Annotated in this window: 189 protein-coding genes; 105 read left to right on the top strand and 84 right to left on the bottom strand. The window is 62.4% G+C overall.

Going from position 1 to position 198,768, the window contains the following annotated elements; genetic code table 11:
- A partial coding sequence (locus HY17_RS19785; RefSeq protein WP_155843689.1) for a M23 family metallopeptidase occupies positions 1-886 on the top strand: 886 nt, incomplete at its 5' end.
- 69 nt (positions 887-955) lie between these two features.
- Here HY17_RS19785 and HY17_RS19030 read toward each other — a convergent pair.
- The 4 genes from HY17_RS19030 to HY17_RS19015 all read right to left on the bottom strand — a co-directional run bounded on the left by HY17_RS19030 (position 956) and on the right by HY17_RS19015 (position 5,168).
- Positions 956-1,894 carry a ribose-phosphate pyrophosphokinase gene (locus HY17_RS19030; RefSeq protein WP_034769666.1) on the bottom strand — a complete coding sequence of 313 codons (939 nt, stop codon included), beginning with the start codon at positions 1,892-1,894 and terminating at the stop codon, positions 956-958.
- A 93-nt stretch (positions 1,895-1,987) separates the two neighbouring features.
- On the bottom strand, positions 1,988-2,767 hold the full coding sequence (gene pgeF, locus HY17_RS19025) for a peptidoglycan editing factor PgeF (protein ID WP_034769664.1): 780 nt from the start codon (positions 2,765-2,767) through the stop codon (positions 1,988-1,990).
- A 55-nt stretch (positions 2,768-2,822) separates the two neighbouring features.
- Complete coding sequence (locus HY17_RS19020; RefSeq protein WP_051600342.1) at positions 2,823-4,037, bottom strand: ammonium transporter; 1,215 nt, start codon at positions 4,035-4,037, stop codon at positions 2,823-2,825.
- 207 nt (positions 4,038-4,244) lie between these two features.
- Complete coding sequence (locus HY17_RS19015; RefSeq protein ID WP_051600333.1) at positions 4,245-5,168, bottom strand: peptidylprolyl isomerase; 924 nt, start codon at positions 5,166-5,168, stop codon at positions 4,245-4,247.
- Between the two features lie 94 nt (positions 5,169-5,262).
- Here HY17_RS19015 and HY17_RS19010 point away from each other — a divergent pair, with 94 nt between their 5' ends.
- Both HY17_RS19010 and HY17_RS19005 read left to right on the top strand, forming a co-directional pair.
- Positions 5,263-5,754 carry a GFA family protein gene (locus HY17_RS19010; RefSeq protein WP_051600332.1) on the top strand — a complete coding sequence of 164 codons (492 nt, stop codon included), beginning with the start codon at positions 5,263-5,265 and terminating at the stop codon, positions 5,752-5,754.
- A gap of 176 nt (positions 5,755-5,930) precedes the next feature.
- On the top strand, positions 5,931-8,792 hold the full coding sequence (locus tag HY17_RS19005) for a YncE family protein (RefSeq protein WP_034769662.1): 2,862 nt from the start codon (positions 5,931-5,933) through the stop codon (positions 8,790-8,792).
- A gap of 10 nt (positions 8,793-8,802) precedes the next feature.
- Here the strand turns inward: HY17_RS19005 and HY17_RS19000 are convergent, their stop codons facing one another.
- Both HY17_RS19000 and HY17_RS18995 read right to left on the bottom strand, forming a co-directional pair.
- Complete coding sequence (locus HY17_RS19000; RefSeq protein ID WP_034769659.1) at positions 8,803-10,419, bottom strand: class I adenylate-forming enzyme family protein; 1,617 nt, start codon at positions 10,417-10,419, stop codon at positions 8,803-8,805.
- 92 nt (positions 10,420-10,511) lie between these two features.
- Positions 10,512-10,808, bottom strand: coding sequence for a TM2 domain-containing protein (locus tag HY17_RS18995; RefSeq protein ID WP_051600331.1), 297 nt, complete (start codon positions 10,806-10,808; stop codon positions 10,512-10,514).
- A gap of 179 nt (positions 10,809-10,987) precedes the next feature.
- Between HY17_RS18995 and HY17_RS18990 the strand changes: the two genes are divergently transcribed.
- Together HY17_RS18990 and HY17_RS18985 are read left to right on the top strand one after the other, a co-directional pair.
- Complete coding sequence (locus HY17_RS18990) at positions 10,988-11,386, top strand: DUF1330 domain-containing protein (protein ID WP_233348874.1); 399 nt, start codon at positions 10,988-10,990, stop codon at positions 11,384-11,386.
- A gap of 44 nt (positions 11,387-11,430) precedes the next feature.
- The gene (locus HY17_RS18985; RefSeq protein ID WP_034769657.1) at positions 11,431-12,288 is read left to right on the top strand and encodes a 50S ribosomal protein L11 methyltransferase; all 858 of its coding nucleotides are present in this window, start codon (positions 11,431-11,433) and stop codon (positions 12,286-12,288) included.
- 132 nt (positions 12,289-12,420) lie between these two features.
- On the opposite strand, the gene HY17_RS20335 is transcribed toward HY17_RS18985, so the two are convergent.
- On the bottom strand, positions 12,421-12,597 hold the full coding sequence (locus HY17_RS20335) for a hypothetical protein (protein WP_155843687.1): 177 nt from the start codon (positions 12,595-12,597) through the stop codon (positions 12,421-12,423).
- Between the two features lie 200 nt (positions 12,598-12,797).
- Between HY17_RS20335 and HY17_RS18980 the strand changes: the two genes are divergently transcribed.
- Positions 12,798-14,609, top strand: coding sequence for an aminopeptidase P family protein (locus tag HY17_RS18980; protein WP_034769655.1), 1,812 nt, complete (start codon positions 12,798-12,800; stop codon positions 14,607-14,609).
- On the opposite strand, the gene HY17_RS18975 is transcribed toward HY17_RS18980, so the two are convergent.
- Entirely contained in the window at positions 14,606-15,400 is a 795-nt protein-coding gene (locus HY17_RS18975) for a helix-turn-helix transcriptional regulator (RefSeq protein ID WP_034769653.1), read from the bottom strand. The genes HY17_RS18980 and HY17_RS18975 overlap by 4 nt on opposite strands.
- Positions 15,401-15,516: 116 nt before the next feature.
- Here HY17_RS18975 and HY17_RS18970 point away from each other — a divergent pair, with 116 nt between their 5' ends.
- Positions 15,517-15,927, top strand: a complete 411-nt coding sequence (locus tag HY17_RS18970) for a tautomerase family protein (RefSeq protein WP_034769652.1) — start codon at positions 15,517-15,519, stop codon at positions 15,925-15,927.
- A 7-nt stretch (positions 15,928-15,934) separates the two neighbouring features.
- Here HY17_RS18970 and HY17_RS18965 read toward each other — a convergent pair whose 3' ends face one another.
- Both HY17_RS18965 and HY17_RS18960 read right to left on the bottom strand, forming a co-directional pair.
- Positions 15,935-16,621: an SDR family NAD(P)-dependent oxidoreductase gene (locus HY17_RS18965; RefSeq protein WP_034769649.1), complete on the bottom strand. Its 687-nt coding sequence runs from the start codon at positions 16,619-16,621 to the stop codon at positions 15,935-15,937.
- 1 nt (position 16,622) lies between these two features.
- Positions 16,623-17,408, bottom strand: a complete 786-nt coding sequence (locus HY17_RS18960; RefSeq protein WP_034769645.1) for an SDR family oxidoreductase — start codon at positions 17,406-17,408, stop codon at positions 16,623-16,625.
- A gap of 166 nt (positions 17,409-17,574) precedes the next feature.
- Between HY17_RS18960 and HY17_RS18955 the strand changes: the two genes are divergently transcribed.
- Positions 17,575-19,263, top strand: a complete 1,689-nt coding sequence (locus HY17_RS18955; protein WP_034769643.1) for a DNA repair protein RecN — start codon at positions 17,575-17,577, stop codon at positions 19,261-19,263.
- On the top strand, positions 19,260-21,365 hold the full coding sequence (gene ligA, locus HY17_RS18950) for an NAD-dependent DNA ligase LigA (protein ID WP_034769641.1): 2,106 nt from the start codon (positions 19,260-19,262) through the stop codon (positions 21,363-21,365). Before HY17_RS18955 ends, ligA begins: the two co-directional genes overlap by 4 nt.
- A gap of 18 nt (positions 21,366-21,383) precedes the next feature.
- Here ligA and HY17_RS18945 read toward each other — a convergent pair whose 3' ends face one another.
- The 6 genes from HY17_RS18945 to HY17_RS18920 all read right to left on the bottom strand — a co-directional run bounded on the left by HY17_RS18945 (position 21,384) and on the right by HY17_RS18920 (position 28,124).
- A complete protein-coding gene (locus HY17_RS18945; RefSeq protein WP_034769639.1) occupies positions 21,384-22,214 on the bottom strand; it encodes an outer membrane protein assembly factor BamD in 831 nt (276 codons plus the stop codon).
- Between the two features lie 175 nt (positions 22,215-22,389).
- Positions 22,390-23,307 carry a UDP-3-O-acyl-N-acetylglucosamine deacetylase gene (gene lpxC, locus HY17_RS18940; RefSeq protein WP_051600329.1) on the bottom strand — a complete coding sequence of 306 codons (918 nt, stop codon included), beginning with the start codon at positions 23,305-23,307 and terminating at the stop codon, positions 22,390-22,392.
- 206 nt (positions 23,308-23,513) lie between these two features.
- Positions 23,514-24,977, bottom strand: a complete 1,464-nt coding sequence (gene ftsZ, locus HY17_RS18935; protein ID WP_034769635.1) for a cell division protein FtsZ — start codon at positions 24,975-24,977, stop codon at positions 23,514-23,516.
- A 92-nt stretch (positions 24,978-25,069) separates the two neighbouring features.
- The gene (gene ftsA, locus HY17_RS18930; RefSeq protein ID WP_034769632.1) at positions 25,070-26,362 is read right to left on the bottom strand and encodes a cell division protein FtsA; all 1,293 of its coding nucleotides are present in this window, start codon (positions 26,360-26,362) and stop codon (positions 25,070-25,072) included.
- Complete coding sequence (locus tag HY17_RS18925; RefSeq protein WP_034769630.1) at positions 26,362-27,228, bottom strand: cell division protein FtsQ/DivIB; 867 nt, start codon at positions 27,226-27,228, stop codon at positions 26,362-26,364. The genes ftsA and HY17_RS18925 overlap by 1 nt, the downstream gene beginning before the upstream one ends.
- Positions 27,216-28,124, bottom strand: a complete 909-nt coding sequence (locus tag HY17_RS18920; RefSeq protein ID WP_034769627.1) for a D-alanine--D-alanine ligase — start codon at positions 28,122-28,124, stop codon at positions 27,216-27,218. The genes HY17_RS18925 and HY17_RS18920 overlap by 13 nt, the downstream gene beginning before the upstream one ends.
- Before the next feature lie 257 nt (positions 28,125-28,381).
- Here HY17_RS18920 and HY17_RS18915 point away from each other — a divergent pair, with 257 nt between their 5' ends.
- Positions 28,382-30,448 (top strand): TonB-dependent siderophore receptor, encoded by a 2,067-nt coding sequence (locus tag HY17_RS18915; RefSeq protein WP_155843684.1) that lies wholly within the window; start codon positions 28,382-28,384, stop codon positions 30,446-30,448.
- Here HY17_RS18915 and murB read toward each other — a convergent pair.
- The 3 genes from murB to secA all read right to left on the bottom strand — a co-directional run bounded on the left by murB (position 30,445) and on the right by secA (position 34,754).
- Entirely contained in the window at positions 30,445-31,398 is a 954-nt protein-coding gene (gene murB / locus HY17_RS18910) for a UDP-N-acetylmuramate dehydrogenase (protein ID WP_034769624.1), read from the bottom strand. The two genes, HY17_RS18915 and murB, sit on opposite strands and share 4 nt — an antisense overlap.
- A gap of 62 nt (positions 31,399-31,460) precedes the next feature.
- Positions 31,461-31,970 (bottom strand): AAA family ATPase, encoded by a 510-nt coding sequence (locus tag HY17_RS18905; RefSeq protein WP_034769623.1) that lies wholly within the window; start codon positions 31,968-31,970, stop codon positions 31,461-31,463.
- 6 nt (positions 31,971-31,976) lie between these two features.
- On the bottom strand, positions 31,977-34,754 hold the full coding sequence (gene secA, locus HY17_RS18900; protein ID WP_034769621.1) for a preprotein translocase subunit SecA: 2,778 nt from the start codon (positions 34,752-34,754) through the stop codon (positions 31,977-31,979).
- Positions 34,755-34,935: 181 nt separating this feature from the next.
- On the opposite strand from secA, the gene HY17_RS18895 reads away from it, so the two are divergent.
- The 4 genes from HY17_RS18895 to HY17_RS20090 are packed head-to-tail and all read left to right on the top strand — an operon-like array spanning position 34,936 to position 37,737.
- Positions 34,936-35,904 carry a peptidylprolyl isomerase gene (locus HY17_RS18895; protein WP_051600328.1) on the top strand — a complete coding sequence of 323 codons (969 nt, stop codon included), beginning with the start codon at positions 34,936-34,938 and terminating at the stop codon, positions 35,902-35,904.
- On the top strand, positions 35,901-37,148 hold the full coding sequence (gene argJ / locus HY17_RS18890; RefSeq protein WP_034769610.1) for a bifunctional glutamate N-acetyltransferase/amino-acid acetyltransferase ArgJ: 1,248 nt from the start codon (positions 35,901-35,903) through the stop codon (positions 37,146-37,148). The genes HY17_RS18895 and argJ overlap by 4 nt, the downstream gene beginning before the upstream one ends.
- On the top strand, positions 37,145-37,564 hold the full coding sequence (gene mutT / locus HY17_RS18885) for an 8-oxo-dGTP diphosphatase MutT (RefSeq protein ID WP_034769608.1): 420 nt from the start codon (positions 37,145-37,147) through the stop codon (positions 37,562-37,564). Before argJ ends, mutT begins: the two co-directional genes overlap by 4 nt.
- Positions 37,561-37,737: a Flp family type IVb pilin gene (locus tag HY17_RS20090; protein ID WP_081813235.1), complete on the top strand. Its 177-nt coding sequence runs from the start codon at positions 37,561-37,563 to the stop codon at positions 37,735-37,737. The genes mutT and HY17_RS20090 overlap by 4 nt, the downstream gene beginning before the upstream one ends.
- Positions 37,738-37,743: 6 nt before the next feature.
- On the opposite strand, the gene HY17_RS18880 is transcribed toward HY17_RS20090, so the two are convergent.
- Positions 37,744-38,646 carry a methyltransferase domain-containing protein gene (locus tag HY17_RS18880; protein ID WP_034769606.1) on the bottom strand — a complete coding sequence of 301 codons (903 nt, stop codon included), beginning with the start codon at positions 38,644-38,646 and terminating at the stop codon, positions 37,744-37,746.
- 31 nt (positions 38,647-38,677) lie between these two features.
- The gene (locus tag HY17_RS20605) at positions 38,678-38,878 is read right to left on the bottom strand and encodes a hypothetical protein (RefSeq protein WP_233348873.1); all 201 of its coding nucleotides are present in this window, start codon (positions 38,876-38,878) and stop codon (positions 38,678-38,680) included.
- On the opposite strand from HY17_RS20605, the gene HY17_RS18875 reads away from it, so the two are divergent.
- The 4 genes from HY17_RS18875 (at position 38,850) to HY17_RS18860 (ending at position 40,583) form a co-directional block, all read left to right on the top strand.
- Positions 38,850-39,419, top strand: coding sequence for a ComF family protein (locus tag HY17_RS18875; protein ID WP_051600327.1), 570 nt, complete (start codon positions 38,850-38,852; stop codon positions 39,417-39,419). The genes HY17_RS20605 and HY17_RS18875 overlap by 29 nt on opposite strands.
- Before the next feature lie 29 nt (positions 39,420-39,448).
- The gene (gene grxC / locus HY17_RS18870) at positions 39,449-39,709 is read left to right on the top strand and encodes a glutaredoxin 3 (protein WP_034769604.1); all 261 of its coding nucleotides are present in this window, start codon (positions 39,449-39,451) and stop codon (positions 39,707-39,709) included.
- Between the two features lie 17 nt (positions 39,710-39,726).
- Positions 39,727-40,167: a DUF1178 family protein gene (locus HY17_RS18865; protein ID WP_034769602.1), complete on the top strand. Its 441-nt coding sequence runs from the start codon at positions 39,727-39,729 to the stop codon at positions 40,165-40,167.
- Between the two features lie 113 nt (positions 40,168-40,280).
- Positions 40,281-40,583 carry an aa3-type cytochrome c oxidase subunit IV gene (locus tag HY17_RS18860; protein WP_034769599.1) on the top strand — a complete coding sequence of 101 codons (303 nt, stop codon included), beginning with the start codon at positions 40,281-40,283 and terminating at the stop codon, positions 40,581-40,583.
- On the opposite strand, the gene HY17_RS18855 is transcribed toward HY17_RS18860, so the two are convergent.
- Positions 40,576-40,833, bottom strand: a complete 258-nt coding sequence (locus tag HY17_RS18855) for a hypothetical protein (RefSeq protein WP_051600326.1) — start codon at positions 40,831-40,833, stop codon at positions 40,576-40,578. The two genes, HY17_RS18860 and HY17_RS18855, sit on opposite strands and share 8 nt — an antisense overlap.
- A 117-nt stretch (positions 40,834-40,950) precedes the next feature.
- Between HY17_RS18855 and HY17_RS18850 the strand changes: the two genes are divergently transcribed.
- The 3 genes from HY17_RS18850 (at position 40,951) to HY17_RS20330 (ending at position 43,906) form a co-directional block, all read left to right on the top strand.
- Entirely contained in the window at positions 40,951-41,925 is a 975-nt protein-coding gene (locus HY17_RS18850; protein WP_034769597.1) for an ABC transporter ATP-binding protein, read from the top strand.
- Positions 41,925-43,307, top strand: a complete 1,383-nt coding sequence (locus tag HY17_RS18845; protein ID WP_034769595.1) for an ABC transporter permease — start codon at positions 41,925-41,927, stop codon at positions 43,305-43,307. The genes HY17_RS18850 and HY17_RS18845 overlap by 1 nt, the downstream gene beginning before the upstream one ends.
- Before the next feature lie 179 nt (positions 43,308-43,486).
- Positions 43,487-43,906 carry a hypothetical protein gene (locus HY17_RS20330; protein WP_155843682.1) on the top strand — a complete coding sequence of 140 codons (420 nt, stop codon included), beginning with the start codon at positions 43,487-43,489 and terminating at the stop codon, positions 43,904-43,906.
- Positions 43,907-43,985: 79 nt separating this feature from the next.
- Here the strand turns inward: HY17_RS20330 and rpsU are convergent, their stop codons facing one another.
- Positions 43,986-44,207, bottom strand: coding sequence for a 30S ribosomal protein S21 (rpsU, locus tag HY17_RS18835; protein ID WP_034769592.1), 222 nt, complete (start codon positions 44,205-44,207; stop codon positions 43,986-43,988).
- Positions 44,208-44,323: 116 nt separating this feature from the next.
- On the opposite strand from rpsU, the gene HY17_RS18830 reads away from it, so the two are divergent.
- The 3 genes from HY17_RS18830 to HY17_RS18820 all read left to right on the top strand — a co-directional run bounded on the left by HY17_RS18830 (position 44,324) and on the right by HY17_RS18820 (position 46,044).
- Complete coding sequence (locus HY17_RS18830; protein ID WP_034769589.1) at positions 44,324-44,971, top strand: COQ9 family protein; 648 nt, start codon at positions 44,324-44,326, stop codon at positions 44,969-44,971.
- A 274-nt stretch (positions 44,972-45,245) separates the two neighbouring features.
- Positions 45,246-45,581: a DUF2794 domain-containing protein gene (locus HY17_RS18825; RefSeq protein WP_034769585.1), complete on the top strand. Its 336-nt coding sequence runs from the start codon at positions 45,246-45,248 to the stop codon at positions 45,579-45,581.
- Positions 45,582-45,678: 97 nt separating this feature from the next.
- Positions 45,679-46,044 (top strand): hypothetical protein, encoded by a 366-nt coding sequence (locus tag HY17_RS18820; RefSeq protein ID WP_139068899.1) that lies wholly within the window; start codon positions 45,679-45,681, stop codon positions 46,042-46,044.
- A gap of 21 nt (positions 46,045-46,065) precedes the next feature.
- On the opposite strand, the gene HY17_RS18815 is transcribed toward HY17_RS18820, so the two are convergent.
- Positions 46,066-47,757: a VWA domain-containing protein gene (locus HY17_RS18815; protein ID WP_034769574.1), complete on the bottom strand. Its 1,692-nt coding sequence runs from the start codon at positions 47,755-47,757 to the stop codon at positions 46,066-46,068.
- 116 nt (positions 47,758-47,873) lie between these two features.
- Complete coding sequence (locus HY17_RS18810; protein ID WP_051600325.1) at positions 47,874-49,754, bottom strand: DUF885 family protein; 1,881 nt, start codon at positions 49,752-49,754, stop codon at positions 47,874-47,876.
- Positions 49,755-49,864: 110 nt separating this feature from the next.
- Between HY17_RS18810 and HY17_RS18805 the strand changes: the two genes are divergently transcribed.
- From HY17_RS18805 to HY17_RS18790, 4 genes are all read left to right on the top strand, one after another.
- Positions 49,865-50,665, top strand: coding sequence for a SapC family protein (locus tag HY17_RS18805; protein ID WP_034769573.1), 801 nt, complete (start codon positions 49,865-49,867; stop codon positions 50,663-50,665).
- Between the two features lie 169 nt (positions 50,666-50,834).
- The gene (locus HY17_RS18800; protein WP_034769572.1) at positions 50,835-52,922 is read left to right on the top strand and encodes a protein-disulfide reductase DsbD; all 2,088 of its coding nucleotides are present in this window, start codon (positions 50,835-50,837) and stop codon (positions 52,920-52,922) included.
- A gap of 32 nt (positions 52,923-52,954) precedes the next feature.
- Positions 52,955-53,605, top strand: a complete 651-nt coding sequence (locus HY17_RS18795; protein WP_155843680.1) for a redoxin domain-containing protein — start codon at positions 52,955-52,957, stop codon at positions 53,603-53,605.
- 60 nt (positions 53,606-53,665) lie between these two features.
- Positions 53,666-54,157, top strand: a complete 492-nt coding sequence (locus HY17_RS18790; protein WP_034769571.1) for a GNAT family N-acetyltransferase — start codon at positions 53,666-53,668, stop codon at positions 54,155-54,157.
- Here HY17_RS18790 and HY17_RS18785 read toward each other — a convergent pair.
- Positions 54,154-54,546, bottom strand: coding sequence for an MAPEG family protein (locus HY17_RS18785; protein WP_034769570.1), 393 nt, complete (start codon positions 54,544-54,546; stop codon positions 54,154-54,156). The genes HY17_RS18790 and HY17_RS18785 overlap by 4 nt on opposite strands.
- Before the next feature lie 138 nt (positions 54,547-54,684).
- On the opposite strand from HY17_RS18785, the gene HY17_RS18780 reads away from it, so the two are divergent.
- From HY17_RS18780 to HY17_RS18770, 3 genes are all read left to right on the top strand, one after another.
- Entirely contained in the window at positions 54,685-55,611 is a 927-nt protein-coding gene (locus tag HY17_RS18780) for an AraC family transcriptional regulator (protein ID WP_034769560.1), read from the top strand.
- A 130-nt stretch (positions 55,612-55,741) separates the two neighbouring features.
- Complete coding sequence (locus HY17_RS18775; protein WP_034769558.1) at positions 55,742-56,227, top strand: YHS domain-containing (seleno)protein; 486 nt, start codon at positions 55,742-55,744, stop codon at positions 56,225-56,227.
- A gap of 59 nt (positions 56,228-56,286) precedes the next feature.
- Positions 56,287-56,682, top strand: coding sequence for a VOC family protein (locus tag HY17_RS18770; protein WP_034769556.1), 396 nt, complete (start codon positions 56,287-56,289; stop codon positions 56,680-56,682).
- Positions 56,683-56,736: 54 nt separating this feature from the next.
- Here HY17_RS18770 and HY17_RS18765 read toward each other — a convergent pair whose 3' ends face one another.
- Entirely contained in the window at positions 56,737-57,783 is a 1,047-nt protein-coding gene (locus HY17_RS18765; RefSeq protein ID WP_081813234.1) for a serine hydrolase, read from the bottom strand.
- Positions 57,784-57,982: 199 nt separating this feature from the next.
- Between HY17_RS18765 and HY17_RS18760 the strand changes: the two genes are divergently transcribed.
- Both HY17_RS18760 and HY17_RS18755 read left to right on the top strand, forming a co-directional pair.
- Positions 57,983-59,149, top strand: coding sequence for an HlyD family secretion protein (locus tag HY17_RS18760; protein WP_034769554.1), 1,167 nt, complete (start codon positions 57,983-57,985; stop codon positions 59,147-59,149).
- Complete coding sequence (locus HY17_RS18755) at positions 59,146-60,804, top strand: DHA2 family efflux MFS transporter permease subunit (protein WP_233348871.1); 1,659 nt, start codon at positions 59,146-59,148, stop codon at positions 60,802-60,804. Before HY17_RS18760 ends, HY17_RS18755 begins: the two co-directional genes overlap by 4 nt.
- A 16-nt stretch (positions 60,805-60,820) precedes the next feature.
- On the opposite strand, the gene HY17_RS18750 is transcribed toward HY17_RS18755, so the two are convergent.
- From HY17_RS18750 to HY17_RS18735, 4 genes are read right to left on the bottom strand one after another with little or no spacing between them, the layout of a single operon-like run.
- Positions 60,821-62,860, bottom strand: a complete 2,040-nt coding sequence (locus HY17_RS18750) for a hypothetical protein (protein ID WP_034769552.1) — start codon at positions 62,858-62,860, stop codon at positions 60,821-60,823.
- Entirely contained in the window at positions 62,857-65,742 is a 2,886-nt protein-coding gene (locus tag HY17_RS18745; protein ID WP_081813233.1) for a DUF4159 domain-containing protein, read from the bottom strand. Before HY17_RS18745 ends, HY17_RS18750 begins: the two co-directional genes overlap by 4 nt.
- Entirely contained in the window at positions 65,739-66,605 is an 867-nt protein-coding gene (locus HY17_RS18740; protein WP_034769549.1) for a DUF58 domain-containing protein, read from the bottom strand. Before HY17_RS18740 ends, HY17_RS18745 begins: the two co-directional genes overlap by 4 nt.
- Before the next feature lie 9 nt (positions 66,606-66,614).
- The gene (locus tag HY17_RS18735; protein ID WP_034769547.1) at positions 66,615-67,613 is read right to left on the bottom strand and encodes a MoxR family ATPase; all 999 of its coding nucleotides are present in this window, start codon (positions 67,611-67,613) and stop codon (positions 66,615-66,617) included.
- A gap of 76 nt (positions 67,614-67,689) precedes the next feature.
- On the opposite strand from HY17_RS18735, the gene HY17_RS18730 reads away from it, so the two are divergent.
- From HY17_RS18730 to HY17_RS18715, 4 genes are all read left to right on the top strand, one after another.
- A complete protein-coding gene (locus tag HY17_RS18730) occupies positions 67,690-68,277 on the top strand; it encodes a DUF1285 domain-containing protein (protein ID WP_081813232.1) in 588 nt (195 codons plus the stop codon).
- A gap of 11 nt (positions 68,278-68,288) precedes the next feature.
- Positions 68,289-68,909: a CoA pyrophosphatase gene (locus tag HY17_RS18725; RefSeq protein WP_051600323.1), complete on the top strand. Its 621-nt coding sequence runs from the start codon at positions 68,289-68,291 to the stop codon at positions 68,907-68,909.
- A 77-nt stretch (positions 68,910-68,986) separates the two neighbouring features.
- Entirely contained in the window at positions 68,987-69,352 is a 366-nt protein-coding gene (locus HY17_RS18720; RefSeq protein WP_034769543.1) for a DUF6111 family protein, read from the top strand.
- The gene (locus HY17_RS18715; protein WP_034769542.1) at positions 69,339-70,553 is read left to right on the top strand and encodes a CCA tRNA nucleotidyltransferase; all 1,215 of its coding nucleotides are present in this window, start codon (positions 69,339-69,341) and stop codon (positions 70,551-70,553) included. Before HY17_RS18720 ends, HY17_RS18715 begins: the two co-directional genes overlap by 14 nt.
- On the opposite strand, the gene HY17_RS18710 is transcribed toward HY17_RS18715, so the two are convergent.
- Both HY17_RS18710 and hemF read right to left on the bottom strand, forming a co-directional pair.
- Positions 70,537-71,034 carry a TspO/MBR family protein gene (locus HY17_RS18710; RefSeq protein WP_034769540.1) on the bottom strand — a complete coding sequence of 166 codons (498 nt, stop codon included), beginning with the start codon at positions 71,032-71,034 and terminating at the stop codon, positions 70,537-70,539. The genes HY17_RS18715 and HY17_RS18710 overlap by 17 nt on opposite strands.
- A gap of 126 nt (positions 71,035-71,160) precedes the next feature.
- Positions 71,161-72,045, bottom strand: coding sequence for an oxygen-dependent coproporphyrinogen oxidase (gene hemF, locus HY17_RS18705; RefSeq protein ID WP_034769537.1), 885 nt, complete (start codon positions 72,043-72,045; stop codon positions 71,161-71,163).
- 187 nt (positions 72,046-72,232) lie between these two features.
- Here hemF and petA point away from each other — a divergent pair, with 187 nt between their 5' ends.
- From petA to HY17_RS18670, 7 genes are all read left to right on the top strand, one after another.
- Positions 72,233-72,805 carry a ubiquinol-cytochrome c reductase iron-sulfur subunit gene (gene petA, locus HY17_RS18700; RefSeq protein ID WP_034769535.1) on the top strand — a complete coding sequence of 191 codons (573 nt, stop codon included), beginning with the start codon at positions 72,233-72,235 and terminating at the stop codon, positions 72,803-72,805.
- A gap of 12 nt (positions 72,806-72,817) precedes the next feature.
- Positions 72,818-74,278 (top strand): cytochrome b N-terminal domain-containing protein, encoded by a 1,461-nt coding sequence (locus HY17_RS18695; protein ID WP_034769533.1) that lies wholly within the window; start codon positions 72,818-72,820, stop codon positions 74,276-74,278.
- Between the two features lie 15 nt (positions 74,279-74,293).
- Positions 74,294-75,235, top strand: coding sequence for a cytochrome c1 (locus HY17_RS18690; protein WP_034769530.1), 942 nt, complete (start codon positions 74,294-74,296; stop codon positions 75,233-75,235).
- A 113-nt stretch (positions 75,236-75,348) separates the two neighbouring features.
- The gene (locus HY17_RS18685; protein WP_034769528.1) at positions 75,349-75,885 is read left to right on the top strand and encodes a hypothetical protein; all 537 of its coding nucleotides are present in this window, start codon (positions 75,349-75,351) and stop codon (positions 75,883-75,885) included.
- The gene (locus tag HY17_RS18680; RefSeq protein WP_155843676.1) at positions 75,878-76,399 is read left to right on the top strand and encodes a GNAT family N-acetyltransferase; all 522 of its coding nucleotides are present in this window, start codon (positions 75,878-75,880) and stop codon (positions 76,397-76,399) included. The genes HY17_RS18685 and HY17_RS18680 overlap by 8 nt, the downstream gene beginning before the upstream one ends.
- On the top strand, positions 76,396-77,274 hold the full coding sequence (locus HY17_RS18675; protein ID WP_034769523.1) for an S-methyl-5'-thioadenosine phosphorylase: 879 nt from the start codon (positions 76,396-76,398) through the stop codon (positions 77,272-77,274). Before HY17_RS18680 ends, HY17_RS18675 begins: the two co-directional genes overlap by 4 nt.
- Before the next feature lie 69 nt (positions 77,275-77,343).
- Positions 77,344-78,342, top strand: a complete 999-nt coding sequence (locus HY17_RS18670; protein ID WP_034769521.1) for a hypothetical protein — start codon at positions 77,344-77,346, stop codon at positions 78,340-78,342.
- A 9-nt stretch (positions 78,343-78,351) separates the two neighbouring features.
- Here the strand turns inward: HY17_RS18670 and HY17_RS18665 are convergent, their stop codons facing one another.
- Positions 78,352-79,884, bottom strand: a complete 1,533-nt coding sequence (locus tag HY17_RS18665) for a helicase HerA-like domain-containing protein (RefSeq protein ID WP_034769519.1) — start codon at positions 79,882-79,884, stop codon at positions 78,352-78,354.
- Between the two features lie 152 nt (positions 79,885-80,036).
- Between HY17_RS18665 and HY17_RS18660 the strand changes: the two genes are divergently transcribed.
- The gene (locus tag HY17_RS18660; protein WP_051600338.1) at positions 80,037-81,158 is read left to right on the top strand and encodes an AI-2E family transporter; all 1,122 of its coding nucleotides are present in this window, start codon (positions 80,037-80,039) and stop codon (positions 81,156-81,158) included.
- 351 nt (positions 81,159-81,509) lie between these two features.
- Positions 81,510-86,237: an NAD-glutamate dehydrogenase gene (locus HY17_RS18655; RefSeq protein ID WP_034769517.1), complete on the top strand. Its 4,728-nt coding sequence runs from the start codon at positions 81,510-81,512 to the stop codon at positions 86,235-86,237.
- 74 nt (positions 86,238-86,311) lie between these two features.
- On the opposite strand, the gene HY17_RS18650 is transcribed toward HY17_RS18655, so the two are convergent.
- Positions 86,312-89,047 carry a M1 family metallopeptidase gene (locus HY17_RS18650; RefSeq protein WP_051600322.1) on the bottom strand — a complete coding sequence of 912 codons (2,736 nt, stop codon included), beginning with the start codon at positions 89,045-89,047 and terminating at the stop codon, positions 86,312-86,314.
- Between the two features lie 124 nt (positions 89,048-89,171).
- On the opposite strand from HY17_RS18650, the gene HY17_RS18645 reads away from it, so the two are divergent.
- From HY17_RS18645 to mtgA, 3 genes are read left to right on the top strand one after another with little or no spacing between them, the layout of a single operon-like run.
- Positions 89,172-89,846: a glutathione S-transferase family protein gene (locus HY17_RS18645; RefSeq protein WP_034769514.1), complete on the top strand. Its 675-nt coding sequence runs from the start codon at positions 89,172-89,174 to the stop codon at positions 89,844-89,846.
- Positions 89,827-90,972 carry a tRNA epoxyqueuosine(34) reductase QueG gene (gene queG / locus HY17_RS18640; protein ID WP_034769511.1) on the top strand — a complete coding sequence of 382 codons (1,146 nt, stop codon included), beginning with the start codon at positions 89,827-89,829 and terminating at the stop codon, positions 90,970-90,972. The genes HY17_RS18645 and queG overlap by 20 nt, the downstream gene beginning before the upstream one ends.
- On the top strand, positions 90,969-92,033 hold the full coding sequence (mtgA, locus tag HY17_RS20085; RefSeq protein ID WP_065383138.1) for a monofunctional biosynthetic peptidoglycan transglycosylase: 1,065 nt from the start codon (positions 90,969-90,971) through the stop codon (positions 92,031-92,033). The genes queG and mtgA overlap by 4 nt, the downstream gene beginning before the upstream one ends.
- A gap of 242 nt (positions 92,034-92,275) precedes the next feature.
- On the opposite strand, the gene HY17_RS18630 is transcribed toward mtgA, so the two are convergent.
- On the bottom strand, positions 92,276-93,193 hold the full coding sequence (locus tag HY17_RS18630; protein WP_034769509.1) for an SDR family NAD(P)-dependent oxidoreductase: 918 nt from the start codon (positions 93,191-93,193) through the stop codon (positions 92,276-92,278).
- A 113-nt stretch (positions 93,194-93,306) separates the two neighbouring features.
- On the opposite strand from HY17_RS18630, the gene HY17_RS18625 reads away from it, so the two are divergent.
- The 5 genes from HY17_RS18625 to HY17_RS18605 all read left to right on the top strand — a co-directional run bounded on the left by HY17_RS18625 (position 93,307) and on the right by HY17_RS18605 (position 96,634).
- Entirely contained in the window at positions 93,307-93,957 is a 651-nt protein-coding gene (locus HY17_RS18625; protein WP_034769508.1) for an HAD-IA family hydrolase, read from the top strand.
- Positions 93,944-94,531 carry a hypothetical protein gene (locus HY17_RS18620; RefSeq protein WP_034769507.1) on the top strand — a complete coding sequence of 196 codons (588 nt, stop codon included), beginning with the start codon at positions 93,944-93,946 and terminating at the stop codon, positions 94,529-94,531. The genes HY17_RS18625 and HY17_RS18620 overlap by 14 nt, the downstream gene beginning before the upstream one ends.
- Positions 94,532-94,828, top strand: coding sequence for a 4a-hydroxytetrahydrobiopterin dehydratase (locus HY17_RS18615; RefSeq protein WP_255342780.1), 297 nt, complete (start codon positions 94,532-94,534; stop codon positions 94,826-94,828).
- 214 nt (positions 94,829-95,042) lie between these two features.
- A complete protein-coding gene (locus HY17_RS18610) occupies positions 95,043-95,774 on the top strand; it encodes a sigma factor-like helix-turn-helix DNA-binding protein (RefSeq protein ID WP_034769506.1) in 732 nt (243 codons plus the stop codon).
- A gap of 86 nt (positions 95,775-95,860) precedes the next feature.
- Positions 95,861-96,634 (top strand): SDR family oxidoreductase, encoded by a 774-nt coding sequence (locus tag HY17_RS18605; protein ID WP_034769505.1) that lies wholly within the window; start codon positions 95,861-95,863, stop codon positions 96,632-96,634.
- 4 nt (positions 96,635-96,638) lie between these two features.
- Here the strand turns inward: HY17_RS18605 and HY17_RS18600 are convergent, their stop codons facing one another.
- The gene (locus tag HY17_RS18600) at positions 96,639-96,881 is read right to left on the bottom strand and encodes a hypothetical protein (protein WP_034769504.1); all 243 of its coding nucleotides are present in this window, start codon (positions 96,879-96,881) and stop codon (positions 96,639-96,641) included.
- Between the two features lie 141 nt (positions 96,882-97,022).
- Between HY17_RS18600 and HY17_RS18595 the strand changes: the two genes are divergently transcribed.
- Complete coding sequence (locus HY17_RS18595; protein ID WP_034769503.1) at positions 97,023-97,400, top strand: VOC family protein; 378 nt, start codon at positions 97,023-97,025, stop codon at positions 97,398-97,400.
- On the opposite strand, the gene HY17_RS18590 is transcribed toward HY17_RS18595, so the two are convergent.
- A complete protein-coding gene (locus tag HY17_RS18590; RefSeq protein ID WP_233348870.1) occupies positions 97,392-98,633 on the bottom strand; it encodes an MFS transporter in 1,242 nt (413 codons plus the stop codon). The genes HY17_RS18595 and HY17_RS18590 overlap by 9 nt on opposite strands.
- Positions 98,634-98,821: 188 nt before the next feature.
- Between HY17_RS18590 and HY17_RS18585 the strand changes: the two genes are divergently transcribed.
- Genes HY17_RS18585 through HY17_RS18570 form a run of 4 tightly spaced genes read left to right on the top strand, consistent with a single transcriptional unit; the run spans position 98,822 to position 100,587 of the window.
- Positions 98,822-99,142: a YggT family protein gene (locus tag HY17_RS18585; RefSeq protein ID WP_034769501.1), complete on the top strand. Its 321-nt coding sequence runs from the start codon at positions 98,822-98,824 to the stop codon at positions 99,140-99,142.
- Positions 99,143-99,149: 7 nt separating this feature from the next.
- Positions 99,150-99,431 carry a DUF167 family protein gene (locus HY17_RS18580; protein WP_034769499.1) on the top strand — a complete coding sequence of 94 codons (282 nt, stop codon included), beginning with the start codon at positions 99,150-99,152 and terminating at the stop codon, positions 99,429-99,431.
- The gene (gene folD / locus HY17_RS18575) at positions 99,428-100,315 is read left to right on the top strand and encodes a bifunctional methylenetetrahydrofolate dehydrogenase/methenyltetrahydrofolate cyclohydrolase FolD (RefSeq protein ID WP_034769497.1); all 888 of its coding nucleotides are present in this window, start codon (positions 99,428-99,430) and stop codon (positions 100,313-100,315) included. The genes HY17_RS18580 and folD overlap by 4 nt, the downstream gene beginning before the upstream one ends.
- A complete protein-coding gene (locus tag HY17_RS18570) occupies positions 100,312-100,587 on the top strand; it encodes an HNH endonuclease (protein WP_051600321.1) in 276 nt (91 codons plus the stop codon). Before folD ends, HY17_RS18570 begins: the two co-directional genes overlap by 4 nt.
- A 29-nt stretch (positions 100,588-100,616) precedes the next feature.
- Here the strand turns inward: HY17_RS18570 and HY17_RS20325 are convergent, their stop codons facing one another.
- A complete protein-coding gene (locus tag HY17_RS20325) occupies positions 100,617-101,360 on the bottom strand; it encodes a LytTR family DNA-binding domain-containing protein (protein ID WP_155843674.1) in 744 nt (247 codons plus the stop codon).
- A gap of 177 nt (positions 101,361-101,537) precedes the next feature.
- Between HY17_RS20325 and HY17_RS20320 the strand changes: the two genes are divergently transcribed.
- From HY17_RS20320 to HY17_RS18505, 11 genes are all read left to right on the top strand, one after another.
- Positions 101,538-101,957, top strand: a complete 420-nt coding sequence (locus HY17_RS20320; protein WP_051600319.1) for a DUF2141 domain-containing protein — start codon at positions 101,538-101,540, stop codon at positions 101,955-101,957.
- A gap of 37 nt (positions 101,958-101,994) precedes the next feature.
- Entirely contained in the window at positions 101,995-102,540 is a 546-nt protein-coding gene (locus HY17_RS18555; protein ID WP_233348869.1) for a DUF2306 domain-containing protein, read from the top strand.
- Positions 102,541-102,609: 69 nt separating this feature from the next.
- The gene (locus HY17_RS18550) at positions 102,610-103,776 is read left to right on the top strand and encodes an alkaline phosphatase D family protein (RefSeq protein ID WP_034769494.1); all 1,167 of its coding nucleotides are present in this window, start codon (positions 102,610-102,612) and stop codon (positions 103,774-103,776) included.
- A 5-nt stretch (positions 103,777-103,781) separates the two neighbouring features.
- Positions 103,782-105,146, top strand: a complete 1,365-nt coding sequence (locus HY17_RS18545; RefSeq protein WP_081813230.1) for an MFS transporter — start codon at positions 103,782-103,784, stop codon at positions 105,144-105,146.
- A gap of 103 nt (positions 105,147-105,249) precedes the next feature.
- The gene (gene sucC / locus HY17_RS18540) at positions 105,250-106,446 is read left to right on the top strand and encodes an ADP-forming succinate--CoA ligase subunit beta (protein WP_034769490.1); all 1,197 of its coding nucleotides are present in this window, start codon (positions 105,250-105,252) and stop codon (positions 106,444-106,446) included.
- 8 nt (positions 106,447-106,454) lie between these two features.
- On the top strand, positions 106,455-107,357 hold the full coding sequence (sucD, locus tag HY17_RS18535; RefSeq protein ID WP_034769488.1) for a succinate--CoA ligase subunit alpha: 903 nt from the start codon (positions 106,455-106,457) through the stop codon (positions 107,355-107,357).
- Between the two features lie 166 nt (positions 107,358-107,523).
- Entirely contained in the window at positions 107,524-110,532 is a 3,009-nt protein-coding gene (locus HY17_RS18530) for a 2-oxoglutarate dehydrogenase E1 component (protein ID WP_034769725.1), read from the top strand.
- A gap of 35 nt (positions 110,533-110,567) precedes the next feature.
- Complete coding sequence (gene odhB, locus HY17_RS18520; RefSeq protein WP_051600318.1) at positions 110,568-112,076, top strand: 2-oxoglutarate dehydrogenase complex dihydrolipoyllysine-residue succinyltransferase; 1,509 nt, start codon at positions 110,568-110,570, stop codon at positions 112,074-112,076.
- Between the two features lie 166 nt (positions 112,077-112,242).
- Positions 112,243-113,124: a glutathione-dependent disulfide-bond oxidoreductase gene (gene yghU, locus HY17_RS18515; RefSeq protein ID WP_034769481.1), complete on the top strand. Its 882-nt coding sequence runs from the start codon at positions 112,243-112,245 to the stop codon at positions 113,122-113,124.
- Positions 113,121-114,098, top strand: a complete 978-nt coding sequence (locus tag HY17_RS18510; RefSeq protein WP_034769478.1) for a hypothetical protein — start codon at positions 113,121-113,123, stop codon at positions 114,096-114,098. Before yghU ends, HY17_RS18510 begins: the two co-directional genes overlap by 4 nt.
- Before the next feature lie 84 nt (positions 114,099-114,182).
- Positions 114,183-114,527: a chorismate mutase gene (locus tag HY17_RS18505; protein WP_051600317.1), complete on the top strand. Its 345-nt coding sequence runs from the start codon at positions 114,183-114,185 to the stop codon at positions 114,525-114,527.
- Here HY17_RS18505 and HY17_RS18500 read toward each other — a convergent pair.
- Positions 114,488-114,868 carry an Hpt domain-containing protein gene (locus HY17_RS18500; RefSeq protein WP_034769472.1) on the bottom strand — a complete coding sequence of 127 codons (381 nt, stop codon included), beginning with the start codon at positions 114,866-114,868 and terminating at the stop codon, positions 114,488-114,490. The two genes, HY17_RS18505 and HY17_RS18500, sit on opposite strands and share 40 nt — an antisense overlap.
- A 393-nt stretch (positions 114,869-115,261) precedes the next feature.
- Between HY17_RS18500 and HY17_RS18495 the strand changes: the two genes are divergently transcribed.
- Positions 115,262-117,379 carry a hypothetical protein gene (locus HY17_RS18495; RefSeq protein WP_034769468.1) on the top strand — a complete coding sequence of 706 codons (2,118 nt, stop codon included), beginning with the start codon at positions 115,262-115,264 and terminating at the stop codon, positions 117,377-117,379.
- 1 nt (position 117,380) lies between these two features.
- On the opposite strand, the gene gcvA is transcribed toward HY17_RS18495, so the two are convergent.
- Positions 117,381-118,313 carry a transcriptional regulator GcvA gene (gene gcvA / locus HY17_RS18490; RefSeq protein WP_034769465.1) on the bottom strand — a complete coding sequence of 311 codons (933 nt, stop codon included), beginning with the start codon at positions 118,311-118,313 and terminating at the stop codon, positions 117,381-117,383.
- Between the two features lie 109 nt (positions 118,314-118,422).
- On the opposite strand from gcvA, the gene cysG reads away from it, so the two are divergent.
- From cysG to HY17_RS18460, 6 genes are read left to right on the top strand one after another with little or no spacing between them, the layout of a single operon-like run.
- A complete protein-coding gene (cysG, locus tag HY17_RS18485) occupies positions 118,423-119,826 on the top strand; it encodes a siroheme synthase CysG (protein ID WP_034769460.1) in 1,404 nt (467 codons plus the stop codon).
- Positions 119,823-120,128: a DUF2849 domain-containing protein gene (locus HY17_RS18480; protein ID WP_034769457.1), complete on the top strand. Its 306-nt coding sequence runs from the start codon at positions 119,823-119,825 to the stop codon at positions 120,126-120,128. Before cysG ends, HY17_RS18480 begins: the two co-directional genes overlap by 4 nt.
- On the top strand, positions 120,128-120,760 hold the full coding sequence (locus tag HY17_RS18475) for a glutathione S-transferase family protein (protein ID WP_112073097.1): 633 nt from the start codon (positions 120,128-120,130) through the stop codon (positions 120,758-120,760). The genes HY17_RS18480 and HY17_RS18475 overlap by 1 nt, the downstream gene beginning before the upstream one ends.
- The gene (locus HY17_RS18470; protein ID WP_034769454.1) at positions 120,760-122,415 is read left to right on the top strand and encodes a nitrite/sulfite reductase; all 1,656 of its coding nucleotides are present in this window, start codon (positions 120,760-120,762) and stop codon (positions 122,413-122,415) included. Before HY17_RS18475 ends, HY17_RS18470 begins: the two co-directional genes overlap by 1 nt.
- Positions 122,402-122,896: a DUF934 domain-containing protein gene (locus tag HY17_RS18465; RefSeq protein WP_034769451.1), complete on the top strand. Its 495-nt coding sequence runs from the start codon at positions 122,402-122,404 to the stop codon at positions 122,894-122,896. The genes HY17_RS18470 and HY17_RS18465 overlap by 14 nt, the downstream gene beginning before the upstream one ends.
- A 4-nt stretch (positions 122,897-122,900) precedes the next feature.
- Entirely contained in the window at positions 122,901-123,644 is a 744-nt protein-coding gene (locus HY17_RS18460; protein ID WP_034769448.1) for a phosphoadenylyl-sulfate reductase, read from the top strand.
- Between the two features lie 87 nt (positions 123,645-123,731).
- Here the strand turns inward: HY17_RS18460 and HY17_RS18455 are convergent, their stop codons facing one another.
- Together HY17_RS18455 and HY17_RS19770 are read right to left on the bottom strand one after the other, a co-directional pair.
- Positions 123,732-124,541, bottom strand: coding sequence for an RNA methyltransferase (locus HY17_RS18455; RefSeq protein WP_034769447.1), 810 nt, complete (start codon positions 124,539-124,541; stop codon positions 123,732-123,734).
- A gap of 52 nt (positions 124,542-124,593) precedes the next feature.
- Positions 124,594-124,926, bottom strand: a complete 333-nt coding sequence (locus HY17_RS19770) for an RcnB family protein (RefSeq protein WP_051600316.1) — start codon at positions 124,924-124,926, stop codon at positions 124,594-124,596.
- Between the two features lie 171 nt (positions 124,927-125,097).
- Between HY17_RS19770 and HY17_RS18445 the strand changes: the two genes are divergently transcribed.
- Entirely contained in the window at positions 125,098-126,321 is a 1,224-nt protein-coding gene (locus HY17_RS18445) for a hypothetical protein (RefSeq protein WP_034769446.1), read from the top strand.
- Here HY17_RS18445 and rpoH read toward each other — a convergent pair.
- From rpoH to HY17_RS18430, 3 genes are all read right to left on the bottom strand, one after another.
- Positions 126,318-127,217, bottom strand: coding sequence for an RNA polymerase sigma factor RpoH (gene rpoH / locus HY17_RS18440; RefSeq protein WP_034769445.1), 900 nt, complete (start codon positions 127,215-127,217; stop codon positions 126,318-126,320). The two genes, HY17_RS18445 and rpoH, sit on opposite strands and share 4 nt — an antisense overlap.
- A gap of 279 nt (positions 127,218-127,496) precedes the next feature.
- The gene (locus HY17_RS18435; protein ID WP_051600315.1) at positions 127,497-129,167 is read right to left on the bottom strand and encodes a SulP family inorganic anion transporter; all 1,671 of its coding nucleotides are present in this window, start codon (positions 129,165-129,167) and stop codon (positions 127,497-127,499) included.
- Between the two features lie 30 nt (positions 129,168-129,197).
- On the bottom strand, positions 129,198-129,869 hold the full coding sequence (locus tag HY17_RS18430; protein WP_034769442.1) for a carbonic anhydrase: 672 nt from the start codon (positions 129,867-129,869) through the stop codon (positions 129,198-129,200).
- Between the two features lie 289 nt (positions 129,870-130,158).
- Here HY17_RS18430 and HY17_RS18425 point away from each other — a divergent pair, with 289 nt between their 5' ends.
- A complete protein-coding gene (locus tag HY17_RS18425; protein ID WP_051600314.1) occupies positions 130,159-131,103 on the top strand; it encodes a LysR substrate-binding domain-containing protein in 945 nt (314 codons plus the stop codon).
- Here the strand turns inward: HY17_RS18425 and zapE are convergent.
- The 3 genes from zapE to HY17_RS18410 all read right to left on the bottom strand — a co-directional run bounded on the left by zapE (position 131,090) and on the right by HY17_RS18410 (position 133,383).
- On the bottom strand, positions 131,090-132,217 hold the full coding sequence (gene zapE, locus HY17_RS18420) for a cell division protein ZapE (protein WP_034769439.1): 1,128 nt from the start codon (positions 132,215-132,217) through the stop codon (positions 131,090-131,092). The two genes, HY17_RS18425 and zapE, sit on opposite strands and share 14 nt — an antisense overlap.
- A gap of 7 nt (positions 132,218-132,224) precedes the next feature.
- Positions 132,225-132,839: a rhomboid family intramembrane serine protease gene (locus HY17_RS18415; RefSeq protein ID WP_034769437.1), complete on the bottom strand. Its 615-nt coding sequence runs from the start codon at positions 132,837-132,839 to the stop codon at positions 132,225-132,227.
- 100 nt (positions 132,840-132,939) lie between these two features.
- Entirely contained in the window at positions 132,940-133,383 is a 444-nt protein-coding gene (locus HY17_RS18410) for a response regulator transcription factor (RefSeq protein ID WP_034769435.1), read from the bottom strand.
- 258 nt (positions 133,384-133,641) lie between these two features.
- On the opposite strand from HY17_RS18410, the gene HY17_RS18405 reads away from it, so the two are divergent.
- Positions 133,642-134,544, top strand: a complete 903-nt coding sequence (locus HY17_RS18405) for a GNAT family N-acetyltransferase (RefSeq protein WP_081813229.1) — start codon at positions 133,642-133,644, stop codon at positions 134,542-134,544.
- A 3-nt stretch (positions 134,545-134,547) separates the two neighbouring features.
- On the opposite strand, the gene HY17_RS18400 is transcribed toward HY17_RS18405, so the two are convergent.
- Positions 134,548-135,048 (bottom strand): hypothetical protein, encoded by a 501-nt coding sequence (locus HY17_RS18400; protein ID WP_034769432.1) that lies wholly within the window; start codon positions 135,046-135,048, stop codon positions 134,548-134,550.
- Positions 135,049-135,166: 118 nt separating this feature from the next.
- Between HY17_RS18400 and HY17_RS18395 the strand changes: the two genes are divergently transcribed.
- Complete coding sequence (locus HY17_RS18395; RefSeq protein WP_081813228.1) at positions 135,167-136,171, top strand: alpha/beta fold hydrolase; 1,005 nt, start codon at positions 135,167-135,169, stop codon at positions 136,169-136,171.
- Here HY17_RS18395 and HY17_RS19765 read toward each other — a convergent pair.
- From HY17_RS19765 to HY17_RS19760, 5 genes are all read right to left on the bottom strand, one after another.
- A complete protein-coding gene (locus HY17_RS19765) occupies positions 136,146-138,002 on the bottom strand; it encodes an alpha/beta hydrolase (protein ID WP_051600313.1) in 1,857 nt (618 codons plus the stop codon). The genes HY17_RS18395 and HY17_RS19765 overlap by 26 nt on opposite strands.
- 68 nt (positions 138,003-138,070) lie before the next feature.
- The gene (locus HY17_RS18385; protein ID WP_034769424.1) at positions 138,071-139,621 is read right to left on the bottom strand and encodes a bifunctional GNAT family N-acetyltransferase/carbon-nitrogen hydrolase family protein; all 1,551 of its coding nucleotides are present in this window, start codon (positions 139,619-139,621) and stop codon (positions 138,071-138,073) included.
- 56 nt (positions 139,622-139,677) lie between these two features.
- Positions 139,678-140,973, bottom strand: coding sequence for an ATP-binding protein (locus HY17_RS18380; RefSeq protein WP_034769422.1), 1,296 nt, complete (start codon positions 140,971-140,973; stop codon positions 139,678-139,680).
- 7 nt (positions 140,974-140,980) lie between these two features.
- Complete coding sequence (locus HY17_RS18375; protein WP_034769420.1) at positions 140,981-141,661, bottom strand: response regulator; 681 nt, start codon at positions 141,659-141,661, stop codon at positions 140,981-140,983.
- Positions 141,661-142,125 carry a MarR family winged helix-turn-helix transcriptional regulator gene (locus HY17_RS19760; RefSeq protein WP_051600312.1) on the bottom strand — a complete coding sequence of 155 codons (465 nt, stop codon included), beginning with the start codon at positions 142,123-142,125 and terminating at the stop codon, positions 141,661-141,663. Before HY17_RS19760 ends, HY17_RS18375 begins: the two co-directional genes overlap by 1 nt.
- Before the next feature lie 55 nt (positions 142,126-142,180).
- Between HY17_RS19760 and HY17_RS18365 the strand changes: the two genes are divergently transcribed.
- On the top strand, positions 142,181-143,065 hold the full coding sequence (locus HY17_RS18365) for a branched-chain amino acid aminotransferase (RefSeq protein ID WP_034769417.1): 885 nt from the start codon (positions 142,181-142,183) through the stop codon (positions 143,063-143,065).
- Between the two features lie 56 nt (positions 143,066-143,121).
- Here HY17_RS18365 and HY17_RS18360 read toward each other — a convergent pair whose 3' ends face one another.
- Entirely contained in the window at positions 143,122-143,757 is a 636-nt protein-coding gene (locus HY17_RS18360; protein WP_034769410.1) for a peroxiredoxin, read from the bottom strand.
- A gap of 114 nt (positions 143,758-143,871) precedes the next feature.
- Between HY17_RS18360 and HY17_RS18355 the strand changes: the two genes are divergently transcribed.
- A complete protein-coding gene (locus HY17_RS18355; RefSeq protein ID WP_051600311.1) occupies positions 143,872-144,396 on the top strand; it encodes a histidine phosphatase family protein in 525 nt (174 codons plus the stop codon).
- A 105-nt stretch (positions 144,397-144,501) separates the two neighbouring features.
- On the opposite strand, the gene HY17_RS18350 is transcribed toward HY17_RS18355, so the two are convergent.
- The 3 genes from HY17_RS18350 to HY17_RS18340 all read right to left on the bottom strand — a co-directional run bounded on the left by HY17_RS18350 (position 144,502) and on the right by HY17_RS18340 (position 146,970).
- On the bottom strand, positions 144,502-144,813 hold the full coding sequence (locus tag HY17_RS18350) for a UrcA family protein (RefSeq protein ID WP_034769407.1): 312 nt from the start codon (positions 144,811-144,813) through the stop codon (positions 144,502-144,504).
- 110 nt (positions 144,814-144,923) lie between these two features.
- A complete protein-coding gene (locus tag HY17_RS18345; protein ID WP_146740183.1) occupies positions 144,924-145,106 on the bottom strand; it encodes a hypothetical protein in 183 nt (60 codons plus the stop codon).
- A 304-nt stretch (positions 145,107-145,410) separates the two neighbouring features.
- Entirely contained in the window at positions 145,411-146,970 is a 1,560-nt protein-coding gene (locus HY17_RS18340; RefSeq protein ID WP_233348868.1) for an FAD-binding domain-containing protein, read from the bottom strand.
- A 283-nt stretch (positions 146,971-147,253) separates the two neighbouring features.
- On the opposite strand from HY17_RS18340, the gene HY17_RS19755 reads away from it, so the two are divergent.
- From HY17_RS19755 to HY17_RS18315, 3 genes are all read left to right on the top strand, one after another.
- Complete coding sequence (locus tag HY17_RS19755; protein WP_158531429.1) at positions 147,254-148,636, top strand: glycosyltransferase family 2 protein; 1,383 nt, start codon at positions 147,254-147,256, stop codon at positions 148,634-148,636.
- A gap of 74 nt (positions 148,637-148,710) precedes the next feature.
- Positions 148,711-149,925: an acyl-CoA dehydrogenase family protein gene (locus HY17_RS18320; protein ID WP_034769398.1), complete on the top strand. Its 1,215-nt coding sequence runs from the start codon at positions 148,711-148,713 to the stop codon at positions 149,923-149,925.
- Positions 149,926-149,958: 33 nt separating this feature from the next.
- Positions 149,959-151,095, top strand: a complete 1,137-nt coding sequence (locus tag HY17_RS18315; RefSeq protein ID WP_034769396.1) for an acyl-CoA dehydrogenase family protein — start codon at positions 149,959-149,961, stop codon at positions 151,093-151,095.
- 79 nt (positions 151,096-151,174) lie between these two features.
- On the opposite strand, the gene HY17_RS18310 is transcribed toward HY17_RS18315, so the two are convergent.
- Both HY17_RS18310 and HY17_RS18305 read right to left on the bottom strand, forming a co-directional pair.
- Positions 151,175-151,597 carry a DUF2853 family protein gene (locus HY17_RS18310; RefSeq protein WP_081813227.1) on the bottom strand — a complete coding sequence of 141 codons (423 nt, stop codon included), beginning with the start codon at positions 151,595-151,597 and terminating at the stop codon, positions 151,175-151,177.
- A 178-nt stretch (positions 151,598-151,775) separates the two neighbouring features.
- Positions 151,776-152,678 carry an SIMPL domain-containing protein gene (locus HY17_RS18305; protein ID WP_034769394.1) on the bottom strand — a complete coding sequence of 301 codons (903 nt, stop codon included), beginning with the start codon at positions 152,676-152,678 and terminating at the stop codon, positions 151,776-151,778.
- Positions 152,679-152,799: 121 nt separating this feature from the next.
- Between HY17_RS18305 and HY17_RS18300 the strand changes: the two genes are divergently transcribed.
- Both HY17_RS18300 and HY17_RS18295 read left to right on the top strand, forming a co-directional pair.
- On the top strand, positions 152,800-154,392 hold the full coding sequence (locus HY17_RS18300) for an FMN-binding glutamate synthase family protein (protein WP_034769392.1): 1,593 nt from the start codon (positions 152,800-152,802) through the stop codon (positions 154,390-154,392).
- Positions 154,393-154,397: 5 nt separating this feature from the next.
- Positions 154,398-155,213, top strand: coding sequence for a DUF4105 domain-containing protein (locus HY17_RS18295; RefSeq protein WP_034769390.1), 816 nt, complete (start codon positions 154,398-154,400; stop codon positions 155,211-155,213).
- Between the two features lie 72 nt (positions 155,214-155,285).
- Here HY17_RS18295 and bfr read toward each other — a convergent pair whose 3' ends face one another.
- The 3 genes from bfr to HY17_RS18280 all read right to left on the bottom strand — a co-directional run bounded on the left by bfr (position 155,286) and on the right by HY17_RS18280 (position 156,889).
- Complete coding sequence (bfr, locus tag HY17_RS18290) at positions 155,286-155,774, bottom strand: bacterioferritin (RefSeq protein WP_034769385.1); 489 nt, start codon at positions 155,772-155,774, stop codon at positions 155,286-155,288.
- 153 nt (positions 155,775-155,927) lie between these two features.
- Positions 155,928-156,137 (bottom strand): bacterioferritin-associated ferredoxin, encoded by a 210-nt coding sequence (locus tag HY17_RS18285; RefSeq protein ID WP_233348867.1) that lies wholly within the window; start codon positions 156,135-156,137, stop codon positions 155,928-155,930.
- 44 nt (positions 156,138-156,181) lie between these two features.
- Complete coding sequence (locus tag HY17_RS18280; protein WP_051600309.1) at positions 156,182-156,889, bottom strand: O-methyltransferase; 708 nt, start codon at positions 156,887-156,889, stop codon at positions 156,182-156,184.
- A 78-nt stretch (positions 156,890-156,967) separates the two neighbouring features.
- On the opposite strand from HY17_RS18280, the gene HY17_RS18275 reads away from it, so the two are divergent.
- Positions 156,968-157,585, top strand: a complete 618-nt coding sequence (locus HY17_RS18275; RefSeq protein WP_034769380.1) for a TetR/AcrR family transcriptional regulator — start codon at positions 156,968-156,970, stop codon at positions 157,583-157,585.
- Here the strand turns inward: HY17_RS18275 and HY17_RS18270 are convergent.
- Positions 157,557-157,784 carry a helix-turn-helix transcriptional regulator gene (locus HY17_RS18270; RefSeq protein WP_034769379.1) on the bottom strand — a complete coding sequence of 76 codons (228 nt, stop codon included), beginning with the start codon at positions 157,782-157,784 and terminating at the stop codon, positions 157,557-157,559. The genes HY17_RS18275 and HY17_RS18270 overlap by 29 nt on opposite strands.
- A gap of 2 nt (positions 157,785-157,786) precedes the next feature.
- Positions 157,787-158,209, bottom strand: a complete 423-nt coding sequence (locus HY17_RS18265; RefSeq protein ID WP_051600308.1) for a hypothetical protein — start codon at positions 158,207-158,209, stop codon at positions 157,787-157,789.
- A 175-nt stretch (positions 158,210-158,384) separates the two neighbouring features.
- Between HY17_RS18265 and HY17_RS18260 the strand changes: the two genes are divergently transcribed.
- The 3 genes from HY17_RS18260 to HY17_RS18250 all read left to right on the top strand — a co-directional run bounded on the left by HY17_RS18260 (position 158,385) and on the right by HY17_RS18250 (position 160,702).
- The gene (locus tag HY17_RS18260; protein ID WP_197020311.1) at positions 158,385-158,618 is read left to right on the top strand and encodes a hypothetical protein; all 234 of its coding nucleotides are present in this window, start codon (positions 158,385-158,387) and stop codon (positions 158,616-158,618) included.
- A gap of 92 nt (positions 158,619-158,710) precedes the next feature.
- Complete coding sequence (locus HY17_RS18255) at positions 158,711-160,303, top strand: lysine--tRNA ligase (RefSeq protein ID WP_034769378.1); 1,593 nt, start codon at positions 158,711-158,713, stop codon at positions 160,301-160,303.
- Between the two features lie 72 nt (positions 160,304-160,375).
- Positions 160,376-160,702: a hypothetical protein gene (locus tag HY17_RS18250; protein ID WP_034769377.1), complete on the top strand. Its 327-nt coding sequence runs from the start codon at positions 160,376-160,378 to the stop codon at positions 160,700-160,702.
- Between the two features lie 15 nt (positions 160,703-160,717).
- On the opposite strand, the gene HY17_RS18245 is transcribed toward HY17_RS18250, so the two are convergent.
- Positions 160,718-162,037, bottom strand: a complete 1,320-nt coding sequence (locus HY17_RS18245) for a serpin family protein (protein ID WP_034769375.1) — start codon at positions 162,035-162,037, stop codon at positions 160,718-160,720.
- Positions 162,038-162,093: 56 nt separating this feature from the next.
- A complete protein-coding gene (locus HY17_RS18240) occupies positions 162,094-165,552 on the bottom strand; it encodes an indolepyruvate ferredoxin oxidoreductase family protein (RefSeq protein WP_034769373.1) in 3,459 nt (1,152 codons plus the stop codon).
- 127 nt (positions 165,553-165,679) lie between these two features.
- Here HY17_RS18240 and HY17_RS18235 point away from each other — a divergent pair, with 127 nt between their 5' ends.
- Positions 165,680-166,165, top strand: a complete 486-nt coding sequence (locus HY17_RS18235) for an Lrp/AsnC family transcriptional regulator (RefSeq protein WP_034769371.1) — start codon at positions 165,680-165,682, stop codon at positions 166,163-166,165.
- Positions 166,166-166,178: 13 nt separating this feature from the next.
- Here HY17_RS18235 and HY17_RS18230 read toward each other — a convergent pair whose 3' ends face one another.
- From HY17_RS18230 to HY17_RS18200, 7 genes are all read right to left on the bottom strand, one after another.
- Positions 166,179-166,637 carry a GNAT family N-acetyltransferase gene (locus HY17_RS18230; protein ID WP_034769368.1) on the bottom strand — a complete coding sequence of 153 codons (459 nt, stop codon included), beginning with the start codon at positions 166,635-166,637 and terminating at the stop codon, positions 166,179-166,181.
- A gap of 82 nt (positions 166,638-166,719) precedes the next feature.
- Complete coding sequence (locus tag HY17_RS18225; RefSeq protein ID WP_034769366.1) at positions 166,720-167,901, bottom strand: thiolase family protein; 1,182 nt, start codon at positions 167,899-167,901, stop codon at positions 166,720-166,722.
- A 196-nt stretch (positions 167,902-168,097) separates the two neighbouring features.
- Entirely contained in the window at positions 168,098-168,454 is a 357-nt protein-coding gene (locus HY17_RS18220; RefSeq protein WP_034769364.1) for a hypothetical protein, read from the bottom strand.
- Positions 168,455-168,600: 146 nt separating this feature from the next.
- A complete protein-coding gene (locus tag HY17_RS18215; RefSeq protein WP_034769362.1) occupies positions 168,601-170,787 on the bottom strand; it encodes a M13 family metallopeptidase in 2,187 nt (728 codons plus the stop codon).
- A gap of 77 nt (positions 170,788-170,864) precedes the next feature.
- A complete protein-coding gene (locus HY17_RS18210; protein WP_034769361.1) occupies positions 170,865-174,086 on the bottom strand; it encodes an efflux RND transporter permease subunit in 3,222 nt (1,073 codons plus the stop codon).
- Positions 174,083-175,354, bottom strand: a complete 1,272-nt coding sequence (locus HY17_RS18205; RefSeq protein WP_034769359.1) for an efflux RND transporter periplasmic adaptor subunit — start codon at positions 175,352-175,354, stop codon at positions 174,083-174,085. The genes HY17_RS18210 and HY17_RS18205 overlap by 4 nt, the downstream gene beginning before the upstream one ends.
- Before the next feature lie 18 nt (positions 175,355-175,372).
- Positions 175,373-176,827: an efflux transporter outer membrane subunit gene (locus HY17_RS18200; RefSeq protein ID WP_065382704.1), complete on the bottom strand. Its 1,455-nt coding sequence runs from the start codon at positions 176,825-176,827 to the stop codon at positions 175,373-175,375.
- Between the two features lie 211 nt (positions 176,828-177,038).
- On the opposite strand from HY17_RS18200, the gene HY17_RS18195 reads away from it, so the two are divergent.
- Entirely contained in the window at positions 177,039-178,436 is a 1,398-nt protein-coding gene (locus HY17_RS18195; RefSeq protein ID WP_051600307.1) for an ATP-binding protein, read from the top strand.
- A gap of 10 nt (positions 178,437-178,446) precedes the next feature.
- Here the strand turns inward: HY17_RS18195 and HY17_RS18190 are convergent, their stop codons facing one another.
- The 4 genes from HY17_RS18190 to HY17_RS18175 form a co-directional block, all read right to left on the bottom strand.
- Positions 178,447-178,749 (bottom strand): hypothetical protein, encoded by a 303-nt coding sequence (locus HY17_RS18190; RefSeq protein WP_034769358.1) that lies wholly within the window; start codon positions 178,747-178,749, stop codon positions 178,447-178,449.
- A gap of 144 nt (positions 178,750-178,893) precedes the next feature.
- Positions 178,894-179,703: a copper resistance protein B gene (locus tag HY17_RS18185; RefSeq protein ID WP_034769357.1), complete on the bottom strand. Its 810-nt coding sequence runs from the start codon at positions 179,701-179,703 to the stop codon at positions 178,894-178,896.
- Positions 179,703-181,667 (bottom strand): copper resistance system multicopper oxidase, encoded by a 1,965-nt coding sequence (locus HY17_RS18180; RefSeq protein WP_034769356.1) that lies wholly within the window; start codon positions 181,665-181,667, stop codon positions 179,703-179,705. The genes HY17_RS18185 and HY17_RS18180 overlap by 1 nt, the downstream gene beginning before the upstream one ends.
- 76 nt (positions 181,668-181,743) lie before the next feature.
- Positions 181,744-182,142 carry a hypothetical protein gene (locus HY17_RS18175; protein ID WP_034769353.1) on the bottom strand — a complete coding sequence of 133 codons (399 nt, stop codon included), beginning with the start codon at positions 182,140-182,142 and terminating at the stop codon, positions 181,744-181,746.
- Positions 182,143-182,336: 194 nt separating this feature from the next.
- Between HY17_RS18175 and murI the strand changes: the two genes are divergently transcribed.
- On the top strand, positions 182,337-183,206 hold the full coding sequence (gene murI / locus HY17_RS18170) for a glutamate racemase (RefSeq protein WP_051600306.1): 870 nt from the start codon (positions 182,337-182,339) through the stop codon (positions 183,204-183,206).
- On the opposite strand, the gene HY17_RS18165 is transcribed toward murI, so the two are convergent.
- Positions 183,152-184,345 carry a type III PLP-dependent enzyme gene (locus HY17_RS18165; RefSeq protein WP_034769348.1) on the bottom strand — a complete coding sequence of 398 codons (1,194 nt, stop codon included), beginning with the start codon at positions 184,343-184,345 and terminating at the stop codon, positions 183,152-183,154. The genes murI and HY17_RS18165 overlap by 55 nt on opposite strands.
- Positions 184,346-184,622: 277 nt before the next feature.
- Between HY17_RS18165 and HY17_RS18160 the strand changes: the two genes are divergently transcribed.
- Positions 184,623-185,732, top strand: a complete 1,110-nt coding sequence (locus tag HY17_RS18160) for a substrate-binding domain-containing protein (RefSeq protein WP_034769347.1) — start codon at positions 184,623-184,625, stop codon at positions 185,730-185,732.
- Between the two features lie 11 nt (positions 185,733-185,743).
- Here HY17_RS18160 and HY17_RS18155 read toward each other — a convergent pair whose 3' ends face one another.
- A complete protein-coding gene (locus HY17_RS18155) occupies positions 185,744-186,922 on the bottom strand; it encodes a glycosyltransferase family 1 protein (RefSeq protein WP_081813237.1) in 1,179 nt (392 codons plus the stop codon).
- A gap of 203 nt (positions 186,923-187,125) precedes the next feature.
- On the opposite strand from HY17_RS18155, the gene putA reads away from it, so the two are divergent.
- Together putA and HY17_RS18145 are read left to right on the top strand one after the other, a co-directional pair.
- Positions 187,126-190,260, top strand: coding sequence for a bifunctional proline dehydrogenase/L-glutamate gamma-semialdehyde dehydrogenase PutA (putA, locus tag HY17_RS18150; RefSeq protein ID WP_034769346.1), 3,135 nt, complete (start codon positions 187,126-187,128; stop codon positions 190,258-190,260).
- A 9-nt stretch (positions 190,261-190,269) separates the two neighbouring features.
- The gene (locus tag HY17_RS18145) at positions 190,270-191,130 is read left to right on the top strand and encodes a DUF3298 and DUF4163 domain-containing protein (protein WP_034769345.1); all 861 of its coding nucleotides are present in this window, start codon (positions 190,270-190,272) and stop codon (positions 191,128-191,130) included.
- 3 nt (positions 191,131-191,133) lie between these two features.
- Here HY17_RS18145 and HY17_RS18140 read toward each other — a convergent pair whose 3' ends face one another.
- The 3 genes from HY17_RS18140 to HY17_RS18130 form a co-directional block, all read right to left on the bottom strand.
- Positions 191,134-191,532: a DUF6265 family protein gene (locus HY17_RS18140; RefSeq protein WP_139068974.1), complete on the bottom strand. Its 399-nt coding sequence runs from the start codon at positions 191,530-191,532 to the stop codon at positions 191,134-191,136.
- A 241-nt stretch (positions 191,533-191,773) separates the two neighbouring features.
- Positions 191,774-192,205 (bottom strand): PaaI family thioesterase, encoded by a 432-nt coding sequence (locus HY17_RS18135; protein ID WP_034769343.1) that lies wholly within the window; start codon positions 192,203-192,205, stop codon positions 191,774-191,776.
- Complete coding sequence (locus HY17_RS18130) at positions 192,205-192,684, bottom strand: PaaI family thioesterase (RefSeq protein WP_051600305.1); 480 nt, start codon at positions 192,682-192,684, stop codon at positions 192,205-192,207. Before HY17_RS18130 ends, HY17_RS18135 begins: the two co-directional genes overlap by 1 nt.
- Before the next feature lie 90 nt (positions 192,685-192,774).
- On the opposite strand from HY17_RS18130, the gene HY17_RS18125 reads away from it, so the two are divergent.
- From HY17_RS18125 to HY17_RS18095, 7 genes are all read left to right on the top strand, one after another.
- Complete coding sequence (locus HY17_RS18125) at positions 192,775-194,106, top strand: NAD(P)/FAD-dependent oxidoreductase (protein ID WP_034769341.1); 1,332 nt, start codon at positions 192,775-192,777, stop codon at positions 194,104-194,106.
- On the top strand, positions 194,103-194,774 hold the full coding sequence (locus HY17_RS18120) for a M23 family metallopeptidase (RefSeq protein ID WP_051600304.1): 672 nt from the start codon (positions 194,103-194,105) through the stop codon (positions 194,772-194,774). The genes HY17_RS18125 and HY17_RS18120 overlap by 4 nt, the downstream gene beginning before the upstream one ends.
- A gap of 91 nt (positions 194,775-194,865) precedes the next feature.
- Positions 194,866-195,564, top strand: a complete 699-nt coding sequence (locus HY17_RS18115) for a DUF6498-containing protein (protein WP_034769339.1) — start codon at positions 194,866-194,868, stop codon at positions 195,562-195,564.
- A gap of 4 nt (positions 195,565-195,568) precedes the next feature.
- Positions 195,569-196,603, top strand: a complete 1,035-nt coding sequence (locus HY17_RS18110) for a hypothetical protein (protein WP_034769337.1) — start codon at positions 195,569-195,571, stop codon at positions 196,601-196,603.
- Between the two features lie 134 nt (positions 196,604-196,737).
- Positions 196,738-197,361: a TetR/AcrR family transcriptional regulator gene (locus HY17_RS18105; RefSeq protein WP_034769335.1), complete on the top strand. Its 624-nt coding sequence runs from the start codon at positions 196,738-196,740 to the stop codon at positions 197,359-197,361.
- 72 nt (positions 197,362-197,433) lie between these two features.
- The gene (locus HY17_RS18100) at positions 197,434-198,468 is read left to right on the top strand and encodes an alpha/beta hydrolase (RefSeq protein ID WP_034769333.1); all 1,035 of its coding nucleotides are present in this window, start codon (positions 197,434-197,436) and stop codon (positions 198,466-198,468) included.
- Between the two features lie 9 nt (positions 198,469-198,477).
- A partial coding sequence (locus HY17_RS18095) for an alcohol dehydrogenase catalytic domain-containing protein (protein WP_034769329.1) occupies positions 198,478-198,768 on the top strand: 291 nt, incomplete at its 3' end.

The raw sequence follows: 198,768 nt of genomic DNA, 5'->3' as shown, positions 1-198,768 counted from the left end.
CGGCCTGCGCAAACATCCGATCACGGGCGAAAAGAAAACCCATAATGGAGTCGATCTTGCCGCAGCTGAAGGCGTCCCGGTCCATGCGCCCTCCGCAGGCGTGATCACATCGGCCGCAGAGAAAGGTGCCTATGGCAATCTCGTGGAAATGCAGGCCGGCGGCCAGACCGTGCTGCGCTTTGCCCAGCTGGAATCCATGACGGTCAGCGCAGGCGATACGGTAAAGCCGGGTGATGTGATCGGCACGCTCGGCCAGTCAGGCCAGGCCACCGGCCCGCACCTGCACTTCGAAGTTTGGCGCAGCGGCGTGGCCGTCGATCCGCAGACAGAGGAAGGACTCGTCCTGGCAGACAGCCTGTTCATCACGTCCTCTTCCGGTGCAGCGGCGCCAAAGCCGCCGGAGCCTCCGGTGCCGCCAGCACCGTCGGCGGATGCCCCCAAAGCGCCTGCGCCACCCGCCGCGCTGGGGGCATTCATCGAAAAAACAAGCGCAGATCTGAACGCGTGTAAGGATGCCGCAGAAGCGTTTGAGGCGATGCCTATGCCTGCGGCATGGACGACCCGCAAGGAGGCGTCTCGTAAGGCAAACTGGCAGACCGGTCTCACCCTCGCGACGGACTGGGCGCCAGACGTTCTGGCCTATCCGCGCCCGGCCTATCCGGCAGAGGCCGCTGCGGCATCCCGGAGCGGTGTCTGCAAAGTCATGTTTGACCTCGGAACGGACGGTCTGCCGAAGAATATGCTCGCTGAATGTTCTGATCCTGTGTTCGCAGCTTCTGCTGCTGAACTCAAAGGCGCCCGGTTCGAACCTGCCATTGGCGTCGACGGCAAGCCGGTCGAGGTGAAGGGCGTGACTTACCCGCTGCAATACTGCATCGAAGCCTGACCTCGGGCATCCCCTCAAACAAAAAGCCCGCAGCAGGCTGCGGGCTTTTTTCTGTCTTGTTGTCCTGGCTTAGCGGTCGAAGAGTTTCGACACGCTTTCCTCGTTCGCAATGCGGCGTATGGCTTCGCCCAGCAGCGGTGCGATCGGCAGGATACGGATGGATTTTGATTTCTTCGCTTCGTCGGACGGGGCGATCGTGTCGGTCATGACCAGTTCGTCGAGCACCGATTTTTCGATCCGCTCCACGGCCTTGCCTGAGAGGACACCGTGGCTGACATAGGCGGCGATCGATTTGGCACCGGCTTCCTTGAGGGCTGCAGCAGCGTTCGCCAGCGTGCCGCCCGAGTCGCACATATCGTCCAGCATGATGCAGCGCTTGCCGCTGACATCGCCGATGATGTTCATCACTTCGGATTTCCCGGCTTCCGGGCGGCGCTTGTCGACAATGGCGAGGTCCGCATCGTCGAGCCGCTTGGCCAGGGAGCGCGCCCGCACCACGCCGCCGACGTCCGGCGAAACAACCACGATCTTATCCTTCCCGTAGCGCTCCTTGATGTCGTCGATCATCACCGGGCTGCCGAAGAGGTTGTCGGTCGGGATGTCGAAGAAACCCTGGATCTGGCCGGCGTGCAGGTCGACGGTCAGCACGCGGTCGGCGCCGGCCGTGGAGATGAGGTTGGCGACCAGTTTTGCCGAGATCGGCGTGCGGCCGTCAGTCTTCCGGTCCTGGCGGGCATAGCCGAAATAGGGGATCACCGCCGTGATGCGCCGGGCCGAGGCGCGCTTCAGCGCGTCCATCATGATCAGCAGCTGCATCAGATTGTCGTTGGCGGGGTGAGAGGTCGATTGGATCACGAAGACATCCTCGCCCCGGACATTCTCATCGATCCGGACGAAGATTTCCTCGTCTGCGAAGGATTTCACCTCCGAACGGGTCAGTCTCATGTCGAGATAGTCGGCAATGGCTTCGGCCAGCGGACGGTTTGCGTTGCAGGCGAGAAGTTTCATGTCGGCTTTGACCCTGTAGCTGCCCCGGATGGCGACGCTTTTGTAACAGGGAGCCGCGAGTCGCAACCGGACTCTGCCGCTGAGCGCAAATTTTTACGGTTGGAGCACAATGACTGAGGCATTTCGGCCATAGTCCGGTTCACCGCGATGATTCCGGCGTCGATTGGAAAAATAGCTGTCTTCCAGCGCGCAGGTGTCGAGGCCGAGATTGGCGATATGGCCGATGTCCATCGCGGCGAGGCTGGCGCTGCAATAGCCGGGCAGATCGAAATGATAGCGGTCTCCCTTGCCGGAGACGAAAAGGTGTTCGCTGGCGGGGGAGACTTCCAGGAAGGTGTCGCGGAATTCCGGGCCGACCTCGTAGCTCGTCTGGCCAATCGTCGGCCCGATCGCCGCATGGATGCGGCCTGGCCGGGCGCCGAGCTCTGTCATCGAGGCGACGGTGGCCTCCAGCACGCCGCCGAGCGCGCCTTTCCAGCCGGCATGGGCCGCGCCGATCACGCCGGCTTCGGCATCCGCAAACAGGACCGGCGTGCAGTCCGCCGTCAGGATGCAGAGGCTGAAGCCCGGCAGGGTCGTGACCATGGCGTCTGCCTGCGGGCGGTCTGTGTCCCAGGCTTCGGTGACGTGGACGACGTCAGCCGAATGGACCTGGTGGCAGGAGAGCAGGGCATCCGCGCCCATGGCCTTTCGGATGATTTCCCGGTTTTGCGCCACGGCAGCCGGATCATCGTTTGAGCCCGGCCCGGCATTGAGGCTGGCATAGAGACCGGTGGAAACGCCGCCTTTGCGTCCGAAAAAGCCATGACGGACGCCCTTCAGTCCGGCGAGGCCGGGGGCCGTTTCGAAGGGGGGCTGGGCTGTGCCGGTCATCCGTCCAAGGCGTGATGTGACGCGGGGGCAATGTCAAGTTGCCGATCCGCAATCCCTATTGGTGATAGGCGCTCTCGCCATGGGTGGCGGAATCGAGCCCGGCCTCTTCATCCTCCGGCGAAACCCGCAGCGGGATGACGGTGCGGATGGCGTAGAGCAGGCCTGCCGTCACGGCGGCTGACAGAAGCGCCACGACCGCGACGCCCAGCAGCTGGACCCCGAACTGGACGAAGACCGGCTTCGACAGGCCGGGCGCCAGCGGGCCGAAGGCGGCCAGGAAGGGCAGGGCGAGGCTGCCGAGAATGCCGCCGACGCCGTGCACGGCGAACACGTCGAGGCTGTCGTCGATCTGCAGCTTCTGCCGGATCAGCACGACCGCGCCGTAACAGATGATCGCGCTGGCCGCGCCGATGACCAGCGCACCTGCCGGACCGACCGATCCGGCCGCCGGGGTGATCGTGGCGAGACCTGCCACCATGCCGGTTGCGATGCCGACCAGTGTCGGCTTGCGGAAGCTGATCCATTCAATCGCCATCCAGACAAGCGATGCGGTAGCGGCGGAGGTGTGCGTGACCAGCATGGCCCGGGCGGCATCCCCGTTCGCGCCGAGGGCGGAACCGGCATTGAAGCCGAACCAGCCGACCCACAGCATCGCTGCGCCCAGCATCACGAAGCCGGGGCTGTGCGGCGGGTGCATGTCACGCGGGAAGTGGGCCCGCTTGCCGATGATCAGCGCAAAGACGAGCGCGGACACGCCTGCCGTCGTGTGCACGACGATGCCGCCTGCAAAGTCGATCACGCCCATGCCGGCGAGCCAGCCGCCGCCCCAGACCCAGTGGGCGGCGGGCGCATAACACAGCAGCAGCCAGAGCGCGCAGAAGGCCAGCATCGCGCCGAAATTCACCCGCTCCACAAAGGCACCGACAATCAGCGCCGGGGTGATGATCGCGAAGGTCATCTGGAACATCATGAAGAGCGGCTCGGGAATGGACTGGCCGTCCAGCGGGGCTGCGGTGACGCCTGCGGCGAAGGATTTCGCAAAGCCGCCGATGATGCCGCCATCGCCCGGCCCGAAGGCGAGGGAATATCCGCAGACCAGCCAGACGATGCTCATCAGCGCGGCGATCGCCATGCACTGCATCAATACCGAGAGCAGATTCTTCGCCTGGACAAGGCCGCCATAGAACAGGGCGAGGCCGGGCAGGGTCATGAACAGGACCAGCGCAGTGGCGGTGAGAATCCAGGCCGTGTCACCTGCGCTGGATCCCATGTCCGCAAAGGCCGGCGCGGAAAATGCCGCGCACAGCAGCGAAAGCACGCCGAAGCGTGCCGCAGTCGAATTGTACACCAATGTCAGCTCCCTCACTTAGTTCACGCGCGTGAACTTGCCCTCCACTCGCGTCTACTGGTTTGGGAAAAACAGGCGCCGAGTGCACCGGACCGCCAAGCAAATTGGATTAACCAATCGCGAACTGGATCAATTATGCTCAATAATTGGGCGGGCCGGGACCGGTAATGTGCAAATATCGAGCACTTTTGGCGGGGTTTGAGGAAAGGCGGTGACCGAAGAGTAGTCGATCTTGCTCTCTTTCAGGGCAGTCCATTCGGGGCTCGGGGTCTTCATGACTTCGAAGGCAGGGCGGCCGTCTGCCGGCATATCGGCGGCGACATGGGCCGCGATGATCCTGTTCGGGGCGAGCTTGCCGGTGCGCGCCTCTGCGGCTTCGTCGGCGGCCACCGGATCATCGCCGAACAGGATGTCCGTTTCCGCCTCGGTCGAAGGTTCCACGCGGGCGAGGCGATTCACCGTGTCCATGCCGGAAATCACGCGGCCGACGATGGTGTAATTCCGGTCGAGGTAGCGGCGCGGCAGGAGCGGGATGTAGATTTCGGTGACCGCCGTGTCCGGCCCTTCGTCGCGGGCCATGCCGACGGCGCCGGGGCAGTTCAGCAACCATTCGCCGCCCCGCTGGTTTGCCACCGGAAAGCCCTTCCGGTGACCGACTTGCGCTGCGTAGAGATCTTCGCCGCCGAGCGGGTCGAAGCCGATAGTGCTGGCTTCGCGTTCAGCTTCCAGCGGCAGGCGCGGTACATCTTTGAGGTGTTCGTCGAACTCCCGGCCGGCCTGGGCCACATGGGTTTCGACCACGCGGTAGAAATATTCGCCGTCGAAATAGCCGGTCCGCACCGCTTCGCGCAGGGCGGCGGTATTCACCGGGGCCGCCTCGGGCAGCAATTCGATAAAGATGATACCGTTCTGGCCAAGATCGAACAGGAGGAGGTTCTCCGGATCGACCGGGCGCCAGGAATACTCTTCCGGTACCGCCTCAGGCGCAGTTTCTGCCGGGGCGCTCTGGCAGGCGGCGATCAGGGCAAGGGCGGGGATCAGGCGTTTCAGCATGGCCTGAGTGTGGGCGGGGAAGGGGCCCGGAGGCAAGCGAATATGAAGAGACAGATTAGTTGTTCCGGTAGAATTGCCGGGTAGGATCACCCGCATGCTACGCGCCGATATTTCCCGCCCGCCACTCCCGAAAACGCCCATCCATGGCGGCTGCCATTGTGGGGCCGTGCGCTATGAAATCACGGCCCGGCCGAAAGCGGTGAACGCCTGTCATTGCGATGACTGCAAGCGGCTGTCCGGAGCGACCTTCGGCCTCTACCTGCATGTGCCCAAAGCTTCGCTGGATGTCGCTGCCGGCACATTCGACACATTCAGGCGCACCGGCGGCAGCGGCCACACGATCCCGATTGAGCGGTGTACAGAGTGTGGCACCCGCATGTGGCACCTGCCGGAGGCGGCGCCGGACCTTGTCATACTCTGCGCCGGCACGCTGGACGACCCGTCCTGGGCCGTGCCGACCTCCCACATCTTCATCGAGGAAGCCGCACCCGACGCCGTAGCGGCAAACGACGCCCTGGTGATCGAATCCTTCAACTCAACCCGCCAGGCTTTGTGGGATCACTTCGCGTCCATTTATCGGGACTGAATTTGTAGTTCTCGCAGGGATTTAATTTCTCGTGTGAAATACGCTATTTTCTGCGTCCGGAGGAATTCGCCTAACAGGATATATCTTCGACACTTTTCTGTTCCGCGACTGGCAATTTGGGGTTGCGGGTCACTCCCCGATCCGGAAGGTTGAACTCTCCATTGGGAGGGTAGAAAATGGGAATACGCGCGTTCGCGGCGGCGCTGGCATCGGTTGTCTGGCTGGCAGCTTGCGGAGGCGGCGGAGGGGGCGGCACATCCAGCCCACCTCCTGCACCCCCAGCATCCAACCAGGCACCTTCCGCCAATGCCGGACAGGATATTGCCGGCCCAATCGAAGCGGACGGTGTTCAGGTCGGCAGCGATCTAAGCGGTGATCCGGACGGCGATACGCTCACCTATCTTTGGACCATTATCTCCCAACCAGAGGGGGCCGATGCAGAACTGGATGATGAAACCGCGCAGCAACCAAAACTGCTGACCCTGGTACCCGGGACTTATGAGCTTGAACTCGCCGTTTCGGATCCCGCCGGCGCGACAGGTTATGACAGAGTGTCCGTGACGCTTGAGAACGATGCGCCCGTGCCGGTGGCGGATGTATCCCTTTTCATGCCTGCGATCGGAGAGAACATCGGTCTGACCGCAGTTGAGACGTCTGATCCCAATGGCCAGCCGCTGACATATACGTGGACATTAGAGACGGCACCGGCGGGTGTGGCGGCGGGTACGACATATGACGGCGTGACGCAGACGCTCTCTTTCGATACGGAAGGGACGTACGGCTTTTCTCTGACTGTATCGGATGGGTATGACACGGTGGTGGTCGACCTTCCAGTGATCTTCGCAAGTAAATTTTCAATCCGTAAGCTGCCAAGAACGTTCAGCGCCCGGGGGCTGCAGCCAGGCGGCGGCCGGCTGGTTGTGGATCTTCATGACCAGATCGGCGTTTTCGATGAGGGGGTGATTGAGCCGAAACTTATACCCGCTCCGCACGATGTGGTCGGTGTGGCTGTGTCACCGGACGGAAGTATTGCTGCGGTAGAAGGCGATGATGCCATGAGCTTTGTCGATCTCGACAAAGCCGAGATCATCGCTACATGGCCTCTGGACGTTTCTCCCAGACATTTTGTGGTGTCCGATGAGGGCATTGCCTACATAACAGGTTTGTCTGGCGGCAGTACCGATCTTGTGTCTGTCAACATGACAACCGGACAAGTCAAAACGACCGCGGGACGGTATCCGGACCTTAGAGGTTACCTGCATCCCTCCGGCGACAAATTGTATGTTATGTCAGGCATCTCTCCGAATGTCCTTGGCCGGTACACGATCTCGGGTGGGGCGTTTTCAGACTATCGTGAGTCGACCACCGCGAATGGCCTGTGTGGGGCGGGCTGGATGAAGGGAGATGGAAGCGCGCTCATGGCCTATTGCGGCCGGATTATGCAGTTTTCTGATGATCCGGCGACGGATATGACGCCGATCGGGTGGATCTATAATCTTGGTGGCGTCCAAAGCGCGACATACAGCCCGATTACGAAATACTGGTATGTTCTGGGGCTTCCGAATGAAGAGTTCCAGAGCAAGATACTGGTGTATGACTCCCGGACTTATGAATTGATCCACACGATCGAGCTGCCATTGGAGCATGGGACAAGCGGCAATCAGCTGGTCGCGCGATTCGTCACTGCCAGCCAGACGGATCTTTCGCTCCGCATTCTCGCAACGGATCACCCGACAGCGGATGTGGATCACTACATGCTGGTGACGGCTTTGGATTACCCTGCCGGAGTGAACCTGCCTCCCGAAGTGACATTGCAGAAATATTCGGCCGGGTATGTGGGCGAGCAGGTGAGTCTCGATACCAACGACAGCATTGACCCTGAAGGGCTGCCGTTGACGTATGATTGGCAGGTTCTGAGTGAGCCGAATCCTGGCGCAGCGATCCTGACCGGCGGAATTGGGCCAAATGTGAATATGGTTCCGTCTTTGGAAGGGGAATATGTTGTCCAGCTCATTGTGAGCGATGGCGTTCACCAGGTGGTCCGGCAAGTGACCGTGTCAGTTGCGCCGGATCATAGCGCTGCCTTCTACAGATTGCCTGGAAAAATTCTCGATGCGGATTATTCCAAATCACTTTCCGTGCTTGCCTATGTCGTGGAAGGCGAGTCTTCGGTGCGCCTGGTCGATCTTCTGAATTTTAAGGAAAGGCAAGTTCCGCTTGAGCGTCAGGCGTACAGTATCGGGCTCAGTCCGGACGGCCGGCAGGCCGCTGTGTCTCTGTCCGGCAAAGTTTATTTGATCGATCTGACATCGGCAAAGGTTATTGATAGTGCGCTGGTATCCTGGGACTGGGGAGATATCGTCCTCGACGGAAACGGGCGTGCCCATTTCAATACGGAAAAGGGAAGTGTCGGCCCCTTAGTGTCCGTCGATTTCGGTGCAGACGAGGTCAGCATGAAGTACAGCCTTGATCTTGGCACGGCGCTTCGCATGCATCCGACCGAAAACTGGATTTATGGTGTTACGACAAGACAGACCCCAGCGGTTCTCCGCAAATGGGATACGACGACTTTGCCTGTCCAATCGCTCAGGATTGAAGAGATCGGCGTAGCCCAGGAAGAGTTGGGGGGAAATATCTGGATCAGCGAAGACGGCGACAGGATGCTCTCAGGAACCGGCCGATTGTTCACGATCTCTGGTAATTACTCCGCGGACATGTTGCTCGATTACACGATACCGGACGGCATATTCGCCGCCTGGGCAGATCACTCAAGTGAAACACGGGAGTGGGCCGTGATCATCGGGAACTCGACCGGCGTGCCGAGCATGAATGGAAAGATCGCCTTCTATGACGATCAGACCTTTGCGCGGAAGTCTGTCGCCGACGTGCGTGACGTGCCTATCGAGGGTGTGCTCTACCCCGTCCTCGCTGCCCGGATATTCCACTCCGACGATGGCTCTGGGCAGGTCCTTGTGACATCGAATCTGGGCGCCACAGCGGACCCGTTCACCGTTCAGGTGTTAAATTTGTCGAAGTGACAATCAGCGCCTACTCCACCTGATCGGTGTAGGCGCCTTGTTCAAAGGCTTCGGCGAGTTTGAAGCGCTGGATCTTGCCGGAGCCGGTAAGGGGCCAGTCGTCGACCCAGATCCAGTAGGCGGGCGTTTTCTGCGGTGACAGGCGCTCGCGGATGAAGGTCTTCAGTTCTGCATCGGTCGGGTGGGGCTTTGAATTGCCGCGCATGAAGCAGGCGACCTGTTCTCCCCATTTCTCGTCGGGTATGCCGACAATGGCGATTTCGGAAATGGCATCGTGTTCGAGCAGGGCGTTCTCGATCTCTGCCGGGAAGAGGTTTTCCCCGCCTCGAATGATCATCTCCTTCACCCGGCCGGTGATTTTCACATAGCCGCGTTCGTCCATGCGGCCGAGATCGCCGGTGTGCAGCCATTTTTCGCTGTCGATGGTTGCGGCAGTGGCTTCCGGATTGTCGTTGTAGCCGAGCATGACGGAATAGGCGCGGGCGCAGATTTCACCCTGTTCGCCGATGGGCATGACTTCGTTCGTGGCCGGGTCGCGGATTGAAATTTCCGTATACGGTACGGGCTGGCCGATGGTCTGGGTCAGGTCTGTCTCGTCGTCCTCATACCAGGCCTGGGTGAGGCCGGGAGATGTTTCGGTCTGGCCATAGATGATCTGGATCGGTGCGCCCAGCACCTTGCGGGCCTTGCGGCAAAGCTCCGGCGGCACCATTGAGCCGCCGGACATGATGCGACGGGTGGCGGAGACGTCGCGCCCTGTTTTCTCGACCTCTTCGATAAGGGCGACCAGCATGGTCGGCACACCGAGAATGAATTTGGTGCGCTCACGCTCCATCACCTTGACGATCATCGCCGGGTCGAACATCGGCGCGAGCAGCATGGTCGCCCCGACGCCAAGACCGCCCAGCACCAGAATAGCGCAGCCGGTGGTGTGGAAGAGGGGCATGTGGTGCACGAACACATCGCCCTGGTTCACACCGGCGCGTTTCATGTCCTCGATGCCATTGAGGACGAGGCCATTGTGGTGGAGCAGGGCGCCCTTGGGAAAGCCGGTTGTGCCGGATGTGTACTGAATCTGCGTCGGATCGTGTGGGTCCGGGCTGCGCAGCTCGCCGCGCGCTTCGCCGTCGAACAGGGCGGCATGGTCGGTCAGCAAGATTCGGTGGCGGATGGCCGGGATTTCATTGCAGACCTCGTCGGCGATCTGTTGCATCGGATTGCCGCGGAAATCGGCGACATAATAGATTGCTTCGGAGCGGGACTGTTCGAGCACGTATTTCAGTTCGCGCTTCTGGTAGGCCGGGTTCACCGTGACGAGGGTGATGCCGGCGAGGCCGCAGGCGAGCTCCAGCAGCACCCATTCGGGCACGTTGTTGGCGTAGACCGCAACGCGGGCGCCTTCCTCATGGCGGCTGGCCAGCGCGCGGGCGAGGCGCTCGGCATCGAAGAGGAGTTCCTGATAGGACCAGGTGCGCAGGACGGTGCCGTCATAGTCCAGCGCTTTCAGGGCCGGCTGGTCCGGTTTGCGGGCGGTCGAGGCGCGCAGCATGTCGCCGATTGTGCGCGGGGCCGGTTCGGGCCCCCCATGAGCCGGAAAATAGGATTCCGTCAGCGAAACCTGGTACATGCGTGCCTCCCAACACTCATTAAGTGTTGGAGGTTACAGGGAAAATTTCCTCGCCGCTACGGGCCATTCCGGCGCGGCTGCAGCAGGTTCACCTAGTAGGCGTAATGGCCGCGGCGGCGCAGGTATCCGGCCATCCGGGAGCGCTTGTCGTCGAGATCGTCTTCGATGATCGAAGGGATCAGGAAGAAGTCCAGGAACCACCAGACAAAGCCGATCAGGAAGAAATAGGAAATGATCTGCAGGATCGCGCTGATCGGCTTGCCCAGATAAAAGCGGTGGGCCGAAACGAAACCGAGGAAAAACCAAAGCAGGTAGGCCGCGCCCGCGCTCTTGCGCTCATTGGCAACGCGTTGCTCGATCAGGATCATGTCATCGGTTGTAAGGCTCATGGCCCGGGGTCTCCTTCTTATCGAATAACAATATATGTGTATTCCCGCGAGATTCCAAGGGCAGCGCCGATCTGGCGCCTGATTTTTCTGTTCCGGCCAATGAAAAGCCTTGGCAGGCCGGGGTTCCGGGCCTTTGCTGGGGGGCCGGGACAGGCCGGATTTAAAGGGGAGACAAGAAAATGGCGATAAACACTTACGCCCGCGCGGTCATGCTTGGCACGGGGATCTGCCTGGCGGCAGCCTGCACGACAGTCGCGGAGCCGGATGCGGCTCCTGCTACGGTGCCGAAAGCCTACCTCGTCGCCGAAATCGAGGTGGTGAATCCGGAACCCTACAAGGCCTATGTGGCGGCGGCCGGACCGCTGGTCGCAGCCTATGGGGGCAAGTATCTCGTGCGCGGCGGCGCGGCCGAGGCCCTTGAAGGCGCTCCACCTGCTGGCCGGATGGTTGTCGTGGAGTTTCCGAGCATGGCGGAAGCGAAGCGCTTCTACGACTCGCCGGAGTATACGGAAGTCCGGCGGGGGCGAATCGAGAATGCGGTTTCCCGGTTCATTCTGGTGGAAGGCCCAGCCCCCTGATGCAGCATCTTCCTTTCGGTTCGGTGTCCTGCTAAGCGCCGCGGATGTACCAGATATCGGCAAGAGGCGCGCGGGCGCCGGTGGAAGCAGCATGGGATGCCCTGGCCTGGGCAGACCCGTCGCCTGCGGGCGCAGTGGACTGCAAGGAAGACGGACGGGGCGTCTGGCGCCTCGATGCCTTCGCGGAGAGCCAGGAAGACGCCGACGCGTGTGTGGCCATGATCACCGAGACCAGCCCGGAGCTGAACGCGCGGGTGGAAGAAGTGGTCGAGCGCGACTGGGTGACCATGTCGCTGGAAGGCCTGCCGCCGGTTTCTGCTGGTCCGTTCTTTGTCGCGGGCAGTCATGCGCTGGCGAAGATGGCGCCGGGGCGGATCCCGGTGCTGATCGAGGCGGGGCCGGCTTTCGGCACCGGCCATCACGGTACGACGCTGGGTTGCCTGCTGGCGCTCGATGACGTGCGCCGCCGCCGCGCCATCGGGAAAGTGCTGGATCTCGGGACGGGCTCCGGCGTCCTGGCAATCGCTGCCCTGAAGGCCGGCGCGACCATGGCGCTCGGCACCGATATCGATTTCGACAGTGTCGTCGTGGCGAACGAGAATGCGAAGAAGAACAATGTAACCGGCTTCACGGCGATGCATGTGACCGGCGCGAACCATCCGCGCATCCGACAGGCTGCGCCGTACCAGACCGTGTTTGCGAACATCCTGATGAAGCCGCTGATCGGCCTTGCGCCGGAGATTGCGCGCCTTACGGCGCCCGGCGGCACGATCATCCTGTCGGGCTTGCTGCATCACCAGGCCATGCAGGTGCGTCAGGCCTTCGAGGGTCATGGCATCCTGTTCGAACGCCGCATCCGCAAGGATGGCTGGTCAACGCTGGTCATGCGCCAGAAAGCCTGACGCAGGGCAGAACCTGGCATTGAAATAAAAATCTCCCGCCGCATCCCAGGGAGGATGGGCGGGAGAAAGGTAATCTACACTCAGGGTAGGTTGCCTGCCCGGAGGTGTGGGCAGGCCAGGGATCAGGGTTGATCAGGCGTGCGTGGCGCGGCGTGCCCAGCGGGCCATGCGGCGGGCCAGGATGCGCGGACGGTTCACCGGCATCTGCACGGCTTCGCCGGCGATGATCGCGCGGGTGATGTCTTTGACCTCTGCGCCGCGAATTTCGGCAGTGTCAGTGCGGGCGGAGGTCGTCAGGTCGGTATTCATCAGTTTTGCTTTCGTTGTTCTTGCAATTATTATTCGTGCGTTCTTTTTCCGAACCCGAGATGGATGTCTCAATGACTTCGGAGGGCGCCATATAGGCCTCAGAGGTAAACAAAAAAGAGGGAAAGCCTGAAAATAAGCATGCTGAAATGCATAGCTCAAATGCGCTTTTCTTGGGTCAGGTGCGGCGGTAAGACTCCGGCATGAGACAGACCTTCGATATCAAGGGCGGCCCCCAGGACGGGCGCGCGCACCTTCCGCTGCTCCGCAAGGAGCTTGGCACCATGGGCCTCGACGGCTTTTATGTGCCGCACGACGACGAATACCAGAACGAGTACCTGCCGGACGCGAACGAGCGCCTGGCCTGGGTATCGGGCTTCACCGGCTCGTTCGGGTCCGCCTTCGTCTTCACCGACAAGGCCGTGATCTTCGCCGATGGCCGCTACACCATTCAGGCAGCCGACCAGACCGCCCCTGAACTGTGGGACCGGGAAGCCATTCCGGAGCCGGGCGCTTTCGGGTGGCTAGCGAAACAGAAACTTTCCGGCAAGAAGGTCGGGTACGACCCGCGCCTGATGAGCCCGAATGATGTCACCCTGCTGGAGGCCGCCGCAAAGAAATCCGGCGCCGAACTGATCGCGGTCGAGGAAAACCCGATCGACAAGGCCTGGGCCGACCGTCCGCCGCAGCCAATGGCGGAAGTCGCGCCTTACCATGTGAAATATGCCGGCGTTGCGCATGACGAAAAGCGCGCTGAAATCGGCAAGGCGCTGGAAGAGGACGGCATCGATGCCGCCGTGCTGACGTCACCGGCGTCGCTTGCCTGGGCGTTCAATATCCGGGGCGGGGACGTGATGTGCACGCCGCTGCCGCTGGGCCGGGCGATCCTCCACAAGGATGGCAGTGCGGATCTGTTCCTCGACGAAGCGAAAGTCTCGCCGAAGTTGCGCAAGCATCTCGGCAATACAGTCACCGTCCGTCCGCTGTCGGAAATTGACGAGGGACTGGGTGAATTGTCCGGCAAGACCGTCAGCCTCGATCCGGATCTCGCCTCGGCCTGGTTCTTCGACACGGTGGAAGCGGCCGGTGGCAAGATCGTGCGCCAGCGCGACCCGGTGGCTCTGCCGCGCGCCTGCAAGAATGAGGCAGAGATCAAGGGCACCACCGCCGCGCACATTCGTGACGGCGTTGCACTGACCCGCTTCCTGCACTGGCTCGACACCGAAGCGCAGAGCGGCAAGGTGACCGAGATCGAAGCGGCGATCCGGCTGGAGAATTTCCGCGACGAATACGACTCGCTGAAAGACCTGTCCTTCCCGTCGATTTCCGGCGCGGTGGAGCATGGCGCGCTGCCGCACTATCGCGTGTCGGAAGCGTCCGACCGGACGCTGGAGCTCGGCTCGCTCTACCTGATCGATTCAGGCGGTCAGTATCCGGATGGGACGACGGACGTCACCCGCACCGTGCCGATCGGTGAACCGACAGCAGACATGATTCGCCACTATACGCTGGTGCTGAAAGGCCATATCTCGCTGGCCACCGTACGGTTCCCGGAAGGCACGACCGGTACGCATCTCGATACGCTGGCGCGTCATGCGCTGTGGCAGGCGGGGCTCGACTATCAGCACGGCACAGGCCATGGCGTCGGCGTGTATCTCGGCGTGCATGAAGGGCCGCACCGGATTGCCAAGGCGTGGAACGCCGTGCCGCTGATGCCGGGCATGATCGTCTCGAACGAACCCGGCTATTACCGGGAAGGGCAGTACGGCATCCGGATCGAAAACCTGCAATATGTTACCCCGCCAGCCCCCATCGAGGGCGGCGAGATCGACATGCTGGGCTTCGAATGCCTGACCTTCGCGCCGCTGGCACGTGACCTGATCGACGTGAAGCTGCTCACCAAAGAAGAGCGCAAATACGTCAACGACTATCACAAGCAGGTCTGGAAGCTGCTGAACCGCAAACTGCCGGACGATGTGAAAGCCTGGCTTAAGGACGCCACGAAGCGGATCTAGACGGCATAGTAGATAATGGTTTTGAGTGCCGGGTTTTCGATAACCTGAAGGGCGACATATTCGTATTTCGTCCTGCCGCCGCCTGGCGGGTAGAGCGTCTTGCACCCGGCACCGCCGACCTTGATGCCATGTTGGCGCCACCATGTCGCAAACAGATGGCTCTCTGCCTGAAGCCGGCCCGTTAGCTGCACGAAGCGGGGATCGGCTGTGTTGATGTCGTGAACGGGCCGGAACTCGGCCAGCATGCGTTTTGCTTCGGCTTCCCAGCCAGCCCCGAACAGCTTGCGTGAGGCCGGGCGGAGGAACATGCCGATAAAGACATTCCTGTCGGCATCCGCAACATCGCCGAACCCGAACAAGGCATCTGCCGCAAGGTTCCAGTGAAGCACATCGCCCAACCGGTTGGTGACATAGGCTGGCTGTGCCAGCCGGTCGGTCATGCGCTGCACAGTCGGCGGAACAACTTCGTCCGCGGCGTCCTGGGGCAGGGCCATGCCGGACAGGGCGTAGAGGTGAGCTATCTCGACCGTGTCGAGCCGCAAGGCCCTGGCAATCGCGTCAACGGTGTGGCGGGACGGGCTGACCGGGCGGCCCTGTTCCAGCCTGATGTACCAGTCGACAGAAATATCTGCGAGCTCGGCCACCTCATCGCGGCGAAGCCCCGGGGTGCGGCGCCGTCCGCGTTCAGGCAGGCCGAGGGTCTCCGGCCGGATCGCCTCGCGCCGGGAGCGGAGGAACCGGCCAAGCTCGTTGCGGGCATGGCGAACAGGGGTGGGCGTCGTCGTTTGCATCTCAGGGTGGGTCCATTTAGTCCTAGGATAATCCTGGTCCTGTTTGGGGCGTGACGTTCACCCTAGTCTCGACAAACGATCCGTCAACTGCGGGTCGAACGAGAAAGGAATATCCCATGCCAATGATTCAAGTCTGGATGCGATCCGGGAAGGACAAGGCCTACAGGGCGGCCGTTTCGGCGGGCATCCACCAGGCGATGATCTCGGTGATGAACCTGCCGGAAGACGACTATTTCCAGGTCACGCACGAACTGGAAGAAGAGAATTATATCTTTGACCCGAACTATTTCGGAATGCCGCGCAGTCCGGACTTCCTGATGATCCGGCTTTCGTTCAATGCCCGCCCGGCCGCCGTGAAGATGCGCCTGTTTGAGGCAATTGCAGACAATCTTGTGAAATCTCCCGGCGTCCGCCGCGAGGACCTCGGCATGAGCATCCTCGAGACCAATTTCGAGAACTGGTGGGCCCATGGCCGCCGGGTGGACAAGGAGACGGGTACGGATGAGCGGATCGGTGGGGACGGCTAGCCTTTCTCTAGAACTCCCGCTCTCTCCCGGTCCATTCGATAAATCGGCCCGTGCGGGCCAGAGTGAGCCCGTCCGCGACTGCAACAATCCCTTTCGCGACTTCGTCCGGGGTGAGGTTTGCGGCGGGCCCGCCCATATCGGTCTGTACCCAGCCGGGATCGATCAGGCAGACTGCGATGCCTTCTGGCGCGAGGTCTGTCGCAAGGCCTTGCATCACCTTGTTCACTGCTGCCTTGGACGCCCGGTAGGCGATCCGGTCGGATTTGGCATAGCCCATCCAGGACATCTGGCTGGAAACGGTCAGGATACGGCCGTTTTCAGATTTCCGGATATGAGGCAGGAAAGCCTGCGCGACGGCCAGCGGCGCGAGTGTGTTGATTTCGAGCGTCCGGGCGAAGCCGTCGAAATCCATTTTCAGCGTGGTCTGCTCAGCATCCGGCGGGCCGATTGTGCCGGCATTGTTGATCAGGATGTCGACGGGTGCGTCGAGGCGCGCAGCGGCTGCTGACATGGCTGAGCGGTCGGTCACGTCGAAGACAAGTGGCGTGAAGCCGGAGCCGAGTTCCGCTGCTGTTTCCTCCGCCTGTGCGTCAGTGCGCACGCTGCCACAGACGCGCCAGCCCTTGTCCAGCGCCTCCCGGGCGAGGTGAAAGCCGATACCGCGATTTGCGCCGGTGATGAGGATGGTGGTCATGTCATTTGAGTCCCAATTGCTTCAACGCATCCTGCACACCATCGAACCGGGGGCGGATGTCCTCCCCGATATGGGCATGGGTGGGGATGTAGAACAGGCCAAGGTCCAGGCCTTTCAGGGCAATCTCGGCGCACTGCTCCGGCATGATGACGTTGAATTCGGGCGGGATCATCGCCGGATCGGGAATGCCGCTGGCGATCAGCGGCGTATAGACCCCACCCGGCATCAGCACGTGCAGATCCATCAGTTCGCCGCGAAGGTCTTCGCGCAACCACTCAGCCATGATCAGCACACCGTGCTTGGTCGCGCCATAGGCGCCGATATGGGTGCGCTTCACGGCGTGCGGCAGGCTGAGGGAATTTTCAGATCCAGTGATCATCAGCCGTCCCCGCACACCTGAATCCTTGAGGACTGCGGCATAGGCCTGGGCAATGCGGAAGGGAGCAAACATGTTCACTTCGAACATCCGCATTGTCTCTGGCCCGAAATCCTCCTTGGTCATCCGTTTGTGGCGATCGATACCGGCATTGGCGCAGACAAGGTCCAGCTGGCCTTTCCAGTCCAGCGCCTCTTTCACGAGCGCGGCAGATGCTTCCGGCTTCGACAGATCACAGGGAATGGCAAGGCCCGGGCGGGGCAGCTGCGCGGCGACCTCCCTGGCGAGGTCTGCCTGTATGTCGGCGACCACGACGTCCGCCCCGCGTTCGCTGAGCTGCGTCGCCATCGCCTTTCCGATGCCGGATGCTCCGCCGGTGATCAGCGCCACCTTGCCGTTGTAATCGATCATGCTTGCGGCCTCCCTGAATATCGCCTTCTTTGGCAGGCTATACTGAAAGTGCGCCCGGGCAGAGGGCTTGCGGTAAATCTGCCCTGAATGGGTGCCGTGCAGATTCCATTTGTTCTGTTTTTGTTCTAATGCTAGGAACACACTCCGTAGAGTTGGGAGTGCTTCCATGATCCTTGCTTTGTCCATTCGTGATTTTGTTCTGATCGACCGTCTCGATATCGAGCCGGGATCAGGCTTTACCGCGCTGACCGGGGAGACCGGGGCGGGAAAATCCATCATCCTTGATGCCCTGGCGCTGACGCTGGGCGCACCGGCAGACCGGGGCGTGATCCGCTCCGGCGCAGAGCAGGCAAGCGTTGCGGCGGAATTTGCCGCCGTGCCCGGCCATCCGGTCTGGGACGTGCTGGCCGAGCATGGCTTCGAGGCGAGTCCGGACGAGACGCTGACCCTGAAGCGCGTCGTGCGCGCCAGCGGCCCGGCGCGGGCCTTCATCAATGACCAGCCGGTCAGTGCCGCCCTGTTGGCCGAGGCAGGCGAGACGCTGGTGGAGATCCATGGCCAGCATGCGGCGTCCGCGCTGATGCGTCCGTCCTCTCATCGAAAGCTGCTCGACCTGTTCGCAGGCAATGAAGCCCTGCTGGATGCTTGTGCCGAAGCACAGGCGGCCCGGCTGGAAGCGAGGGAGACACGCGAGCGGCTGGAAGCCGAGACAGAGGAAGCGCTGCGCACGCGGGAATGGCTGGCTGGCGCGGTGGAGGAGCTGGACACGCTCGCCCCGCAGGCTGGGGAGGCAGGTGTTCTGACCGAGACCCGCACGCGCCTGATGCAGTCCGAACGCGTGACCGAAGCCATTACGGAGGCCGAAGAAGCCTTCGCCGATGCCGAGATCGAGGCAGCGCTCTCCAAAGCGTCACGGGCGGCTGAGCGTATCTGCCGTCTGCCGGGCTTTGACGGGGCTGATCATCCTCTCGCCCATGCGGCCCGGTCGGCGGCTGAAGCACTGGAGCGTGCCCTGATCGAGACAGGCGAGGCCGAAGCGGCGATTGCCGCGCTGGAAAGCCTCGTCGAGCATGACACCAGTGCGCTGGAGATGGCCGAGGCGCGGCTCTTCGCGCTGCGGGCCGTTGCCCGCAAGCACATGGTCGATCCGGATCTGTTGCCAGACGTGCTGGAGACCCTGCGTGAGCGCCTGAACCTGGTGGAAGCCGGCGAGGACGCGCTGGTCCGCGCCCGGAAAGCCGAGAGCGCGGCCAATGCCGCCTGGCATGCAGCGGCGGAAAAACTGACCGCCGCACGGAAAGCGGCCGCTGCCCAGCTGGAAAAGGCCATCGTGAAAGAGCTTGCGCCGCTAAAACTCGGTCGTGCGGTCATTCGTGTCTCTGTCACGCCGCTCGGTGAAGATGGCGGGGCGCATGGCGGTGACCGGGTGGAGTTCGATGCCGAAACCAATCCCGGCGCAGGCTTCGGCCCCTTGCGCAAGATCGCCTCCGGCGGGGAACTGGCGCGCGTGTCGCTCGCCCTCAAATGTGCCCTGGCAGAGGCGGGCAGCGCTGGCACTCTGATCTTCGACGAAGCGGACCAGGGCGTCGGCGGCGCAGTCGCCGCGGCGATTGGCGAGCGATTGATCCGGCTGGGCCGCACGCGGCAGGTGTTCGCGATCACCCACAGCCCGCAAGTCGCGGCGGCGGCGCGGTCGCAGTGGCTTGTGGAAAAGGGCAGGGGCAAGTCTGGTGGCACGCGCCTGCGCGGGCTAGATGAGTCGGACAGGCAGGAAGAAATTGCCCGCATGCTGTCCGGCGCCGAGATCACCCAGGAGGCGCGGGCAGCGGCCGGGAGGCTGTTGGAGGATGTATGAGCGAGGCGACCCCGGTCGAAGACCTGACACGCGAAGAGGCCGCGGTCGAACTTGAACGCCTTGCCGGCCTGATCGCCGAGGCAGACGCGGCGTATTACCAGGAAGACGCCCCGCTGATGACGGACGCGGAATACGATGCCGCGCGCCTGCGCAATGCGGCCATTGAAGCTCGCTTCCCGGACCTGAAGCGCGAGGACAGTCCGTCAGACAGGGTCGGTGCGGCCGCGCATGACGGCTTCGCCAAGGCGGCGCATGCCGCGCCCATGCTGTCGCTCGACAATGCGTTCTCCGACGAGGATGTCAGCGACTTCGCAGACCGGATCCGGCGCTTTCTCGGCCTCGGCGCAGACGAAGAAGTCGCAATCACGGCGGAACCTAAAATCGACGGCCTGTCTCTCAGCCTCACCTATGAGAAGGGCACGCTGAAACGCGCAGCAACGCGCGGCAATGGCGAGGTGGGCGAGGACGTCACCGCCAATGCGCGCACGCTGGGCGACATCCCGAAAAAACTGTCCGGCAAGGGCTGGCCCGACAGGATCGAGATCCGCGGCGAAGTCTACATGACCAAGGCGGACTTTGCGGCGCTTAACAAGCGGGAAGAAGAGGCGGGCCGGAAGGTTTTCGCCAATCCGCGTAATGCGGCGGCAGGCAGCCTTCGGCAGCTCGATGTCGAGATTACGAAATCCCGCCCGCTACGCTTCTTTGCCTATGCCTGGGCTGCCGAGAGCACGCCTTTTGCGGACACACAGCATGAAGCCGTGCAGATTTTCGCCGATTGGGGCTTTTCAACAAACCCGTTGATGATCCGTGCCGTGACGGTGGAGGAATTGCTCTCGGTTTATCGTGACATCGAGGCAAAACGGGCCGATTTGCCGTATGATATCGACGGCGTCGTCTACAAGGTGGACCGGCTTGACTGGCAGCAACGCCTCGGCTTCGTCTCCCGCGCGCCGCGCTGGGCCATTGCGCACAAATTCCCGGCGGAGAAGGCCACGACCGAACTGCTGGACATCGACATCCAGGTTGGCCGTACGGGGTCACTGACGCCGGTAGCGCGGCTGCAGCCTGTGACGGTGGGCGGCGTGGTCGTCTCCAACGCTACCCTGCACAATGAAGATGAGATCGCCCGCCTAGGTGTGAAGCCCGGCGATACGGTCGAGATCCAGCGGGCAGGGGATGTGATTCCGCAAGTCCTCCGTGTCGTGAAAGATGGTGGCGGCGAGTCCTGGCAGATGCCGCACCAGTGCCCGATCTGCGGATCGGACGCGGTGAGGGAAATCGATGCCAAGGGCGAGGAAGATGTCCGGCGCCGCTGCACCGGCGGGCTCGTCTGCCCGGCGCAAGCTGTGGAGCGGCTGAAGCATTTCGTCTCCCGCAAGGCACTGGACATTGACGGCCTCGGCGCGAAACAGATTCAACTCTTCCATGAGAAAGGCGTGTTGAAAGGCCCGCAGGATATCTTCCGGCTTGCGGCGGCGATCGAGGCCGCCGGCCTGCCGCCGCTGGAAGCGTGGGAAGGCTTCGGCAAGGTCTCCGCGAAGAAGCTGTTCGATGCCATTGATGCGCGCCGGAACGTGCCGTTTGCACGGTTCCTCAACGGGCTCGGCATCCGCCATGTCGGCCAGACGACGTCGCAATTGTTCGCGCGGACTTTCCTGAAATGGGATGTGTTCTGGGCAAATGTCGTCTCCGCCGCCGAAGACGGGGAGGGCAGTGAAGCCTGGGAGGCGCTGTCCGGCATCGACGGCATCGGCGCAACGGCGGTCAACGCGCTCTGCGATTTCGAGCGCGAGGCCCATAATCGCGACATGCTCGCTGCCTTGCTTTCGGAGCTGACGATCGAGGACGAGGCGAAAGCCGCCTCCGACAGCCCTGTTGCGGGCAAGACGATTGTCTTCACGGGGACGCTGGAGCGGATGACGCGGGACGAGGCGAAAGCCCGAGCCGGGGCGCTGGGGGCCAAAGTGTCAGGATCGGTCTCCGCCAAGACGGATCTCGTCGTCGCCGGGCCGGGCGCCGGGTCGAAACTTAAGAAGGCGGCAGAGCTCGGTATCCAGACGATGACCGAGGATGAATGGTTCGACCTGATTGGCGGCGCGTGAAGCGCGTGGCCTTGCCGCTTATTTTCCGCCGGGAATGATTCTCTGCAGCAGGGTGCGCTTCGTCGCCGACGTATCCAGCATCACGCCTTCCGAGGTCAGAAGGTTGTAGGCCATCTTGTACCAGTCCGATTCCGGATAATTGTATCCGAGAGTCGCGGCGGCTTCAGTGGCCTGCGGGCGCATGCCAAGGGAGAGGTAGGCCTCGACCAGGCGATAGAGCGCTTCTTCGGAGTGGGAAGTCGTGTCGTAGTCCTGAACGACGGTGCGGAACCGGTTGATCGCCGCCAGTGTCTGGTTGGACCGCAGGTACCAGCGGCCGACTTCCATTTCCTTGCCGGCCAGCTGGTCATTGACCATGTCCAGCTTAAGTTGCGCGTCGCGGGCGTATTCACTGTCCGGGAAACGGCGCAGTACGTCCTGCAGGGAGACCTTGGTCTGTTCGGTCATGCCCTGGTCGCGGCCGACATCAACAATCTGCTCAAACTGGCTGACCGCGATGAGGTAGTAGGCATACGCTGCCTCGGTACCGCCTGGGTGCAGCGAGATATAGCGCTGAGCTGCGGAGATGGCTTCGTCATAGTCGCGGCGCCGGTAATGGGCGTAAGCGGTCATCACCATCGCCTTGCGGGCCCATTCGGAATAGGGGTGCTGGCGCTCGACTTCGTTGAACAGCAGGATCGCTGTCTCGTAATCGCGGCTGTCCAGTTCGCGGCCGGCCTGATTGTAGAGTTGCTCGACCGGGCGCTCGACATAGGCGAGTTCGCGCTGGCGCTTTTCCCGGCTCTGGCAGGCTGTGAGGCTCACAGCCACGGCGATCAGGGCGAGGGCGAGGGGCTTGGCAGGCTTCATGGGCTCCGGCGCGCTTTCTGCAATTCTTGTCGCCCTTTGATTAGCGCGAACCCTGCCGGAATTCCAAGGAACTTTCACATGCCGGAAACCTTAAACAGGCCCGGAAACAGGCTAGGTGGCCCAAGTCTTACAGGCTTTTTAGACAGGCTCTTTGAGGAAGTGCGGCGATAACCGCTCAGATGGCAGCGCCGGCCCGAACAGTTTGGGTGACGAGATCGGTGTCGGCGTCGCTTTCCCAGCACCAGGCTTCCGGGGTCGCCAGCAGCTTGCGTACCAGCTTGTTGTTCAACGCGTGGCCCGGCTGCACCGCGTCATAAGCGCCGGCGATCGGGGCGCCTGCCAGCATGAGGTCGCCCACCGCATCCAGCATCTTGTGGCGCACGAATTCATCTTCGATGCGCAGGCCTTCCGGGTTCATGATCGCTTCGTCGTCGTCGATCACGACAGCATTGTCGAGCGAGCCACCGCGGGCAAGGCCCATGGAACGCAGCATCTCGACATCGCGGGCAAACCCATAGGTGCGGGCAAAGGCGAGGTCCCGGGCAAACATGCCGGGCGCGAGGCGCAAGGCCATCTGTTGAACGCCGATGACATTGTTGTCGTATTCGATGCGGGCGCGCAGCGTGAGGTGATTGTCTTCAGAGGGCGACAGGGTGGCGCGCTTCGGCCCGTCAACGATCTCGATGGTTTCGAGAATGCGGATGCGGCGGCGCGGCGCGGTCTGCTGTTTCAGGCCAGCTTGTAGAAGCAGCTCGCAGTAGACGGCCGACGAGCCATCCATGATCGGCACTTCCGGCCCGTCGATTTCGATCAGAAGATTGTCGATACCGAGACCGGAGACGGCCGCCATCAGGTGTTCAACCACGGCGACCGAAATACCATTTTCGTTGGAAATCGTCGTGCCGAGCTGGGTGTCGGAGACGTTTGCGGCATGGGCCAGGATTTCAGCTTTCGGCAGGCCGAGGTCTGTGCGGCGGAACAGGATGCCAGTGCCGACAGGCGCCGGTTTCAGAACCAGCCGGGCTTTCTCGCCGCTGTGGACGCCGACGCCGGCGCACATGGCGGGCCGCTCAATTGTCTGCTGCATTTCCATGCCAAATCTACTCACAACTGCCCCATGACAACAGGCGCCTTTGTGAGGGTAGGGGGTTAAAGGAGCAAAACACGGCTTGTTTCGGCGTGTTACAAAACGAGCCATATCATCAGATATGGCCCTGTTTAAATTAGGTTTTTACTGCAACAGGTTAACCTTGCCTGACTGTTTTTTCACGCATCCGGCGCTGCCATCCGTTGGGCGGTTCAGTGATTGGCTGACCGGCGCAGGAAAGCGGGGATCTCGAGGTCTGCATCGTCGAACGGGGCAGGCTCGGGATGATCGTCCGGCGAGGAGACAATCGGGGCCGGCTCAGCGGTGTCATCGTTTTCGCCCTGCGGCGTGTTGCGGCGCCATCCGAACAGGTTGGCAAAACCGGATCCGCCCTGGTCGGCTTTCGGCTTGTCGGCGACCGGGGTGTCGCGACGGGCGGAGAATACAGAATCTGCTGACACTTCTTCGTCTCCTTCTGCGCCTACATAGTGATCGTCTTCGACCGCCGCTGTTTCTGCTTCCGCAGCGGTTGGACGATGGGTGATGATGGTCGGGCGGTCTTCGTCGTGCGCCGGGGCGTCTTCCGCCATTTCCTCGGCTGCGACGCCTTCGGTTTCTGCGGTGTCCTCTTCCAGCTCGGGTTCCGGCTCCGGTTCCATTTCTTCGACCGGAGCAGCGATCGGCTGACGGACGCTGGCTTCCGGATTGGCGGGCTCTGCCGGCTTGGCGGCGAAGCCTGCTTCGACGCCTGCCGCGATCACGGAGACGCGCAGACGGCCTTCCAGTTCGGTGTCGAAGGCCGATCCGAGGATGATGTTCGCATCCGGGTCCACTTCGCGCCGGATCTCGTTGGCAGCCTCGTCCAGCTCGAACAGGGTCATGTCATAGCCGCCGGTGATGTTGATGAGCACGCCCTTGGCGCCCTTCATCGAGATATCGTCCAGCAACGGATTGTCGATCGCCTGGCGTGCCGCTTCCAGTGCGCGGTTCTCGCCGGTGGCCTCACCCATGCCCATCATGGCCGTGCCCATGCCGTGCATGATGGCGCTGACATCTGCGAAGTCGAGATTGATCAGGCCGGGCATGACCATCAGGTCGGTGATGCCGCGCACGCCGGAATACAGCACGTCGTCGGCCATGCGGAAGGCTTCGGCGAAGGTCGTGCGATCGTTGGCGATGCGGAAAAGGTTCTGGTTCGGCACGACGATCATCGTGTCGACATGGCCGCGGATCAGGTCCAGCCCGCTCTCGGCGACATGCATGCGGCGATTGCCTTCGAAGCCGAACGGCTTGGTGACGACGGCGACGGTGAGGATATCCATCTCGCGCGCGGCGCGGGCGATCACCGGGGCGGCGCCGGTGCCTGTACCGCCGCCCATGCCGGCCGCGATGAATACCATATGGGCGCCTTCGAGGTGGCCCTTGATCTCGTCGATGGATTCTTCGGCGGCCTTTTCGCCGACTTCAGGACGCGCGCCGGCGCCGAGGCCGGAGGTCGTGACCGGGCCAAGCTGAATCTGCTTCTCGGCCTTGGAACGTGAAAGGGCCTGCGCGTCTGTGTTGGCTGCAATGAACTCGACGCCCTGAAGGTTCGCCTCGATCATGTTGTCGACAGCGTTGCCACCGGCACCGCCGACGCCAAAGACCAGGATCCTGGGCTTCAGTTCATAATTCATTGCATCCCTCACTTCACTCTACTTGCGGACCCCTGCCGTGGGGCAAGATGGCGTGATGCGGCTAAGAAGCAGTTAAGTGGAGTGAAATTGGCTCAGAAATTTTCTTCGAGCCAATGGAACACCTTGTTCACCACGCCGCTTCTCGACTCTGGTCCGTCCTTGCGCGAAGCAGTTGCCCTTACTGCGTCCGCAAACCCCAACTCAGAGTACAGTAGCAGACCGGAGGCTGTGGAGAAAGCTGGTGTTGCCAGTGTTTCGCCCAGAAATTCGGCGATGGTCGGTCGCCCAAGCCGCACTGGCGCCTGCAGGATGCGGTTGGCGACGTCGCGCACGCCCGGTAACTGCGATGCACCGCCTGTCAGCACGACGCGGTGGGGGAGTACTTTGCGTACACCACTGGAATCGAGCGTCTTGCGCACAAATTCGAAGGTCTCTTCGACGCGCGGAGCAATGATGGCGGCTAGCTGGCCGCGCTCCATGCGCGTCGCCTGCAGCCGGCCGTCATCGCCCAGTCGCGGAACCTCAATTCTTTCAGCGAGGCCCGGACCTTCGAGGTTGGCCGTGCCGTAGACGCTTTTCAGGCGCTCGGCGGCCGCGAAAGTCGTTCCGAGGCCCTGGGCAAGGTCTGACGTTACATGCGCGCCGCCGGCAGGGACAAGGCCCAGCCAGGCAGGAGAGCCGTTCAGGTAGACCGAGACCGCCGTCACTCCGGCACCCATATCGATGCAAATGGCACCGTTCTCGATCTCGTCGTCGATCAGCGTGCCCGCCCCACTCGCGATGGAGGAGGGGATCAGCGCCGAGACGCCGATATGCGCCCGGCCGACACATTCGACCAGATTTTTCACCACTGATTTCGGTGCGGTGACGACCGAGAGCAGCAGGCTGAGCTCATTGGCATACATGCCCTGCGGCTCACGCACGCCTTCCTGTTCGTCGACGCGATAGGCAACCGGCCAGGCGGCGAGGGTTTCTTCCCCGCGCGCCGGGACCTTCGCCAGCGCCTGGGCCTGGATACGGCGCACGTCTTTCTGGTTGATCTCCCGTCCGTCAATCGCGATCCGGGCGGTCACCAGTGTGGAGGCCAGTTTCTGGCCGGTGATGCCCAGCATCACATTGGAAATCTGCTCGCCCGCTTCGCGCTCGGCATCTTCCACGGCGAGGCGGATGGCGCGTTCCAGGCCCTCCATGTCGGTGATCGTCCCGCCGGTGAAGCCGCGCGACTGCTGGCGCCCGGCGCCGAGAATGCGGAAACTGCGCGGACCGGAGCCGTCATTGCGGCCGATCAGGCAGGTGATCTTCGAACAGCCGATGTCCAGCGCCGCTACCGTGCCGGTGCTCGAACGGCCCATACGGGGGGCGCGGCGGGACTGGACATTGGCCATCAGGAACGCGCCGCGATTTCACGCGCCTTGAAGTTCGGCGGATTGACCGGGCCGAGATAGACGCGGCCGGCATTGCGCAGGTCGATCATTTTCAGCGGGCGCTGCATGAGGGCGGTGCGCACCTGCAGGTCGGTCAGGCGGCCAAGGGCGGCGGTCAGCTCGATGTCTTCCGGCAGGCGGACCGTGGCGCCGGAAATGAGGCGCATGTCCCAGCGGCGGTCATTGATGCGCGTGGCGATTGCGAGATCGTCTGTCACTTCCGGGGCGTCGGCGAGTGCCATGACGAGGGCAGGGGCGGCTTCCGGCGCGCCGCGCCCGGCAACGCGGACCAGATCCGGATGATCGCTAGCCCGCTCGTCCGGAATGACGCGGCCAAGGCCGTCCACAACGGTCCATTCCTTGCCGTCATGCCAGATGGCGACCGGCTCGGCGGCGTCCGCGATGATCACGACCTGGTCCGGCCAGAGCCGGTGCACGCGCACGTTCAGCACCTTGTGAGTGCCCTCGACACGGCGGCGGATGATGTAGGGATCGGCGCGGAACATGTTCTCGCCGGGCTCGATCATGGCGGCGGCGCGGATTTCCTGTTGCAGGCGGGGATCCTGCTCAAGGCCGAGGACGGAGACTTCGTTGACGGAGACACCGGCCATACGGGCCGTATCGTCCATGAAGCCGGCAAACCGGCTCTCGATCTGTGACATGGATCCGCCCATCCAGGCTGCCAGCGCCACGATGATGGCGATCAGCATGACGAAACCGAACAGGACGGACGAGACGCGCACTTCCTCGCCGGTCACTTCGTCGACGAAGGTGATCGGTTCGCGTCTGCGTTTCGGTGCGGGCTGGTTGCGGCTTATCTTCGGCATGAAGCGTCCTCAATCATCCATGCGACCAGTTCTTCGAAGGACATTCCAACGAAAGCGGCCTGTTCAGGGACAAGTGAGGTCGGCGTCATGCCGGGTTGGGTATTGGTCTCAAGGATCACGAGCCGGTCTCTCTTGTCGTCGTAGCGAAAGTCGGACCGCGTCGCGCCCCGGCAGCCAAGGACCTGATGTGCCCGCAAGGCGAAATCCATCGCCATGGCGGTAATGTGCTCAGGCACGTCTGCCGGGATCACATGACGTGATCCACCAGCTGAATATTTTGCATCGAAATCGTAATAGTCCCTTAAGGTCGTGATCTCTGTCACGGCAAGGGGACGGTCGCCCAGCACGGCGACGGTCAGTTCACGGCCCGGAATGAACTCCTCGGCCATGAGGTAATCGCCATAATGCCAGCTCTCGCTGAGCAGTTCCTGCGGCGGGCCATTCGCGCCTTTCCGCACGATCAGGACGCCAAAACTGGAGCCTTCATTGACCGGTTTGACCACATAGGGCGGTTCCAGCGGATGGGCCGCAGCGGCTTCGGCGCGCGTCACCTGGCGATCCTCTGCCACCGGCAGGCCGGCGGCGCGGTAAACGGCTTTTGACTTCAGCTTGTCCATCGCCAGTGCGGAGGCGAGCACGCCGGAATGGGAGTAGGGCAGGTCCATGACCTCCAGCAGGCCCTGCACACAGCCATCTTCGCCCCAGGGCCCGTGCAGGCCGTTCAGCACGACATCCGGCTTCACATCGGCCAGTTGGGCGGCGAGGTTCCGGTCCACATCGATACCGACTGCGTCATAGCCTGCCGCCTGCGCGGCCTTCAGCATCTGCGTGCCTGACGAAAGCGAAACCTCGCGTTCGGAGGACCAGCCGCCATAGATCACTGCCACGCGCTTCATTCTGAAAGTCCTTCCTGCCGGGCGGGCCCTGATCGGTCACGCCTGCTTCCAACCGTCTTTTCTGCTTCGTGCCGGTGAATAGGGGCTTAAGCGAGGCAAACCGGCGGCAGGGGCGGAGAGGATTACGAAAAAGTCATGACCGGGACCACTTGCATGCTCCTGACTACAACAGTAGTCGTTATCGAATAACAAGAAGATGAGTCGCTGGCGGGGGCGCCGGTGTCTCTTCACCCAAGCGAGGAAACAGGAGGCGCCCCGTGGCTGTCAGCCATACCCTATTGTCGAGTTTTGCCGCCCTCACGGCAGCCGGTCTCACCGTATTTCCAGCCATGGCAGAGCCTGCCGCTGACACATCGGTCTCTTCCCGGAGTGATTATGCGCCGGGCGACTTCGCACAGTATAACCCGCAGACAGCTCTGGACATGGTGAACCGGATCCCCGGCTTCTCCATTCAAGGTGACGACGATGGATCGCGCGGGTTCGGCCAGGCCACCGGCAATGTGCTGATCAATGGCCAGAGGGTCTCTGGTAAATCGAACGGCGCAGAAGCCGCGCTGGGGCGAATCTCCGCGACGCGGGTTGTCCGGATTGAAGTTGTCGATGGCACCAAGCTGGATATACCGGGCCTGTCCGGGCAGGTCGTGAATGTCACGACCGACGGGGAAGGAGGCGTGTCCGGCACATGGCGCTGGAAATCCCGCATCCGGGAAGACATCACGCCCTATTTTCATGAAGGCGTTGTGACGCTGTCGGGAGGCGACGAACGCCTGAACTGGAGCATGGAGGTCAGCAGCCTGCCGGAGCGCGGCGCCCATGCCGGGTGGGAATCCATAACGTCAGCCGACGGCACGCTGCTGGAGCGCCGCAAGGAAGACGTGACCAACATCGCTGACAATGCTGCCGTCTCCGGATCTTTGTCGTGGACACCTCCAAGCGGTGTGGTGGCAAACCTCAATGGCCGTGTGGGACTCTACCAGTTCGACCGGAAGGAGATCTCAAAAACCTTCCCCGTCGGCGGGCTGGAAGGCCGCCGACTGTTCCTGCGGGGGGAAGACGAGTGGAATGCCGAGTTCGGCGGAGACTATGAATTCGGGTTCGGGCCGGGTCGCCTGAAGGCGATCGGCCTCATCCGCCGCGAAAACAGCCCGGTGAACGATTCCGTCCGTATCGGCGCCGTCGATGGGTCCGGCTTCTCGGAAACCCGGTTCAGTCAGACTGTGGATGAAGGCGAATATATCGGCCGGGGCGAATATGCCTGGGCGGGCGGACCGGAAAGCGACTGGCAGGTCTCCGTCGAGAATGCCTTTAATTTCCTCGAAGCCGAGGCCGGGCTGAGCGTCGCAGAAGGCGGTGATCCGTTCGAAATCATTCCGCTGCCGGGGGCCAATTCCCGTGTCGAGGAAAACCGCTGGGAAGCCGCGATCACGCATGGCCGGGCCCTGTCGGACGCACTGCGCCTGCAGGTTTCTCTGGGGGCGGAATATTCCGAACTGACCCAATCCGGGGACAATGCGAATGCCCGGGAGTTCACCCGGCCGAAGGGCTTTGTCAGCCTCTCATGGCAGGCGGACCCGAAGCTGAAACTCACGGCGCGGCTGGACCGGGAAGTGGGCCAGCTCGATTTTTTCGATTTCATTTCTTCGGTGAACCTCAATGCCGACAATGGCAATTCCGGCAATGCCGAAATCGTGCCGCAGCAGGCCTGGAAGTGGAGCCTGCAGGCCGAAAAGGATTTCGGGGAGTGGGGCGCCGCGACGCTGAACACGTACTATTCCGATATTGAGGACATTGTGGACCGCGTTCCCATCGGCATGGGGGATGGGCCTGGAAATCTCGACTCTGCCTGGGAAGTCGGCGTGACCCTCGACACAACCCTGAAGCTGTCCAGGCTGGGTATTCCAGGCGGCGAGATAACGAGCTTTGCCGAAGTGTACGACTCAGAGGTCACCGACCCGTTGACCGGAGAGATCCGCCGAATCAACGATAGCCAGCTCTACTATGTGAACATGGAGTTCCGGCAGGATATTCCGGGAACGGACTGGGCGTGGGGCGCCTTTGCGGAGAAGTTCGAACGTAACCACTACTACCAGCTTCGGGAGCGGGGCGTGGAAGCCTCCACACCCGGCTATGCCTACGCTTTCGTGGAGCATAAGGATGTGTTTGGCCTGTCGGCCATGTTTGCGATTGGAAATCTCCTGAACCAGAAAGACAATTTCCGGCGAGAGATCTACGAGACCAACCGGCTGGGCCAGATAGCATCGATCGAAGACCGCAACCGCCGGTTCGGACCGATTGCCATTTTTGAACTGCGGGGAACGCTCTAGGCGGTCTCGCTCGCCAGCTGGCCGATTCGGCGCACTTCCCAGCGCAGTTCCACGCCCTGCGTTTCGAGAACACGGCGGCGGACGAGTTCGCCCAACGCTTCGAGGTCCGCGGCAGTGGCATCGCCGGTATTGATCAGGAAGTTGCAGTGTTTCGGCGAAACCTGCGCCCCGCCGACCTTCAGGCCCCGGCAGCCAGCCGCATCGATCAGTTTCCATGCGGAACGCTGGTCCGGGGTGCCTGGCGGGTCAGGATTGGCGAAGGTGGACCCCGATGTCTTTTCCTTGATCGGCTGGGTCTCGGCCCGTCGCGCCTGCAGCTGTTCGATGTCAGCGAGGATTTTTTCCGGCGCGTCCGTGTCGTTGCCCTCCAGGATGAGGCGCGTGACGATCAGGTCGTCCGGCAGGTCTGTGTGCCGGTAGGAGAAATGGGCTTCCGGCTGGGCGCCCGGCTTGCCCGGCCCGCGATAAGCCGCCTTCGACCCGTCGCGCCGGAAGCCGTGCAGGGCCACCAGCGTGTCACGAAGCTCGCGCCCGTAGCAACCGGCATTCGTGCGCGTCGCCCCGCCGATGGAGCCTGGAATACCGGACAGGAATTCCAGCCCGCGGACGCCATTTTGCGCGGCAGCCTTCGCAACCGACAGGTCCAGCGCCCCGGCGCGCGCCTGCATGGTGATGCCGTCCAGCGCTTCGATCTGTCCCCAATACTTGCCCATCAGGCGGATCACGACGCCCCGAATGCCGCCATCGCGGACGATCACATTGGAGCCGACCCCGAGCACGGTGACCGGTACGGCCGGGTCGAGCGCGGTGAGGAAGGCTTGAAGGTCTTCCTCATCAGCTGGCAGGAACAGGGCATCCGCCGGTCCGCCCACCCGGAACCAGGTGTAGGGCGCCAGCGATGCATTCTCTAAAATCTTGCCCCGCACGGGGGGAAGGGGAAACGCTGTCATATGCTGGCGTTCCCTCGACTTGCCTGCGAAGTCAAGCGACTGGCGCGTATTGCGCAGGGAGTTCAGGCGAGGGACGTCAGCTGCAGGAGATCTTCCAGGCAAGCATCGGTGCTTCGCCCTGCGGTATCCAGACGTGCCGGATTTGCCGTATTTTGTTCCCATCTGCGTGTGGTCATCGCGTCAGGCGTGACTGGAGCAAGGCCCGGAATACCCGTGTCGCGGGTCCGCAGCCGGGATCGGACCTCATCAGCATCCGAACAGAGAATTTCGATTTCGACAATATCAGCGCCAGCCGTCTTTGCGACATTGCGCCAGCATTGCCTTGCCTGTTCGACGGCATTCACCGCATCGGCGACGACGTCATGCCCAGCCATCAGGTGGTCTGCGGCGAGCGTATAGCCCTGCTGGTAGCCCAATGTACCGACATCGAAGTCGGGGCCGTGCGTGTTCCGCAGGTTCTGCTCGAATTCATCAATGCGCAGGTGCTTGGCGCCGGTCCGTTCCGAGAGCAAGCGGCTAAGTGTGGATTTTCCGGAACCCGGCAGGCCTGACATCAGGACCAGCCGGGGCATGACGGTTTATGCCCGCTGGGTGCTGAGGGCGCCGTGGCAGTGTTTGTACTTCTTGCCGGAGCCGCACGGGCAGGGGGAGTTGCGTGGTGTGTTCGACCAGTCGTCTTCGGCCTGCTGTAGTTCCGGACCGGGCGGTTTGGACGTGTCTGACGGGTCCATCTCATTGATGCCGGTATCGGGGTCGAGATGCGTCTCGTGTGCCTGGGGAGGTTGCGGTGCTGGCATTTGCGCTGGCGCAGGCCTTTGCGGCATCTGGGCCGGGGCAGGGCGCTGTTGTGCCTGTTCCGGCTGAGCCTGCTGTACACGGATATGCATCAGCGACCGGGTGACCGTCGCGCGCAGCTCTTCCAGCAGATTGTGGAACAGGTTGAAGGCTTCGGACTTGAATTCGTTCAACGGGTCACGCTGGCCATAGGAACGCAGGTGGATGACCGAACGAAGCTGGTCGATCATCTGGAGGTGCTCGCGCCAGCGCATGTCGAGGACCTGGAGCAGGATCTGTTTTTCGATCCGGTGCATTTGGTCGGCGCCAACGGCGGTGGTGATCGCCTGGTAAACCTGTTCCACCGCATCGCGGATGCGCTGGGCGATCTCTTTGTTTGCCACGCCTTCTTCGGCGGCCCATTCGTCGACCGGCAGGTCGATCGCAAATTCGTTGCGCATGGCTTCGCGCAGGCCCTGAACGTCCCACTGCTCCGCATACGCCTTCTCCGGCATGGTCCGGGAGACGATTGCGTCGATCACATGCTCGCGCATTTCCAGGATCACGTCAGACACATCCTCGGCGCGCATGAATTCCATGCGCTGCTCGAAGATGGCCTTGCGTTGGTCGTTGATGACGTCGTCATATTTGAGGACGTTCTTTCGGATCTCGAAATTGCGCTGTTCGATCTTGCGCTGCGAGGTTTCCATCGCCTTGTTCATCCAGGGATGGGTGATGCCCTCGTCTTCCTTGATGCCGAGGCGGCGCATCACGGCGTCCATGCGCTCGGCCGCGAAGATGCGCATCAGGTCGTCTTCGATGGAGATGTAGAATTTGGATTTGCCGGGGTCGCCCTGACGGCCCGTCCGGCCGCGCAGCTGGTTGTCGATGCGGCGGCTTTCGTGGCGCTCCGTACCCAGAACGTAGAGCCCGCCGGCATCCAGCGCGCGCTTTTTCTTGACCTCGATGTCAGCCTTGATCTGGGACGTGAGCAGGGAGGCTTCGCCCTCGGTCAGCTCGCGGCCGAGCTCGGCCTCCTTTTTCGTCTTCTCCTGCTCGAGGCGCATTTCGAAATTGCCGCCGAGCTGGATGTCGGTGCCGCGGCCGGCCATGTTTGTGGCGACGGTGACGGCGCCGGGTACGCCGGCATTGGCGACGATCTGGGCTTCCTGCTCGTGGTGGCGGGCGTTCAGCACCTTGTGCGGAATCTTCGCGGCGGTCAGCAGATTGTCGAGAATCTCGGATTTCTCGATTGAGGCGGTGCCCAGCAGGATCGGCTGGCCCTTGGCGTGGCACTCGCGCACTTCCTTGACGATCTCGGCATATTTCGCCTTGGCCGTGCGGTAGACGACATCGTCCTCGTCGATCCGCTGGATCGGCTTGTTGGTTGGAAGGTCGATGACTTCCAGTTTGTAGATGTCGGCGAATTCGTCTGCCTCTGTCAGGGCGGTACCGGTCATGCCAGCCAGCTTGGAGTAGAGGCGGAAATAGTTCTGGAACGTGATCGAGGCCAGTGTCTGGTTCTCGGGCTTGATGTCGGTGCGTTCCTTGGCCTCGATGGCCTGGTGCAGGCCTTCGGACAGGCGGCGGCCTTCCATCATGCGGCCGGTGAACTCGTCGATCAGCATCACCTCGCCGCCTTTGACAATATAATCCTTGTCGCGGGCATAGAGCTTGTGGGCGCGCAGGGCCTGGTTGGCGTGGTGGACCAGCGAGATGTTGTGCGGTTCCCAGAGTGAGCCTTCCAGGAGGCCTTCCTCTTCCAGCCAGCCTTCGATCTTTTCCATGCCGGATTCGGTATAGGTGACCGAGCGCTGCTTCTCGTCGAGTTCGTAGTCTTCCTCTTCAAGGCGCGGAACCATTGCGTCGATCTTGATGTAGAGGTCGGATCGGTCGTCCGTCGGGCCGGAAATGATCAGCGGTGTACGGGCTTCGTCGATGAGAATGGAGTCCACCTCGTCGACAATCGCGAAATGGTGTCCGCGCTGGGCCATCTGGTCCAGCGAGTATTTCATGTTGTCGCGCAGATAGTCGAAGCCGAACTCGTTGTTCGTTCCGTAGGTGATGTCAGCGGCGTAGGCGGCCTTGCGCTCTTCGTCGGTGACACCGTGCACAATGATGCCGGTCGTCATGCCGAGGAAGCCATAGATCTGGCCCATCCATTCGGCGTCGCGGCGGGCGAGATAGTCGTTGACGGTGACGACGTGCACGCCTTTGCCCTCAAGGGCATTGAGATAGGCGGCGAGTGTTGCGACCAGCGTCTTGCCTTCACCGGTGCGCATTTCGGCGATCGCGCCGGAATGGAGGATCATGCCGCCCATCAGCTGCACATCGAAATGGCGCATGCCGAGGGCGCGCCGGGCGGCCTCCCGGGTAACGGCGAAAGCCTCTTCCAGCAGGGAATCGAGCGTCGCGCCATCGGCCAGGCGTTTGCGGAATTCTGCGGTCTTGCCTTTGAGGGCGCTGTCTGAAAGCGCCTCCATCATCGGCTCGAGGGCATTGATGCGGTTGACGCGGGCTCGCAGGGGTTTCAGCTTGCGGTCGTTAGCGGAACCGAAAATCTTGCGGGCGACGGAAAACATAAGAGGCTGCACCAATCAGGTCTGGGGCGAAGAAACTGTGATCCTGACCGTGTGACCGCACAGGAATACGCGGGTTCTCCCACCGTGATTACACCAGCCAAACCTACTCGACCAGCGCGCGGGTGAGACTTAAGAACGCCGCATTGGGGTGTCAATGCGGCGCCATCAGACAGCTGGAGTGATGACTGTGTTGAATCTGAAGGCTTTGCGGGTCCACCCGCGTATCCTGTTTGCCGGTCTGGCGATTATGACAGCGGCTGCGTGCAGCCCGCCACCGGAAGAAGAAGTGCCGGTTCGCGTTGAAGGCGCAACCGCCGCCACGGTGAATGGCGAGAAAATCTATGTCAGCGATGTAGAGCTGGAAGCCGTGGCCCGGGGCCTTGTGCCTGCTGGCACCAAGGTCAAATCCGGCGATCCGGAATACGACACGGTGCTCAATCAGCTGATTGAACAGAAGCTGATGGCGCAGGAGGCCGTCCGGCGCGGTCTGGACAAGGATCCGGCAGGTCGCCGGCGGCTCGAAATGGCTGAGGAGCGCATTCTCGGCAATCTGCTGGTCGAAAACCTCGTCGCTGAAGATGTGACCGAAGACCAGATTGAGGCGATGTACGAGAAACAGGTCGCCCTGCAGCAGGACGATGATGAAGTGCGCATCGCCCACATTCTGGTGGACACCAGGGAAGAGGCCCAGGCCCTGTTCGACCGGATCCAGGCGGGCGAAAGCTTCGAAAGCCTGGTCAGCGCCAACTCGCTCGACAGTGCCACACGCATGGAGCAGGGGGACCTTGGTTATGTCTCCCCGAACGATGAACCGCCGCCATTCCCGCTGGTCATCGCCAATACCGGCGAAGGCGAAGTCGCGCCGCCCTTCGAGTCGGCCGATGGCTGGCATATCCTCAAGGTTAAGGATCGCCGTTCGCGGGCACCGAAAACCCGCGCGGAGATGCGGCCCGATATCGTCACGTTTCTGACCTTGGAACAGGTCGCCAAGATCGTTCGCCGCCTCAAGGCGGAGGCGCAGATCCAGCAGGGCGAACCGGGGCTCGACGATGACGGCGCAACGCCGTACAGGCTTCCCGACCCGGACTCCGGCCCCAACGATACGCCGGATGATCTTGCTGCCCCGGCTCCTGAAGGAACTGAACTTTGAATCTGACGCCCTCGCCCTTTGCGACGCCCTTCCCGAAACTGCCTGAGGTGAAAGGCGTACGCGCCGCCACCGGCTCGCGCGGCTTTTATGCAAAGCGCGGCGTGACCCGTGACGACGTTTTCCTGTTCGCCTTCGAGGAAGGCACGACCTGCGCCGGGGTCTACACGGTTTCCCGGACGGCGTCGGCTGACGTGCTCTGGTGCCGGGAAGCGCTGCAAACAGGTAGCGGTACGGCGCGTGCCCTTGTCGCCAATTCCGGCAATTCCAACGCGTTCACCGGCCCGAAGGGCAAGGACAAGAACGACGCGACATTGAAGGCAATGAGCGAGGCACTGGGCGTTGCGAAAGAGCACTGCTTCCTGGCGGCGACCGGCGTCATCGGAGAGCCGCTAGCCGATCCGAACTATGTCGGCGCGTTTGTGCCCGAATTGGCGGACAAGCTGGGCACCCCGGACTGGGAGGCGGCCACGCGCGCCTTCATGACTACCGATACGTTCGCGAAGGGCGCCGGCACATCGATGGAAATCGACGGTCACACCGTGAACTTTGCCGGGATCGTGAAGGGCTCCGGCATGATCGCGCCGAACATGGCGACGATGCTGGCCTATGTCTTCACCGACGCCGCCATTGCGCACGATGTGCTGCAGGAATTGCTGGAAGAGATCACGAACGAGACCTTCAACTGCATCACGGTCGATGGTGATACATCCACGTCTGATACGCTGATGGTGTTCGCGACCGGCCAGTCTGGCATGGACCCGATCACCTCGAAGAGTGACCCGCGGCTCGACTCCGTCGCCATGGCTCTGCACTCGGTTTGCCTCGAACTGGCCCAGCTGGTGGTGAAGGACGGGGAAGGGGCGCAGAAATTCGTCACCATCCAGGTCGAGAGCGCCGTGTCGCAGATGTCGGCGAAAATCATCGCCTGCGAGATTGCCAATTCACCCCTGATCAAGACCGCGATGGCGGCCGGTGACGCAAACTGGGGGCGGATTGTCATGGCCGTCGGCAAATCGCTGGAGCCGATTTCGGCCGCTGACCTCGCCATCTGGTTCGATGATGTTCAGGTCGCAAAGGATGGCGCGCGGATGCCGGACTACAGCGAGGAGGCTGCCAGCGCTGTGTTCGCGAAACCCGAATTCACGATCCGTGTCGATGTTGCCGCGGGCGATCAATCAGCCACTGTCTGGACCTGCGATCTGACGCACGGATATGTCGACATCAACGGCGCTTACCGGACATGACGCACCGGTTGGTCCTGGTCGTCGCCGCTGCGCTGTACAATGACAAGGGCGAGATCCTCCTGGCGCAACGCCCGGAAGGCAAACAGCTCGCGGGCCTGTGGGAGTTTCCGGGCGGCAAGGTAGAGCCCGGCGAAACGCCGGAGGCTGCGCTCGTGCGCGAGCTTCATGAGGAGCTGTCGATTACGGTTAAGGAATCGAAACTTCAGCCGCTCACTTTTGCGAGTTTCACTTACCCCGACTTTCATCTTCTTATGCCACTCTACAAGTGTCAGGCATGGTCAGGCGAAGTGCATCCACGAGAAGGCCAGGCCATCGCGTGGGTTCCTCCGGCAAACCTGTTTGATTACCCGGCCCCTCCTGCGGATCTTCCGCTGTTCGAGGTTCTTTCGGGGGGACACGCGACGGAGGGACCATGAGAGCCGCACGTGAACTGTTTTCGCATTTCCTCGGTAACGAGGAGGGTGCAACCGCGATCGAATATGCGCTGATTGCAGGCATCATCTGCCTTGCGATCGTTGGCGGCGCGACCGCCGTTGGCGCGTCAACCGGTGCTTCTTTCAACAAGGCAGCTGCCGGCTTCAACGGCTGAGCCGTCCTATTCGCCTTCGCTTTGCCGGCGCACCGCGTCGGCAAGGCTTGCCCTTGCAGAACCGGGCTTCAGGGGCTTTGGCTGTCCTGGAGCAGGGGCCCAACCCGAGACATGCACAATCTCGAAGCTCGCCCGTACCCGGCCGTCCGAGTCTACGTGGCGTTCCCGGTAGAGGCTGAGCGCCCGGTCCAGCACGGCTCGCGGCAGCGGCCGGATCATCCCGGGTGCCAGCGCGCTTTGCTCTCCCATCCCCTTCAGGTCAGACAACAGGTGCGCCGGATCGCGGTAGCGCACCACCACCGTGTCCCGGTCTGCCACAGGCAAAGCAAAGCCCGCCCGCTGCATCAGGCCCGCCATGTCTTTCAGACCCGGTAGCGGAGAGAGGCGCGGGGAGACGCCGCCGGTCAGGTCCGTTTCCGCTTCCATCAGGCATTCGCGAAGTTCTGCGAGCGTGCCCGCACCGAACAGGGCACCAAGGAACAGGCCGTCCGGCTTCAACCCCTGACGCAGGCGCACCAGCGTGCCGGGCAGGTCATTCACCCAGTGAAGGGAGAGGGCCGATACGATGAGGTCGAAATTGCCGGCTGCCAGATCCGGTGTTTCCTCGTCCAGCACGCCGGCATGGGTGCCGGCTGCGCGGGCAACTTCCACCATCGCAGGAGACAGGTCGCTGGCCTCGATGGCGTCAACCCGGCCAGTTTCGCCGAGAATCCGCGCCAGCCGCCCGTCGTGGCAGCCAAGGTCCAGCGCGCGCTCGAAACTGCGCGGCGTATCCTGAACACGGTCCGCAATGTCTCTCGACACACGCTCCTTCAGGAACGCATAGTCATCATAACAAGGGGCTGCCCGGTCGCGATTGCGCGCAACTCGGGCACGGTCGAACAGGCGCGGGGGAGCAGCGGGCGTCATGGCACGCGATATGGAGCAGCAGCGGAGCCGTTCAAAGGGCTTTCTGCGGATGGCGGCGGATTTCTTCTGGCCGCCACGGTCGCTCGTCAGCCGCGAACGTGGTCTCGGCAAAGGTCCGCTCGCCCCGCATGAATTCGGACAGATCCACTTTCTGAGCGGCGCCGTATGTGACCGTTGCGGTACGCCACTTGGCGCCGAACGGGATGAAGGGGGCGACTTGCGCTGCCTGCATTGCCCGGCCGCCGCGCTGGGACCGCACCCGCGCAGCATTTGTCTACGAGCCTGCCTCCCTGCGGCTGGTCCTGGACCTAAAGCGCTCCGGCCGGCGTGACGGGCTTGGCACGTTTTCCAGCTGGATGATGCGGGCGGGCCGGGGGGCTCTGCTGGATGAAGCCGATGTGATCGTTCCGGTGCTGCTGCATTATGCCCGGCTCGCCAGCCGCGGTTTCAACCAATCTGCCTGGCTTGCCGAGGCGCCGTCGCAACGGACGGGCGTGCCGGTCTCGGTCGATGCGCTGAAGCGGACCCGCCGCACACCGACCCAGGGCGGACTTTCCGCCAAGGCGCGGCGCCGCAATGTGGCCGGCGCCTTTGAGTTACGACCCAGCCGGGCCGGGCATGTCGAGGGTAAACGCGTCCTGCTGATCGATGACGTGCTGACCACGGGGGCGACACTCAGAGCCTGCACGCGTGCCCTGAAACGGGCAGGGGCGCGGCATGTGGACGTCCTGGTGCTGGCGCGCGTTGTACGGGAAACCGACATCACCATATAATTCCTGTAACGGTTCCAAGGAGCGAATTTATGGCGAAAGTCACGATCTATACCCGAGCCTTCTGTCCCTACTGCTCGCGCGCGGTGTCGCTGCTGCGAGAGAAACAGGTCGAGTTCGAAGAGATCGATGCCGGCATGAGCCCGGAAAAGAAAGCTGAGATGATCCAGCGCTCGAATGGTGGACGGACCTTCCCGCAGATTTTTGTCGGTGAGCATCACATTGGCGGCTGCGACGACATGATGGCGCTGGAACGGGCCGGCAAGCTCGACCCGATGCTTGCGTCGCCGTGAACGGAGAGGGCTGACCAGTGATCCGCTACGCGCTCCATTGCAAGGCCTGTGACGAGGATTTCGAAGCCTGGTTCGCTTCGTCTTCAGCCTATGAAACGCTCAAGGAAAAGCGCCAGGTGCGCTGTTCTGCATGCAATTCCTCGCGTGTGGAAAAGCAGATCATGGCGCCAGCGGTGAAATCCCCGAAGAAGAAAGACGCTGCCGCCGATCCGGAGAAGATGTTCGCCGCGTTCGCCGAAAAGGCACGCCAGCATGTGGCGGAGAATTTCGACTATGTTGGCGGCGATTTCGCCGAAGAGGCGCGCTCGATGTTTTATGGCGAACAGGAAGAACGTCCGATCTGGGGCGAGACGACCGAGGAAGAGCGCGAAGCCCTGAAAGAAGAGGGGGTGCCGGCCGCGCCTCTGCCGGAGCCTTTCACACCGCCCGTGCCGAAGCCAAAGGGCCAGCTGAACTGACAAAGTCTGCACCGTCTGCCATCTGCGGCAATACGGGCGCTATCATCCGCTTGACCCTTCGGCTGCCTTCGATAATACGGCAGGCAGCAATGATTTCACGGGGAGAGCCCTAAATGGCTGCCAGCGAATACCACCACGGCGAAATGGACATCCACGACCAGCAAGCCACCTGGGACGGATTCATCAAGGGAACCACTTGGGGCAGCCTGATTCTGACGCTGATGCTCGGCCATGCCGTTCTGGCTGTGGCCATCGGCATTCACTGGGCTGTTTCCCTGGGCCTGATGACGCTTGTGGGGATCGGGTCCGGCATCGTGCTGAACCTCGGCGGCCGCTGGTATGCGACGCTGGTGATCCTGCTGCTCACCGGCCTGTTCGTTCAGTTCATGATCTGGCTGTTCGGCGTCTTTATCTGACGCAGCCCTTATCCACATCGCAGGTTTCGCACATCGCTTCGGCCGGGTCGGCTTCGAGGCGATGCAGCCCTATGCGCCCTTCACATGTCAGGCAGAAGCCGTAGCATCCCTTTTCCATCCGGGAGAGCGCAGCTTCAATCCTTGCGAGTTTCTGGGCATAAGACTGCAGGCTGCTGCGCGCAGCCTGCTCGCACTCTTCTGCCGCCAGCCCAAGGCTTGACGGTGCAAGGGGGATGACATCCGTCTTCATCGGAAATCATGCTGCGACGGCTTTAAGGGGTTGGCAAGACGCGCCGGGCCAAAGAGTAGGCAGCCATATCGACTCTCGTGAAAAGCGAGCGATTTTCAGACGGATTCGGAGATACGGATGGCCCAGTCCCCCCTCATCCTCACGGATGTGACCAAGCGTTTCGGTAACTTCACGGCGGTCCGGGACCTGTCACTGGAAGTGCCGGAAGGGCAGATCATCGGGTTTCTGGGGCCAAACGGGGCCGGCAAGTCGACCAGCCTGCGTGTTTCGCTGGGCGTGATCCCGCCGGATGAGGGCGACGTGCGCTTGTTCGGGGACGTGCCGCACATACTTTCCCTGCGCAGGGTTGGCTTCCTGCCGGAGGAGCGCGGCCTCTACAAGAAGATGACGGCGCGGGAGACGATCGCCTATTTCGCGCGCCTCAAAGGCATGAGCGCCAGCGCAGCCAAGGCGCGCGCAGACGAGCTGATGGAGTCGACCGGTCTCGGCGAGTTCCGCAATACACGGGTCTCCAAGCTTTCCAAGGGCATGGCGCAGAAGGTGCAGATCCTCTCCACGCTCGCCCACCGGCCGGACTTCCTGATCCTGGACGAACCGTTCTCCGGTCTCGATCCGGTGAACCAGCAGGTGCTGGAAGACCTGATCCGCGCCGAGCATGCGCGGGGGGCGACGATCCTGTTTTCCACGCATGTCATGGAGCATGCCGAGCGGCTGTGCGACCGGATCGTGATGATGGCGCGCGGGCGAAAAGTGTTCGACGGCACGCTGCCGGAAGCCTTTGCCACGCTGGAGAAGGGCGCGAGCCTTGAGGTCGAGGAAGGGTTCGATCTTGGCGCCGCATTGGCACCGAAAGGGTTCGAAGCCCACCGCGCGGCAGACCGGGGTCATGGCGATGCCTGGCGGATTGCGCTGCCGAAGGGCGCCGGTCCGCAAGACGCGCTGCGCGCGGCCATCGAGGCTGGCGCGCCGATTACCGGCTTTGCGCCGGACGAGTCCCGCCTGCGCGATGTGTTCGTCTCCCTTGTGGGGGAGGCGGATGCGGCGGCGCTGGATGATCCGCTAGCGGAGCTGGAAGAGGGGGAGCTGGCCTGATGAGGAACATCTATCTCGTCTTCCGCAGGGACTATCTTGGCTATGTGAAAGCCTGGGGCTTCTGGCTGAGCCTTGCCGCCGTGCCCGCGCTGATGCTGATCGGTTCGCTGTTCGCGATGTTCGCGGCGCAGTCTTCGCCTGTGCGCTATTACACGGTGATCGAGCCCGGCCAGCTTTATGCTGAGGCGATCGATGCAGAGTTTGCCCGGAACGAAGCCGCGGCGATGGCGCAAGACCTGGCGGACCAGATGCAATTGCCTGATGGGGCCATGAACAATGGTGCAATGCAGACGCTCCGGGAACGGAAATTCATAGAGGTCTCACCGCCCGCTCAGGATATCGATGGCCTGCGCCCCTACCTGTTGGGTGAACAGCTCGTCTCGGGTCCGTTGGGCGACAAGCCGCTCTTCGCCGCCTTCATCCTGTCGAATGACGGCCAAACGCTCGAATACTGGAGCGATGACGTCAATATCAACACGCTGCGCTATGAGGCGGAAGACGCTGTGCGCCGCCTGGCCCGCAAGCACGCGCTGGAGGCGGCAGGCCTGGATCCAGACTTCATCCAGCAGGCGGACGACGGCGCCGTTCAGGTGCCTGCCCGGCGTATCCGAAGCGTGACCGAACAGGAATCCGCCGGCTCGGAAGTGACGCTGGCAGACCGGGCACCGGTCTTCGTCGCCGGGGCGCTCGCCTATTTCCTTTGGCTGATGGTGTTCTCGATCATCCAGTACCTGCTGATGGGCACGATCGAGGAGCGCTCCAACAAGATCTTCGACACGCTGCTGACATCTGTGCGCATGCCGGAACTGCTGGCAGGCAAGCTGCTGGCCGTGTTTGCGGTGACGTCCACCATGATGCTGGTCTGGGGTCTCTTCGCGCTGTCAGGCTCTGCCTTCCTTGCGACGCAGGTGCCGGGGGCAGGGGACATGATCACGCCATTCCTGGCCGCGGCGGCCAGCCCGCAGATCCTGCTGCCTGCGCTGGTCAGTTTCGTGCTCGGCTACATCATGTACGGCATGATCTTCATGGCGCTCGGCTCCCTGTGCGACACGATTCAGGAGGCGCAGACGCTGCTCAGCCCGATGATGATCCTGCTCATGCTGCCCATGTTCGCGATCTTCATCGCCTTCCAGGACCCGGGCTCGCCCGTGGTGGACTTTGCCACCTGGATCCCGGTGTTTACGCCGTTCCTGCTGATCCTGCGCATGCCGCATGATCCGCCCATGTGGGAAGTCGCGATGCAGATGGGCCTGATGGTGGTGACAACGCTCGCCGTGCTCTGGGTCTCCGTCCGCGTCTACCGCGCCGGGGCCGTCAACGGCGCCAGCATTGGCGACCTCGGCAAGATGCTGAAGGGTGTGGTACGAAAGAAGGCTGCTTAGCCCTCTACTTTGGACCTCGCGGCGATTGACAGAAAGCGAACAGTCACCCCAAATGTTATTTTGTAACTCTTGTGTTGACTATGCGTGCTTCCATACTTCTATTCGCAGTTTGCGCAGCTTGCGTCCGTCCAACTCCTGAACTCGACAGGCTTTTAGTGTTCGAGGGGAATGCAGAAGCTATGGCAGCTGCTTCTGCCGCAGCAGAGCAGTGCCAGATATCTCCAAGAGTCATTTGCACTTTCTCGGAGTGTAAACGGATCGACCCGCAATGTGCCCCCAAGGACGTGCCTTTCGACCGTGAAGCTTGCGCAGAATTTGATAAGGCAGTTCGGGTCGCTGTAGCACCGCTGTCAGTGTGTTCAGATCAAAATGCACTGGATGAAGATGAACTGCTGAAACAACGGTGCGATGTTTTTCTCGATGACTTCAATCACAACTCCTGTGTTGGACCATACGCCTATCGAATGGCTGAACGGGATTGGGCGGGCTCGCAGGCATATCGGCAAGCTGTTGAAAACAGCATGAGCGAAGAGCAGGCTGCTGAACTCTACTTGTCCGAAGTTGTACGGTATCGGGAGTTTGCACCGGATCAGAACTAAACAGACCGACGCCCCTAAACAAAAACCCCGCCAGATCGCTCTGACGGGGTTTTGGTTATCTTGCGATAAAAGCAGCGTCCTAGATGATGCCTTCGCGTTGGGCGCGCTTGCGGGCCAGTTTGCGGGCGCGGCGGACGGCCTCTGCGCGCTGGCGTGCTTTTTTCTCGGACGGCTTCTCGAAATGCTGGCGAGCCTTCATTTCGCGGAACAGGCCTTCACGCTGCATCTTCTTCTTCAGAGCGCGCAGGGCTTGCTCAACATTGTTATCGCGGACGACGATCTGTACGATGGTACTCTCCATTGGCTGGGGGCGTCGCCCCGATTGTGACCTTGTGTCGGCCAGACAGGCCGGAAAGCGGGCGCTATATCACGTGAAAAGGGATTTGGCCAAGCCCCCCTTTGCCATGGAGTTCAGTCATGACTGTCACACCTTCCCAAAAACTTCGCCGCCGCTGGCTGGATGCACTCCTGCCTGAGGTCGCTTTTGACGGCTGGACGGAGGCCGCTGCGGCCCGAGCGGCCAAGCAGGCCGGGCTTGGCGATGGTGAACAGGCCCTTGCGGCCCCGCGCGGCGTGATCGACCTGATCGACGGGTTTTTCGAAGACGCAGGGGAGGCGGCAAAGGCGGATCTTGCCTTACAAGACCTCTCCGCCATGCGCATTCCCGACAAGGTGAAGGCCGGCGTGCTCGCCTGGCTGAAAGCGCTGGAGCCGAACCGGGAAGCCGTTCGCCGGGCGGTTTCGCGCGGCATGGTGCCGTGGAATGCCGGGCCAGCGCTGCAACGCGGCTGGGCCGTGGCCGATTTCATCTGGGAGGCCGCAGGCGACACGGCAGAGGATTACAACCGCTACTCCAAGCGGGGGCTGCTGACCGCCATTCTGCCACCGATCGTGCTGTATTGGCTGGACAACCCGTCCGAGGAAGACCTGGACGAATATGTCTCCCGCCGCCTTGCTCAGGCTTCGGGCGCCGGCCGAACCGCCGGCAAGATCCTGGGGCCGCTGCTTGACGCCATTGGATCTAAGAGTCCCAATAGCGGAAAGGCGCCGGGAGCGCGTAGCTAGGCAGAGACGGCTTGCGATCGATTTTTGAGGAAGTGTGTCGGACGAAGGTTTATCAAGCGCCCCAGGGGGCTGGGGGGGCTGATGGGTCCGGGGTGCGTGATGTTCACCTCCGTCCGACAAGTCAAAGATGGCCGCGTGCGGGGGCGCAAGCAAGACCGAAAGGTGGCGGGATTGCCCCAATTCCTGCTGTTTCAGTGGAATTTCGGATTAAAAGACGTTTAGGCGAGCTTTCCCGCCCTCAATTCGCATTACAGGGGAGTCATAAACAGAGAAAATGAGCGAATTTCCGTCCCGTCGGGCCCAGAGCGAGCCGCGAATCGCTTTCCACAAAACCGAGATGAGACCGATTCTCGACGTCTACGGACGTTTGGTCATGGCAGGGGAGGCACGTGACTATGCGATCGGCATGCACAAGGACCACGCCATCTTCGCCATCTTCCGCCGGCATGCCGAGAACCCGACCTGGCGGATCGAGAAACAGCCCCATCTCGCCAACATGCAGGGCCAGTATGTCGTGTACGGACAGGCCGGCCAGGTTCTGCGCAGGGGGCGTGATCTGCAGCAGGTCTTACGGGTCTTCGACCGCAAACGCTTCACCGTCGTGAAGTAATTCCACAGGTGCTCTGTTAACCCTTTGTTTACTAAAAACTTCTTGCGAACAAGATGAGAGCAAGATAGGAACATGCTTATTGGAACGGAGCATGAACATGAACATCTCAGTCAGTTTTCGGGGACGCTCTGGCAAGGCATGGGACTTCCAGCGTGTTCCAAAGGACGCCGCATGGGCCCGCAGCCCGGGCGCCGTCATCTTCGCAGCCCCCGACTCCTATGGCTGGCGCATCATCCGCGTGATGGAGCTGACCGGCCGGCCGCATGACCTGCAGCCGATCTGGGCGCTGGCAGAGGCGGAACGTTACGGCGCCTCGGCCGTGTTCCTCGCCCTCGAATTCGACGCCCGTGAACGCAAATGCATGGTCGCCGATATTGAGGAGGGCTTCAGCCCGGTCTGCCTCAACCCGCGAGACGCGCAGGACGTGCAGGCGGCGCCTGTCGCAGAAGACCTCGCCGCCTGATCCATCTTACTGCTCGGGCCCTTATTGCTCAGGCGCAGGCCGGTTCAGCGCCGCCTGTGCCTCAGCTGTTTCCGCCAGCCGCGTCAGCTCGATGAATTCTGCCCGGTAGCCGAATTCATCCTCGCCCTTGGCGCCTGCCGCCAGATCGCGGATTTCTTTCCAGCCAAAGCCTGCGCCGAGGTTCTCACCGCCGCGCAGCATTTCCCCGAACCCGGCCACGGCCGTTGCGAAGCGCACCCATTGCGGGGCTGCTGCCAGGCTGTCTGCCTTGTCGGCATCGGTCACGGCATGGGTCAGCAGGATGGACTCCGGCTCGCCCGGCGGCTTGTAGCGCAGCTTCACGAAGGCGTACTCGCTGGAAGGGTCACCGCCCGCAGCGGGCCGGTCACCGTAGCGTAGCGGATCGATCTGCGCCGCGTCCGATCCGACAGGCGTGATGTCGTAGATCGCCGTGACGCTGGCGCCCGCGCCGATATCTCCGGCATCCACCTTGTCATTGTTGAAGTCAGCCCGGTCGAGCATCCGCGTTTCGTAGCCGATCAGCCGGTATTCCGCGATGCGGGCCGGGTTGAACTCGACCTGGATCTTCACGTCATCGGCAATCGGGAAGAGGTTGCCGCCAAGATCGTCGGCCAGCACTTTGCGGGCCTCGCTCAGCGTATCGACATAGGCCGCCGTGCCATTACCGGACTGGGCGAGTTTCTGCATCAGCGCGTCATTGTAATTGCCGCGTCCGAAGCCGAGGACGGAAAGATAGATGCCGCTCTCCCGCTTGCGGGAGATGAAGTCTTCCAGCTGTTCGGAGTCCGTGATGCCGACATTGAAGTCGCCATCGGTCAGCAGCATGACACGGTTCACCGCATCTTCTTTCAGGCCCTGTTCGGCCAGCGAATAGGCTAGGCGCAGGCCTTCGCCACCGGCGGTCGAGCCGCCTGCGCGCAGGTTTTCAAGGGCCGCGTAGATCTTGCGCTTCTCGCTGACCGGCGTCGGCGCCAGCACTTCGCCCGCTGCACCGGCATAGACCGCGATCGAGATCGTGTCGGCCGGGTCCATCTGGTCCAGCATCAGTTTCAGTGCCTGCTTGGCCAGCGGCAGTTTGTCGTCCGAATGCATGGAGCCGGAGACATCGACCAGCAGGGTCAGGTTCACCGGTGGGCGGGCATCGCGGTCAATGTCACGGCCCTTAATGCCGATCTGCATCAGCTGGCGGCCTTCCGCGAAAGGGGAGGGGGCGAGCGTTACGTATGTCGCGAACGGGTCGGCGCCGTCTTCCGGCTGTGGATAGGTATAGTCGAAATAATTGACCATCTCCTCGATCCGTACGGCATCCTTCGGCGGCAGCACGCCGCTTTTCAGGAACCGGCGGACATTGGCATAGGAGGCCGTGTCCACATCGATGGAGAAGGTGGAGACCGGCTCTTCGCTGGTAAGCTTTACCGGGTTCGGATCGACATCTTCATACTGGTCGCGGAATTCCGGTTCCGGCGCCATCATCATCGCGGGTGGCGGCGCGGCGGCGGCATAGTCACCTGCGCTCATGGCGACCCTTTGCTCAGCCTGGGCCGTTGCAGGCGGTGGTGGTGGTGCGGGCGGCGGCGCCGCAATTTCAGTCGCAACTTCGTCGCTGCTGCCGCCTGTTTCGCTCGCACATCCTGTCAGAAGTGCAGCCGCTGCCGCACCTGCCAGAAGAAACCCGATTGTCGTGTTGCGCATGATCGTCCTCCACCTGCGTCCTGTTCATGACAGAATGGCAAGATGGACGTGGCGGGAATTGGGCGGCGGCGGGACGATTCGGGCCCAATCCGGAAAAACCGGAGCGAAGATAAGGCTCAGTCCCGGATCTTCGCCGTGTACCAGCGCTCGATATCCTGTTCGAGGATGGAGAGCGGGCGCGGTCCTCCGGTGAGCACTGTGTCGTGGAACTCCACAAAGTCGAAGTCAGGCCCCAGCACACGCTCGGCCCGTTCGCGAAGGTCCAGCATGCGCTTGCGCCCGATCCAGTAGGCCGCGGCCTGTCCGGGCCAGACCGTGTAGCGGTCGACTTCCTGCGCCATCGGGCCTTCGGGTTGTCCGGTGATGGAAACGAGATAGTCGATCGCCTCCTGCCGGGTCCAGTGCATGCTGTGAATGCCAGTATCGGCCACGAGGCGTGCGGCGCGGAACAACAAGGACTGGAGGTAGCCAATCCTGGCCAGCGGATCGTCATGGTATAGTCCGATATCGTCCGCCAAAGTCTCGGCATAAACGCCCCAGCCCTCGCCATAGGCAACGTTCCAGATCATTTGCCGGATGAGGGGCAAGCGGGCTGTCTCAGCCGTCAGCGCGCTTTCGAGGTGATGGCCTGGCACCGTCTCGTGGAACACCAGCGTCGCCAGCGTAAAGGCCGGCCAGTCGGTCATGTCGGCCAGGTTGATCTCGAACAGGCCCGGGGCCGACCCATTCGCCGGAGCGGCAGAATAGAAGGCCGCAGGCGCGGAAGCTTCGAGGAATTCCGGCACCGCGCGAAGGGCTACCTTCGTGCGCGGTACTGTTGATACGATGGAGGGTAGGGCGGCTTCTGCCTTGTCCAGATAGGTCTGCATCAGTGCCAGAAGGGCGGCGTGGCCCTCCGGCGTCGCCTCGAAGATCTGTCCCGGTTCTGCTGCAAGCAGCGTCAGGCGCTCTGCCGCGCTGCCTTCGGTCAGGCCGGCCTCGAACAGGGCGAGTTCCAGCTCTGCCGTCAGCCGGTCGACTTCGCTGAGGCCCAGCGCGTGCAGGTCCTCGGCGGATACGCCCTGATCGGTATAGGCTTGCAGGGCGGCCTGGTAATACGCATCGCCATCCGGCTGCTGCCAGACGCCCGGTTGGGACGGCGCGCTGGCCTGCAGCGCCGTGAACGCGTCGGCGAGATGCAGGTAAGCGGGCTGGATTTCCTCGCCGACGACACGTTTCGCGCGCGCCAGAATGTCCCCCGCGTCTTCGAGGCTGAGGTCTTCCGGCCCTGCCAACTGGCTTTCCAGCGTGGTGATCAGCACATGTGTCTCGGTCGGCCCTTCCGCGAATTTAAGAGCAACGTCTTTCATGCGGGCGAGGATGAAATCCGGTGGCAGGATGCCGGTTTTCGCATCGGCTTCGAGGCGCCGGCGTTCATCTTCCATCGCATCGGCAAACTGGGCGAGGCGGTCGACATAGGCCCGCGCTTCGGCAGCAGTGCGAACCGGATGGGCCCGGCTGAGCAGGTCTGGCACGTCGATATAGGCGCCGCGCATGTGGTCCATGACATAGGGGTAGGAAACACCTAGCCCGGTCTGCCCATGCCCGGATACGAACAGGGTTTCAGCCGTCTCGTACGCCGCCATGACCGTGTCCAGGTGACGGGCCTGCGGACTGCCTTCAGCGGGGCGGGGAGTCGCGGCCAGCGCTTCCAGGATTTCCAGCCGGCTGACCCGGCGGCGTTCATAGGCGGCCTGGGAACGGTCTGTCAGATACCGATTGAAGGGAAAGCCAACCGCACTTTCGGTCAGGCCCAGCCGCGTGGCCAGTTCCGGATCGGCAGCCAGTTCCGTCATGGCGATGGACTGCAGGGTCTGATCCACCTCGCGTGCAATCCGTCGGGGCGTGCCGGCATCATCGACCTGCGGGCCGCAGGCGGCGAGCGACGCGCCCGCAGCCAGGCCCGCCAGCACCGTGCGGCGGCGGATGAGAAAACGCGTGTCAGACGTGGATTTCATGACGGTTTCTTCACCTCGTGATCACTGCATTTCAGGCTGGTTCGGGTGTTGTAGCCAGTGTTTATTTCCGGTAGGCAAACGCCCAATTATCTCAGATCGGAGAGACACACGTGAACACGCCTCCTGCAGCAGGCCCACAGGCCCTTACTGGCCAGGTCCTTTTTTACAAGCAGCCGCAGCCGCTGTCTCTGGAAGATCATGCCGGTCTCGGCGTGAAGCAGATCGACCAGCCGTTCGGATTCATGCGCGAAGCGCACGCCATTCCGGTAACGGTGACAGAATTCGGCCTCTGCGCCAGCTCGTACCCGGTGATTTTCGTCGGCGATGACCGGACACCGGTTGCCGTCATGGGCATCCGTCAGGGTCAGAACCTTTACGTCGGTGCTGATGGCCGCGTGATTGAAGACTATTACGTGCCGGCCTTCGCCCGCCGCTACCCATTCGTTTTCGCTGCGGATGACAACTCCGACCGTCTGGTCCTGTGCGTCGACCGTCAGGCACCGATGGTCACCAACCAGCCGGAAGTGGCGTTCTTCGAGAATGGCCAGCCGAGCAAGTTCACCAATGATGCGATCGAGTTCTGCAAGGAATTCGAGCGTCAGCGCCGCGCGACAACGGATTTCATCAAGATGATCCGTGACCTTGATCTGTTCGAGCAGAAGACCGTCACCTTCCAGCCGCGCAATCCGGACGGCACAGAAGCCGGCCCGCCGCAGAAAATCGCCGATTACTGGGCGATCTCCGAAGAACGCTTCAATGCGCTTCCGAATGAGAAATTCCTGGAACTGAAAGCCAATGGCGCGATCGGCGCAATTTACGCACACATGGTGTCGCTGCTGAACTGGCAACGCGTCATCCAGCGTGCGATGCGTATCCCGGTGTCCCCGAACCCGCAGCCTGCCAACGCCTGATTGCAGGCCTGTAAGCTAAAGAATGAAGGCGGCCTCTCGGGGCCGCCTTTTTTCTTGCAGGGCAGGTGCGTCGGGCTGACACATTTGCCATCACGCTTCCGCGAGGCCCTTCTGTAGGGGCCTGTTTGCGGGCATATGGGCCGCAACTCCAAGAAAACGGATCTGCTCAATGAAGTTTTCCGCCTGCCTTGCCGCCCTGTTTGGCGCCGTCTTCGTCTTCCTGCCGGCTGCCGCTGCACCGGTGGATGCAGGCCATGCGCGGGTAGAGCTGATCTCGGAGCGCGACGCCGCCCTGCCAGGGGAGACCGTCTATGCCGCGCTGAAAATGGATCTCGACGATGGCTGGCATGTCTACTGGCTGAATGCCGGGGATGCTGGCCTGCCGCCTCAGGTCATCGCCCAGCCGAGCAGTGACATCAAAGCCGGCGCAATCGGCGATATCGTCTGGCCGCTGCCGCATCTTCTTCCGGTCGTGGAAGGGGAGATCATGGATTATGGCTACAACCATCAGGTCGTGTTTCCTTTCCCGATCACCATTCCGGAAGATGCGATGGGGCCGGTGACGCTGGATGTCGTGGCCGATTACCTGATCTGTGAAGATACCTGCGTGCCGGAACAGGCGCGTGTGAAACTGAAGCTCGAGACCGATCAGGCTGAGGCCAATATCCGCGAAGGCGAACTGATCGGAAAATGGATTGCGAAAAGCCACGTTCCATTCCCCGGAGAAGCGCGGGTCCTGAAGAAGGATCTCAACTGGTCGCTCAGCCTTCGTCTTGATGGCGGCTTCGGCAAGGTCCGCTCCATCCGCTTTTTCCCGTTTGGTCACGATATCCTTCACCCGGCCGCTCAGCCTGTTGAACTCGGCCGCCATGGCGCGACTGTGTCGCTGAGCGCCGCCGACATGACAGACGTCTCGAAGCCGCTCGACGGTGTGGTCGTGATCGAACAGGAGGACGGCGCCCGCACGGGCTATGAGATCAGCGCAGTGGAAGGCCCGCCTTTGCCCGACACATCCGGCCTTGGTCCTGTGGGGGGCGTAGGAATCCAGGTTGCCGCGTGGAAGCTGATCCTGCTTGCCATTCTGGGCGGCCTGATCCTGAACCTGATGCCTTGCGTGTTGCCGGTCTTGTCGATGAAGGCGTTCGGCATGGTGTCGGCGGTCTCCAGCGGCCATGCCGGGGAAGTGCGCCGCCATGGTATCTGGTACACGGCGGGTGTGCTGGTCTCCTTTGGTGTGCTGGCGGCGATTATTGTCGCCCTGCGGGCAGCGACGGGGCCGATCACGCTGGGCTTCCAACTGCAGAATGCGCCGGTTGTGGCCATCCTTGCCCTTGTCATGTTTGCCGTCGGCCTGTGGCTGATGGGCATGTTTGAACTCGGCACATCGCTGCAGAACCTTGGCTCAGGTCTGGCCGACCGGGACGGGGATGCGGGCGCGTTCTTCACAGGCGTCCTGGCGGCGGTTGTTGGCTCGCCGTGCGTCGGTCCGTTCCTTGGCGCGGCGCTAGGCGCTGTGATGGGGCATTCTGCGCCGGTCGTTTTCACTTTCTTCCTCGCCATGGGCTTTGGCCTCGCGTTGCCATTCCTTGTGCTGAGCTTCGTACCGAACCTCTACAAGCTGCTGCCGCGGCCGGGGAAGTGGATGGACACGTTGAAGCAATTCTTCGCGTTCCCGATGTTCCTGACCGCTGCGTGGCTGGCGAAAGTGCTGGGTGATCTGGCCGGGTCCGGCGCGGTGGCCTGGACGGCTGCTGGCGCGGTGGCAATCGCTTTTGCCGCCTGGCTCTGGCAGCGCGAGGCGCGACTGCCGCGCATTCTGGCAGCCGTCACGCTGGCGCTTACGCTGTTCGGTGTCACGGAACGTGCGATGGCGCCAGCACCTGCCATTGGCGCGTCATCCGCCTATGCCGCCAAATATGAAGCCGAGCCATGGAGCGCCAGCCAGGTGCAATCTCTGATCGCTGAGGGCCGGCCTATCTTCATCGACTTCACGGCCAGCTGGTGCGCGACCTGTCAGGTGAACAAGGCAACCACGCTGAAATCCAAGGCAGTGCATGACTTCTTCGCTGCCAATGATGTTGCGTTCCTGGTGGCGGATTTTACCCGCAAGGATCCGGCCATTGCCGCCGAACTGGCGCGGCATCAGCGCGCAGGCGTTCCCATGTATCTGTGGTATCCTGCCGGTTCCGATGAGCCGCAGGTCCTGCCGGAAATTCTCAACCAGGGGCTCGTCACCAGCCTGCCAGTCAATCCCTGACACAGACGGGACATGAGGGAAGAAAGAGACGGATGATCACGATCAATCGGCGAAACCTCTCGCTTGCCGCCGGTATGGCAGCTGCGGTCGCGCTGACGGCCGGGGCGCTGATTGCCTCGACAGCGCGTGCGGATTCAGGTCTCCCGGTTGGCCGCCCGGCACCTGCGTTCACCGCGACGGATTCCAATGGGGAGCAGGTCTCTCTCTCTGATTTCACAGGCCGGACTGTCGTGCTGGAATGGACCAATGAAGGTTGCCCCTTCGTGCGCAAGCATTATGCCCAGCCGCCCGGCAACATGCAGGGCCTGCAGGCCGACGCCAAAGCTGACGAGACGGTCTGGCTGACGGTGATCTCTTCGGCGCCCGGTAAACAGGGCTATGTGGAGGGCGCCGCCGCCAATCAGTGGACTGAGGAGCATGGTGCGGCACCGGCGCATGTGTTGCTGGACCCTGACGGATCGCTCGGCCGGCTTTATCAGGCGAAGACGACGCCTCACATGTTCATTATCGGCCCGAACGGTCAGGTTGCCTATCAGGGCGCGATCGACTCCGTTGCATCTGCCAATGTGGCAGACATCAATTCGGCGACCAATTATGTCCGTGAGGCCCTGACCAGCCTTGCTGCTGGAGAACCGATCGCAGTCAACACAACCAAGCCTTATGGTTGTTCGGTGAAATATTAGACGCGGCGGGCGCAAATACCCCATTGATCCACGAAGCACACCGCCCTAAAGGCGCGCCTCATGCTTCAGATTGTGCCCGAAACCCCAGACCTGCACGCCGAGGCGATCGAAGACCTCTTCGACCGCACCTTCGGCCCCGGCCACTTTGCCAAGACGGCGGAGCGGTTGCGCGAATACTCGCACTCGCTGCCCGAGATCAACCGTGTCGCCGTACTGGACGGGCAGGTGATCGCGGTTTGCCGCGTCTGGCCGCTGGTCGTCGGGCTTAACCGGGACAGGGCCTTGTTTTACGGGCCTGTCGCCGTGGCGCCTTCACACAGAGGCAGCCGTCTTGGCCTGACGGTCACTGGTGAAGCGCTGGAGGCCGGCAAGGCCGCTGGCTGGCCAGCGGCGATCCTGATCGGCGCGCCGGCCTATTTTGGCGAAATCGGCTTCACCGTGACGCCAAAGAACCAGCTGAGCTTCCCAGGTCCGCAGGACCAGGCCCGCGTCATGGTGAAAGACCTCGCCGGCGATGCCAGCAAACTGTTCGGTATGGTGACTGCAGCTTAGGTCAGCGCGAACCAGCCGCATGCCCCGGCAGTGATCAGCATGACCAATGCCGTGATCAACGTGCCAACACTGCGCCCGAAGCTGCTACCCGCAGATCCGCCAAGACCTATGGCGTGCAGGATCCGCCCAATCAGGAAGCTGCCACCGAGGCCATGGATCAGCAGGGCAGGGGCCGATAGCGCCCCGAGGCCGATCAGACCCAGCAGGACAACCGGCACGTCTTCAACCGCATTGCCCTGCACGCGCAGGCTGCGCTGCATGGCTTCATTGTTCCCGTCGCCGAAGCCAACCTTGTGTTTTGTGCGCACGCGCCCGACATTCGCTTTCAGCACCAGCATGAGCAGGCAGAAAAGACCGGCATAAAGCACGGCCGCTTGCATGGATGTCATGGATCAGTCCTCCCTTTTCGAAAAGCAGCATAGGCTGGACCGGCAGTCTTCGGAAAGGGGGATACTCGCGCATTTGTGTGCGGAAGTATCCAGCATGTGATTGGAGCCGGGGGTAGAGCCTATGTCTAGTTCAGCGCCATGGACCTGCTTGATGAAATCCTCGATACGCTTGCCCTCAAGGGTGTGATGTATTTCCGAACCGATTTCAATTCGGACTGGAGTGTCACCGTGCCGGACCTGGAAGGGGCCGCGCGGTTCCACCTTGTAGTACAGGGTGAATGCCACGTCCGCTTCGAATCCGGCGAGACGATTGTGCTGGGTCCGGGCGATCTGGTGCTGATCCCGCGCGGGCGCAGCCACATCCTTTCGGACAAACCCGTAGATGCCGCGCCATCCCTCGAACAGGTTCTTCAGGATGCCGATTATGACAATCGGGGCGTCCTGGTCGTGGGTGAAGGCAACAATGACGCGTCCACGCAGATGGTCTGTGGTCATTTCTCCCTGAGAGCGGGGGCTGAGCACCCGCTATTGGCGGCCCTGCCAGATTACATGTTCCTTTCCGGTTCGGCCAGGGCGAAGGCGCCCTGGCTGGATGAAGTATTGCGTCTGATCGCGCAGCGGATCTTCAGGGATCCGTTCGGGTCCTCTGCATCAGTCACCCGACTGTCGGAAATCGCCTTTATCGAGCTCATCCGCGCAGGTCTCGGCAATGGATCCAAACTGGACCGTGTCCTTGAGGCATTCCGTGATCCACATATCGGCAGGTCGCTGGAACTTATCCATGCGCGCCCTGGGGAAAGCTGGACGGTGGAGCGGCTTGCCCGGGATGTGGGCATGTCGCGCAGCCGCTTCGCCGAGCGGTTCAGCGACCTCCTCGGTATTGCCCCGATGGCCTATCTGTCGAACTGGCGTTTGCAGCGGGCGTTGGCCCTGCTGGAAGACAAGAGGCGCAGTGTGCAACAGGTTTCCTCGGAAATCGGCTACCAGTCCCAAGCTGCCTTTACCCGCGCGTTCGCCGGAAAATTCGGTCTTACGCCCAGCGAATACCGCCGCGCAGCCGCCTGATTTTTGCACGCCGTCCCATTCGGTTTGCCAAAACGCCCTAACTTCGGTGTGGCGATTGATCGATCCTCCTGAAATCAACAGATATCCGTTGTCGGAACAAACCGGCTAACAGAAATCACAGGAGACAGATATGATTTCACCGTTCAAGGCGGCTGCGACCGCACTTATGATCGCCTCCAGCGCTGCAGGCTTTGCCCATGCTGCAGATGAAAACAACGTGGCCGCCGGCCTGACTGCAGCGGGCGCGCCGCTGGGGCTTCACGGTTCGGATCCCGTCGCGCTGATCGAGATCGGCAATCGGGTCGAAGGCCGGGCTGACTACACGGTCGTCGAAGATGGCGTCGCTTACTACTTCGCTACCAAGGCCAACATGAACGCGTTCAAGAAGAACCCGGACCGCTACCTCCCGCAGAATGGCGGCTTCTGTACCTTCGGCGTGTCTGTCGGCAAGAAGTTCGACGGCGATCCGCAGTACGCGGCCGTTCGTGACGGCAAGCTCTATGTCTTCCTGAACGAAGACATTTTCCGGAACTTCCAGAAGGACGAAGCCGGCACGATCGCGAAGGCCGAGAAGAACTGGCAGAAGATCCAGCACACGGCTGCGACCGATCTGTAGTCATACCAACAGGCCGGGTGCCTCCGGGCGCCCGGCCTTTATACCCTTGAGAGATTCCAATGAATATCATCGACCATCTGAGCGTGGGCGTGCCGTCCATTGAGCCGGCCTGCGCGTTCTATGATGCGGTCCTTCAGGCACTGGGTGTCAGCCGCCTGGCTGCCACGCAAGGCTTTGCAGCATACGGCGACGGGGCGGTTCAGTTCCTCGTCATGGTTCCGGAGAACGGAGCGGTATACACGCCAGGCAACGGGACGCACATCTGCTTTAACGCGACCAGCCGGGATGCGGTGAACGCATTCCACAAGGCTGCGCTGGCGCAGGGCGGTACAGACGCCGGTGCACCCGGTCCACGCCCGGGTTATCCGACCCCAGATATCTATACCTGTTTTGTGAAGGACCCGTTCGGCAACAAGCTGGAAGCCATTCACAACGGCTTTTCGCCGCGGTCCTGAATCCGCGAGAGTGACATGACCGGCCCGGTGCCGGTCATGTTGCGGCTGCCGGAATCAGAAACAGTCCGCTACGTCCGCGATCCAGGCCTGCACGTCTTCCTTGGCTTCCAGAGGAGATTTTCCGTGTCTGACGAGGATCAGGTCTTTCTCCGGAACGAGAACCGTGTACTGACCTTCATAGCCGTTGCAGGAGAAGCTTCCGGGGCCGGCCATGCCGAGCCACCAGTGGGCGCCATAGCCGAGCGTTTCGACTTCCGGGACTGCAGGTGTGGGGGTGCGGGCATAGTCGACCCAGCCTTCCGGCAGGAGGCGGTTCCCATCCCACACGCCGTCGCGCAGATAGAGAAGACCAAAGCGGGCAAAGTCCCGTGCGGTGCAATAGCAGAAGGACGAACCGATGAATGTGCCTGCCGGATCGAATTTCGGAAGAGGAGAGCGCATGCCGATCGGGGTGAATAGTTCACGGAACATGAAGTCCCTGAATGCCTCTCCTTGAGCGTCCAGGGCGCGGGCGGCGCAGCGCGCCACAATATTGGATGTGCCGCTTGAATAGCTCCAGAACGTATCCGGTTCATGCTCCAGCGGCTGGCCGGCTGCATATGCGGCCACATCTTCCTGGCCGCTGCCGAACAGCATTTCGATCACGTCTGAAACGGAGCCCGGCACATAATCCTCAACGAACTTCAATCCGCTGGACATTCGCAACAGCATGTCCAGCGTAATGACACCTCGTGGATCATCCGCCCCTTGCCATTCCGGCACGTCCGCCGGCGCGTGGATATCGATCCTGCCTTCGCGCACGAGAATGCCGATCAGCGCCTGCGTGATGGATTTGGCCTCAGACCAGGACGGGAAAGTGCTGCCGGGGGTGAAATCGCGCCAGTATCGTTCGGCAACGATCCTGCCTCCCTGAACCGCAAGGAACGCATGTGTCTCGCCCATTGTACCCGGGGCAGGGTCTGCGAAAGCCCGGTCCAGCAGGCTTTCCAGGCGGGCGGTATCCGTTCCCGGCGCGGGCGTGCCTTCGGACCAGGCCTTTGTGGGCCATGCGACTCCTGCCGGCTGATCAGGCAGGGGCGGCAATGGAAGATCGAATGGCATTGGAATGGCCTCCCCGAATTTGTGGTGTTTGCGGCAGCTAAACAGACCCCGCCGGGGCGACGCAAGAAGGGGGCTTGATTGCCTTAGCGGAATGTCACGTTCATAAGTGTAATGCGGAATACAGAGACGGTACTCAAAACTGTCCGGAATGGCCGCAAGGGAGAGAAACGGACCGGGTCGCAAGGCCACGGCAAGAGGCATGGACGGAAACACACAAGTTACGCCGGAAATCGAAACCATCCAGCCGTCTCGCGCGCCGCTGACCGCACATCTACGCAATCCGCGTGTGCGTTTGGGGCTGATCGCGGGCCTTGTTCTGCTGGTTTTGTTGGGACTTTTCCGCTTTCTGGCGGACCGGGCCGCTTATGTGTCGACTTCCGACGCACGGATCGCGGCGGACATGATCGCCGTTTCGACGGATATTTCAGGCAAAATCACCTCACAGCGCGTGTCGGCGGGCGACATCGTGAAGGCGGGCGACGTCATCTATACAATCGATGACCGGGAAGCGGCCTATACGCTGGCCGAATACGAAGCCCAGGCAAACCGCCTCAGGGCTGAAATCGCCCGGGAAGAGGCTCGGATCGGGCTGGCTTCGTCCAAGGCGGGCAGTGAGGTCGCTGCCCGTCGCGCCGGCACACAGTCGGCGTCGGCTTCCGTCGAAGCGGCGCGTTCAGATCTTGAAACGGCCCAGCTGGATTTCGACCGCACCCAAGGCCTGTTCGATCGGGGGCTTGTTCCACAGAGCGCGCTGGATCAGGCACGCAACGCGCTGGACACGGCCCGCCAGGGCCTGCTGCGGGCCGAGGCGGACCGGGACAGTGCCCGCGCCGAACAGAGGACCGCCTCCATACAGGGAGAGGAAGTCCGCCTGATCGAGCTGGACCTCGGCGTCCTGCGCGCCTCGTTGCAGCAGGCCGAAGCGCGCGTGGATGCCCAGCGCGTTGTTGTGGAACAGCATACGATCCGCGCGCCCATCGACGGGGTGATCGACGAGCTTTTCTACGATACCGGAGAGCATTCCCTGCGCGGTTTCCGTGTCGCGCTGATGCATGATCCGGATGCGGTCTGGGTGTCGGCGAATATCAAGGAAACCGACATCCGGAAAGTTGACACTGGCGCAGAAGTGCGTGTGAAAGCGGACAGTCATCCGGGCGCAAAGATCACAGGCCATGTGACCCGGATTCACAATGCCACGCTGGCTGAATCCGCCATGATGCCGAATCCCAACGCCAATGGCGTGTTCACGAAGATCACCCAACGCATCACGGTCCGAATCGATCTGGACGATCCGGGCCTGCGCCTGCGGCCGGGAACCATGGTGACGGTCCGGATCCGCAAGCAGGCCGCCGAAGATCCGGCGTGAGTACGGCAGCGGCCTCACCCGGCAAGGTTCCGGCACATGACATTCCGGCCATGGCCGGGTCCGCCGTCAGGCGGCGCTTTGAACAATTCGGCCCGAATTATCGCTGGATCCTGCTCGGCGCGATGCTGACCGGATCGCTCGCCACGATGCTGGCGGCGACAACAGTAAATGTTGCGCTGCCTGCGATCATCGGCGCCTTTGGTCTCGGTCAGGACCAGGCGCAATGGATGTCGACGGCCTTTCTCGCCTCGTCCACCATCGCCATGCTGGCAAATGCCTGGGCGATGCACACCTATGGTCCGCGGGCGACCTATGTCGTGGGCATGTGCCTGTTCATTGTCGGCTCTCTGATGGGGGCGGTATCGACGACGCTGGAAATGCTGATCCTGTCGCGCGCTCTGCAGGGTATTTCCGCCGGGCTCCTGCAGCCCATGTCGATGTTCCTGATCTTCCAGACCTTCCCGGACAATCAGCGCGGCACGGCGATGGGCATTTTTTCCATTGGTGTCGTCCTGGCACCTGCCTTTGGCCCGGCACTGGGTGGGATTGCTGTGGACCTTGCAAGCTGGCGTCTGGTGTTCGTCGCCACTTTGCCGCTTGCATTCGTCGCGCTTAGCGTCGCCCCTTTCCTGATGCCGACGGGGGAGGACCCCAATGTCCGTACCCGTCCGCCGCTCGACTGGCAGGGGCTGGGTCTCCTCACCATTTCCATCGTCAGCCTGCTGTCGGCCTTTGCAGGAGCGAACCGCGATGGCTGGGATTCCGACATCACCTATCTGAAATTCACCGTCGGTGTGATTGGCGGCATCAGTTTCGTCTTGTGGGAACGTCGGCATCCGTTCCCGGCGCTGAATCCGGCGATCTTCATGTACCGGCAATTCTGGTCCGCGGGATTGATCATTTCGGCGACTGGTATCGCCATTTATGCGTCCACCTACCTGATCCCGCTCTTCGTCCAGATGGTGCAGCATTATTCGCCAACCGCGGCGGGTGTGATGATGATTCCGGCCGGCCTCGCCATGGTGGTCGGCTTTCCCATCGCCGGACGCCTGACAGACCGGGTGGATGCCCGCTTCCTGCTGGCATTCGGCATTCTCAGTTTCGCTGCGGCAGCTTACCTGCTGGCGGGGGTTACTGCACTCACACCTTATTGGGTTCTGGTCGGCTGGATCTTCCTGTCGCGCGTCGGAATCAGTTTCTGCATGCCGCCGGCGAACACGACCGCGGTGCGCGCCTCTCCGCCGCATCTGCTCGCCTCGGCAACCGGTGGCGTCTCCTTCCTGATGCAGGTCGGCGGCGCATTCGGGGTGAACCTGTTGGCGATCTTGCTACAGCGCCGTCTGATCTTTCACGGCGATCACCTTTCTGTGGGTATGAATGAAGCAAACGCCGAAATGCTCTACCAGCATGCAATTTATGCGCAGGAACTGGAACGCAACGGCATGGCCGTGCTGCCGGCATTCCAGAACGCATTTGGCGTGATCGGACGGCAGGTCTCTGCCGAGGCCCAGGTGCTGGCCTTCCGAGACTGTTTCCACGTCGTTGCGATCTGGTTTGTAATCGTCTTCTTTGCCTTATTCCTGATGCCGAAACCGAAGCTGGAAGGCGCCGCACCGGCAGCTGCCCGCATGGCGGTCAATCCGGAAGCTGCGTAAGCAGGCCGGGTGAATTCTATCGGCCCTCGCGGCGCCAGGCGAGCAGCAGGAAGAGAACCAGCAGGGCGGCGGCGGCAATGCCGGGCAACAGGGCCTGGCTGGAAGAGGAGCGGACGGCATAAGCGCCGCGTTCGCGCAGGCCCAGCCAGTTGCCGCCCGCAGAAATGCCTCGTGCGCCAGAGCGGCGGATATCCGGCAGGCCGGATCCGTCGGCGTTCAAGCGGAACACACCGCCACCCGTTGCACGCGCCAATGGCTGCAACACTTTGATCGTGGACTGAAGGTCGGCATATTCCTTAGGGTTTGCCGGTCCGTTCAGGGCGACGGTTTCGAGTCCGCCGGCCCGGGCGCGGTAAAGGCCCAGCTGGTCGATGGGTGCCTCGGCGGTGAAAATACCGGGGCCGGTTTCAGTCCAGGCCGGTTCTATCGTTTCGCCTTCCGGTGTTTCGATCTGCAGCGGCGGGGCTGTGTCCATCAGGCTGCGAAGTTCAACTCTGGCGGTATCGCCTTCGGCAGTGAGCTTGAGACGGCGTTCCTCAAGTTCCGGTTCTTTCATCAACCAGTGAACGACCCTGCGGATCATCTCTGCGAACGGTCCCCCGCCATCATAGCCTCTGGCCCACAGCCAGATCTGGTCGGACATCAGCATGCCGACCCGGCCTTTGCCGACACGGTCCAATACCAGGAGCGGCTTCCCGTCGGGCGCAGCAAGCACCGTATCACCTGTTTCGGCGGTCGACTCGATATAACGCATCCAGCCGCCCCATCTGCGTCCTTCCAAAGGCGCGGTCACGGCGTGGCGTTTTCCGGCTTCCGTGAGGGCGGGAACGAATTCACCTGTCCGGACCACACCGGTAGGCGCGGCTGGGAGCACAGAGGCGAGGGGAGAGCGGGCGAGACTCGCCGGGCCGGCAAAATCCTCACCGGCTGCGATCAGCAAAGCGCCGCCCTCGGTCACATAGCGCGCCATATTCGCGAGATAGGTCTGCGTGATCACGCCCCGGCGCTCATACTGGTCGAAGATGATGAGATCGAATTCCGTGAGCTTTGCTTCGAACAATTCCTCGGTGGGGAAGGCGATCAAGGCCAGTTCGTCTTCGGTGGCGTTGTCGCTCTTGTAGGGCGGCCGCAGGATCGTGAAGTGGACAAGGTCGACGGAAGGGTCAGACTTCAGCAGGTCCCGCCAGGTGCGGCCCGCCTGGTTCGGCTTGCCGGTGACGAGCAGAACACGGAGACGATCGCGTACACCGGCCAGGCTCGCGGCCGTTCGGTTGTTCGCCATGGTCAGTTCCTGCCGGCCGGGCGGCGCTTCAACCACGACGATGTTCTCGCCGCGCCGTTCGATATTGATCGGAAGCGGGGTCGCTTCTCCGGCTTTCACGCGCACGCGTTCCGGAATACCGCCATTGACCGATACATCGAGATCAATCTCGCCGCCGTCAGGATCATCCACCCGCACGATCAGGTCTGCCGTCTCGCCGACGATGCCGAAGCTTGGCGCTTCGACCAGTTCGACCCGGCGGTCGCCCCGGTCGGGGTCACCCACAATCAGGCTGTGGACCGGGCCGATCACGCCTTCCGCATCCGGTTTGCCTGGAACGTCATGCAGCTGACCATCGGTAATCAGGATGGCACCTGCGATCCGGTCACGCGGCACATCGGCCATCAGGCCTTCCAGCGCGCTGTAAAGATGCGTGCCATCATCGTTCGGATCACTCTCCAGAACGCGGACTTCGAGGCTTGGGTCTTCGGCAAGTTTCGCCTGCACCTCGTCATAGGCCTTGCGGGCGGCGGCTGCCCGGTCGCCGATATCCATACTTTCGGAACGATCAAGCACTACGGCTGCCACGGAGGGCAGGGGTTCGCGTTCTTCATGCACAAGGCTTGGATTGGAAAGCGCCGCAGCGAGCAGCGTCAGGCCCAGCCCGCGTGTCAGCCAGGCTCGGCCCCGCAGGAAAATATAGGCCAGCCATGCCAGCACAGCGATGCCGGATACGGCCCAGAGGACTGGCCAACCAAGAAAGGGATCGAACCCGATGCGGACAGCTTCGATCATTGCGGCATTCCATTCGGCAGGAATTGCGGCTCGTCATTATCCCGGTTGTTGCCCGGCGGGCGAGAGCGTGGACCGAAACTATCGGTGCCGCCATCGCTTTCACCCAGACGCTCCAGCAGGGCAGGCAGGTGGACCTGATCGTCCTTGTAGCTGCCCGTCAGAATATACATGACGAGATTGACGCCAAAGCGCCGGGCCATTTCGCGTTGGTCCTCGCCGCCATCAACGGAATAAAGATCACGTCCCCGTTCATCGATTGCCCAGGCGGAAATCCAGTCGGCATCCCCGATGAACAGACCGGAGACTCCATCGCCGCGCGGGGCGGACGCTGATCCAGCTTGTTCAATCCAGAGCTGGCGATCAGCGTAGCGACCCGGAAAGTCCGACAGCAGATAGAAAGACCGGGTCAGGACGTGGTTGCTCGGCACTGGTTGGAGCGGCGGTGCATCCAGTCCTTCGAGCAGGTTTTCAAGCCGCGTGATTTCAGTGGAGCCGGGGGTGTCACCGTCCCGCGTATCAATCACCAGGGCACCGCCGGAACGTAGATAAGCGTTCAGCCGCGCAATGGCCTTCTCCGACAATGGCGCGGCGCCCTGAGGCACGGCGAAGTAAATGAGCGGATAGAGCTCCAGCGGGCTGGATTCGAGATCCAGTTCGTCCGGCATGTCCGGTTCGACGGAGGTGCGGCTGAACAGTGTCGTCGACAAGCCGAACAGACCGGACCGGGCCCGTTCATTGAGGGCGATGTCGGGCGTCTTTACATAACCGAACCGCATCCGCAGGGCCGCGTCGACGTCCGACTGTGGCGCATTGCCTTTTGGTAGAGGAATAATGGTGGGACCGGTTGCAACGCGGCGATATGTGCCGTCCGGCATCAGCCGGTATTGATATTCCTGCGCGCTGGCGTCGGGCGCCGAAACAAGGGACAGGCCTGCCGCCAGCACAACCGCCGCCATACCTGTTTTTCGGCTCAGGCGTGGTAGGTGGCCGGCAACGAGCAGGGCGATAAACAGGTCCAGCGCGAGAAGTAGTGCAGCAAAGGCCAACAACGGTCCGGCAAGACGCAACGATCGTGCCTCGGCATCCCCCAGCAGGCGGGCAGCAGGCGGCCAGGACGCGATAAGGTCCGGCTTTGCGTTTCGCGCGGCATTGAGTGCGCGCGTGCCTGCGGGCCCCTGGTAAAGCCCGGGCGGATGCGCCTCGGATGGCTCAAGCGTATCAAAGTCCGCTGCCTTGAGCGGTGCAGCCGCCGGGCCGGGCGATTCCAGCCGTCCGTACCCGTCCAGAATCAGCTTGGGTGTGTAGGCGCCTTCCTCGTCATTCACAGACTCGCCCCGGCCGGCGGCTATGCAGCGGCGCAGCATTTGCGGGAAGAGGTCGGAGTAGGCAAGGTTGGCCCAGTCTGGCCCGGCTGTGATGTGGAACAGGATAATTGTTCCGGCACCGCGCCCATCGGCCGTGACCAGCGGCGAACCATCTGCAAGGCGGGCCCAGGTATGGTTCGAAAGCTCCGGTCCCGGACGGGCGAGGACCTGCTGCGTGACCCGTACGTCCGGCGGCACGTCCAGTCCGTCGAACGGAGAGGTGTCGGAAAATGGGGCAAGGGCCTGCGGTTCATCCCAGGCGAGGGCGCCGCCAAGCGCGCGCGACGCACGGCGCAGCGGCACGGGCAGCAGGTCATCCCCCTGCGCAGCAAGACGTGGCCCGGCAAAGCGGATCAGCGCGCCGCCGTTTTCCACCCAGTCCGCCAGCCGCTTTTCGTCTTCCGGCAGGATCTGCCCGACATCTGTGAGGATGATCGCATCTGGCGATTCAGCCACCAGCGTTTCGACGGTGCCTTCGGTGATGGAGGCGAACGGTTCCAGCGCCTTGCGCACATAGTGCATGTCCGAAAGCAGAGGCTGCGCAACCGCACCTGCATCGACGAGGCCCACACGGCGGGAGCGGTCAGAAGAGTCCCAAAGCCAAACAGTGCCGGCCCCTTGCCGGCCGGTCACAGTGAAGCGGGCAATGCGCGCAAGGGCTGCGGCGGGGATGGTGAAATCGGCGCTGGCTTCATTGGCTCCATCGACAAATGTCGCCTCGGAAGTTGCGAGCGCGGAGCCGTCTAGCGTCAGGGCAGAGACAAAGGCGCGTTCTTCCCCGCGGGAGTCGACCCGGCGGAGCGTGACCGAAACGGAGTCTGTTTCTGAGTTCAGCCGGGTGATGGCCGCGGGCGCATGCGGGGGAGCAGCAAACACGGTGAGCGGGGCACGAGCAGATAGATCTGCCGCGAAGGCCCGGCCTCCGGCGTTTTCCAGACCATCGCTGGCCCAGAAGATGCGGCCCGGTTTCAGTCCGGATTCTTCCAGCCGGGCGATGGCGTCTGCGCGGTCCGTGCTCCAGGCTTGCGGTCTCAAGGACGATATGCGCTTTGCGGCATCGGTGGTGCTCAGCCGTTCTGCAGGGTCGTTGTTCAGTTGCTGCGGCGCGGTCAGCAGCAGGTGGACTGGCATGTCGCGGCTGCCCGTGTCGAGCGTCGCTGTGGCGGCATTAACGAGCTCACTCCAGCGTGGGGCAGATGGCCAGCCATTGTCGATCACGATCAGGAGTGGGCCTGATCCTTCAACAGATTCCGTCTTGGCACCTGGCGCGTAGACGGGCTGAGAGAGACCGAGGATCGCGGCGGTGACGGCCAGGGTCCGGATCAGCCAGACCCACCACGGCGTGCGGGCCGGGGTTTCTTCCTTCGGCTCCATGCCTTCGAGGATGCGCAGGGACGGTAGCTCAATGTCCTTTGGTGCAGGCGGGGTGGCGCGCAGGATCCACCAGATCACCGGCAGGGCGATCAAGGCGGCCAGTGCCCAGGGTGCGCCGAACAGGAAGGGGCCGAATGCTGTCATAGCTTCGCCCCGAAGCTTTCAAGCTGGGCCTTCAGGCGGGCAGCGCTTTGCAGCAGAGGCTGGCTCGAAACATGGGAAACGAAGCGCCAACCCATTCTATTGGTCAGCTCACTGAGCGCATCACGCTGGGCCGCAAAGCGTTGGTGGTATTCCTCGCGGATGGTTTCCGCCCGGCCGAAGATGCGGGAGAGCGCAGATCCCGGCCGGTGCAGCTTTACGCGGCCTTCGAACGGGAAGTCGACTTCGATCGGGGAAGAGACGGCGAGCAGGATGCCTTCCGGGCATTTGCCGGCCAGGGGTGCAAGCCGCGCGCGCCATTCCGGGATTGGATCGTAAAAGTCTGAGGCGATGATAAGCGTCGCCGAACTGCGCGGTGGGGCAGGGAAGGTTCCGCCGGTGCCGCGGGAAAGTTCTTCTGAGAGCCGGTCGACCGCGCGCTTGCCGAAACTTGCGCCGCGTCCGCCGCCAAGTGCGCCGACCCGTTCGCCATCCTTGGACAGCATGATGGCGAGCGACAGCATGAGTACGGTCGCTTCCTCGGCCTTGGTGCGGAGCTCACCCTCGGCCTTCCATCGGAAGCCGGGATTGTCGTCGCACCAGAAAAGGACCGTGCGGGCGGTTTCGAGTTCCGTCTCGCGTACGAAGAGTTCATTGCCCTTGGCCGAGCGGCGCCAGTCCACCCGGTCGGCGGCATCTTCCTGTGCATAGCGCCGGTACTGCCAGAAATGTTCGCCCGTGCCGGGCCGACGCCGTCCGGCCGAGCCGATATGCGCCGCCTCGCTCGCCTCGGCCTTGAAGTTCAGGCCGGGCAGCTGGCGGGCAAGGGCTTCGGCTTCGGCACGAAGGTCGGCAGCTGGAGTCATCGGGCTGCGCTACGCCACCTTCCGCGCGAGATCGTTGATCAGTTCGGAAAGGCCGGGCGCTTCGCCGGTCGGGTCGTAGCGCATAGCCATGCGGTGGCCGAGGCAGGGTTCGGCGAGGGCTTCGACATCTTCGAGGCTTGGCGCGAACCGGCCGCGCAGGAGCGCACGGGACCGGGCGGCCAGCATCAGCGCCTGGCCGGCGCGCGGCGACGGTCCCCAGTCGACGAGGCGTTTGACATGCGGGTCGGAAGTCTGTTCCGGCCGCGCTTCGCGGACGAGCGAGAGAATGGCGGAGACAATCTTCTCACCAACAGGCATTTTCCGCACCAGCGCCTGCAGTGCCATCAGCCGCTCGGCATCCAGGGCCGGGCGTACGGTCTGGTCAGCGCCGCCGGTCGTCTCGATCAGGATGCGGCGTTCGGTATCGAGATCCGGATAGTTGACGTCGACCTTCAGAAGGAAGCGGTCGAGCTGGGCTTCGGGCAGCGGATAGGTGCCTTCCTGTTCGATCGGGTTCTGGGTCGCCAGCACATGGAAAGGAGCGGGCAAGTCATGCCGGACACCTGCCACAGTCACATGGCGTTCCTGCATGGCCTGCAGGAGAGCAGACTGGGTGCGCGGGGAGGCGCGGTTGATCTCGTCCGCCATGAGCAGCTGGGTGAAGATCGGGCCGCGCAGGAAGCGGAAGGTCCGCTGGCCGCTGGCGCTCTCGTCCAGAACTTCCGAGCCGAGGATATCCGACGGCATCAGGTCCGGCGTGAACTGGATGCGCTGATTGGTCAGGCCGAGCGCGGTGCCCATGGCCTCCACAAGACGTGTCTTCGCGAGGCCTGGTGCGCCGATCAGCAAGGCATGGCCACCTGCCAGAACAGCGGCCAATGAGAGCTCGACCACACGCTCCTGGCCGAACACGGCCTTGGCGATTTCGGCTTTCACCTGCTGCAGGGTTTCGGCGGCGGCCTCGGCATCGGCGACAATCGCCTCGGCAGTCACATCAGTATCAGCCATATTCTAAAAGCGTCTCCGGGTTTGCGTCATCTGCAATCAGACCTATTTGTAAGGCCTCTTCAAGGCGGAGGAAGGTGTGACATCCAGTTCAGCAACCACAATCAGCCTTGAAGAAACGCTGAAATCCATCCTGCCCGAGGGCAAGCTGGATGGAAAGCTGCCGCCTGTGCATCTCTGGAACCCGGAACACAGCGCCGACATCGGCATGGAGATTCGGGCTGATGGCGCCTGGTGGCATGATGGATCGCGCATTAACCGTGAGCGGCTGGTGAAGCTGTTTTCCCGTATCCTGCGCAAGGATGAGGACGGGAAGACCTGGCTGGTCACGCCCTACGAGAAAGTGATCGTCACAGTCGAGGATGCCCCATTCCTGGGCGTCCGGGTGGACCGTGTGGGCGAACCAGGCCGGGATCAGACGCTCGCCTTTCTGACCAATCTGGATGACATTACGCTGGCCGGACCGGACGCACCGATCCGCGTTGAGACCGATCCGGAGACCGGTGAGCCGTCGCCTTATGTGCTGGTGCGGGGGCGGTTGGAGGCGAAACTGACCCGCGCTGCCTTTTACGATCTCGTCGAGATGGCCGAGCCTTCGCCGGACAATCCGGACATTCTGGGTGTCTGGAGCCAGGGAACATTCTTTCCCATCGGCTCTGCGGCCTGAGGATAAAGGGCATGTCCTGGCGAGGCCTCGAAGACTTCATCGCGCGTGTCGAATCGCGGCTCGATCCGCCGGTGGGCGATGGCCGGCTGGGGGAGACGGGCGATATGGATTTCCTGTCGCCGGAAGAGGTGGCGATCATCCGTCCTGCGGCGGTGCTTGTCGGGGTTATTCCACGCGTGTCCGGCGCGACGGCATTGTTGACCGTGCGGCCCACCACGATGGCCGATCATGCCGGGCAGGTGGCGTTTCCGGGCGGCAAGGTGGACCCGATTGACCTCGACGAGGTGGCCGCCGCCTTGCGCGAATCGGAAGAGGAAGTCGGCGTTGTGCCGGACGATGTGCAGATCCTCGGCAAGGCGGCGCCGTATGTGACCGGTACGCGCTACCGCATCACGCCGGTTGTGGGCTTGCTGCCGGCGGACTTCGAACCTGTGCCGGACCCGACCGAAGTGGCCGACGTGTTCGAAACCCCGCTCGATTTCCTGATGGATGCCCGCAATCACCGGATGGGGGAGGCGATCTACAAAGGCAAGCCGCGGCGTTATTACGAGATGCCCCATAATGGCTATCGCATTTGGGGCGTGACAGCAGGAATTATCCAGCGCCTCTATGAAACGCTCTACGAAGCGTAAGGCTTTGTCTGTTTAGGGTTTCGCTGGTTTCGGCATCTGCCTATCCTGAGGAACATCACAAGCGAGGAACCGGGACATTGGCCGGACGGATACTCTTCGAACTCTTTTTCTTCTCGATCCCGTTTCTGGTGTTCGGGCTTTATCTGCTGGCCACAACGACGGCCGAGCATGAAGGCCGCCGGAAATGGCCGATCAACATGCTGTTCCTGATCGGTCTGGGCCTGGCGGTCGTGGCCTTTTTCGCGATGACATTCCTGGAGAAGCGCGAACCGGAAATGTGCCAGAAACCGACCCGTTATGTGGATGGCAAGCTTGTGCCGGGAGAGTTTTATCCCTGCGCGCATGATCTCAAGGATGCCGGCCGGGCAGGCAGCGAAGATCCGGGCGGGTCGATCGAGCTGCCCACCGACGGGACGGACATCACCGAAGATGGCTCAGACTGACCGGATACAAGCTGACTGGCTGAACGCGCCGGGGACACGCGCCGTGATGGCGGCGCTCGAAGCGGCGCGCCCCGGCGGCTCACGATTTGTCGGGGGCTGTGTGCGTAACACGCTGCGCGGCATTCCGGCAGATGACATCGACATCGCCACCCAGATCCTGCCCGATGACGTCATGAAGGCCATGCAGGCTGCGGGCATCCGGGCCCTGCCGACGGGGATCGAGCACGGCACCGTCACCGCGATCGTTGGCGGCAAACCGTTCGAGATCACCAGTTTGCGCAGGGATGTCGAAACCGATGGCCGGCGTGCCGTAGTTGCTTTCACGGAAGACTGGGCGGAGGATGCCGAGCGCCGGGATTTCCGCCTGAACGCCATCTATGCGGGTCCGGATGGAACCCTGCACGAGGTCGTACCCGGCAGCATCGAAGATGCTTTTGCCGGCCGCGTGATCTTTATCGGCGATGGTGATCAGCGCCTGAAGGAAGACTATCTGCGCATCCTTCGCTTCTTCCGGTTCAACGCCTGGTATGGCGCCGAGGTGGATGAAGACGGGCTCGCTGCCTGCACGCGGCAGAAAGACGGCCTCGCAAAGATTGCCCGGGAGCGGATCTGGAAAGAACTGAAACGCCTTCTGGAAGCGCCGGACCCATCTGATGCGATGCTGGCCATGGAAGAGAGCGGCGTGCTCAAGGCGGTATTGCCAGAGGCGACGGCAGGCGCATTACCAGCCCTCGTGTCTGCTGAACGATCAGCAAATATGACGCCTGATCCGATGCAGCGACTGATGAGCATGCTGCCGCGCCGCCTGCGCGAAGTTCGCGAAGTCAGCCAGATCCTGCGTCTGTCGAATGCCGAGCAGGACAGGCTGGCAGATTGGGCGGACCCGGCGCTGGGACATATTGAAACGCTGAGTCCGGCAGAGCTGGCTGAAGCCTTTTACCGGTACGGGCCGGAGGTCGTTTGTGACCGGGCCCTTATTGAGGCTGCCAGCGGGACAGGTGACAGCCTGAAGCTCGTATTGGCCGCTGCTGCGCGGTGGTCGAGACCTGAACTGCCCGTCGGCGGGGCGGACGCGCTGGCAGCCGGTCTGGCCGGTCCGGCAATCGGCAAGGCGTTGGCAACGGCGGAGGAGGCCTGGATCGCTTCCGGCTTCACGCTGACACGAGATGCCTTGCTCGCCCGGCTCATCCGGGCGGATTAGCTGACCAGATATAGAGGTTCAGATATCCTGCGAAGGTGACCCAGGCCAGGTAGGGCAATTGAAGCCAGGCGGCGGGCTTCGAGATGCGGGCAAACTCTCCCATCATGGCGAGGATCAGCAGCCAGAGCGCGGTCAGCACGCCAAGCGCCAGCGGGATCTGCTTGAGGCCGAAAAAGAACAGGCTCCAGCCCACATTCACCATCAGCATGGCAAAATAAATGCCAAGCGCGCGGCTGGCGGCACTGGAACTCCCGGCGCGCCACAAGACCAGCAAGGCGCTGAGCGTCATCAGTGAGAAGAGAGCGGGCCAGACAATTCCGAACATCCAGTCCGGTGGTGTGAGAGAAGATTTCTCGAGTCCCGAATACCAGGGTTCCTTGCCGGAACGGGTGACAATTCCGCCCATAGCGCCGGCCAAAGCCGTCGCCAGCACCAGCACCAGACTGGCACCCCAGGGAGGGGCCCGGCTGTCGTCCACCATCAGGATTGTTAATATATCTGGAAACTGCCCAACCGTCTGCCGTCTACCCCAAGCGCGGGAATCTTGTGCCGCGAGGATGAGCTTTCTGACTGGAGACCGGGCGCTTCTGCCGGAATTGCGGGCCGGTCAGGGCCATTTCACCACGGGCGGCATGGAGGACAGGATGCTGGTGACATTGCCACCGGTCTTCAGTCCGAACGTCGTGCCGCGGTCGTAGAGCAAGTTAAACTCCACATAGCGGCCGCGCTGGATCAGCTGTTCTTCGCGTTCGGCTTCGCTCCATGCCTTCTGGAACCGCTTGCGTACGAGTTTGGGATAGATGCCGGCGAATTGCTTTCCGACTTCCTGCGTGAACGCGAAATCCGTTTCCCAGTCGCCCGTATTGAAACGGTCGTAGAAAATACCGCCGGTGCCGCGCGGCTCGTCCCGGTGAGGGAGGTGGAAGTAAGTGTCGCAGGTTTCCTTCATCTGCGCATAGTCCGCGCCGGGGTGCGTATCGCACGCTGCTTTCATGGCGGCGTGGAATTCCACAGAATCCTCGAAGGCCTGATCGCGCTGATAGGCGAGCAGGGGATTGAGGTCTCCGCCGCCGCCGAACCAGCTCTGGCTGGTTACAAGCATGCGCGTGTTCATGTGAGCGGCGGGCACATGCGGGTTACGCGGGTGAGCGATGAGCGAAATTCCCGAGGCCCAGAATCGCCCGTCAGACTGGTCTGCGCCGGGGATTTGTGCAGCGAAGCCTTCCGAGAAAGTGCCATAAACCTCTGAAAAATGGACACCGACCTTCTCGAACACCTTGCCGCGCATCAGGCCCATACGCCCGCCGCCCAGGTCCTCGCTGCCGTCGCCGCGTTTCCACTCCGTCAGCTCGAATTTGCCCGCATCGCCCCGGTACAAGGGCGGTTCAGCGGCCTGCTCAATGGCTTCGAAGCGGCTGCAGATGTCTTCCTGGAGGGCGCGGAACCAGTCTCGCGCGCGCTGTTTTTGGGTGTCGAGGTCGGTTATCGTCATGGGCATTGTCTTGTGGCGTAAGCTGCACAGCTTGCAAGCCCCCTGTTGTCACAGGGCTCAAGTCAGGATAACGCCCTTTTTCAGTGTATCTCAGGGGGCTGGCCCCGCGCCCACTTGCCGCAATGTGCGAGAGGGCGGGGTTCTGTAATTAGGGGCCAGAACTCTGCCTGTTGAGGACGGGAAAAGCGTGACCGATCAGACATCACTTGAGCACGGCGGTGCTGTTGACGAGGACCGCCGCAACTTTATTCACATCGCGACGGGAGCGGCAGCTTTCGGCGGTGCTGCCATGTTCGCCTGGGTCGCTGTCGACCAGTGGAACCCGGCAGCAGATACCAAGGCCGCATCGGCCCTGGACGTCGATATCTCCAAGATCCCGCTGGGCAGCGAAATTCGCGTGCTCATCGGGGGCAAGCCTTTCTTTGTCCGTCACCGGACCCCGGCTGAGATCGCTGCGGCCGAATCGGTGAACGTCGCATCGCTGCGTGACCCGCAGACCGATGACGAGCGCCTGAACCCGAAGCCGAACGGCGAACTGAACCGGGCTATCCTGATCACGTCAGGTTCCTGTACGCACCTCGGCTGCGTCCCGGTCGGTCCGGCACAGGGCAACACCGGCGACTTCGGCGGCTGGTACTGCCCGTGCCACGGTTCGCACTACGATACGTCCGGCCGCATCCGCAAAGGCCCGGCCCCCCGCAATCTTCCGGTTCCGAACTACCGCTATGTTTCGGACACCGTGGTCAACATCTCGCTGTAAGGACGGTAGCCCATGAGCGGACACGAATCCTCTTACACTCCGACCAATGCGTTCACACGCTGGCTGGATACCCGCCTGCCAATCATCCGGTTCGCCCAGGATACGGCAATCAATTTTCCGACCCCGAAGAACCTGAACTACTGGTGGACCTTCGGTGGCATCCTGGCGGTCTGCCTTGCCACCCAGATCATCACCGGTGTGATTCTGGCCATGCACTATGAAGCCAGCGTCGATGGCGCCTTCGCTTCGGTTGAGCGCATCATGCGCGATGTGCCTTATGGCTGGCTGCTTCGCTACATCCACGCCAATGGCGCCTCGATGTTCTTCCTTGCGGTCTACATTCACATGTTCCGGGGGCTTTATTATGGTTCATACAAAGCGCCGCGCGAAGTGCTCTGGATCCTCGGCTGTGTGATCTACCTGCTAATGATGGCCACGGCCTTCCTCGGCTACATGCTGCCCTGGGGCCAGATGTCCTATCACGGTTCCAACGTGATCACCGGCCTGTTCGGTGCGATCCCGCTGATCGGTGAGAGCATCCAGACCTGGCTGATGGGCGGCCCGTCCATCGGCAACCAGACCCTGCAGCGCTTCTTCTCGCTGCACTATCTGCTGCCGTTCATGATCGCGGCTGTCGTGATCCTGCACGTCTGGGCGCTGCACGTTCCGGGCAACAACAACCCAACTGGTGTCGAAGTTCAGGATGTCGAGAAGGAAACGGTTCCGTTCCACCCGTACTACACGGTGAAGGACGCCTTCGCGATCGTCATCTTCCTCCTCATGTTCGCGGTGTTCGTCTTCTACGCTCCGAACGTGCTGGGCCATGCCGACAACTATGTTGAGGCCAACCCGCTGGTCACGCCGTCGCACATCGTGCCGGAATGGTACCTGCTGCCATTCTACGCAATCCTGCGTGCCATCACCTTCGACCTCGGCCCGATCCCGGCCAAGCTGCTGGGCGTGATCTTCATGTTCGCGGCGATCGCGGTCCTGTTCCTGCTGCCATGGCTCGACACGTCTAAAGTGAAGTCCATGCGCTACCGTCCGGTGGCCAAGCAGTTCTTCTTCGGCTTTGTCGTGGTCTGCCTGCTGCTCGGCTGGTGTGGTGCGGCAAACCCGGATGACGCCGTAATCCCGGCGTTGCAGGGCGATCCGAAACTGGTCGTCAGCTACACCGAGAATGCGGTGGAAGTGACCAGCGAATACAAAGGCGGCGGTGAAGCCTACCACGACGCCAAGAGCTTCATGGAAACACTTCCGGCTGGTTCGAACCCATCGCTCTCCGCGGTGCCGGCGCCGACCTTCCAGTTCCGGCATCTCTCGCTGATCCTGACCTTCTGCTACTTCGGCTACTTCGTGATCCTTTTCTTCATCGGTCTGACCGAGAAGCCGAAGGAAGTTCCGGAATCCATCCACAAGTCGGTCCTGAAACGCCACAAGGCGTCGACGGCAACCGCCATTCCGGCGGAATAGGGAGCCAGAGGAACCATGAAAGCGCTTCGACTCCTCACTGCCGGCCTGGCCGGACTCATCTTCACCGCTGCGGCCCACGCTGCAGGCGGCGCCGAACACCCGCACCCGCCGGAAGGTGGCTGGCCGTTCGAAGGCCCGACGGGCCAGTTCGACCAGGCATCGCTGCAGCGCGGATATCAGGTGTATCATCAGGTATGCTCATCGTGTCACTCGATGAAACTGATGAGCTACCGGAACCTCGGCGAACCGGGCGGCCCGTTCTACGACCCGGCCTATCCGAACCCGAATGACAATCCGTTTGTGAAGGCATTGGCTGCCGAGAATGAAATTCTCAGCCCGACGCCGAACGACATCGGCGAATTCGATTACCGTCCGGCAACGCCTGCTGACACGTTCCGTAGCCCGTATCCAAACGTGGAAGCGGCCCGCGCTGCCAATGGTGGTGCAGCTCCGCCCGATCTGTCGGTCATCACCAAGGCCCGCCATGGCGGGGCCAGCTATGTCTTCCACCTCCTGTCGGGCTATCCGCATGACGACGCGTTCGTGAAGCGGGAAGTCGATGGCGAGACGGCCAACTATCTCGACATGTCGAAAGTCGGCGGTCATGGCGGCGAACACAGTGAAGGCTTCCTGAAGATCAATCCGGGCCAGTACTACAACCCGTACATGGCCGGTGACACGACGCCGAACTATGAAGGCGACCCGCGCCACGCACCGAAAGGTGGGTTCCTGGCCATGCCGCCGCAGCTGCTTGAAGGCCGCGTCGAATACACCGACGGCACAGAGGCAACGGTTGAGCAGATGGCTTATGACGTCGCTCAGTTCCTTGCCTGGGCTGGTGAGCCGAAGCAGGAACACCGCAAGTCGCTGGGCCTCGCAGTCATGGCTTACCTGCTGATCCTCGCTGTCCTGTTGTGGTTCTCCTACAAGCAGATCTGGCGGAAGATCGAGCACTAAGGCTCGCTTCATCAGACAATCCGAATTGAAAAAGCCCCGGTTCTGCCGGGGCTTTTTTCTTGCAGCGGCGGCGATCCCGCTTTTATCTTCCTTGCCCTCAGGTGGAGGGAGTGATGGCAGAAGGAAAATTTTTGAGTATTGCGAACGCAGCCGGGGCGGTTGGCGGCGCTGTCGTAGGTGGTCTGGGCGTGATGTTCGCGCTGGGGGACACATCGCCCAAATCGCTGTCGGGCATGGCGTCTTCGCTCGACCGGATCGCTGAAAATCTTGAAAAGATACAGGATATTGACCCGTCAGCCGCCGGAGAAGCGGCCGACGTGCTGAAGCGGGCTGATCAGATCAGCCGCAAGGTCGCCGAGAAGGCCGTTGGTTTGGAACTGCCCAATGTGGATGGTGTCCTGCTCACGGACGAGGGCGTGGCGATCCCCGCCAGAGAGACCAAAACCATCGTGATGGGGAATGGCGACCGGGTGAGCATGAGCTACCTCGACCGGACCACGAAGGGCTATACCATGACGATAAATGGCCAGGAGGGACTATTCCCGATCGGCGCCCATATTCACACGTCTGAAGATGGAAAATGCTTCGTGGAGTTCCTGAGAACCGAGGACCATTTCACGAAAATCGTTGTCAGGGCCGTCTGTGAGTGAGCCTGAGACGATCGGCATGTCCGGTATTCGTCTCCGTCGCGCAGGGCCGGCGGATGGCACGCTTGTCGAGCACCTGACGCGCCGGATCTGGACGGGGCGGGTATCTGAGGAATCCACCGTTTTCCGGGAGACACCGGCATACGTCACTGCGCAGCTGGAGAAGGGTGGCGGTGCGATCCTGCTGGACGATGGAGTGCCCGTCGGATCGGGTCGCTGGGTCCCCGTGCCCGGGCCCTCGGGGCAGGGGGCATGGATGGAAATCAAACGGATCGGCGTACTGGAGGCCTATCGCAAACGCGGCTTTGGGGAGGTCATCCTGAAGGCGCTCGAAGAGGCAGGCCGCGACGCCGGCGCAGAGGGCGCGCAATTGGCGGTTCGTCACGACCAGGTGAGGCTGGTCGACTTCTATGCCGGGCTTGGTTACGTGCTGGCAGATGATGTGGAACTGACCACGCCCAACCCGCGCTCTCCGCCACCCATCGGCATGCGCAAAGACTTCAGGACAACCAGATGAGCAAATGGACCCTCGGTATCATTGGCGGCTCCGGCCTTTACGAAATTGACGGTCTGGAAGACCGGCGGGAAGAAACCGTCGATACGCCATGGGGCGCGCCATCCGATGCATTGGTTCATGGCCGGATTGGTGATGTAAAACTGGTCTTCCTGCCGCGCCATGGCCGTGGCCATCGGCTGACCCCAAGCGAAGTGCCGTACCGTGCCAATATCGCTGCATTGAAGATGGCCGGCGTAACCGATGTGCTGGCCATTTCGGCCTGTGGCAGCCTTCAGGAAGCTTATGCGCCGGGCGATTTCCTCGCTGCCGACCAGTTCATCGACCGGACTTTTGCCCGTTCGAAAACCTTCTTCGGCGATGGCATGGTCGCACATGTCTCGATGGCCCGCCCGGTCTGTTCCCGTTTCAGCGCGATGGCGGCGGACGCAGCAGAAGCAGCCGGCGCGAAAATTCACCGCGGTGGCACCTATATCGCCATGGAGGGTCCGCAATTCTCGTCGCTGGCCGAATCAAAGCTCTACCGCCGGTGGGGCTGTGACGTGATCGGCATGACCGCGATGCCGGAAGCCAAGCTGGCACGGGAGGCGGAGCTGCCATATGCCATCCTCGCAATGGTGACCGATTATGATTGCTGGCGCGAAGAGGAAGAGGCCGTCACGGTGACCAATGTGCTGGAAGTCATGGCGCGGAACAGCACGCTCGGCCGGAAAGCTGTTGTAAAACTGGCGGAAAGTCTGAGTGGAACGGAGCGTACGCCGAGTCCGGACGGAATTGATACCTGCCTGGACTATGCCTTGATTACTGCTGAGGCAGCCCGCAACCCGGAAACAATCCACAAGTTGCAGGCGATTGCGGGACGCGCGCTGGGCGGCTAAGGTTTCCGTTCCATTAACCTGAATATTCGCGGGGCTGGCGTTTTCGGGCTGATCGGAGGGGAGCTCAGAATGAGTGAGTCGCAGTTCTACACGTTCATTACCGGCGGGGTCTCTCTGATGATCGCTGCCGGGCTGCTGGTTGCCTGGCATCTCTGGCGCATGCGCGAAGAACATCAGGCCGGCATCGTGTCGGCCCTGGATGGGGTCAGCCATGAATTGAGGATCAACCTCCAGCGGTTCGTTTCGGAGCTGGGCCAGGTCCACGCCGTTCAGGAGGCCGGACCGGACCTTCTTTTACCTGTGCGTCACCCGCAGCTGGATGGCGTCAATGCCTCCATGATCCGCGCGAACCGCAACGCACTGGCCGTGATCGGCAACACCTATCAGGAACTTGAGGCTCGCAAGATGGCGCTGCGCGCTGCGCTGGCCCAGGGGCGTGAGCCGGTCGATTCCATGGACGACGCAATGGATGCCACGATCAACGGCATCGCGACGCTTTACATGTGGGAAGTGCATGGTGGGGCCCGGCCGTCGGAAGTCGGCCGCGTCCGCTCATGGGACGTGCGCGACTGGATGAAGGGGCACAATTTCAGTCAGCAATCGCTGCCGGGCATGTATCTTCGCGACGAAGTGGTTGAACGTCTGCGTGCCTACGGCTTGCACCTCACGCCGAAGCCGCTGACCCATACGGCCCACGAATACTATTCCATGCAGTATGACCGGAAGACCGACATTCATGCGCCGTTTGGGCGGCGCAAGACACCGGAACAATTGGAAGAGGCTGCCCGCCGGGCCGAAGAAAAGGCCGCGAAGAAAGCCGCCAAGCAGGCTGAAAAAGAAGCCCGCAAGGCCGAGAAGGCGGCTGAAAGGGCAGCCGCCGCTGCGGCTGCAGAAGAAGAAGTCATGGGTGAAGACAGCCCGGTGGCCGATGAAACCTATTCCGATGAGACCTATGAACAAGGTCAGGTCTTCCAGTCATCCGACGACGACACATCTGATATGATGGATGATGATGATGACGAACTCGGCATGCTGGAAGATGCCGAGCCGAACTCCCGCCCGAACTAGAACACAAGCCTAGCGGCGCTTCATGCTGCCCAGAATGCCGCGCAGGATGTAGCGGGTGAATTCGCGGGCAGCAGAACGGGCCGCCTGGTTGCCCGCCTTTTGCAGCGGAGACATGCGGCGGGACCGGCTCGAACTGGTTCTCTTGGTCCGGGCCTTCTTCTTTTCCAGTTCCTTTGCCGCTTTTTCTTCCTCTTTGGCCAGGCGTTCTGCTTCTTTGGCGGCTTTCGCTTCCTTGGCTTCCAGGATTTCGTAAGCGGACTCGCGGTCGACCACGCCTTCATATTTTCCGGCGATCGGGCTCTCATTGATAATCTTCTTGCGTTCGGCATCTTCGGCAGGGCCGAGCCGGGAAGCTGGCGGGCGAACGACCGTGTGCTGAACAATGCTCGGCGCGCCTTTGGCATCCAGTGTGGAGACCAATGCTTCGCCAACGCCGAGCGTGGTGATCACTTCTTCTGTGTCGAAGGCCGGATTTGGCCGGAAGGAATCGGACGCTGCGCGGACACCCTTGCGTTCCGCCGGCGTGTAGGCGCGCAGGGCATGCTGGAAGCGGTTGCCGAGCTGGGCGAGCACGCTCTCCGGCAGGTCGCGCGGGTTCTGCGTCACGAAGAAAACGCCGACGCCCTTGGAACGGATCAGGCGGACGACCTGTTCGATCTTCTGGAGGAGGGCAGATGGGGTGTCGTCGAAGAGGAGGTGAGCTTCGTCAAAGAAGAAGACGAGCTTCGGCTTGTCCGGATCGCCCACTTCCGGAAGCTGTTCGAAGAGTTCCGAGAGGAGCCACAGCAGGAAGGTGGAATAGAGTTTCGGGCTGTTGATGAGGCGGGTGGAATCCAGAACGCTGACGACGCCGCGGCCATCGGTGGTGGTCCGCATCATGTCCGGCAATTCCAGCGCCGGCTCACCGAAGAAATGTTCGGCGCCTTCGCGTTCCATGACCAGCAGGTTGCGCTGCAGGGCGCCCAGCGAGGCGGAGGCGATATTGCCGTATTCCTTGCTCAGCTCATCCCGGATTTCCTTGTCGCCCATATGGGCGAGCAGCTTGCGCAGATCTTTCAGGTCGAGAAGGGCGAGGCCGTTGTCGTCGGCATATTCGAAGGCGATGTTCAGCACGCCTTCCTGCGCGTCGGTCAGCCCCATCAGGCGCGACAGCAGCAGCGGGCCCATTTCCGAAATGGTGGTGCGGACGGGGTGGCCTTTCTCGCCGAACAGGTCCCAGAAAATCGTGGGGGCGCCGGAATAGGAATAGTCGGCGAGGCCGATCTTTTCAGCACGGGAGACGAGTTTCGGATGAAGCGGATGCTTTTCGCTGCCCGGCACGCAGATGCCTGAGAGGTCGCCCTTCACGTCGGCGCAGAAGACCGGCACGCCGGCATCGGAAAAGCCCTGGGCGAGGATCTGGAGCGTTACGGTCTTGCCCGTGCCCGTCGCACCGGCGACGAGGCCATGCCGGTTGGCGATCTTCAGCAGCAATTCCTGTGCGACGTCCGGTTTGCCGGTGCCATTGGCGTCTGCGCCGCCGATGAAAATGGAGTCTGTCATGAATGCCCCGCCTCTTTCGTTTCTGCCGGAACGCTAGAGAATTCGCCGGATTCGGCAAGGGCCGGGGTGCAAAGGCCTGGCACAGCGGGGGGCTGCTTGACGCAGAGCGGGGCTGGCGCCACGCTCAGCGCAGGCAGAAGGGGAATCCGGACATGAGCCGAGCCGCCACGACAGGGATCTGGGTCATCGCAACTGGCGTGATCATCGCGTTCCTTTACTGGACACGCGCCATTCTCGCGCCATTTGCGCTTGCCGTGTTCCTGTTCCTGACCATCGAGGGCTTCGCCACGATGATCGACAACTGGACCCGGTTCCTGAAGATCGGCCATGCCCGGATCATTGCGATCCTGCTGGTCCTGGGCGGCTTCATTGGCTTCATCGGCCTGATGGCAAACGGCATCGCCGAATTCGGCCGCGACGCCGGCGAGTACGAAACCAAGATCAACGGCCTGATCCAGGAGGCCTATGATGTCGTGCACATGACTGGCGCCCCGACACTGCAGGAATTGCTGTTCAACGAGACCGGCCAGCGATTCTTTGCCACCATCGCAAACGCGACCGGTGACCTGTCTGGCGATGTCGTTCTGATCCTGATCTATGTTGCGTTCCTGTTCCTGGCCCAGTCCGGGTGGTCGCTGAAGCTCGACAATATCTTTCCCGAAGCGGAAGCGCGGACGCAGGTGCGGGAGGTGGGGGAAGAGGCCCGGCGCGGGATCGAAAGCTACCTTTGGACCCAGACTGTGATCTCGGCCCTGATCACGGTGCTGACCTATGGATCGCTACTGGCGCTGGGCGTGAAAAATGCGCTGTTCCTATCGGCGCTGATTTTCGTGCTGAACTACATTCCCACGGTGGGCTCCATCGTCGCTGCGCTGGTGCCGCCGCTCTTTGCGCTGGTGCAGCCAAGCATGCCGGTCTGGGTGCCGGGCGTTCCGCCGCAGGACACATATATCTACGCCGGAATCGTTCTGGCGGTGGTCAGTTTCTGGCAATTCTCCATCGGTAATTTCATCCAGCCACGTATGATGGGAGAATCACTCAACCTGTCGTCGTTGGTGGTGCTGCTTGCGCTGGCGATCTGGGGTGTGATCTGGGGGATCCCCGGCATGTTCCTGTCCGCCCCGCTGACTGTGTTGATGATGGTGCTGTTTGCACAGTCCGAAGGGACACGCTGGATCGCAATCCTCCTGTCCTCAGACGGCAATCCTCAGGGCAAGGGAGGGCTTCATGGGGAAAGAGTTACAGCCGACGCTGCACAAGATGGTGGAGCGTAAACGCAATTCATGGCAAGCCACAACCACACCGCGATATGAATGACTTGGGCTGTCAGCATTTCAGGAATTTATAAGTGGACTGATGCGCAGATCTTGCGAATAAAATATTTGATACAAAATATAGAATCAGGCCTCCGCGTGCGTCCCCCCACCCAGCCTGCGGATCAAGGCCTGTAGGGCCCGCCGGACACGTCCCCGTTCGGCGGGCCCGTTCTTTTGGCGAAAGCGTTTTGTATCTCGCCAGTGCAACACGGAAGTTTCATTTGAAACGATCAAGTTGAAGGACTAGGTGACCCGCGTTACACCGGAACACCTCCGAATCCTTCATTTCTCCCCGTGTGAGTCGCTCCCATGAACAATCAGACTGTTGCCACCGATCCGCTCGATCAGGTGCTGACGCAGGTCACCCTGGAATCCGGCAATGAAGAGCTGAGCGGCCTGGAACCGGCCGACATCGACGCATTGGCCCGGGGGCTCTGGAACTGGGCATCGGGTTTGCCGGAAGGTGAGCAGGATGTGCGTATTCTGGTCGATGCCGTAGGCGCGTCGGGCCCGCTGGGCCGCAGCATTCTTGAAGCCGCGGGACCGGACATGCCGTTCCTGGTCGATTCCCTTTTGGGCGAGTGCGCCGATCAGGGCTTTGAAGTGCGGACAATGTTCCATCCTGTCGTTCGCCTGGCCGATGGCCGCATGATCTCGGTAATCCAGATTCACCTGCCACGCCTGACAGAGCGCGAGGCAGACCGTCTGGTCAAAGGCGCGCGCCAGACGCTGGAACACACGGCACAGGCAGTCGCAGACTTCAAGCCAATGAAGGAGCGGATGAGGGAAGAGATTCGCCGCCTGTCCCTGCTGGAAGAACCGAAGCATGCCGACACGCACGAAGCCGTGGCGTTCCTGGAATGGCTGACGAAAAATCACTTCGTCTTTCTCGGCTGCCGCGAATACCGGTTCGAAACAGACGCTGAAGGCCGCGTGCTGCCGGAAGAACCAATCATGATCGAAGGCAGCAATCTGGGCCTGCTGCGTGACGAGGATTTGAACGTCCTGTCCCGGGATGCGGAGCCTTTGGTGCTGACGCCGGAGATTGGGGAATTGCTGGAAGAGCCGTTCCCATTGATCGTCGCCAAGTCGACCCTGATGAGTCGCATCCATCGCCGCGTCGCCTGTGACTATGTCGGGGTCAAAAAATATGACGAGCAGGGGCGTGTAAACGGGGAAGTGCGCTTCCTCGGTCTGTTCACGGCCGAAGCCTATGACGAAACGGCACGCTCCATTCCGTTCATCCGCCGCCGTGTGCTGAAAGTCATCGCCTCCTCCGGGGCAACGCCCGGCGGGCACACCGAGAAGGCCATCGCCAATCTGCTTGAGACCTGGCCACGCGATGAGCTGTTCCAGACCAGTTCGAAAACGCTGGCGCCGATGATCATGGGTGCGCTGCACCTGATCGGCCGGCCGCGCACCCGTTTGTTCCTGCGCCGGGACCAGTTCGACCGGTTTGTCTCCGCCATCGTCTACGTGTCGCGCGAAGCCTATGACACGACCCTTCGGGAGCGGATCACCGAAGCGCTGCTGACAGCCTATAATGGCAAACTCATCCGCTTTCAGCCTTATTTCGATACCGGGCCACTGGCACGTGTACACTTCCAGATCGCGATCGACCGGAACCACCCCGAACCGGACGTTGAGGCACTGGAAGCCGAGATCACCAAACTCGCCCGCACCTGGGACCAGGCCCTTCGCGAGGCCGTGATTCAGGCCGATCTCGACGAGGCCGAGGGGGAAGGGGCCCGCGCCTTTATCGGTGCGTTCAATGCTGCCTATCGCGAAGCCTTCACGCCGGAAGAGGCGATGCTGGATGTCGCCATGATGGCACGGCTCAGCGCCAATTCCCCCATCGTGGCCAGAGCTTACCAGACCCCGAATGAGGATCCGGACAAGATCCGGGTAAAGATCTATTCGCGTAACGGATCCATTCCGCTTTCGCGTTGCGTGCCCGTGTTCGAGAAGATGGGCCTGTTTGCGGCTTTTGAAACGGGTTATCCGGTGCGGCCGGGTGAAAAGCCTGTGCCGGATGCGCCGGATGTCTACTGGGTGCACGATCTCTCCATGCGCTCGGAAAACGGTGCGCCGATCGATCTCGATGAAGTGGCGCGTCGCCTTGAGGAAGCCTTTGTCGCTGTATGGAGCGGCTATGCCGAGAATGACGGGTTCAACCGTCTGATCCTGGCGGCCGGGGCCAGCTGGCGCGAGGCGGCCTTGATCCGTACGCTCTGCGCCTACCGGCGCCAGACGGGCCTCGATCAGCCGCAGGAGGTACAGGAAGGGGCGTTGGCCCGGTACCCGGCCCTGACTCGTCTGTTGGTCGACCTCTTCGCAGTTCGGTTCGATCCATCCAAGGATCTCAGCCTGCGCCAGCGTGAGCAAGCCTGCCGTGAAATTTGCGACAGTATCGAAGTGAACCTGCGGGATGTGTCCGCTCTGGCGGACGATCAGGTGTTGCGCCGCCTGACGGACCTCATCCTCGGTGTGCAACGAACCAATTTCTATCAGACGACTGCCGACGGCGGCCCGCACAGCTTTGTCAGCCTGAAGATCGCCAGCCGTGAGCTGCGGGAAGTGCCGGAGCCGAAACCGTTCCGCGAGATCTTCATGTCCAGCCCGAAGGTTGAAGGGGTTCACCTCCGCTTTGGTCCGGTGGCACGGGGCGGCCTGCGCTGGTCGGACAGGGCGGCGGACTACCGCACCGAAGTGCTGGGTCTCGTCAAAGCGCAGCAGGTGAAGAATGCAGTCATCGTCCCCGCCGGGTCCAAAGGCGGTTTCTATCCGAAACAGTTGCCGGATCGTTCAGACCGCAATGCCTGGTTCGAAGGTGGACGGGATGCCTACAAGGAATTCATTACGTCGCTGCTGGAGCTGACGGATAATCTGATCGACGGCGAAGTCACGCATCCTGCGGATACGGTCGTGTGGGACGGTGATGATCCTTACCTGGTCGTCGCTGCCGACAAGGGCACGGCCACGTTCTCCGATACGGCCAATGCCATCAGCCTCGAAAAAGACCACTGGCTGGGCGATGCCTTCGCCTCAGGCGGATCGGCCGGTTATGACCACAAGAAGATGGGCATCACGGCGCGGGGCGCCTGGGAAGCGGTGAAACGCCACTTCCGGGAAATGGGCAAGGATATCCAGACCGAGCCCTTCACGGTCATCGGCGTTGGCGACATGAGCGGTGACGTGTTCGGCAATGGCATGCTGCTGTCGCCAGAAATCCGCCTCGTGGCAGCGTTCAATCACATGCACATATTCATCGATCCGGACCCGGTCGATTCGAAGAAGAATCTGGCCGAACGTCAGCGCCTGTTCGACCTGCCACAATCAAGCTGGGAAGACTATGATACGAGCCTGATTTCCAAAGGCGGCGGCGTGTTTGCCCGGTCTGCCAAGTCGATCGAACTCACCGACGAGATCAAGGCGTTGACAGGGTTGAACGCTGATACCGTCACGCCCGACCAGCTGATCAACGCGCTCCTGAAATCGCAGGCGGACCTGCTCTGGTTCGGCGGTATTGGCACCTATGTGAAAGCGGACACCGAGACCAATGCCGAAGTCGGCGACCGGGCCAATGATGCCATCCGGGTCGGCGCGCACCAGCTGCGCGTGAAAGTGATCGGGGAGGGTGCCAATCTGGGTGTGACCCAGGCGGCCCGGATCGAGTTTGCCCTCTCCGGCGGACGGGTCAACTCTGACGCCATCGACAACTCGGCCGGTGTCGATTCTTCCGACCACGAAGTGAATATCAAGATCCTCGCTGCCGAAGCGATCCGTCTTGGCAATCTGGAAGAAGACAAGCGCAACGCCTTGCTTGCGGACATGACCGACGATGTCGCTGCCCATGTCCTGCGCCACAATTACGACCAGACCGCTGCCCTCACGCTGGCAGAAGCCACGGCGAAGCAGGATCATGAAGCGCTGGAGCGCCTGATGGTGCACCTTGAAAGCCGGGGCGTGCTGGACCGCGCGCTGGAGGGCCTGCCCGATACCGGCGACATGAAAGTGCGCGCCGATCACGGGCAGAGCCTCAGCCGTCCGGAACTGGCGGTGCTGCTGGCCTGGTCTAAGATCACCCTGTTTGATGACCTTGTCGCGTCCGACCTTCCGGACGATCCCTATTTCGAGGACGTGCTGAGGGCCTACTTCCCCAGCCCGATCGACTCCTACCACGAAGCGATGGACAATCACCGCCTGAAGCGGGAGATCATCGCGACGGTGCTGGCCAACCGGTCGCTCGATATGGGCGGCACGATCCCCGTCTTCCGCCTGCGGGAGATGACCGACACGACCGACATGGCCGCCATTGTGCGGGGCCTTGAGGCGGCACGGGTGGTGCTGGATTTCGAAGGCTTCCAGCGCGAAGTCGACGCGCTCGACAATGTTGTTCATGCAGATGTTCAGACGGACCTGCGCCTCCTTGCCGCGCAGGCAATGAGCGCGGCAGCGGCCTGGTTCGTGACGTCCATGCCGAAAGGCACGTTGCAGGAACTTGTGGACGCCACCCACGCCCCGCTCAATGAGTTCAAGGCCTCGCTCGCCGACATCCATACGCAATTCCCGGCGGCGCAGATCGAGCGGTCGACCCGTACGCTGATGCGGCGTGGCGCCCCGGAAGAACTGGCGCGCTGGGCATCTGCCATGAGCCTGTTTGCCCAGGGCCTCGTCGTGGTGGACCTGGCTCGCGAGACCGGTGAGAAAGTGCCCGTTGCGGGTGAGTGCTTCTTCCAGATCGGCGAAGCGCTACGCCTCGATCGCCTGCGGGTTACCGCTTTGGATGGCTTGTCCAAGGCCGGCTTCTGGGACCGTGTCGCCGGGCGCCGCCTGATTGTTGAACTGGTGCAGACGCAGGCCGATGCGGCGCGCGATGCCCTCGCGGCGGGCGGGGCAGCGGCCTGGTTGTCCAAGCATCAGGATGGTCGCCGGGACCTGCTGGCGACGCTCACGGAACTCGGCAGGGAAAAAGCCTGGAGTTTTGCGAAATTTGCACTCGCCGCCGATGCCGTGCGCCATTTCATGAAACGCTAGACATAAACTCGCGCCAAACAAAAAGCCCCGCATCCGGTAACAGATGCGGGGCTTTGATTTGTGGTGCTGACGGATCAGTCTTCCGAGAAGATGGCCTTCACATCGTCAGCAGTGGCGGCCCGGAGGGCACTGCAGTTTTCACCGCGTTCGACACCCTGCGCCAGAGAACGCTCATAACCCGGCATCAGGTCGGCCTGGCTTTCAAAGAAGGCTTTGGCGTCTGCCACATCTTCCGCCGTGCAGAACGCGCTGGCCATCTTCGGCATCTGAGGCTTCCGGATCAGCGGGATCTTCGCCACGATGCTTGCGAAATTGTCCTTGATCAGTGGCCAGACGGTCGACTGCGCCTTCTGGTTCGCCAGCGAGTAGTTGTAGATCGAGTAGAGTTCGTTGCCTGAGACCTCGTCGCTGAGGGACAGTTTGAACAGGTCGGCCACGATGTCCGGCGTGGCTTCGCCAGCAATGGCGGAGAGGATGGTCACGCGTTCTGTCTGGTTCTGCGAGGTCCGCACGAAGTCGATTGCACCCCGATAGAAATCCCAGTCGCCATTCTCGACGCCCGCTGCGACCGCAGCATAGAGGTCTTCTGAGGGCAGGGCGGCTGGATCCGCGTCCTGGCCGATTCCCATATAGGCTTTGCCGCGTGCCGCGACTTCCGCGCGATCATCGGCGCGGTTCCCGTCTTCCAGCAGCAGGCTCCAGAGCGACGGGGCGAGCAGGCGCTCCGAGGTCGACAGTGCCGGGGCCGGGCGTTCGGAGAGATAGGTCCAGACCGGGCCATAGGTTGTCTCGATCCAGTCGGCGAGGCTGGCCTTGCCGTCTTCGTCCAGCATGGCCTTCAGCGAACCGATTTCGCCGATGGAGGAATAGATCGCCGCTGCCGACCCACCGGCCGACGTTTCCAGTGCGGACACGAGATCTGCCGCGCTCAGCTTGCCAGCGTCGAACCCGGCGCCGATGGAATCGAGCAGCATCATCTGCTCGGCCGGGCTGAGCGAGGCATAGTTTGCCTGCAGGGCTGCGGCATTGTCCGCATCGGTCTCAAACCGCCAATAGCCAGCACCACCGGCATTCGGCATCACCCAGTCCGGGCAGGCGTCGAGCGTGATTGTGTTTGTTTTCGCTGATAGCATCTGGCGGACGACACGGTCGCCGGAGGCGTCATGGATACGCGCTGCGAACGGGATTTCCCAGGTCTGGGCATCCGTGTCGATCCTGGAGCCGAGCGGCGCGTAGCGGCTCTGTGTGACCGAGATTTCACCTCCCGTGGGCGCAGAACAGCTCACAGTCACATCAAGGAACGGGATGCCCGGCTGGGAGATGAAGGAGGTGAATGAGGACACGACGCCCGGCTGGCCGGAGCCATCGGCCAGACTCTGCATGAAGTCCTGCGTTGTGGCCACGCCATCTTCGAAGCGGCGCATGTGCAGGCGGATGCCATCGCGGAACGTGTCTTCGCCCAGATAGGTCTCGAACATGTTCAGCACCGCGCCGCCCTTGCGGTAGGTGATGGAATCGAACGCGTCGCCGATATCGCCATTTGTCAGGATCGGGTTGCGGATCTGGCGGGTCGAGATGAGGCTGTCGGTCGGCATCGCGTTGAGGCTGGAATTGATCGGGCCCAGGGACCAGTCGCCTTCTGGGTCGATGGCATTCATCGTCTTCGTGCTGATCCAGGTCGCGAAGGCTTCGTTCAGCCAGATATCGTTCCACCAGGCCGGCGTGACCAGGTTGCCGAACCATTGGTGGCCCAGTTCGTGTGCGTGGGTGCTGTAGATGCCACGGCGCCGCGCCAGAGACGTACGGTCGTCGATCAGCAGGGCGGCTTCGCGGTACACGATGGCGCCCGCATTCTCCATGGCGCCATAGGCAAAGTCTGCCGCAGCGATCAGGTCCAGTTTTCCGTATGGATACGGATAGTCGAAATAGGATTCCTGCCACTCGACCATTTCGTCAGTGATGTCGAGCGCGTCCTTGAGCTTCTCGCCTTTGCCGGCTGGCGCGAAGGCGCGTAGGGGAACGGGTTCGGGGCGCAGGTCCGTTGCCGGGATCGGGTCGGCCACGACCTGGTCATAGGGCCCGACCATGATGGCAACGAGATAGGACTGAAGCGGCCGGGTGGTTGCGAAATGGTGGCGGACGAGGCCATCGCCGAGGTCTTCCGCTTCGGTTTCAGCGCCGTTCGCGGCGACTTCCATTTCGGCGGGCGCGGTCACGGTCAGCGTATATGGGGTCTTGAAGCGCGGCTCGTCGAAGGAGACGAACATGCGGCGCGCGTCGATGTCTTCGAACTGGGTAACGAGATAGGGAAGGCCGCCTTGCTCGACCTTGTAGAGGCCGGCCAGGTGGAGATTGTACGGCGCTTCATATTTGAGGACGAGCGTCGCATTGCCGGCCGGAAGCGGCGCGTCGAAATCGATACGCGCAACCCCATCCGGTGTCTGGTCTCCGGTGAATGTGGCGCCGATTTCCATCCCGTCCGGCAGGACCGCCTTGATCGAGGAGACCACCGGGCCAAGGGCGTGCAGCCAGATGCGGGAATGCGGCTTTTCCAGAATGAGATCGATCTCTTCATACCCGGTGAAGGTCGCCGCATTCGGGTCCGTCACCAGATCGAGCCGGTAAGCCGTCGGGCGGACACCGGTCGGCAGCTGGCCTCTCGGAATTTCAGCCTGGAGAACCGGGGCCTGCGCCGCAGCGGTCTCTGCTTCAATGGATGCCGCGGCGGAGTCGGCCGGCGTGCTGCAGGCCGACACAAGAATGACGGACGCTGCGCCTGCGAGGAGAGCGGTTGCAAATCTGGTTTTCATGGGAGGCAGTCTCTTTGGTCAATTCTGAGGCTGTTTTTGAACCACAGCTTTTTCCGTTCGGATAGACGTTCTTTACTCCTGTGGATTAATTATCGTCGGCAGGCTGCAGGAGGCTTGCCTGCCGATGACCCGACTTTACCACTGGTGCCTGGACCCGGCCGGACGGCTGGTGCGTCTGTGTCTGGCCGAAAAAGGGCTGGATTTTGAAACAGTTGAGTCCTCTCCCTGGGCTCCGCATCCCGATCTGCGCCTGCTCGGCCCGGGCGCCGTGGCGCCGGCATTGCTGCAGGAAGGGCCTGATGGACGTATCGTCGCGGTGGGCACGCGGGCGATCTGCGAGTTCCTGGAAGAATCGGTCGACAGCCACCACTTGCTGCCACCGGATCCCAGCCAGCGCGCTGAAGCGCGGCGCCTGTGGGCGTGGGTGGAGGAGGGCTTCGAGGAAGTCACCGACACGCTGCTGACCGAACGGGTAATGCAATGGGTGCGGCGCGACCGCCAACCGGATTCGGAAAAGCTGCGCCGGGGTGCACACACACTGCGCGGTCGTCTGACCTTCCTGAATGCGCTGGTGGAGACCCATGGCTTCATCGCCGGGCGGGACCTGACGCTGGCCGACCTCGCGGCAGCGGCGCATCTGTCCGCCTGCGATTATTTCGGCGACATCCAGTGGGAAGCGGTGCCGGACCTGCGCACCTGGTATGCGCGATTAAAGTCGCGGCCGAGCTTCCGTCCGCTGCTTGCCGACCGGCTGGATGCCGTGCGACCTTCTCCGCACTATGCCAACCTTGATTTCTGATCCGGCGGGCCGCGCCGAATTTGCCAGGCAACAGGCCCTGACGCTCGGTTTCGATGCGGTCGGCATCGCGCGGGCGGATGAAGCCTGGGCGGCGTCGGAGCGGCTGGAGGCGTTCGTCGAGGCGGGCCGGCACGGCACCATGGACTGGATGGAGACGACGCTGGAGCGGCGCCGCACGCCGGTGTCGATGTGGGCGGGCGCTAAGTCCGCCGTTGCCGTCGCGCTGAATTACGGTCCGGACCATGATCCGATGGAGACGCTGAAACAAGCTGAGGCCGGGAACATTTCCGTCTATGCGCGGGGGAGGGACTATCACGATACGCTGAAGTCCCGCCTGAAACAGCTCGCCAGGGAATTCGTCGCGAAAACCGGGTCGGAGGTGAAAGTCTTTGTCGACACTGCGCCGCTGATGGAGAAACCCCTGGCGGCAAAGGCCGGGCTTGGCTGGCAGGGCAAGCATACGAACCTTGTCAGCCGGGAGCTTGGCTCCTGGTTCTTTCTCGGCGTGATGCTGACCGATGCGGACCTCGTCCCCGATGCTCCCGAAGCGGACCATTGCGGCAGCTGCCGGAACTGCCTCGATGTCTGCCCGACCAAGGCCTTCCCGGCGCCCTACCAGCTCGATGCGCGGCGGTGTATTTCCTATCTCACCATTGAACACAAAGGCCCGATCCCGGAGGAATTCCGCGCGGCCATGGGCAACCGGATCTATGGCTGCGACGACTGCCTGGCTGTCTGCCCGTGGAACAAGTTCGCAAGCGCGGCCAGCGAAGCGGCCTTCCATGCGCGCGCCGAACTGAAACTGCCCGGACTCGACGAGTTGGCGGCGCTGGACGATGCGGCTTTCCGCGAAGTGTTCTCCGGCTCGCCCATCAAGCGGATCGGGCGGGACAGGTTCGTGCGCAATGTCTGCATCGCGATCGGGAATTCTGGCGGGAACTCCGGCGCCTCCCGGTTCGTTCCGCTGCTGGAGGATCTGTTGCAGGATGCCTCTGCGCTGGTGCGCGGGGCGGCTGTATGGGCCCTCTTGCAACTGGATGCGGAGCGGTTCTCTCTCGCGCGTTCACAGAATGTGGCCGGGGAAACCGACCCCGATGTGCTGAGGGAATGGAACAGAGGCGCATGAAAAAGCTCCGGCAGAAAAAGCCGCAAGGCCGCAGCCTGATAGATTATCTGGGCTGGGCACTGAAATTCGTGCTCGGCCTGTTCGTGGGCGTGCATATTTACGCCCTCGTGCTGAAGGCGGCGCCGGTGCCCGGTACGGTCCTGATGGCGCAGCGCGCGATTGGCGGTGAGCAGATCAAGCGCAACCTGGTCTCCATCGACGATATCTCTCCCAACCTGGTCCTCGCTGTCATTGCGGCGGAGGATACGCGTTTCTGCCAGCATACCGGCCTCGACCGTGACGCGATCGAAAAGGCGATTGACGAATACAAGCGGGGCAAGGGCTTGCGTGGCGCCTCCACCATCACTCAGCAGACGGCGAAGAATGTCTTCCTCTGGAATGGCGGCGGCTTTGCCCGCAAGGGCGCCGAAGCCTGGTTTGCGACCTTCATCGACGGCATGTGGGGCAAGCGCCGGGTGATGGAGGCCTATCTGAACGTTGCCGAATGGGGCGACGGGATCTTCGGCGCCGAAGCGGCGGCCCGGGCGCGGTTCGGCAAGTCCGCCGCTGAGCTGACAGAACGCGAAGCCGCGCTGCTGGCAGCGGTTCTGCCGAGCCCCAACAAATGGCGCCTTGACCCGCCGGGGCCTTATGTCTCCCAGCGCGCGGGCACGCTGCAGGCCCGCATGCGGGTGGTCCGCTCCGAAGGGCTCGCATCCTGCGTACTGGACGAGCAGGCCGTGCGCCGGTCCGCTCCGAAACGGCCAGCAGACCCGAAGCCGTCTGCGCCGGAGGAGATCGGCCCAGAGGTCCAACCTGAAACGCCTGCCGCGCGGCCAGGCCTGCCGGATTTGCCGCCTGTGCCGGAAGAGGGCCCGGAAGCGCTGCCGCAGGATGAGGCGGTAACCGAGTCCCCCGATGAGTTCGACAGCTTCCTTCAGGACGCGCAGGACAGGTTCGGGCAGGAGACCACGCCCCCGCCCACCGCAGAGCCGGCGCCAGAGCTAGAGCCTGAGCCGGAGGCGCCGGACAATGCGTTCGGTCCAACGGATCTGCGGCCGCGTGCGGAAACGCCGGACTGATCGCCCCCGCCAGAACCTGCGATGCCCGTGAAGGCGCTTTGTGGGTGAACTGAATTTTCAGGGTGAAAACCCGCGTCAGGTTTCCGTCAGGGGCAGGTTCAGGATGCAGGCTTGCGCGCCGCGAGGAGCGACAGGCGCACTCCCGACATCATGTGGCTCGGCACACCGTGCCGCATAAGCGGGCGCAAACGCCCCGGAACCATGTCCGGGGCGCGCAGAAAAGATCGGATCGGATGGCCGGATCAGATCGGGTCATACGGGAAGACGCTGGAGGTCGGACCCATGTCCGTGAAGTCGGCTTTCATGGCGGGCATGCACTGGTCGATCAGCGACTCCGGATCCCAGCCTTCGAGACGGGCGACGGATTTCACCGGGCGCGGCTGGTTGAACAGCACGACCTCATTGCCGCGCACGCCGAAGATCTGGCCGGACACGTCCTTTGCCCGGTCGGCACAGAGCGCGACGGCAAGCTGGGCGACCTGGTCGGCCCGCATGCCTTCCTTCATCCGGTTGACGCGCTGGGCGCCGGCTTCGTCCTTCACCGGGATGGAAGCGATCATGCGCGTCCAGGCGAACGGCGCGATGACGTTGGAGCGGACATTCTTGCGCTCGCCTTCCATGGCGATGATGCGCGACAGGCCGACAATGCCGAGCTTGGCCGCGGCATAGTTCGCCTGCCCGACATTGCCGATCAGGCCGGTGGTGGAGGTGAACAGCACGAAGGCGCCGTCCTCCTTCTCGCGGAACATTTCCACGGCGGCACGGGTGACGTTGAAGCTGCCGCGCAGGTGGACGTCGATCACCGCATCCCAGTCATCTTCGGACATTTTGTGAAACATCTTGTCCCGCAGAATACCGGCCGGGTTGATGACCGCGTTCAGGTCGCCGAACGTGTCCTTGGCCTGTTCGATCATGCCTTCGACGGCCTTCATGTCCGTCACGCTATCGGAGTTGGAGACGGCTTCGCCGCCCGCTGCACGGATCTCGGCCGCGACCTTTTCGGCCGGTCCGGCATCGCCCGGATCGTCGCCGGACAGGCTGCCGCCGAGGTCGTTCACCACGACTTTTGCGCCTTCCTTTGCGGCAAGCAGTGCCGTTTCCTTGCCGATCCCGTTACCGCCGCCGGTCACCAGGACCACTTTGCCCTCAAGCACGCCCATCTGTCGTTTCTCCTTCGATTGTCGTGACTATTCTTTGATCTGGCGCCACCCTAAGACCGGCCCGGCAATCTTCAAGGTTTGAAAGTTCCTTCCGGCGCGGCTAGACGTCTCGCATGACAAAGATTTTCAAGGCCGTAATCTGGGATTTCGGGGGCGTTTTTACCTCCTCACCCTTCGATGCTTTCGCCCGCTATGAAGCCGAGCAGGGACTCCCCAAAGACTTCATCCGCACCGTCAACGCCACCAATCCGCTGGACAATGCCTGGGCCAAGCTCGAGCAGAGCAAGGTCAGTGGCGAGGAGTTCGACGGCTTGTTCCGTGCAGAATCAAAAGCCCTCGGCCATGAAGTGCCGGGCGCCGACGTGCTGAAGCTGCTGTCCGGTTCGCTGCGCCCGCGCGTCGTGAAAGCGCTGAAAGTCTGCAAGTCGCACGGCAAGGTCGGCTGTATCACCAACAATGCGCCCATCGGGAAGGGCGCCTCGATGACGAATGACGAGAAGAAGGCCGCAGAGCTCGCGCATGTGTTCGACCAGTTCGACCATCTGATCGAAAGTTCTAAGATCGGCATCCGCAAGCCTGATCCGCGGATCTACGCCCTGATGTGCGAGGCGCTGGATGTCGACCCGGCCGACTGCGTCTATCTCGACGATCTCGGCATCAACCTGAAACCGGCCCGCGCCATGGGCATGACCACGATCAAGGTGCTGGGCGAAGACCAGCTGCTCGAAGATCTGAAATCGGCGACGGGATATGCAGTGGTCTAACGCGCGTAACGCGCTTCTGGCGGCTGGCCTGGCCGTGGGGTTTGCAGCGTGTTCGCCCGCCCCGGCAGAACCGGTCTATCCGCCGGAGTCGCTGTCGCAGGATCCGCAGGCGCCGGAGCCGGTGGTCATTCCGGACGCCGTGGCCGCGACGCGCGACGAGATGCTGAAATATGCACAGCGGGGCTCGCTGTCCGGCCTGTCGCGGCTGGCGCGGGAGAATCCGGGCTTTGTCTCGAACCTCGGCGGCGAGGGGCACCGCGAATACTGGGACCTGATGCGCCGGATCGGCGTGGACCCGAACCGCAAGCTGCGGACGCTGATGGAGCTGCCGGTTGGCGTGCGTGAGGTCGATGGCGTGAAATGGTATGTCTGGCCGGACCTGGCCGCGAAGAATGCCGAGGACCTGATCCCGGAAAAGCTCTCTTTCCGGGACCGCAAGCGGCTGCAGGATCTCGTCGGCGAGGACGGGATCGCGGAGATCCGCGCAGGCAAGGGCTTTCCCGGCATGCGTACTGCGATCACCGAGGAGGGCGAGTGGGTGTATTTCGTGCTCGGCCAGGAAGCGGAGGAATAGATGATGACGAAGACGATCGGTGCCGACGCGGCCCTGGTGGCGCTCAAGGGCTGGACGAAAGGGGAGGGCGAGCGTGACGAGATCACCAAGACGTTCCGCTTCGACGATTTCAAGCAGGCCTTCGCCTTCATGACAGCTACCGCCCTGAAGGCCGAGCAGATGGATCACCATCCGGAATGGTTCAATGTCTACAACAAGGTTGAAGTCGTGCTGACGACGCATGACGCCGACGGCGTAACGACGCGCGACCTGGAACTTGCCGGCTATATGGACGCGCTGGCGGCGCGTTTCCGCTAGTCTTATCGCGACCTAACAAATTTTCATATTTTTCGGCCGCTGTTGCCACGCGGGGCGATTCGCGCCGCGGCAGCAGCTTCCCGTCAAGGTGAAGGTGGGTTTACTATCAAAAATTGCATATTTGTGCTATAATTTCTCTTGAGGAATAAGAGTTACGATAAATGTCCCTTGGTCAGGGGGCATACGGGAGCAGATCTGCCCGTTAGAGTTAAGTATGATTTGGGCACAGGCTTACGAAACCAATCTGGACCGCCTTCGCCGGTATGCAGCCTTCTCTTGCGGCAGCGAGGGGCTGGGCGACGGGGTCGTGTCCAAGGCGCTGTCCCATGTGCTGACGGATGTGTCGACTGCGGAAACCGAAAACCTCATCGCGCTGTTCCAGAAACTCGACGCGACGCTGCAGAAGTCGCCGCCCGCCACCGACTCCCTGTTCGCCGAACTCGGGCGCTGGCAGTCGCTGAGCCCGCTGCAGCGGCGGGTCATCCTGCTTTGCGTTGTCGAGCGCTTCAGCGCCCGCGAAGCGGCGCAGATCACCGGTCTCAGCCGGGGTGAGGTGAAGGCGATTCTGGCGCGGGCCCGCCTGGTCTATGCAGACCGGTTTCCGACCCGGCTCGGCCTGATCGGCGGCGATGATCGCGTTTGCGGCGTGATCGAGACATCGCTGCTGTCTGTCGGCCACAGCCTGCGCTGGAGGATCGCGGCGGATGGGAAACATGATCCCGCCACGCTGCCGCCGGCAAGCCTGGTCGTGGTTGCGCATGAGGGCGCGAGCCTGCAGCAGGCGTTGGTGCTTTGCGGCGGCTATGCAGGCCCGGTGATCCTGGCCGATGATGGAGCCAGCGAGGACCGGCTGAGCCTGCGGCACTGGACCCTGCCGAAGGACTCGCTGTCAGACCAGACTTTGTTCAGCAGCATGCTGATCCGCGCGCTGCTTTTTTCCGACTGAGCCTACAGCTTTCCCTAAAGAGCATCTTGGCGGGGCCGCCCGCGACCTGTTAGCTGCAGCCATTGAAAAAACAGGAGGATACCGGCATGGGACGGGTTTCAGGCAAAATGGCGTTCATCACCGGCGGCGCGCAGGGGCTGGGCGAAGCGACCGCCCGCATGTTCGCGCGCGAAGGCGCCAAGGTCACTGTGACCGATATCAATGGCGCTGGCGCCGAGGCCGTCGCCGCCTCCATCAACGAAGCCCATGGCGCTGGCACGGCCTTCGCCTGGCAGCACGACGTGACCGATGGCGACCGCTGGCAGGAAGTGCTGAAATCCGCCCATGACGCGATGGGCGGCCTGAATGTGCTTGTCAACAATGCCGGTATCGGCTCGCTCGGCTCCGTCGAGGACGAGAATTATGAGACTTTCAAGCACGTCCAGACCGTGGACGTGGATTCGATCTTCCTTGGCTGCAAATATGCGATCCCGCTGATGCGCGATCACGGCCTCGGCTCGATCGTCAACATCTCGTCCATCGCGGGCATCATCGCCAGCGGGAACTATGTCTCCTACAACACGGCCAAGGCGGCGGTGCGGCACATTTCGAAATCGATCGCGCTGCACTGTGCCAAGACCGGCGGCCAGATCCGCTGCAATTCGGTGCACCCGGTCTTCATCAACACGCCGATCCTGGACCGCACCAAGGAAATGTTCGGCGAGGAAGAAGCCCTCGCGAAGCTCGGCCGCCAGATCCCGCTCGGCAAGGTCGGCGAGCCGGACGACATTGCCTATGCCGTGCTCTATCTCGCCTCGGACGAGTCGAAGCTCGTCACCGGCATCGAGCTGAAGGTGGATGGCGGCATCTCGGCTATGTAACGCGTCAGGTGCCCGCAGGCTCCCGGTGGCGCGCCATGCGCCGCTGGTGGCGTGCGCGCATCAGCGGCGCGATCTTCCACGACAGGGGAATGGCCGCCGCGATGCTGGCGGCGATGACGATTGGAATGGACAGGGCTGCATGGGCTTTCAGGACCGGAATGTAGACAACGGCCAGGATACCTGCGCCGAACAGGACGCCCTGCACCATCCCGTAAATCAGTAGGGAGATGGCTGTCCGATTGGTCATGGCGGTTTCCTTTCGGGTTGCTTCACATGAATCAATCCGTGAAACCTTCGCAGGTTCCGAAATAGCCGCTTCACGTTTTTTTGCGCTTGCCGAAAAAATTGTTCCCGTTATGTTCCGGCACTCAAACAAGGAGGCTGACTCATGATCGGATATGTAATGCTCGGCACGAAAGACCTCGCGCGCGGCGCGAAGTTCTATGATGCCATCGCGGAGGAACTGGGCGCCAAGCGGCTGATGGAAGACAAGCAGCTGATCGTCTGGGGCAAGCCGGGCAGCAAGGCCGATTTCAGCCTGACCTATCCATGGGATCAGGACCCGGCCTCGGTTGGCAACGGCACGATGGTGGCGATTGAAGCGGCCAGTAAGGAACAGGTCGACCGGATCTACGAGATCGCCATGGCCAATGGCGCGAGTGATGAAGGCGCCCCGGGCCAGCGGTTTGAGACTTTCTATGCCGGCTATTTCCGTGATCTCGATGGCAACAAGCTGAACGTCTACTATTCCAGCATGTCAGCCTGAGCCGAGCGGCTGCTTGCCGGTGACCAGCAGGGCATAGGCGCTCAGTATACAGAACACGGCAGCGGACGCCATGAAGGGCAAGCTGGGGTTGGTCATGTAGAGGACCGATCCGAGCAGGGGGCCGACGACAAATCCGGCTGGCGGGGCGGAGGCGAGCAAGGCCGCCGCGCCCGCCTGTTCGGATCGGCCCACGGACAGACTGCCCAGCGCATTGGCTGACGGCACGGCCAGCGCCGCGCCGATGCCGACGATCACGAAGCTGACCATCACCATCCAGAAGGGATGGAACAGGTCAGCGGAAAGATAACCAACAGCCAGCAGGCCAAGGCCGATCGGCAGGATGCGGCGCGGGTCCGGGCTGCGCCGGGAGACATAGCCGAACTGCACGATGATGATGGCGACCGAGGTGCAGGCCATGGTGAGGCCTGTATAGAGCACGACGGCCTGTTTGGCGGTCTGTGCGGCGGTGTCGGTAAACTCGTACCGGTCTGCGATGAACCAGCCGATGGTCTGCTGGATCATGCCGACGGCGACGAAATAGACGAACAGGAAGGCGAGGTGCGGGAAAACACGCGGATCGCGCATCGACAGCGGCGGCGGGCGCTTGTGATGGTGCGGCAGGGGCCGGGTTGGCGGCAGCGCCACCGCGATGAGGACCGCGACGGCGAGGTTGAAAACGATCGTGCCCCAGAGCGGGGCCAGCGCCCCGATCCGGGCGAGGACCGCGGCGCCTGCCGGGCCGAGGATTGAGCCGAGGCTCATCGCGGCGCCCAGCATGCCCAGGCCACCCGCGCGGGTCGCGGGCGTGGTGGCATCGGTCATGGCCGCCATTGCCGCAGGCTGCAGACCGGGGGCGAGAAAGCCGAACAGGGTGCGCACAAAGGCGAGCAGCAGGAAGGCGGCGATGCCTGTGACGAGCCCCGCCAGCGCTGCGCTCAGCGCAAAAAGGAAGGCCATGTTGGCGAGCCCCATGGCCGTCAGCGAGAAGATCATGACGCGCTTGCGTCCGACCCGGTCGGCGATGCGGCCCCAGATGGGCGTGAAGATCGTGTAGAGGACCGATGAAAAGGTCAGGATGCCCGCGATCTCGATTTCGGTGAGGCCGGCCTCGCGGGCGAGGGGGGCGACGACCACGAAATTGATCGTCATGCCCGCGCCCATCGACACGGTGCCCAGCGCAATCATCATTTTCTGGAACCGGGTCAGCGGCAACAGGGGGGTATCGGAGTCCATGCTTTCCGTCACCCGCTGCCACTGCCTCCCTTTGAACCGCACCCCAACCGGGCAACGCTAGAACGCTCCGCGCAGCTTGCCAAACCATTTCCCTGCGACAGGGAGCTGGCTTGCCGGGGTGGGGCACACCAGTTTAAGGACGAACAAACCCTGGCTGAAACCCCGGCTGAAACCACGGACCCCCGCGCATGCATTCCCTTCTTGTGGCGATCTACTCGTACTTCCTGAACCCGATCCTGACGCTGCTGCTGTTCCTGATCTTCGCCTATGTGATCATGAGCTGGCTGGTCGTCGGCGGCGTGCTGTCGATGCGGAACCCGACCGTGCGGCAGATCCAGTACGTGCTGGACAGTGTGATGCTGCCGCTGCTGCGCCCGATCCAGCGCTATGTGCCGCCGCTCGGCCAGCTGGACCTGTCGGTCTTCCTGCTCGCGCTTGGCATCCTGTTCACGCGCGACTGGCTGCTGCCGGTGATCATCGGCATGTTCCGGCCATCCCTCGGATACTGAGGCCGGGTTGCAGCATCGCCTCACCGTCCGCGTCCAGCCCAAGGCCTCGGCCGACCGGATCGAGGACTGGGGGCAAGATGATGCCGGGCGGAAATTCCTGAAAGTCAGAGTGCGCGCGGTGCCAGAGGACGGCAAGGCGAATAGCGCTGTCCAGAAATTGGTCGCCAAGTGGCTTGGCGTGCCCAAGTCTGCGGTCAGAGTCGTGACAGGCGGCAAGACTCGGCTAAAAGGCCTCGAAATCGATGGGCCGCCGGAGCTTGCGGCTCGCTTAAGCGGGGATGAGACATGACCGCCATCCGGATCAGTGGGAAAGACGTCGCCGCCGATGTGCGCGCAAAGGTGGCTGCCGAAGTGGCGAAGCTGCCGGTGAAGCCGTGTCTCGCGGTGATCCTGGTCGGCGAAGACCCGGCCAGCGAAGTCTATGTCCGCGGCAAGCTGAAGGATACCGAGGAGGCCGGCATGGTCTCCGTCCATCACCGCCTGCCGGCCACAGCGTCCCAGACGGAGGTCGAGGACCTGATCGCCGGCCTCAACGCGGATGATTCCGTCGACGGGATCCTGCTTCAGCTGCCGCTGCCGAAGGGGCTCGATGCAGACGCGGCGATCGAGCGGATCGACCCGTCCAAGGATGTCGACGGCCTGACCGAAGTCTCCGCCGGGCGCCTGTCGCTCGGCAAGCCGGGCCTGCGCTCGTGCACGCCGTCTGGCTGTGTCATCATGGCGAAGCGCGCGCTTGGCGACAACCTGTCCGGCAAACATGTCGTGGTGATCGGCCGCTCGATTCTGGTCGGCAAGCCTGCGGCGCTGCTGTTCCTGGCTGAGAACTGCACCGTCACCATCGCCCATTCGCGCACGAAGGACCTGGCTGCCGTCTGCCGCGAGGCCGACATTCTGGTGCCCGCCGTGGGCCGGCCGCAAATGGTCAAAGGCGACTGGCTGAAGCCCGGCGCCATGGTGATCGATGTCGGCATCAACCGGATCGACGCCCCGGAAAAGGGGGAGGGCAAGACCCGCCTCGTCGGCGATGCGGACTATGACAGCTGCGCCGAAGTCGCCGGTTACATCACGCCGGTGCCCGGCGGCGTGGGCCTGATGACGCGGGCCTGCCTGCTGGTGAACACGCTGCAGGCCGCCTGCGCACGCCGGGGTCTGCCGGTGCCGGTCGTCGGATGAGCCAGCCTTACGCCCCGACCGAGACACCCCTGTTCAAGGCCTTGTGGGAAGCCCAGGACGGGCGCTGCGCGCTGTGCGGGGAGTCGATGCCGTCCAATCGGTTCGACGTCGCCCATTCGACGGTCTGGAAACACCAGCGGCCGACCTATGACCATATCATCGCCGTCGCCCGCGGCGGGCCGGATTCGGCCGAAAACCTTCAGCTGGCGCATGCGCGCTGCAACAAGGTGAAGGGCATGGGCAATGTCCGCCCGCCCCTCAGAAAAGATTAGGCCAGAGAGACAAGGACGGGGCGAGACGTCTAGGCGAGTCCGGCGTCTTTCGCGGCGGTCTGATAGGTCCTCGACACTGGCACGTCGGTTCCGTTTTTCAGGACCAATACCAGCTTGCCATTGTCGCGCCGGGCATCGCTGATCCCCGCCTTCGCGACCCACCAGGACCGGTGCACCTGCACGCCGGGCGCGCCGTCCAGTTCCCGCACCGCATCGGCGAGGCGCATCAGGATCAGCTCCTCCCCGAGATTCGTGTAGACCCGCAGGTAATGGTCCTCCGATGAGATGGCCCAGAGTTCGGCGTGGCGGAACTTCACCGGCAGACGGCCCAGGAAACGCTGCGCCGCATCGGCCGGGACATGCCTGCTGCCCGTGTCAGCGCGTGCTCTCGCCCGGCTGATCAGGAGACCGCCCACGGTCAGCGTCAGGGAAATGGCGAAGACATAAAGATACTGCATCGGCAGCAGCGGCAGCGGTACCCAGGTCCCGTAGGCGCCCATATAGAGATAGAGCGACGCCAGCACCGGGACGGAAATGATCGCAGCGGTGGCGGCGGCCTGAACCGGCACCAGCTTGCCCACCAGTTCCCGATCGAAAACGGCCGGGATGACGAATGTCGATGTGGTGACGCCGACCGTGCAGGTGACGATCCACATCAGGAACCGGGCCCAGACGGGCGAGTCCTGATCGTACACCCCGAAGAAGGTGAGCATTGCCGCGATACCAAGGATCACCGCCGCATCCCGCAGACGGTTCTTCAGGTAATCCGGCATGATCGCTCCTGTGCATTTCGCGCTTCGTGAACCGTTTTGGCCGTATTTCGCGAAGGATTCCAGCCTCCCGGCGTAGTTGGCGTGGCACGGGCCGGAAGGACTGCGCAATCTCTCCTCATCGAAAGCCGGACAGTCGGTCAGCGAGACCGGACCCGGCATCCAAACGAGGAGAAAAACATGAAACGCATTCTGAATTCCGTCATCGCCGCGGGCCTTGCGGCAGGCATCGTCGGACAGGCCGCCGCTGCGGACCTGACGGTTCGCATCGAGGGTGTGGAAGATGCCGCCGGCACATTCCATGTCGCTGTCTTCGATGCCGATGGCTGGCAAACGAATGATGACGTCGCCGGCGGGCTGCTGGCGGTGCAGGAGGGGACCGAGCTGGCCTTCAGTGGTCTCGCGCCGGGCGCCTATGGCATCAAGATCTACCAGGACATCAATGACAATGGCGAGCTGAACCTCGGCCTGTTGGGCATCCCCAGCGAGCCCTTCGGCTTTTCCAATGATGCCTCGGCCCGCATGGGCCCGCCGAAGTTCAAACAGGCGCGTTTCGAGCTGACTGAAGCCGGCGCCGTTCAGACCGTCACACTCCAGTAAGCCGTCCGTGCCACTCCCAACAAAGGAACAAACGACCATGTCAGATCTTGCCCAGACGTTTCGCCGTAGCGGCCTGCCCAAGCGGATCAGCGGTAACACAGTCATGCTGATAATCGCGCCTGTCGCCTATGGGATCGTCAGCTGGCTTATTCTCCAATCCGCCGGCAATCCGCCGGTCCACTTCCGGATCAATGTCACGCCCTTCATCGAGGCCGCCTTCGTGGTGAAGCTTCACGTGCTGGGCGCGGTGATTGCCTTCATCGTCGGCATCGTGCTGCTGCGCGGGGTGAAAGGGTCGGGCTTGCATCGCAAGCTCGGCTATACCTGGGTGGCGGCGATGGCGCTGACGGCGATCAGCTCTTTCTTCATCACGGGGCTGAACGGCCATAATTTCAGCTTCATCCATGGCATTTCCGCCTGGACGGTCATTACCCTGCCGATGGCGGTCGCTGCCGCGCGGCGCCGTAACTTCCGCAAACACGCCAAAGGCATGACCGGTGCCTTTGTTGGAGGCTTGGTGATCGCAGGTTTGTTCACTTTCCTTCCGGGACGCATGCTGTGGTCGATTTTCTTTGCAGTGTGACGGTGTTGGCCCTTACCGCTTCGCCGAAAGGCCGCTACACGAAGGTGTAGCCAGAAAAGAGAGCGGGAGATGAAGAGGGCAGCCCTATTGGCATCATTGATCGGTCTCGCCGCCTGCCAGGCGCCGGGGCCGATTTCCATTCCGGGGATTACGCGGGCACCGCAGAGTGCCGAAGATGCGCTGGAGGCGTACTATCGCGGACTGCCGGATGACTATTACCCGGTCGCGCCGGAAGGCCTGCCGCTGCCACCTTCTGATACGGCTCTGACGCGTATCCTGGTCGGCTCCTGTCTCAATGAAGAGAAGGGCGACAACCAGACCCTTCGGTCCGTCGCCGCCATGCCAGCCGACCTGTTCCTGATGATCGGCGACAATGTCTATGGCGATACGGACGGCGATGCCTATCGCACCGGGGATGCTGACCTGACGGAGCTGCGCGAGAGCTTTTCAGACCTTGCAGCCCGCGGAGACTTCCAGGCCGTGCGCAAGGCGCACCCGATGATGGTGGCCTGGGACGATCATGATTACGGCCTGAATGATGGCGGCAAGCATTTCGCATTCCGGCGCCTGTCGGAGCGGATCCACGAACGCTTCTGGGGGCTCGCTGACAAGGATGTCGGTGCCTGGCCCGGCACATACTATTCCCGCAGCTTCGGCCCGGAAGGGCAGCGCACCCAGATCATCATGCTGGACACGCGTTTCTTCCGGTCTGACCTGACCGACACCGACGATGCCAGCGTGAAGGGCAAGGAACGCTACATGCCATCCAGCGATCCCAATCAGGACATGCTGGGCAATGACCAGTGGACCTGGCTGGAGAACGAGCTGCAGAAGCCGGCGGACCTGCGCCTGATCGTGTCGTCGATCCAGGTGATTTCGGATGCACATGGCTGGGAGGCGTGGTCGCGCCTGCCGGCGGAGCGCGCGCGGCTTTACAGCCTGATCAACGAGACCGGTGCAAACGGCGTCGTGTTCGTGTCCGGCGACCGGCATACGGGTTTCCTCTACAAGGCGGATGGCCTGCTGCCTTACCCGGCCTATGAGCTGACGGCGTCCTCGTTCAACAAATCCTACCGGGACACGACCGACGAAATGGATGCCAACCAAATCGGTGCGGGATATCCGAAAGAGAATTTCGGATCACTGGATATTAACTGGACCGAGGGTACGGTGACGCTCGCAATTCATGCCAGTGACGGCTCAACTGTCGAGGAAACAACCGACAAATTCAGGTAGGCAGAATGCCTCTCAGTCCCTCGATGTCCGACACGCGTAACGTGATTGTCCTCATCATCGCCGTGATGATCCTGCAGATCGCCGGCGGGTTGATCAGCGTGCTGACACCTCTTGGCCTCGAAGCGATGGGCACGCCGCCCCAGGCGATCGGCCTGATCGCGGCACTCTATGCAGCTGGCTTCATGCTCGGCGCCTGGCTTGCCCCACGCGCGCTGGCGACGTTCGGCCATATCCGCCTGTTCGCTGCGGCCTCTGCCATGAATGCGGTGAGCGTGCTGTCGCTGTCGCTGGTGCATGATGCGGTCTACTGGGCGCCGCTCCGCGTGATCATGGGCGTGACGCTCGCCTTCAGCTTCACCAGCATCGAAAGCTGGCTCGGCAGCGCGGTGCCGCAGAAGTCTCGCGGAAATGTGATGGGCATCTACCACACCGGGGCAAAGCTCTCGCTGATGATCGGTCCGTTCTTTGTGGCGGGCCTGTCGCCGCTGGACACGCGGGCCTACACCTGGGCGGCGCTGTTCCTGTCGCTGGCCCTCGTGCCGGTCTGCCTGACGCGCAAGGAACAGCCGCCTGTGCCAGAGCGCCGGTCCATGCCGCTGAAGGCGCTCTACCAGCTGGCACCTGCCGCTGTTCTGGGCGCGCTGATCGCTGGGACGGTGAACACAGGTACCCAGTCGCTTCTGCCGATCTATTTCGAAGGCTTCGAGATCGGGGGAGGGGGCACAGCCGCGGCCGCCATCGCCAGCGCCTCGGCGTGGGCCGGCGGCCTGCTGCTGCAATGGCCCGCCGGGCGCCTGTCTGACCGAATCGAACGCCGCCTCGTGATCGCGGGCCTTGGCGCCATGTCGGCAATGGCCGCCCTGTTCATTGCATTTTTCGGCACTCGCCTCAGCGAAATGTCCGTCATTATTGCCCTCGGCTTCTGGGGCGCCGGGGCGCTGTCCTTCTACAGCCTGTGCGTGGCGCACGCGATCGACCGGACGCCCAAGGTCCTGATTCCGCAGGTCATGTCCGGCCTGCTGTTCGTCTGGGCCGGAGGATCGATCATCGGGCCGCTCCTGTCAGGCTTTGCCATGCGGGCGGATGGCGAGTTCGGCCTGTTCGGCCTGGCGGGCCTGCTGCTGATCGTGCTGACGGTCGTGATGGTGATGCGCGTGCGCTCCAAACCGGTCGCAATCGAGGACAAGCTGGCGGAGTGGAGCCCCGTGCTGCCGACGCCTCTGGCCAGCGTCAAACTCGATCCGCGCATGTCTGAACGCACTCAGGAACCGGCCGGGGAGAGCGCAGAGGAAGACAGCTCGGAAGAAGCCCCGGAAGATGACCCGGATTCCCCGGCGGTCATTGAGGCGGACACTGAGTCCAAAGTTTAGTACCCAGCTGGTTGCGGCGACACTCAGGCCTGTTATATAGCGGCCCACCACGCTGGGGCAGTGACCCTGCCGGGGCGGACCAGGCAAACAAGGCAAGAGCAGAATGAACATCCACGAATACCAGGCCAAAGCCGTGCTGAAATCTTTCGGCGCGCCGGTCGCGGACGGCGTGCCCGTCCTGTCTCTGGACGATGTCCAGAAAGCTGTCGACTCACTTCCCGGACCGCTCTGGGTCGTTAAATCGCAGATCCACGCCGGCGGCCGCGGCAAAGGCAAGTTCGTGGAGCCGGAAGCCGGCGAAAAAGGCGGCGTCCGCCTCGCATTCAGCAAGGAAGACGTGAAGAAATTCGCCGAGCAGATGCTCGGCAAGCATCTCGTCACCGCGCAGACCGGGCCGGACGGCAAGCAGGTGAACCGTCTCTACATCGAAGATGGCGCCGACATCGATCGCGAACTCTATCTCTCCATGCTGGTTGACCGCAGCACCTCGCGCGTCGCCTTCATGGTCTCCACCGAAGGCGGCATGGACATCGAACAGGTGGCCCACGACACGCCGGAGAAGATCCTGACGCTCAGCATCGATCCGGAAACCGGCGTGACAGATGCAGACATTACCAAGCTCAACGAAGCGCTGAAGCTGGACGGCGCGGCCGCTGAAGACGGCAAGAAACTGTTCCCGATCCTCTACAAGGCGTTCACCGAGAAGGACATGAGCCTGCTCGAAGTCAACCCGCTGATCGTCATGGAAGACGGCCACCTGCGCGTCCTGGACGCCAAGGTCTCCTTCGACGGCAACGCCCTGTTCCGCCACCCGGACATCGTCGACCTCCGCGACAAGACCGAGGAAGACGAGAAGGAAATCGAAGCCTCCGAGTGGGACCTCGCCTACATCGCCCTCGACGGCACCATCGGCTGCATGGTCAACGGCGCAGGCCTCGCCATGGCGACGATGGACATCATCAAGCTGTACGGCGAAGAGCCGGCCAATTTCTGTGACGTCGGCGGCGGCGCCGGCAAGGAGAAAGTGGCTGCTGCCTTCAAGATTATCATGAAGGACCCGAACGTGAAGGGCATCCTCGTGAACATCTTCGGCGGCATCATGAAGTGCGACGTGATCGCCGAAGGCGTGATCGCAGCCGTGAAAGAAACCAATCTGGCGGTTCCGCTGGTCGTTCGCCTCGAAGGCACGAATGTCGACCTTGGCAAGAAGATCATCGCGGAGTCCGGCCTGAACGTCATTTCGGCCGACGACCTCGACGATGCCGCCCAGAAAATCGTGAACGCAGTTAAAGGCGCCTGAGACCAGATATGTCCATTCTCATCGACAAGAATACCAAGATCCTCACTCAGGGCATGACCGGCAACACCGGTTCGTTCCACACCAACCAGGCGCTGGCCTATTTCGGCACCCAGATGGTGGGTGGTATCCACCCGAAGAAGGGCGGCGAAATGTGGAAGGCCGACAATGGCCAGGAACTGCCGATCTTCTCGTCCGTTGCCGAAGGCAAGGAAAAGACCGGCGCTGACGCCTCCGTGGTCTACGTGCCGCCAGCCGGCGCAGCGGCTGCCATCGAAGAAGCCATCGACGCCGAAATCCCGCTGATCGTCTGCATCACGGAAGGCGTTCCGGTGCTCGACATGGTTCGCGTGAAGGCCAAACTGGAGAAATCCAAGTCGCGCCTGATCGGTCCGAACTGCCCGGGCCTCATCACCGCCAACGAGTGCAAGATCGGCATCATGCCGGGCTCCATCTTCAAGAAAGGCTCTGTCGGCGTCGTCTCGCGTTCGGGCACGCTGACCTATGAAGCCGTGTTCCAGACCACCCAGGTGGGCCTCGGACAGACATCCGCTGTCGGAATCGGCGGCGACCCGGTCAAAGGTACGGAATTTATCGATATCCTCGAAATGTTCCTTGCTGACGATGAAACCGAGTCCATCATCATGATTGGTGAGATCGGCGGCAGCGCGGAAGAAGAAGCCGCGCAGTTCCTGATCGACGAAGCCAAGAAAGGCCGCAAGAAGCCGATGGTCGGCTTTATTGCAGGCCGTACCGCGCCTCCGGGCCGGACGATGGGCCATGCCGGTGCCATCGTGTCGGGCGGCAAAGGCGATGCGGAGAGCAAGATTGCTGCAATGGAAGCAGCAGGAATCCGCGTCTCGCCGTCGCCGGCACGCCTCGGTACGACCATGGTCGAGGTACTGAAGGGCTAGAAAGCCCGGATAAATTAGCCAGGACGGCCCGCGGCGGGCCAGCTCTTGGCGTGGCCAGGATCTGACCCCGCCCAGGCCGTCCTCACTTATGCACCCGGTAGGTACCGGGAAACCATTACGTTCCTAAATAGTGGGGAACGGAAATGTCCCAGAGGACGGAATGGACATGGCAGACGACGGCAGCCCGATGAATGGTTCGCGCAGCAAAGGCAATTCGGCCTTGCTGGACACAGCCTTCCTGTATGGCGGCTCGGCCCAATGGATCGAGCAGATGCAGGCGGCCTATGCGAAGAACCCCAGCTCTGTCCCTGAGAGCTGGCGGGCCTTCTTTGCAGACCTGGGCGACGACACATCCAGCGCGGAACGCAATGCCGAAGGCGCGACCTGGAAACGCAGCGACTGGCCACGCCCGGCGCTGGACGAACAGGTTGCCGCCTTTGACGGCAACTGGGCGCTGCTGGAGCCGAAACTCGAAAAGAAGATCAAGGGCGCCAAACCGGCCGCTTCCGAAGCGGATGTGCACCGTGCGGTGAAGGATTCGATCCACGCGATCATGATGATCCGCGCATACCGTATGCGCGGTCACCTCGCGGCCCAGCTCGACCCGCTGCGCCTCGATTCGCCCGGCGCCCAGCCTGAACTCGATCCGGCGACCTATGGTTTCGGACCGGACGACATGGATCGCAAGATCTTCATCGACGGCTATCTCGGCCTCGAGACGGCGACCATTCCGGAAATGCTGGAGATCCTGCAGCGGACCTACTGTTCGACGATCGGCATCGAGTTCATGCACATCTCCGATCCGGAAGAGAAATCCTGGCTGCAGGAACGCATCGAAGGCCCGGACAAGGGCGTCGCCTTCACCAATGAAGGCAAGAAAGCGATCCTCGCCAAGCTGATTGAAGCGGAGACGTTCGAACGCTTCCTGCACAAGCGTTATCCGGGCACGAAGCGTTTCGGCCTTGATGGCGGCGAAGCGGCTGTGCCGGCGCTGGAACAGATCATCAAGCGTGGCGGCGCGCTCGGCGTGAAGGAAATCGTGGTTGGCATGCCCCACCGCGGACGCCTGAACATGCTGGCGGCCGTGATGGGCAAGCCCTACGAGCAGATCTTCCACGAATTCCAGGGCGGTAACACGCAAGGTGCCGATGCGTTCGGTTCCGGCGACGTGAAATACCACCTCGGTGCCTCGTCCGACCGTGAGTTCGACGGCAACAAGGTGCACCTGTCGATGAACGCCAACCCGTCTCACCTCGAGGCAGTGGATCCGGTCGTGCTCGGCAAGTCCCGCTCCAAGCAGGAAATGGCGCACCGCGAGACCGGCAAGCTGGACCGCTCGATTGTCCTGCCGCTGCTGCTGCACGGCGATGCCGCCTTTGCAGGGCAGGGCGTTGTCTCCGAATGTTTCGCGCTTTCGGGCCTTCAGGGCTACCGCACGGGCGGCACGATCCACTTCATCGTGAACAACCAGATCGGCTTCACGACCAGCCCGATGTATTCGCGCTCCTCTCCGTACCCGTCGGATGTGGCGCTGATGGTCCAGGCTCCGATCTTCCACGTCAATGGCGACGACCCGGAAGCGGTGACCTATGCCGCCAAGGTGGCGACCGAATATCGGCAGAAATTCCACAAGGACGTCGTCATCGACATGTTCTGCTACCGGCGCTTCGGGCACAATGAGGGCGACGAGCCCATGTTCACCCAGCCGGTGATGTACAAGAAGATCAAGGACCACGTCTCGACGCGTGAGATCTATGCGCAGCGCCTGGTCGATGAAGGTCTTTTGACGGCGGAGCAGGTGGAGCAGCAGGTCGCTGACTTCGAAACCTATCTCGACCGCGAATTTGACGCCGGCAAGAATTTCAAGGCGAAGAAGGCCGATTGGCTGGACGGCGAATGGAAAGGCCTCGGCCTGCCGCACGACGACGAGCGCCGCGGCAAGACGGGCGTCGCCAAGAAACGCCTGCAGGCGCTTGGCCAGACCATCACGACCGTGCCGGAAGGTGTCGACATCCACCGCACGCTCGCCCGTGTCATCGACAACCGTGCTCAGACGATTTCGAAGGGGCAGGGGCTCGACTGGGCCACGGCCGAACATCTCGCCTTTGCGACGCTGGTGGACGAGGGCTTCCCGGTGCGGCTCTCCGGCCAGGATTGCGGCCGCGGGACGTTCTCGCAGCGCCACAGCCACATTGTCGATCAGACGACCGGCGAGAAATACACGCCGCTGAACAATATCCGCGAAGGCCAGGCCCAGTATGAAGTGATCGACTCTCTGCTCTCGGAAGAGGCGGTACTCGGTTATGAATACGGCTACTCGCTGGCTGACCCGAACACGCTGACCATGTGGGAAGCCCAGTTCGGCGACTTCTCGAATGGCGCGCAGGTCTTCTTTGACCAGTTCATCTCCTCGGCTGAGCGCAAATGGCTGCGGATGAGCGGCCTGACCATCCTTCTGCCGCACGGCTATGAAGGGCAGGGGCCGGAACACTCGTCCGCCCGCCTTGAGCGCTTCCTGCAGATGTGTGCCGAAGACAATTGGCAAGTCTGCAACCTGACGACGCCGGCGAACTATTTCCATGCCCTGCGCCGCCAGATCCACCGTGACTTCCGCAAGCCGCTGATCATCATGACGCCGAAGTCGCTTCTGCGTCACAAGCTGGCCACCTCCTCGCTGGACGATATGAGCTCGAAAACGAGCTTCCACCGCGTCCTCTGGGACGATGCAGAGACCGAAGGCCGCGAAGGCAAGGTCAAGCTGGTCAAGGACAACAAGATCCGCCGCGTCGTACTCTGCTCGGGCAAGGTCTATTACGACCTGTTCGAGAAGCGCGAGGAACTGGGCGTCGACGATGTCTACCTGATGCGGATCGAACAATTCTATCCGGTGCCGCGCAAATCCATGATGCAGGAAATGTCCCGCTTCAAGCAGGCCGAGTTCGTCTGGTGCCAGGAAGAGCCCCGCAATATGGGCGGCTGGACCTTCATCCGCGACGAGATCGAATGGTGTGCCACGCAGATCGGTGCCAAGATCCCGCGTCCGCGTTATGCGGGCCGCGCGCCTTCGGCGGCCACGGCCACCGGCCTCCTGTCGAAGCACAATGCAGAGCAGAACGCCCTCGTCACGACAGCCCTGTCACCCGATCCGGTCGATGACCGCATCGTTTCGCCCTGACTTTCAAAAACATAATAACGCACACGGATCATCTCATGACCGACATTACAGTCCCCACGCTTGGCGAAAGCATCACCGAGGCCACGGTTGGCCAGTGGCTGAAAGCCAAGGGCGATGCTGTGAAGAAAGACGACGTGCTCGTGGAGCTCGAGACCGACAAGGTTTCCGTCGAAGTGTCCGCCACCGAAGACGGCGTGCTGGGTGAAATCCTCGCGCAGCCGGGCGACACGGTTGAAATCGGTGCCCTGCTGGGCCGTCTCGAAGGCGGGGCAGGCGGGGCGAAACCCGCGCCTGCGGCTGCTGCTGCGCCTGCCAAGGAAGAGGCAAAGCCCGCTGCCGCGCCGGCTGCTTCCGGCGGCGGCTCAACCGATATCGTTGTGCCTGTGATGGGCGAGAGCGTCGCCGAAGGCACACTGTCCACCTTCCTCAAGCAGCCGGGCGATGCGGTGAAGAAAGACGAAACCATCGCAGAAATCGAAACTGACAAGGTGGCCCTCGAAGTGCCGGCCCCGGCCGATGGCGTGATTGCCGAATGGACGGTGGCTGAAGGCACGTCCGTGACGCCGGGTTCCGTGATCGGACGGGTCAGCGCGTCTGCAGGGGCTTCGGCTGCACCGGCTGCAGCTGCGCCGGCCCCGAAAGCGTCTGCGCCGTCAGCTGCCCCGGGTGACCGTCCGGTGGCTCCGTCGGTCCGCCGCATCTCGGCTGAGGCCGGGGTCGATCCTCAGAAAATTCCAGGCTCGGGCCGCGATGGCCGTGCCACAAAGGCTGATGCTATGGCATATGTGAATGCACCGAAAGCCCCGGCGGCAGCGCCGGCCCAGAGCGCTCCGCGCGAGACCGGTCCGCGGGAAGAGCGTGTGCGGATGACCCGCCTGCGCCAGACCATCGCGCGCCGCCTCAAAGAGGCTCAGGACACCGCCGCCATGCTGACGACGTTCAACGACGTCGACATGGGTGCCATCATGGACCTGCGGAAAAAGCATCAGGAAAGCTTCGTTGCCAAGCATGGCATCAAGCTGGGCTTCATGAGCTTCTTCGTTAAAGCCTGCGTCAACGCGCTGAAAGAGGTTCCGGCGGTCAATGCCGAGATCGATGGTCAGGACATCATCTACAAGAACTACTATGACATCGGCGTCGCGGTCGGCACGGAAAAAGGCCTCGTGGTGCCGGTCGTTCGCGACTCCGACGACATGTCCCTTGCCGGTATCGAGAAGGCGATTGCCAATCTCGGCAAGAAGGCCCGCGATGGCGAGCTGACCATTGGCGACATGCAGGGCGGCACGTTCACCATCTCGAACGGCGGCATCTATGGCTCGCTGATGTCGACGCCGATTCTGAACCCGCCGCAGTCCGGCGTGCTGGGCATGCACCGCATCGAACAGCGCCCGGTCGTCGTGAACGGCGAGATCAAGATCCGCCCCATGATGTATCTGGCGCTGTCCTACGACCACCGTATCGTCGACGGCAAGGAAGCAGTGACCTTCCTCGTCCGCGTCAAGGAAGCGCTGGAAGATCCGGAGCGCATGCTGCTGGAAGTCTGATCCGTCAGGCACAAGTTGATTTCAAAAAGCCCTCCTGCACCCCGGGAGGGCTTTTTTATTGTCAGGGGGTCTTCACGATAGGTTGAGCGGGTCTGATTGCGCGAGACCTTGCATTGCGCGGCGCGCGCCACAGCTTAAGCTGAACCAAAACGCAGGAAGGAACGCCATGACCGATCCCACTTACACGCCGCCGAAAGTCTGGACCTGGGACAAGGCCAGCGGCGGCCGCTTCGCGAATATCAACCGCCCCATCGCCGGACCGACGCATGACAAGGAGCTGCCGGTGGGCAAGCATCCTTTCCAGCTCTACTCGCTCGGTACGCCGAATGGCGTGAAAGTCACGATCATGTTCGAGGAGCTGCTCGAGGCTGGTCACAAGGACGCCGAGTATGATGCGTGGCTGATCAATATCGGGGAAGGGGACCAGTTCGGTTCCGGCTTTGTCGACATCAACCCGAACTCGAAGATCCCGGCGCTGATGGATCATTCCACCAACCCGCCGACGCGGCTGTTCGAATCCGGCTCCATGCTGATTTACCTTGCCGAGAAGTTCGGCGCTTTCCTGCCAAAGGATCACAACAAGCGCGCTGAGACGATCAACTGGCTGATGTGGCAGATGGGATCTGCCCCGTTCCTGGGCGGTGGCTTCGGCCATTTCTATGCCTATGCGCCGGAGAAATACGAATACCCGATCAACCGCTACGCCATGGAAGTGAAGCGCCAGCTGGACGTGCTGGACCGGAACCTCAAGGACCGTGAGTACATGGCCGGTGACGAATACACGATCGCCGACATGGCGATCTGGCCCTGGTATGGCGCGCTGGTGACCGGCGCTGTCTATGATGCGGGCGAGTTCCTGCAGGTGCACGAATACACCAATGTCATCCGCTGGATGAAGCAGGTTGGGGCAAGACCCGCCGTGCGCCGCGGCCAGATGGTGAACCGGACATTCGGCAAGCCGGAAAGCCAGCTGCGCGAACGTCACGATGCCAGCGATTTCGACACGAAGACGCAGGACAAGCTGGAAGCGGAAAAGGCGGGTGAATGAGTCTGTTCGGACTGTTCGGGAAGAAACAGCCCCCATTCGATCCAACCGAAGGTGATCCGAACGTCGCGCCCGGCCTTGGCCTGATACAGGCCGGAGACGGCGCGGCGCTCGGCGCCCTCTATGCGGGGCTGCCGCCGGCGGACCGTGTTCATTTTATTGATAGTGTCGGCCTCCTGTCGGAGATCGCGGCGCCTCTGCCGCCGCTGGACAGCCACCCGGCCATGCCCGCCATTCATGGCGGGCTTTGTTATGTCTGGGCCCATCGCCTGCGCGGCAATGCGACGGCTGACCTGACCAGCGACGGGCAGTTCATGGACATGGCGGAAATGGCCTTCCACGCGCAGGACCTGCTGGCCAGGGCCTCGCAGCAAACGCCCGGCGACAGCGCGCTGCATGCGTTCCGCATCCGGGCGATCATGCTGACAGGTGGCGAAGACGGTGTGTTCGAGGAAATCTGCGCCGGCCTGAAGGCAACAGGGGAGGCGAACCTCCTCGCCGAAATGGCCCGCCTGAATTACCTGACCGCAAAGTGGCACGGCAGCCATGAAGAGATGTACGGCGTCGCCGATGCGGCGGCCGTGGATCCGGCGAATGCGGCCTTCCTGTCCCTGCCGGCGCGCGCGTGGATCGAGGAATGGCTGTACGAAACCGGCATGAATGATGTGCGGGAGGAACAAGAAGCGTTCCGGGCGCGCCGGTATTCGGAGGATTTCCGGGCCGAGATTGCCGCGCTGGATGATCGTTTCCACGCGCTGCTGGCTGACCTGCCGGCGCCCAGCCAAGTGGAGCGCCAGTTTGCCCACAACAGTTTTGCCATGCTTTTCCACCTGAACCGCGACAAGGCGCGCCTGAAAGCCCATCTCGAAGCCATTGGCAGCACGCCGACAGGCATGCCGTGGGGGTATATTTTTGGCGAAAATGTTCCGAAGAAGCTCAACAAGTTGCGCAAGTCTGTCGGACTGGCGCAATTCTGACCCCGCTGCTGCGGCACCGCACCTCGTTCCTTGCAGAGGCGCCGTCACCCATATAGGGCAGGACGATCAGACCTGAGAGGCCGCATGACGACCTACACTTCCGACCCTCGCCGGCACACTGCCGAGACCGCAGAGACGATGACCGATGTCCGCTACGAGGTGGACCGGATCGACCGTCTGCTGGTGGAAATCCTGGCTGAGCGCCAGTCCTTCATGGATGCTGCCGCCCGCATCAAGGGCGACCGGAACATCGTGCACGACCGCGCACGGATTGAGGATGTGGTATCGAAAGTGAAGGCGGCCTGCGAGGCGGCAGGCCTGTCACCGGCGATCGCGGAGCCCGTCTGGCGGACGCTGATCGACCGCTGCATCGCCTATGAATTCGAGAGCTACGACGCTTTGAGGGCGCCTTTGCCGGCAAGTTCGTGAGCGGCTTTCGCCACTTCTTCCATCGTCGCCGACAGGCAATCGCGCACATCGCCCAGCAGGACAGCAGCGGCGGTAATGCTCGGCGGTGTCTCTGAACGCCCGGCCTTTTCGGCCAGCTCGCAATAGCGGGCGAGGCGCAACGCACCGAGCGACAGGCAGGCACCTTTCAGCGTGTGGGCCGCATCGGCCCATTGTTTCGGCTCGGCCTTCGGATCCATCAGGCGCATCCACAGCCCGGTCTGCTCGCGGAAAATGTCGATCACTTCGAGCGCGAGATCCTTGTCTCCGCCGGTCATGGCCTTGAGGTGGTCGCGGTCGAGCAAGGCGAGGGTGGAAGACATGAGGTCATCTCCGGTTATCGCGGCAAGTATGACATGGCCTGCTTTGTGACGAGGTTAACGCGGTTAAAATGCGATGACTTATCGTTTGTCGGTGAAAGAATTCCGCGTTATACACCCGAAGGGTGAGGCAAAAATGCTTCCAATCCGAACATTTCTGACGTCATGGGGGCCGTTGTGGCTATCATCATTCTGATCCGGAATCTGGTCATTGCCGGCGTACTTGCCTGGCTTGGCATCGATTATGCTCCGGATGACAAATCGGATATGTCCGAGGCTGGCCCTCAAAGCGCCTTGATTCTCGGGCATTCTATCAAATAACGATCTGGCGGTTGGCCCTTTGCTGTTAAGCATTCCGGTCTCGCGCCGGAAGGTTTGACGCGGTATAAGGGTGGTATGAGCGAAAACACCGAAGCTCGGCCCTCTGGCCGGGATTTGCTGGCCAGGCAAGAGGCATCGGAATATTTCGAGCTGGCACAACATGGTGGCAGCTGGATGGTCGTGGGCGGATTCGTGGCTGCGTCCATGTGGATCGGTGCGGCTGCCGGTGTGATCCTCGGCTTCTATGGTGTCCCCGCGCTGATGGCGCTTAACCCGTTCGTCCTGGCAGGCGGGGCGATGGGCATTGCCGTGCCCGCGCTGTTGCTGGTCATGGCCGGATATATGGGCCGAACCAACCGGCGTGCGAGTGCGGCGAACGCCCTCGTCATGTCGGCTGCGACCCGCTTGATGGCGCCCGCCCGCGAGGCCGGCACCGAGGGCATTACCTTTGCCGAGCAGATGAAACAGGCCGCTGCCGAGATCGATCATGCCATGGCGCATGCCCTGACGGCGATGAAGGCCATGTCGGGCGAGATCGGCGATGAGCGCATGCGCCTCGAATCCGTCGCTTATGCCAGCGCCGACAATGCCCGCGACCTGACCGAGCGCCTCTCTGCGGAACGCCAGGCGCTGGAAGGCCTTGCCCGTGACCTGCGCAGCCAGCTCAATCAGATGAACGACGCGATCCCGCGCCAGGCCGAGGCCATGGTCGCGGCGGCACGCGCGGCGACCACTGAAATCTCGCAGGCAGATGAGTTGTTGGACAACCAGCTTGAGGCCATGCGCTCGGCCAGTGAAGCGCTGGCCGCACGCCTGCTCGACCTCGATAATCTTGCCCGCGAAGCTGGCGCCCGCACCGAGACGCTGACCTTCGCGATCAGCCAGATCGAGGAGAAGCTCGACCAGTCCCGCCGTACGGTCGATACGGCCGTCCGGGCAGGGGAGATCGCTGCCGCTGCCGCCATGACGACCGGAGACGCGCTCAAGGACGCTGTCTCCTCCGCGATCGAAGGCGCGCGTCAGGCCAATCATGAAATCAACCAGTCGACCCGCGCCGCCGCGGAAGAAGCCGCCCAAGCGCTGGCCCGGCTGCGCCAGGCCGGCCAGGAAGCTGCGGCCTCGCTCCGCAGCACCGAGTTTGCGGCCCGCGCCGAAGTTGCCCGGATCGACCGCTCTGCCGTGCTGGAAGGCCAGAAACCGAAACCGCCGGCTAAAGACCCGCCGCCGGTTGTCCAGCAGGCGGCGCCTGCACCTGCACCGGAAAAGCCGGCTCCGCCGCCTACCGTGACGCCGCCGCCGCGCCCGGAGCCTGCACCAGCACCATCTTCCAGCCGCGAGCCGGTGAATGGTAGCCATATGAACGGCAAGAGCCACACAAATGGCTATTCGATCACCAATGGCCATTCCCTGAAGGACGAGGCGCCGAAACGCCCCGCGCCGCCACGCCGTGCCACCGATCCTGACGAAGACCTGTTCGATGCAGCCGCGGACCTGCTTGCCTCGGCCGGGCAGGAAAAGACGGAAGACAAGGCGCCGGAACCGGACGCAAAGGACGCACCGCTGGAGCTGGGCAAGACCGTCGATCCGAAGGATCCGAACCCGGTCACGCTGCGCCGCCGTTTCGACGATGTGAAGGAAGAGCCTGCCGCACCGCCGCACCCGCTGCGCCGTGCGACGGATTTCCTGCAAGCGGAAGCAGGGGCGGCAGCTGCAACCCCAGCGCCCGAAACAAAACCGGCTGCTGCGGAGCCCCCGCCGGCCGTCGTCACGCCGCCCGCCTCAAAGGCGGAACAGTCCGGCGAAATGGGCTGGCGCGATATCATTTCCGACATGAGCCGGGACGATCCGCTGCCGCGCGACCGCGAGGAAGTGGCCGACAGGCTGATCGCTCGCCTGCAATCGTCCGGCATCCAGCTGCCGGAGACCTTCAAGCCGAAGATGAAGCGCAAGATCGCCGAGGCGGCCCGGAAGGGGGAACAGCAGCGCAAGGCGGCGATCCTCGAACAGGCCGGCCGTCAGGTGGAGCGCATCACCCAGCGCCTGCGCAATGACGATGACCTGCGAGAACTGGCAGCGAACTTCGTTGAGATGGAGCAGGACGACGCGCTGAACGCGCTGGAGCAGACCCAGCGGACCAGCCGCAATGCCAGCCCGCGTCTCGCGGCTTACCTGCTGCTCGACGCGGCGCTCTAGCTCAGACGCCGACCACTTCCGTCTCGGCGGCTTCTGCCTTGATCCATTTGATGAATTCCCGAACGTCGGGGCTGAGGTGGCGCCCTTTCGGCCAGACCAGCCAGTAGCCGAAATCGATGCTTGTCGACCCGTCTGCAAATGGCGCGACGAGGCGGCCGGAGGCAAGGTCAGACGCTGCGATGGCTTGCTTGGCAAGGGCTACACCTCGCCCGGCGGCGGCGGCCTCGATCACGAGGATCGCCTGGTTGAAGCGCGGCCCACGGCTGGCGTCCACGCCCTCTACCTTGCGTGCCCGTAGCCAACTGGCCCAGTCCGGGCAGGAGGGGTCGACCTCCGTGCTCTCATCGTGGAGCAGGGTGTGGTTCTTCAGGTCTTCCGGGCGGCGGATCGCGTCCGGCCCGTCCAGCATGGCGGGTGAGCAGACCGGCAAAACGGTTTCATCGAGCAGTTTTTCCGATTTCAGCCCGTCATACACGCCCCGGCCGTAACGGATGGCGAAGTCTGCGTCGGCGGTAGTGAAGTCGGTCAGGCCCGTATCTGCGCTGATCCAGGCCTCGATTCCGCCGTGCTGCTGGTGGAATTTGTCGAGGCGGGGGGCGAGCCACTTGGCCGCAAAACTGGGGGCGCACGAGACCATGACCCGGCCCTTGCGGGCGGGGGATTGCATGATGCGGCCTGCTTCAGAAATTCTCTCGAAGGCTTCGCGCACCAGCGGCAGGCTCGCCTGCGCCGCATCTGTAAGCAAAACTGAACGACCCGTACGCTTGAACAGGGGCGTTCCGGCATAGTCTTCCAGCTGGCGGATCTGCTGGGAAATGGCCCCCGGGGTCACATTTAGTTCATCGGCTGCCTGTGTGAATGACAGGCGCCGGGCGGCTGCTTCGAAGGCACGAAGGGCGTTCAGCGGGGGCAAACGGTCAGTTGGTTCGGCCATAAATAGTTTCTCTAAAGCATCGCTGTAGGGGTTGCCAGTTGTCTCTCTCCCGTCAAGAGCCATTTTGGCAGCGTGTTGATCAGCTTTGCTAAATAGGGGCTCTGTGCGCATGCGCCAGTTTCCAGCGTTTTTTAATTTGCAGGACCAGCGGGTCGTCATCGTCGGAAGCGGCGAGGAAGCCCTGCGCAAGCTGCGCCTGTTCGCATCTGCTGGCGCCTTGCCCGTGATCATATCGGATCATGCCGGACCAGCGCATGATCATGCGGTGGCTTCGAAGGCGGCCACCATGACCATGGACGGCCTGGCTGAAGCGCTGGAGACCGCCCGGCTCGCCATCGTCGCCGAAGACAATCCGGACGCCATTGCCGTCATCCGCGCGGCCCGCGTGCCGCTGAACGTGGTCGACCGGCCGGAGCTCTGCGACTTCACCGTGCCCTCCATCCTGGACCGGGGCGACATTGTCGCCGCGATCGGATCGAACGGCACGGCGCCGGTGCTGGCAAAATCCATCCGTACAAAACTCGAAGCGCTGCTGCCCGCGCGCATCGGTGATCTCGCCGCGCTCGCTGGCCGCTTGCGCGACACGGTGAAAGCCGCGCTGCCGGATTTTTCCGCCCGCCGCAAATTCTGGGAACGCACGCTGACGGGGCGCGCCGCTGAGCTCGCCTATGCCGGAGACCTGACCGGCGCTGAAGCCGCGATGCGCGCCGAACTCTTCGCGCCTTCGGAAGCGGGCGTTGTGCACATTGTCGGCGCCGGCCCCGGCGATCCGGAACTCCTGACCCTGAAAGCCCTTCGTCTGATCCAGGAAGCGGACGTGGTCTACTACGACCGGCTCGTCTCGGATGGGATTCTCTCCCTCATCCGCCGCGATGCAGACCGCATCTCCGTGGGCAAGGCGAAGGGCAACCATTCCGTGCCGCAGGACCAGATCCACGAATTGCTGATCCAGTCCGCCCGCGAGGGCAAGCGCGTGGTGCGCCTGAAGGGCGGCGACCCCTTCATCTTCGGCCGGGGCGGGGAAGAGCTGGACGCCGTGGAGGCTGCAGGCATTTCCGCTTTCGTTGTGCCGGGCATTTCCTCCGCCCTCGGATGTGCGGCGAGCGCCGGCATACCGCTGACCCACCGGGACCATGCACAGGCTGTCACCTTCGTGACCGGCCATGCGAAAGCGGGCGGCGTGCCGGACCTCGACTGGGCATCGCTCGCCAAGCGCGGACAGACCGTCAGCGTCTATATGGGCGTCGGTACCTCAGCCGCGATTGCCGAAAAACTGATCGAAGCCGGCCGCGCGCCGCAGACCCCGGTCGCCGTGATCGAGAACGGCACACGGGAAAATGAAGTCCGCGCCTATGGCATGCTGGAGGAACTGCCCCAGCTGATCGAGTCCCATGGCATCAAGGGACCGGCGCTGCTGATCATCGGCGAAGTCGCTGGCCTCCGTGCCGGGCCTGTTACCGCCACCGTTTCCACTGAAGCCTCCATTCCTACTCAGAAGGTTGTCTCCGCATGACGTCCGTCCGCCCGAAACTGAAGCCCGAGACTCCGAAAGCCGTGACGGCCTGGGAAACGGCGACCGGCAAATCCGTCTGGATGACGGAAGTCGGCACCTGGTCTGACGATGTCGGCAAGGCTGCCGCCTTCACCGGAGACATCGCCGAGGCCCGCCTCGCCGAAGCCCTGAAGCAGGAAGGCAAGGTGACCGATCCGTACTTCATGGAAGTGACCGAAACCGGCGGGATCACCGGCCGCGAAACCATTCGTGAAACCATCCGCGCCACCGGCCCGACCGTCGCCTATGGAGCCGATGCCTGATGCCGACCCGACCCATCACCCGCCTGACGCTTTATGGCGACTCCATTTCCGGCAACTGCCAGAAGCCGAAATGGACGGCCAATTATCTGGGCATTCCCTTCGACTGGGTCGAAGTGGATATCCTGAAAGGCGGTACGCAGACGGAAGACTTCCTGGCCGTGAACCCGGTAGGGCAGGTGCCGGTCGCGCGCTGGCCGGACGGTCGTACCCTGCCGCAATCTAATGCGATCATGCTCTACATTGCGGAAGAGGCAGGAAGCGACCTGATCCCGGCGGATGGCTTCAAGCGCGCCAAGATGATGAGCTGGCTGTTCTGGGAGCAATACTCTCACGAGACGGCCATCGCCGTGCGCCGGTTCCACAAGCATTACCTGAAGAAATCCGATGATGAGATCGATCCGAACCTGATGGCCAAGGGCCGCCGGGCCCTCGGCGTGATGGAGATGCAGCTGACCTTCACCGACTGGATTGTCGGCGAGGGTATGACGCTCGCGGACATTGCGCTCGTCGCCTATACGCGCCTCGCCCATGAGGGCGGTTTCGATCTTTCCGAGTTCCCGGCGGTCGAGCGCTGGGTCAGCCGCACCGAAGCGGCGCTCGGCATCCCGCACGCAAGAGAGGTTGCGGCCTAATGTACAGATATGACGAATTCGATGCCCGGATCGTGAAGGACCGCGTGGAACAGTTCCGCGGGCAGGTGAACCGCCGCCTGTCGGGCGAACTGTTGGAGGACGAGTTCAAGCCGCTGCGCCTGCAGAATGGCGTGTACCTGCAGCTGCACGCCTACATGCTGCGCGTCGCAATTCCTTATGGCCAGCTGAACGGCGCGAAACTGCGTCGCCTGGCGGAAGTGTCTACCAAATATGACCGTGGCTATGGCCATTTCACGACGCGCCAGAACATCCAGTACAACTGGGTGGCCCTGAAGGACATTCCGGATGCGCTGAATGACCTCGCCGAGGTCGAGATGCATGCCATCCAGACCTCCGGCAACTGTATCCGCAACGTGACGAGCGACCATTTCGCGGGTGCTGCGGCCGACGAAGTGATGGACCCGCGCCCCTGGTGCGAGATCATCCGCCAGTGGAGCACCTTCCATCCGGAATTCGCCTTCCTGCCGCGCAAGTTCAAGTTCGCGGTTACGGCGGCTGCGGCGGACCGGGCGGCGATTGCCGTGCACGACATTGGCCTGCGCATCGTGAAGCGCGGCGAGCAAGTCGGCTTCGAAGTCTATGTCGGCGGCGGGCAGGGGCGGACACCTCTGCTGGCCGCGCTAGTCAATGATTTTGTTCCGGAGGCAGAGCTTCTGGACTATGTCGAGGCAATCATGCGCGTCTACAACCGCTATGGCCGCCGGGACAACAAGTACAAGGCGCGGATCAAGATCCTCGTGGCCGAGCTTGGCCCGGAAGAGTTCACGCGCCAGGTGGAGGCCGAATACGCCGCCCAGCGCCCGCATGAGAAGATCGACCTGCCGCAGGCCGAGATCGACCGCATCCATGCCTATTTCGCCCCGCCGGCTTTCGACGCCGAAGATGGCACCGACGCGTTCGAGGCCGCCAAGGCCGCCGAGCCGGACTTTGCCCAGTGGGCGGAGGTAAACCTGCATCCGCACAAGCAGGCGGGCCATGCCTCCGTCACCGTCAGCCTGAAGCCGATCGGCGGCGCGGCGGGCGATGCGACGGATCTTCAGATGGAAATCGTTGCAGGTCTCGCCGAACGCTACGCCTATGACGACATTCGCGTCTCCCACGCGCAGAACCTCGTCCTGCCACATGTGCCGGTGAAGCATCTCTATGCGATCTGGCAGGCGCTCGATGCCGCCGGACTCGCGACGCCGAATGAGAGCCTGATCACTGACCTGATCGTCTGCCCGGGGCTCGATTACTGTAACCTCGCCAATGCGCGGTCGATTCCGATCGGGCAGGCAGTGCAGGAAGTCTTCGCCGATCCGAAATACCAGCGGGAGATCGGGCGGCTGCACATCAACATTTCCGGCTGCATCAATGCCTGTGGCCACCACCATGTCGGCCATATCGGCATTCTCGGCGTCGACCGGAAAGGCGAGGAGTTCTACCAGATCAGCCTCGGCGGCCGGGCGGACGAGAAAGCCGCCATCGGCGCCATCGCCGGGCCTGCCCTGAAAGGGGAGGACGTGCCCGGCGCCGTCAAGCGCATCATTGACGCCTATATGGCACTGCGCACATCTCCCGATGAGCTGTTCATCGACACGCTGGAGCGCGTCGGCGCCGACCCGTTCAAGGAGGCCCTCTATGCCACTGCTTAAGGATGGTGCAGAAATCGAGAATATCTGGCTGTTTGCCGGGCAGGAAGGTGAAGAAGATCTAAAGCCTGACCAGGCCGTGACCTTGCCGCTGGCCCGTTTCCTGGAACTGGCGGAAAGCCTCGCCGGGCGCAATGCGCCGGTCGGTGTACGCCTCGTTCCGGAAGACGATCCGGAGCTTCTGGAACCATTTCTTGAATGGATTCAATTGGTTGAGGTCTCGTTCCCAAAATACACCGATGGCCGCGGCTACTCCCAGGCACAGCTGCTGCGCCGCCGTCATGGCTATACGGGAGAGCTGCGCGCGGTGGGACACGTACTGCGCGATCAGATTTTCTACATGAACCGTTCAGGCTTCGACGCTTATGAAACCGCCCGCGCTGAACTACCTAGTGTTCTGGAAGCCCTGAATGAATTCCGGGACACCTACCAGCCCGCGGCCGATGGCCGGGTCTCGGTGTTCCACGCAAGACACGGAACCTGACCTGATGCCCTATGGCGATATCAAACTCCGGCAGAAAGAGGATACCGAGACCCGTCTCGCCCGCCTGAACGGCGAGCTGCGCGAAGCCTCGGCCCAGACCATTCTGCGTGTCGCCATGGTGCGCGAATGGCCGGAACAACTGACCTATGTGTCGAGCTTCGGGGCAGAGAGCGTGGCCATGCTGTCACTGATCGCCGAAGTGGACCCGAGCCTGCCGGTGATCTTCCTCGATACGGGCATGCATTTCCCACAGACGCTGGACTATCGCGACGAAGTGATCGACCGCCTCGGCCTGACCGGTGTGCGCTCAATTCCGCCGAACGAGACCGAGCGCAAGGTGCTCGATCCGGACAACAAGCTCTGGAAGTCGGACTCCGATGCCTGCTGCGCCCTCCGCAAGGTGCGCCCGCTGGAACCGGCGCTGGAAGGCTTCAGCGCCTGGATCACCGGCCGCAAGCGTTTCCATGGCGGCGAGCGGATGAAGCTGCCCGTCTTCGAGTTTGCGAACGGCCGCTACAAGGTGAACCCGATGGCCGGCTGGACGGCCGACGACGTCGAACTGTTCATGAAGCAGCGCAACCTCCCGCGCCACCCGCTGGTCGATCAGGGCTACCCGTCCATCGGCTGCTGGCCGTGCACGCGACCGGCATCGGACCCGCTGGATCCGCGCTCCGGCCGCTGGGCAGGCCAGAACAAGACCGAGTGCGGTCTCCATCTCGACAAGGCGGAACGTCCACGCGTATTCTGAGGCTCTCTCGGGGCGGCTCTATCACACCAGGGGGTCCCCCATTCGCCCTTCCCGGCATAACCGGGGAGGGCGTTTTCTTGAGTCACCTCAGCCCGATTTCCCGAACACATGCGCCAGTGCGATCGCTCCGGCGGTTGCCACATTGATGCTGTCGAAGCCGTCCGACATGGGGATGCGCACGGGCGTAGCGGCCTTGATCAGAGCATCCGGCAAGCCTGGCCCCTCGGCGCCAAGCAGGATCGCGAGCCTGTCCGGCACGGGTAGGGATTGCATTGAGGCGGCTTCAGCCCGAGGTGACATGGCCCAGACGGTATAGCCCGCGTTTAAGACGGCATTTACCATGTCCAAGCCCGTCCCGCCTTGGGCATAGGGCAGGAATAGGCTCGCCCCGGACGAGACGCGAATGGCCTTGCGGTAGAGCGGATCGCAGCAGCGTTCGTCCAGCAGGACGCCGCCCGCGCCAAAGGCCGCGGCATTGCGGAAGCAGGCGCCCGTATTGTCGTGGTTCGAAATGTCGGAAAGGAGCAGGAGCGGCGAGGCGGGCGAGTGACTGGCAAGAAATTCGTCTGTCTGGGGAATATTGCCCTTCAGGCCACAGGCGAGCACGCCGCGGTGCATAGGGAAGCCGGCCACCTGATCCATCACCTCCTGCGGGGCGGTGTAGACCGCCACATCGGCAGGCACTTTTGCCAGCAGCTCTGCCAGCGGCTCCATCCGGGACTCGGCCAGGAACAGGCTCTCAATGGCAAAGCGCGAGCGCGTCAGCAACGTCTCCAGCGTCACCTTGCCCTCGACAATGAACCGCCCGCCATGGCCGGAGGTCAGGTCCTTCTCGCGGATGGAGGTGTAGGCCGCAACGCGGGGGTCGGCAGGGTCAGAAACAGGAAGAACGGGCATGGGGTTACCCATGCCCGCTCCGTCTGCTGCGATCAATCGCTGGGGTTTACGATCAGTCGAGCAGATCAATGATGGCATTGGCGACAAGGCCAGTTGTGACTTCCATCAGGTAGGCGTCCTGGTCGACCACGACCCAGCGATAGCCCGGAGGGGCCGGTTCCAGGTCATAGCGGCGCCAGTCCTCGAAATAGTGGCCGGTGCGATAGTCCGCGGGCAGGTATTCGCCCTTCTTCCACATTTTCTTGGCGTGGCCCGGCGGTATCTTGCCCTGCTTGGCCAGACCCGGCGGCAGGTCGCCCGGGCGGGATTGCGGCGGGTCGGCATAGGCCATCAGGCCTGCGCCCATGGCAGCGGCCAGCGCGGTGGTGACGAGTCTGAATTTCATTTCAAACCTCCTTTCGGGGCGTGTGGTCAGGTCTTGGGCGATAAACGGCTGAGAAGGCAGCCCGGTTCCCGGAAATAGACAGGGGCGCGGGCCGTCAACGTAATGTGTTGTTTGTGCTGAAGATTGCGGTAGGAGTAAGGCACTTCAGAAAGCGGAAGGGGAGATCCGCGCATGACCAAGACTCATGTTGGCAGCCGCATGGCAGTCACCATCCTGTTCAGCTTGCTATACCTCGCCTTCCTGCTGGAAACCGGCTTCCTGCTTGGGGAGTTCGGCGCTTCGGGCCTGGCCCTGCGGCTGGCCTCGCTGGATTCGCAGAATTTCATCTTCTTCCCTGTGGCTGGCCTGCTGGCGCTGGTCGCCTTCTGGCAGCCGGCCGTGTTGCTGGTCGATGCGATGTGGCGCGGCCAGCTTAAGTATGGGCGCATTGTGCTTGGGGCGAGCCTCCTGGTCGCATTGCTCGGGGCATGGCTGATTTCAGATGCGTTTGAGTCCTCGGAGGCCCGGTCCGTTTTCGAAATCGCGCCGAAAGCCCTGGCTGCGGATCGCGGCGTGCCCGCCTCAGAGCAGACGCCGCCGATTGCGCCGGTGAAGGAAGTGCTGGCCCGCATGCGCATCCTTTCGGGGGTTGACCGCGGCCTCGGCGAATACCAGGCCCAGTGCGATCAGGAATGGCTGCGCTATTCCGTGGCGGCTGATGCGGCGTTGCTCTGTTTCCCGGCAGGGGAGCGCATGTCGATCCGCGACTGCTGCACGGCCAAGGCGGAATTCCGCCAGCGTCTCAACAGGCTTGCTGCCCAATCCCCTTCGGTCACCGGGGCGGTGCACCGCTGGGTCATGCCGGTAAAAGTGTTCTTCCTGTTGCTGCTGCTCGGCATCGGCATCCTGCTAGTGCAATACCGCAAGGGGCTGGAGCGCCTGCACGGGGCGACGCCGTCCGGCATTTCCTTCGGTCTTGCGCTGGGTGGATCGGTAATGCTGATCTGGCCGCTGCTGAACGCGGCGTATTTGCAGACCATGGCGCTGCTGACCGGATCAGGCTCGGCGAGTGCCTATACGATTGTCGCGCCGCTTGTGGCGCTGGGCTTCGGGGTCTGGACGCTGCTGCTCGTCTTCTTCCACCTGCGCTCCTATCCCAGCCAGATCGAATATGCCGCCAAGATCGGCGGCTTCGTCGTCGCGGCCGTGGGCGTGTTCCGCTATGAGGAAATCACGAACTATCTCGCCCGCACGCTCGGCATCGGCGGCGGACTGGTCGCGATCATCGTGTTTGCGGTGGCCGTCGGCGCGCTGATCGTCTCCGTCGTGCTGGGTGTCGACCCAACGGACATCCTGGAAGATGAGGATGTGGAAGAGGCGGTGAAGAGCGTGGTGGAGACCGCCGGCGGGGATTAATTCCCCGTCGGCAGGCCTTGTTCCTTGGCCATGCGCTTCATGGCCTTTTGCAGTTTCTCGAAGGCGCGGACCTCGATCTGGCGGATGCGCTCGCGGGAGACATTGTATTCTTCCGACAGCTCTTCCAGCGTTTTCGGGTCGTCCGTCAGGCGGCGCTCGGTCAGGATGTGGCGTTCGCGCTCGTTCAGGTCTTCCATGGCCGCGGAGAGGAGGTCCATCCGGGCATCGAATTCCTGCTGGTTGGCGAATTCCTCGGCCTGGCCTGGCTCGTCATCGGCCAGCCAGTCCTGCCATTCCATGTCGCCATCGGTGCCCATCGGCACGTTCAGCGAGGCATCGGAGCCGGACATGCGCCCGTTCATCGAATAGACTTCGCTTTCCGAGACATTGAGCTTCTCGGCGATCAGCCTGGCCTGTTCCGGCTTCAGGTCACCTTCCTCCAGCGCCTGCATCTCGCCTTTCAGGCGGCGCAGATTGAAGAACAGCTTCTTCTGGGCGGCCGTCGTGCCGAGCTTCACCAGGCTCCACGAGCGCAAGATGTATTCCTGGATCGCGGCGCGGATCCACCACATGGCATAGGTTGCCAGGCGGAAGCCCTTGTCCGGGTCGAATTTCTTCACGGCCTGCATCAGGCCGACATTACCCTCGGAGATCACTTCGGCCATCGGCAGGCCATAGCCGCGATAGCCCATGGCGATCTTGGCCACGAGGCGCAGGTGGGATGTCACCATCTTCTCGGCGGCTTCAGTGTCTTCCTGCTCGCGCCAGCGCCGGGCCAGCATGAACTCCTCGTTCTTTTCGAGCATCGGAAATTTGCGAATTTCGGTGAGATAACGGCTGAGGCCCTGTTCGGGGCTGAGCGTCATACTCGTACTGGCAGCAATCTTGTTTGCCATCTCTAAAATCCTCCTTCCGGAACCTATCCCGTGAAACCGGCGATGGTTCCAATTTGGAATGTCCGGAACTGTTTAGCCCCGTCTGGCGGCGACGTCTTGTACCGGAATGCGCATGAGTTTCATCGCGCTCAGGTATAGATAGGAATTGCGGCCTTCTTAGGGAAGAGGTGCAGCCATGGGGTTTTAGGTGGAATTTCGGGGGAATTCCGCGCAAAAAAAAGCCCCGCGCCTGGAGAGAGGAGGCGCGGGGCGAAGGTCAGGAACGGGGGGTCTCTCCTGTTATTCGGCCGGTACGGGGGTCGGCTTCTCATCTAGGCGGGTGAGCGCCGCGGTGAGGGCGTCGCGGCGCTTGCCGAAACGCTTGTCCTCACTGCCCGGCACCTGGTCGGCGGCGAAGCGGTGGAGGACGGCTTCGACCTCCTCGCTCATGCCGGTGAAGTAGACATCCTTGCCGGCGTCGTGTGCGTCTTCGATGATCGTCTCGACCGCGCGGACGGCGGAGACGTCGATGAAGGGCACGCGGGCAAAGTCCAGCACGATGATCTCGACCTTGTCGCCAGCCCGGCTGCGGACATGGTGGCCAAGGTCAGCCGCTGCGCCGAAGCTGAGCGGGCCTCCGAAGTCGAACAGCATCACCCGGCCGCCACAGCGGGAGAGAAGGGTCACTTCCTCTTCGCTGGACTGGGGCGGGGCCTCGTGCTGCACGGAGGCGATCTGGTCGTCGGCCAGCTTCTTGATGAAGGCGAGGGCCGCGAGGACCACACCGACAGCCACAGCCGTGATCAGGTCGACGAAGACCGTCAGGCCAAGCACAAGCACCATCAGGGCGAGGTCCCAACGCGGGCCTTTGTGGGCACGCTTGATATAGGACATGTCGATCGTGTCGAAGCCGACCTTCACCAGGATACCGGCCAGAACGGCGTGCGGGATCTGCGAGGCGAGCGGGCCGAGGCTGAGCACGATGGCCAGCAGCACGAGCGCATGGGTTGCGCCTGAAATGCGGGTGCGGCCACCCGAACGGATGTTGATCACGGTCCGCATCGTGGCACCGGCACCCGGGATGGCGCCGAACATGCCGGCGATCGTGTTGCCGATACCCTGGCCGATCAGCTCCTTGTCGGAGTCGTGGCGCGTCCGGGTCATATTGTCTGCGACCAGCGAGGTCAGGAGGCTGTCGATGGAACCGAGCACCGCAAGGATGAAGGCAGCTTCAAGCACCACGAGGGCCGTGTCCGTGCTGAAGCTCGGCAGGACGAATTCCGGTAGGCCGGTCGGGATATCGCCCAGCACGGGCGCGCCCGGAATGAAGAGGCTGACCACTGTACCGATCACCAGCGCCGCGAGCGGGCCGGGGACGTAGGCGGCGAACTTCTTCGGCCAGGTGAAGACGATGAACAGCGTCATCGCGGCAATGCCGACGGCGATCAGGTTCGGGTCCATCACGGCGCCCGGCACCGCGGTGAAGGCCGGGATCGTGCCGCCGCCGTCAGGCTCGTGGCCGAACAGGCGGGAGAGCTGCAGCGCGATGATGATCACGCCGATGCCGCTCATGAAGCCGGAGATCACCGGGTAGGGGACCAGTTTCACATACTGGCCGAACTTCAGCACGCCGAAGCCGATCTGCAGGATACCGGCAAGAACAACGGCCGCGAAAACCAGCGTCGGGTTGCCGCCAAGCGCCGCATAGAGGCCGGCGAAGACGACGACCATCGGGCCGGTCGGGCCGGAGACCTGCGAGCCGGTGCCGCCGAACAGGGCAGCGAAGAAACCAACGAAAATGGCACCCCAGAGGCCGGCGATGGGGCCGGCGCCTGAGGCTTCACCGAAGGCAAGCGCCAGCGGCAAGGCGACGATGCCGGCGGTCAGGCCGCCGAACAGGTCGCCTCTCATGTTCGAGAGGTCAAAGAAGGGGCTGCGCCCGCCGGGCGCAGCTGTCTGGGAGGAAGACATATGGTTGGATCCGTTCGTTCAGGACCCGCTTCACGCCGCGCAGGTATGGTCGCCCGCGAGTTCGCGGATCTGGGCGGCGTAACGGGAGTCGATGGTGATGAATTTGCCTTCGGCCTCGTCCCAGGCTTCGACTTCGCCGGAGCGGATGTCGTAGACCCAGCCATGCAGCTCGGTCGTGCCTTTTGCGAGGGCGGCGGCAACGCTCGGATGGGTGCGCAGGTGCTGCAGCTGGAGCAGGACGTTCTGCTCGATCAGCATCTTCATGCGCTCTTCCGGGGAGGTTTCGTCTTCAGCGATGCTGTCGACAACATCCACGGCAGCCTTGGAATAGCCGAGCCATTTTGCGACGTGCGGCAGGCCCTCAAGGCCTTCCGGATTCATCGCGCCTTTCATGGCACCGCACTCGGTGTGGCCGCAGACCACAATGTGCGGAACTTTCAGGACAGCGACGGCGTATTCGATGGACGCCGTCATGCCGCCGGTGTTCTCCGTATGCGGTGGAACGATGTTACCTGCGTTACGGCAGATGAACAGTTCACCCGGCTCGGTCTGGGTGATCATGGCCGTTTCGACACGGGAGTCGGAACAGGCAATGAAAAGTGCTTCAGGGGACTGGCCCTTGCTGAGCTCTTCAAAAAGACCCTGTTTTTCAGGGTAGACATTGTTCTGGAAGCGGACAACGCCTGCAGCAAAGCGCGGCATGCGAAACTCCTTTCGATGCTGGGGGGGATACTGGATTGGAGGAGGGAGGAAACGTGCGCGGTGGGCGCTCAGTTTGTGGACGGTGGGTCCACAACAGACCGGGTCACTTCACTGTAGTGACGACACGCACTCAGATTAAATGCCATCAGTATGTACACAGAAAGCAGGCTCCTTGGGTCTGATCGCTGTAATCTGGCGTGGCGCAATAGATAGTTCCAATATAAAAACTCTCTTGTTTCAATAAGAAAAAACTATCAATAATGACCCGTTTTTGAACAGGGATTCCCCAATGCGCCCAACGCTTAGACAGCTGCAATACCTGGTCGCCGTGGCCGATACCGGAAAGTTCCATGAAGCGGCGCGCCGGCTGAACGTGTCGCAGCCGAGCCTGTCGGCCCAGATCGCTGAAGCCGAGCAGCAGCTGGGCGCCGTGCTCGTCGAGCGCGGCCGTCATGGCGCCTTCATGACCCCGCTGGGAGAGGAGGTCGTCCGCCGGGCCCGGGCCATCCTGATCCAGGTCGAGGACCTGAAGGCGTTCACCCTGCGGCCTGCAGGGGAAGTGGCCGGGCGCTACCGGCTGGGCACGGTCTCGACCATCGGGCCATACCTTCTGCCAGGCGCTGTCCGTGAACTTCACCGCCTGTTTCCGGAACTGCGCATGAGTGTGCATGAATCCCGGATGGCAGACCTCAATGAGCGCCTGAACGATGGCCGACTCGACATGATCATCTCGACACCGGAGGACCATGCCAGCAGCGCTTTCATGGAACTGTTCGAGGAGACGCTGTTTGTCTGCGCCGCGCAGGAAGATGAATTGTCCGCCCAAAACGGCCCGGTCGATGTGGAAGCCTTGCGCGGTCGGGAATTGCTGAGCCTTGGGCCCGGTCACCGGCTCAGCCTGATCATCCAGCAGCTGGCGGATGCCGCGGGCGCGCACATCAGTACCGAATATGAAGGCACGTCGCTGGACGCCGTGCGCCAGACCGCCAGCATGGGGGAGGGGGTGGCGATCCTGCCGAACCTCTATGCCGTGGTGGAGGCCCAGCGCGATCCGACCCAGGTCGTCCGGCCGATCCGGCACAAGCTCGCCCGCCGCAAGATCGGGCTGATCTGGCGCGAAGGCTCGCCGTTATCCGAACCGATGACCGAAATGGGAAAGGTCATGCGTGCTGTTGCTGAAGACCTGCTGAGCGGCGACGGCAAGGAGTCCAAGCGCCGTGTCAGTCGACGCTGATCTCGACGCGTTCCTCGGCGAGGTAGTCGGTTGAGCGCATCTCGTGCAGGCGGCTCACCGTCCGCTCGAATTCAAAGGCACCGTCCCCTTCCGGGTACAGCGTTTCCGGCTCTGCCGCTGCGCTCGCCACCAGTTTGATCTTTGCTTCGTAGAGTGCATCGATCAGGGCGACGAAACGCGCGGCTTCATTGCGCTTGTCGGCGCCGAGCTGCGGAATGCCTTGCAGGATGATCGTGTGGAAGTTCGCTGCGATGGTCAGGTAATCGCGCGAATAGAGCGGACGGGCGCAGAGTTCTTCAAATGTAAACCAGGCCACGCCGGCCGCCTCTCGGCTGACCTCCAGCTTGCGCCCTTTCACCGTCAGCGTGACATGCTGGGCATGCGCGCCGGAGGTGAGCCGGGTCCAGACCTCTTCCAGCGAAGCATCGGCCTCCGGCCCCAGCGGCGAATACCAGACCGGCGCGGCGATCAGCCGGTCCAGCCGGTAGTCGCGGTCCGAGGCCAGGTGGAAGATATCGCAACGCTCTTTCAGGTGCTGGATGAACGGCAGGAAGAGGGGGCGGTTGATGCCATCCTTATAAAGATCATCTGGCACGCGGTTGGAGGTCGCCACCATGGTCACACCGCGCGAGAACAACTGGTCGAACAGGCGCGCGAGGATCATCGCATCGGCGATCTGCGTCACCTGGAATTCGTCGAAACAGAGCAGCTGCGCCTCGGTGGCGACCTGCTTGGCGACCGGCGGGATCGGATCGTCGCCGGCGCCCTTCACGCGCCATGGCGAGCGCTTGCGGTCGTCCTCCGGCATCTTGCGCCAGGTATCCAGCCGGTCCTGGATCTCGGCCATGAACTCATGGAAGTGTACCCGGCGTTTCGCCTTCGGCGCGGCATCCTCGAAGAACAGATCCATCAGCATGGACTTGCCACGCCCGACCCCGCCCCAGAGGTAAAGTCCGCGCACGGGTTCCGGCTTCGAGAACCAGCCGCCCTTCGGCGGATTGGCGAGGCGCCGGGCGAGGTCGTCCAGTAATTCGGCCGCTTCTGCCTGTACGGGATCATTAGTCAGCAGACCTGCGTCCACACGTTCCCTGTACTGGCGGAGCACGTTTCCCATGAATGGTTCAGCCAAACTGCCGGGCGATCTGGTCCATCAGCCTGCCGAACGCGTCAGGTTTCAGGACCAGCGTCAGCACGATCCCGGCGACCGCGCCGCCAAGGTGAGCGCCGTGGGCGATCATCGTGTTCTCGCGCTGGGAATAGATGAAGCTGATGACGATGAAGAGCAGGGCATAGAGGCCGGCCCAGATCGGCAGGGCGAACATCAGGTAGATCGTCGCGAAGGGAAACAGGATGCCGACAGCCGACATCAGGCCTGAAATGGCGCCGGAGGCCCCGATCGCGCGATAATCCGGCTGACGGCTTTTATCGATGATTTCCCAGAAGGATCCGCCCAGCAGGGAGCCGAAATAGAGGATCGCAAACCCGGTGCTGCCGAATACGCTCTCCAGTGGCGGGCCGAAATAATAGAGCGTCAGCATGTTTACGAAGAGGTGCATGCCGTTCACGTGCAGGAAGCCGGAAGTGAGCACGCGGTGCCACTGGCGCTGTTCGCGGATCGGCTGGATCCAGAGCGAGTTCTGGTTGATGAAATCCGTCGCGCCGAAGCCGATCATGCTGGCGACAATATTGGCCAGCAGCAGGCTGGACGTGATCGGCGCTGAAGTGAAGAAATCCATGCCGAGGCTGTTTCCCGTCAGTGATAGGCGAAAGAAAACCGCCCGGAAGTGGTTCCGAGCGGCTTAGCAAGCTCTGGCCCCGAAGGGCAAGCATAAGGGATCAGGCAGCGCGCACGCGCATGGCCGGCGTGTCGGCGGCCGTTGGCATCAGGTCCATGAGGAAATCCTCGAAACTGTCCGGCCGCTGGATGAAGCGGTTGAACGGCAGGCCGGCCTTGAAAATGGCTTCCGGGTGGATGTTGGCGCCGCAACGCAGGGCCGCTTCAACGGCCTGATCGCGCGTATCCATCGAGGAAACGACGGCGATCCGGTATTTGCCCATATTGGCTATGCGGGCGATCGTCATGTCCGGATCGATGGAGTCCGGCAGGCCGAGGTCTAGGACGACAAGGTCGAAACGCTCAAGACGCAGGCGCGATTCCGCAGCCATCAGCGTCGGCGCCAAGACGAGGTCGACCTGCACGCGCGAGCGGGCAGCCTTGTCCGCAGCGATGGCCAGCATGTCGCGCACCGGCGCGTGATCTTCAACCCAGAGAACTTTCATAAAATCTACCCCGATGCCTTTCCTGTGTGGCTGGTCCTTAACCTGCCCCCGATGTGCGTTCACTTTGCCACGCGCAGCTTACGGCTTAGTAAAGCGTTCCTTTCAGAAGTGTTGAAAACTCAATGAATTGCGATTGCCGGGGCAACGCGCAAACGGGGTCGGAAATGGCCTGAATCCCCTTGTAAAAAGGGGCTGTTTGCGGCGCTTCCGCAGGTTTCCGGCTTGGCTTATGCTGGTTTTCTGGAGAAACGCCCGAAAATGAGTGACGAAACACTCCCGCAAAAAAATCTGGCGCCGCGGAAGTCGGCCTTCCTGGATGTCGACACGCCAGATGACCTGCACATCGTGGATGTGCTGATCGAGGAGCGCTGCCCGAAATTGCGGGCGAGCCCGGCCTGGCCGCTGGTGCGCCCGGTGCTCTATTCCATGCTCGGCTACGACAAGGCCCGGCGCATGGCCGACGAGATCGTCGCGCTGAATGGCCGCGAATCCTTTGACCGGCTGTCCCGCCAGCTCGCCTTTGACCTGACTGTTGAAGGCATCGAACGGATGCCGCGCGAAGGCCGGCTGATCGTCGCCGCGAACCATCCGACCGGGCTCGCCGACGGGGTCGCCGTCTGGGACCTGCTGAAGCGGGTGCGCGACGACATCATCTTTTTTGCGAATGCGGATGCGATCCGCGTCAATCCGAAGTTCGAGGATGTGATCATCCCGGTCGAATGGGTGATGGAGAAACGCTCCCCCGCCAAGGCGCGCGAAACGCTGAAACGGGCAGGGGAAGCCTTCTCGGAAGAGAAGTGCGTCGTCATCTTCCCGTCCGGGCGCCTCGCGCGGAAAGAAGGCGACCGGTTGATTGAGAAGGACTGGTTCTCCACCGTCATCGGCCTTGCGAAAAAGCAGAAAGCGCCGATCCTGCCGCTGAACCTCGATGCGTGGAATTCGCGGCTCTATTACCTGCTCTGCAATCTCAGCGGCGAGCTGCGCGACATAACCCTGTTCCACGAGCTGCTGAACAAGCAGGGCTCGAAAATGCGGATGACCTTCGGCCAGATGATCGATCCGGAGACGCTGCAGGGCGACGCAGTTTCGCTCACCGAAAAGCTGAAGGCGCATGTCGCCTATGAATTGCTGGAAGACCCGGCGGCCGTGTTCCGGCCCTGAGGGTCAGCGCACCGCGACGCGGTCGAGACGGGCAGGTGTTTCCGGACAGGCTGCAGGCGGGCCGAGCGCGACCGGATGGCCGCTCCCATGCCGGGCAGTCCAGGCAGCGGCAGTTGACAGAGTGCGGGCATCTTCGAACAGGCTCATGAGACCATTCAGGGCTTCGGCCGAGGCGCGCGCCGACCGGGCGCCTTCCAGCGCCTCAAGTTCGATCTCGGCCTCCTCGCCAAGGCTGCGGAAACTGCATCCTATCGCCGCCGGCACACCGGCCTGCACCGTCCAGTTACCCAGCCTCGCGGCATTAAAGGCGAACCGCTCCACCTCGATCACATAATCTTCGTCGAGCACCGGCAGGCGGCCTTGCCGGGCCGTGTCCAGCAGCGGTGCGGACTCCCCGGCGAGGGCAGCGGCTTTCGCGCCCCAGAGTTCGGCCAGTTCCGGGCTGGCGGAGGCGGACCCGGCCATGAGCGCGAGTGCGGAAGCGAGACTGATCTGTTTCAACATGGGCCGTCCTGTCCCTTTTTGGGACATTCGGCGCAAAAGCCGTGCCGGATATGCCCCGAGGGCCGGACTTGCCAGATGAGGAGCCCCGTCCCAGAATTCAAAAAAAGGGAAGAAATGAATGAGCGGGGAGAGCAAAGGCATCGTCAGGGACCAGCCGCCGGAGATTCCTTCGGAGGGCGGGCCGCTGGCCGAGTTCAAGGGCGCGGTGCCGCCCGCGCCGGAATGGTTCCGCAAGGCGGTCGCCACGCCTTATGAAACGGGCTCGGTGGAGGTTAAGGGCGCGAACGTCACGTATCAGCGCTGGGGTAAGCGTGGTGCGCCTGGCCTCCTGCTGGTCCACGGCAATGGCGCCCATGCCCACTGGTGGGATTTCATCGCGCCTTACTTTGCCGAGGAATACAACGTCGCCGCGATCACTTTCGCCGGCATGGGCGACAGCGATTTCCGCGACAGCTACGACATGGCGACATTCGCGGAAGAGGAAGTCGCCGTGGCCGAGGCCGCCGGCCTGTTCGACGGGCCGACCAAGCCGATCATTGTGGCACACTCTTTTGGCGGTTTCGTCACGCTGGTGACCGGCGCGAAATATGGCGACCGGTTTGACGGCATGGTGATCGTCGACAGCCCGGTAAATCCGCCGGAGCGGCCGCACCGCGGGCCGGACCGCAAGGGCCGCCCGAACCGGGTCTATCCCGACCTCGCCTCGGCACTCAGCCGCTTCCGGCTCGCGCCGCCGCAACTGTGCGAGAACCTTTATGCCGTTGACTATATTGCCCGCTGGAGCCTCCGGAAGGCGGACGAGGGCGGCTGGACCTGGAAATTCGATCCCATGATCTGGACGCATTTCGATCCCGGCAAAGACCCCGGCGCCCTGCTTCAGGCCGCGCGTTGCCGGGTAGCGATCATCCGGGGAGAGACCAGTTCGCTGATGCCGGACGATGTGCGCGAATACATGCGCAAGCTGCTCGGCTATCAGGTGCCGTTCATTTCCATTCCGCATGCAGATCATCATGTCATGCTGGACCAGCCCATCGCCTTCATCGCGGCGCTGCGCACCATGCTGGCGGAGTGGAACCACTCCGACCCGCACCGGACAGTTACTGAGGCGCCGTCTCAGGCATGAACCGGCCGGCGGTGCCCAGCCACTGAACGATCCTGAGCGCTGACTGCCAGAGCGGGGCGTCGGGCGAGCCGATGGATTCCGCTTCGGCGGCCTGTTCGGACAGGACCAGCGCGGACTCTTCCATGCCGACACGGCGCATCGTGGTCATGGCGGTGGAGAAGGCCTGCTGGCCGCAGAACTCCGTGCGCGGCGTGCCCAGCACCCAGGCGACTGCATTGCCTTCCTCACGCCGGCCGAGCAGGCAGCGCTGGTCCGGTTCGAGGCTCAGCCACAGGATGGCCTGGAAGTCCGTAAAAGCGGCGCCAAAAATGTCTGAATGGCCTAGCCCGCCATCGGAGACCGCGGACGTATCGATCGTGTTCAGCACGGGCAACAGAACCGGTTCAGCAGAATCCCCAGCGCGGCGGCCTGTGCCGTTGAAGCGCCGGGAGGCCTGAAGCGCGCGGTCTTTGGAACTGGCGTACAGCGTGAAATCGTCGGCGAGGCTGTCGATGGCGGAGACGCGCTCGATAAAGTCATCCGCATCGACATCGGGGGAGGCGAAGACGACTTCATTGAACAGTTTTTCGCCGGGCCGGTCGCGCGTCATCTGTTCGAGGGCGAGCGTCAGGAACTCGTTGCCCATGGAGTGCGCGACAACACTGATGCGTTCGGCCCCGGTCTTGTCCGCCAGAACGAGCAGGAAGTCTTCAAGGTCCTCCACGGCCGCTTCGGTGATCTGGGACCGGTCCGCCTTGTAGCCGAAGAGGCTGCCGGCTGACGGCCATGAATAGAAGACGGTCGAACCGTCAATTTCGAGGTCGACGGAAAGCTGCGCCGCGCGTTCGATCCCGGCGTCAAACTTGGTGTTGTAGCCATGGATGAACACAAAAATCTCGCGGCGCTTGGACTTGGCGAGTTCCAGCTTGATCTCGCGGACAAAGGCTTCCATGTCCGGATGGATCTTCATGTCGCCGACAATCACATGACGTGCCGGGTCCGGGCGTACGTCGAAGCGCAGCACGCTGGGCTTCGGGATCTCGCCAAGCGCGCGGTTGCGCGGCACCGAGACGATCACCGTGCCGGTCTCCAGCTTTCCGCGCTCTGCGCCGTAATAGGTGCGTGCGTCCAGGACCGGTTCGCCATCGACGACCAGCATCTGGCCGGGGTCTGGCGCGCGGTCGGTACCGTAGAAGACCTTCACGAGGTCGAAGTCCGGCTCTTCCCCGAACACGCGCGGGGCCAGGCGGCGGCCTGTCGGCATGGCTGCGCCGGTATCGCGGCTGCGCTCGATGGCGTCCGTGAGGGCGAGTTCCATCTCTTCCAGCGTCGCGAAGCCGCCGGTCATGGCGATGGCGATCATGTCCAGTTCATTGGCTTTCGCGAAAGCGAGCAGGGGCGCCATGCGGGGATGATCGACGCCGAGATGATCTGCCACGAGGCCGACGGCCCGGCCGGCATGCGCTGTCGCGGTGGCGGTGTCGCCTGCGGCGGCGGCGATCTCGGCCATCCTGGCTTCGAGATTGATGAGGCGCGCCCAGTCCGGTTCCGGCGCGGCGGTTTCTGCATTGGCCAGTTGCTCATAGGCGGCGAGGGCGCCGGCCGTGTCTCCTTCGCGGGCCATCAGGTCTGCGAGGTCTTGCTGAAGCGCCATGTCGGTGGATGGGTCCGCCATCAGTTCCGCGGCGAGCGTCAGCATGGCATCCCGGTCACCCACAGCTTCGGCATCGCCTAGTTCGACCAGCAGGTCACGGGGCGGCTGGACTTGTGGAGGCGCTTCCGGCGGCGGGGTGGCACAGGCCGCAAGGATTGCCAGCAATGTGGCCATGGCAACGGCGCGTATGCGGGTCATGCGGTATCCTCCTCCAGGATGAGGTGAATACTAGGAAGCGCGCGCCCTGCCTGCAACAGGGCGGAATGTCAGCGGCGTTTCTTCCAGTTCACCGAATAGAGGTCGAACCGGCGGTCCTTCAGGTTCTGCACGGCGCCGGACTGGCGGGCGGTCAGCAGATCCGAAAGGGAGAGATCGGCCAGCGCGATGGTCTCGGTATTCGGCGCTGTGTCGGCGGCGACGCCATCGCGGGCGAAGGGGAAGTCCGACGGGGTCAGGATGCAGCTTTCCGCATAGTGGATGTCCATGTTCTCCACATTCGGCAGGTTTCCCACCACGCCGGAGAGGGCGACATAGCACTGGTTTTCGACCGCGCGGGCCTGACAGCAATAGCGCACGCGCAGGTATCCGCGCCGTTCGTCGGTGCAGAAGGGGACGAACAGCATCAGCGCGCCCTGGTCGACCAGGTGGCGGGCAAGTTCCGGGAATTCGGAATCATAGCAGATCATCACGCCGATCGGGCCACAATCGGTCTGGATGGCGAGGGCGCCCTTGCCGCCCTTGATATTCCACCACATCCGCTCTGACGGAGTGGGGTGCAGCTTCTGCTGGGTATGGACCGAGCCGTCGCGGAGGAAGACATAGGAGATGTTCAAGATATCCCCGTTCTCCATCATGCTCGGATGCGTCCCGCCGATGATGTTGACGTTGTAGGAGACGGCCAGCTTCTCCATGAACTCGATAAAGCGGGGCGTGTACTCGCTGATCTTCTCGATCGCCTCGACCGGGCCGAGCGGCCGGTGTTCCAGCGACAGGAGCTGCAGCGTGAAGAGTTCCGGGAAGACGACAAAGTCCGATTTGTAGTCGGATGCGATGTCGGTGAAATACTCGATCTGCTGCTCGAATTCGTCGATGGAGTTGATCTTGCGCATCTGGAACTGGACGGTGGCGATGCGCACCCGTTCGGGCAGGGACGTGTCGCCAAGTCCCGGCTTCGCCTTGATCTTATCCTGCTCCAGCGGGTTTTCCCACAACATGTGCGTCGCGCAATCCTTCGACTGCGCGTCCCCCAGCAGGTAGTTCCTCAGCACGCCGATTGGCTTGAAGCCCTGGCGCAGCTGGAAATTGATGACCGGATCCTTCAGCTTCTGATCCACCACCGCAGCAACATAATCTTTCGGGTTCGGATATTCCTTCGCGTGGCGGGCATAGCCGGGCATGCGGCCGCCGAAGACGATGCCCTTCAGCTCCAGCCACTGGCAGAGTTCTCTCCGTACCCGGTAGAAGCGTTCGCCGATGCGCAGGCGCCGGTAGTCCGGATGAACCATCACGTCCATGCCGTACAGCATGTCGCCTTCCGGGTCGTGCCGGGCGGCGAAGCCCACGCCGGTTATTTCGTTCCAGGTATGCGGTTTCAGCGCGACATCGCTCGAGATCATGAAGGTCGCGCAATAGCCGACGATGACGCCTTCATACTCGGCCACGAACTGGCCATCCGGGAACCGGTTCAGCTGGCCGATCAGCTCGCTTCGCGCATACCCCATGCCGGGGCCGTAAACGCGTTCGGACACCTCCATAATGCCGGGGATGTCGCGGACTTCGGCGTTCCGGACGATAAGTTTGGCGGGTTTGTCGGCCATGTCTGTTTACCTGATCGGGTTTCCGCTCTGTCTGCCACAAGCGGATTGAGAGAGTATCAATGTGGCAGGCGAAGGCTGGCGCGCAAGCCGCCAAGCGCACTTTCGGACAGGCGAAGGTCTCCGCCATGGGCCCGCGCGGTGTCGCGGGCCAGCGTCAGACCGAGGCCGATGCCGGACGTATTCTGCGTGCGCGCCTCGTCCAGCCGGGAGAAGGGGCGGAAGGCGTCCTCGTGCTGTTCCTTCGGGATGCCGGGGCCATCATCGTCGATATGGACTTCAGCTGCGTGCGGGCCGTCCACCATCGTCACCTGCACAGTGTCGCCGAATTTCAGGGCATTGGAGATGAGATTGGTCAGTGCCCGCTTGATGGCGAGGCGCCGGCCCTTGACCGGGATCGTTTCCGGGCCGGTGACGGGAACGTCTTCGCTGAAGCCGGCCGCTGCTTCGCGGACCAGGTCTGCAAAGTTGAACTCGACCGGCTCGTCACCTTCCTCGCCCTTGGCGAAGGCGAGATAGCCTTCGAGCATCATGCCCATATCGTCGAGGTCCGCCTTCATGGCGCGGATCTCGTCGGTCTCGTCCATCATGGCGAGGGAGAGTTTCAGGCGGGTCAGCGGCGTACGCAGATCATGGCTGACACCGGCGAGCATGGCGGTGCGCTGCTCTGTAAAGGCGGTCAGACGGTTCTTCATGTCGATCACGGCGCGGGCCGCCTCACGTACTTCGTTTGCGCCGGAGGGACGGAAATCCGGCACGTCCCGACCTCGGCCGAAGGCGCGGGCCGCCTTGGACAGGCTGAGGATAGAGCGCACCTGCTGGTTCAGGAAGGCGACGGCCAGTGCAATCATCAGAAGGCTGAAGATGATGACCCAGACAATGAAAAAGTGCGAGGTGATCGTCACGGCGCGTTTGCGCTCGATCAACACTTCCACGGTCCGGCTGGCGGCGGGGAAGCGGATATGGATGAGGGAGTCGTTCGGGCTGAGGCCGACGAGGACCGGCACGCCAAGGCGTGTGCGTAATTCCTGCCGCAGGACATTGCGATAGGAGAAGGCTTCGAGGAAGCCTTCCGCTTCCGGTGTGGCATCCGGGGCATCGCAGCTGAAGGTCAGGTCCAGCCGGCTGGCAATGACGTCCCGCGCAATCGGCGAGGCAGACCGCCGCTCGCAATAATCCTGCACGACACTGACATCCCGCGCGATGGACTGGCCGAGCTTCCGGTTCACCTCGGCGATATGGCTGTCGTAATAATACCAGGTCGTCACGGTCAGGATCAGCACGACCGGCAGCACCACCATGAGCAGGCTGCGGGCATAGAGGCCGCGGGGGGTGATGTCGCGCAGGCGGAACATGGGTCCCTCAGTCCGGCATCAGGCGGTAGCCGATACCGCGCACTGTCTGGATATGGATCGGCTCCTTCGGGTTCGGCTCGATTTTGCGGCGCAGGCGCGTGACCTGCACATCTACCGAGCGTTCCATGCCCGCAGACGTGATCTGGGCGAGTTCCTCACGGCTGACCGGCTCACCCGCCCGGGCGGCGAGGGCGGTCAGCAATTGCAGTTCGGCATCGGTGAGGCGGACGCGATCGTCGCCGGATTTCAGTTCCCCGCGCGCCGCATTGAAAACGAGGCCCGACATCTCAACCTCTTCCGGAGGCGTTTCCTTGTGGGACCGGCGCAGGATCGCCGCACAGCGCAGGGACAATTCTTCCGGCTCAAACGGCTTTGCGAGATAATCGTCGGCGCCGCGCTTCAGTCCCTCGATCCGGTCGCTGGCCTCGCCCCGCGCCGTCAGCAACAGGACAGGCGTTTCCCGCGAGACGCCGTCGCGGATGCCTGAGAGGAGGGACAAGCCGTCTTCGCCGGGCATCATTACGTCGAGGATTGCCATGTCGAACGCCATGGTCCCCATCAGGCGGCGAGCCGACTCTGCATCCGATGCCGCTGTCACGCGGTAGCCTTCGCGGCTGAGAAAACGTTTCAGCAACTCGCGGATACGGTCGTCGTCATCGACGACAAGGATATGAGCGGCTTCAGGCATCAGCGCACCAGGGCGTCGAGCACGCGGCGGTTGCCTTCCACGGCGTCCGGTCCGGCACTGCGATAGGCAAGGCGCAGACGCTCGCGCAGCACAATTGTCAGCTGCGTCGTCAGTGTCACGCCGGCGTCCGACAGGGTCAGCTTGCGCTGGCGGGCATCCTGGCTGCCGACTTCCTTTTCGATCAAATTCCGTTGATCCAGCTGGCCAAGGATACGGGCAAAGGTCGGCACGGTCATGCCCAGAGAGTCCCGCAGGTCCGAGACAGTCTGGCCGGGCCAGTAGCGGATCGTCATGAGAATTTGCATCTCTGGCTTGCTCAGACCTGCCTTGTGCCGAGCGGCTTCGGCGGCTCTGGTAAGCTCGGATGCTCCGGCCAGCAGGAGGCCGACGCCGCGATCCAGCTCCTGATCCATCAGGAAGAGGCGGGGGTCGAACGGGCGGTTCAGGTTGACGTCAGGGGCCATCCGGTGAAATGAACGCGAAATTCAGAGAAGTGCAAGCGAGGAGCGCTGACAGACCATGGCCGCAACCCCATACGACGACCGCGATGGCTACATCTGGATGGACGGCGAGTTTGTGCCGTGGCGTGATACCAAGGTACACGTCCTGACGCATGCGCTGCACTATGCCTCCGCGGTATTCGAGGGTGAGCGCGCCTATAATGGCAAGATCTTCCGCTCGCTGGACCATTCCAAGCGCCTGCACAATTCGGCCCGGATCATGGGCTTCGACATCCCGTTCAGCGTTGAGCAGATCGAGGAAGTGAAGCGCGAGGCGTTGGCCAAGTCCGGACTCGACAGCGCCTATGTGCGTGCCATCGCCTGGCGCGGGTCGGAAATGATGGGCGTGTCGGCCCAGCAGAACTCCATCCACCTGGCCGTCGCCGTGTGGCACTGGGGCGACTATTTTGCCGACAAGATGAAGGGCATCCGCATGACGCATGCCCAGTGGCGCCGACCGGCACCGGACACCGCGCCCTGCCATGCGAAGGCATCGGGCCTCTACATGATCTGCACGCTATCCAAGCATGCGGCCGAACGGGACGGCTATGCCGACGCGCTGATGCTGGACTATCGCGGCCAGGTGGCCGAGGCGACCGGCGCGAACATCTTCTTCGTGCGCGACGGCGCGCTGCACACGCCGACGCCGGACTGCTTCCTCAACGGCCTGACGCGCCAGACGGCGATCAAGCTGGCGAAGGAACGCCAGATCGAAGTGATCGAACGGGCCATCATGCCGGATGAGCTGCCGACCTTTTCGGAATGCTTCATCACCGGCTCGGCCGCCGAGATCACCCCGGTCGCCGAAATCGGCGAGTACACCTACAAGCCGGGCCAGATCTCCGAATCGCTGGTCAACGACTATTCGGCGCTGGTCAACGGCAAGATCGAGGTGGCGCTCTAGGCGCAGTCCGTATCCGGAAGACATGAAAAAGGCGGCCCGCGGGCCGCCTTTTTTGCTTATTTGTTCGGCTGGGGCGTGTAGCGCAGATAGGGCTTCACGGTCTTGAAGCCTTTCGGGAACAGTTTCCCGGCTTCCTCGTCCGACAGGCTCGGCACGACGATCACGTCTTCGCCATCGATCCAGTTCACCGGCGTTGCCACCTTGTGGCCGTCGGTCAGCTGCAGGCTGTCGATCAGGCGCAGCACCTCATCGAAGTTCCGTCCGGCGCTGGGCGGATAGATGATGGAGGCGCGGATCTTTTTGTTCGGGTCGATCACATAGACGGCCCGCACGGTCACCTTCGGGTCGGCGTTCGGGTGGATCATGTTGTAGAGCGTCGCCACCTTGCGACCGGGGTCGGCAATGATCGGGAATTCGACGCTGGCGCCCTGCGTCTCTTCGATATCCTCGATCCAGCGCTTGTGATCCTCCACACTGTCGACGGAGATGACGAGCGCCTTGGCGCCCCGGCGGGCGAATTCGTCTTTCAGGCGAGCTGTATAACCGAGCTCTGTCGTGCAGACGGGGGTGAAGTCAGCCGGGTGGGAAAAAAACACCACCCAGTCATCCCCGGCCCATTCATGGAACCGGATCGGGCCTTCTGTCGTATCCGCTTCAAAGTCGGGCGCAACGTCGCCGATCAGCAAGCTCATTTAAACCGTCTCCTGTGACTTGATTTCGAGGGCGAAAATGGTGCCTAAGAGAGACTGAGCCAATGAGCGGTGCCTGAAGGTGTCGATCAGAATTTCTAATCTCCGGACCTGCCGATGAAGCGCCTGATCCTGATGCGTCATGCCAAGACCGAACCCTTCGGGGAAGGCATCGACGATTTTGGCCGCGCGCTGACCGATCAGGGGCACAGTGATGCCAAGCGGATCGCCGAGGAAATCGTCGCGCTGGGCTGGAGCCCGGAACGGATCCTCGTCTCCACGGCGCGCCGGGCACGCGAAACCTGCTCGGAAGCGGCACGCGTGTTCGAAGGCGAGAAGGTGCGTCCGATGGAGTCGCTCTATTTGTGCGGCGCGCGGGGCCTTGCCGAAGCGGTGAAGCAGAATGATGGCGCTGGCACGCTGATGGTCATTGGCCACAATCCCGGCATGCATGATTTCGCGCTCGATATCCTGCGCGACGGCGGCAGCCTCGACCACTATGCCTCCCAGCGCCTGGCCGAGAAATTCCCGACCAGCTGTGTCGCCATGTTCGAACGGGAAGATGAAGGCAGCTTCGTGCCTGTGCTTTTCCGCCTGTCGAACGTGCTCCGCGCCAAGGACTACCGCACGGCCACGGCCTGACCTTCCTGCACAAAAAAGCCCCGCCCGGGAGAAACGGGCAGGGCGGGAGAGCGCGGGATACCGGGTTATGGAGAGGCAGGGGGCGCCCGCGAACTTGGTGGCCGCTTATTTGGAGAGCGACGCTGTGTAGGCGGCCGTCAGGTTGTCATTGTCGATGGCTCGGACAGCGCTCTTCACGGTACGGCGCTCACAATAATCCGTTGCGAATTCGACGCCGAACTTCATGTCGCTGCTTTCGGCAACACAACGTTCGCGGATGTCCTGCTTGAGCTTCGCGAAGGCCTGCTCGGCGCCTTCAACGGTCTCCAGGGCGCTGCGATTGATGTCCACGTCCATCTGGAACTGGTCAGACGTGCTGGCGAGGGCCGGCATGGCGGCGATGGAAAGGGCGGTGGCGGCGATAAGGGTGCGGATCATGACGAGAGAGTCCTTCTTGAGAGTTCTGGCTTGAGGGGTGTGAGGAGGGTGGACGGCGCTGCGAGCCAAGAGGGGGGCAAGGCTTTTGTGTGCAGCGCCGTCCTGGCGGCTTAGTGCGTGTCCCGGCGCAGGGAACGACGGCGGCGGCGGACCAGGAGGTTCGGGCGGCCCCGGTCGGCCACATCGTTTGCCGGTCGGGACAGCAGCGTCGGGCTGCCGGTGAAGATGGCGCTTGCCATCGGCGCGGCGGTCGCGGCGATCTCGTGGTCATACTGACGGGCGCGGGGGGTCATATTCGAAAGTCCTTCTTGGTTGTTGTCTTGGCGGGACCATCCCGCCGCCGACATCCTCAAGATAGGACAGGTCTTATCGAAAATCAATACTAAATTATCGAAAAACAATAATTACGAAGAATTTCAAGGTCTTTCGTCTTGTCGAATATCGATATGGTACGCCAAACGGGCCCTTCAAGACCAATTAATTGCGGTTCATGAAAGCCTTTTTGCCGGGAATCGGCGCCAAAACCGGCAAGAACCGGAAAGATTCGGGGGTTGCCAGGCCAGGCTGGCGCTTGAAAGGCCTGCCTGGGCGGACCGTCTAGGCGGACTGGCTTTCCGACGTGGACGGCGGCTGACCGAGATCGAAGCTCAGCTGAACCGGACCCCTGGCGGGTTGGCGGAGTCTGCCAGGCCGCGGCGCCCGGAACGGGAGATCCGCCTGCTTCAGGGCCGTCTGGACCGGTTCAGGCCGGCCGGGATGGCGTACGCTGGCAATCCGCGCGCGGGCTTCACGCGCGGCGGCGACGTGATCGACCATGCGCATCGGATAACTCTGGCCGAAGATCACGCCGGCCCGGGCGAGCTCTGCCTTCGGTGCCTCCCAGGGGGCATGAAGGTAATTGTCAGGCAGGGCCGCCAGTTCCGGCACCCAGCGCCGGATAAAGGCGCCATCCGGGTCGAGCTGCAGCGAGAGCCGGACCGGGTTGTGAACCATCGGCAGGCGCCGGCCGCGCAGGCCAGCCTGGGCAATAATTTGCGGATAATGAATGCCCGGCTCGAAATCGGTGAACAGTGCCGCGAGTTTTTCCGCCGGCAGGCGCCAGTCCATCCAGAGCTGGCAGGCGGCGAACCCAATCAGCATGGCCCGCATGCGGAAATTCAGCCAGCCGGTCTCGCGCAAGGCGCGCATGCTGGCATCGATCAGCGGGAAGCCGGTCCGCCCTTCGATCCATGCAGCAAGACGTGGATCGTCTGCTGCGGCTTCCGGGCGGAGGTCTTCGCCGCTGCCAGTCTGGGGCAGGGGACGGTCTTCGAAGGCCTGGATCGACCGGGCGCGCCATTCGAGCCGCTCCAGGAATTCGGCGAGCGAGGCGGCGTAGGTCGTGTCACCATCCTGCAGGAAGGCCGCGCGGGCGCGGGCCGCAGCCTGCCAGGCCTCGCGGACGGACACGGTGCCGAAAGCGAGGTGCGGCGACAGGCGCGAGCCTGCGGTCTCTGCCGTGGCTGGCCGGTCGGCATCCTGCTGGTAGCGGCGTCCGCGTCCGGCGAGGAAGCTCCTCAGCAATTCCACGCCTGCGGTGCGTCCGCCTTTCTGGCGGCCGGCACAGTCATCGGGGCCAAGGCAGAAGTCTTCCGCGATTGGCCATGGGCCCGCAGCCTGTGTCGCCGCGTGGATCGTGTCCGGCGCCTTTATGCGCGGGGCGTTCAGCGTTTCGGTCCAGCGCGCCGTCCAGTCATCATGTTCCTTGAGGCCGCGAAGCACGCCGGGCTGTGACTGCTCGCGCAGCGAGATCCCGGCCTGCACGGCCCAGCGGCGAACGGCCCGGTCCCGTGCCCGCGTCCAGGGCAGGCCGCTTTCCTCATACATGTGAATCGCCTCGATTCCGTGCCGGCGGTGAAGGTCTGCCAGAATGTCCTGCGCGTTACCCCGGCGCACGATCAGCCGGGCACCGCGTTCGGTCAGGGCTTCGTCCAGCTCTGTCAGGGAATCCATCAGGAAGTCGAACTGGCGGCGCGAATGCTCCGGCAGGGCCCAGGCGTCGCGCTCGAATATATAGAGCGGCAGGACCGGCGCACCGCTGGCCACAGCGGCGGCGAGGGCGGCATGGTCATGCACCCTCAGATCGCGACGGAACCAGATGAGATGGACGTTACGCATGGAACAAAAATAGAACATCCGAGGAAGTCTGGCAAGTCCCTTGTTTTTCAGGTGGGTTTTCGAATGGGTAGAGTCGACGGGAGATCCCGACCTGTGGAAATCTCTGTGGATCGCTTCCGGCCGCACGCCGGGCTCTTCTTTGGGGGGAATCCTCTCTCTTTCGGGGCGATTCGTTTCGTTATCGTAACAAATTCAACCTGTGATTTGTGGTGCCGCTGTTAACCAAAGGCTTCATAAGGCTATGGGTGGCGAGGGGTTCAACGGCGGTACTGGCCGCGCACATTTGCGCGCGCCCCTGAGCTGTCCCAAGCCCGATATTCGTCTTGCCCTTGAAGCGGCGCATCAACTGGAACGTCAGGCGCCAGGCCTGTCCGCCCGCCGCACCCTCAATCGGGGCCAGCGTGCATTTTCCATCCGCCTACTGAAGACCTTTGGCGTCCTGACACTGCTCATGCCGGAGCTTGTCGGCCTTCTGGCCGGCGTGATCATCCCACCAATCTTCGTGGCGATCATCCTGTTCCGCCTGTTCCTGTTGATCGTGGCGGCCCGGCTCAGCCGGGAGGACCTGCCGGACGATAGCGGCGCGACCCCCTTGTTGCCGGTCTACACGATCCTCATCGCGTTGAAGAACGAAATTGCGGTCATGCCCCAGCTGGCAAGGGCCGTGGCCGCGCTCGACTATCCGAAGGACAGGATCGACCTCAAATTGCTGGTCGAAGAGACAGACGTGCGCACCCAAAGGGCCGTCCGCGCACAGGTCTGGCCTATGGGCACGGAGCTGCTGGTGGTTCCGGCGGGCCAGCCGCAGACCAAGCCGCGCGCGCTCAATTACGGCCTCGCCCGGGCGAGGGGGACTTATGTTGTCGTCTACGATGCCGAAGACCGTCCCCACCCAGGCCAGCTGAAGGCGGCGGTCCGCGCTTTCAATGCCCAGAATACCGAGCTTGCCTGCGTGCAGGCGCCGCTGGTTGGTACGCCGGCGAAAGGCAGCTGGATCGCGCGGCAATGGGCGCTGGAATATGCGATCCAGTTCAGCCTACTGGTGCCGGCGCTGGCCTGGCTCGGCTTGCCTGTGGTGCTCGGCGGGACAAGCAATCACTTCCGCCGCACGTCTCTGGTCGCTGCGGGCGGCTGGGATGCATGGAATGTGACCGAAGATGCGGACCTTGGCCTGCGCCTCGCGCGACTCGGGCACCGGGTCGGCGCGATCCGCTCTCCGACACTCGAGGCACCACCCGAAACGGGAAGCGTATGGCGGGCCCAGCGTTCAAGATGGCTGAAAGGGTATATGCAGACCTGGCTCGTGCTGATGCGTGGGCGAACCGAAATTCGCGGCCTGAGGCCGGTCGATTTCTTTTCTGTCCAGATGACGCTCGGCGCAGCGATCCTGTCGGCAATGGTCCATGGTCCCTGGGCCGTGTGGTGTCTCACCTGCTTTCTGCTTCCCGGCGTATCCCTCGGCGTTTTCGGGCTCAGCGCCCTCGGCCTGTCGTTTTTCACCGGCGCCCTGTCGGCCAGCCTGGCCCCTGGCCGCTGGAGCTGGCAGCGGGTTGGCGACATCCTGACCCTGCCGCTTTACTGGCCCCTCCAGACCTTCGCCATGATACGCGCCCTCTGGAGCCTCGCCCGCACGCCGCACTACTGGGCCAAGACACCGCATATCTGACCTAGCGGTAGCGCTTGGCTCAGCCGCTGCAGGGGAATAGGGTCTCACCTGTCATATCTGATAGGGAGACCGCCATGGCCGACACTGCCGTCGACGAGCTCGAGACCTTCCGCGCTGAAACGCGCAGCTGGCTTGAGGAAAACTGCCCACCCTCCATGCGCACGCCAATGAAGGACGACGAAATCGTCTGGGGCGGCAAGCGGGAGAAGTTCAAGAACCCGGAATCCAAAGTCTGGCTGGAACGGATGGCCGAAAAGGGCTGGACCGCGCCGCAATGGCCGAAGAAATATGGCGGCGGCGGGCTCTCCCCGGCCGAGGCCCGTGTGCTGCAGCAGGAGATGAGCCGCATCAAGGCGCGCCAGCCGCTGTTCTCGTTTGGCCTCTGGATGTTCGGCCCGGCCCTCCTTGAGTTCGGCAATGAAGAACAGAAGATGCGCTTCATCCCGGACATCATTCATGGCCGCACCCGCTGGTGCCAGGGCTATTCAGAGCCGGGCGCCGGCTCTGATCTGGCTGACCTGCAGACCCGCTGCGAAGACAAGGGCGATCATTACCTGATCAACGGCCAGAAGGTGTGGACCTCCTACGCCGACAAGGCCGACTGGATCTTCTGCCTGGTGCGGACCGACACGAGCGTGAAGCATGAAGGCATCAGCTTCATCCTGTTCGACATGGAAAGCCCCGGCGTCGAAGCGCGCCCGATCCTGCTGATCTCGGGCGAAAGCCCGTTCTGCGAAACCTTCTTCACTGATGTGAAAGTGCCGAAGGACCAGCTGGTCGGCGAAGTGAATGGCGGCTGGCAGATCGCCAAGCGCCTGCTGCAGTTCGAACGCTCCTCGATTTCCGCCGGCGGTTTTGGCGGTACGGGCGGTTCCGGCATCATGGGGCCGGAAGACTATGCCAAGCAGCATATCGGCACAGACAGCGATGGCCGTCTTCTCGATGGCGACCTGCGCGGCCGCATCACCGATCACAAGATGTACGCCAAGGCCTTCAGCCTGACCGTCCAGCGCCAGGCTGAACAGGCCAAGGCCGGGCAGGCCGTCAGCCATACCGCGTCCATCCTGAAATACGGCGCGGCCAAGATGAACCAGGACCGTCACGAGCTTCTGATCGAGGCACTCGGCACTGAAGGGCTCGGCTGGGAAGGGGAGGGCTTTGACCCGACCGCCAAGAAAGTCACCCGCCAGTGGCTGCGCTCGAAGGGTAACTCCATCGAAGGCGGCACCAGCGAAATCAACCTCAACGTCATCTCCAAGCGCGTGCTTGGCCTGAAAGACCATCAGTAAGCCGACGGCAGAAGATTACAGGAGATATACAACATGACCTTCCTTCTGACCGAAGATCAGGAAATGCTGCGTGACACCGCCATGGCGTTCGCACGTGATGAACTGCCGGTGACGCATCTGCGTGCACTGCGCGACAGCGGTGCCAATGGCAAGGACCCGGCAACCCGCCAGAAACTGGCAGAGCTTGGCTTTTTTGGCGTGATCGTGCCGGAAGAACCGGGCGGCGAACATTTCGGCCTGGTTGGCCTGGGCCAGATCCTTGAGGCGCAGGGCCGCACGCTGGCTGCCACGCCGCTGCTGCAAACCGCGCTGATCGGCGCCAGTGCGATCCAGCTCGGCGGCACGCCGGCACAGCAAGCCGAATGGCTTCCGAAGATCGCCGGCGGCGACGTGACTTTCGCGCTCGCTCTCGACGAGAGCGCACACTTCAATCCGCTGAACGTCGCCACCGAAGCCGAACGCAACGGACAAGGCTACACGATCAATGGCGAGAAGCGCTATGTACCGGACGGCCATCATGCCGACATGCTGATTGTCGTCGCGCGGACCTTCGGTGAGGCTGGTGACCGTCACGGCCTGTCGCTGTTCCTTGTTCCGGCTGATGCCAAGGGCGTCTCCATCCAGGAGCTGAAGACGGCGGACAGCCATGGCGCCGCGCACATCACCTTCACGGATGTGATGGTGGGCGAAGGCGCACTGATCGGTGCAGCCGATGAAGGTGCAGACGTTCTGGAGCCGGTGCTGGACCGGGCCGCGATCGGACAGGCGGCAGAAATGCTGGGCTCCGCGCAGGCCGCGTTCGACATGACGCTGGAATACCTGCAGAGCCGCAAACAGTTCGGCCAGTTGATTGGCTCGTTCCAGTCTCTGCAGCACCGCGCCGCAAAGATGTTCACCGAGCTGGAGATGACGCGGTCCTGCGTCGCGGCGGCCCTGTCAGCTGTCGATGAAGGCAAGACCAATGTTGCCGAACTCGCCAGCCTCGCAAAAGCGAAAGCCAGCGAGCTGGTGCATCTTGTCTCGAACGAATGTGTCCAGATGCATGGCGGTATCGGCATGACCGATGTGGCAGATCCTGGTCTCTACATGAAGCGCGCCCGCGCGCAGGAAGCGATGTATGGCTCGGCCAGCTGGCACCGCGATCGCTATGCGAAGCTGAACGGGTACTAAGCCAGACGGCCAACGCGAGGCAAAAGAAAGCCGGGCGCAGCGAAAGCTGGCCCGGCTTTTTCCGTTTCCGGAAGACTGCTTATTTCAGAGCAGAACCTTTGCGCAGAGCTTTTGCGACGAGGTAGTAGACAACCGGACGGTGCTTGGCGCGAACCGAACGGCCATACTTCTCGATCGCTTCGGCAAGCGCCGCATCAGCCTTGGCTTCGTCAGTGACGCCAAGCTTCTTCGCGATGAAGGTTTTCTTGATGCGGGCCATTTCGTCTTTCGACGAAGCGGCGACCGTTGCGGAGTCGGATTTGTAGATGGCCGGGCCGCAAGCCTTCACGGCGCCTTCGAGAAGCGCCATGTCCGGACGAGCTTCACCAACCTTCTCTTTGAGGTCGGCGACATACTTCTCCATCAGGACTTCTTTTTTCGACGGCTCTTTTGCCGGCTTGGTCACTGCCGGAGCAGCGGCCTTTTTCGGCGCCGCTGCTTTTTTCTTGGTAGCTTTTGCCATGGGAGTGTCTCCTCTATGGGCCCGACGGACGGGCGTGTTTTCAGATTACGCAGCACTGTTCACGAATCAAAACGAAACGCAAAACACCCAAGCCACGATTTCCACAAGGAAACAACCCTTGGCGACCATGAATCGCGCAGGCGCACGTATTTTTATTTAATCCGTACTCGGATTTGCATCAGTTCCCGACTGCGTAGATCATGCAGACGCTCGACGATATGCTCAGTTTTGGCAGATCAGATGGAAGGTTCAGCGCATCGATGTCTTCCTGCGTGATCTGAACTTCCTTGTTGCCGATCTTCTGCGCTGTCACGATGATGCTTTCGTTCCGCATGCCGGCTTCAGCGGCAGGTGCTGCAACCATGTTGCGTGAGCGATCATGATAATCGCTGTTCACGCCTGCAGAAGTGGTCCAACGCCCAAGACAAGGGCCATTGCCTTCCTGCACCGCCAGCAGTTTCCCGAGCTTCGAACCGGACGCTTCTGCCGTTGCCTTTGCGCGCGCAGATCCATCGGCGACCGCGGCTTCATAAGCTGCAAGGTTCAGTTCTGTTGTCGCTTCGAGATAGGTTCTCAGCGGTGTTGAGGTTTCCGGGCTTAGCGCGAGCACCGCGGCGCGGGCTTCACCCGCTACAGATATGTCTTCGATCACAACACTCAAAGACGCTTCCGCCTCGTAGCCGACAACCTTGTCCGGACGGTCGTTCTCGATCTTGTAGCCATCCTTGTCGCGGTATTGTTCGTAGTAGGGGGCGACCGACACGGAGGATTGCACGATGGCCTTGTCACCCGCGATCTTCTTCACAGTGTCGTAAGCGAGCCTTGCGCGTTGCACGGCAAGTTTCATTGCATCTTCGGCATCCTTGTCGGTTTCCAGATAGGTGACCGAAAAGGAAGCTCTGTTGGGCGCGACCTGCATGTTCGCGCGCCCGATGGATTCAATCACCGGCATGCGCGTCCAATAGGGCGTCACATAGACATCTTCCTGATAGTCGCGCCCGCCTGTCGGTGAGGTGGATTGAGCAACTGCAACCGGGGCGGCCAGGATGAACAGGGCGGCGAGAGGCAGGACGGGTTTCATAGATGATCCTTTTATGCAGAAGGGGGGCATCTCGTCTCCCCTGAGTGGAAGTCTTTCACACAAGAGCGGACACCGCTAGGCTCGCAAGAATAGGGAAGCGGTTGGGAGGCGCCGGAAGCTCATGTCACGTTATTCGGTCTTGATCATCGTCGCGCTGGTTTTTGCGGCAGGTATTTATTTCTGGCCGACAGGCGCGGTTGCACAAAGCACCGCCATCATTGCCGGCCTCATCACATTGCTTGGCATATCGGATTTGATCCAGCGGCGGCACACGCTGTGGCGTAACTATCCGCTGCTGTCGCGCGTGCGCTGGCTGGCAGAAGAGATGCGGCCGTTCCTGCGCTCCTACATTGTGGAGAGCGAGACGGAAGGCAAACCCTTCAATCACGAAGAACGCTCGATGATGTACCGGCGCGCGAAAGACGTCACGTCTGTCGAACCGTTCGGCAGTCATCTGGAGATCGATCGTCCGCCTTATGAATGGCTAGCCCACTCAATGGCCGCGGTGCATTGCGATGAAACAGACCCGCGTGTGACGGTGGGTGCGCCGGGCACGTCAAAGCCATACTCGGCAAGCGTCTTCAATATCTCGGCAATGAGTTTCGGATCACTCGGCGCCCACGCCATCGAAGCCTTGTCGACGGGCGCGAAGAAAGGCGGCTTCTATCACGACACGGGCGAAGGCTCCGTCTCGCGTTATCACCGCAAGGGCGGGGCGGATCTCGTCTGGGAACTTGGCTCCGGCTATTTCGGCTGCCGCACATCTGACGGCAGTTTCGATCCGGAGCGGTTCAAGGACGTCGCCGCCGACCCGCAGATCAAGATGATCGAGATCAAGCTTAGCCAGGGTGCAAAGCCTGGCCATGGTGGCGTGCTGCCCGGGGCGAAGGTGACAGAAGCCATCGCAGAGGCGCGTGGCATCAAGGTCGGTGAGACCTGTGTGTCGCCACCTGCGCATTCGGCCTTCTCGACACCGATCGAAATGATGGAGTTCGTGGCCAAGCTGCGCGAGCTGTCCGGCGGCAAGCCGGTCGGCGCAAAGTTCGCCGTCGGCAATCGCTGGGAAGTGCTGGCGCTCTGCAAGGCGATGCTGAAGACCGGCGTCCTCCTGGACTTCATGGTCGTCGATGGCGGGGAAGGCGGCACGGGCGCGGCACCAGCGGAATTCCTGGATCATGTCGGCGCACCGCTGCGCCAGGGCCTCGTTCTGACACGAAACGCTTTGGTCGGAACGGGCCTGAAGGATGAAGTGCGTCTTGCCTGTTCGGGCAAACAGGTCAGTGCCTTTGCGATTGCGTCTTCCATGGCACTCGGTGCCGACTGGGTGAATTCGGCGCGGGGCTTCATGTTCTCACTCGGCTGTATTCAGTCGCTGAACTGCCACAACAATCGCTGCCCGACCGGTATCGCGACGCAGGATCCGACACGCCAGCACGGGCTGGACGTTGCGGACAAGGCCGTGCGTGTCGCAAACTTCCACCGCAATACCGTCAAAGCGCTGATGGAAGTGGTCGGCGCGGCAGGCTGCAAGCATCCGGGCGAACTGACACCGCGCCACATCATGCACCGGGTGACGGAAGACATCGTCCGCCCCGCGGACGAAGCATATGATCTTCTCCATCGCGGCCAGCTGCTGGCCGACGCGGCCGGCACGCACCTCGCCAGCGAATGGGCGATGGCGCAGGCAGACAGTTTCAAACCGGCAGGCTATTAGCGCCGGTGCGCTGGATCTCTCCGTTCCTTGTGGCAGCGCTTGCGGCGTTCGGCGTCTTCCTGCTGGCCGTTGTCACCAAGCAGCCGCGGCATGACCGGAACTGGTATCCGCATCTCTCGCGCCTGCCGCATGTGGAACTTCAGGACGGCACTTTCTCCATCGCGCCTTATGGTGACTGGACGTATACAGAAAATGATTCGGACGAAATGGTGTGGAGCGCGGTGCCGCCGCATCGCATTTCGGATGTGCGCCGTGTCTGGTTCGTGATGGAGCCGCATCCGGGCCTCACCGTCATGGCGCATACTTTCGTCATGTTCGAATTCGGGGAAGGGGATCTTGTCGGCCTCACCATCGAGGCGCGCAAGGAAACGCGCGAAACCTATTCGGCGTTTCGCGGCACCTTCAACAAGTTCGAGCTCATGTACTACTGGGCAAGCCCGAGGGATTTGATGACCCGCCGCGCGGTGATGATGGACCGGGAGCTCTACATGTATCCGCTGGCGCTCAGCCAGGCGGAAGCGGAAGCCTATCTTACCGCGCTGCTGGAGAAGACGGTCTCCATCGAACAGCGCCCGCGTTTCTACAACACGCTGACGTCCAACTGCACGAACGAACTCGCCAAGGCAGCGGACATTCCCTGGCACCCGGCTTTCATCCTGACAGGCGACGCCGATCGGGCGCTGTACCTGCGGAAGCGTATCTCAGGTGAGGGCCGTTTCGAGGAGGTGCACGCAAAGGCGAGGGTCGATGCCTGCGTGCGGGAGAATGCGTCACTGCCTCAGGCGGCGTTCAATGCCGCACTGGTCGCCTGCGCGGAATGAAAAGAGGCGCCCCGGGAGGCGCCTCTTCATGGTCTATTGATGGTGTATACATTGGATTGTTCATGTGGCCGGTCAGCCTTCTGGCGACGCGTTCGCCTCGGACTGGAGCATGGTGTAGCGCTCGATCCCGATCCGCTCGATCAGTTCGAACTGGGTCTCGATATAGTCGACATGCTCTTCCTCATTGTGGAGGATTTTCCCGAACAGGTCGCGGCTGACATAGTCCTGAACCGACTCGCTGTAGGCCATGGCCTCGCGCAGCAGCGGGATCGCCGCGTTCTCGAGTTTCAGGTCGCATTCCAGGATTTCCTGGACGTTCTCGCCGATGTGCAGCTTGCCGAGATCCTGCAGATTCGGCAGGCCACCAAGGAACAGGACGCGCTGGATCAGCCAGTCAGCATGCTCCATTTCCTCGATCGATTCCTTGTATTCCTTGTCGCCGAGCTTCGAAACGCCCCAGTCGTGCAGCATCCGCGAGTGCAGGAAATACTGGTTGATGGCGGTGAGCTCGTTCTTCAGCGCCTTGTTCAGGTATTCGATGACCTTCTTGTCGCCTTTCATGGGAGAGCTCCTTCAATCGGTTACGTGAATATACTTAGCAGATAGGCCGATTGGGCCTGCGCCGCAAGAAAAATCCAATTAAATCAATTGCATATGAGAGTGCGAAACAGTCTCAGACTGTTCCGGAAAATCCAGCAATACCAGAAGGTTGCCCTATTCGGCGGCCATCAGCGACGGGGCGGGCCCGCGATCAATTTCAGTGTCCGCGATCATTTCGCCGATCGAGGACCGGCATTTGCCGCACTGGAACCGGCAGCCATGATGTGCCTGCACAGCCTTCGGGCTGTCCGCACCGGCCTCTACGGCCGCGCGCACGCTCTTGCAGTTCAGGGCATTACAGACGCAAATGATCATGAGAACCATTTGCAATCACTGCGAATGATTGTCAATACGGATTTTTACGTGGCTCAGTGCGCCTTCCGACAGATCGACATCGACACGCCGCTGCCGATGTCCAGGATCGTCGTCTCATAGCCGTTCGAAGTGTCTGAAATATAGTCCACAAAGGGCCTCAACGTCTTGCGGAAGGATTTGATATTGTCCGCAAAGATGACGGCGCCAGGCGCGAGTTTCGGCTCCATCAGCTTTAGCAAAGGAATGTAGAGATCCTTCCAGCCGTCGAGGAAGAGGAAGTCGACTGGTCCTTCCAGCGGGGCGAGGCTTTCCAGCGCATCGCCTTCGCGAATGTCCGACCAGCGCGACAGGCCGGCCTCGTTCAAATTCGCCAGCGCGACCTGCGCCTTGGCGCTGTCCTTCTCGGTCCCTGTGAAGAAACCGCCGGTCTCCCGCGCGGCGGCAGCCAGGTAGATGGAGGAAATGCCGTAGGACGAGCCGAATTCGACGATGTTCCGGGCGCCGCGCGACAGGGCCGTCAGGTACATGAAGCGGCCGAACTCTTCCGACACCGGGATGAAGGCCTTGGAGAGATAGGGCTCTGCCGCTTCGAAGGTCGAGCGGCCTGTGAACTTGCCGGAGATGATCGCGGGCAGGGCGCGGGCAAACACCAGCGCATCCCGGCCGGAGGCCTGCTTGTGCAGCTGTTTCAGCGTGTGCGCGATGTTGGCATCGTTCAGGCCGCTGTTCGTGTGGCCGGTATTCCTGCAATCGAAAGGCATGGGGCTTTCCTTTCCTGTCTAAAGCACCTACCGTCTAAAAATATGAGTAATAGCTCATATTGAAACTCGCATTTGCCCATGACCCAGACCACCATCCCCAGGCCCAGAAAATCACCAGTACAGGCCCGCTCCGCCGCGACAGTGGATGCGATCCTGGAAGCGGCGGCTCGCATTCTCGAAAGCGAGGGATTCGACGGCTACACGACCAATGCCATCGCAAAGCGGGCGGGCGTGTCCATCGGATCGCTCTACCAGTACTTCCCCAACAAGGACGCGGTCACGGCGGCCCTCGTCATGGCGGACGCGATGCAACTGCACGACAATGTCTATGCGGCGGCCGAGGCGACCGCCGGGCAGGATTTCCGGGTGCAGCTGAATGCGCTGATCGATGTGGTCGTGGCTCACCAGCTTGACCGGCCGGCGCTGGCCCGCCTGATCGATGTGGAAGAGCATCGGCTGGCGGCCGATCCGGAGCTGGAGGCCAAGCACGACTCCGTGCTGGCGCTGATCCGGGAGCTTCTCGTTGCCAACCGGATCGACCTGCCGTTTGACCTCGATGTGGTGGCGAAGGATCTGTTCGGCATGGTGCACGGCATGTGCGACTTTGCCGGGGATTATGGCGAAACAGATCCGGACCAGTTGAAGGCCCGCATCCGCCACGCCGTGCTCAGCTATCTCGGGGTTCCAGCCAGCTGAACACGTCCTCTAGGCCGACGCCGAACACGCGCGAAATCCGGAAGGCGCTTTCGAGGGAAGGGGAGTAACGGCCCTGTTCGATGGCGATCACGGTCTGGCGGGTCACGCCGATCGCTTCGGCGAGGGCGGCCTGGCTCATATTGTCATGCTGCTCGCGCAGCTCACGGATACGATTCCCAATGGGGGGGCGCTTGGCCATGGTTAAACGCCTCTGCGGAACAGGAAGATCTGGAAGGCGTATTCCGCGATCTGGCTGGCCATCAGCGCGCCGAAGATGATGTGGAACAGGAGGTTTCCGTCATGCAGCCAGCTGAAATGCCAGAGGCCTGCGACGGCGCCCACGGCCAGGACATAGCCCGACCAGTGCCCCGCCTTGTCGAGGATCGCCCGTTCGCGCTCGTCGGCTGGCGCTTCGGCTTCCTTTCCGGCGCTGCTGGCGATGATCACGTTGACGAGGATGGAGGCCAGTATGACCAGAATGATGTAGCCGATCACGAACCGCATGTTCGGCGCAGCCGTCTCGCCCAGCGCCTCAGACAGGCCGATGACCCGCTGGAAATACCAGATCCCGGCAGCAATCAGGATGGCGCCCATGGCCCAGGCGGTTTTCTCACGGAATGACATTGTGCGTCCCTTTCGATGTCAAAAATATCTTACACACCATGTAGTAAAACATTTTTGACATGTCAAAAATTTCTTACACGAATTTTCGCGCCGGGAATCCACTCCGGCGGGTTAGTGTTTGAGCAAAGGGAGGTTCCGTCCTAGGCTGAAGGTCCTGAAAAGGAGGGAGGAATACATGTCCAACGATGCTGCAGCCGGCACAATGATGATTGTGGTCGGTGTCGTTTATCTGGCGATGATTATCCTGTTTATCGTCGCCTACTGGAAAATCTGGAGCAAGGCGGGGTTCAACGGAGCCTGGTCGCTGCTCATGCTGGTACCACTGGTCAATCTGATCGCTTTTCTGTATCTGGCCTTTGCCGAGTGGCCCATTCACAAGCGTCTCGCCAACCCGAGCACGTTTAACTGAGGCCAGACACCAAACCGCTTTACCGGTAGCCGGCGTTCGCAAGACGCGACCGTCGGCTTCCTTTATTTGCCCACCGGGAGACCCAGACCGAAATGACCGATTTCTCCATCCTCGCCGAATCCGCCAAGGCATGGCCCTTCGAGCTGGCGCGGAAACTCAAACAGCGTGTTGAGCAGCAGGAGAAAGCCGGCCAGCGAAAGCCTGGTGAACCTGTGATCTTCGAAACGGGCTACGGCCCGTCCGGTCTGCCGCACATCGGCACGTTCGGCGAAGTCGTGCGCACGACCATGGTGCGTCATGCCTTTGAAGTGCTGACGAAGGGCGAGATCCCGACGCGCCTGATCTGCGTCTCAGACGACATGGACGGCATGCGCAAGGTGCCGCCGACCGTGCCGAACCCGGAGAAGCTGGAACCTTATCTCCAGATGCCACTGACCGCGGTGCCGGACCCGTTCGGCACGCATGAAAGCTATGGCAAGCACATGAATGCGCGCCTGCGCGCCTTCCTCGACCAGTTCGGCTTCGAGTACGAATTCCTGTCGGCAACCGATTGCTACAAGTCCGGCCGCTTCGACGAGATGCTGCTGCGCTCGGCGGAGAAGTATCAGGATATCATGGACGTGATGCTGCCGACGCTGGGCGAGGAACGCCGGGCGACCTACAGCCCGTTCCTGCCGATCCATCCGGAAACCGGACATGTCCTCTATGTGCCGATGAAGTCCGTCGACGGTACGAAGGGCACGATCACGTTCGACGACGAGAGCGGCAAGGAATTCACGCTGCCGGTCACCGGCGGGCATGTGAAGATGCAGTGGAAACCGGATTTCGGCATGCGCTGGGCCGCCCTTGGCGTGGACTTCGAGATGTTCGGCAAGGACCATCAGGCCAACGCGCCGATCTATTCGAAGATCACGAAGATCCTCGGCAAGCGTCCGCCGGAACAGTACGTCTACGAGATGTTCCTCGACGAAAAAGGCGAGAAGATCTCCAAGACCAAGGGCAATGGCATCTCGGTCGAGGACTGGCTGAAATATGCGCCCGACGAGAGCCTCAGCCTCTTCCAGTTCCAGAAGCCTCGCGTGGCGAAGAAGCTCTATTTCGACGTCATCCCGAAAGCGGTCGACGAATACCTGACCTTCCTGGAGAAATATCCGGACGAGGACCCGGCCCGGCAGATCGAAAACCCGGTCTGGCACATCCACAATGGCAATCCGCCGAAAGTGGACATGCCGGTCAGCTTCGCGCTGCTGCTGAACCTCGTTGCTGTGGCGAATGCCGAAGACAAGGCCCAGCTCTGGGGCTTCATCACGCAATACGCGCCCGAGGCTTCGCCTGAGACGCATCCGCTGCTGGATGAACTCGCTGGCTATGCGATGCGCTACTACACGGATTTCATCCTGCCGCAGAAGACCTATCGCGCCCCGACGGAGCAGGAGCGCACGGCCATGGAAGACCTGTCAGCTCATCTCAAGGCCTTCGCAGACGAGCCGACCTCGGAGAATTTGCAGACGCTGACCTTCACTATCGGCAAGGATCACCACTTCGAGAATCTGCGCGACTGGTTCAAGGCGCTCTACGAAGTGCTGCTGGGGCAGGAGCAGGGGCCGCGCTTCGGCAGCTTCGCCGCGCTCTATGGCAAGGACAACACCGCCCGCCTCATCGACGAGACTCTGGCGCGCGGCTGAGACTTGCGGCGTCGTAAGGTGCCCTCAACATTTGCCTGATCTAGTCTCCCCCGTGAAACGGGGAGACCAGACATGCGCATCATCCGGGCCATCCTGATTGCGGCCGTCTTCATCTTTGCCCCGGCCTGTGCTGCCTCCAGGGTTGTAACCGCGCCGGTCGGCTTTGCGGTCGACGTCGTGGGCGTCGCGGGCAAGGGCGTCGTCTGGGTCGGCGGAACGGCGGTACGCGTGACCGGCGATGCGCTGGACGGGCCGGACGAGCATGTCCGTCTCGACGTGACCTACAAGAACGGCAAGCACACCCGCAAAACCATCAAGAAGAAGAACCTTGAGCGCGAGCTGAAAAAGCTCGGCAAGAAAGGCAAGATCGTCGACGTCGAAGTCTCGCCTGCCGACTGATCCCCCTGGCGGATCCTATTCTTCAACCGGCGGCGGTGTCTCCACCCGGCCCATGAACATCACGGTGCCCGTCGGCTTGTGGCGCAGTGCGATCAGGAACGGATGGTCCGCGCGGAACTCGACCGGCTCCTCATCCGGAATGAAGATCGCTGTGCGTTCCATGACGATCGCCGTGGCCGCAGCCGCTTCGGTGCCTTTCTCGTCAATGTCGAGGAAGGTCTTGTGCAGCACCTTACTGATCACAAGGTCGCCGGGGCCGGCCCCTTCGATCAGGCGGGAGAAGTTCGCCGCGCCGGTGAAGGCATCGCCGAGGCCGAGCGCGATCAGCGGATCGTTCAGCTCATAATCGGCTTCGATGGAGACTTTCGGCAGCACGAGATGCACACGCCTTCCCTCAGTGGTGTCCATGTCCGACAGGAGCGTGGTGAAGCTCTCCGGCGTCATGGCCGAGGTAACGCCCGGTAGTCCGTCCTGCGCATCGGGCAGGATCACGGTGAGGGCATAGTCATTTCCGGCATAGTCGAGATCGAGTGCGGCATAGCCGTCGCGGGACAGGTAGCGGGCCTTCTTCAGCGTCTGGCTCATCAGGCGCGCGGTGATCTCACCTGAGGGCGAATAGAACGTTCCGTCCTGTGTCGCCTCCGCCTTGAACGGGCTTTTCCAGTCGGCCTTGAACCAGACCGCATTGGTCAGGATCAGTTCGGTCAGGCCGGGGCGGATCGCGCTTGGCGGGATCAGATCTTGGATCTTGTTGTTCGTATGGTCTTCGACCCAGCTGTTGATCAGCTTTGCGGCAGCGGCCGGCTGGGTGAAGTCCACAAGCGCGACCTTTGCTTTCATAATGCCTTCGACGGCGTCGCGGTAAGGCGCCTGAAAGGTCGACCCTTCGCGTAGCCAGGCGGCATTCGCCACGGTCAGCTTGGTTGTCTCCGTGTCCGCCGCGACCGCATTGTTCAGTACGTTCTGGGTCGCGGCAAACGCGTCCGTCGGGACACCGTCATAGCCGAACAGGCTCGCCATCTGCGACGCAGTTTCCCCCGCCGCGCCGGGATAGAGCAGGGCGAACGCCTCGCTGATCGAGGCAGGCGAGACGAAGATGTTGCCGGGCTCGCCGTCCAGCGTGTCATAGAGCGACCAAGCAAAGAGATTATTGCCTTGGGCGAGGGGCGCGGTGGCTTCCAGAGGCACAGTAACAGGCACGGGCGACGGCTCCTCTTCAGGCGCGGTGCTGGTGTCCGCCGGCGCAGGCGCTTCCGGTTCTGGCGCCGCGGCTGGCTGCTGGCATGCGCCAAGAACGGCAAAGGCGGTGAGCGCGGGAACAATCGAACGGCGCATGGGAATCCTCCATAGGGTCTTTCGTTGACCCTATCACTCTTGTGGGGAGTCCGTGACTATTCTGCGGCGATCAGCGTTGTTTTTGCTGTGGGCAACTTGCCTTCCGGCCAGCCTTTCCAGAGCTCTGCTTCCGTCACCTTCGCAGCCTGCAAGGCGGCATCCTTCACATGACCGAAGCCGCGAATGTCATCCGGCACGCGGGCAATGGCGATGGCCAGCTCGAGGTTCTTCTCCGTCAGCTCGGACGTGATGCGCGCCAATCCGGCGATATAATCATCGCGCAGCTTGCGCTCATGCTGGCGTTCCTCGGTATAGCCGAAGAAATCGAACCGCGTACCGCGCAGGCCCTTGAACTTCGCCAGCAGTTTGAAGCCCAGCATCATCCATTGGCCGAAATGCTTCTTCTGCAGGTGGCCGTGCGAATCCTTTTTCGCGATCATCGGCGCCGCGAGCCAGAAGCGCAGCTTGCCGCCCTTGAACTGGCTGGCGAGCTGCTCGGCGAATTTTCCGTCCGTGTAGAGACGGGCGACTTCGTATTCGTCCTTGTAGGCCATGACCTTGTAGGCATAGAAGGCCGCGGCACGGGTCAGCTTCTCATCACGGCTGACGGCTTTCTCAGCCTTGCGTACCTGTTCGACGATCTCGCGGTAGCGGCCTGCATAGGCGGCGTTCTGGTAGGCCGTCAGGCGCGCGGCGCGATCTTCAATCAGTTCCTCTAGCGTCTGCTCCGGTACATCACCGCGCGGATCCTGCTGACGGATCAGGCGGTCCGGGTCTGCTGCAGCGATCCGACCGATATTGAAGGCGGCCATGTTATCATCGACCTTGGTGCCGTTCAGGCGGATGGCGCGGTAGAGCGCGCGCAACGAGACGGGCAGGCGCCCCTTCTGCCAGGCAAAGCCTGCCATGATCATGTTGGTGTAGATCGCGTCATGCAGATAGCCGACGGCGAGCGCTTCGGCATCGAAGGCGCTGAACTCGCTTGCCTGCCGCTTGACGCGGGCAGAGAGAAGATCGCTCTCGAAGCGCTTGGAGCGGTTGCGGATGAACTCGCTGGTCGGGGTCACGTCGCTGTTGGCATAGGCCGCGGTGCGGTCCGCATCCATCAGGTTCAACGCATCGCCGCCGGCGGCCACGACCAGGTCGCAGGCGATGACGACATCGGCGCTGGCGGGCGGCACACGGCCGGTCGAGATCTGTTCCGGCTCGCGCGCGAAGCGGATGTGGGAGAGGACCGGGCCGCCCTTCTGAGCAAGGCCGGTCATGTCGAGGCTGGAGGCGGCATGGCCGTCCACATGCGCGGCCATGGCAAGCACGGCGGCCACCGTCGTCACGCCAGTACCGCCGACGCCGGTGAACAGCACGTTGTAAGGCTGGGCAAGACTCGGCGTTTCGGGCAGGGGCAGGCCGTCGGCGCTGAAGGCCGGGCGTTCCTGGTCTTCCCAGGCCGGTTCGCCATCGGTGATGGTGACAAAACTCGGGCAGAAACCCTTCAGGCAGGAGAGGTCCGTATTGCAGGTGGACTGATTGATCCGGCGCTTGCGGCCAAGATCGGTTTCGACGGGCTCCACCGAGAGACAGTTCGACTTCACCGAACAATCCCCGCAGCCTTCGCAGACCTCGGTATTGATAATGACGCGCGTGCGGTCCGGGGCGCGCAGGCCGCGCTTGGAACGGCGGCGTTTCTCGGTTGCACAGATCTGGTCATAGATGATGACGGACACGCCGGGCGTGTCGCGCAGGGTCAGCTGTACGTCTTCCAGATCGTCGCGGTCATAGATCTTCACGCCGCCGGGCAGGCCTTTGACGTTCGCGTAGCGGGTCGTGTCTTCGGTGACGATAACGATGGTGCGCACGCCTTCGGCGCGAACCTGCTGGGCGATCTGGGCCGGGGTCTGACCGGATTCCACATGCTGTCCGCCGGTCATGGCGACGGCGTCATTGTAGAGGATCTTGTAGGTCATGTTCGCGCCGGAGGTGACGGCGGCGCGGATGGCGAGGCTGCCCGAATGGGAATAGGTGCCGTCGCCTAGATTGACGAAAACATGCGGCTCGTCGGTCGCCCAGTGTTGGCCGACCCAGGCGATGCCTTCGCCGCCCATCTGGCTTGTCATGTCGGTGTGGCGGTCCGGCATGAAGTTCGCCATATAGTGGCAGCCAATGCCGGCCAGCGCGCGGGACCCTTCCGGCACGACGGTGGAGGTGTTGTGCGGACACCCCGAGCAGAAATGCGGGGTGCGGACGGTCGGGGAGGCATTGGTGCGCGCGGCTTCACCGGCGCGGCCAACGCGGTCAAAATAGGCAGTAGCGCGGGATGTGTCCCAGCCTTCCGGAATCACTTCCATCAAGGCAGCGGCCATTTCCGGGATCGTGATCGAGGCAATGTCGGACAGGAGGCGATTGCCGTCCCGGTCATGCTTGCCTTCGATGAAGGGGCGTTGATTGTCAGGCAGGCGGTAGAGGACCGAGCGCAGCTGGTCTTCGATCAGCGGGCGCTTGTGCTCGATGACGAGCACGCGTTCGAGGCCTGTGCAGAACTCGCGGATACGCTGCGGCTCAAGCGGCCACGGCATGGCGACCTTGTAAATGGCAAGCCCGAGGCGGCCGGCCTCCTGCGGATCGATACCGAGCGCGGCAAGCGCCTCGAACACGTCGCGCGCAGCCTGTCCGGTCACGACGATACCGACGCGCGGCTTTGGCGATGGCAGGATCACATGGTCCAGCCGGTTCGCGCGAACATAGGCCTGCGCCGCCGGGATCTTTATCTGCCGCAGGCGCTGTTCTTTCAACAGCGGGGCATCGCCGCGGCGCATATGCACGCCTTCTTCAGGCAGGGCAAAGTCCGGTTGGACGATCGTGAAGCGGTCGAGGCCGACCTGGACGACAGAGCCGGAATCCATTGTATCGGCAAGCGCCACCATGCCGGCCCAGGTGCCGGAGAAGCGGCTCATCTCCCAGCCATGGATGCCATAGTCCAGCACGTCCTGGATCGAGGCCGGGTTCAGCACCGGAATCTCGGCGTCCATCATCGCGAATTCGGACTGCGAGGGCAGGGTGGAGGATTTGCAATTGTGGTCGTCACCGACAATGGCGAGGACGCCGCCAAGTGCGGACGAGCCTGCGGCATTGGCATGCTTGAACACGTCGCCCGTCCGGTCGACGCCCGGCGCCTTGCCGTACCAGATGCCGAACAAGCCATCATATTTTGCGCCCGGGAACAGGCCGAGCTGCTGGCTGCCCCAGACGGCGGTGGCGCCGAGGTCTTCGTTCAGGCCTTCCCAGAATTTGATGTCATGCTCGTCCAGCCATTTCTGCGCGGCGCGCAGCTGCTGGTCATAACCACCAAGGGGAGACCCACGATATCCGGATATAAATCCGGCCGTGTTCACATTATTGCGCAGATCCAGGCGTTTTCGATCAAGAGGCAGGCGGACCAGTGCCTGAATACCAGTCATATACGCCTTGCCCTCGACAAGATCGTATTTGTCGTTCAGCGTAACTTCACGATGATGCATGGGTAATCTGTCCGCTCCAAGGAACTGGAAGATTATTCGACAAAATTCACGAAAAAGCTTGCCTTTCTTGCGCCAATTTTGGTAGATAGGGGCAAATCATGCCCAAATCTGCGAGGAAATTAGAAAATTGGCCCAAGAAATAGACTCAGTTGATGCCAAGATTCTTGACATCATCCAGCGGGACGCAGGGCTTTCCGTTGCGGAAATCGCCGATCGCGTGGGACTTTCTTCCTCGCCGTGCTGGCGCCGGATCAAACGGATGGAAGAAGCCGGTTTCATCCGCGGACGTGTCACGATTCTCGACAATTTTGCGCTTGGGCTGAATTTCGAAGTGATCGCCAGCGTGAAGCTCGCCCTGCCGAACCGGGAGAACCTTCAGGCGTTCGAGGACATGGTGCTTGCCTGGCCGGAAGTGACCGAGGTCATGACGGTGACGGGGCAGGTGGACTACATGATCCATGTCGTGACGACCGACATGCATGCCTATGACAATTTCCTGCGCGACAAGCTGCTCGGGTCGGCGCTCGTCTCCGATGTGCAGTCGCGCATTGTGATCCGCGTGGCAAAGCGCACGACGGCCCTGCCGCTCGACCTCGTCGAAAACGTCAAGTAATGCGCCTGGCCGGTCAGGCCAGGTCGAGATGCAGGAATTGATTGAAGTCGCTGCCGACATAATCGGCAAAAGCGTCTCCACTCCGGAATCCGTGCTTGCGGTATAGCGCGAGCGCCGGCTCGAAAGCCTCGCCCGAGCCGGTTTCCAGGCTGACCCGCCGGTAGCCGCGCTGGCGCGCCAGATCCAGAAGTGCTTCCAGCATCGCGGTCGCGGCCCCCCGGCGCAGACTGTCTCTCCGTGTGCGCATGGATTTCAGTTCGCCGTGATGGGCGGCCAGTTCTTTCATCGCGCCGATCGCGAGCAAGATCTCGCCGTCCCATACGGACAGGAAGGTCACATCCGGCCGCTGCAGGCCGCTCAGATCCAATGCGAAGCTGTGGCCGGGCGGAGACGTCTCTGCCATGCCCTGCAGGTGCTGGCGCAGGAGTTCCCGGATTTGCGGGTCGTCGAAGTCGCCGAGTTTGATATTCATTCAGGCTCCGAATGCAAACGGGCCCGGGAGTGATCCCGGGCCCGTTCAGATCTAGATCATGTTGTGTCGTCAGGCGAGGCGCTTATGCGCGCTCGAGGCACATGGCGATGCCTTCACCGCCGCCGATGCAGAGCGAGGCCACGCCCTTCTTGGCGCCGCGGTCTTCCATGGCGGCCAGAAGCGTAACGATCACGCGGGCGCCGGACGCACCGATCGGGTGACCCATGGCGCAAGCGCCGCCGTTCACGTTCACTTTATCGTGGCTGATGCCGAGTTCCTTCATGGCGATCATCGGAACAACCGCAAAGGCTTCGTTGACTTCCCAGAGTTCGACTTCGTCGACGCCCCAGCCTGCCTTGGCGAGCGCCTTCTGCATGGCCGGCACCGGAGCGGTCGTGAAGTATTCCGGCTCATGGGCGTGGCTGGAAGACGAGACGATCGTGGCGATCGGCTTCAGGCCGCGCTTTTCAGCTTCGGACTTCTTCATCAGGACGAGCGCGGCAGCGCCGTCGGAGATAGCCGAAGCGTTGGCGGCGGTCACGGTGCCGTCCTTCGAGAAGGCCGGGCGCAGATCCGGGATTTTCTCCGGTTTGGCTTCACGCGGCAGCTGGTCGACGTCGACCACCGTCTCGCCCTTGCGGGTCTTCACGGTGACCGGCGCGATCTCGCGCTTGAACTTGCCGGATGCCGTGGCCTCCTGCGCGCGCTTCAGCGTTTCGATGGCGTACGCATCCTGCTGTTCGCGGGTGAACTGGTACTCACCGGCGATCTTGTCGGCGAACAGGCCCATCGGGCCTTTGGAATAGGCATCGGACAGGCCGTCGAGGGCCATGTGGTCTTCTGCAGCCATCGTGCCGTACTTGTGGCCCTTGCGGGCATTGATCAGGTGCGGGGCGTTGGTCATGGATTCCATGCCACCCGCGATCACGATGTCGGCGTCGCCGGCGAGAATGGCGTTGCGGCCCATCACAGCGGCCTGCATGCCGGAGCCACACATCTTGTTGATGGTGACAGCTTCCAGGCCCTTATCCTGTCCAGCCTTGAAACCAGCCTGACGGGCCGGAGCCTGGCCCTGGCCGGCGGGCAGGCAGTTGCCCATAATGATTTCATTGGCGTCGCCCGGTGCGAGGCCGGCCTCTTTCACCGCGGCTTCGACGGCGATGGCGCCAAGCTCATTCGCGCTGAAACCGGCGAGGTCTCCGAGAAGGCCACCCATCGGGGTGCGGGCCATGCCAACGATTACGACCGGATCCTGGTCAGCCATGTGCGTCTCCTTGCTGCAACTGCGTGCTGTCTTACTTCGGATGGCACAAAGCGCCTGACAAGGGGGCACGTCAAGCCCGACAAAAGGTCAGAAGAGGTGCGGCAAACTGGGGCAGGGGCAAAAGAGTACCGAAAAGCAACTCAGAATTCAGGGAGAACCGCCGATCTGGGAGCCCTGATCGCGCGTGAAACCGTGATCAGACCTGCAGGGCAAGCCCGGCTTCAGACCCCTGTTGCCAGACAACCCGGGCCGGTCCCTCAAGACCGACAGCGCCAGCATAGAGATAAACCGAGGGGGGCAGGCTCTCATTGGTCGGGAAGCGCAGACGAACACCTTTGCTCGTATAGTCCAGGACGATGCCTTTGCGGCGATAGCCGGAATCGTAGGCGACGGCGGCTTCACGGTACACTTTGGCCCGTTCGGCGCGGCTCATGTTCTGATGATCTGCGCGGGAGGCGATCGACGTCACCGAGTTCTGGAGCGTACGCTGAATCCGTCCCAGATCGGGACCGTCAGGTTTTTTTGTCCCAAAGAGGCGCGGTTTCATACTCATGGCGTAGTCTAGCGCTCCAATCGCTAACGAACTCCACCCAAGTCGCAAAATATGGGCCGAAACCCTTAATATCCTATTGAGCACAAATGCAAGAGGCGGCGCTAACTGTAGCGCCGCCTCCAGATCACACGATTTTCAATTCCGGATTACCAGATATGGATGCGTTCTTCCGGCGGGAGGTAGAGCGCGTCTTCAGGCTGGATATCGAACGCATCGTACCATGCGTCCAGGTTCCGGACGACGCCATTGACGCGGAAGCCGGGCGGAGAGTGCGGGTCCGTCAGCATTTGCTGGCGGGTCGCCTCTTCACGGTACTTCGATCTCCAGACCTGGGCCCATGCCATGAAGAAGCGCTGGTCGCCGGTCAGCCCGTCGATCACCGGGGCTTCCTTGCCATTCAGCGACATCTTGTAAGCCCGGTAGGCGAGGGAGAGGCCGCCGAGGTCGCCGATGTTCTCGCCGAGGGTCAGACGGCCGTTCACGCAGGTCTCACCGTCGTCGAGCGGGCAGTAGGACGAGTACTGCTTGGCCAGGGCATCGCCCAGCTGGCGGAAGGCAGCGAGGTCTTCTTCTGTCCACCAGTTTTTGAGAACGCCTTCGCCATTATACTTGGCGCCCTGGTCGTCAAACCCATGACCCATTTCGTGCCCGATGACGCCGCCGATGGCACCATAGTTCACGGCCGGGTCGGCCGAGACGTTGAAGAAAGGCGGCTGCAGGATGGCAGCCGGGAACACGATCTCGTTGAAGGACGGGTTGTAGTAGGCGTTGATCGTCTGCGGGGTCATGAACCACCGCGTGCGGTCCACGGGCTGGCCGAGATCTGCAAGATTGTCCTCGGTTGCCCATTTCTGCGCTGCGATGGCGTTGTCGAGCGCATTGTTGCCCACCACGAGCGTGTCATAGGTCTCGAACTCGTCCGGATAGCCGATCTTCGGCGTGAAGGCGTCGAGCTTCGCTTCGGCCTTTACCTTGGTCGCCTCGCTCATCCAGCCGAGGTCTTCGAGGTTTGCGGCCATGGCCTTGCGGAGGTTGGCGACAAGATCGTCCATCGCCGCCTTGTTCTCCGGCGGGAAGTAGCGCTCGACAAATACTTTGCCGATGGCTTCGCCGAGCGTGCCTTGGGTTGCCTGGACGGCCCGCTTCCAGCGCTCGCGCTGTTCCGGCTGGCCGCGCAGGGCGGTGCCGTAGAAAGCGAAGTCGGCGTCATCGATCTCCTTGGGCAGCACGCTGGCAAAGTCCGACAGGAAGTGCGCGGTGAGATAGGCTTTCCAGGTATCGAGCGGCGTTTCGCTGACAACTTCGAACATTGCCGGGAACCCGCCGCCGAGTTTGGCTACATCTTCACCGGAGATACCGGCGGCCTCCAGTTCTTCCGGCGTGGGCGGAACTTCTGCAACGAGGAATTCACTCTCGCCGCCGATACCCATCGTGTCGAGCGCACGGACGAGCGGGAAGTCGCCTGCCATCGCGACGAGTTCATCCTTGCTCACCTTGTTGTAGGTGATCTCCGGATTGCGGGCGAGGGCGCGATCCCAATCAGTTTTGGCAATCTCAGTTTCGAGATCCAGCACCTTTTGCGCTTCTCCGGCAGCTTCTTCATAGCCGGCCTTTTCAAGCATGAAGGTGAGCAGGTCGAGATATTTGGCGCGAAGCTCTACCGACTTGTCATCCGTCTTCAGATAATAATCGCGATCCGGCAGGCCGAGGCCGCTGATGCGCATCTGGAAGATGTTCGTGTCCGGGTCTTTGTCGTCGGCGAAGACGAAACCGCCAATCGGCGCGCTGAACCCGGGCGTCGCAAACAGGGCCGCGAGGTCGTCCTGCGATTGAATCGCGTTGATCTTGTCGAGATAGGGCTGCGCTGGCGCAAGGCCGGCGGCATTGATGGCATCGGTGTCGAGATAGGCGTTGTAATAGGCGCCGATCTTGCCTTCCGGCGTATCAATGGCCGGCTTTTGTGCGGCAAGGTCGTCGATGATTTTGCGGACGCGCTGTTCGGACTTCTCAGCCAGCAGGTCGAACGAGCCGTAGCGCGAACGGTCTGACGGGATCTGGAAGGAATCCAGCCACTTGCCATTGGTCCACGCGTAAAAGTCATTGCCTGGTTTGACATTGGTGTCCTGGACGCTGAGGTCGATCCCCCAGCTGCCCCAATAGTCCGGAGCCGAGAGCAAAAGGCCTTCGCTGGTTTCATACTTTCCGTCCGCATTGGCGACCGGCGGCGTGGTTTCTACGACAGCGACCTTGTCGCCTTCTGCAGGCGCGGACGCCTTGGGGGTACACCCGGCCAGCAACGCAATGGCTGCTGTGCCCAACAGAAGATGTTTCATCCTGAGTTTCTCCTTACTCAAATCCCATGCCCCCCGCAGCGCGCGAGGGGCATGCCCTGTGGTTGTTTGTTAGCAAATCATTCCGCCGGTGCCATAGGCGGACTGCCACTCCCTCCGCTCGTGCCGATCAATTCTTCCTCGTCGATCGTGACATGACCGGAGTATCCGTCGCCAATGTGCCGGAAGGGCTGGCCGCCCCAGGTCCAGGCGAAGATCCGTTTGACTTCAGCGCCGATGACATAAAGCGCCGGCACCAGGAACAGTGAGATAAAGATCGCAAACCCGACGGCTGACCCAAGCGCCACCAGCATCGGCTTCAGGAACTGGGCCTGTACGGACCGCTGTGATAGCAGAGGCAGGATCCCGACCATGGTGGTCAGCGATGTCAGCAGGATTGGGCGGAAGCGCGACACGCCAGCGTCGACCAGCGCCTGAACGGCGCCTGCGCCTTCCTCCCGGCGTTTGTTGACATAGTCGATCAGCACAAGGTTGTCGTTGATGACGACCCCCGCGGCCGCAGCGATCCCGAAGAAGGAGAACAGTGCCATCGGTGTGTCGAAGAACCAGAGGCCGAAAAGCGCGCCTGCATAGGCGAAGGGCAGAGCCATCATCAAAAGTACAGGCTGGGCATATGAGCGGAAGGCAATCGCCAGCAGAATGTACATCGCACCGATGGCGATCAGGGTCAGCCGGCCGATTTCGTTCATGAACTGGTTTTCTTCCTCGAAGCCGCCGGCCTCGCCGCGTTTTACGTCCGGGAACTGTTTCTGGAATTCCGGCCAGAAGTTCGCTTCCATGTCTGCCATGATTTCTCCGCGGCCGCCTTCGCCCTTCACTTCGGCAAAGACATAGACCGAGCGCATCCGGTCGCGCCGCTGAATGCGGTTGATGCCGGGGGCGTAGGAGAAGTCGGCCACTTGTGTCACCGGAATTTCGCGGCCATCCAACGTGCGTACACGGAGAGAGTTCAGGCTGTCCAGGTTCTCGCGTGCCGATTCCGGCAGCCGCACCATGACCCGGACATCTTCGCCCTCACGAGGCAGGCGCTGGACTTCCTCACCATAATAGGCCTGGCGCAGCTGGCGAGAGACATCGGCCAGCGTCACCCCGAGAGTTTCGGCGCCGGGCTTCATGGTGATCCGGATCTCGTCGGCCGCCGAAGACAGGTTGTCGCCGATATCATAGACATTGGCATAGGTCGCCAGTTGCGCCTTCACGACATCGGCAGCATCGCGCAGATGATCGAGGTTCTGGTTGCTGAGGGCAAAGCGCACACCCGTGTCACTGTCATTGAAGGTGAAGGCGAAATTGATCTCTTCGGCATCCTGGATTTCGCCGACATTGGTCCGCAGGATTTCCGCGAGGTCCTTGGACCGGATCGTGTCCGGGCGGTCTTCAGGGGCAGCGAGGCCGATAAAGGCGCGCACATTCGTGCCATAGGCAATCACCGACGCATCCCGGATCAGGCCGTCCTTGATTTCGGGATGCTCGTCCTTCGTTTGCTGTTCGCTCTTTTCGATCCCGGCCTGAAGCTGGTCGCGGACCTGGATGAGACGCTCATATGGCGTACCGTCCGGCATTTCGATCTGCACCTGGATCAGGTCAGCCTCAATCTCGGGCATGAACTGGAACGGCACGAACTTCATGCTGGACAGGCTGAAGGCCAGGTAGAACAGGCAGAAGAAGAAGGCTGTTGTCGCGTACCGGAACTTCAGCGCGAATTCGAGCATCGGCTTGTAGATGTTGTTGGCAAACCAGAGCAGGCTGTCGGCGATCCGTCGCTGGACCTTCATGAAGGCACCGCTGGCACCGTCGAAGCTCTGCTTCTTCATGTGCGACAGGTGCGCCGGCAGGATCAGCATACACTCGACGATGGAGAAGAAGAGGGCGGCCACAACCACGAAGGTGATCTGTTGCGTGAACTGCCTTTCCGGTCCGCTGAGGAATGCCCAGGGAAGGAAGGCAATGATCGTGGTCAACACGCCGAATATGATCGGCTTCAGAACCATCTGGGTTCCGACAATTGCAGCGTCCAGGCCTTCGCGCCGGCCGCTTTCGACTTCCTTGTGAATATTCTCCCCCACAACAATGGCATCGTCCACGATCACCCCGATCACCAGCAGCACGGCAAAGGTGGAGAGGATGTTCCAGGACACACCCAGATAGGGGAGGATCAGGATACCGCCGCCGAACGCGGTCATGATGCCGACCGTGACCCAGAGGGCCACCGTCGGGCGGAGGAACAGCAAAAGCACGATCAGCACCAGCACCGCGCCCTGCAGTGCAGACGACGTGATCAGGTGCATGCGGTCGTTGAACGCCTCGGAATCGTCCCAGAGGATATCGATCTTCACGCCTTGGGGCAGGATTCCGTTTCTGGGGTCATTGGCACGTTCCACATAATCCCGGAAGCCTTGGGTGTAGTTCACCACGTCCATCTTGTCCGGCGCCCGGATCATGACGAAGGCCGTCGGTTCACCGCCATAAAGCGCACTGAACTTGTCCGACACGAACCCGTCGATGACCTCGGCAACATCCTCGACACGGACCGTGCCTTGTTCGGTGGTCTGGCGGATGATGATATTGTTGAATTGGTCTGCTGTATCTGCCAGCTGGCGGGTCGTGATCGAAACGTCACCAGTTGAGGATTCGATCCGTCCGCCGGACGAGTTCAGCGAAGACTGCCGGATGGCATTGGCCACATCGCCGAAGCTGAGGCCGAAACGGCGCAGGGATTCCTCGGTGACCTCAATGTTCACCTGTTCGTCCAGTGTACCCTGCAGTTCGGCAAGCTCGCCGCCGGGCAGTTGGGCAATGTCATCGCGTACCCGGTCGCCGAGGCGTTTCAGCTCCCGGCCATCGACCTTGCCGTGAACAGCGAGCCCCATGAACTGGTCGCGCTGTTCCCAGCGCCGCACCTGTGGCTGGAAGGCGGCTTGCGGCAGGTTATTGATCTGGTCGACCCGAAGCTTCACTTCGTCCAGAAACTGCATCATGTCGATGTCGTTCTGGCCTTCGATATTGACCGAACCGAACCCTTCAGAAGACGTCGACGTAATACGCTTCACGCCGTCGAGGTCGGCCACGGCTTCCTCGATCCGCGTCACGATCTGCTCTTCGATGTCCTGCGGCGAAGCGCCAGGCCAGGCCATCGAAACGGTTGCGCCGTTAAACGTTCCGACCGGGAACATTTCCCGTTCCATCGCGGTGTATCCGAAGACACCCCCGACGAAACAGACGATCATGAGAAGGTTCGCGGCAACGGCATTGCGGGCGAACCAGGCGACGATCCCGTTCATTCGGAGGCTCCTTTGGCGCTGGTCAGGCGCATGGCTGTTTCCTCAACTTCTTCCCCGTCCGGCGTGTCTTCCACCGGTTCGTAGGTCTTGATGGTGCCGTCTGGCAGACGCTCCATCACGGTAATGTTCATGCCGTCAAAGGCAGCCTGGATCGGGGACGTGATGGCGAACTCCCCCGCGTCGATGCCGGTGCGGACATAGGCGCCGTGCGGATCTGAGTAGATCAGGTCGACCGTGCGGATCGACAGCGTGCCCTTTTTGGTATCACCAATGAAAATCCGGTCGCCCCCGCGCAGGGAGGCGCGCGGCGCAATCAGGACGTCCGGTATGGTGTCGCCGTGGATCACGGCATTGACGAACAGGCCGGGCGCCATCGGCGCACCGCCATCGGCACCTTTGCCATACGGGTCTTTCAGTTCGGCGATCACGTTGATCTGGCGGGTCTGGGAATTGACCGCGGCAGCCGTCCGGACGACTTCGCCGGTCCAGTGCCTTTCGACACCGCCGACCGTGGCCGAGAAGTCGACCTTCGGTCCGGGCTGCTGGTCGCTTGCGGCGAAGGCGAGCGGTAGGCCGAGGCGGCCCATTTCCTCGTCGTCCAGCGGCAGTGAAACTTCGACGACGTCATTGGCGAAAATGCGTCCCAGCGACTGGCCGGTGGCGACGACCTGGCCGATATCGACATCGCGTTCCCACACCCGGCCGGCGAAGGGGGCGTAGACCGCAGTGCGTTCCAGCGCGAGCTCGGCATCCTTCAGCTGTGCCTTGGCTGCGTCGAGGGCGGCACGAGCCTGGGCCAGTTGCGGTTCGCGGCGGGCCAGCGGGGAGACATCGGAAATGCCGAGGTCCTCGATATCCTGCTGCGCCAGCTCGGCTTCTGCGATTTCACGGGTCAGGCCCTGCTCGGCAGAGGCCACGCCGGAACGGGCGCGCACCACGGCCAGTTCATAGTCAGCCGCTTCGACACGAACCAGCAGCTGGCCCTGCTTGATGAAGCCGCCATCGATGAAGTCAGGCGAGACATAGGCGATACGTCCGGAGATCTGCGGGGCCACCACGATTTCGCGGCGCGGGCGCACTTCGCCCTGCGCTTCGACCGTGATTTCAAGATCGCCGCGGCGAACCTTTTCGGCAAAGACATTGAGACCGATGCGCGCCTCTTCAGCCTTCTCGGGTTCCGGCTTGAGGTTCTGCAGGACGACGGTTCCGCCGACGCCAAGGACGGCAATGATTGCGATGGGGGCAGCGATGGCGATGATACGGGCCATGGATGGAACTCCTGGGGCTTATTCTGCGGCGGCTTCGGTGGGCGTCGTTTCGGTCGTGGCGGTCTGGACCGGGAGGCCACCGCCGAGGGCGATGTGGTAGGAAATACGGTTGGTGGCGCGGCTGGCGCGAACAGAGATCAGCTGGCTCTCTGCGGTCAATCGCCGGGTCTGGGCGTCGATCAGGTTGAAGATCGTCAGTGTACCGCTGGTCGTGTACTTGCGAAGGGCAAGGTCTTCGGCCAGCCGGGCTTCTTCCAGTGCCCGGGCCTGGGCTTCTTCCTGATCGGCAAGATACATGTCCGCTGCGACGGCATTTTCGACTTCGCCCCAGGCCGACAGCGCGGCGCTGGCATAGTTGGCGACAGCGGCTTCTGCCTGCGCCACGGCAGCATCACGCTGGGCATCGAGGCGTCCGCCTTTGAAGATCGGCGCAATGAGGTTCGCGACGAGGCGGGCTGCGATCAGTTCCGGGTCGAACGCGTCGGCGAGGTCGCTTTCGCTGGTCGATGCGCTAGCCGACAGGACGAAGGACGGCAGCATGGCCAGCCGGGCGGTCTCGGCACGCATGCCGGCGGCTTCGATCCGGGCTTCGGACGCTGCGATGTCCGGCCGGCGCGACAGCAGAAGGGCAGGGTTGCCTTCCGGCTGCAGTGGGCCGAGGGCGGGCAGTTCAGCTGACGCGGCAATCTCGGCGGCCGGATAACGGCCGAGCAGGATTTCGAGCCGGCGGGCAGCTTCGCCGGTAATCTGGCGACGCGTTGCGATCGCGGCTTCCGCATTCGCCAGGGCCGAGCGGGCGGTCCGCACGTCGAGCGCATCAACCAGGCCGCGCTGGAAGCGGCGCTCGGTCAGCAGGCGCACGCGGTCGCGCGCATCATAAGTCAGTTCGGCCACGCGTTCCTGGGCCATTGCCTCGTTCAGGTTGATCCAGGCGATGGCCGTCTGGGCCGCCAGCGACAGTTCCGCTGCGGCCAGATCGGCCTCGGACGCGGCATAGTCTGCCTCTGCTGCGTTCACGGATGCGCCGATGCGGCCCCACAGGTCCAGCTCCCAGCTGGCGTCGAGCCCGACACCATAGATTTCGCTGTCGATCCGGTCAGTGCCGGTTGCCGTCTTCACGCCGGTCGACGTGGCGCCGGCAGACACCGAAGCATCGAGGCTCGGCCGGCCAGCCGAGCGTGCTGTTCGGGTGGCCGCTTCAGCGGCGCGCATCGTGGCCGCGCGGGATTTCAGGCTCGGATTGTTCTCGAGCGCTTCCGACACCAGCGACAGCATCACCGGGTCGTTGAACTGACTCAGCCAGTCGCCTTTGGGCGCCTTTCCAGTGACACCGCTTGCCATCCATTCGGCGGGTGCATCGGGTGCTTGCGCAAAGAAATCAACGCGTTCGCCTGCCAGACCGCCAAGATTTGCCGGAGAAGAGGCGCACGCTGCAAGAAATGCCGTGCCCGCGAAGAGGATTGATCGTTTCATGCCTTAGGCATTGCTCCTGTCTGTATATGCAGCGAATTACGCGCGCTCTATTCGACTGTCAACGAGAAATTATCGATTTTCAATAATTACATGCAGGTAAAGGGCTTACTTTGGGGAAGGCTTGTACGGATGCGGGGCTTGGCATCTTCACGCTGTCGCGATAGCGCCTAAAACCTACGTGTGTGTGGAAGGGATCCCACAGGGAAACCGCATGACTGAAGCGCTGGCTACACCCCCCCAGAAGGGCGCCGAACGCGGCGTACGGCGTGCAACCACGTTGCGTGTCCGTGACTTTGTCGTGCTCATATCGTGTTTCGCGGCCGTGCTGGTCCTGCTGCTCGCGACAGGGTCCATCGGTTTCATCGAGGCAGCCGCCGCCCTGATCGCAGCCGGAGCGGTGGCCTGGGCCTATTATGTTGGCTCGGCAACGGTCCTGCCGGCGTCGTCTGTGACGGATGGCGCAGCGGACAGTATCGTGCCCGGACCTTCGGCGGCATCCATTCCGCTCAAGGCGCTGCCGCTGCCCGCATTTGAAATCGATCTGGACGAGCGGATCGTGGCTTTCAATGCCGAGGCGGAAGACATTCTGCGTCTCGACAACCGGGTCCGGCCGCGTGCGTCGACGGTCATCCGGTCACCGGCCCTGCTGTCTGCGATCGACAAGGCCATTCACACCAGGGTTGACGCGCCATTGGCCGTGGAAGTCGATGCCGGCCCGAACGAAACCTGGCGCGCGCATGTCTCACGTCCGCTGGATGGTGGCCGCGTGCTGATCGTGCTGGAAGACCTGACGCCGCTGCGCCGGGCCGCCCGGGCACGGTCCGATTTCATCGCCAATGCCAGCCACGAACTGCGCACGCCGCTGACGGCACTGTCGGGTTTCATCGAAACCATGCGCGGCCCGGCAAAGGATGATCCGGATAGCTGGGGCCGGTTTCTGGACATCATGGCGGTCGAGTCCGAGCGCATGTCCCGCCTGATTTCAGACCTCTTGTCCCTGTCGCGCATCGAGTCTTCCGAACAGGTCGCGCCGCGCGACCAGGTCGACATGCAGGACGTGATGGCCTCAGGTGCGGCCGCGCTGGAAGGTCTCGCCGATGAACGCAATGTCCATCTGGAAGTCTCTGGCATCGACACGCCGCTGCCCGTTATCGGTAACCGGGACGAGCTGATCCAGGTGGTCGAGAACCTGATTTCCAACGCGATCAAATACTGCCGCAAGGATGGCAAGGTGCGGGTTACTTACGGCTTCGCCGCCGACACGGTCGAGGCGCGTGCGAAAGCCGGGCAGGCCTGGGACGACAGTGAGCGGATGACGCTGTTGCAGTCGGTCAACCGGCCGGGGCCGGGCGAACCGGCGATCTGGGTCAGGGTGGAAGACGAGGGCCCGGGGATCGAACGCCAGCACCTGCCGCGTCTGGGCGAGCGCTTTTACCGGACGGACCAGAGCCGGGGCGGCAAGATCACCGGCACCGGACTGGGGCTTGCCATCGTGAAACACATCATGGCGCACCATCGCGGCGGCATGGCGGTGGAAACGGTGATGGAGAAGGGGTCAGCCTTCGGGGTCTGGCTGCCGGCGATGCGCCGCAAGCCGGACGAAGCCTAGGACGGCCCGATCAGTCTGCTGTCGCCGACCGGTGATGCGCGTCGAACCAGTCAGTCATCAGGTCGCCCGGCATGCGGCCGAGGTCCCGGTACCAGCCCGGCAGGTTCTGCAGCATTTCAGCTGTATCGCCCCAGCGGCGCAGGTTCACGTCGGCGGCGGCATGGAAGGCATCGCGCAGGCGGTTCTCGTCCATTGTCTCAAGGCCGCCCACTCCTGTCAGGCCGGCGAGGCTTTTCTGCATGACCAGCGTGGTTTCGAGCGTGGCAGCGGCAACAGACAGCGTCGCGCGCCAAGGCATGAGCCAATATTCCATCAGTCCTGTATCCCTTTTCTGACTTGGACAGTACGCCTCTATGCTGCATTGCACAACAAGACTCATGCCATAGGCGATGCAGAACCCTTTAATTCAAGGGAATCAAAGGGTTCTGTGTTGTGGGATCGGCCTGGAATGGCCGGGTCAGTACCAGGTTCGGACGCCGATGACGAAGCGTGTGTCGTCGGCGTCCCCGCCGCTGGCCTCGATCCGGTCTGCTGTTCCGCCGAAGGCGCTCTGGTATTCGACGCCGATATAGGGGGCGAATTCCCGGCGGATTTCGTAACGCAGGCGCAAACCGGCCTGCAGATCGGTCAGGCCTGAGCCAAGCTCCCGTTCCGGAATGTCCTGTGCCGAGAAATTCACCTCCAGCCGGGGCTGGAGGATCAGCCGATTGGTCAGCAGGAGTTCGTATTCGGCTTCGAAGCTGGCGGTCAGGTCGCCTGACTCGCTCAGGAAGGCGGCGCCGTCCACTTCGAACCAGTAGGGGGCGAGCCCCTGGACGCCCAGTACGGCATGGGCCTGTCCCTTTGGTTCGAAATCGTAGCGTACACCGGTCTGAAGGTCGAAGTAGCGCGATATCGCGCGGGACCAGAGCAGCTGGACTTCGGCTTCTTCCAGGTCGTTTTCCTCGAAGGAATACTCTCCCTCGGTTTTCAGCCAGATCTTGTTGATGTCGCCGCCATACCAGGCGTCGGCATCCCAGACACCGGTGGTTTCCCCGTCAGACGACTGAGCTTCCAGCCGGTCAAACCGGACCATGGCAAATGGCGAGCCGCCGGAATGGGCCTGCACATGCGCGCGGGCCGCGTCCATTTCGGCCGGGTCGAAATAAGCGTCGGCCTGCGACCAGGGCTTTTCCTCCGGAGAGGTGCTGTGATGGTCATGCGTCTGGGCCGAAGCGCCGGCAGCAAAGGCGAGCGCGGCGAATGCGGAAAGGAGCGTCCTCTGCATCACTTCATCTCCCCGTGCTTGTCATGGCCCATGGCAGAATGATCCATCATGTCATGATCCATCGGCATTTCGTGCTCCATGGGCATGTCATGGCCCATCATTTCATGGTCCATGTGCTCATGATCCATCGGCGTCTTGTCCGTGGACGGCAGGACGGAAACGACCTGCATCATGCCGGCATGCATGTGGTAAAGCAGGTGGCAGTGGAACGCCCAGTCGCCGACATGGTCTGCCGAGACATCGAAGGAGAGCTTCTCGCCCGGTTTCACGATCACCGTGTGCTTGCGGGGCTTATGGTCGCCGCCGCCATTGACGAGTTCGAAGAACATGCCGTGCAGATGGATCGGGTGCGGCATCATCGTATTGTTGATCAGCGTCACCCGCAGGCGCTCGCCTTCATGGAAGATGATGGGCTCCGTCACTTCGGAGAACTTCACCCCGTCGAAACTCCACATGTAGCGTTCCATGTTGGAGGTGAGGTGGATCTCCATCTCGCGGCCCGGCGGGCGCAGGTCCGGATTGCGGGTCAGGCTGCGCAGCTGGGAATAACGCATTACGCGGTGGCCCACGTCTTCAAGGCCGATGCCCGGCTCGTCGAGACGGCTCATCGGCATCATGGCGACATTTGCGACACCGGGGCCGCGTTTGATGGTTTTCTTCTCCACCGGCCAGCCGGCATCCTCAGCCATGCCGTGTGCGGAATGATCCATGGCCATATCGCCCATCTCATGGCCACTCATGTCGTGGCCTTCATGACCGGACATTTCCATTCCGCTCATGTCATGGCCCATTGTGGCGTGGTCCATTTCCGAATGGTCCATCTCGCTCATGTCCATGCTGCCATGATCCATGCCCATGTCCTTCATGGTCAGCGTCGGCACGGCCCGCAGGGCAGGGGCCTCGGCGCGCATGCCGGGTTGCGGACCGAAGGTCGCGACCGCCTGTCCGGACCGGTCGATGCTCTCCGCGACAAAGGCATAGGCATGCTCGTCCTTCGGCTCGATGATGACATCATAGGTTTCGGCGACGCCCATCTGGAACTCGTCGACCTCCAGCGGCTGCACGTTCAGGCCGTCGGCGGCGACAATGGTCATCGGCAGGCCCGGCAGGCGCACATTAAAGATCGTCATCGCCGAGGCATTGATGATGCGCAAGCGCACGCGCTCGCCCTTTTTGAACACGCCGTTCCAGTTGTCGGCGGTCGAATGGCCGTTGATCAGATAGTGATAGGTCGCGCCGGTCACATCGGCGATATCTCGCGGCGACATCCGCATCTGGCCCCACATGGCGCGCTCGTTCCAGGCGGCGCCGAGGCCGCGCGCCTGCGCGTCCTTCAGGAAGTCGCCCACGGTGCGCTGCTGGTAATTGTAGGCATCGCTCATCTTCTTCAGCTTTGCGAAGATCCGGTACGGGCTCTCGAAGCTCCAGTCGGAGAGGACCAGCACATATTCCCGGTCATAGGCGACCGGGTCGTGATGATGCGGATCGATGATGATCGGCCCGTAGTGCCCTTCCTGCTCCTGCAGGCCGGAATGGGAATGGTACCAATAGGTGCCCGATTGCGGCACGGCATATTTGTACGTGAACGTCTCGCCCGGCCGGATACCGGGGAAGGTGACGCCCGGCACGCCGTCCATCTGGAACGGCACGAGAAGGCCATGCCAGTGAATGCTGGTGTCCACGTCCAGCGTGTTGGTCACATTGAGCGTGATTTCGTCGCCTTCGCGGAAACGGATCAGCGGCGCGGGCAGCGTGCCGTTGACGCCGACGGCTTCGCCGGCACGTCCGTCGATCCGCACGGGGAAGCGCCCGACGGAAAGATTGAACTCCGTGGCGGTCTCCCTGGGGAGGCCGGTATTGCCGTCACTGGCGCTGCGGGCCCAGGCCGGCAACAAGGCGGCGGGCAGCATGGACGAAAGCCCCATCAGGGCGCTGCCCTGCAGGAAATGACGTCGATTGAACATGGGAATGATCCTTCTGAATTGAGGGGGAAACGGCATTGGCGGCGGGCGCGCAAAGGCGCGGCCCACCGGGCCGGTCTCAATTCAGGAGGCGGGTTTTCAACTGGAGCGGCGTCAGCCGAGGCGGGCCGGACGCTTCGTAGAGCGTGTATTTCGGCGGCCGCATGGGGGGCGCCGAGACCCTGAATGCCTCGGACGGCAGGAAGACCGCCGGGGCCGTGCTGACAGGCAGCAGGGGAGTGGCCATCGCCTGCGGGGCCTTGGCGATCAGGTCATAGTCAGCATTGCAATGCGGGCAGGCCGATTTGTCATGATGCGGTGTCTGGGTTTCATCGCAGGCATGCCCGGCTGGCATGCTGTGCGCCATTTCCATTGCGGCCGGTGCCTGTTCCTGCGGCGCATCACAGGCGCAAAGCGCCTGCTGGGCAGCGAAGAACAGGGCCAGGCCTGCCAGGAAGAAGGATCTCAGAATGACCATGCTCACTGCCTGCGGGGCTCCCGGCTGGCCGGGAGCGCGTTCCGGACCAGATAAGCACCCTCCGGGACGTTTTCAAAATAACTTTGCTGTGGAGGCGTTGCCGGGCGGGTAGGACATCGATGCGCGCCGAGTCTGAAAATCGACCCGATTTCTGCCCCGTTTTCGCCGCCTGCGAATGCGAATAGGCTTGCATCATGCCTGAGACACTGCCCGGCAATTTCGTTCCGTCTCCCGCCCGCGGGCGGGTGCTCGTCTTCGATTCCGGGGTCGGGGGCCTGACGGTTGCGGAGGAGATCCGCGCGCTCGGCCCGGCGCTTGGCGTGCACTATGCTGCCGATTCCGGTTTCTTTCCCTATGGCGACAAGTCAGACGAAGCCCTGCGAGAGCGCCTGCCGAAAGTGGCCAAGGCGCTGTGCGACCGGGTGAAGCCGGACGTGTTCGTCATCGCCTGCAATACCGCCTCGACGCTCGCGCTGCAGGACGTGCGCGCGGTGCTCGACATCCCGGTTGTCGGCACCGTGCCGGCAATCAAGCCGGCTGCCCAGCTCACCCGCACCGGCACGGTCGGCCTGCTGGCAACGCCGGGCACGATCCGCCGGGCTTACACATCCGAACTGATCGAGACGTTCGCCGGCCACCTGCATGTCATCATGCATGGCAGTATCGAACTTGTCCGCCTGGCCGAAGCGCATGCGCGCGGCGAGGACATTCACATCGACCGGTTTGCCGAAGTGCAGGCGCCTTTGTTCGAGGTGCCGGGCGGGGAGAAGATCGATACGATCGTGCTCGCCTGCACCCATTTCCCGCTTGTGCGCGGCCAGCTGATCGCCAGCGCGCCCCAGCCTGTCAGCTATGTCGACTCAGGCGCAGCCATCGCCCGCCAGACAATCCGTGTGCTGCCGGCAGATACGAAGGCGCGTGGCATCGGCGGCCACGCCTTCCTGACGAGTTCGCCCGAAGACGAGGCGGATCTCGCGCTCGTCCTCAGGCGATACGGTTTTCCGGAACTTCAGCGCGTTGCCATCGACCCGATGGACACGACTTCGGCGCCGATCGACCCGTAGAGCGTCGGCCACGGGGCGTCCTGCACTTCCACCACTTCGGTTTCGCCGAAGCCGTTGAAGCGGCTGGACATGGCACGGCCATAGGCGCCGAGATTGCCGAATTCGATATAGTCGCCCTCGGCCAGGCCCGCCGGCAGCATGATCTCTTCCGGGAACTTGTCGGTCGAATCGCAGGTCGGGCCGTACACGGTGTAAGCCGTCATGCCATGCAGCTTGCGGCCGTCGCCAGCAATGGCGCGCTTCGGGAAGTTCCAGCGCTCGTGCACCGCATCGTAGAGGGCGCCATAGGAGCCGTCATTGATGTAGAGCGCGCCATCTTTCGCCAATTCGATACGGCACAGCAGGCTTTCCGACTCGGCGCAGAGCGCACGGCCCGGCTCGCACCACAGTTCAGCGTTTTCGAGAACGAACATGTTCTCGAACGAGGCTTCGACCATGGCGGCATAAGCGTCCAGCGAAGGCGGGGCGTTGTCTGCATAGATCGACGGGAAGCCGCCGCCGACATCGACGATGTCGACCGTGACACCTGCGGTGATGATGATGCGGGAGACGTCGGCCATGGCGGTTGCCCATGCCGTCGGCTGCATCGCCTGGCTGCCCACGTGGAACGACACGCCCAGCTCGTCTGCATAACGGCGGGCTTCGCGCAGGATCTCTGCAGCGTCGTCTGCACCGGCGCCGAACTTGCCGGCCAGCGGCAGGGCCGCGCCGTCGCAAGACACAGCAACACGGACGATGATCGTCAGGTCCGTCGCGTAGCCGGTTTCCTCGAGGATCTTGTTCAGCTCCGTCATCGTGTCGGTGACGAAGATGCGCACGCCGAATTCCTTGTAGGCACGGGCGATGGCACGGCGATTCTTCACCGGGTGCAGGAACGCAATGCGGGCTTCCGGGAACCGGGTACGGATCAGTTCGACTTCCGTGTCGGAGGCGCAGTCGAAGCTGCGCACGCCGCCGGCCCAGAGCGCGTCCAGAACATGCTCGGCCGGGTTTGCCTTCACGGCGTAGAACGGCTCGGCCGAGAACGAGTCATGGAACCATTTAGCGGCCGCAGTGACGCGCTCCGGACGGAAACACCATACGGGCAGGTCCGGCTGGGACGCACGAACAACATGAATGGGAGTAGCATAGGAGTGCATGACACCTAACCTCCAAAGGGCTTTTAACCAGCTTTGGGCGTTAGTACGGGGGCCCCCACCGAGTGGGTTAGCGCAGAGTGTCCGCCACATCTCTTTATTTCGAAGGGGCATGTAATGGACTACATCCGGGCGTGCAAGTGAATTTTTGGGCCGGGACTGAAATTTTTCACGAAACCTTCTTCATCCCGGCCTGTAGCAGTTACTGAAGAAGTCCTACCTTGTTTGGCGCCGGCCCGGATTCCGGATAGAGGCAGGCGCAACTGGGAAAGAGTCAGGCATGACACGCGCACTCTCTTCAGGCCTTGCGCCAATCCTTGCAGCCGCGGCCTTGTTGTTGGCGGCGGCGTGCGGACGCACGGACCTGTCAAAGCTGGAAGTGGGCGACCGGATCGTCACGCCATCCATCACCGGCGTGGATGCCGAAAAGATCAAGATTGTCGGATCGTCCACCGTCTCGCCCTTCGCCACGGCGGTTGCCGAACAGTTTGGCGCCGTCACCAAATGGCCGACACCGGTGGTGGAGACGACCGGGACGGGCGGCGGCTTCAAGGCCTTTTGTCTCGGCACGGGGCCGTCGCAGCCTTCGATCTCGGACGCGTCCCGCCCGATCAAGGAAGGGGAGCGGGCGCTTTGCGCTGCCAATGGCGTCAACAATCCCGCCGAAATCCGCGTCGGTTACGACGGTATCGTCATCGCCAATTCCAAGGCCGGGCCTGATTTCGACATCACCAAGGCCGAGCTCTACCGCGCGCTCGCCATGGAGCTGCCGGACGGTGAAGGCGGTTTCGTGCCCAATCCGTACAAGTCGTGGAACGAGGTGAGCCCGTCTCTCCCGGATGAGCCGATCCTCGTCTTTGGTCCGCCGCCGACCTCCGGTACGCGCGACGCTTTCGTCGAGCTCGGCATGGAGCATGGTGCGCTGGAGGATCCGCAGATGGCCGCACTGCGCGAGCAGGACGAGACGGCCTTCCTGCAACGTGCCCGGACGATCCGCACCGATGGCGCCTGGATCGACTTCGGCGAAAATGATGCCGCAGTCGTGCAGGCGCTGACCAAGACGCCGGCGGCCATCGGCATTCTTGGCTTTTCCTTCCTTGAGCAGAATTCAGACCGTGTGAAAGCCGGGCTCCTGTCCGGTGTTTCGCCGGACTTCGTGCATATCAAGGACGGGGAGTACGGCCTCTCCCGCATGCTCTACATCTATGTGAAGCGCGAGAATCTGGGTGTTGTGCCGGGGATCGCCGAGTTCGTGCAGGAATTCATATCCGATGGCGCCATGGGGCCGGATGGTTACTTGCTCGAAAAGGGCCTGATTCCGTTGACCGAAGAAGACCGTGCGGTCGAACAGGCGCGCGCTGCAGAGCTGAAAGACGCGCCCGCAGACTAGGGCGCCTTCGCCTAGGGCTTGTCGTCCGGCTCCTCGGAGGTTTCCGGTGCTTCCTTCGGTTTCGGGCTGAGGTCCAGCAGGGGCGGGATCACCAATTCCAGCGGTTTCTTGCGACGCCGTAGGCGGATCTTCTGCCAGAAACGTTTCCGCGCCGGTGCGGGCAGGGGCTGCAGGTTTTCGATGAACGCTTCTGCGCAGGCCCGCCAGCTATAGCCTTCGGCATATTTGCGGCACGTCTCGCGGTTGAGATCGAGGCAGGCGATCGCGCCTGCGGCGAGGTCTCCGTCGACCGGCGTGATGGTGCCGGCATTCGAGCCCGGGATCACATCGCGCGGGCCGGTCGCATCATAGGCGGCTACCGGCGTGCCGGACGACATGGCCTCCAGGACGACCAGGCCAAACGTGTCCGTCAGGCTGGGGAACACGAACACGTCCGCGCTGGCATAGACGGTGGCGAGGTCCTCATTGAACCGCGCCCCGAGGAATTTGACGTCCGGATAGCGCTTCTTGAGTTCCTCGCGCTGCGGGCCGTCGCCGACGATGACCTTGGTGCCGGGCAGGTCCAGCTCGGCAAAGGCTTCGATATTCTTCTCCACCGCCACGCGGCCGACATTCAGGAAGATCGGGCGCTTCAGGCCCTCGAACGGATCGCCTGGCTGGCCTTCCTCGATCCGGCGGGACGGGTTGAAAAGGTCCGTATCCACCCCGCGGCCCCAGGCGACGAGATTGATGAAGTTCTTGACCCGCAGCTCCTCCACCATGGAGGGCGTCGGCACCATCACCTTGCCGGAATACTTGTGGAACCAGCGGACGAAATTGTAGCCCCAGGAGATCGGGATCGGCAGGCGGGCGCTCACATATTCCGGGAAACGGGTGTGATAGGCGGTCGAAAAGGGGTGCTTGATCTTCAGGCACATGGCCCGGCCTGCCATGCCCAGCGTGCCCTCGGTCGCGATATGGATGGCGTCCGGCTCGAATTCGTTGAACCGTTCCTCGATTTCACCCCGGGCGAACAGGGCAAGCTTGATTTCGGGATAGGTCGGCAGCGGCATGGTCATGAACCCCTGACCAGGATGCACGATCTCCCATTCATGGCCCAGCGCCTCTGATTCGGCGATAACGCGCTTCATGGTGCGCACGACGCCGTTGACCTGAGGGTCCCAGGCGTCTGTCACGAGCATGATCCGCATGTGGACTCCCATCAATGCCACGCAGCCGAGCGCAACATGGCGGGCTTGGGCGGTATGGTAAAGGCCTGAAACGCTGTCCACTCCCCTCGCAACCGGCCGTCGAAGTCGATATAGATTTTCCCTGAATTCGGTGGAACCCGTACAAGTCCTGCCCCGTTAGTACGTTTTTGTGCCAAAACCATTGCCAGAAGGGAACTCTATTTATGTCCGACACCCTTGCCGCCACTCGGTTCGTCTGGGACGCGCTCGATTCCAACAAATTTGTGGATGAGGAGGCGTTGCTGGAGGATCTGCTGAAGGAGACACCCGTCAGCGACGATCTGCGACAGGCGGCCATGCGGCGGGCGCTCGACCTCGTCGAGACGGCGCGGGCGACCGGGCGCCGCAAGGGTATGATGGAGAGTTTCCTGGAGGAGTTCGGCCTGTCGAACGCCGAGGGCCTCGCCCTGATGTGCCTTGCCGAGGCGCTGTTGCGCGTGCCGGACGCCGAAACCCGCGATGACCTGATCGCCGAGAAAATCCGCTCGGGAAACTGGGGCTCGCATCAGGGCCAATCGGAATCCTGGCTGGTCAATGCGTCCACCTGGGGCCTGATGCTGACGGGCCGTGTGATCGGTGTGCCTGCGGCGGCCAAGAAAGGCCCCGGCCATTTTGTCTCCAGTCTCGTGCGCGAAAGCGGCGAGCCGGTGATCCGCGCTGCCATGATGCAGGCCATGCGGATCATGGGCGAGCAGTTCGTCCTTGGCCGGAACGTGAAGGACGCGCTAAAGCGCGGCACCCGGATGGTCCGCCAGGGCGATGCGGCGAATTTCAGTTTCGACATGCTGGGGGAGGGCGCCCGCACTGCCGCCGATGCCGAACGCTATCTGAAAGCCTATCAGGGCGCCATCGAACAGGTTGCCGCCAGCAAGGACAAGTCCGTTGCGCCGGAAGCGTCCAATGGTGTGTCGGTCAAGCTCTCCGCGCTGCACCCGCGCTATGAGGCGGTCAATGAGGCCCGCGTGATGGAGGAGATCTATCCCGGCCTGCTGGGGCTCTGCAAACAGGCGGCGGATGCGAACATCAATCTTTGTCTTGATGCGGAGGAAGCCGACCGGCTGGTCATCTCGCTCAAGCTGATGGAGGCTCTTGCGCGCGAACCGTCCCTGAAAGGCTGGAACGGTCTCGGCATTGCCGTGCAAGCCTATCAGAAACGCGCCCGCGGCGTGATCGAGAAGCTGAAGCAGCTGGCTGGCGACACCCGCCGGCGTTTCATGGTGCGTCTTGTGAAAGGTGCTTACTGGGATAGTGAGATCAAGCACGCCCAGGTCGAAGGTTTCCCGAACTTCCCGGTCTTCACGACCAAACAGGGCACGGACTTCCACTATCTTGCCTGCGCCAAACAATTGCTGGAGGCGAGCCCGGTCCTCTATCCGCAATTCGCGACCCACAATGCCCACACGCTGGCGACGGTGGACCTGATGGCAGACTCCATGGGCGTGACCGCATTCGAATTCCAGCGCCTGCACGGCATGGGCGAGGCGCTCTACGCCGCGGCCAAGGCTGGTAGCAAGGTGCGGGTCTATGCGCCTGTCGGTGCGCACAAGGATCTGCTGCCCTATCTCGTCCGCCGCCTGCTGGAGAATGGCGCGAACACGAGTTTCGTACATTCCTTCCTCGATCCGGACGTGCCGGCCGAACAGGTCGTTGCCGATCCGATCACCAAGGTCGAAGCTGGTCCGCGTCGCCATCCGCGCATTCCCACGCCGCCGCGCCTTTACGGGCCGGAGCGGCGCAATTCCTCCGGCATGGACCTGTCGCAGCAGAATGTACGCGACGACATCGCCGGAGCGATCCGCATCTTCCGCGACAGCCCGGTCATCGCTGCGGGCGCCATCGTCTCCGGCAAACCGGACACGGGCGGGGGCGAGCTGTGCCGCGTGCCGTTCCACACGGAAACCGTGCTCGGGGCCTGCAAGGAAGCCAGCGAAGAGGCGATGGACCGCGCGCTCGATGCAGCCGTCAAGTTCCAGCCGGAATGGGACAAGCTCGGCGGGCCGCAGCGGGCAAGCCACCTTCGCGCCATGGCCGAAGCGCTGGAAAGCAACATGCCGCGCCTCATCGCCCTGATGGCACGCGAGACCGGCAAGACGCTCAATGACGGCATCGCCGAAGTACGCGAAGCGGTCGACTTCCTGCGGTATTATGCGATGGGCGCCGAGAAGGATTTCGCCGCGCCGGTGCGCCTGCCAGGACCGACGGGTGAGACGAATCATCTGTCCCTGCACGGACGGGGTGTGTTCTGCTGCATCAGCCCATGGAACTTCCCGCTGGCCATCTTCACCGGCCAACTCGCCGCGGCGCTTGCCGCCGGTAACACGGTCGTGGCGAAGCCAGCCGAACAATCGCCGCTGATTGCCTTCGAAGCCGTGAGGCTTTTCCACAAGGCGGGCCTGCCGGTCGATGCCTTGCATCTCTTGCCCGGCAAGGGCGAGACGGTCGGTGCGAAGCTGACCTCCGACCTTCGTGTCTCCGGCGTCTGTTTTACCGGCGGTACGAACACAGCTCGCCTGATCAATCGCACGCTGGCAGAGCGCAATGGGCCGATCATTCCGCTGATCGCGGAGACGGGTGGCCTCAACGGCCTGTTCGTGGATACGACCGCCCTGCGCGAACAGGTGCTCGACGACATGATCATCTCCGCCTTCGGGTCAGCGGGCCAGCGCTGTTCCGCGCTGCGGGTCGCCTTCCTGCCGAATGAAACGGCAGACCACCTGATCGAGAGCCTGATCGGGGCGATGAACGAGCTGAAGCTGGGTGACCCGGCCCAGCCCGACACGGATATCGGTCCCGTCATCGATGCAGAATCCCGCGACATGTTGCAGGCCCACCTCGACGATATGAAGTCGCGGGCGAAAGTCCTGCATCAGGTCGATGCCGGCGTCATTGGTACGGAAGGCTATGGCTTCGGTCCGGCTCTGGTCGAGCTTTCCTCGCTCGATCAGATCACGGAAGAGAAGTTCGGCCCCATCCTGCATGTGATCCGCTACGATCCGGACGACATCGATGAGGTCGGCGCCAAACTCCACGCCAAGGGCTATGGCCTGACGCTGGGCGTGCATTCGCGTCTCGACAGCTTCTACAAGGAAGTCCGCGAGGCCTGTCCGGTGGGCAACACCTATGTGAACCGGTCGATGATCGGCGCCGTTGTGGGCGTCCAGCCCTTCGGCGGGGAAGGCCTTTCCGGGACCGGCCCCAAAGCGGGCGGGCCGCATTATCTTCATCGCTTCGCCGCAGAAAGGGCGCTGACCGTGAATATCACGGCACAAGGTGGTGACGCCGAACTGCTCAGCCTGTAGAGAATAGCGATGAAACGAGCCCTGCTTCTGTCCGCCGCCCTGATGCTGGCGATTGTTCCGGCTGCCTGCGGACAGGCAGGCGAGACGGCGGAGACGCCGGACACAGTGGTGCAGGTGGCCGGGGCCGACGGTGCGGCGACGGATCCGCAGGACATGTCCACAGCGGACATGCCGCGTTTCCTTCTTGTGGACACTGAGACTCTGAAGGCCGACGTCCGGTTCGAGGAAGCGATCTTCTCCCTGGCGCCCGCCATCGCGGCAGACCTCATCGAAGATGCGAATGGCCGGATCGAGGCCATGCAGGAAGATGCAGACACCTACAAGGACGCCGACCCGGAATATTTCCGGCCCTATGGCCTGAAGATCGACTGGCGTCTCACCGGTGCGGCGGGAACACTCGCCGGGCTGGAAGGGTTTATCTTCACCTTCACCGGCGGGGCGCATGGCAACTACATGACCGATGCGCGCATCTATGACACGCAAACCGGCGAGCGGATGCGGGCAGGGGATCTGTTTGCAAACCGCGCCGCTGCCGCCAGCGCATTTGCCCCCATTGTGTTCGAAGGCATTGCCGAAGCGAAGGTCCAGCGCAGCGGGTCACCTGACAGCCGGGACACTTTCCTCGGCGAAGCGAAAGACGCGCTCGGTGACCTCGATGTCCTCTCAGGAGAGATCAGCCTGATCGCCTCCACTGAAACGGACAAGCTCGGTGGCATCGTCCTGCATTTTGCCCCCTATGAAATCGGTTCGTATGCGGAAGGGGCCTATCATGTCACCCTGCCGCAGGCCGGTTTCCATGACCTGTTGAAGCCGGAATATGCGGACTTGTTTGCCGGAGACCCGGCAGACATCCAGCGCTTCGGCGATTGACCTCTAGTCTCTGCAGGCGCGGAAGGCGAAGCCCTGTCCTTCCGAGCCGTCGATCAGCGAAATTTCCGCCGTCATCCGGTCCCCGTCGCGAGCATAGCGGATGCGCTGGGGATAATCGTGACTGGCGTCTGCAAAGACGATGAATTTTTCGCCCCGCTCGATTTCGGTGAAGCGGAAGGGGCCCTCGCCGCCCGGATAGGCGTTGAATGTGAAGGCCTTGCCGGGGTGGATGCGGGACTGTTCGAAGAAGGTGACGGCTTCGCCTTTCAGGGACATCGCATAGCCGAACAGGTAGCCATGATCCGGCGCCGACCAGACTTCGCGATAGTCTCCGTCGGCATTCTCCCAGCAGCCGCTGATCCAGCCCAAAGGGTGGTCGCTTGTCGCCGCCGGCGCCGTCACGCAGCCTCCCAGAAGGAGGCAGGCAGCCAGCGCGCGCTTCATCGCATGCCTTGAAGTGCAAATGGGTGAGTCACGATTTCCCCTTGTCCCGATGCCGGAGATTAGGGGGCCCGCCACAGGATAGGCAATAGAGGACTCATGCCCGGCTTTGAGCGGCGCAAATCCGGGCCGTCTTCATGGTGAGTACATGGTGTATTCATTGGATTGTTCATTGCCTGAAGGCGGCCTTATCCAACTCACCTCAGTCGCCGCTTACCTTGAAGTGCGCCAGCAGGCTGGTGACCGGTTTGGACCGCTCGTCCTGCCAGGCCTCGGCTCGCACCGAGCACATGCGCCGGCCCATCTTGGTGATGGTGGCGCGGGCAAACGTGTCCTTGGCGTGGCCCTGGCGGAGATAATCGATCGTAATGTTGATCGGCCGCGGCGGGCGCTCCAGATGCTCAGTCACGAGGTAGACCTGCGCCATGGCGGTCAGTTCCAGGAAGGCGGCAATGGCGCCTCCATGCAGAGCCTGGATTGTGAAATTGCCGATCAGTTTCTGCTGGAACGGCATGATGGCGGTCATCTCGTCGCCCATGACTTCGCAGCGCATGCCGATTTCCTGCGCGAAGGGCGTGCGGCCGAGGAAGGCCTGAACCTGTTCGCCGCGGGTGGGGAGAAGATCGTCAGACATTAGAACTCCCTCAGCGACTCGACCGAGCGGGGCTTGTTGATGGCAAAGGCGCCTGCAGCGGTGGCGATCACCTTGTCCCGGCTCTCATGATAGGCCCAGGCATGGGTGAAGCAGACATTGCGGGTGATGTGATAGCACTCGGCCTCGCCAAGGATTTCCCGGTGCGGCTCTGCCGGGCGCATATAGTCGATGCGCAGGTCCAGAGTGGAGACGAAGCGGGCTTTTTCGAGCGAGGAACTTGCGGCCATGCCGGACAGGTTGTCGAGGAAAGACGTCAGCACGCCGCCATGGATCACGCCGGTGTCCGGGTCGCCAACAAGGCGCTCCTTCCAGGGCTGCACGCCCCAGACGCGGCCCTTTTCCAGCTTCGTCACGCGGAAGCTCATCCGGCGTCCCCACGGGATGCCACCGGTCATGATGTCCAGGTTTTCTCCCATAACCTGCCACGGTTCGGCAGTTGGCGTGGCGTCATCTTCCATATGGGCCCTCATTCATTTGACCTGCATTTCGCCTCGGATAACATCCGCAAGGGCGAGAACATACATATGACCTGAGGTCAGGAGGAAACAATGGCATTTGAGGGAACGGGCAAGCCGAAAACCTGCATTATCGGCGCAGGATGTTCGGGCTTCACCATGGCGAAGCGGTTGAAAGACCGGGGCCTGCCCTATGATTGTTTCGAGATGTCGGACAATATCGGCGGGAACTGGTACTACAAGAACCCCAATGGTGCCTCGTCCTGCTACCAGTCGCTGCACATCGATACGTCGAAGTGGCGCCTCGCCTTCGAGGATTATCCCGTGCCGGAAGACTGGCCGGATTTCCCGCATCACGCCCAGCTGCTGCAGTACTTCCACGACTATGTGGATCATTTCGGCCTGCGCGAGACGATCACCTTCAATACGGCTGTGACGAATGTCGAAGACCTGCCGGGCGGGCGCTGGAAAGTGACACTATCGACCGGCGAGACGCGCGAATACGATGCCGTCGTGGTCGCCAATGGTCACCACTGGGACCCGCGCACGCCGACCTATCCCGGGCATTTCGATGGTTACCAGGTCCATTCCCACAACTATACCGACCCGTTCGAGCCTTACGATTTCCGCGGCAAGCGCGTGATGATCGTCGGGGCAGGGAACTCCGCGATGGATATCTCGTCGGAACTGTCCCAGCGCCCGCTGGCGGAAAAGCTGTTCATCTCCATGCGCCGGGGCGTCTGGGTGATGCCGAAATACATGGACGGCAAGCCGGCCGACAAGGCGGTGCTGCCGGCCTGGATGCCGGCCAGCCTCGGACGCAAGCTCGCGCGCAAGAAGATCAAGAAGACCATCGGCATGATGGAAGACTATGGCCTGCCAAAGCCGGACCATGAGCCGCTGGAAGGCCACCCCTCTGTCTCCGGCGAGTTCCTGACCCGCGTGGGTTGCGGCGACATTACGCCGAAGCCCGGCATCGAGAAGCTGGACGGCGACGGCGTGATCTTCACCGACGGCACGCGCGAGAAGATCGATGCGATCGTCTGGGCGACGGGCTACAATGTCACTTTCCCATTCCTCAAGCAGGACGACCTGACCCCGAAGGAGAATGTCTTCCCGCTCTACAAGCGCATGGTGAAGCCCGGCCGCGAGACGATCTTCTTCCTCGGCCTCGCCCAGCCGCTGCCGACGCTGGTGAACTTTGCAGAGCAGCAGTCAAAGCTGGTGGCTGCGGCCCTTGATGGCGAGTACGCTTTCCCCGACGCTGCCGAAATGGAACGCATTACGGTCGCGGACGAGAAGGAGCACCTCGGGCACTTCTATGACAGCCCGCGCCACCGCATGCAGGTAGACTTCAACCTCTATTGCCGGGACCTCTTGAAGGAGATCGAAAAAGGCATGAAACGCGCGAAAGTTCCCGCATGAGGCAGCTGCTGGGGGCTGCACTCACGCTTGTTTTCCTCGCTGGTTGCGCCTCTTCGCCGGCCCCGACACAGGTGCGGACCTACACGCCGCCACCGGGCCCGCCGCAGGTTACTGCAGCACAAGGCAGCTTCCAGCCGAACGCCTATCTCCGCTCCTGTGGGGGCATCTACGTTACCAATGCACCGCCCATGGATCGCGATTTCTGGGTGGTCGATTACAAGCCGATCATCGTCGTCGGCTCGGTCGTTCTGGCGACGGCGCCAGCCAACGATGTGTGCCTCTCGTCAGGCTTCGGCATTCGCTCCGCCCGGCGCCATGACGGGATCGACCTGCAATCCATTCCGGCCGGGCCGATCTATGCCGCCGCGCCGGGGCGCATTCTCGAAGCACGCGTTTCGACCGGCTATGGCAATATGGTCCTGATTGATCATGGCGGCGGCGTATACACGCGCTACGCTCACCTTGCGCACTTTGCTCAGGGGATCCGCACCGGCGCGGAAGTGGGTTTCGGGCAGGAGCTTGGCATGATGGGCAGGTCTGGCAATGCGACAGCCATCCACCTCCATTTCGAGATCCTGACGGGCAACTACAATAATCCGAAAGGGTCCAAAGGGCTGGCGCCCCGCAACCCGTTCGAGTTTCCGGCCTACGATCCAGCGGGCAGCTGATACACAAAAGGGTGGAGGGACAAGACATGGTGAGGCGCTTTTCGACCTGGGCCGCTGGCCTAGTCATTGCAGCCTGTGCGCAGGTGCCGGAATGAACCGCTTTTTCGACCCTGACCTGTTTGCCCGGACCTATCGGGACCCGCTGGCCTGGCTGACCCTGTTGGTCGACTTGCTGCCCATCATCGCAGTGATTTTCTTCGGCTGGAAAGCTGTGCCGCTGGTGGCGCTCTACTGGCTGGAGAATTTGGTCATCGGCGCCTTCACTATTTTCCGCATGCTGGGAACGATTGCCGCCAACGCCCTGAACATCCCCATTGCGTTGTTTATGGTTCCGTTCTTCACAGTGCACTATGGCATGTTCTGCTTCGGCCATGGCATTTTCCTGAGCGCTTTTGCGGGTGGGAAGGTTGGCGATGCAGCCCCCGGAATCGATGGGATGCGGACGCTGGTCGACTGGGCCCTCGGCACCGGTCCCTATATGTTGTGGTTCATTGGCGCGATCATCCTCGTGAACGCGATTTTCTATCTGGTCGATTTCATCGGCCGCGGAGACTACCGGAATACGCAGCTGCCCGTCGAAATGTTCGCGCCCTATGGCCGGATCGTCACCCTGCACGTTGCGATCATTCTGGGGGCAGGCCTGATGCTGGCAGTCGGCCAGCCGCTGCTCGGCGTACTGATCCTGATCATCCTGCGCGTCGCGTTCGGCATGATCCTGAACATGCTTCGTCGACGGAAGATTGAGGGTGGCGGCAGCAAGCTCATGAATGCGGTAGCAGAAGCAGGATAGGGCCATGACACTGAACATTGCTGCGATCGAGGCACAGGCAGAGCTGCATCACCAGTGCCTGCTCGGGCTGGAATTGATGGTCGCAACGCGGGAAGGGCCAGAAGTCGTCGGCGACTGGATGTTCCGCCTGTTCCGCCGCCAGCATGAAGACAAGTTCCTGTCATCCTTCCGCAAGCTGGGTCTTGATGGCCTGCCGGACGCGGTGGCCTGCGCGAAGTATCACGTGCTTTCCAATGGGGTCGGCGGCGTGGCGGTCGAATACATGGAAGAGAGCGATACCAAGGCCTGGGTCCGCTTCCGTTATCCGCGCTGGATGTATGATGGCGCCGTGATCTGCGGCGTGCCGGTGGAGGCCAGCCGGGGCTTCCTGCGCGGCTGGTATGGACAGAACGGTGTCTCGCTCGGCAATCCGCGCCTCGGCTTTGTCTGCGTATCGGAAGACATGACCGGCCAGTTTGGCCTCTGCGGATATTTCCGGGAATATGACCACGACCTGTCGGACGAGGAGCGCCTCCGGTTCGCGCCGGACGAGCGCCCGCCGCCTTTCGATCCGGCGAAGCAGCCGGAACCACCCCCCGGGGAGTGGAGTGCGGAGCGCCTTGCCAAGGCCAACCGGAACTATGCGGTCGAGTATATCCGCAACGGTGTGCGCGAACTGGTCAATGTACTGGGGCAGGACCGGGCACTTGAGCTCTGCCATCTTGCCGCGCGCCTGACGGGCCTGCAGCATTTCCGGCGCATGGCCGATGCTGTCGGCGGCGTCGATGGCGGCCCTGCAGAGGCGGCCAAATTCCTGGCCGCCATGTTCGCCGGCATGGGCGATGAAGCCCATGTCGAAATTGCCGGAGACGGGGCCATTGTTCGGCAGTCCGGGCTCCGGATCGTGCGCGGTCTGGACGGCGCCGAACGCGACAATCTCCTGTCCTGCTGGACCGAAATCTGGCGCGGCGCCGTGCATTCTCAGCGGGCCTTCATGGATGTGGCCTGCGAACCGTCAGGAGATGGCCTGACGTGGCGGATCAGCCTCGCTGCACAGTAACCCGCATAAACCGCTGGCAATCCGGCAAACCCCTGATTCTTTTGAGACGAAATGCATTGCAGCCTTGCAGTGTTATAAAGTTGACACATGATGACGCCTTCGGCGACGATGTCGTCAGGTGAGGACAGGTATTCATGACGATTGACGTGAAAACGGCAGGCAAATCCGGCAAACGAGCGCGCTCAAAAGCTGCGAACCGCCGGGCGATTCTGGATGCTGGCCGGCGCGTATTCGCTCGCATCGGGTTCGAAGCAACGACGGTGCGTGACATCATCCGGGAAACCGACCTCGCCGCAGGGACGTTCTACAACTACTTCAAGTCCAAGGAAGAAGTGTTCGAGGCAATCGCCGAGGATTCCACGCGCCACTTCCGGGAACTTCTGAAAGACGTCCGCGCCAGCGCCCGCACAGCGCATGACTACATGCACGACGCCTACTACGCCTATTTCAGCTTCATTGCCGAAGAGAACCGGCAGGCCCTGTCCGAAGGGGCGCCGCACATGGCGCTGATCGGTGTCCGGGTGGATACGCCGGAAATGTCCGCCGTTGCCGCCGAAATCCGGTCGGACCTTGAGCGCATCCTGTCCGCGGATACCTCCTCAACGATCGATATCGACTATCTGACTGCTGCCGCCATCGGTACCGCCCGGGAAATGGGTGAAATCATGCTGCTGCGCCGGCCGGTTGATGTGGAAGGCGCGACAGAGTTTGCCTCGCGCATGCTGATGGCCGGCGTGAAGGAACTTGCCGCGAAGTAAGCCTGTTGCCCCCTTGGCGAGCGAGGCAGGGCAGGTCTAAGCTTTGCCTGACAATACAACAGGGGAGCGGCCATGAGCCTTCAGCAGACCATCACCAAGCTCGTCATGAAACTGCCGGGCGGCCTGCTCGTGAAAATGGCGGGCGGCAAACCGCTGACCATCCGCGGCCGTACGCTTGAGCCGCAGCTGCAGCTGATGGCGTGGAACGGCCGTAATGCGCCGCCGCTTTCCAGCCTGCCAGCGGAAACCGTCCAGGCGGTCACCAAGGAAACGCTCGCCTCCGTCGCCGCGCCCATCGAACCTGGTGTGCGGACGGAAGACCTGACCATTCCGGGCCCGAACCAGAACCAGATTCCGGCCCGCATTTACCGTCCAGACGGCCAGGATCCGAAAGCGCCGCTGATGGTCTACTACCATATGGGCGGCGGCGTGATCGGGGATCTGGAAACCTGCCATGCCTGGTGCTCCATTCTTGCCAGCCGCGTGAAATGTCCCGTCCTGTCAGTGGACTACCGCCTCGCGCCCCAGCACAAATTCCCGGCCGGCATCGATGATTGCTGCGCAGCCTATGAATGGGGCATGCGCAATGCTGCGAAATTCGGTGCGCCGGAAGGTGTTGCGGCCGTGGGCGGCGATTCCATGGGTGGTAATTTCTCGGCGATCATCGCACAGGAGATGCAGCGCGAGGACAAACCCCTGCCGGCGATGCAGCTGTTGATCTATCCGGCCATCGATCTGGTCGAGGAGTTTCCGTCCCGCAAGGAATTCAGCGAGACCTTCTCCCTGTCCACAGACACGATGGACTGGTTCATGGAGCAATACCTGCCGGAAGGCTTCGACAAGTCCGACAAGATGCTGTCGCCGGGCCAGACAGGGCATCTCGATGGCCTGCCGCCGGCAGTCGTTATCACGGCCGGGCACGATCCGCTGTGCGACGAGGGCGATGACTATGCCCGCCGCCTGAAGGATGCCGGCGTGCCGGTGATCCACAAATGCTACGACAATCTCGCGCACGCCTTCACCGCCTTCACGCTGATCTCGCCGGGCTCGCGCAAGGCCTGTCTGGAAATCGCGGACATGGTCCGCACCGTCTACTCAAAGCTCTAGGAGCGCCGCTTGAAAGCGCTAGTCTGTCACCAGATCACGGATGACTTTTCCGGGCTGGAGGTGCGGGATATTCCCGTGCCGCAGCCGGGAGAAGGCGAGGTTCTGGTTCGCGTAAAAGCCGCCGGGGTAAACTTCCCGGACCTCCTGATGAGCCGGGGCAAGTATCAGTTCAAACCGGAACTGCCGTTCACGCTCGGTATGGAAGTCGCGGGCGTGATCGAAGCGGTTGGTGAGGGTGTCGCGGAGTGGAAACCCGGCGACGAAGTGATCGGCGGCAACAAGACCGGCGCCTATGCGGAA

This window comes from Hyphomonas sp. CY54-11-8 (assembly GCF_000682735.1).
In the GTDB taxonomy this organism is placed as follows: domain Bacteria; phylum Pseudomonadota; class Alphaproteobacteria; order Caulobacterales; family Hyphomonadaceae; genus Hyphomonas.
The sequence above is the reverse complement of the archived record's forward strand: the minus strand, read 5'-3'. Positions and strand labels throughout refer to the sequence as shown.

Excerpts from the sequence above, each read along its gene's own strand:
- HY17_RS18215 (WP_034769362.1), bottom strand. The coding sequence starts at position 170,787 with ATGAAACATCTTCTGTTGGGCACAGCAGCCATTGCGTTGCTGGCCGGG.
- HY17_RS18695 (WP_034769533.1), top strand. The coding sequence starts at position 72,818 with ATGAGCGGACACGAATCCTCTTACACTCCGACCAATGCGTTCACACGC.
- HY17_RS18615 (WP_255342780.1), top strand. The coding sequence starts at position 94,532 with ATGATGACGAAGACGATCGGTGCCGACGCGGCCCTGGTGGCGCTCAAG.
- HY17_RS18470 (WP_034769454.1), top strand. The coding sequence starts at position 120,760 with ATGTACAGATATGACGAATTCGATGCCCGGATCGTGAAGGACCGCGTG.
- HY17_RS18645 (WP_034769514.1), top strand. The coding sequence starts at position 89,172 with ATGACCCGACTTTACCACTGGTGCCTGGACCCGGCCGGACGGCTGGTG.
- sucD (WP_034769488.1), top strand. The coding sequence starts at position 106,455 with ATGTCCATTCTCATCGACAAGAATACCAAGATCCTCACTCAGGGCATG.
- HY17_RS18555 (WP_233348869.1), top strand. The coding sequence starts at position 101,995 with ATGTCAGATCTTGCCCAGACGTTTCGCCGTAGCGGCCTGCCCAAGCGG.
- HY17_RS18115 (WP_034769339.1), top strand. The coding sequence starts at position 194,866 with ATGAACCGCTTTTTCGACCCTGACCTGTTTGCCCGGACCTATCGGGAC.
- HY17_RS18690 (WP_034769530.1), top strand. The coding sequence starts at position 74,294 with ATGAAAGCGCTTCGACTCCTCACTGCCGGCCTGGCCGGACTCATCTTC.
- HY17_RS18255 (WP_034769378.1), top strand. The coding sequence starts at position 158,711 with ATGACCGATTTCTCCATCCTCGCCGAATCCGCCAAGGCATGGCCCTTC.
- HY17_RS18160 (WP_034769347.1), top strand. The coding sequence starts at position 184,623 with ATGACACGCGCACTCTCTTCAGGCCTTGCGCCAATCCTTGCAGCCGCG.
- grxC (WP_034769604.1), top strand. The coding sequence starts at position 39,449 with ATGGCGAAAGTCACGATCTATACCCGAGCCTTCTGTCCCTACTGCTCG.
- HY17_RS18225 (WP_034769366.1), bottom strand. The coding sequence starts at position 167,901 with ATGGCTGACCAGGATCCGGTCGTAATCGTTGGCATGGCCCGCACCCCG.
- pgeF (WP_034769664.1), bottom strand. The coding sequence starts at position 2,767 with ATGACCGGCACAGCCCAGCCCCCCTTCGAAACGGCCCCCGGCCTCGCC.
- HY17_RS18795 (WP_155843680.1), top strand. The coding sequence starts at position 52,955 with ATGATCACGATCAATCGGCGAAACCTCTCGCTTGCCGCCGGTATGGCA.
- ftsA (WP_034769632.1), bottom strand. The coding sequence starts at position 26,362 with ATGGCCAATGTCCAGTCCCGCCGCGCCCCCCGTATGGGCCGTTCGAGC.
- HY17_RS18195 (WP_051600307.1), top strand. The coding sequence starts at position 177,039 with ATGACTGAAGCGCTGGCTACACCCCCCCAGAAGGGCGCCGAACGCGGC.
- HY17_RS19000 (WP_034769659.1), bottom strand. The coding sequence starts at position 10,419 with ATGTACCAGGTTTCGCTGACGGAATCCTATTTTCCGGCTCATGGGGGG.
- HY17_RS18415 (WP_034769437.1), bottom strand. The coding sequence starts at position 132,839 with ATGGATTTCTTCACTTCAGCGCCGATCACGTCCAGCCTGCTGCTGGCC.
- HY17_RS18455 (WP_034769447.1), bottom strand. The coding sequence starts at position 124,541 with ATGCCCGTTCTTCCTGTTTCTGACCCTGCCGACCCCCGCGTTGCGGCC.
- hemF (WP_034769537.1), bottom strand. The coding sequence starts at position 72,045 with ATGACGATAACCGACCTCGACACCCAAAAACAGCGCGCGCGAGACTGG.
- folD (WP_034769497.1), top strand. The coding sequence starts at position 99,428 with ATGACCGCCATCCGGATCAGTGGGAAAGACGTCGCCGCCGATGTGCGC.
- HY17_RS19005 (WP_034769662.1), top strand. The coding sequence starts at position 5,931 with ATGGGAATACGCGCGTTCGCGGCGGCGCTGGCATCGGTTGTCTGGCTG.
- HY17_RS18945 (WP_034769639.1), bottom strand. The coding sequence starts at position 22,214 with ATGAAGCCTGCCAAGCCCCTCGCCCTCGCCCTGATCGCCGTGGCTGTG.
- HY17_RS18810 (WP_051600325.1), bottom strand. The coding sequence starts at position 49,754 with ATGAAATCCACGTCTGACACGCGTTTTCTCATCCGCCGCCGCACGGTG.
- HY17_RS18785 (WP_034769570.1), bottom strand. The coding sequence starts at position 54,546 with ATGACATCCATGCAAGCGGCCGTGCTTTATGCCGGTCTTTTCTGCCTG.
- gcvA (WP_034769465.1), bottom strand. The coding sequence starts at position 118,313 with ATGGCCGAACCAACTGACCGTTTGCCCCCGCTGAACGCCCTTCGTGCC.
- HY17_RS18165 (WP_034769348.1), bottom strand. The coding sequence starts at position 184,345 with ATGCACTCCTATGCTACTCCCATTCATGTTGTTCGTGCGTCCCAGCCG.
- HY17_RS18660 (WP_051600338.1), top strand. The coding sequence starts at position 80,037 with ATGAGCCGAGCCGCCACGACAGGGATCTGGGTCATCGCAACTGGCGTG.
- HY17_RS18670 (WP_034769521.1), top strand. The coding sequence starts at position 77,344 with ATGAGTGAGTCGCAGTTCTACACGTTCATTACCGGCGGGGTCTCTCTG.
- HY17_RS18240 (WP_034769373.1), bottom strand. The coding sequence starts at position 165,552 with ATGCATCATCGTGAAGTTACGCTGAACGACAAATACGATCTTGTCGAG.
- HY17_RS18400 (WP_034769432.1), bottom strand. The coding sequence starts at position 135,048 with ATGTTGAAACAGATCAGTCTCGCTTCCGCACTCGCGCTCATGGCCGGG.
- HY17_RS18610 (WP_034769506.1), top strand. The coding sequence starts at position 95,043 with ATGATTTGGGCACAGGCTTACGAAACCAATCTGGACCGCCTTCGCCGG.
- yghU (WP_034769481.1), top strand. The coding sequence starts at position 112,243 with ATGACCGATCCCACTTACACGCCGCCGAAAGTCTGGACCTGGGACAAG.
- HY17_RS18435 (WP_051600315.1), bottom strand. The coding sequence starts at position 129,167 with ATGTCTTCCTCCCAGACAGCTGCGCCCGGCGGGCGCAGCCCCTTCTTT.
- HY17_RS18220 (WP_034769364.1), bottom strand. The coding sequence starts at position 168,454 with ATGAGTATGAAACCGCGCCTCTTTGGGACAAAAAAACCTGACGGTCCC.
- HY17_RS18395 (WP_081813228.1), top strand. The coding sequence starts at position 135,167 with ATGAGCGGGGAGAGCAAAGGCATCGTCAGGGACCAGCCGCCGGAGATT.
- HY17_RS18380 (WP_034769422.1), bottom strand. The coding sequence starts at position 140,973 with ATGTTCCGCCTGCGCGACATCACCCCCCGCGGCCTCTATGCCCGCAGC.
- HY17_RS18475 (WP_112073097.1), top strand. The coding sequence starts at position 120,128 with ATGCCGACCCGACCCATCACCCGCCTGACGCTTTATGGCGACTCCATT.
- HY17_RS20330 (WP_155843682.1), top strand. The coding sequence starts at position 43,487 with ATGGCAGCTGCTTCTGCCGCAGCAGAGCAGTGCCAGATATCTCCAAGA.
- HY17_RS18305 (WP_034769394.1), bottom strand. The coding sequence starts at position 152,678 with ATGAAACCCGTCCTGCCTCTCGCCGCCCTGTTCATCCTGGCCGCCCCG.
- HY17_RS18650 (WP_051600322.1), bottom strand. The coding sequence starts at position 89,047 with ATGAAAACCAGATTTGCAACCGCTCTCCTCGCAGGCGCAGCGTCCGTC.
- HY17_RS18830 (WP_034769589.1), top strand. The coding sequence starts at position 44,324 with ATGACTGTCACACCTTCCCAAAAACTTCGCCGCCGCTGGCTGGATGCA.
- HY17_RS18340 (WP_233348868.1), bottom strand. The coding sequence starts at position 146,970 with ATGCGTAACGTCCATCTCATCTGGTTCCGTCGCGATCTGAGGGTGCAT.
- HY17_RS18130 (WP_051600305.1), bottom strand. The coding sequence starts at position 192,684 with ATGGAAGATGACGCCACGCCAACTGCCGAACCGTGGCAGGTTATGGGA.
- HY17_RS18375 (WP_034769420.1), bottom strand. The coding sequence starts at position 141,661 with ATGCCTGAAGCCGCTCATATCCTTGTCGTCGATGACGACGACCGTATC.
- HY17_RS18155 (WP_081813237.1), bottom strand. The coding sequence starts at position 186,922 with ATGCGGATCATGCTCGTGACAGACGCCTGGGACCCTCAGGTCAACGGC.
- HY17_RS18270 (WP_034769379.1), bottom strand. The coding sequence starts at position 157,784 with ATGGCCAAGCGCCCCCCCATTGGGAATCGTATCCGTGAGCTGCGCGAG.
- HY17_RS18145 (WP_034769345.1), top strand. The coding sequence starts at position 190,270 with ATGAAACGAGCCCTGCTTCTGTCCGCCGCCCTGATGCTGGCGATTGTT.
- HY17_RS18630 (WP_034769509.1), bottom strand. The coding sequence starts at position 93,193 with ATGGGCGTGCTTGAGGGCAAAGTGGTCCTGGTGACCGGCGGCGGTAAC.
- HY17_RS18285 (WP_233348867.1), bottom strand. The coding sequence starts at position 156,137 with ATGGTTCTCATGATCATTTGCGTCTGTAATGCCCTGAACTGCAAGAGC.
- HY17_RS19770 (WP_051600316.1), bottom strand. The coding sequence starts at position 124,926 with ATGAAATTCAGACTCGTCACCACCGCGCTGGCCGCTGCCATGGGCGCA.
- HY17_RS18365 (WP_034769417.1), top strand. The coding sequence starts at position 142,181 with ATGGCCGCAACCCCATACGACGACCGCGATGGCTACATCTGGATGGAC.
- HY17_RS18355 (WP_051600311.1), top strand. The coding sequence starts at position 143,872 with ATGAAGCGCCTGATCCTGATGCGTCATGCCAAGACCGAACCCTTCGGG.
- HY17_RS18665 (WP_034769519.1), bottom strand. The coding sequence starts at position 79,884 with ATGACAGACTCCATTTTCATCGGCGGCGCAGACGCCAATGGCACCGGC.
- HY17_RS18995 (WP_051600331.1), bottom strand. The coding sequence starts at position 10,808 with ATGAGCCTTACAACCGATGACATGATCCTGATCGAGCAACGCGTTGCC.
- HY17_RS18920 (WP_034769627.1), bottom strand. The coding sequence starts at position 28,124 with ATGAAGCGCGTGGCAGTGATCTATGGCGGCTGGTCCTCCGAACGCGAG.
- secA (WP_034769621.1), bottom strand. The coding sequence starts at position 34,754 with ATGTTTTCCGTCGCCCGCAAGATTTTCGGTTCCGCTAACGACCGCAAG.
- HY17_RS18545 (WP_081813230.1), top strand. The coding sequence starts at position 103,782 with ATGCCTCTCAGTCCCTCGATGTCCGACACGCGTAACGTGATTGTCCTC.
- HY17_RS18625 (WP_034769508.1), top strand. The coding sequence starts at position 93,307 with ATGACAAAGATTTTCAAGGCCGTAATCTGGGATTTCGGGGGCGTTTTT.
- HY17_RS18205 (WP_034769359.1), bottom strand. The coding sequence starts at position 175,354 with ATGGCCCGTATCATCGCCATCGCTGCCCCCATCGCAATCATTGCCGTC.
- HY17_RS18980 (WP_034769655.1), top strand. The coding sequence starts at position 12,798 with ATGAGACAGACCTTCGATATCAAGGGCGGCCCCCAGGACGGGCGCGCG.
- HY17_RS18735 (WP_034769547.1), bottom strand. The coding sequence starts at position 67,613 with ATGGCTGATACTGATGTGACTGCCGAGGCGATTGTCGCCGATGCCGAG.
- HY17_RS18385 (WP_034769424.1), bottom strand. The coding sequence starts at position 139,621 with ATGGCCGACAAACCCGCCAAACTTATCGTCCGGAACGCCGAAGTCCGC.
- murB (WP_034769624.1), bottom strand. The coding sequence starts at position 31,398 with ATGACAGCGTTTCCCCTTCCCCCCGTGCGGGGCAAGATTTTAGAGAAT.
- HY17_RS18550 (WP_034769494.1), top strand. The coding sequence starts at position 102,610 with ATGAAGAGGGCAGCCCTATTGGCATCATTGATCGGTCTCGCCGCCTGC.
- HY17_RS18740 (WP_034769549.1), bottom strand. The coding sequence starts at position 66,605 with ATGACTCCAGCTGCCGACCTTCGTGCCGAAGCCGAAGCCCTTGCCCGC.
- HY17_RS18345 (WP_146740183.1), bottom strand. The coding sequence starts at position 145,106 with ATGACCCCCCGCGCCCGTCAGTATGACCACGAGATCGCCGCGACCGCC.
- HY17_RS18685 (WP_034769528.1), top strand. The coding sequence starts at position 75,349 with ATGGCAGAAGGAAAATTTTTGAGTATTGCGAACGCAGCCGGGGCGGTT.
- HY17_RS18190 (WP_034769358.1), bottom strand. The coding sequence starts at position 178,749 with ATGGAATATTGGCTCATGCCTTGGCGCGCGACGCTGTCTGTTGCCGCT.
- HY17_RS18860 (WP_034769599.1), top strand. The coding sequence starts at position 40,281 with ATGGCTGCCAGCGAATACCACCACGGCGAAATGGACATCCACGACCAG.
- HY17_RS18780 (WP_034769560.1), top strand. The coding sequence starts at position 54,685 with ATGGACCTGCTTGATGAAATCCTCGATACGCTTGCCCTCAAGGGTGTG.
- HY17_RS18975 (WP_034769653.1), bottom strand. The coding sequence starts at position 15,400 with ATGCAAACGACGACGCCCACCCCTGTTCGCCATGCCCGCAACGAGCTT.
- HY17_RS18675 (WP_034769523.1), top strand. The coding sequence starts at position 76,396 with ATGAGCAAATGGACCCTCGGTATCATTGGCGGCTCCGGCCTTTACGAA.
- HY17_RS19765 (WP_051600313.1), bottom strand. The coding sequence starts at position 138,002 with ATGACCCGCATACGCGCCGTTGCCATGGCCACATTGCTGGCAATCCTT.
- HY17_RS18275 (WP_034769380.1), top strand. The coding sequence starts at position 156,968 with ATGACCCAGACCACCATCCCCAGGCCCAGAAAATCACCAGTACAGGCC.
- HY17_RS18105 (WP_034769335.1), top strand. The coding sequence starts at position 196,738 with ATGACGATTGACGTGAAAACGGCAGGCAAATCCGGCAAACGAGCGCGC.
- HY17_RS20320 (WP_051600319.1), top strand. The coding sequence starts at position 101,538 with ATGAAACGCATTCTGAATTCCGTCATCGCCGCGGGCCTTGCGGCAGGC.
- HY17_RS18100 (WP_034769333.1), top strand. The coding sequence starts at position 197,434 with ATGAGCCTTCAGCAGACCATCACCAAGCTCGTCATGAAACTGCCGGGC.
- HY17_RS18185 (WP_034769357.1), bottom strand. The coding sequence starts at position 179,703 with ATGCAGAGGACGCTCCTTTCCGCATTCGCCGCGCTCGCCTTTGCTGCC.
- HY17_RS18110 (WP_034769337.1), top strand. The coding sequence starts at position 195,569 with ATGACACTGAACATTGCTGCGATCGAGGCACAGGCAGAGCTGCATCAC.
- rpoH (WP_034769445.1), bottom strand. The coding sequence starts at position 127,217 with ATGGCAAACAAGATTGCTGCCAGTACGAGTATGACGCTCAGCCCCGAA.
- queG (WP_034769511.1), top strand. The coding sequence starts at position 89,827 with ATGCCAACCTTGATTTCTGATCCGGCGGGCCGCGCCGAATTTGCCAGG.
- HY17_RS18125 (WP_034769341.1), top strand. The coding sequence starts at position 192,775 with ATGGCATTTGAGGGAACGGGCAAGCCGAAAACCTGCATTATCGGCGCA.
- HY17_RS18815 (WP_034769574.1), bottom strand. The coding sequence starts at position 47,757 with ATGCGCAACACGACAATCGGGTTTCTTCTGGCAGGTGCGGCAGCGGCT.
- HY17_RS18760 (WP_034769554.1), top strand. The coding sequence starts at position 57,983 with ATGGACGGAAACACACAAGTTACGCCGGAAATCGAAACCATCCAGCCG.
- murI (WP_051600306.1), top strand. The coding sequence starts at position 182,337 with ATGCCTGAGACACTGCCCGGCAATTTCGTTCCGTCTCCCGCCCGCGGG.
- HY17_RS19030 (WP_034769666.1), bottom strand. The coding sequence starts at position 1,894 with ATGAAACTTCTCGCCTGCAACGCAAACCGTCCGCTGGCCGAAGCCATT.
- HY17_RS19015 (WP_051600333.1), bottom strand. The coding sequence starts at position 5,168 with ATGCTGAAACGCCTGATCCCCGCCCTTGCCCTGATCGCCGCCTGCCAG.
- HY17_RS18925 (WP_034769630.1), bottom strand. The coding sequence starts at position 27,228 with ATGCCGAAGATAAGCCGCAACCAGCCCGCACCGAAACGCAGACGCGAA.
- HY17_RS18300 (WP_034769392.1), top strand. The coding sequence starts at position 152,800 with ATGTCACGTTATTCGGTCTTGATCATCGTCGCGCTGGTTTTTGCGGCA.
- HY17_RS18715 (WP_034769542.1), top strand. The coding sequence starts at position 69,339 with ATGGCTCAGACTGACCGGATACAAGCTGACTGGCTGAACGCGCCGGGG.
- HY17_RS18230 (WP_034769368.1), bottom strand. The coding sequence starts at position 166,637 with ATGAATATCAAACTCGGCGACTTCGACGACCCGCAAATCCGGGAACTC.
- HY17_RS18265 (WP_051600308.1), bottom strand. The coding sequence starts at position 158,209 with ATGTCATTCCGTGAGAAAACCGCCTGGGCCATGGGCGCCATCCTGATT.
- HY17_RS18280 (WP_051600309.1), bottom strand. The coding sequence starts at position 156,889 with ATGCCTTTCGATTGCAGGAATACCGGCCACACGAACAGCGGCCTGAAC.
- HY17_RS18880 (WP_034769606.1), bottom strand. The coding sequence starts at position 38,646 with ATGACGCCCGCTGCTCCCCCGCGCCTGTTCGACCGTGCCCGAGTTGCG.
- rpsU (WP_034769592.1), bottom strand. The coding sequence starts at position 44,207 with ATGGAGAGTACCATCGTACAGATCGTCGTCCGCGATAACAATGTTGAG.
- HY17_RS18480 (WP_034769457.1), top strand. The coding sequence starts at position 119,823 with ATGACGTCCGTCCGCCCGAAACTGAAGCCCGAGACTCCGAAAGCCGTG.
- HY17_RS20090 (WP_081813235.1), top strand. The coding sequence starts at position 37,561 with ATGAGAGCCGCACGTGAACTGTTTTCGCATTTCCTCGGTAACGAGGAG.
- HY17_RS18820 (WP_139068899.1), top strand. The coding sequence starts at position 45,679 with ATGAACATCTCAGTCAGTTTTCGGGGACGCTCTGGCAAGGCATGGGAC.
- HY17_RS18960 (WP_034769645.1), bottom strand. The coding sequence starts at position 17,408 with ATGATCGATTACAACGGCAAGGTGGCGCTGATCACCGGCGGAGCATCC.
- HY17_RS18775 (WP_034769558.1), top strand. The coding sequence starts at position 55,742 with ATGATTTCACCGTTCAAGGCGGCTGCGACCGCACTTATGATCGCCTCC.
- HY17_RS18505 (WP_051600317.1), top strand. The coding sequence starts at position 114,183 with ATGACGACCTACACTTCCGACCCTCGCCGGCACACTGCCGAGACCGCA.
- HY17_RS18250 (WP_034769377.1), top strand. The coding sequence starts at position 160,376 with ATGCGCATCATCCGGGCCATCCTGATTGCGGCCGTCTTCATCTTTGCC.
- HY17_RS18310 (WP_081813227.1), bottom strand. The coding sequence starts at position 151,597 with ATGGCAAAAGCTACCAAGAAAAAAGCAGCGGCGCCGAAAAAGGCCGCT.
- HY17_RS18855 (WP_051600326.1), bottom strand. The coding sequence starts at position 40,833 with ATGAAGACGGATGTCATCCCCCTTGCACCGTCAAGCCTTGGGCTGGCG.
- HY17_RS18725 (WP_051600323.1), top strand. The coding sequence starts at position 68,289 with ATGTCCTGGCGAGGCCTCGAAGACTTCATCGCGCGTGTCGAATCGCGG.
- HY17_RS18620 (WP_034769507.1), top strand. The coding sequence starts at position 93,944 with ATGCAGTGGTCTAACGCGCGTAACGCGCTTCTGGCGGCTGGCCTGGCC.
- HY17_RS18990 (WP_233348874.1), top strand. The coding sequence starts at position 10,988 with ATGGCGATAAACACTTACGCCCGCGCGGTCATGCTTGGCACGGGGATC.
- HY17_RS18465 (WP_034769451.1), top strand. The coding sequence starts at position 122,402 with ATGCCACTGCTTAAGGATGGTGCAGAAATCGAGAATATCTGGCTGTTT.
- HY17_RS18965 (WP_034769649.1), bottom strand. The coding sequence starts at position 16,621 with ATGACCACCATCCTCATCACCGGCGCAAATCGCGGTATCGGCTTTCAC.
- HY17_RS19020 (WP_051600342.1), bottom strand. The coding sequence starts at position 4,037 with ATGGGATCCAGCGCAGGTGACACGGCCTGGATTCTCACCGCCACTGCG.
- ligA (WP_034769641.1), top strand. The coding sequence starts at position 19,260 with ATGAGCGAGGCGACCCCGGTCGAAGACCTGACACGCGAAGAGGCCGCG.
- HY17_RS18260 (WP_197020311.1), top strand. The coding sequence starts at position 158,385 with ATGTCCAACGATGCTGCAGCCGGCACAATGATGATTGTGGTCGGTGTC.
- zapE (WP_034769439.1), bottom strand. The coding sequence starts at position 132,217 with ATGGGAAACGTGCTCCGCCAGTACAGGGAACGTGTGGACGCAGGTCTG.
- HY17_RS18970 (WP_034769652.1), top strand. The coding sequence starts at position 15,517 with ATGCCAATGATTCAAGTCTGGATGCGATCCGGGAAGGACAAGGCCTAC.
- cysG (WP_034769460.1), top strand. The coding sequence starts at position 118,423 with ATGCGCCAGTTTCCAGCGTTTTTTAATTTGCAGGACCAGCGGGTCGTC.
- HY17_RS18570 (WP_051600321.1), top strand. The coding sequence starts at position 100,312 with ATGAGCCAGCCTTACGCCCCGACCGAGACACCCCTGTTCAAGGCCTTG.
- HY17_RS18585 (WP_034769501.1), top strand. The coding sequence starts at position 98,822 with ATGCATTCCCTTCTTGTGGCGATCTACTCGTACTTCCTGAACCCGATC.
- HY17_RS18360 (WP_034769410.1), bottom strand. The coding sequence starts at position 143,757 with ATGAGCTTGCTGATCGGCGACGTTGCGCCCGACTTTGAAGCGGATACG.
- sucC (WP_034769490.1), top strand. The coding sequence starts at position 105,250 with ATGAACATCCACGAATACCAGGCCAAAGCCGTGCTGAAATCTTTCGGC.
- HY17_RS18745 (WP_081813233.1), bottom strand. The coding sequence starts at position 65,742 with ATGACAGCATTCGGCCCCTTCCTGTTCGGCGCACCCTGGGCACTGGCC.
- HY17_RS18655 (WP_034769517.1), top strand. The coding sequence starts at position 81,510 with ATGAACAATCAGACTGTTGCCACCGATCCGCTCGATCAGGTGCTGACG.
- mutT (WP_034769608.1), top strand. The coding sequence starts at position 37,145 with ATGACGCACCGGTTGGTCCTGGTCGTCGCCGCTGCGCTGTACAATGAC.
- HY17_RS18895 (WP_051600328.1), top strand. The coding sequence starts at position 34,936 with ATGACTGTGTTGAATCTGAAGGCTTTGCGGGTCCACCCGCGTATCCTG.
- HY17_RS18350 (WP_034769407.1), bottom strand. The coding sequence starts at position 144,813 with ATGATCCGCACCCTTATCGCCGCCACCGCCCTTTCCATCGCCGCCATG.
- HY17_RS18875 (WP_051600327.1), top strand. The coding sequence starts at position 38,850 with ATGAAGGGGGCGACTTGCGCTGCCTGCATTGCCCGGCCGCCGCGCTGG.
- HY17_RS18825 (WP_034769585.1), top strand. The coding sequence starts at position 45,246 with ATGAGCGAATTTCCGTCCCGTCGGGCCCAGAGCGAGCCGCGAATCGCT.
- bfr (WP_034769385.1), bottom strand. The coding sequence starts at position 155,774 with ATGAAAGGCGACAAGAAGGTCATCGAATACCTGAACAAGGCGCTGAAG.
- HY17_RS18510 (WP_034769478.1), top strand. The coding sequence starts at position 113,121 with ATGAGTCTGTTCGGACTGTTCGGGAAGAAACAGCCCCCATTCGATCCA.
- HY17_RS18985 (WP_034769657.1), top strand. The coding sequence starts at position 11,431 with ATGTACCAGATATCGGCAAGAGGCGCGCGGGCGCCGGTGGAAGCAGCA.
- HY17_RS18955 (WP_034769643.1), top strand. The coding sequence starts at position 17,575 with ATGATCCTTGCTTTGTCCATTCGTGATTTTGTTCTGATCGACCGTCTC.
- HY17_RS18175 (WP_034769353.1), bottom strand. The coding sequence starts at position 182,142 with ATGGTCATTCTGAGATCCTTCTTCCTGGCAGGCCTGGCCCTGTTCTTC.
- HY17_RS18710 (WP_034769540.1), bottom strand. The coding sequence starts at position 71,034 with ATGGTGGACGACAGCCGGGCCCCTCCCTGGGGTGCCAGTCTGGTGCTG.
- HY17_RS18120 (WP_051600304.1), top strand. The coding sequence starts at position 194,103 with ATGAGGCAGCTGCTGGGGGCTGCACTCACGCTTGTTTTCCTCGCTGGT.
- HY17_RS18425 (WP_051600314.1), top strand. The coding sequence starts at position 130,159 with ATGCGCCCAACGCTTAGACAGCTGCAATACCTGGTCGCCGTGGCCGAT.
- HY17_RS19010 (WP_051600332.1), top strand. The coding sequence starts at position 5,263 with ATGCTACGCGCCGATATTTCCCGCCCGCCACTCCCGAAAACGCCCATC.
- ftsZ (WP_034769635.1), bottom strand. The coding sequence starts at position 24,977 with ATGAATTATGAACTGAAGCCCAGGATCCTGGTCTTTGGCGTCGGCGGT.
- HY17_RS18180 (WP_034769356.1), bottom strand. The coding sequence starts at position 181,667 with ATGTTCAATCGACGTCATTTCCTGCAGGGCAGCGCCCTGATGGGGCTT.
- HY17_RS18765 (WP_081813234.1), bottom strand. The coding sequence starts at position 57,783 with ATGCCATTCGATCTTCCATTGCCGCCCCTGCCTGATCAGCCGGCAGGA.
- HY17_RS18500 (WP_034769472.1), bottom strand. The coding sequence starts at position 114,868 with ATGTCTTCCACCCTCGCCTTGCTCGACCGCGACCACCTCAAGGCCATG.
- HY17_RS18590 (WP_233348870.1), bottom strand. The coding sequence starts at position 98,633 with ATGGACTCCGATACCCCCCTGTTGCCGCTGACCCGGTTCCAGAAAATG.
- HY17_RS18530 (WP_034769725.1), top strand. The coding sequence starts at position 107,524 with ATGGCAGACGACGGCAGCCCGATGAATGGTTCGCGCAGCAAAGGCAAT.
- HY17_RS18790 (WP_034769571.1), top strand. The coding sequence starts at position 53,666 with ATGCTTCAGATTGTGCCCGAAACCCCAGACCTGCACGCCGAGGCGATC.
- HY17_RS18770 (WP_034769556.1), top strand. The coding sequence starts at position 56,287 with ATGAATATCATCGACCATCTGAGCGTGGGCGTGCCGTCCATTGAGCCG.
- HY17_RS18800 (WP_034769572.1), top strand. The coding sequence starts at position 50,835 with ATGAAGTTTTCCGCCTGCCTTGCCGCCCTGTTTGGCGCCGTCTTCGTC.
- HY17_RS20325 (WP_155843674.1), bottom strand. The coding sequence starts at position 101,360 with ATGCCGGATTACCTGAAGAACCGTCTGCGGGATGCGGCGGTGATCCTT.
- HY17_RS18595 (WP_034769503.1), top strand. The coding sequence starts at position 97,023 with ATGATCGGATATGTAATGCTCGGCACGAAAGACCTCGCGCGCGGCGCG.
- HY17_RS18245 (WP_034769375.1), bottom strand. The coding sequence starts at position 162,037 with ATGCGCCGTTCGATTGTTCCCGCGCTCACCGCCTTTGCCGTTCTTGGC.
- HY17_RS18410 (WP_034769435.1), bottom strand. The coding sequence starts at position 133,383 with ATGAAAGTTCTCTGGGTTGAAGATCACGCGCCGGTGCGCGACATGCTG.
- HY17_RS18405 (WP_081813229.1), top strand. The coding sequence starts at position 133,642 with ATGAGTGACGAAACACTCCCGCAAAAAAATCTGGCGCCGCGGAAGTCG.
- HY17_RS18445 (WP_034769446.1), top strand. The coding sequence starts at position 125,098 with ATGACCAAGACTCATGTTGGCAGCCGCATGGCAGTCACCATCCTGTTC.
- HY17_RS18200 (WP_065382704.1), bottom strand. The coding sequence starts at position 176,827 with ATGAAACGATCAATCCTCTTCGCGGGCACGGCATTTCTTGCAGCGTGC.
- HY17_RS18430 (WP_034769442.1), bottom strand. The coding sequence starts at position 129,869 with ATGCCGCGCTTTGCTGCAGGCGTTGTCCGCTTCCAGAACAATGTCTAC.
- HY17_RS18315 (WP_034769396.1), top strand. The coding sequence starts at position 149,959 with ATGACCTTCCTTCTGACCGAAGATCAGGAAATGCTGCGTGACACCGCC.
- HY17_RS18600 (WP_034769504.1), bottom strand. The coding sequence starts at position 96,881 with ATGACCAATCGGACAGCCATCTCCCTACTGATTTACGGGATGGTGCAG.
- HY17_RS18210 (WP_034769361.1), bottom strand. The coding sequence starts at position 174,086 with ATGAACGGGATCGTCGCCTGGTTCGCCCGCAATGCCGTTGCCGCGAAC.
- HY17_RS18845 (WP_034769595.1), top strand. The coding sequence starts at position 41,925 with ATGAGGAACATCTATCTCGTCTTCCGCAGGGACTATCTTGGCTATGTG.
- HY17_RS18460 (WP_034769448.1), top strand. The coding sequence starts at position 122,901 with ATGCCCTATGGCGATATCAAACTCCGGCAGAAAGAGGATACCGAGACC.
- HY17_RS18135 (WP_034769343.1), bottom strand. The coding sequence starts at position 192,205 with ATGTCTGACGATCTTCTCCCCACCCGCGGCGAACAGGTTCAGGCCTTC.
- HY17_RS18495 (WP_034769468.1), top strand. The coding sequence starts at position 115,262 with ATGAGCGAAAACACCGAAGCTCGGCCCTCTGGCCGGGATTTGCTGGCC.
- lpxC (WP_051600329.1), bottom strand. The coding sequence starts at position 23,307 with ATGGAAATGCAGCAGACAATTGAGCGGCCCGCCATGTGCGCCGGCGTC.
- HY17_RS18750 (WP_034769552.1), bottom strand. The coding sequence starts at position 62,860 with ATGATCGAAGCTGTCCGCATCGGGTTCGATCCCTTTCTTGGTTGGCCA.
- HY17_RS18850 (WP_034769597.1), top strand. The coding sequence starts at position 40,951 with ATGGCCCAGTCCCCCCTCATCCTCACGGATGTGACCAAGCGTTTCGGT.
- odhB (WP_051600318.1), top strand. The coding sequence starts at position 110,568 with ATGACCGACATTACAGTCCCCACGCTTGGCGAAAGCATCACCGAGGCC.
- HY17_RS18605 (WP_034769505.1), top strand. The coding sequence starts at position 95,861 with ATGGGACGGGTTTCAGGCAAAATGGCGTTCATCACCGGCGGCGCGCAG.
- HY17_RS20605 (WP_233348873.1), bottom strand. The coding sequence starts at position 38,878 with ATGCAGGCAGCGCAAGTCGCCCCCTTCATCCCGTTCGGCGCCAAGTGG.
- HY17_RS19760 (WP_051600312.1), bottom strand. The coding sequence starts at position 142,125 with ATGGCCCCTGACGTCAACCTGAACCGCCCGTTCGACCCCCGCCTCTTC.
- putA (WP_034769346.1), top strand. The coding sequence starts at position 187,126 with ATGTCCGACACCCTTGCCGCCACTCGGTTCGTCTGGGACGCGCTCGAT.
- HY17_RS20335 (WP_155843687.1), bottom strand. The coding sequence starts at position 12,597 with ATGAATACCGACCTGACGACCTCCGCCCGCACTGACACTGCCGAAATT.
- HY17_RS18905 (WP_034769623.1), bottom strand. The coding sequence starts at position 31,970 with ATGCCCCGGCTGGTCCTGATGTCAGGCCTGCCGGGTTCCGGAAAATCC.
- HY17_RS18320 (WP_034769398.1), top strand. The coding sequence starts at position 148,711 with ATGGCCGACACTGCCGTCGACGAGCTCGAGACCTTCCGCGCTGAAACG.
- mtgA (WP_065383138.1), top strand. The coding sequence starts at position 90,969 with ATGAAAAAGCTCCGGCAGAAAAAGCCGCAAGGCCGCAGCCTGATAGAT.